Annotated in this window: 212 protein-coding genes, 2 pseudogenes and 2 riboswitches (2 of these 216 running past the window's edge); of the genes and pseudogenes, 106 read left to right on the top strand and 108 right to left on the bottom strand. The window is 72.5% G+C overall.

The window, feature by feature from the left end; all coding sequences use genetic code 11:
- Together ACFZBB_RS05985 and ACFZBB_RS05980 are read right to left on the bottom strand one after the other, a co-directional pair.
- A protein-coding gene (locus ACFZBB_RS05985) for a glycoside hydrolase family 11 protein (RefSeq protein ID WP_391118503.1) crosses the window boundary here: on the bottom strand, window positions 1–861 show its 5' portion. The gene continues 159 nt to the left of window position 1, outside the view; 861 of the gene's 1,020 nt are visible here — the first part of the coding sequence; the start codon lies at window positions 859–861; its stop codon lies off the left edge, out of view.
- Window positions 862–1,151: 290 nt separating this feature from the next.
- Entirely contained in the window at window positions 1,152–1,628 is a 477-nt protein-coding gene (locus ACFZBB_RS05980) for a MarR family transcriptional regulator (protein ID WP_391118227.1), read from the bottom strand.
- A 261-nt stretch (window positions 1,629–1,889) separates the two neighbouring features.
- Between ACFZBB_RS05980 and ACFZBB_RS05975 the strand changes: the two genes are divergently transcribed.
- The gene (locus ACFZBB_RS05975) at window positions 1,890–2,858 is read left to right on the top strand and encodes an alpha/beta hydrolase fold domain-containing protein (protein WP_391118225.1); all 969 of its coding nucleotides are present in this window, start codon (window positions 1,890–1,892) and stop codon (window positions 2,856–2,858) included.
- A gap of 35 nt (window positions 2,859–2,893) precedes the next feature.
- Here the strand turns inward: ACFZBB_RS05975 and ACFZBB_RS05970 are convergent, their stop codons facing one another.
- Together ACFZBB_RS05970 and ACFZBB_RS05965 are read right to left on the bottom strand one after the other, a co-directional pair.
- Entirely contained in the window at window positions 2,894–3,937 is a 1,044-nt protein-coding gene (locus ACFZBB_RS05970; protein ID WP_391118223.1) for a hypothetical protein, read from the bottom strand.
- 462 nt (window positions 3,938–4,399) lie between these two features.
- Complete coding sequence (locus ACFZBB_RS05965; RefSeq protein WP_391118221.1) at window positions 4,400–4,744, bottom strand: hypothetical protein; 345 nt, start codon at window positions 4,742–4,744, stop codon at window positions 4,400–4,402.
- Here ACFZBB_RS05965 and ACFZBB_RS05960 point away from each other — a divergent pair.
- Window positions 4,644–5,093: pseudogene (locus tag ACFZBB_RS05960) on the top strand (AhpC/TSA family protein); the annotation flags it as partial. The gene ACFZBB_RS05965 and the pseudogene ACFZBB_RS05960 overlap by 101 nt on opposite strands.
- A 116-nt stretch (window positions 5,094–5,209) precedes the next feature.
- Here the strand turns inward: ACFZBB_RS05960 and ACFZBB_RS05955 are convergent.
- Window positions 5,210–5,488, bottom strand: a complete 279-nt coding sequence (locus ACFZBB_RS05955) for a helix-turn-helix transcriptional regulator (protein WP_355349207.1) — start codon at window positions 5,486–5,488, stop codon at window positions 5,210–5,212.
- Between the two features lie 87 nt (window positions 5,489–5,575).
- Between ACFZBB_RS05955 and map the strand changes: the two genes are divergently transcribed.
- The 10 genes from map to efeU all read left to right on the top strand — a co-directional run bounded on the left by map (window position 5,576) and on the right by efeU (window position 16,385).
- On the top strand, window positions 5,576–6,343 hold the full coding sequence (gene map, locus ACFZBB_RS05950) for a type I methionyl aminopeptidase (protein WP_391118218.1): 768 nt from the start codon (window positions 5,576–5,578) through the stop codon (window positions 6,341–6,343).
- A gap of 338 nt (window positions 6,344–6,681) precedes the next feature.
- A complete protein-coding gene (locus tag ACFZBB_RS05945; protein ID WP_391118216.1) occupies window positions 6,682–7,443 on the top strand; it encodes a DeoR family transcriptional regulator in 762 nt (253 codons plus the stop codon).
- 201 nt (window positions 7,444–7,644) lie between these two features.
- Window positions 7,645–9,009, top strand: a complete 1,365-nt coding sequence (locus ACFZBB_RS05940; RefSeq protein ID WP_391118214.1) for an extracellular solute-binding protein — start codon at window positions 7,645–7,647, stop codon at window positions 9,007–9,009.
- A gap of 103 nt (window positions 9,010–9,112) precedes the next feature.
- On the top strand, window positions 9,113–10,078 hold the full coding sequence (locus ACFZBB_RS05935) for an ABC transporter permease subunit (protein WP_391118212.1): 966 nt from the start codon (window positions 9,113–9,115) through the stop codon (window positions 10,076–10,078).
- The gene (locus tag ACFZBB_RS05930; RefSeq protein WP_391049820.1) at window positions 10,078–10,956 is read left to right on the top strand and encodes an ABC transporter permease subunit; all 879 of its coding nucleotides are present in this window, start codon (window positions 10,078–10,080) and stop codon (window positions 10,954–10,956) included. The genes ACFZBB_RS05935 and ACFZBB_RS05930 overlap by 1 nt, the downstream gene beginning before the upstream one ends.
- Window positions 10,953–11,942 (top strand): alcohol dehydrogenase catalytic domain-containing protein, encoded by a 990-nt coding sequence (locus ACFZBB_RS05925; RefSeq protein ID WP_391118210.1) that lies wholly within the window; start codon window positions 10,953–10,955, stop codon window positions 11,940–11,942. Before ACFZBB_RS05930 ends, ACFZBB_RS05925 begins: the two co-directional genes overlap by 4 nt.
- Window positions 11,943–12,018: 76 nt before the next feature.
- Window positions 12,019–12,552 carry a GNAT family N-acetyltransferase gene (locus ACFZBB_RS05920; protein WP_355349224.1) on the top strand — a complete coding sequence of 178 codons (534 nt, stop codon included), beginning with the start codon at window positions 12,019–12,021 and terminating at the stop codon, window positions 12,550–12,552.
- Between the two features lie 256 nt (window positions 12,553–12,808).
- Window positions 12,809–13,951 carry an iron uptake system protein EfeO gene (gene efeO / locus ACFZBB_RS05915; RefSeq protein WP_391118207.1) on the top strand — a complete coding sequence of 381 codons (1,143 nt, stop codon included), beginning with the start codon at window positions 12,809–12,811 and terminating at the stop codon, window positions 13,949–13,951.
- Window positions 13,952–14,072: 121 nt separating this feature from the next.
- Window positions 14,073–15,473: an iron uptake transporter deferrochelatase/peroxidase subunit gene (gene efeB, locus ACFZBB_RS05910; protein WP_391118204.1), complete on the top strand. Its 1,401-nt coding sequence runs from the start codon at window positions 14,073–14,075 to the stop codon at window positions 15,471–15,473.
- A 54-nt stretch (window positions 15,474–15,527) separates the two neighbouring features.
- Complete coding sequence (gene efeU / locus ACFZBB_RS05905; RefSeq protein ID WP_391118202.1) at window positions 15,528–16,385, top strand: iron uptake transporter permease EfeU; 858 nt, start codon at window positions 15,528–15,530, stop codon at window positions 16,383–16,385.
- Between the two features lie 70 nt (window positions 16,386–16,455).
- On the opposite strand, the gene ACFZBB_RS05900 is transcribed toward efeU, so the two are convergent.
- On the bottom strand, window positions 16,456–17,436 hold the full coding sequence (locus ACFZBB_RS05900) for an aldo/keto reductase (RefSeq protein ID WP_391118200.1): 981 nt from the start codon (window positions 17,434–17,436) through the stop codon (window positions 16,456–16,458).
- Between the two features lie 133 nt (window positions 17,437–17,569).
- On the opposite strand from ACFZBB_RS05900, the gene ACFZBB_RS05895 reads away from it, so the two are divergent.
- From ACFZBB_RS05895 to ACFZBB_RS05880, 4 genes are all read left to right on the top strand, one after another.
- Window positions 17,570–18,607, top strand: a complete 1,038-nt coding sequence (locus ACFZBB_RS05895) for an FAD-dependent oxidoreductase (protein WP_391118198.1) — start codon at window positions 17,570–17,572, stop codon at window positions 18,605–18,607.
- Between the two features lie 143 nt (window positions 18,608–18,750).
- Window positions 18,751–19,407 carry a methyltransferase domain-containing protein gene (locus ACFZBB_RS05890; RefSeq protein ID WP_391118196.1) on the top strand — a complete coding sequence of 219 codons (657 nt, stop codon included), beginning with the start codon at window positions 18,751–18,753 and terminating at the stop codon, window positions 19,405–19,407.
- A 165-nt stretch (window positions 19,408–19,572) separates the two neighbouring features.
- Window positions 19,573–20,316, top strand: coding sequence for a beta-phosphoglucomutase family hydrolase (locus tag ACFZBB_RS05885; RefSeq protein WP_391118193.1), 744 nt, complete (start codon window positions 19,573–19,575; stop codon window positions 20,314–20,316).
- On the top strand, window positions 20,313–22,676 hold the full coding sequence (locus tag ACFZBB_RS05880) for a glycosyl hydrolase family 65 protein (protein ID WP_391118191.1): 2,364 nt from the start codon (window positions 20,313–20,315) through the stop codon (window positions 22,674–22,676). The genes ACFZBB_RS05885 and ACFZBB_RS05880 overlap by 4 nt, the downstream gene beginning before the upstream one ends.
- Window positions 22,677–22,978: 302 nt before the next feature.
- Here ACFZBB_RS05880 and ACFZBB_RS05875 read toward each other — a convergent pair whose 3' ends face one another.
- On the bottom strand, window positions 22,979–23,335 hold the full coding sequence (locus ACFZBB_RS05875) for a PRC-barrel domain-containing protein (protein ID WP_391118189.1): 357 nt from the start codon (window positions 23,333–23,335) through the stop codon (window positions 22,979–22,981).
- 82 nt (window positions 23,336–23,417) lie between these two features.
- Window positions 23,418–24,860: an NADP-dependent phosphogluconate dehydrogenase gene (gene gndA / locus ACFZBB_RS05870; protein WP_391118187.1), complete on the bottom strand. Its 1,443-nt coding sequence runs from the start codon at window positions 24,858–24,860 to the stop codon at window positions 23,418–23,420.
- 313 nt (window positions 24,861–25,173) lie between these two features.
- Here gndA and ACFZBB_RS05865 point away from each other — a divergent pair, with 313 nt between their 5' ends.
- Window positions 25,174–25,818 carry a DNA polymerase ligase N-terminal domain-containing protein gene (locus ACFZBB_RS05865; protein ID WP_391118501.1) on the top strand — a complete coding sequence of 215 codons (645 nt, stop codon included), beginning with the start codon at window positions 25,174–25,176 and terminating at the stop codon, window positions 25,816–25,818.
- Window positions 25,819–25,836: 18 nt separating this feature from the next.
- Here the strand turns inward: ACFZBB_RS05865 and ACFZBB_RS05860 are convergent, their stop codons facing one another.
- Window positions 25,837–26,286 (bottom strand): MarR family transcriptional regulator, encoded by a 450-nt coding sequence (locus tag ACFZBB_RS05860; protein ID WP_391118185.1) that lies wholly within the window; start codon window positions 26,284–26,286, stop codon window positions 25,837–25,839.
- A 69-nt stretch (window positions 26,287–26,355) separates the two neighbouring features.
- On the bottom strand, window positions 26,356–27,150 hold the full coding sequence (locus ACFZBB_RS05855) for a GNAT family N-acetyltransferase (protein ID WP_391118182.1): 795 nt from the start codon (window positions 27,148–27,150) through the stop codon (window positions 26,356–26,358).
- 93 nt (window positions 27,151–27,243) lie between these two features.
- On the opposite strand from ACFZBB_RS05855, the gene ACFZBB_RS05850 reads away from it, so the two are divergent.
- Window positions 27,244–27,750 carry a GyrI-like domain-containing protein gene (locus tag ACFZBB_RS05850; RefSeq protein ID WP_391118181.1) on the top strand — a complete coding sequence of 169 codons (507 nt, stop codon included), beginning with the start codon at window positions 27,244–27,246 and terminating at the stop codon, window positions 27,748–27,750.
- A gap of 12 nt (window positions 27,751–27,762) precedes the next feature.
- On the opposite strand, the gene ACFZBB_RS05845 is transcribed toward ACFZBB_RS05850, so the two are convergent.
- From ACFZBB_RS05845 to ACFZBB_RS05835, 3 genes are all read right to left on the bottom strand, one after another.
- Window positions 27,763–28,227 (bottom strand): VOC family protein, encoded by a 465-nt coding sequence (locus ACFZBB_RS05845; RefSeq protein ID WP_391118179.1) that lies wholly within the window; start codon window positions 28,225–28,227, stop codon window positions 27,763–27,765.
- Window positions 28,228–28,274: 47 nt separating this feature from the next.
- The gene (locus ACFZBB_RS05840) at window positions 28,275–29,162 is read right to left on the bottom strand and encodes a helix-turn-helix domain-containing protein (protein WP_391118176.1); all 888 of its coding nucleotides are present in this window, start codon (window positions 29,160–29,162) and stop codon (window positions 28,275–28,277) included.
- A gap of 88 nt (window positions 29,163–29,250) precedes the next feature.
- Complete coding sequence (locus ACFZBB_RS05835; RefSeq protein ID WP_391118174.1) at window positions 29,251–30,615, bottom strand: FAD-dependent oxidoreductase; 1,365 nt, start codon at window positions 30,613–30,615, stop codon at window positions 29,251–29,253.
- A 227-nt stretch (window positions 30,616–30,842) separates the two neighbouring features.
- On the opposite strand from ACFZBB_RS05835, the gene ACFZBB_RS05830 reads away from it, so the two are divergent.
- Window positions 30,843–32,702 (top strand): SpoIIE family protein phosphatase, encoded by a 1,860-nt coding sequence (locus tag ACFZBB_RS05830; protein WP_391118172.1) that lies wholly within the window; start codon window positions 30,843–30,845, stop codon window positions 32,700–32,702.
- An 8-nt stretch (window positions 32,703–32,710) separates the two neighbouring features.
- Here the strand turns inward: ACFZBB_RS05830 and ACFZBB_RS05825 are convergent, their stop codons facing one another.
- From ACFZBB_RS05825 to ACFZBB_RS05790, 8 genes are all read right to left on the bottom strand, one after another.
- Complete coding sequence (locus tag ACFZBB_RS05825) at window positions 32,711–34,030, bottom strand: MAB_1171c family putative transporter (RefSeq protein WP_391118170.1); 1,320 nt, start codon at window positions 34,028–34,030, stop codon at window positions 32,711–32,713.
- Entirely contained in the window at window positions 34,023–34,580 is a 558-nt protein-coding gene (locus ACFZBB_RS05820) for a ParH-like protein (RefSeq protein ID WP_355340781.1), read from the bottom strand. The genes ACFZBB_RS05825 and ACFZBB_RS05820 overlap by 8 nt, the downstream gene beginning before the upstream one ends.
- A gap of 87 nt (window positions 34,581–34,667) precedes the next feature.
- Window positions 34,668–35,108, bottom strand: a complete 441-nt coding sequence (locus tag ACFZBB_RS05815) for an XRE family transcriptional regulator (RefSeq protein ID WP_391118168.1) — start codon at window positions 35,106–35,108, stop codon at window positions 34,668–34,670.
- A gap of 202 nt (window positions 35,109–35,310) precedes the next feature.
- Window positions 35,311–35,493, bottom strand: coding sequence for a hypothetical protein (locus ACFZBB_RS05810; protein WP_391118166.1), 183 nt, complete (start codon window positions 35,491–35,493; stop codon window positions 35,311–35,313).
- 70 nt (window positions 35,494–35,563) lie between these two features.
- Complete coding sequence (locus ACFZBB_RS05805) at window positions 35,564–36,886, bottom strand: MFS transporter (protein WP_355340790.1); 1,323 nt, start codon at window positions 36,884–36,886, stop codon at window positions 35,564–35,566.
- 9 nt (window positions 36,887–36,895) lie between these two features.
- Window positions 36,896–39,601, bottom strand: a complete 2,706-nt coding sequence (locus ACFZBB_RS05800; protein WP_391118164.1) for a lanthionine synthetase LanC family protein — start codon at window positions 39,599–39,601, stop codon at window positions 36,896–36,898.
- A gap of 36 nt (window positions 39,602–39,637) precedes the next feature.
- Window positions 39,638–39,826, bottom strand: a complete 189-nt coding sequence (locus ACFZBB_RS05795) for a hypothetical protein (protein ID WP_391118162.1) — start codon at window positions 39,824–39,826, stop codon at window positions 39,638–39,640.
- A gap of 112 nt (window positions 39,827–39,938) precedes the next feature.
- The gene (locus tag ACFZBB_RS05790; protein ID WP_188283862.1) at window positions 39,939–40,124 is read right to left on the bottom strand and encodes a hypothetical protein; all 186 of its coding nucleotides are present in this window, start codon (window positions 40,122–40,124) and stop codon (window positions 39,939–39,941) included.
- Window positions 40,125–40,389: 265 nt separating this feature from the next.
- On the opposite strand from ACFZBB_RS05790, the gene ACFZBB_RS05785 reads away from it, so the two are divergent.
- The 10 genes from ACFZBB_RS05785 to ACFZBB_RS05740 all read left to right on the top strand — a co-directional run bounded on the left by ACFZBB_RS05785 (window position 40,390) and on the right by ACFZBB_RS05740 (window position 53,699).
- Window positions 40,390–42,258 carry a BTAD domain-containing putative transcriptional regulator gene (locus tag ACFZBB_RS05785; protein ID WP_391118160.1) on the top strand — a complete coding sequence of 623 codons (1,869 nt, stop codon included), beginning with the start codon at window positions 40,390–40,392 and terminating at the stop codon, window positions 42,256–42,258.
- A 144-nt stretch (window positions 42,259–42,402) separates the two neighbouring features.
- Window positions 42,403–43,566 (top strand): radical SAM protein, encoded by a 1,164-nt coding sequence (locus ACFZBB_RS05780; RefSeq protein WP_391118158.1) that lies wholly within the window; start codon window positions 42,403–42,405, stop codon window positions 43,564–43,566.
- Window positions 43,563–44,276 (top strand): iron-containing redox enzyme family protein, encoded by a 714-nt coding sequence (locus ACFZBB_RS05775; protein WP_391118156.1) that lies wholly within the window; start codon window positions 43,563–43,565, stop codon window positions 44,274–44,276. The genes ACFZBB_RS05780 and ACFZBB_RS05775 overlap by 4 nt, the downstream gene beginning before the upstream one ends.
- Window positions 44,273–44,518 carry an aroma-sacti cluster domain-containing protein gene (locus tag ACFZBB_RS05770; protein ID WP_355340808.1) on the top strand — a complete coding sequence of 82 codons (246 nt, stop codon included), beginning with the start codon at window positions 44,273–44,275 and terminating at the stop codon, window positions 44,516–44,518. Before ACFZBB_RS05775 ends, ACFZBB_RS05770 begins: the two co-directional genes overlap by 4 nt.
- Before the next feature lie 62 nt (window positions 44,519–44,580).
- Complete coding sequence (locus ACFZBB_RS05765; RefSeq protein WP_391118154.1) at window positions 44,581–47,955, top strand: adenylate/guanylate cyclase domain-containing protein; 3,375 nt, start codon at window positions 44,581–44,583, stop codon at window positions 47,953–47,955.
- A 121-nt stretch (window positions 47,956–48,076) separates the two neighbouring features.
- Window positions 48,077–48,919, top strand: coding sequence for a S8 family serine peptidase (locus ACFZBB_RS05760; protein ID WP_355340814.1), 843 nt, complete (start codon window positions 48,077–48,079; stop codon window positions 48,917–48,919).
- A 41-nt stretch (window positions 48,920–48,960) separates the two neighbouring features.
- A complete protein-coding gene (locus tag ACFZBB_RS05755; protein WP_188285584.1) occupies window positions 48,961–49,482 on the top strand; it encodes a GAF domain-containing protein in 522 nt (173 codons plus the stop codon).
- A 314-nt stretch (window positions 49,483–49,796) separates the two neighbouring features.
- Window positions 49,797–50,828: a SpoIIE family protein phosphatase gene (locus ACFZBB_RS05750; RefSeq protein WP_391118499.1), complete on the top strand. Its 1,032-nt coding sequence runs from the start codon at window positions 49,797–49,799 to the stop codon at window positions 50,826–50,828.
- A gap of 203 nt (window positions 50,829–51,031) precedes the next feature.
- Window positions 51,032–52,096, top strand: a complete 1,065-nt coding sequence (locus tag ACFZBB_RS05745) for a LuxR C-terminal-related transcriptional regulator (protein ID WP_391118152.1) — start codon at window positions 51,032–51,034, stop codon at window positions 52,094–52,096.
- 748 nt (window positions 52,097–52,844) lie between these two features.
- Window positions 52,845–53,699, top strand: a complete 855-nt coding sequence (locus ACFZBB_RS05740) for a helix-turn-helix domain-containing protein (protein ID WP_391118150.1) — start codon at window positions 52,845–52,847, stop codon at window positions 53,697–53,699.
- A gap of 225 nt (window positions 53,700–53,924) precedes the next feature.
- Here the strand turns inward: ACFZBB_RS05740 and ACFZBB_RS05735 are convergent, their stop codons facing one another.
- Both ACFZBB_RS05735 and ACFZBB_RS05730 read right to left on the bottom strand, forming a co-directional pair.
- Window positions 53,925–54,311: a hypothetical protein gene (locus ACFZBB_RS05735; protein WP_391118148.1), complete on the bottom strand. Its 387-nt coding sequence runs from the start codon at window positions 54,309–54,311 to the stop codon at window positions 53,925–53,927.
- A gap of 100 nt (window positions 54,312–54,411) precedes the next feature.
- Window positions 54,412–54,570 (bottom strand): hypothetical protein, encoded by a 159-nt coding sequence (locus tag ACFZBB_RS05730; protein WP_391118146.1) that lies wholly within the window; start codon window positions 54,568–54,570, stop codon window positions 54,412–54,414.
- A gap of 327 nt (window positions 54,571–54,897) precedes the next feature.
- Between ACFZBB_RS05730 and ACFZBB_RS05725 the strand changes: the two genes are divergently transcribed.
- Together ACFZBB_RS05725 and ACFZBB_RS05720 are read left to right on the top strand one after the other, a co-directional pair.
- Window positions 54,898–55,635 carry a helix-turn-helix domain-containing protein gene (locus ACFZBB_RS05725; RefSeq protein WP_391118144.1) on the top strand — a complete coding sequence of 246 codons (738 nt, stop codon included), beginning with the start codon at window positions 54,898–54,900 and terminating at the stop codon, window positions 55,633–55,635.
- Complete coding sequence (locus ACFZBB_RS05720) at window positions 55,632–57,050, top strand: MFS transporter (RefSeq protein ID WP_391118142.1); 1,419 nt, start codon at window positions 55,632–55,634, stop codon at window positions 57,048–57,050. The genes ACFZBB_RS05725 and ACFZBB_RS05720 overlap by 4 nt, the downstream gene beginning before the upstream one ends.
- Window positions 57,051–57,057: 7 nt before the next feature.
- On the opposite strand, the gene ACFZBB_RS05715 is transcribed toward ACFZBB_RS05720, so the two are convergent.
- Both ACFZBB_RS05715 and ACFZBB_RS05710 read right to left on the bottom strand, forming a co-directional pair.
- Window positions 57,058–58,440, bottom strand: coding sequence for a discoidin domain-containing protein (locus tag ACFZBB_RS05715; protein WP_391118140.1), 1,383 nt, complete (start codon window positions 58,438–58,440; stop codon window positions 57,058–57,060).
- Window positions 58,437–59,699, bottom strand: coding sequence for a glycosyl hydrolase family 8 (locus tag ACFZBB_RS05710; protein ID WP_391118138.1), 1,263 nt, complete (start codon window positions 59,697–59,699; stop codon window positions 58,437–58,439). The genes ACFZBB_RS05715 and ACFZBB_RS05710 overlap by 4 nt, the downstream gene beginning before the upstream one ends.
- A gap of 952 nt (window positions 59,700–60,651) precedes the next feature.
- On the opposite strand from ACFZBB_RS05710, the gene paaI reads away from it, so the two are divergent.
- Window positions 60,652–61,041 carry a hydroxyphenylacetyl-CoA thioesterase PaaI gene (paaI, locus tag ACFZBB_RS05705; protein ID WP_391118497.1) on the top strand — a complete coding sequence of 130 codons (390 nt, stop codon included), beginning with the start codon at window positions 60,652–60,654 and terminating at the stop codon, window positions 61,039–61,041.
- 50 nt (window positions 61,042–61,091) lie between these two features.
- Window positions 61,092–62,354 carry a phenylacetate--CoA ligase PaaK gene (gene paaK / locus ACFZBB_RS05700; protein WP_391118495.1) on the top strand — a complete coding sequence of 421 codons (1,263 nt, stop codon included), beginning with the start codon at window positions 61,092–61,094 and terminating at the stop codon, window positions 62,352–62,354.
- A 215-nt stretch (window positions 62,355–62,569) separates the two neighbouring features.
- Here paaK and ACFZBB_RS05695 read toward each other — a convergent pair whose 3' ends face one another.
- Window positions 62,570–63,790: an SPFH domain-containing protein gene (locus tag ACFZBB_RS05695; RefSeq protein WP_391118136.1), complete on the bottom strand. Its 1,221-nt coding sequence runs from the start codon at window positions 63,788–63,790 to the stop codon at window positions 62,570–62,572.
- Between the two features lie 26 nt (window positions 63,791–63,816).
- On the bottom strand, window positions 63,817–64,050 hold the full coding sequence (locus tag ACFZBB_RS05690; protein ID WP_188285579.1) for a hypothetical protein: 234 nt from the start codon (window positions 64,048–64,050) through the stop codon (window positions 63,817–63,819).
- 213 nt (window positions 64,051–64,263) lie between these two features.
- Between ACFZBB_RS05690 and nhaA the strand changes: the two genes are divergently transcribed.
- Entirely contained in the window at window positions 64,264–66,165 is a 1,902-nt protein-coding gene (gene nhaA, locus ACFZBB_RS05685; protein ID WP_391118134.1) for a Na+/H+ antiporter NhaA, read from the top strand.
- 59 nt (window positions 66,166–66,224) lie between these two features.
- Here the strand turns inward: nhaA and ACFZBB_RS05680 are convergent, their stop codons facing one another.
- Window positions 66,225–66,455, bottom strand: coding sequence for a DUF6296 family protein (locus ACFZBB_RS05680; protein ID WP_391118132.1), 231 nt, complete (start codon window positions 66,453–66,455; stop codon window positions 66,225–66,227).
- Between the two features lie 539 nt (window positions 66,456–66,994).
- Here ACFZBB_RS05680 and ACFZBB_RS05675 point away from each other — a divergent pair.
- Together ACFZBB_RS05675 and ACFZBB_RS05670 are read left to right on the top strand one after the other, a co-directional pair.
- Window positions 66,995–68,353, top strand: a complete 1,359-nt coding sequence (locus tag ACFZBB_RS05675; RefSeq protein ID WP_391118130.1) for a bifunctional o-acetylhomoserine/o-acetylserine sulfhydrylase — start codon at window positions 66,995–66,997, stop codon at window positions 68,351–68,353.
- On the top strand, window positions 68,350–69,498 hold the full coding sequence (locus tag ACFZBB_RS05670; RefSeq protein ID WP_391118493.1) for a homoserine O-acetyltransferase: 1,149 nt from the start codon (window positions 68,350–68,352) through the stop codon (window positions 69,496–69,498). The genes ACFZBB_RS05675 and ACFZBB_RS05670 overlap by 4 nt, the downstream gene beginning before the upstream one ends.
- Window positions 69,499–69,531: 33 nt before the next feature.
- Here the strand turns inward: ACFZBB_RS05670 and ACFZBB_RS05665 are convergent, their stop codons facing one another.
- From ACFZBB_RS05665 to ACFZBB_RS05650, 4 genes are all read right to left on the bottom strand, one after another.
- Entirely contained in the window at window positions 69,532–71,196 is a 1,665-nt protein-coding gene (locus tag ACFZBB_RS05665) for a glycosyl hydrolase (RefSeq protein ID WP_391118128.1), read from the bottom strand.
- Between the two features lie 351 nt (window positions 71,197–71,547).
- Window positions 71,548–72,588, bottom strand: coding sequence for a substrate-binding domain-containing protein (locus ACFZBB_RS05660; protein WP_391118126.1), 1,041 nt, complete (start codon window positions 72,586–72,588; stop codon window positions 71,548–71,550).
- 236 nt (window positions 72,589–72,824) lie between these two features.
- The gene (locus ACFZBB_RS05655; protein WP_391118124.1) at window positions 72,825–73,808 is read right to left on the bottom strand and encodes an ROK family protein; all 984 of its coding nucleotides are present in this window, start codon (window positions 73,806–73,808) and stop codon (window positions 72,825–72,827) included.
- Window positions 73,809–74,080: 272 nt separating this feature from the next.
- Window positions 74,081–74,758, bottom strand: a complete 678-nt coding sequence (locus tag ACFZBB_RS05650) for a DUF2249 domain-containing protein (protein ID WP_391118122.1) — start codon at window positions 74,756–74,758, stop codon at window positions 74,081–74,083.
- Window positions 74,759–74,810: 52 nt separating this feature from the next.
- On the opposite strand from ACFZBB_RS05650, the gene ACFZBB_RS05645 reads away from it, so the two are divergent.
- Together ACFZBB_RS05645 and ACFZBB_RS05640 are read left to right on the top strand one after the other, a co-directional pair.
- A complete protein-coding gene (locus tag ACFZBB_RS05645) occupies window positions 74,811–75,521 on the top strand; it encodes a helix-turn-helix domain-containing protein (protein ID WP_391118120.1) in 711 nt (236 codons plus the stop codon).
- Window positions 75,522–75,568: 47 nt separating this feature from the next.
- The gene (locus tag ACFZBB_RS05640; RefSeq protein ID WP_391118491.1) at window positions 75,569–75,943 is read left to right on the top strand and encodes a hypothetical protein; all 375 of its coding nucleotides are present in this window, start codon (window positions 75,569–75,571) and stop codon (window positions 75,941–75,943) included.
- Window positions 75,944–75,984: 41 nt separating this feature from the next.
- Here the strand turns inward: ACFZBB_RS05640 and ACFZBB_RS05635 are convergent, their stop codons facing one another.
- The 3 genes from ACFZBB_RS05635 to ACFZBB_RS05625 form a co-directional block, all read right to left on the bottom strand.
- On the bottom strand, window positions 75,985–76,347 hold the full coding sequence (locus ACFZBB_RS05635) for a hypothetical protein (protein WP_391118118.1): 363 nt from the start codon (window positions 76,345–76,347) through the stop codon (window positions 75,985–75,987).
- A gap of 172 nt (window positions 76,348–76,519) precedes the next feature.
- The gene (locus ACFZBB_RS05630) at window positions 76,520–77,905 is read right to left on the bottom strand and encodes an MFS transporter (RefSeq protein ID WP_391118489.1); all 1,386 of its coding nucleotides are present in this window, start codon (window positions 77,903–77,905) and stop codon (window positions 76,520–76,522) included.
- A gap of 257 nt (window positions 77,906–78,162) precedes the next feature.
- On the bottom strand, window positions 78,163–78,609 hold the full coding sequence (locus ACFZBB_RS05625; RefSeq protein WP_391118116.1) for a MarR family transcriptional regulator: 447 nt from the start codon (window positions 78,607–78,609) through the stop codon (window positions 78,163–78,165).
- 77 nt (window positions 78,610–78,686) lie between these two features.
- Between ACFZBB_RS05625 and ACFZBB_RS05620 the strand changes: the two genes are divergently transcribed.
- Window positions 78,687–79,247 (top strand): isochorismatase family protein, encoded by a 561-nt coding sequence (locus tag ACFZBB_RS05620; protein ID WP_391118113.1) that lies wholly within the window; start codon window positions 78,687–78,689, stop codon window positions 79,245–79,247.
- A 16-nt stretch (window positions 79,248–79,263) separates the two neighbouring features.
- Here the strand turns inward: ACFZBB_RS05620 and ACFZBB_RS05615 are convergent, their stop codons facing one another.
- Window positions 79,264–79,773, bottom strand: a complete 510-nt coding sequence (locus ACFZBB_RS05615; protein WP_391118111.1) for a phytanoyl-CoA dioxygenase family protein — start codon at window positions 79,771–79,773, stop codon at window positions 79,264–79,266.
- Between the two features lie 38 nt (window positions 79,774–79,811).
- Here ACFZBB_RS05615 and ACFZBB_RS05610 point away from each other — a divergent pair, with 38 nt between their 5' ends.
- Genes ACFZBB_RS05610 through mgtA form a run of 3 tightly spaced genes read left to right on the top strand, consistent with a single transcriptional unit; the run spans window position 79,812 to window position 83,593 of the window.
- Window positions 79,812–80,408 (top strand): helix-turn-helix domain-containing protein, encoded by a 597-nt coding sequence (locus ACFZBB_RS05610; RefSeq protein ID WP_391118109.1) that lies wholly within the window; start codon window positions 79,812–79,814, stop codon window positions 80,406–80,408.
- Between the two features lie 52 nt (window positions 80,409–80,460).
- Entirely contained in the window at window positions 80,461–80,820 is a 360-nt protein-coding gene (locus tag ACFZBB_RS05605) for a metalloregulator ArsR/SmtB family transcription factor (RefSeq protein WP_391118107.1), read from the top strand.
- Window positions 80,804–83,593 (top strand): magnesium-translocating P-type ATPase, encoded by a 2,790-nt coding sequence (gene mgtA, locus ACFZBB_RS05600; RefSeq protein WP_391118105.1) that lies wholly within the window; start codon window positions 80,804–80,806, stop codon window positions 83,591–83,593. Before ACFZBB_RS05605 ends, mgtA begins: the two co-directional genes overlap by 17 nt.
- On the opposite strand, the gene ACFZBB_RS05595 is transcribed toward mgtA, so the two are convergent.
- Window positions 83,566–83,808, bottom strand: a complete 243-nt coding sequence (locus tag ACFZBB_RS05595; protein WP_391118103.1) for a hypothetical protein — start codon at window positions 83,806–83,808, stop codon at window positions 83,566–83,568. The two genes, mgtA and ACFZBB_RS05595, sit on opposite strands and share 28 nt — an antisense overlap.
- 127 nt (window positions 83,809–83,935) lie before the next feature.
- Window positions 83,936–84,511, bottom strand: a complete 576-nt coding sequence (locus ACFZBB_RS05590; RefSeq protein WP_391118101.1) for a TerD family protein — start codon at window positions 84,509–84,511, stop codon at window positions 83,936–83,938.
- Window positions 84,512–84,728: 217 nt separating this feature from the next.
- Between ACFZBB_RS05590 and ACFZBB_RS05585 the strand changes: the two genes are divergently transcribed.
- Window positions 84,729–85,403 carry a lytic transglycosylase domain-containing protein gene (locus tag ACFZBB_RS05585; RefSeq protein WP_391118487.1) on the top strand — a complete coding sequence of 225 codons (675 nt, stop codon included), beginning with the start codon at window positions 84,729–84,731 and terminating at the stop codon, window positions 85,401–85,403.
- Window positions 85,404–85,493: 90 nt separating this feature from the next.
- On the opposite strand, the gene ACFZBB_RS05580 is transcribed toward ACFZBB_RS05585, so the two are convergent.
- Window positions 85,494–86,015, bottom strand: a complete 522-nt coding sequence (locus ACFZBB_RS05580; RefSeq protein ID WP_391118099.1) for a hypothetical protein — start codon at window positions 86,013–86,015, stop codon at window positions 85,494–85,496.
- A gap of 42 nt (window positions 86,016–86,057) precedes the next feature.
- On the opposite strand from ACFZBB_RS05580, the gene ACFZBB_RS05575 reads away from it, so the two are divergent.
- On the top strand, window positions 86,058–86,231 hold the full coding sequence (locus tag ACFZBB_RS05575; protein WP_391118097.1) for a hypothetical protein: 174 nt from the start codon (window positions 86,058–86,060) through the stop codon (window positions 86,229–86,231).
- Window positions 86,232–86,281: 50 nt separating this feature from the next.
- Here ACFZBB_RS05575 and ACFZBB_RS05570 read toward each other — a convergent pair whose 3' ends face one another.
- Window positions 86,282–86,953, bottom strand: coding sequence for a TetR family transcriptional regulator (locus ACFZBB_RS05570; protein ID WP_391118095.1), 672 nt, complete (start codon window positions 86,951–86,953; stop codon window positions 86,282–86,284).
- Between the two features lie 132 nt (window positions 86,954–87,085).
- Here ACFZBB_RS05570 and ACFZBB_RS05565 point away from each other — a divergent pair, with 132 nt between their 5' ends.
- The 5 genes from ACFZBB_RS05565 to ACFZBB_RS05545 all read left to right on the top strand — a co-directional run bounded on the left by ACFZBB_RS05565 (window position 87,086) and on the right by ACFZBB_RS05545 (window position 93,096).
- A complete protein-coding gene (locus ACFZBB_RS05565) occupies window positions 87,086–88,078 on the top strand; it encodes a zinc-binding dehydrogenase (protein WP_391118093.1) in 993 nt (330 codons plus the stop codon).
- Window positions 88,079–88,235: 157 nt separating this feature from the next.
- Window positions 88,236–89,000: an MgtC/SapB family protein gene (locus tag ACFZBB_RS05560; RefSeq protein ID WP_391118091.1), complete on the top strand. Its 765-nt coding sequence runs from the start codon at window positions 88,236–88,238 to the stop codon at window positions 88,998–89,000.
- Between the two features lie 174 nt (window positions 89,001–89,174).
- Window positions 89,175–89,966 carry a metalloregulator ArsR/SmtB family transcription factor gene (locus tag ACFZBB_RS05555; protein ID WP_391118485.1) on the top strand — a complete coding sequence of 264 codons (792 nt, stop codon included), beginning with the start codon at window positions 89,175–89,177 and terminating at the stop codon, window positions 89,964–89,966.
- 194 nt (window positions 89,967–90,160) lie between these two features.
- The gene (locus ACFZBB_RS05550) at window positions 90,161–90,517 is read left to right on the top strand and encodes a VOC family protein (RefSeq protein WP_391118089.1); all 357 of its coding nucleotides are present in this window, start codon (window positions 90,161–90,163) and stop codon (window positions 90,515–90,517) included.
- Between the two features lie 74 nt (window positions 90,518–90,591).
- The gene (locus ACFZBB_RS05545; RefSeq protein WP_391118087.1) at window positions 90,592–93,096 is read left to right on the top strand and encodes an ATP-binding cassette domain-containing protein; all 2,505 of its coding nucleotides are present in this window, start codon (window positions 90,592–90,594) and stop codon (window positions 93,094–93,096) included.
- Window positions 93,097–93,178: 82 nt separating this feature from the next.
- Here ACFZBB_RS05545 and ACFZBB_RS05540 read toward each other — a convergent pair whose 3' ends face one another.
- On the bottom strand, window positions 93,179–96,253 hold the full coding sequence (locus tag ACFZBB_RS05540) for an alpha-L-rhamnosidase C-terminal domain-containing protein (protein ID WP_391118085.1): 3,075 nt from the start codon (window positions 96,251–96,253) through the stop codon (window positions 93,179–93,181).
- 171 nt (window positions 96,254–96,424) lie between these two features.
- Window positions 96,425–97,210: a hypothetical protein gene (locus ACFZBB_RS05535; protein ID WP_391118083.1), complete on the bottom strand. Its 786-nt coding sequence runs from the start codon at window positions 97,208–97,210 to the stop codon at window positions 96,425–96,427.
- A 182-nt stretch (window positions 97,211–97,392) separates the two neighbouring features.
- Between ACFZBB_RS05535 and ACFZBB_RS05530 the strand changes: the two genes are divergently transcribed.
- Window positions 97,393–97,758 carry a glycosyltransferase gene (locus ACFZBB_RS05530; protein WP_391118483.1) on the top strand — a complete coding sequence of 122 codons (366 nt, stop codon included), beginning with the start codon at window positions 97,393–97,395 and terminating at the stop codon, window positions 97,756–97,758.
- Window positions 97,759–97,786: 28 nt separating this feature from the next.
- On the opposite strand, the gene ACFZBB_RS05525 is transcribed toward ACFZBB_RS05530, so the two are convergent.
- Window positions 97,787–98,272, bottom strand: a complete 486-nt coding sequence (locus ACFZBB_RS05525) for a TrkA C-terminal domain-containing protein (protein ID WP_391118081.1) — start codon at window positions 98,270–98,272, stop codon at window positions 97,787–97,789.
- Window positions 98,273–98,559: 287 nt separating this feature from the next.
- On the opposite strand from ACFZBB_RS05525, the gene ACFZBB_RS05520 reads away from it, so the two are divergent.
- Entirely contained in the window at window positions 98,560–99,459 is a 900-nt protein-coding gene (locus tag ACFZBB_RS05520; RefSeq protein WP_391118079.1) for a phosphotransferase, read from the top strand.
- Window positions 99,460–99,617: 158 nt separating this feature from the next.
- On the opposite strand, the gene katG is transcribed toward ACFZBB_RS05520, so the two are convergent.
- Complete coding sequence (gene katG / locus ACFZBB_RS05515) at window positions 99,618–101,846, bottom strand: catalase/peroxidase HPI (RefSeq protein WP_391118077.1); 2,229 nt, start codon at window positions 101,844–101,846, stop codon at window positions 99,618–99,620.
- 391 nt (window positions 101,847–102,237) lie between these two features.
- Here katG and ACFZBB_RS05510 point away from each other — a divergent pair, with 391 nt between their 5' ends.
- Complete coding sequence (locus tag ACFZBB_RS05510) at window positions 102,238–102,648, top strand: Fur family transcriptional regulator (RefSeq protein WP_188281148.1); 411 nt, start codon at window positions 102,238–102,240, stop codon at window positions 102,646–102,648.
- Window positions 102,649–102,680: 32 nt separating this feature from the next.
- Here the strand turns inward: ACFZBB_RS05510 and ACFZBB_RS05505 are convergent, their stop codons facing one another.
- The gene (locus ACFZBB_RS05505) at window positions 102,681–103,334 is read right to left on the bottom strand and encodes a TetR family transcriptional regulator (RefSeq protein ID WP_391118074.1); all 654 of its coding nucleotides are present in this window, start codon (window positions 103,332–103,334) and stop codon (window positions 102,681–102,683) included.
- An 81-nt stretch (window positions 103,335–103,415) separates the two neighbouring features.
- Between ACFZBB_RS05505 and ACFZBB_RS05500 the strand changes: the two genes are divergently transcribed.
- Window positions 103,416–104,309, top strand: coding sequence for an NAD(P)H-binding protein (locus ACFZBB_RS05500; protein ID WP_391118072.1), 894 nt, complete (start codon window positions 103,416–103,418; stop codon window positions 104,307–104,309).
- 12 nt (window positions 104,310–104,321) lie between these two features.
- On the opposite strand, the gene ACFZBB_RS05495 is transcribed toward ACFZBB_RS05500, so the two are convergent.
- Window positions 104,322–105,395, bottom strand: coding sequence for an alkene reductase (locus tag ACFZBB_RS05495; RefSeq protein WP_391118070.1), 1,074 nt, complete (start codon window positions 105,393–105,395; stop codon window positions 104,322–104,324).
- A gap of 165 nt (window positions 105,396–105,560) precedes the next feature.
- Here ACFZBB_RS05495 and ACFZBB_RS05490 point away from each other — a divergent pair, with 165 nt between their 5' ends.
- Window positions 105,561–105,977 carry a MerR family transcriptional regulator gene (locus ACFZBB_RS05490; RefSeq protein ID WP_391118068.1) on the top strand — a complete coding sequence of 139 codons (417 nt, stop codon included), beginning with the start codon at window positions 105,561–105,563 and terminating at the stop codon, window positions 105,975–105,977.
- On the opposite strand, the gene ACFZBB_RS05485 is transcribed toward ACFZBB_RS05490, so the two are convergent.
- Window positions 105,889–106,713 carry a cobalt-precorrin-6A reductase gene (locus ACFZBB_RS05485; RefSeq protein WP_391118066.1) on the bottom strand — a complete coding sequence of 275 codons (825 nt, stop codon included), beginning with the start codon at window positions 106,711–106,713 and terminating at the stop codon, window positions 105,889–105,891. The two genes, ACFZBB_RS05490 and ACFZBB_RS05485, sit on opposite strands and share 89 nt — an antisense overlap.
- Entirely contained in the window at window positions 106,710–107,483 is a 774-nt protein-coding gene (gene cobF / locus ACFZBB_RS05480; protein WP_391118064.1) for a precorrin-6A synthase (deacetylating), read from the bottom strand. Before cobF ends, ACFZBB_RS05485 begins: the two co-directional genes overlap by 4 nt.
- 55 nt (window positions 107,484–107,538) lie before the next feature.
- Window positions 107,539–107,687, top strand: a riboswitch (cobalamin riboswitch).
- A 102-nt stretch (window positions 107,688–107,789) separates the two neighbouring features.
- On the opposite strand from cobF, the gene ACFZBB_RS05475 reads away from it, so the two are divergent.
- From ACFZBB_RS05475 to ACFZBB_RS05460, 4 genes are all read left to right on the top strand, one after another.
- Window positions 107,790–107,939 (top strand): CbtB-domain containing protein, encoded by a 150-nt coding sequence (locus tag ACFZBB_RS05475; RefSeq protein WP_188281174.1) that lies wholly within the window; start codon window positions 107,790–107,792, stop codon window positions 107,937–107,939.
- Between the two features lie 42 nt (window positions 107,940–107,981).
- Window positions 107,982–108,845, top strand: coding sequence for a CbtA family protein (locus tag ACFZBB_RS05470; protein ID WP_391118062.1), 864 nt, complete (start codon window positions 107,982–107,984; stop codon window positions 108,843–108,845).
- 4 nt (window positions 108,846–108,849) lie between these two features.
- Window positions 108,850–109,668, top strand: coding sequence for a (2Fe-2S)-binding protein (locus ACFZBB_RS05465; RefSeq protein WP_391118060.1), 819 nt, complete (start codon window positions 108,850–108,852; stop codon window positions 109,666–109,668).
- A gap of 103 nt (window positions 109,669–109,771) precedes the next feature.
- Entirely contained in the window at window positions 109,772–110,914 is a 1,143-nt protein-coding gene (locus tag ACFZBB_RS05460) for a HoxN/HupN/NixA family nickel/cobalt transporter (RefSeq protein WP_391118058.1), read from the top strand.
- Between the two features lie 40 nt (window positions 110,915–110,954).
- Here the strand turns inward: ACFZBB_RS05460 and ACFZBB_RS05455 are convergent, their stop codons facing one another.
- Window positions 110,955–111,764, bottom strand: a complete 810-nt coding sequence (locus ACFZBB_RS05455; protein ID WP_391118056.1) for a putative protein N(5)-glutamine methyltransferase — start codon at window positions 111,762–111,764, stop codon at window positions 110,955–110,957.
- Between the two features lie 351 nt (window positions 111,765–112,115).
- On the opposite strand from ACFZBB_RS05455, the gene ACFZBB_RS05450 reads away from it, so the two are divergent.
- From ACFZBB_RS05450 to ACFZBB_RS05440, 3 genes are read left to right on the top strand one after another with little or no spacing between them, the layout of a single operon-like run.
- The gene (locus ACFZBB_RS05450) at window positions 112,116–113,447 is read left to right on the top strand and encodes an extracellular solute-binding protein (RefSeq protein WP_391118054.1); all 1,332 of its coding nucleotides are present in this window, start codon (window positions 112,116–112,118) and stop codon (window positions 113,445–113,447) included.
- The gene (locus tag ACFZBB_RS05445) at window positions 113,414–114,319 is read left to right on the top strand and encodes an ABC transporter permease subunit (protein ID WP_391118052.1); all 906 of its coding nucleotides are present in this window, start codon (window positions 113,414–113,416) and stop codon (window positions 114,317–114,319) included. The genes ACFZBB_RS05450 and ACFZBB_RS05445 overlap by 34 nt, the downstream gene beginning before the upstream one ends.
- Window positions 114,316–115,212, top strand: a complete 897-nt coding sequence (locus ACFZBB_RS05440; RefSeq protein WP_355341031.1) for a carbohydrate ABC transporter permease — start codon at window positions 114,316–114,318, stop codon at window positions 115,210–115,212. Before ACFZBB_RS05445 ends, ACFZBB_RS05440 begins: the two co-directional genes overlap by 4 nt.
- A 37-nt stretch (window positions 115,213–115,249) precedes the next feature.
- Here ACFZBB_RS05440 and ACFZBB_RS05435 read toward each other — a convergent pair.
- Together ACFZBB_RS05435 and ACFZBB_RS05430 are read right to left on the bottom strand one after the other, a co-directional pair.
- Window positions 115,250–115,836: pseudogene (locus ACFZBB_RS05435) on the bottom strand (substrate-binding domain-containing protein).
- Window positions 115,833–118,370: a glycoside hydrolase family 2 protein gene (locus ACFZBB_RS05430; RefSeq protein WP_391118050.1), complete on the bottom strand. Its 2,538-nt coding sequence runs from the start codon at window positions 118,368–118,370 to the stop codon at window positions 115,833–115,835. Before ACFZBB_RS05430 ends, ACFZBB_RS05435 begins: the two are co-directional and overlap by 4 nt.
- Window positions 118,371–118,698: 328 nt before the next feature.
- On the opposite strand from ACFZBB_RS05430, the gene ACFZBB_RS05425 reads away from it, so the two are divergent.
- A complete protein-coding gene (locus tag ACFZBB_RS05425) occupies window positions 118,699–119,076 on the top strand; it encodes a DUF1801 domain-containing protein (protein WP_391118048.1) in 378 nt (125 codons plus the stop codon).
- Window positions 119,077–119,127: 51 nt separating this feature from the next.
- Here the strand turns inward: ACFZBB_RS05425 and ACFZBB_RS05420 are convergent, their stop codons facing one another.
- The 6 genes from ACFZBB_RS05420 to ACFZBB_RS05395 form a co-directional block, all read right to left on the bottom strand.
- Window positions 119,128–119,847: a hypothetical protein gene (locus tag ACFZBB_RS05420; protein ID WP_391118046.1), complete on the bottom strand. Its 720-nt coding sequence runs from the start codon at window positions 119,845–119,847 to the stop codon at window positions 119,128–119,130.
- Window positions 119,844–121,193 (bottom strand): DUF58 domain-containing protein, encoded by a 1,350-nt coding sequence (locus ACFZBB_RS05415; protein WP_391118044.1) that lies wholly within the window; start codon window positions 121,191–121,193, stop codon window positions 119,844–119,846. The genes ACFZBB_RS05420 and ACFZBB_RS05415 overlap by 4 nt, the downstream gene beginning before the upstream one ends.
- Entirely contained in the window at window positions 121,190–122,212 is a 1,023-nt protein-coding gene (locus ACFZBB_RS05410) for an AAA family ATPase (protein ID WP_391118042.1), read from the bottom strand. Before ACFZBB_RS05410 ends, ACFZBB_RS05415 begins: the two co-directional genes overlap by 4 nt.
- Window positions 122,213–122,309: 97 nt before the next feature.
- Window positions 122,310–122,828: a hypothetical protein gene (locus ACFZBB_RS05405; protein ID WP_391118040.1), complete on the bottom strand. Its 519-nt coding sequence runs from the start codon at window positions 122,826–122,828 to the stop codon at window positions 122,310–122,312.
- Complete coding sequence (locus ACFZBB_RS05400; RefSeq protein ID WP_391118038.1) at window positions 122,825–123,832, bottom strand: DUF4129 domain-containing protein; 1,008 nt, start codon at window positions 123,830–123,832, stop codon at window positions 122,825–122,827. The genes ACFZBB_RS05405 and ACFZBB_RS05400 overlap by 4 nt, the downstream gene beginning before the upstream one ends.
- Before the next feature lie 113 nt (window positions 123,833–123,945).
- Window positions 123,946–124,611, bottom strand: a complete 666-nt coding sequence (locus ACFZBB_RS05395) for a hypothetical protein (protein WP_391118036.1) — start codon at window positions 124,609–124,611, stop codon at window positions 123,946–123,948.
- A gap of 218 nt (window positions 124,612–124,829) precedes the next feature.
- Here ACFZBB_RS05395 and glsA point away from each other — a divergent pair, with 218 nt between their 5' ends.
- Together glsA and ACFZBB_RS05385 are read left to right on the top strand one after the other, a co-directional pair.
- A complete protein-coding gene (gene glsA / locus ACFZBB_RS05390) occupies window positions 124,830–126,212 on the top strand; it encodes a glutaminase A (protein ID WP_391118033.1) in 1,383 nt (460 codons plus the stop codon).
- 61 nt (window positions 126,213–126,273) lie between these two features.
- Window positions 126,274–127,368 carry a chemotaxis protein gene (locus tag ACFZBB_RS05385; protein WP_391118031.1) on the top strand — a complete coding sequence of 365 codons (1,095 nt, stop codon included), beginning with the start codon at window positions 126,274–126,276 and terminating at the stop codon, window positions 127,366–127,368.
- A 17-nt stretch (window positions 127,369–127,385) separates the two neighbouring features.
- On the opposite strand, the gene ACFZBB_RS05380 is transcribed toward ACFZBB_RS05385, so the two are convergent.
- The 14 genes from ACFZBB_RS05380 to ACFZBB_RS05315 form a co-directional block, all read right to left on the bottom strand.
- Window positions 127,386–128,048, bottom strand: coding sequence for a methyltransferase domain-containing protein (locus ACFZBB_RS05380; RefSeq protein WP_391118029.1), 663 nt, complete (start codon window positions 128,046–128,048; stop codon window positions 127,386–127,388).
- Window positions 128,049–128,061: 13 nt separating this feature from the next.
- On the bottom strand, window positions 128,062–128,619 hold the full coding sequence (gene tpg / locus ACFZBB_RS05375) for a telomere-protecting terminal protein Tpg (RefSeq protein ID WP_391118027.1): 558 nt from the start codon (window positions 128,617–128,619) through the stop codon (window positions 128,062–128,064).
- Window positions 128,620–128,628: 9 nt separating this feature from the next.
- Window positions 128,629–130,788, bottom strand: a complete 2,160-nt coding sequence (gene tap, locus ACFZBB_RS05370) for a telomere-associated protein Tap (RefSeq protein ID WP_391118025.1) — start codon at window positions 130,786–130,788, stop codon at window positions 128,629–128,631.
- Window positions 130,789–130,882: 94 nt separating this feature from the next.
- Window positions 130,883–131,791 (bottom strand): preprotein translocase subunit SecD, encoded by a 909-nt coding sequence (secD, locus tag ACFZBB_RS05365; RefSeq protein WP_391118023.1) that lies wholly within the window; start codon window positions 131,789–131,791, stop codon window positions 130,883–130,885.
- A 27-nt stretch (window positions 131,792–131,818) separates the two neighbouring features.
- Complete coding sequence (locus ACFZBB_RS05360) at window positions 131,819–132,460, bottom strand: DUF6629 family protein (protein ID WP_391118021.1); 642 nt, start codon at window positions 132,458–132,460, stop codon at window positions 131,819–131,821.
- A gap of 228 nt (window positions 132,461–132,688) precedes the next feature.
- On the bottom strand, window positions 132,689–133,063 hold the full coding sequence (locus ACFZBB_RS05355; protein WP_391118019.1) for an acyl-CoA carboxylase epsilon subunit: 375 nt from the start codon (window positions 133,061–133,063) through the stop codon (window positions 132,689–132,691).
- A 99-nt stretch (window positions 133,064–133,162) separates the two neighbouring features.
- Window positions 133,163–134,734, bottom strand: coding sequence for an acyl-CoA carboxylase subunit beta (locus tag ACFZBB_RS05350; protein WP_355341348.1), 1,572 nt, complete (start codon window positions 134,732–134,734; stop codon window positions 133,163–133,165).
- 35 nt (window positions 134,735–134,769) lie between these two features.
- A complete protein-coding gene (locus tag ACFZBB_RS05345; protein ID WP_391118017.1) occupies window positions 134,770–135,627 on the bottom strand; it encodes a 4'-phosphopantetheinyl transferase superfamily protein in 858 nt (285 codons plus the stop codon).
- Window positions 135,624–136,049, bottom strand: a complete 426-nt coding sequence (locus ACFZBB_RS05340) for a phosphopantetheine-binding protein (protein ID WP_391118015.1) — start codon at window positions 136,047–136,049, stop codon at window positions 135,624–135,626. Before ACFZBB_RS05340 ends, ACFZBB_RS05345 begins: the two co-directional genes overlap by 4 nt.
- Before the next feature lie 259 nt (window positions 136,050–136,308).
- Complete coding sequence (locus tag ACFZBB_RS05335; RefSeq protein WP_391118481.1) at window positions 136,309–137,676, bottom strand: MFS transporter; 1,368 nt, start codon at window positions 137,674–137,676, stop codon at window positions 136,309–136,311.
- Between the two features lie 101 nt (window positions 137,677–137,777).
- Window positions 137,778–139,280, bottom strand: coding sequence for an FAD-dependent monooxygenase (locus ACFZBB_RS05330; protein WP_391118479.1), 1,503 nt, complete (start codon window positions 139,278–139,280; stop codon window positions 137,778–137,780).
- 246 nt (window positions 139,281–139,526) lie between these two features.
- Window positions 139,527–141,158, bottom strand: a complete 1,632-nt coding sequence (locus ACFZBB_RS05325) for a tryptophan 7-halogenase (protein ID WP_391118013.1) — start codon at window positions 141,156–141,158, stop codon at window positions 139,527–139,529.
- Between the two features lie 131 nt (window positions 141,159–141,289).
- On the bottom strand, window positions 141,290–142,450 hold the full coding sequence (locus tag ACFZBB_RS05320) for a beta-ketoacyl synthase N-terminal-like domain-containing protein (protein WP_391118011.1): 1,161 nt from the start codon (window positions 142,448–142,450) through the stop codon (window positions 141,290–141,292).
- Window positions 142,451–142,652: 202 nt separating this feature from the next.
- The gene (locus ACFZBB_RS05315; protein ID WP_355341092.1) at window positions 142,653–143,285 is read right to left on the bottom strand and encodes a hemerythrin domain-containing protein; all 633 of its coding nucleotides are present in this window, start codon (window positions 143,283–143,285) and stop codon (window positions 142,653–142,655) included.
- 331 nt (window positions 143,286–143,616) lie between these two features.
- On the opposite strand from ACFZBB_RS05315, the gene sigJ reads away from it, so the two are divergent.
- On the top strand, window positions 143,617–144,696 hold the full coding sequence (gene sigJ / locus ACFZBB_RS05310) for an RNA polymerase sigma factor SigJ (protein ID WP_391118009.1): 1,080 nt from the start codon (window positions 143,617–143,619) through the stop codon (window positions 144,694–144,696).
- Between the two features lie 122 nt (window positions 144,697–144,818).
- Here the strand turns inward: sigJ and ACFZBB_RS05305 are convergent, their stop codons facing one another.
- From ACFZBB_RS05305 to ACFZBB_RS05290, 4 genes are all read right to left on the bottom strand, one after another.
- Window positions 144,819–145,319 carry a cupin domain-containing protein gene (locus tag ACFZBB_RS05305; protein ID WP_355341098.1) on the bottom strand — a complete coding sequence of 167 codons (501 nt, stop codon included), beginning with the start codon at window positions 145,317–145,319 and terminating at the stop codon, window positions 144,819–144,821.
- 156 nt (window positions 145,320–145,475) lie between these two features.
- The gene (locus tag ACFZBB_RS05300; RefSeq protein ID WP_391118007.1) at window positions 145,476–146,114 is read right to left on the bottom strand and encodes a flavin reductase; all 639 of its coding nucleotides are present in this window, start codon (window positions 146,112–146,114) and stop codon (window positions 145,476–145,478) included.
- 382 nt (window positions 146,115–146,496) lie between these two features.
- Window positions 146,497–147,645, bottom strand: coding sequence for a hypothetical protein (locus tag ACFZBB_RS05295; protein ID WP_391118005.1), 1,149 nt, complete (start codon window positions 147,643–147,645; stop codon window positions 146,497–146,499).
- A gap of 83 nt (window positions 147,646–147,728) precedes the next feature.
- The gene (locus ACFZBB_RS05290; RefSeq protein ID WP_391118002.1) at window positions 147,729–148,469 is read right to left on the bottom strand and encodes a L,D-transpeptidase family protein; all 741 of its coding nucleotides are present in this window, start codon (window positions 148,467–148,469) and stop codon (window positions 147,729–147,731) included.
- 76 nt (window positions 148,470–148,545) lie between these two features.
- On the opposite strand from ACFZBB_RS05290, the gene ACFZBB_RS05285 reads away from it, so the two are divergent.
- A complete protein-coding gene (locus ACFZBB_RS05285) occupies window positions 148,546–148,848 on the top strand; it encodes a hypothetical protein (RefSeq protein ID WP_391118000.1) in 303 nt (100 codons plus the stop codon).
- 34 nt (window positions 148,849–148,882) lie between these two features.
- On the opposite strand, the gene ACFZBB_RS05280 is transcribed toward ACFZBB_RS05285, so the two are convergent.
- Together ACFZBB_RS05280 and ACFZBB_RS05275 are read right to left on the bottom strand one after the other, a co-directional pair.
- Entirely contained in the window at window positions 148,883–149,443 is a 561-nt protein-coding gene (locus ACFZBB_RS05280; RefSeq protein WP_391117998.1) for a GNAT family N-acetyltransferase, read from the bottom strand.
- 198 nt (window positions 149,444–149,641) lie between these two features.
- The gene (locus ACFZBB_RS05275) at window positions 149,642–150,184 is read right to left on the bottom strand and encodes an SRPBCC family protein (protein WP_391117996.1); all 543 of its coding nucleotides are present in this window, start codon (window positions 150,182–150,184) and stop codon (window positions 149,642–149,644) included.
- Between the two features lie 229 nt (window positions 150,185–150,413).
- On the opposite strand from ACFZBB_RS05275, the gene ACFZBB_RS05270 reads away from it, so the two are divergent.
- On the top strand, window positions 150,414–150,878 hold the full coding sequence (locus tag ACFZBB_RS05270) for a universal stress protein (protein WP_391117993.1): 465 nt from the start codon (window positions 150,414–150,416) through the stop codon (window positions 150,876–150,878).
- Here the strand turns inward: ACFZBB_RS05270 and ACFZBB_RS05265 are convergent.
- Entirely contained in the window at window positions 150,862–151,512 is a 651-nt protein-coding gene (locus tag ACFZBB_RS05265) for a winged helix-turn-helix domain-containing protein (RefSeq protein WP_391117991.1), read from the bottom strand. The genes ACFZBB_RS05270 and ACFZBB_RS05265 overlap by 17 nt on opposite strands.
- Before the next feature lie 94 nt (window positions 151,513–151,606).
- Window positions 151,607–151,735: a hypothetical protein gene (locus ACFZBB_RS05260; RefSeq protein ID WP_262928374.1), complete on the bottom strand. Its 129-nt coding sequence runs from the start codon at window positions 151,733–151,735 to the stop codon at window positions 151,607–151,609.
- A gap of 183 nt (window positions 151,736–151,918) precedes the next feature.
- Here ACFZBB_RS05260 and ACFZBB_RS05255 point away from each other — a divergent pair, with 183 nt between their 5' ends.
- Window positions 151,919–152,086, top strand: coding sequence for a hypothetical protein (locus ACFZBB_RS05255; RefSeq protein WP_355341375.1), 168 nt, complete (start codon window positions 151,919–151,921; stop codon window positions 152,084–152,086).
- A gap of 29 nt (window positions 152,087–152,115) precedes the next feature.
- On the opposite strand, the gene ACFZBB_RS05250 is transcribed toward ACFZBB_RS05255, so the two are convergent.
- Together ACFZBB_RS05250 and ACFZBB_RS05245 are read right to left on the bottom strand one after the other, a co-directional pair.
- The gene (locus tag ACFZBB_RS05250) at window positions 152,116–152,940 is read right to left on the bottom strand and encodes a hypothetical protein (protein WP_391117989.1); all 825 of its coding nucleotides are present in this window, start codon (window positions 152,938–152,940) and stop codon (window positions 152,116–152,118) included.
- A 140-nt stretch (window positions 152,941–153,080) separates the two neighbouring features.
- Window positions 153,081–154,313: an acyl-CoA dehydrogenase family protein gene (locus ACFZBB_RS05245; RefSeq protein WP_391117987.1), complete on the bottom strand. Its 1,233-nt coding sequence runs from the start codon at window positions 154,311–154,313 to the stop codon at window positions 153,081–153,083.
- 149 nt (window positions 154,314–154,462) lie between these two features.
- Between ACFZBB_RS05245 and ACFZBB_RS05240 the strand changes: the two genes are divergently transcribed.
- The 7 genes from ACFZBB_RS05240 to ACFZBB_RS05210 all read left to right on the top strand — a co-directional run bounded on the left by ACFZBB_RS05240 (window position 154,463) and on the right by ACFZBB_RS05210 (window position 161,154).
- Window positions 154,463–155,107 carry a TetR family transcriptional regulator gene (locus tag ACFZBB_RS05240; RefSeq protein WP_188282467.1) on the top strand — a complete coding sequence of 215 codons (645 nt, stop codon included), beginning with the start codon at window positions 154,463–154,465 and terminating at the stop codon, window positions 155,105–155,107.
- 253 nt (window positions 155,108–155,360) lie between these two features.
- Window positions 155,361–156,599 (top strand): MurT ligase domain-containing protein, encoded by a 1,239-nt coding sequence (locus ACFZBB_RS05235; RefSeq protein ID WP_355341129.1) that lies wholly within the window; start codon window positions 155,361–155,363, stop codon window positions 156,597–156,599.
- 60 nt (window positions 156,600–156,659) lie between these two features.
- Window positions 156,660–157,388 carry a type 1 glutamine amidotransferase gene (locus tag ACFZBB_RS05230; RefSeq protein WP_188282469.1) on the top strand — a complete coding sequence of 243 codons (729 nt, stop codon included), beginning with the start codon at window positions 156,660–156,662 and terminating at the stop codon, window positions 157,386–157,388.
- Between the two features lie 247 nt (window positions 157,389–157,635).
- Complete coding sequence (locus tag ACFZBB_RS05225; RefSeq protein WP_188282470.1) at window positions 157,636–158,661, top strand: 6-phosphofructokinase; 1,026 nt, start codon at window positions 157,636–157,638, stop codon at window positions 158,659–158,661.
- Window positions 158,662–158,831: 170 nt separating this feature from the next.
- The gene (locus tag ACFZBB_RS05220) at window positions 158,832–159,788 is read left to right on the top strand and encodes a cytochrome c oxidase assembly protein (protein ID WP_391117985.1); all 957 of its coding nucleotides are present in this window, start codon (window positions 158,832–158,834) and stop codon (window positions 159,786–159,788) included.
- Between the two features lie 15 nt (window positions 159,789–159,803).
- Window positions 159,804–160,856: a hypothetical protein gene (locus ACFZBB_RS05215; protein WP_391117983.1), complete on the top strand. Its 1,053-nt coding sequence runs from the start codon at window positions 159,804–159,806 to the stop codon at window positions 160,854–160,856.
- Window positions 160,857–160,992: 136 nt separating this feature from the next.
- Window positions 160,993–161,154, top strand: a complete 162-nt coding sequence (locus ACFZBB_RS05210) for a hypothetical protein (RefSeq protein WP_355341139.1) — start codon at window positions 160,993–160,995, stop codon at window positions 161,152–161,154.
- Between the two features lie 129 nt (window positions 161,155–161,283).
- Here the strand turns inward: ACFZBB_RS05210 and ACFZBB_RS05205 are convergent, their stop codons facing one another.
- Window positions 161,284–162,000 (bottom strand): TetR/AcrR family transcriptional regulator C-terminal domain-containing protein, encoded by a 717-nt coding sequence (locus ACFZBB_RS05205; RefSeq protein ID WP_391117981.1) that lies wholly within the window; start codon window positions 161,998–162,000, stop codon window positions 161,284–161,286.
- 118 nt (window positions 162,001–162,118) lie between these two features.
- On the opposite strand from ACFZBB_RS05205, the gene ACFZBB_RS05200 reads away from it, so the two are divergent.
- The 3 genes from ACFZBB_RS05200 (at window position 162,119) to ACFZBB_RS05190 (ending at window position 165,677) form a co-directional block, all read left to right on the top strand.
- Complete coding sequence (locus tag ACFZBB_RS05200; RefSeq protein ID WP_391117979.1) at window positions 162,119–163,606, top strand: DHA2 family efflux MFS transporter permease subunit; 1,488 nt, start codon at window positions 162,119–162,121, stop codon at window positions 163,604–163,606.
- A gap of 158 nt (window positions 163,607–163,764) precedes the next feature.
- Entirely contained in the window at window positions 163,765–164,490 is a 726-nt protein-coding gene (locus ACFZBB_RS05195) for a 1-acyl-sn-glycerol-3-phosphate acyltransferase (protein WP_391117977.1), read from the top strand.
- 143 nt (window positions 164,491–164,633) lie between these two features.
- A complete protein-coding gene (locus tag ACFZBB_RS05190) occupies window positions 164,634–165,677 on the top strand; it encodes an NAD-dependent epimerase/dehydratase family protein (protein WP_391117975.1) in 1,044 nt (347 codons plus the stop codon).
- Window positions 165,678–165,698: 21 nt separating this feature from the next.
- Here ACFZBB_RS05190 and ACFZBB_RS05185 read toward each other — a convergent pair whose 3' ends face one another.
- The gene (locus ACFZBB_RS05185) at window positions 165,699–166,301 is read right to left on the bottom strand and encodes a DUF1707 domain-containing protein (RefSeq protein ID WP_391117973.1); all 603 of its coding nucleotides are present in this window, start codon (window positions 166,299–166,301) and stop codon (window positions 165,699–165,701) included.
- Window positions 166,302–166,483: 182 nt separating this feature from the next.
- On the opposite strand from ACFZBB_RS05185, the gene ACFZBB_RS05180 reads away from it, so the two are divergent.
- Complete coding sequence (locus ACFZBB_RS05180; RefSeq protein ID WP_391117971.1) at window positions 166,484–167,338, top strand: TIGR02452 family protein; 855 nt, start codon at window positions 166,484–166,486, stop codon at window positions 167,336–167,338.
- Between the two features lie 121 nt (window positions 167,339–167,459).
- On the opposite strand, the gene ACFZBB_RS05175 is transcribed toward ACFZBB_RS05180, so the two are convergent.
- From ACFZBB_RS05175 to ACFZBB_RS05140, 8 genes are all read right to left on the bottom strand, one after another.
- Window positions 167,460–169,061 (bottom strand): alpha/beta fold hydrolase, encoded by a 1,602-nt coding sequence (locus ACFZBB_RS05175; RefSeq protein WP_391117968.1) that lies wholly within the window; start codon window positions 169,059–169,061, stop codon window positions 167,460–167,462.
- A gap of 216 nt (window positions 169,062–169,277) precedes the next feature.
- Window positions 169,278–170,099 (bottom strand): urease accessory protein UreD, encoded by an 822-nt coding sequence (locus ACFZBB_RS05170; protein ID WP_391117966.1) that lies wholly within the window; start codon window positions 170,097–170,099, stop codon window positions 169,278–169,280.
- Window positions 170,096–170,797, bottom strand: coding sequence for an urease accessory protein UreG (ureG, locus tag ACFZBB_RS05165; RefSeq protein ID WP_188282479.1), 702 nt, complete (start codon window positions 170,795–170,797; stop codon window positions 170,096–170,098). Before ureG ends, ACFZBB_RS05170 begins: the two co-directional genes overlap by 4 nt.
- 69 nt (window positions 170,798–170,866) lie before the next feature.
- On the bottom strand, window positions 170,867–171,556 hold the full coding sequence (locus ACFZBB_RS05160; protein WP_391117964.1) for an urease accessory UreF family protein: 690 nt from the start codon (window positions 171,554–171,556) through the stop codon (window positions 170,867–170,869).
- Window positions 171,557–171,584: 28 nt separating this feature from the next.
- On the bottom strand, window positions 171,585–173,306 hold the full coding sequence (locus tag ACFZBB_RS05155) for an urease subunit alpha (protein WP_391117962.1): 1,722 nt from the start codon (window positions 173,304–173,306) through the stop codon (window positions 171,585–171,587).
- Window positions 173,299–173,610, bottom strand: a complete 312-nt coding sequence (locus ACFZBB_RS05150) for an urease subunit beta (protein WP_355341174.1) — start codon at window positions 173,608–173,610, stop codon at window positions 173,299–173,301. The genes ACFZBB_RS05155 and ACFZBB_RS05150 overlap by 8 nt, the downstream gene beginning before the upstream one ends.
- Window positions 173,611–173,624: 14 nt before the next feature.
- Window positions 173,625–173,927, bottom strand: coding sequence for an urease subunit gamma (locus tag ACFZBB_RS05145; RefSeq protein WP_391117959.1), 303 nt, complete (start codon window positions 173,925–173,927; stop codon window positions 173,625–173,627).
- An 87-nt stretch (window positions 173,928–174,014) separates the two neighbouring features.
- Entirely contained in the window at window positions 174,015–174,305 is a 291-nt protein-coding gene (locus ACFZBB_RS05140) for a type II toxin-antitoxin system Phd/YefM family antitoxin (RefSeq protein WP_188285531.1), read from the bottom strand.
- Window positions 174,306–174,390: 85 nt separating this feature from the next.
- On the opposite strand from ACFZBB_RS05140, the gene ACFZBB_RS05135 reads away from it, so the two are divergent.
- The 3 genes from ACFZBB_RS05135 to ACFZBB_RS05125 all read left to right on the top strand — a co-directional run bounded on the left by ACFZBB_RS05135 (window position 174,391) and on the right by ACFZBB_RS05125 (window position 176,435).
- On the top strand, window positions 174,391–175,026 hold the full coding sequence (locus tag ACFZBB_RS05135; protein WP_391118477.1) for an ATP-dependent Clp protease proteolytic subunit: 636 nt from the start codon (window positions 174,391–174,393) through the stop codon (window positions 175,024–175,026).
- Window positions 175,027–175,032: 6 nt separating this feature from the next.
- On the top strand, window positions 175,033–175,353 hold the full coding sequence (locus ACFZBB_RS05130) for a hypothetical protein (RefSeq protein WP_391117957.1): 321 nt from the start codon (window positions 175,033–175,035) through the stop codon (window positions 175,351–175,353).
- Between the two features lie 476 nt (window positions 175,354–175,829).
- Window positions 175,830–175,958, top strand: a riboswitch (cyclic di-AMP (ydaO/yuaA leader).
- Between the two features lie 3 nt (window positions 175,959–175,961).
- Window positions 175,962–176,435 carry an NlpC/P60 family protein gene (locus tag ACFZBB_RS05125; RefSeq protein WP_391117955.1) on the top strand — a complete coding sequence of 158 codons (474 nt, stop codon included), beginning with the start codon at window positions 175,962–175,964 and terminating at the stop codon, window positions 176,433–176,435.
- Between the two features lie 244 nt (window positions 176,436–176,679).
- Here the strand turns inward: ACFZBB_RS05125 and ACFZBB_RS05120 are convergent, their stop codons facing one another.
- Entirely contained in the window at window positions 176,680–177,405 is a 726-nt protein-coding gene (locus ACFZBB_RS05120; RefSeq protein ID WP_391117953.1) for an ADP-ribosyltransferase, read from the bottom strand.
- A gap of 97 nt (window positions 177,406–177,502) precedes the next feature.
- Here ACFZBB_RS05120 and ACFZBB_RS05115 point away from each other — a divergent pair, with 97 nt between their 5' ends.
- Window positions 177,503–178,234 carry a GNAT family N-acetyltransferase gene (locus tag ACFZBB_RS05115; protein ID WP_391117951.1) on the top strand — a complete coding sequence of 244 codons (732 nt, stop codon included), beginning with the start codon at window positions 177,503–177,505 and terminating at the stop codon, window positions 178,232–178,234.
- A gap of 14 nt (window positions 178,235–178,248) precedes the next feature.
- Here the strand turns inward: ACFZBB_RS05115 and ACFZBB_RS05110 are convergent, their stop codons facing one another.
- Window positions 178,249–178,677 carry an ATP-binding protein gene (locus tag ACFZBB_RS05110; protein ID WP_391117949.1) on the bottom strand — a complete coding sequence of 143 codons (429 nt, stop codon included), beginning with the start codon at window positions 178,675–178,677 and terminating at the stop codon, window positions 178,249–178,251.
- 253 nt (window positions 178,678–178,930) lie between these two features.
- Between ACFZBB_RS05110 and ACFZBB_RS05105 the strand changes: the two genes are divergently transcribed.
- Complete coding sequence (locus ACFZBB_RS05105; RefSeq protein WP_391117946.1) at window positions 178,931–179,800, top strand: Scr1 family TA system antitoxin-like transcriptional regulator; 870 nt, start codon at window positions 178,931–178,933, stop codon at window positions 179,798–179,800.
- An 11-nt stretch (window positions 179,801–179,811) separates the two neighbouring features.
- Window positions 179,812–180,045, top strand: coding sequence for a DUF397 domain-containing protein (locus ACFZBB_RS05100; protein ID WP_355341196.1), 234 nt, complete (start codon window positions 179,812–179,814; stop codon window positions 180,043–180,045).
- A 46-nt stretch (window positions 180,046–180,091) separates the two neighbouring features.
- Here the strand turns inward: ACFZBB_RS05100 and ACFZBB_RS05095 are convergent, their stop codons facing one another.
- Window positions 180,092–181,321 (bottom strand): aminotransferase class I/II-fold pyridoxal phosphate-dependent enzyme, encoded by a 1,230-nt coding sequence (locus ACFZBB_RS05095; RefSeq protein WP_391117944.1) that lies wholly within the window; start codon window positions 181,319–181,321, stop codon window positions 180,092–180,094.
- Between the two features lie 419 nt (window positions 181,322–181,740).
- Here ACFZBB_RS05095 and bioB point away from each other — a divergent pair, with 419 nt between their 5' ends.
- The 3 genes from bioB to bioD all read left to right on the top strand — a co-directional run bounded on the left by bioB (window position 181,741) and on the right by bioD (window position 185,252).
- Complete coding sequence (gene bioB, locus ACFZBB_RS05090; RefSeq protein WP_391117942.1) at window positions 181,741–182,982, top strand: biotin synthase BioB; 1,242 nt, start codon at window positions 181,741–181,743, stop codon at window positions 182,980–182,982.
- Window positions 182,975–184,300, top strand: coding sequence for an adenosylmethionine--8-amino-7-oxononanoate transaminase (locus ACFZBB_RS05085; protein WP_391117940.1), 1,326 nt, complete (start codon window positions 182,975–182,977; stop codon window positions 184,298–184,300). Before bioB ends, ACFZBB_RS05085 begins: the two co-directional genes overlap by 8 nt.
- A gap of 220 nt (window positions 184,301–184,520) precedes the next feature.
- Complete coding sequence (gene bioD, locus ACFZBB_RS05080; protein ID WP_355341205.1) at window positions 184,521–185,252, top strand: dethiobiotin synthase; 732 nt, start codon at window positions 184,521–184,523, stop codon at window positions 185,250–185,252.
- Window positions 185,253–185,312: 60 nt separating this feature from the next.
- Here the strand turns inward: bioD and ACFZBB_RS05075 are convergent, their stop codons facing one another.
- Window positions 185,313–185,717 carry a fic family toxin-antitoxin system, toxin component gene (locus ACFZBB_RS05075; protein WP_391117938.1) on the bottom strand — a complete coding sequence of 135 codons (405 nt, stop codon included), beginning with the start codon at window positions 185,715–185,717 and terminating at the stop codon, window positions 185,313–185,315.
- Complete coding sequence (locus ACFZBB_RS05070; protein ID WP_355341211.1) at window positions 185,714–185,953, bottom strand: antitoxin; 240 nt, start codon at window positions 185,951–185,953, stop codon at window positions 185,714–185,716. The genes ACFZBB_RS05075 and ACFZBB_RS05070 overlap by 4 nt, the downstream gene beginning before the upstream one ends.
- A 181-nt stretch (window positions 185,954–186,134) precedes the next feature.
- Between ACFZBB_RS05070 and ACFZBB_RS05065 the strand changes: the two genes are divergently transcribed.
- The 4 genes from ACFZBB_RS05065 to ACFZBB_RS05050 all read left to right on the top strand — a co-directional run bounded on the left by ACFZBB_RS05065 (window position 186,135) and on the right by ACFZBB_RS05050 (window position 190,049).
- A complete protein-coding gene (locus ACFZBB_RS05065) occupies window positions 186,135–186,560 on the top strand; it encodes a GNAT family N-acetyltransferase (RefSeq protein WP_391117936.1) in 426 nt (141 codons plus the stop codon).
- Window positions 186,561–186,651: 91 nt separating this feature from the next.
- Entirely contained in the window at window positions 186,652–188,049 is a 1,398-nt protein-coding gene (locus tag ACFZBB_RS05060) for a CNNM domain-containing protein (RefSeq protein ID WP_391117934.1), read from the top strand.
- The gene (locus ACFZBB_RS05055) at window positions 188,046–189,062 is read left to right on the top strand and encodes a CNNM domain-containing protein (protein ID WP_391117932.1); all 1,017 of its coding nucleotides are present in this window, start codon (window positions 188,046–188,048) and stop codon (window positions 189,060–189,062) included. Before ACFZBB_RS05060 ends, ACFZBB_RS05055 begins: the two co-directional genes overlap by 4 nt.
- Window positions 189,063–189,245: 183 nt before the next feature.
- The gene (locus ACFZBB_RS05050; protein WP_391118475.1) at window positions 189,246–190,049 is read left to right on the top strand and encodes a GDSL-type esterase/lipase family protein; all 804 of its coding nucleotides are present in this window, start codon (window positions 189,246–189,248) and stop codon (window positions 190,047–190,049) included.
- A 24-nt stretch (window positions 190,050–190,073) separates the two neighbouring features.
- Here the strand turns inward: ACFZBB_RS05050 and ACFZBB_RS05045 are convergent, their stop codons facing one another.
- Entirely contained in the window at window positions 190,074–191,927 is a 1,854-nt protein-coding gene (locus tag ACFZBB_RS05045) for a CocE/NonD family hydrolase C-terminal non-catalytic domain-containing protein (RefSeq protein ID WP_391117930.1), read from the bottom strand.
- A 328-nt stretch (window positions 191,928–192,255) separates the two neighbouring features.
- Between ACFZBB_RS05045 and purB the strand changes: the two genes are divergently transcribed.
- The 3 genes from purB (at window position 192,256) to ACFZBB_RS05030 (ending at window position 195,643) form a co-directional block, all read left to right on the top strand.
- A complete protein-coding gene (gene purB / locus ACFZBB_RS05040) occupies window positions 192,256–193,689 on the top strand; it encodes an adenylosuccinate lyase (RefSeq protein WP_391117928.1) in 1,434 nt (477 codons plus the stop codon).
- 37 nt (window positions 193,690–193,726) lie between these two features.
- Entirely contained in the window at window positions 193,727–194,275 is a 549-nt protein-coding gene (mug, locus tag ACFZBB_RS05035; protein ID WP_391117926.1) for a G/U mismatch-specific DNA glycosylase, read from the top strand.
- 210 nt (window positions 194,276–194,485) lie between these two features.
- Window positions 194,486–195,643, top strand: coding sequence for an ROK family protein (locus ACFZBB_RS05030; protein WP_355341235.1), 1,158 nt, complete (start codon window positions 194,486–194,488; stop codon window positions 195,641–195,643).
- A 108-nt stretch (window positions 195,644–195,751) separates the two neighbouring features.
- Here the strand turns inward: ACFZBB_RS05030 and ACFZBB_RS05025 are convergent, their stop codons facing one another.
- Window positions 195,752–196,513: a GntR family transcriptional regulator gene (locus ACFZBB_RS05025; RefSeq protein ID WP_391117924.1), complete on the bottom strand. Its 762-nt coding sequence runs from the start codon at window positions 196,511–196,513 to the stop codon at window positions 195,752–195,754.
- Between the two features lie 393 nt (window positions 196,514–196,906).
- On the opposite strand from ACFZBB_RS05025, the gene ACFZBB_RS05020 reads away from it, so the two are divergent.
- Window positions 196,907–198,367, top strand: a complete 1,461-nt coding sequence (locus ACFZBB_RS05020) for a solute carrier family 23 protein (protein WP_391117922.1) — start codon at window positions 196,907–196,909, stop codon at window positions 198,365–198,367.
- Window positions 198,368–198,588: 221 nt separating this feature from the next.
- Here the strand turns inward: ACFZBB_RS05020 and ACFZBB_RS05015 are convergent, their stop codons facing one another.
- On the bottom strand, window positions 198,589–199,620 hold the full coding sequence (locus tag ACFZBB_RS05015) for an EamA family transporter (RefSeq protein WP_391117920.1): 1,032 nt from the start codon (window positions 199,618–199,620) through the stop codon (window positions 198,589–198,591).
- Between the two features lie 46 nt (window positions 199,621–199,666).
- Between ACFZBB_RS05015 and ACFZBB_RS05010 the strand changes: the two genes are divergently transcribed.
- Window positions 199,667–201,226, top strand: coding sequence for an aminotransferase class I/II-fold pyridoxal phosphate-dependent enzyme (locus ACFZBB_RS05010; protein ID WP_391117917.1), 1,560 nt, complete (start codon window positions 199,667–199,669; stop codon window positions 201,224–201,226).
- Between the two features lie 23 nt (window positions 201,227–201,249).
- Here ACFZBB_RS05010 and ACFZBB_RS05005 read toward each other — a convergent pair whose 3' ends face one another.
- Window positions 201,250–204,240: a tetratricopeptide repeat protein gene (locus ACFZBB_RS05005; RefSeq protein WP_391117915.1), complete on the bottom strand. Its 2,991-nt coding sequence runs from the start codon at window positions 204,238–204,240 to the stop codon at window positions 201,250–201,252.
- 49 nt (window positions 204,241–204,289) lie between these two features.
- Window positions 204,290–206,113 (bottom strand): HSP90 family protein, encoded by a 1,824-nt coding sequence (locus ACFZBB_RS05000; RefSeq protein WP_391117913.1) that lies wholly within the window; start codon window positions 206,111–206,113, stop codon window positions 204,290–204,292.
- Between the two features lie 255 nt (window positions 206,114–206,368).
- Between ACFZBB_RS05000 and ACFZBB_RS04995 the strand changes: the two genes are divergently transcribed.
- Window positions 206,369–207,775, top strand: a complete 1,407-nt coding sequence (locus tag ACFZBB_RS04995; protein WP_391117911.1) for a GNAT family N-acetyltransferase — start codon at window positions 206,369–206,371, stop codon at window positions 207,773–207,775.
- Window positions 207,776–208,036: 261 nt separating this feature from the next.
- Here the strand turns inward: ACFZBB_RS04995 and ACFZBB_RS04990 are convergent, their stop codons facing one another.
- Window positions 208,037–209,230, bottom strand: a complete 1,194-nt coding sequence (locus ACFZBB_RS04990) for a PLP-dependent transferase (protein ID WP_391117909.1) — start codon at window positions 209,228–209,230, stop codon at window positions 208,037–208,039.
- 60 nt (window positions 209,231–209,290) lie between these two features.
- Here ACFZBB_RS04990 and ACFZBB_RS04985 point away from each other — a divergent pair, with 60 nt between their 5' ends.
- The 3 genes from ACFZBB_RS04985 to ACFZBB_RS04975 all read left to right on the top strand — a co-directional run bounded on the left by ACFZBB_RS04985 (window position 209,291) and on the right by ACFZBB_RS04975 (window position 212,440).
- A complete protein-coding gene (locus tag ACFZBB_RS04985) occupies window positions 209,291–209,767 on the top strand; it encodes an AsnC family transcriptional regulator (protein ID WP_391117907.1) in 477 nt (158 codons plus the stop codon).
- Window positions 209,768–209,922: 155 nt separating this feature from the next.
- On the top strand, window positions 209,923–211,611 hold the full coding sequence (locus ACFZBB_RS04980) for a DUF885 family protein (protein WP_391117905.1): 1,689 nt from the start codon (window positions 209,923–209,925) through the stop codon (window positions 211,609–211,611).
- A 304-nt stretch (window positions 211,612–211,915) separates the two neighbouring features.
- Window positions 211,916–212,440 (top strand): GNAT family protein, encoded by a 525-nt coding sequence (locus ACFZBB_RS04975; protein WP_355341268.1) that lies wholly within the window; start codon window positions 211,916–211,918, stop codon window positions 212,438–212,440.
- A gap of 25 nt (window positions 212,441–212,465) precedes the next feature.
- Here ACFZBB_RS04975 and ACFZBB_RS04970 read toward each other — a convergent pair whose 3' ends face one another.
- On the bottom strand, window positions 212,466–212,981 hold the full coding sequence (locus ACFZBB_RS04970; RefSeq protein WP_391117903.1) for a rhodanese-like domain-containing protein: 516 nt from the start codon (window positions 212,979–212,981) through the stop codon (window positions 212,466–212,468).
- A gap of 94 nt (window positions 212,982–213,075) precedes the next feature.
- Here ACFZBB_RS04970 and ACFZBB_RS04965 point away from each other — a divergent pair, with 94 nt between their 5' ends.
- Complete coding sequence (locus tag ACFZBB_RS04965) at window positions 213,076–213,522, top strand: Lrp/AsnC family transcriptional regulator (protein WP_355341274.1); 447 nt, start codon at window positions 213,076–213,078, stop codon at window positions 213,520–213,522.
- Here the strand turns inward: ACFZBB_RS04965 and ACFZBB_RS04960 are convergent.
- Window positions 213,512–216,916 carry an AAA family ATPase gene (locus tag ACFZBB_RS04960; RefSeq protein WP_391117901.1) on the bottom strand — a complete coding sequence of 1,135 codons (3,405 nt, stop codon included), beginning with the start codon at window positions 216,914–216,916 and terminating at the stop codon, window positions 213,512–213,514. The two genes, ACFZBB_RS04965 and ACFZBB_RS04960, sit on opposite strands and share 11 nt — an antisense overlap.
- Complete coding sequence (locus ACFZBB_RS04955; RefSeq protein ID WP_391117899.1) at window positions 216,916–218,115, bottom strand: exonuclease SbcCD subunit D C-terminal domain-containing protein; 1,200 nt, start codon at window positions 218,113–218,115, stop codon at window positions 216,916–216,918. Before ACFZBB_RS04955 ends, ACFZBB_RS04960 begins: the two co-directional genes overlap by 1 nt.
- Before the next feature lie 403 nt (window positions 218,116–218,518).
- On the opposite strand from ACFZBB_RS04955, the gene ACFZBB_RS04950 reads away from it, so the two are divergent.
- Entirely contained in the window at window positions 218,519–219,580 is a 1,062-nt protein-coding gene (locus tag ACFZBB_RS04950) for a zinc-binding dehydrogenase (RefSeq protein WP_391117897.1), read from the top strand.
- A 38-nt stretch (window positions 219,581–219,618) separates the two neighbouring features.
- Entirely contained in the window at window positions 219,619–219,990 is a 372-nt protein-coding gene (locus ACFZBB_RS04945; protein WP_391117895.1) for a MerR family transcriptional regulator, read from the top strand.
- Here ACFZBB_RS04945 and ACFZBB_RS04940 read toward each other — a convergent pair.
- Entirely contained in the window at window positions 219,987–220,619 is a 633-nt protein-coding gene (locus tag ACFZBB_RS04940) for a YigZ family protein (RefSeq protein ID WP_391117893.1), read from the bottom strand. The genes ACFZBB_RS04945 and ACFZBB_RS04940 overlap by 4 nt on opposite strands.
- Window positions 220,620–220,727: 108 nt before the next feature.
- Between ACFZBB_RS04940 and ACFZBB_RS04935 the strand changes: the two genes are divergently transcribed.
- Both ACFZBB_RS04935 and ACFZBB_RS04930 read left to right on the top strand, forming a co-directional pair.
- Window positions 220,728–221,135: a CoA-binding protein gene (locus ACFZBB_RS04935; RefSeq protein ID WP_355341292.1), complete on the top strand. Its 408-nt coding sequence runs from the start codon at window positions 220,728–220,730 to the stop codon at window positions 221,133–221,135.
- Between the two features lie 22 nt (window positions 221,136–221,157).
- Window positions 221,158–221,394, top strand: a complete 237-nt coding sequence (locus ACFZBB_RS04930) for a hypothetical protein (RefSeq protein ID WP_391117890.1) — start codon at window positions 221,158–221,160, stop codon at window positions 221,392–221,394.
- 25 nt (window positions 221,395–221,419) lie between these two features.
- Here ACFZBB_RS04930 and ACFZBB_RS04925 read toward each other — a convergent pair whose 3' ends face one another.
- Both ACFZBB_RS04925 and ACFZBB_RS04920 read right to left on the bottom strand, forming a co-directional pair.
- Complete coding sequence (locus tag ACFZBB_RS04925) at window positions 221,420–221,950, bottom strand: YbaK/EbsC family protein (protein ID WP_391117888.1); 531 nt, start codon at window positions 221,948–221,950, stop codon at window positions 221,420–221,422.
- Between the two features lie 64 nt (window positions 221,951–222,014).
- Window positions 222,015–222,309, bottom strand: partial view of a DapH/DapD/GlmU-related protein gene (locus tag ACFZBB_RS04920; protein WP_391117886.1) — the 3' portion only. 458 nt of this gene lie beyond the right edge of the window; the window shows 295 of its 753 coding nt (coding positions 459–753); the start codon falls outside the window, past its right edge; the stop codon is at window positions 222,015–222,017.

Raw genomic sequence — 222,309 nt, 5'->3', positions numbered from 1 at the left:
CGGGACGTTCATCGTCACCGTCCACGAACTGGAGCCCGAGACCGAGACGTTGAGGTTGTAGCGGTCGCTCCACTGCTCGCCGGCGGACAGTGCGGCCGTGCAACTGCCCCCGCCTCCGGTCGAACCGCCCGTGGTCGAACCGCCGGTGGTGCCGCCGGTGGTGCCGCCGGTGCTTCCCAGCGTGATGTTGGAGTTGCCGCTGCTCTGGTAGCCCTCGGTGGCGAGGATCATGTAGTTGAAGCTGCCGAGGCTCATCCCGTGGCTGGCCCACGCGTCGAAGTGGTTGCCCGTGGTGATGGTGCCGCCGGTCCGCTTCGACTGCCGGACGCTCCAGTACTGGTTGAAGGTCCGGGTGCCCTCGATCGACGGGGCGTTGACCCGTGTCGTCTCGTAGATGTCGTACGTGCCGCCGTCGCTGGTGACCGTGCCCTTGTACGTGCCGGTCGGCCGGTAGGTGCCGTAGTTGTCGACGACGTAGTACTCGACCAGCGGATTCGTCGTCCATCCGTACAGCGACAGGTAGGCGTTGCCCGAGGGGTTGAAGCTGCCCGAGTAGGCGACGCTCTGGCGTCCGCCGGTGGCCCAGCCCTTGCCGGCGACGAAGTTGCCGGCGTTGCTCCATGAGGTGCTGTAATTGCCGCCGGAGCCCAGGTTCATGGAGACGGATCCGCCGCCGTCGGTCCAGAACGAGTAGTAGTAGCCGTTGTTGGTGCCGGTCTGGTTCGACGTGATGATCGTGTCGGCGTTGGCGGTGCCGGGCAGGATGAGCGCGGCCACGCCGACCAGCGCTATCGCGCAGGCGCCGCTGATGAGCAGCCGGAAACGGCTGAGCAGCCCTAACGGGCGCCGTCTGCGGCTCATGTCGTGTGCGGGTGCGGGTGCGTCGTTCATGTGCGTGCTTCCTCCTCGTCTCGTGAGGACCGTCTGCCGCGACAGTGTTGAGCGGAGCACGTCACGTGTCAACACTTTCGACACCGATTACGAAAGCTTCGCAACTAGCCAGGAGTACGGCACCCACCATTTCCGCAGGCAGACGCGCATCAATAGCCGGAGGAATTGGTTGACCCACAAAACCGCCCACCTACAAGATCACATCAAAGGGGCTGAAATTCCGAATGTTTCGGAACGCCTTCCGAGTGCGTGCGCGAGGTCTACGACCGGCGGGCGAGATCGGCCGAGACGTTGTCCGCGAGACGGCGCAACAGGGTCATGGCGGCCTCGGTCTCCCGGGGCGACAGACCCATCGCCGCGCCTATCGCGGGGGGTACGTCGCGGGCCCGGTCGCGCAGCGCGTCGCCCCGCTCGGTGAGGATGACGCGGACGGTGCGCTCGTCCTCGGCGCTGCGCTCGCGGCGGACCAGGCCGGCCGCCTCCAGCCGCTTGATCAGCGGGGTGAGGGTGCCGTAGTCGAGCTGCAGGGCGGCGCCGACGTCCTTGATCGGGACGTCGCCGTGCTGCCAGAGCACCAGCAGCACCAGGTACTGCGGATAGGTGAGGCCGAGCTCGTCCAGCAGCGGACGGTAGCGGCTGGTGACCGCACGGGAGGCCGCGTACAGCGCGAAGCAGAGCTGGTCGTCCAGGAGCAGGGAGAACGCGGGCTCGGCGTCGGCGGCTTCCGTGCTGTCCATGCGGGGCGGCCCTCCTCGGGGACGGGTGCTGGGGTCGACCGATCAGCCTAGCTTCACCATGAGGCAATTTCAACGTGCACGATTAGCTTGTGCACGAGCTAATCGTGTCCTAGTCTTCTGGGGTGTGGCCGGCTCCCCTTGCCGAGCACGACAGGGCACGGCCGAGCACGATCCGGCACGACGCGCCGGCCCGGCGCGCACCCGGAACCGACGCCCACACCGTCCGTCCCTCCCCCTTCCGTCCCACGAGGAGTCCCCGTCATGTCCGAGTCCACCCCCGCAGCACCCGTCCTGGAACCGGCCGCCGCGGAATTCGCCGCCGCCACGGCCAACCCGCCGTATCTGTTCGACCTCGGCCCCGTGGCGGGCCGCAAGACGGTCGACGAGGTGCAGTCCGGCGAGATCGACGCGCCCGAGGTGGACGAGGAGTGGGTGACCGTCGAGGACGGCCCGACCGAGTCCGTACGGGTGCGCGTCGTCCGGCCCAAGGGCGCCGTCGGAACGCTGCCGGTGATCCTCTACATCCACGGCGCGGGCTGGGTGTTCGGCAACGCCCACACCCACGACCGGCTGGTGCGCGAACTGGCGGCCGGTGTCGGCGCGGCGGTGGTCTTCCCCGAGTACGACCTGTCCCCCGAGGCCCGCTACCCGGTCGCGATCGAGCAGAACTACGCCGTCGCCCGCTGGGTCGTCACCGACGGCGCGGCCAAGGGTCTGGACGCGAGCCGTATCGCGGTCGCCGGGGACTCGGTCGGCGGCAACATGGCCGCCGCGCTGACCTTGATGGCCAAGGAGCGCGGTGATGTGCCGCTCGTCCAGCAGGTGCTGTTCTACCCGGTCACCGACGCGAGCTTCGACACCGATTCGTACCACCGGTTCGCAACCGGTTACTTCCTGCGCCGCGACGGCATGCAGTGGTTCTGGGACCAGTACACGAAGGACCCCGCGCAGCGCGCCGAGATCACCGCGTCCCCGCTGCGCGCCACCACGGAACAGCTCACCGGGCTGCCGCCCGCGCTGGTCGTCACCGGTGAGGCCGATGTGCTGCGCGACGAGGGCGAGGCGTACGCCGACAAGCTCCGGCAGGCGGGTGTCGCCGTCACCGCGACCCGCTACCCCGCCATCATCCACGACTTCGTGATGCTCAACGCGCTGCGCGGCACGCAGGCCGCGCAGGGCGCGATCAACCAGGCGGTCACCGTGCTGCGTTCAGCGCTCGGCACCGGCTGACCGTCACCGCGGCCCGCGGCCCGCTCGCCTGCGTCTCACACCAGCGAGCGCGCCAACGACCGTCCCCACATGCCCATATGGCCGAAGGCCTCGGGGTGCCACATCCCCACCCCGAGTACGGGCACCACCAGCAGGATCGCCAGGACGAGTGAGGTCTCCCCCAGGGTGGACAGCTCGTAGCGCTCCACGAGGGTGCCGAGCACCATCAGGCCGACGAAGACGACGACGCACAGGGCGAGCAGGTCACCGATCGCGTACCAGGTCACGGCCTCGGCGCCCGGGTGCTCCCAGCGCGCGTAGGTGAAGCTGGTGCCGGCCAGTATGGCCGCGAGCAGCAGGCCGCAGCCGGTCAGGACGGTGCACCAGGTCGTCCAGACCGGGGCCGGCGGCTTCCGGTCCTCCGGCGGGTCCGCCTCGTCCGTCCCCCGGTCGTCCTCCGAGTAGCCGTCCGTGTGGCCGTCCGCCGTCTTCGACGTCGCGGCCGACCCGGTCACGGCGTCGGCGGTGTCGTCGGCCGGGCCCGGTTCGGGGCCGGGCTCCACGAGTACGCGTACGGCGGCGGCCCGGGCGTCGTACGCGTCGAGCTGTTCGTCGGCGCTCTCCAGCGCAAGGTCGAATTCCCGCAGCCGGGCGATCGCGGCGCCCACCCGGGAACCCTCGTCGGCGCCGGAGCCGGGACCGTCTTCCACGACCGGGGTGCGGGACGGGCCAGGTCGCGTACGGGGCCGGCCCTGCTCCACGGCCGACTGCCGGACGCCGATGGCCAGCTCCTCCGCCGCCTCTCGTTCCCTGCGGGCTCTGGCCAGCAGGGACTCCGCGGCGACCAACCGGTCCTGGTGGTCGGCCAGTTCCCTGCGCCGCGGCGGCGCGTCGATGCCGACCGCCTCATTCGCCCGGCGCTCCAGGACCGCGCACCACGCCTGGAGGTCGGCGACGAGTCCCATCAGCGTCTGCACGACCGCGCCGATGACCGAGAGCGCTTCCCGTACGAGCAACTGGCTCTTGTGCTCTTCGTCGGTCCCCGCGCCCGACCGCGGTTCCAACTCCGGCACCGCTCCGGCAGGATCCCCCTGCGACATCGACCCGCCCCTGTCCTCGACCGGCTCTTCGGTGCCGCCGCGCCCCCGCGTCGGCAGTCCCCGACGTCCATCAGATCACCTGCTCCGGCGATCGGCCACCCTGTTTCGCGCGCCACGCCGGGAGGGTTTCCCGACGGGTCGGCCGGACTCCGCCGCCGCGGCGGGCGGAATCGGAACGTCCGCCCGCGCGGGCCGTCGGCGCCCGGACGCGGCGGGGCGCCTCCCTGCCCGGGGATGGCGGCGCCGGACTGAAAGGCGCCAGGCGCGGGAGCCGCTGCCCCTGGGACGTGTCCGCAAAGTCTCGTCTGGCTGGCGGTGCCTTGCACGCACTCCCCCAGACTCCGTCCGGGGGTCCCCCACCGCCATTGCCGATCGCACGCACCAGACACCGCCGGCCCCGCCCTCCGGGCGGTGGGGGCACCTCCCGGACGGAGTCTGGGGGAGCGACTTCGCGGACACGCCCTAACCGGTGATCAGGTCGAACTTCTCCCAGGCGCCGATGGCGGCCCGGTTGGCGACCAGCGGCGCGGCGCCCGCGTTCTCGGCCGTCACGTACTGGTCGGTGGCCTGGGCGCGAAGGCTGACGCTGCCGTCGGAGTTGTGGACGAGGGTGAAGGTCTGGGCGGCGCCGACTGTGGTGGAGTCGGCGATGAGATTGCCGGAACCTGCGCTGACGTAGCGGTTGTTGGCGTGGGCGCGCAGCGCGATGTTGCCGCCGCCCGCGTCGGTCATGTCGAACTGCTCCCAGGCGCCGATGGCGGTCCTGTTCGCGATGAGGGCCGCGGCTCCGGCGTTCTCGGCAGTCACTCTGCACCTGCGCTCCTTCGTCCGGCGGGCCGACGAGATCAGGGCCGCCGGAATCCACGAGGTCGTGGTCTTCCACGCCCCCGACGAGGAACTGCTGAAGTACGAGGCCGAGTTGCCGTTCGCCGTGGTGGGCGACCCGGACAAGACGCTCTACCGCGAGTTCGGGGTCGAGACCTCGATCCGCGCGGTGGCCGATCCGCGGGTCTGGCCCGCCATCGCGCGCGCGGTCGGCAGCTCGATGTGGGGCACGGTCCGGCGCCGCAACCGTACGGCCCCGGTCGTGCCGACCGGCGGCAGCCTCGGCCTGCCCGCCGACTTCCTGATCGCCCCGGACGGCCGGATCGTCGCGGCAGAGTACGGCGAGCACGCGTACGACCAGTGGTCGGTGGACGAACTGCTCGCGCACGCGGCGCACGAGGGTGCCGCCGCGCCGGCCGGCTCCCGCCCACGGCGCCTCCCGCGCCCTCACGCCGACAGTGCCCGCACCGCCTCTCCGATCTCCTCCGGGGCGCAGGCCGTGGCCAGCACGTCCAGGGACAGGCCGAGCGCCGCCGCCAGGGCGACCACGGTGAAGAAGGCCGGGGTGGGGGCCCGGCCGGTCTCGATCTTGCGCAGGGTCTCCGCGGAGACCCCGGCGGCCGCCGCCACGTCCACCATGCTGCGGTCGCCGCGGGCGTCGCGGAGCAGTGCGCCGAAGCGTTCGCCGCGGGCGCGCTCCTCGGGGGTCAGGGGTGTTCTCACCATGCCCGTGATACTAATACCGGTATAAGTATTGGGCGAGCCCGCGGCCGGAAGGAGTCCGGCCGCCCGCACGACGAGGAGTCACAGCACATGGTGGAGATCAAGACCGACGCGGCGCTCGACGCGATGCGCGAGGCGGGGCGCGTCGTGGCACAGGCGCTCGCCGCCGCACGGGAGGCGGCGGCCGTCGGCGTATCGCTTCGGGACCTGGACGCGGCGGCCCACGCCGTCCTGGACAAGGCAGGCGCCACGTCCCCCTTCCTCGGCTACCAGCCGTCCTTCGCCCCCTCCCCCTTCCCCGCGGTGATCTGCGCGTCGGTGAACGACGCGCTCGTGCACGGCATCCCCACCGACTACCGGCTGCGCGACGGCGACCTGGTGAGCATCGACTGCGGCGCGGTGCTCGACGGCTGGGCGGGCGACGCCGCGATCAGCTTCATCGTGGGCACGCCCCGGCCCGAGGACGTGGAGCTGATCGCCGCCACCCAGCGCGCCCTGGACGCGGGCATCGCGGCGGCCGTCGTCGGCCACCGGCTCGGCGACATCTCGCATGCGGTCGGCGCTGTGGCGAGCACGGCGCGCTGCGGCATGCCCACCGACTTCGGCGGCCACGGCATCGGCCGCCAGATGCACGAGGACCCGCACGTGCCCAACCGCGGGCGGCCGGGGCGCGGCTTCCCGCTCCGCCACGGGCTCGTGCTCGCGATCGAGCCGATGCTGATGTCCGGCGGGCGCGACGAATACCGTACGGACCCGGACGGCTGGACGCTGCGCACGGTCGACGGCAGCCGCGCCGCGCACATCGAGCACACCGTCGCGATCACCGAGCAGGGCCCGCGCGTCCTCACGCTCGTCTGATCCGCCCCGGGCGCCGCCGCCCGCCCGCGGTCCGCCCGCGGTCCACCCGTCGTCGGCCCGCCGCTCGCACGTCCGGCGCAGTCCGCGTGCCCCGCGGGCCGCCCGTTGCCTGCCCGTCGTCCGAAACGGGCACTTCCACGGGCCGTATGGCCAACCACCACACCACCTGATCGCCAACACTCCCTCTGAACTGGCACTCTTGCCGACCGGTCCGGGCAACACCGGGCAGTTTGTTGTCCGTTATGGGCCGGTCCCTGTCAAAGTGGCGTTGGTATAACTCTTCCACGGGCAAAACCGGGCACGCCTTGCCCGGACCGGCGAAGAGACAGGTGGTGACCGTGAGAGCACAAGAACGCCAACATCGGATCCTCGCGCTCGCGCGCCACCAGGGTCAGGTCGAGGTCACCGTGATGGCCGCCAATCTCAAGGTGGCGCCGGAGACCATCCGCCGCGATCTGGGCGTACTGGAGAGCCGCGGTCTGGTCCGCAGGACGTACGGCGGCGCCTATCCCGTCGAGGGCGCGGGGTTCGAGACCGACCTCGCCCAGCGGGTGACGCTGCATGTCGCCGACAAGCGACGGATCGCGGCCGAGGCGGTCAAGCTGCTCGGCGAGGCGGAGACCGTCTTCGTGGACGAGGGCTACACCCCTCAACTGCTCGCCGCTCTGCTGCCCAGCGACCGGCCGCTGACGGTGGTCACCGCGTCGTTGACCACCGCGGCGGCCGTCGCGGACTCCGCCAACACCACTGTGCTGCTGCTCGGTGGCCGTGTCCGGTCCAGGACGCTGGCCACCGTCGGCTCCTGGGCCTGCGACATGCTCGCGGGGTTCGTCATCGACCTGGCCTTCGTCGGGTCGAACGGCATCTCCCGCGAACTCGGCCTGACCACACCGGATCCCGTGGTCGCCGACGTCAAGGCCAAGGCGCTGGAGGTCTCCCGGCGCCGGATCTTCATGGGCCACCACAGCAAATTCGGCGCGAGCAGCTTCTGCCGCTTCGCCCAGGTCGGCGACTTCGAGGCGATCGTCACCGACACCGGTCTGTCCAGCGCCGAGGCGCACCGCTACGCACTTCTGGGACCCCGCGTCTTCAGAGTCTGACCCGCGGGCCCGCCCCGCGCCGCTCCCCTTTTCCCCCCACCTCCCCCGCGATCTCCGAGATCCCCGCAGCCCCCCCGCAGTCCCCGCGCTCCCCCCGTCTTCCGCACCTCCCCGGTACGCCGATCCGGGCTACCCCCTGCCCTCCCGCACCACGACTCCCGCTCCACCCACCCTCATCCCCGGTCATGAAAGGGACGAATCATGACACCGAGAACGAGAAGCCTTCCCCGCCTGCTGCCTCCGCTCGCCCTCGCCGTCTGCGGCACCCTGCTCGCGGCCTGTTCCGGCGCCGGCGGCTCCGGCGGAAGTTCCGGCGGCCACTCCATCAACGTACTGATGGTCAACAACCCGCAGATGGAAGACCTTCAGAAGCTCACCGCCGCCAACTTCACCAAGTCCACCGGTATCAAGGTCAATTTCACGGTGCTGCCCGAGAACGACGTCCGCGACAAGATCACCCAGGACTTCTCCAGCCAGGCCGGCCAGTACGACGTCGCGACCATCAGCAATTACGAGACGCCGATCTACGCCAAGAACGGCTGGCTCGCCCCGCTCACCGCGCACACCAAGTCCGACACGGCCTTCGCGCAGAGCGACATCCTGCCCGCGCTCCAGCAGTCGCTGACGTACAAGAACGACATCTACGCCGAGCCCTTCTACGGCGAGTCGTCGTTCCTGATGTACCGCAAGGACGTCTTCGCGGCGAAGAACCTGACGATGCCCGCCAACCCGACCTGGGCCCAGGTCGCGGACCTCGCCGCGAAGGTCGACGGCGCGCAGTCCGGCATGAAGGGCATCTGCCTGCGGGGCCAGCCCGGTTGGGGCGAGGTCATCGCCCCGCTGACCACCGTGGTCAACACCATGGGCGGCACCTGGTTCGACAAGGACTGGAAGGCCCAGGTCAACAGCCCCGCCTTCACCAAGGCGACGCAGTTCTACGTGGACCTGGTGCGCGCCCACGGCGAAGCCGGAGCCCCGCAGGCCGGGTTCACCGAGTGCCTCAACGACCTGGAGCAGGGCAAGGTCGCCATGTGGTACGACGCGACGTCGGCGGCCGGTTCGCTGGAGGCCAAGGACTCCCCGGTGGCGGGCAAGCTCGGCTACGCGCCCGCTCCGGTCGACCAGACCAAGAGCTCCGGCTGGCTCTACACCTGGGCCTGGGGCCTGCAGAAGGCCAGCAAGCACCAGGACGACGCCTGGAAGTTCATCTCGTGGGCGTCGGGCAAGGGCTACGAGGAGCTGGTCGGCAAGCAACTGGGCTGGTCGCGGGTCCCCGCCGGCAAGCGCACCTCCACGTACCAGAATCCGGACTACGTCGCCTCCGCCTCGGCGTTCGCCAAGGCCACCGAGACCGCGCTCGAGGCGGCCAACCCGACAAACCCGGGCATCCAGCCGCGGCCCGCGCCGGGCATCCAGTTCGTCGGCATCCCCGAGTTCACCGATCTGGGCACCCAGGTCTCGCAGCAGATCAGCTCCGCCATCGCGGGCCAGACCAGCGTGAAGAGCGCCTTGTCCGCGAGCCAGAAGCTCGCCGAGAAGGTCGCCGACAAGTACGCGGGCAACTGACCGCCACCGCCCCACCCGACGGTTCCCGGCCGCCCCCGGCCCCCCGCACGACGGGGCCGGGCGGCGGGCCCGGGGCGCGAAGCGGAGAGAGACGACTGACACCATGAGCACCCCATCCCTCACCAGACGCATCCGCGCGCCGCAGACCGAGCAACAGCCGACGCCGCCCGCCGCGCGCCGGTCCCCCGGCGCCTGGGTCCGACGGGCCCCGCTGCTGCCGGCCCTGGTCTTCATGATCGTGGTCACCCAACTGCCGTTCGTCGGCACCCTGGTGATCTCGTTCATGCGGTGGAACGCCCTCGACCCCGGCGACCGCGGTTTCGCCGGCCTCCAGAACTACAAGGAAGAGTTCACCGACCCGCAACTGCGCCACGCCCTGACCACCACGGTCGTACTGACCGTCTCCGTGGTCCTGGTCAGCCTGCTGCTCGGCCTCGGCCTCGCGCTGCTGCTCGACCGGAAGTTCCTCGGCCGGGGCATCGTGCGCACCATGCTCATCACGCCGTTCCTGGTGGTACCGGTGGCGTCCGCGCTGCTGTGGAAGCACGCGCTGTACAACGCGTCGTACGGCCTGATCAACGGCTCGCTCAACTGGCTGTGGAAGCTGTTCGGCAGCGACAACGCGCCGCAGCCGGACTGGCTGTCCACCCACCCGCTGCTGGCCGTCGAGGCGTCGCTGGTGTGGCAGTGGACGCCGTTCATGATGCTGATCCTGCTCGCCGGGCTCCAGAGCCGGCCGATGGACATCGCCGAGGCGGCGCGGGTGGACGGCGCGGGCACCTGGCAGATCTTCCGCTATCTGACCTTCCCGTACCTGCGCCGCTATCTCGAACTGGCGGCCCTGCTCGGGTCGGTGTACGTGGTGCAGAACTTCGACGCCGTGTTCACCATCACCTCCGGCGGTCTCGGCACCGCCAACCTCCCCTACACCGTATACACGACCTTCTACCAGGCGCACGACTACGGGCAGGCGTCCGCCGCGGGCGTCATCGTGGTCATCCTGTCGATCATCGTGGCCACCTTCGCGCTGCGCACCGTCTCGTCGCTGTTCCGAGAGGAGACCCGGTGATGGCTACCGTCTCCGTGACCACCGCCCGCCGCCGTACGGCGCCCGCCGCCCGCAAGGAGCGGCGCAACCGCTCACTGCTCGGCCTGCTGGCCTGGCTGTGCGGGATCGTCTTCTTCCTGCCCTTCGCGTGGATGGTGCTCACCTCCTTCCACAGCGAGCAGGACGCGGCGACCAACCCGCCGAAGCTCGGGGCGTCGCTGACGCTCCACGGCTACCGGGAGTTCTTCGGCTCCGGTACCGGCGTCAGCCCGTGGCCGCCGCTGGTCAACTCCCTGACAGCGGCGGCGGTTTCCACCGCCCTCGTCCTGGTGTTGTCCTTCCCCGCGGCCTACGCGCTGTCGATCAAGCCGGTGCGCAAGTGGACCGACGTGATGTTCTTCTTCCTGTCGACCAAGATGCTGCCCGCCGTCGCGGGTCTGCTGCCGGTCTATCTGATCGCGAAGAACGCGGGTCTGCTGGACAACATCTGGCTGCTGATCCTGCTCTACACCTCGATGAATCTGCCGATCGCGGTGTGGATGATGCGCTCCTTCCTCGCCGAGGTCCCGGTGGAGATCCTGGAGGCCGCCTCGATCGACGGCGCGGGCCTGCCGACCATCCTGGTACGGATCATCGCCCCGGTCGTCACCCCGGGGATCGCCGCGACCGCGCTGATCTCGTTCATCTTCAGTTGGAACGAACTGCTCTTCGCGCGGGTGCTGACCGGAGTGGTGGCCGGCACCGCGCCGGTGTTCCTCACCGGATTCGTCACCAGCCAGGGCCTGTTCCTCGCCAAGGTGTGCGCCGCCGCCGTCTGTATATCCCTGCCGGTACTGGCCGCCGGATTCGCCGCCCAGGACAAGCTCGTCCAGGGCCTCTCTCTTGGAGCCGTCAAGTGAAAGCAGCCGTCATCAGCTCCCCCGGTGTCGTCGGCATCGAGATCGTCGACGACCCGGCGCCCGGCCCCCGGGACGTCGTGGTCCAGGTCGCGGCCTGCGGTCTGTGCGGCACCGATCTGCACATCCTCCAGGGCGAGTTCGCCCCGACCCTGCCGATCGTGCCGGGGCACGAGTTCGCCGGTGAGATCGTCGCCGTGGGCTCCGAGGTCCGTGAGCTGACCGTAGGCGATCAGGTGGCGGTGGACCCGTCGCTGTACTGCCACGAGTGCCACTACTGCCGGATCGGGCGGAGCAATCTGTGCGAGCGGTGGAACGCGATCGGCGTGACCGTCCCCGGCGGCGCCGCCGAATTCGCCGTCGCCCCGGTCGCCAACTGCGTCAAACTCCCCGAGCACATACGGACGGTGGACGCGGCGCTGATCGAACCGCTGTCCTGCGCCGTACGCGGCTACGACATTCTGCGCAGCCAACTGGCCAGCCACGTACTGATCTACGGCTCCGGCACCATGGGCCTGATGATGCTGGAGCTGGCCAAGCGGACCGGCGCCGCGACCGTCGACGTCGTCGACATCAACGAGGAGCGGCTGACCACGGCCACGGCGCTGGGCTGTTCGCAGGTGGCGACCAACGCGGACGAGATCGCCCGCCCGCGCGGCTGGGACGTCGTGATCGACGCGACCGGCAACGCGCAGGCCATCCAGGACGCGCTGGACCGGGTCGGCAAGGGCGGCACCTTCCTCCAGTTCGGCGTGGCCGACTACGCCGCGCGCGCGACGATCGAGCCGTACCGCATCTACAACCAGGAGATCACGATCACCGGCTCGATGGCCGTCCTGCACAGCTACGAGCGGGCCGCCGAGCTGTTCGCGGGCGGGGTGCTCGACCCGGAGGTCTTCATCAGCGACCGGCTGCCGCTGGTCGACTACGCGTCGGCGCTCGAGCGGTTCAAGGCCGGCAAGGGCCGGAAGATCCAGGTGGTGCCCTGAGCCCTGCGGGCGCCGCGGCCGTGTCCGCCGGGGTAGCCGATTGTGACCCGGCCGCGGATTTCGACAGGATGGGGCCATGACCGAGATCCGCACGCCCCGCCTGGTCCTGCGCCGCTGGCGCGAGGACGACATCGCGCCGATGGCCGAGATCAACGCCGACCCGGAGGTCATGCGCTACATCGGCGACGGGCTGCCCCGCGACCTGGAGCAGACCGCGGAGTCCATCGAGCGGTGGGAGGAGGAGTGGGACGACGAGGGCTTCGGCCTCTTCGCCGTCGAACTCCTCGCCTCCGGTGAACTGGCCGGGTTCACGGGGCTGTCCGTGCCCACGTTCCTGCCCGAGGTACTGCCCGCGGTGGAGATCGGCTGGCGGCTCGGCCGCCAGTTCTGGGGGCAGGGTTACGCGTCGGAGGCCGCTCACGCCACCTTGGAGTTCGCCCTCCAGGACCGCGGCCTCGACCGCGTGATCAGCATCGCGCAGCTCGGCAACGACGCCTCCGAGAACGTGATGCGCAAGCTCGGCATGGTGCCGGACCGCACGACGACCCACCCGGTGTCCGGCCGCCCGGTGCGGGTGCACGCGATCGACCTGACCGAATACCGGGCCTGAGCCGCGGAGGGCCGGGCCCGGATCGGTCGGCCGGTCCGTCGGCCAGGTCGGCCCGCCGGTCGGTCAGTCGGCCCGCCGACCTGTCGACCTGTCGGTCTGTCGGTCTGTCGGTCTGTCGGGGAGCGACGCTGATCACATGGACACGTCACAGGCTTTTCACTAAGGTTTGCCTTGCCTAAGGCAAGCCTTGTGTTTTTCCCTGCCTGCGCACCCGTCGTCGTCTTCGCCCCTTTCCCGCCCGTGGAGTTGTTGACCCATGCCTGCCGTGCCCAGAGCCTCCGCTGTCGCCCTGCTCTCCCTGGTCGTCCTCGGCACGGCCGCCGCCACCGGCTGCGCGAAGAAGAACGACGCCTCGTCCGACGGCGCGATACGGGTGGACGCGGCCGACAGCTCCTGCAAGGTCTCGCGCACGGAGTTCCCCGCCGGTTCCGTCAGCCTGGATGTGCACAACAAGGGCTCCAAGGTCACCGAGGTCTACGTCTACGCGCCGGGCGACCGCATCGTCACCGAGCGGGAGAACATCGGCCCCGGCACCAGCGCCACCATCACCGCGCAGATCAAGGCGGGCACGTACGAGGTGGCCTGCAAGCCGGGCATGAAGGGCGACGGCATCCGGCAGAAGATCACCGTGACGGGCGCCAACGCGCCCAAGCCCGGTGACCCGCGGCTCGACGAGGCCGTCGCCTCGTACCGCGAGTACGCGCAGGAGCAGGCCGACCTGACGATCCCGCTGGTGCAGAAGTTCGCCGACGCGGTCAAGGCCGGTGACGTGGCCGCGGCCAAGGCCGCCTTCGCCCCGTCGCGGGTCGGCTGGGAGCGCACCGAGCCGGTCGCCGAGAGCTTCGGTGACATCGACCCGAAGACCGACACCCGCGAGGACGGTCTGGAGGACGGCCAGAAGTGGACCGGCTGGCACCGGCTGGAGAAGGCGCTGTGGGCCGACGGCAAGCTGACGCCCGAGGACAGCACCCTCGCCGACAAGCTGGTGGCCGACCTCAAGGACTGGCAGAAGCGGGTCGGCACCGCCGACATCACGCCCACCAGCATGGCCAACGGCGCCAAGGAGCTGCTGGACGAGGTCGCCACCGGCAAGGTCACCGGTGAGGAGGACCGCTACAGCCACACCGACCTGTCCGACTTCGACGCGAACGTGGCGGGCGCCCGCAAGGCGTACGAGCTGCTGAAGCCGGTCGCCGCCGAGAAGGACCCGGCGCTGTCCAAGACCCTGGACACCGAATTCGCCGACATCCAGACGCTGCTGGACAAGTACCGGCAGGGCGACGGCTTCGTCTCGTACGACAAGGTCACCGAGAAGGAGCGCAAGGCGTTCTCCGACGCGGTCAACTCGCTCGCCGAGCCGCTGTCCAAGCTCGCCGCGGCTGTCGCACCCGCCAAGTAACCCTCGGCGTCCGGCTGGCCGGGCGCCCGAAACCGCAGCTCACCGAGCCGTGGCACTCCCGCACAGGGAGGGTCACGGCTGCGGTACGCACGACGCAGGACCGATAGAAGGGCCACCGCTCATGGACGAAGCAGCCGGTACCGGCGGCACCGAGTCCACCCCCGCAGACCCCCAGGGCACCGAGCCCGCCTCGACCTCCCCGCAGGGCACGACCGTGGACACGGATACCGACACGAGCACGAGCACCGACACATCCGCGGACGACCGTACCCACCGGGCGCTCAGCCGCCGCGCGGTCATGGGCTGGGCCGGTGCCGGACTCGCCCTCGGCGCGGCGGGCGGCGGCTCGGTCGCCGCGGCGGTGACCAGCGGTACGAACGGCGGCTCCGCGTCCTCCGACGGCTCCGTCCCCTTCTACGGTGAGCACCAGGCGGGTATCGCCACCCCCGTCCAGGACCGGCTGCACTTCGCGGCGTTCGACGTCCTCACCGACGACAAGGCGGAGCTGGCCGCGCTGCTCAAGGAGTGGACGAGCGCCGCCGCCGCGATGACGGCGGGACGCGAGGTCGGCACGGGCGCGGTGGACGGGCCGGCCGAGGCGCCGCCGGACGACACCGGTGAGGCGCTGGGCCTGCCCGCCTCCCGGCTGACCCTCACGGTCGGCTTCGGCCCGAGTCTGTTCGAGCAGGTCGCCGAAGACGGCACGCGCACCGACCGGTTCGGCCTGCGTGCCCGGCGCCCGGCGGCGCTGATCGACCTGCCGCACTTCCCCGGCGACAATCTCGACCCGGCCCGCAGCGGCGGCGACCTGTGCGTCCAGGCGTGCGCGGACGATCCGCAGGTCGCGGTGCACGCGATCCGCAATCTCGCCAGGATCGGCATGGGCAAGGTGTCGGTGCGCTGGTCGCAGCTCGGCTTCGGCAAGACGTCCTCGACGACGCCGGACGCGCAGACGCCGCGCAATCTGATGGGCTTCAAGGACGGCACGCACAATGTGTCGGGCACCGACACATCGACGCTGGACGGCCATGTGTGGGCGGGCCCGGGGGACGGTCCCGACTGGATGACCGGCGGCTCGTACCTGGTCGCGCGCCGGATCCGTATGCACATCGAGACCTGGGACCGCGAGGGCCTCCAGGCGCAGGAGGACGTGTTCGGCCGCACCAAGGGCGAGGGCGCGCCGTACGGCAAGCAGCGCGAGCGCGACACGCCCGACCTCGGGCTGATGCCGAAGGACGCGCACGTACGCCTGGCCCATCCGGACAGCAACGCCGGGCAGATGATCCTGCGCCGCGGCTTCTCCTTCACCGACGGCTCTGACGGTCTGGGGCGGCTGGACGCGGGGCTGTTCTTCCTCGCGTACCAGCGCGACACGCGTAAGGCGTTCGTCCCGTTGCAGCGGCGGCTCGCCGCGAGCGACGCGCTCAACGAGTACATCCAGCACGTCGGTTCCGCGCACTTCGCCTGCCCGCCCGGCGTCCGAAAATCCGGCGAGTGGTGGGGGCAGTCCCTGCTCGGCTGACGTCCCCCATCCCCCGACCAGCGTCCCACCCGTCCCGGCCCCTGGAGTACCGCCGTGTTCGCCAACTATCTGATCGGCCTGCGAGAGGGCCTGGAAGCCAGCCTGATCGTCTGCATCCTGATCGCCTACCTGGTCAAGTCGGAGCGGCGCGAGAGCCTGCCGCCGGTCTGGACCGGCATCGGCGCCGCCGTGCTGCTGAGCTTCGGCTTCGGCGCGCTGCTCCAGTTCGGTTCGTCGGAGCTGACCTTCAAGGCCCAGGAGGCGCTGGGCGGTTCGCTGTCCATCATCGCGGTCGCGCTGGTCACCTGGATGGTGTTCTGGATGCGCCGCACCGCGCGGCACCTGAAGGCCGAGCTGCACGGCAAGCTGGACGCCGCGCTCGCGATGGGCACCACCGCGCTGGTCGTCACGGCCTTCCTGTCGGTCGGCCGCGAGGGCCTGGAGACGGCGCTGTTCGTGTGGACGGCCGTGCAGTCGAGCGACGACGGCGTACGTCCGCTGATCGGCGCGATGCTCGGTCTGGCCACCGCCGTGATCCTGGGCTGGCTGTTCTACCGGGGCGCGGTGCGGATCAATCTGGCGAAGTTCTTCACCTGGACCGGTGCCATGCTGGTCGTGGTCGCGGCCGGTGTGCTCGCGTACGGTCTGCACGACCTCCAGGAGGCGGGCTGGATCGGCGGCCTGGGCAGCCTGGCCTTCGACATCAGCTCCACGATCCCGCCGGACAGCTGGTACGGCACCCTGCTCAAGGGCGTCTTCAACTTCCAGCCGGATCCTACGGTGCTCCAGGTCTGCGCCTGGGGCGTCTACCTCGCGCCCACGCTGTACTTCTTCTTCCGCCGCTCCGGCGGTCGCCCCGCCCCCGCCGCGCGGGTCTCCCCCGAGCCGTCGCAACCGGAGACCGCGCGCTGACCTGAGGCCCCGGCCTGCTCCGGGACCGCGTGCGGTCCCGTGGCCGGGGCCCGCGCACGGCCGACGGACGTCACCGGTGGCCGCGGATCGTGTGCGGGACGTAAGGCGCTTCGAGACGGGCGATCTCGTCGTCGGTGAGGGTCACCTCGACCGCGCCGACGGCGTCGTCCACGTGGGCGAGCTTGGTGGCGCCGACGATGGGCGCGGTCACGGCCGGTCGGCTGAGGAGCCAGGCGAGCGCGATCCGGGCCATGGGCACGCCGCGTTCGTCCGCGACGGTGCGGACGGCGTCGACCACGTCGAAGTCGGCCTCGGTGTACAGCTCGTCGGCGTAGGCGTCGCTCCCGGAGCGTACGGTCCTGCGCTCGCCGTCCCTGCCGCGTGATCCGGCGAGCAGGCCGCGGGCCAATGGGCTCCAGGGGATGGCGCCGACGCCCTGTTCCCGGCAGAGCGGGATCATCTCCCGCTCCTCCTCGCGGTAGACGAGGTTGTAGTGGTTCTGCATCGACACGAAGCGCGGCTGTCCCGCCGCCTTCGCCGTGTACTGGGCGGTGGCGAACTGGTACGCGAACATGCTGGACGCGCCGATGTAGCGGGCCTTGCCGGAGCGGACGACGTCGGCGAGCGCCTCCATCGTCTCCTCGATGGGGGTCTCGTAGTCCCAGCGGTGGATCTGGTAGAGGTCCACGTGGTCGGTGCCGAGCCGGCGCAGTGAGGCGTCGATGCCCGCCAGGATGTGCTTGCGGGACAGCCCTCCGTCGTTGGGGCCCGGTCCCATCGGCAGGCAGACCTTGGTGGCGAGCACGTAGTCGTCGCGGTGGGCGAAGAGCTTGCTCAGCAGCCGTCCGGTGATCTCCTCGCTGCGGCCGAGCGAGTACATGTCGGCGGTGTCGAAGAACGTCACACCGCCCTCGACGGCCCGCCGGACCAGGGGTTCGGATGCTTCCTCGTCGAGCATCCACGCCCGGTTGCCCGGGTCGCCGTAGCTCATCATCCCCAGGGCGATCCGTGACACCTTCAGGCCCGTCGTGCCCAGCCGGGTGTACTCCATACCGTCTCCTCGCGTCGTGGTCCCCATGTCCACCGGTACCCCGGCCGACCCGGGATCAATATTGCCGTTCCGGCAACAATGTTTGCCGCCCGGACGGCAGGTGTCCGATGCTCCGTGCTCGGAGGTGGTCATCATGACCGACAAGGTGAGCCGGAACGGAAACGGGCAGGCGGCGGCGCGTACGGAGGCGGCCGGGGAGCGGCGCTTCGACGTCGTGGTGGTCGGCGGCGGGGCGGCCGGACTGAGCGCGGCCCTGACGCTGGGCCGGGCGCGCCGCTCGGTGCTGGTGATCGACGCGGGCGAGCCGCGCAACGCGCCGGCCGACGGCATCCACAACTATCTGGGCCGCGAGGGCGCGAAGCCCGCGGAACTGCTGGCCACCGGCCGGGAGGAGGTGGCCCGCTACGGTGGTGAGACCGTCGAGGGCCGGGCCGTCTCGGCCGCGCGGCTCGACGGCGGCGGTTTCCGTGTCGGGCTGGACGACGGCTCAGCGGTCCGCGCCGAGCGGCTGCTGCTGGCGACCGGTCTGGTGGACGGGCTGCCCGAGGTGCGGGGGCTGGCCGAGCGGTGGGGGCGCGAGGTGCTGCACTGCCCGTACTGCCACGGCTGGGAGGTGAGCGGGCAGGCGATCGGCGTGCTGGGCACCGGCCCGCTGGCGGTGCACCAGGCGCTGATGTGGCGGCAGTGGAGCCAGGACGTCACCCTCTTCGTGCACACCGCGCCCGAGCCGGACGACGAGCAGTACGAGCGGCTGGCCGCCCGCGGGATCGCCGTGGTCGAGGGCGAGGTGGCCGCCGTGGAGGTGACCGACGACCGGCTCACCGGTATGACTCTGGCCGGTGGCCGGGTGATCCCCTGCCAGGCGCTGGTGGTGTCCACCCGCCTGGACGCCAGGACGGATCTGCTGGCGGACCTCGGTCTGACCACGGTCGAGCAGGAGATCGGCGGGGTGCCGATCGGCACCCGGGTCGAGGCCGATCCGACGGGCGCCACCGCCGTGCCGGGCGTCTGGGTCGCGGGCAATGTGGCCTCACCTGTCGAGATCCTCATCGGCGGCGCCACGGCGGGTGTCAGGGCCGCCGCGGCGATCAACGCGGATCTGACCGAGCAGGAGACGCTGGCCGCGGTGGCCGCGCGCCGCGCTTCGGCGGGCGCCGCGCCGACCGCGTAGGGCGCGCGGCTCCGAGCGGTACGAGGACGGCACCGACCGGTACGGGAACGGCGCGCCGGCGCCGCCGCGCGGACGACGGGGACCCGCCCGTGAGGGCACGCTCCACGAAGATCACAAAACTCACGAAGGGAAAGGACAGGCCGATGACCGACAACACTCCGGCGACCGAGGAACTCCAGGGCGAGGAGTTCTGGAACGCCCGCTACTCCGGGAGCGAGCGGATCTGGAGCGGCGATCCCAATACGGTCCTGGTCCGCGAGGTGGCCGGGCTGTCGCCAGGCCGGGCGCTCGACCTGGGCTGCGGCGAGGGCGGCGACGCGATCTGGCTCGCCGGTCAGGGCTGGCGTGTCACCGCCACCGACATCTCGGGGGTCGCGCTCGACCGCGCGGCGCGGCACGCCGAGGAGGCGGGCGTCGGCGACCGGATCAACTGGCAGCGGCACGACCTCGGCGTGTCCTTCCCCGAGGGCGCGTTCGACCTCGTCTCGGCCCAATTCCTGCACACCCTGGGCGAGATGCCGCGCGAGGAGATCCTGCGGGCCGCGGCGGCGGCCGTCGCGCCCGGCGGCGTCCTGCTCGTCGTCGGCCACTCGGGCTTCCCCGCCTGGGAGAAGAACCCCCACCCCGAGGTGCGTCTGCCCTCGCCGCAGGAGGTGCTGGCCTGCCTCGAACTGCCGGATGGCGCGTGGGAGGTGCTGCTCTGCGCGGAGCACGAGCGGATCCAGAACGACCCCGACGGGCGCCCGACCACGCGTACCGACAACGCCGTGAAGGTCCGCAGGCTCTCTGTGTCCGGCTGACCCGGCGCACGACACGCCGGGCGGCACACGGACCCGGCGCACGACACGCGCGACGCGGGCGGGGTCGCGGACCTCGCGCCTCCCGCCCGCACGGCGTACGGCGACACGGGGGGTCTTCACCCCCTGGTCGGCATGGTGTCGGGTATCAGTGGGAACCTGTGCGGCATGACGGAGATCGGACTGCCCCATGGCGTACGAGCGTGCCTCTTCGACCTGGACGGCGTGCTGACGCCGACCGCGCTGGTGCACGCGGCCGCGTGGAAGGAGACCTTCGACGACTTCCTGCGGGACAGGGACGGCGACGGTTTCCGCCCCTTCGACGCGAAGGAGGACTACGACGCGTACGTGGACGGCCGTCCGCGCGCCGACGGCGTGCGCACCTTCCTCCACGCCCGCGGCATCGAACTGCCCGAGGGCGAGGACGGCGACCCACCGGACCGGCAGACCGTCAACGGCCTCGGCAACCGCAAGAACGACGTCGTGCTGGAGAAGATCCGCACCGAGGGCGTACGCCCCTACCCGGGCTCGGTGCGCTATCTGGAGGCGGTACGGGCGGCGGGCCTGCGCACGGCGGTGGTGTCGTCCAGCGCGAACTGCCGTGACGTGCTGGTCTCCGCGGGCATCGAGCACCTGCTGGACGTACGGGTGGACGGTGTTGTCGCCAAGGAACGGCATCTGCCGGGCAAGCCGCACCCGGACACCTTCCTGGCCGCGGCCGAGGAGCTGGGTTTTGACGCCGCCCGGGCGGCGGTCTTCGAGGACGCGCTGGTCGGCATGGACGCCGGGCGCTCCGGGCACTTCGGCTTCGTCGTCGGCGTGGACCGGGTCGGACAGACCGACGCACTGCGCGAGCACGGCGCCGACACCGTGGTGAAGGACCTCGCCGACCTGATCGGAGTGACCGCGTGATCACCGACCCCGCCTATGAGGTAGCTCCCTGGAGCCTGCGCGAGTCCGAGCTGAATCTGGACGTGCTGCCGCAGAGCGAGTCCGTCTTCGCAGTCTCCAACGGGCACATCGGCTGGCGCGGCAATCTCGACGAGGGCGAGCCGAACGGCCTGCCCGGCTCGTACCTCAACGGGCTGCACGAGACGCACCCGCTGCCGTACGCCGAAGCGGCCTACGGCGACCCGGAGTCCGGGCAGACCGTCATCAACGTCACCAACGGCAAGATCATCCGGCTGCTAGTGGACGACGAGCCGTTCGACCTGCGGTACGGCACCATCCGTTCGCACGAGCGTGAACTGGATCTGCGGGCCGGGGTGTTGCGCCGGGTGTGCGAGTGGGTCTCCCCCGCGGGCCGCGCGGTGCGGGTGCGTTCGACGCGCATGGTCTCCTTCACGCAGCGCGCGGTGGCCGCCGTCGCGTACGAGGTGGAGCCGCTGGACGGCAGCCTGCGGGTGGTCGTGCAGTCGGAGTTGGTGGCCAACGAGGAGGTGCCGCGCAGCGAGGGCGACCCGCGGCGGGCCGCCGCGCTGGAGAACCCGCTGGTGCCGGAGGAGAACTTCGCGTCCGGCACCCGGCTGCGGCTGGTGCACTCCACGGCCCGCAGCGGGCTGCGGCTGGCCGCCGCCGCCGATCACCGCGTGGACGGCCCCGAGGCGACCACGAAGGTCTCCTCGGAGTCCGACGACGACGTCAGCAGGCTCACCATCACCTCCGTTCTGGAGTCCGGGCAGCGGCTGCGGCTGGAGAAATTCGTCGCGTACGGCTGGTCGGCGACCCGGTCGCTGCCCGCGCTGCGCGACCAGGCGGACGCGGCGCTGGTCGGCGCCCGCGACACCGGGTGGGACGGTCTGCTGGAGCAGCAGCGCGCCTACCTGGACGACTTCTGGGACCGGGCGGACGTGGAGGTCGACGGCGACACCGAGATCCAGCAGGCGGTGCGCTTCGGGCTCTTCCACGTCCTACAGGCCGGTGCGCGGGCCGAGGAACGGGCGATCCCCGCCAAGGGTTTGACCGGCTCGGGCTACGACGGCCACACCTTCTGGGACGCCGAGACGGCCGTGTTGCCGGTGCTGACCTTCACCGCGCCGCGCGCGACCTCGGAGGTGCTGCGCTGGCGCCACAACACACTGCCGGCGGCTCAGGAGCGCGCCCATCAACTGGGCCTGGCCGGTGCCGCGTTCCCGTGGCGGACGATCAACGGTGCCGAGGCGTCGGGGTACTGGCCCGCGGGCACGGCGGCCTTCCACATCAACGCCGACATCGCCGACGCGGTGGTGCGCTATGTGACGACCACCGGCGACCGGGACTTCGAGGAGAACATCGGGCTCGAACTCCTCGCGGAAACGGCCCGGTTGTGGCGGTCCCTGGGTCATCACGACCACACTGGGGCCTTCCACATCGACGGCGTGACCGGGCCCGACGAGTACAGCGCGATCAGCGACGACAACGCGTACACCAACCTGATGGCGCAGGCGAATCTCGTCGCGGCGGCGGACGCCGCCGAGCGCCATCCGCGCCGGGCCGCCGAGTTGGGCGTCACCGACGAGGAGACCGCGGCCTGGCGGGACGCGGCGGCGGCGATGTCCCTGCCGTACAACGAGGAGCTGGGGGTCCACGAGCAGTCCAAGGGCTTCACCCGGCACCAGGTGTGGAACTTCGCCGAGACCGATCCGGCGCACTATCCGCTACTGCTCAACTACGCCTACTTCGACCTGTACCGCAAGCAGGTGGTCAAGCAGGCCGACCTGGTGCTGGCCATGTTCCTGCGCGGCGACGCCTTCGAACACGCCCAGAAGGTACGGAACTTCGCGTACTACGAGCCCCTGACCGTCCGCGACTCGTCGCTGTCGGCGTACTGCCAGTCGATCCTCGCCGCCGAGGTCGGCCATCTCCAACTGGCCTACGACTACCTCGGCGAGTCGGCGCTGATCGACCTCGGCGACCTGGAGAACAACTCGCGTGACGGCCTGCACATCGCGGCGCTCGCCGGTACGTGGACGGCGCTGGTGTCGGGACTCGGCGGGATGCGGCTCTTCGACGGCGACCCGATCCGCTTCGCGCCCCGGCTGCCCGACGCGCTCAGCCGGATCGCCTTCCGGCTGGCCTTCCGCGGGCGCCGGCTGCACGTCGAGGTCACCAGGAGCAAGGCCACGTACACCCTCGCGAAGGGCGAGCCGATCGAGGTCCTGCACTACGAGAAGTCCTTCATGCTGACCGCGGAGCACCCGGTCAGCCGCGACCTGCCGGAGATCGAGCACCGCCCGCAGCCCTCGCAGCCCCCGGGCCGGGCGCCGCGCCGCCGCAATCAGCGGCCCGGCTAGGACGTGTCCCGCGGGGAACGCAGTGGGGTGCGGGCGCCGGCCCCCCGCCCGGCCCCCCCCCGGGGGTGGTGGGCCGGGGGGGGGGGGGGGCCGGGGGGGGGCGGCCCGGGGGGGCCGCCGGGCCCCCGGGGGGGGGCCGCCGCCCCACAATCGGGCGGCCGGGCTGGGGGGGTCCCGGGGGGCACCGGTGGGGGGGCGGCCGGCCCCCCGGGGCCCGCACCCCACTCGGTTGTTCTCTCACGGGCGGTGGTGCGGGAACGGGTGTGCCCGTCAGTGCTCGCGCGCTGTCAGCGAGGGCGCTGTCAGCGTCGGGCGAGCAGGCGCACGCCGTCGCCGGTCGGCTTGTACGGCAGACCGTAGTGCTGGAAGATCGCCTCCTCGTCCTCGACGGGCAGGACGTCGTCCGTGCCGATCGAGGGGGCCGACTTCACCAATGCCTTGTCGTACGGGACCTTCACCCATCCGGGGCCCACGATCACGTCCGTGACGGGCGTGAAGGTGAGCCGGTGCCTGGTGGGCAGGCCGATCTGGACCGTGACCATCAGCGGCTCGTCGGTGCCGGTGTCCACATACACCGCTTCGAGGGAGCCGATCTTGTGTCCCTCTGAGTCGACCACGTCGTGGTCGCGCCATTCGCGGAGATCAGCGGGCTTGATCATGACGAGTCCTCCTGGTGACGTGCCGTACCCGTTCACTTTGCTTGTGCCCCGGTCCACGCGCCACACGCACGTGGCAGTCGGGTCAATCCGTGCTCACCTCCGAGCGGTCGCCGCCCCACAGCGTGTGGAAAGAGCCCGCCCGGTCGGTGCGCCGGTAGGTGTGCGCGCCGAAGAAGTCGCGCTGACCCTGCGTGAGCGCCGCGGGCAGCCGCTCGGCGCGCAGCGCGTCGTAGTACGCCAGCGCCGCGGAGAAACCGGGCGTGGGCACGCCGTGGCCCACCGCCGTCGCCACGACCGACCGCCAGTCGTCCTGCGCCGCGCCGATCTCCTCGGCGAACTGCTTGTCGGACAGCAGGCTCGGCAGGTCGGGGCGGCTGTCGTACGCCTCCTTGATCCGGTCGAGGAAGGCGGCCCTGATGATGCAGCCGCCGCGCCAGATCGACGCGACCGCGCCCAGGTCGATGTCCCAGTCGTAGGTCTGACTGCCCGCCTGGATCTGGTGGAAGCCCTGGGTGTACGAGACGATCTTGGACGCGTACAGCGCCTGCTCCACGCGGTCGGCGAAGGCGGCGGCCTCGGCCTCGCCGAGTACCGAACCCGAGGGGCCCGGCAGGTCGCGGGAGGCGGCCCGCAGTTCGCCGTGGCCCGACAGGGAGCGGGCGAAGACCGCCTCGGCGATGCCGGAGACGGGGACGCCCAGGTCGAGGGCGATCTGCACGGTCCAGCGGCCGGTGCCCTTCTGCTCCGCCTGGTCGGCGACGACGTCCACGAAGGGCTTGCCGGTGGCCGCGTCGGTGTGCGCGAGCACCTGCGCGGTGATCTCGATCAGGTACGAGTCCAGGCGCCCGGTGTTCCAGGTCTTGAAGGTCTCGGCGATCTGCTCGGGCGAGTAACCGGCGACCTCGCGCAGCAGGTGGTACGCCTCGGCGATGAGCTGCATGTCGGCGTACTCGATGCCGTTGTGCACCATCTTCACGAAGTGACCGGCGCCGTCGGGGCCGATGTGCGTCGTGCAGGGCGTGCCGTCCTCGGCCTTGGCGGCGATCCGCTCCAGCAGCGGGCCGAGCGACTCGTAGGACTCGGCGGACCCGCCGGGCATGATCGACGGGCCGTTGAGCGCGCCCTCCTCGCCGCCGGAGATGCCGGTGCCGACGAAGTGGATGCCCTGCTCGCGCAGTTCCTTCTCGCGGCGGCGGGTGTCGGCGAAGTGCGCGTTGCCGCCGTCGATGATCACGTCGCCTGGCTCCAGCAGCGGCGCGAATTCCTGGATCACCGCGTCGGTGGCCTCACCGGCCTTGACCATGATGACCAGCCGCCGCGGCCGTTCCAGGGCCGCGACGAACTCCTGCGCGGACTGCGCGGCGATGAAGGTGCCCTCGCCGCCGAACTGCTCCACCAGGGCGTTCGTCTTGGCGGTGGTGCGGTTGTGCAAGGCCACGGTGAAGCCGTGGCGGGCGAAGTTCCGGGCGAGATTGCTGCCCATCACTGCCAGTCCGGTGACGCCGATGTCCGCCGATCCGCTCATGCGATGTCTCCACACTTGTTGGTGTGCGTCTGCGTACGTCTTCCTGCCGTGCAACGGTGGCGGGGGCCGTGCGCTTCCCGTGGCCCCACTGTCGAGCCTGCCTCTTCCGGCGGCCGACAGCCACCCGTGCGGACCGCTCCGGCCGGGCCGGACCGCTCCGGCTGCCCGATGATGGCAGGAGCGGGCCGTACGGAGAGGAGCCGTCGTGGCGGACGCGAACAGCAACGCGAAGACGGGCGCGGGCTCGGGCTCGGGCGACGACAAGAACGCGGGCCAGGGCGCCGACCGGAGTACGGGCCAGGAGCGGGACCGGCTGGCGAAGTACCGCGGCATGCGGCGCTTCGACCGCACCGACGAGCCCGAGGGCGGTACGGCGGCCCCCGGCGACGACCCGTCCTTCGTCGTGCAGATCCATGACGCGACCCGGATGCACTTCGACTTCCGGCTGGAGGTCGACGGGGTGCTGAAGTCCTGGGCGGTGCCGAGAGGGCCGTCCACCGACCCGCGCGACAAACGGCTCGCGGTGCCCACCGAGGACCACCCGCTGGAGTACCGGGAGTACGAGGGCGTGATCCCCGGCGGCCAGTACGGCGCGGGGCCCGTCATCGTCTGGGATCACGGCACCTACCACCCGCTGACGGACGGCGGCCCCGAGGCGTTCGCGCGGGCCCTGGAGCGCGGCCACGCCTCCTTCGAACTGCGCGGTACGAAACTGCTCGGCGCGTACGCGCTGACCCGTATCCACCAGGCCGCCGACGGCGGTCAGGGGGACGCGGCGGACCCGGCGTGGCTGCTGGTCAAGAAGAAGGACGCGCACAGCACGCCGGGCCGCGGGACCACTCCGGATCCGCGCAGGGCCCGCTCGGTCCTGACCGGCCGCACCCTCGCGGCGGTCGAGCGCGAGGAGCCGCCGGAAGGGTCCGCCGGATCAGGGCCCGCCGGATCGGACCACGCGTGAGGACGGCCGCCGCGCGGACTACGGCTGGGTGAGGCGTTCCATCAGGGCCAGCGCCTCGATGACCGTCTCGCGCTCTCGCGGCGTGTAGCGGTCCTGGAAGGCGCGGGCAAGCCACTCCTCGCGGGCCGCGCGGTTGCCCTGGACCCGCTCGCGGCCCGCGGCGGTGAGCACGATCAACTGCCTGCGGCCGTCGCGGGGATCGGGGTGGCGCTCGATGAACCCGTGCTGTTCGAGCGCCCCGAGCGCGACGGCCATCGACTGCGGGCGGACCCCCTCCGCGGCGGCCAGCGCGCTGGCGGTGGACTCCTCGCCCTTGCCCAGCCTGCTGAGCACCGAGGTCTGGGAGGGGGTCAGGTCCTGTGTGTCGGCGATCTCCCGCAGCCTGCGCAGCAGGCGGCTGACCGTCACCCGCAGGTCGTGGGCCGCTTGGACCGCGGTCTGCGAGATGTCCTCGGTGCTCTCTTCCATACCCCTACCGTAAAGAGACCGGTGGCCGGGCGCGGCACGGGAGTCCGTACCGCGGGGAAGTCCCCGCTCTCAGGTCCGGGCGGGGGGCGACCAGATGTACGGCGTCGTGGTCGTCACCGCGTGGAAGCCGAGGCGCCGCAGGATCGGCGCGCTGTCGTCCGAGGCGTCGACCTGGAGGTAGCGGATGCCCCGGGCGGCGGCGACATGGGCGCGGGCGGCGACCAGCGCGCGGTAGATGCCCCGGCCGCGCCACGCCTCCAGTGTCGAGCCGCCCCAGAGCCCGGCGAAGTCGGTGCCGGTCCTGACCACCAGCCAGGCCGCCGAGACGACCAGGCCGTCGGCCTCCGCGACCAGGACGACGACCTCGGTGGGCGCGGCGGCGATCCGGCCGGCCAGATCGTCGGCCAGCCACCCCCAGTCCTGGCCCCACACGGCGGACTCCATGGCGGCGATCCGCCGCAGGTCGGCGTCGGCGGTGACCTGGCGCAGGACGACGCCGTCCGGCAGTACGGGGTCGGCCGTCATCTCCTCGGCCCGCCCGATCACGACGGTCTCCCGCTCCTCGGGCACGAAGCCGGCCGCGAGCAGCCGCTCGGGCAGGGCGGCGGGCCGGTCGTGCGCGCGGGTCTTCCACTCCACGGCCTCGCCGCGCGCCGCGAAGAAGTCGCGCTGGCGGGCGATCAGCCGGTCGAGCTCCGCGCCCTCCACCCCGAGGTCGGGCGGTGTGCTCACGAAGCCGCGGTACTGCCCGCTGAGCCGCAGGACCGGTCCGTCCCGCTCGCACCTGACCCCGGCGGGGAGGTTCGGCGGGGCGCCGCGCATCTGCTCGTCATAGGCCGCGAGCAGGCCGTCACTGTTCGTCATACGAGCCAACGCTACGAAGGCCCGCAAGTGGTTTTCGCGGGCCCCGTACGGCGCCCGCGATGAGTTTGCGGTCCGCGGGCGGTCTACCGGGGCATGACCACTACCGGATACGTACCGCCCCGGATCGTCGACCGCGCCGCTCGCCCGTACGCGGCCGTCCGGGCCCTTGTCACCATGGAATCGGTCGACACCATCGCCCACCGCATCCCCGAAGTCATCGGGCGGCTGTCCGCGCTCGGCGTGGAGCCCGCCGGGCCGCCCTTCCTCAAGTACAACGTCATCGACATGGCGAGGCAGCTCGAGATCGAGGCGGGGGTGCCCGTCGCGGGGGCGGTGGTGCACGACGGCGATCTGTTCTCCGGCGTGCTGCCCGCGGGCCGCTTCGTGACGTACACGCACCTCGGCAGCCCCGCCGGGCTCGTCGGCGCCACGGCGCTGCTGCTCGACTGGGCGTTGGCGGCGGGGCTGCGCTGGGACATGAGACCGACCGCCGAGGGCGACCGGTGGGGCTGCCGGATGGAGAGCTACCGCACCGATCCGCGCTCGCAGCCCGACACCGCGAAGTGGGAGACGGACCTGGAGTTCCGGCTGGCCGACTGAGGCCGCGCGGGCCTATCGCGGCTCGCCCGGATAGGTGCCGAAGTACCAGTGGTTGCCCTCGATGTCGCGGGCCGCGAAGTCGCGGGAGCCGTAGTCCGTCTCGAACAGCTCCGTGGTGATCTCGGCGCCCGCGGCCTTGGCGCGCGCGTGCAGCGCGTCGGGGTCGGCGGTGACGACGTAGGCGCCGAAGGAGCCGGGGGGACGCTTGGCCCAGGTGCCGTCCGGGTCCTCACGGACCGAGCCGAGCATGATGCCGCCGCCTTCCGGCCAGGCCAGTTCCGCGTGCGCGACGGTGTCGCCCTCGCCGTAGACCGCGGTTTCCTCGAAGCCGAACGCGTCCACGAGGAAGCGGATCAGCCCGCGGGCGTCGCGGGCGCGCAGGGTGGGCCAGACCTGGGGCGGCGGTGCGGTCTTCGCTCGCGCGGAACCGCCGTCGCTCGCGCCCTGCGCCGGGTTGTCGCCAGTGCTCTCGGTCATGGGGATCGGACCTCCTCAGTGCTGCCGGTGTGCTGTCGCGTCCAGCCTCACTCGGGCGGGTGGTGCCCGGATTGGATGTTTCGGCGCTCCTCGGCCAGCCACAGTGTCGGCGGGCAGCCCGCCAGGGCCCGGAATTCGCGGTCCATGTGCGCCTGGTCGAAGTAGCCGCGGTCGACGGCGATCCTGGCCAGCCGCCCCTCGGCGGCGCCGTAGGAGGCCAGGCCCCGGCGGGTCCGGTCGAAGCGGATCACCCGTGCGGCGGCCTTCGGGCTGAGCCCCACCTCCGCCGCGAAGCGGTCCCGCAGCCGCCGGTCGCTCCAGCCGACCTCGGCCGCCAGCCGCGCCACGCCGATCGTGCCGCCGGTGGCCGCGAGCAGCCGCCACGCGTGCCGTACCTCCGGATGGAGCCGTACGCCCGCGCGCGGGTCGGCGCGCGCCCGGTCCAGCAGCCAGGCGTCGACGACGGCGAAGCGGCCCGCCCAGTCCGGGGCGGCCCGCAGCCGGTCGAGGACGTCGGCGACCGACGGTCCGAGCACGTCCTGCGCGGCGAGATCCGCTCCGGCCAGCGCGCCCGCGGGCAGCCCGAGCAGGACGCGGGCGCCCAGCGGGTCGAGGGCGATCTGCACGCCGGACTGGCGGCCGGGCACGCTGATCAGCGCGGGTGTGGTGTGCAGACCGCCGACGAGCGCCGAGAAATCGCCGGGCGGTTCCGCCGGATCGGGGTGGGCGGCGACGGTGAGCGGTTCGTCGAGCGTGAGAATCAGCGTCAGGTACGGGGACGGCAGCCCCCGGTGCCTGGTCGGTGGCACGCCGCGCTGCCGGTAGCCGGAGTACCAGCCGACCAGACCGCGCAGGGCGGGCGCGGGCCTGCCGCGTACCGCCTCGTCCACGACGCCCGTGCCGGTGACCGGCTCCGTACCCGTACCCGTGCTCACGCTCTCCGTCCTCCCGGCGGACGCGGCGGCCCGCCGTATGCGACGGCCCGCCGTGTACGGCGACCGTAACGTCCGGCGACCGCCGCCGTCAGCCGCCCGCGACCATCCCCCTGGTGTGCTCCAGGATCTCCTCACGCGTCAGATACGTGTCGGTGTACTCGAAGTCGCGCAGGGTGCCGGCGCTGCGGGACTGGAAGTTGGTGCGGACGAAGTCGTCGCCCGCCACCGCGTTGAGCAGCCAGTTGGTCATGACGCGGGTCTTGGCGACGTTGGTGCGCAGCGCCGACCAGTGGTAGCCGCGGGCGACCGCCTGGGCGGGCAGGCCGCGCAGCTCGATGCCGAGCGGCTTGGAGACCGCGTCCTTGCCGCCGAGGTCGACCACCAGGCCGAGGTCCTTGTGCGCGTACGGCGTGAGCGGCCGGTGGCGCAGGGTGGCCAGGATGTTGTCGGCCATCGTGCGGCCCTGCCGCATGGCGTGCTGCGCGGTGGGCGGGCAGATCGCGCCGTCCTCGCCCTTCGTGACATCGGGCAGCGCGCCCGCGTCGCCCAGCGCGAAGACGCCGTCGAGCCCCGGCACGGTCATCTCGGGGGTGACCGCGAGCCTGCCGCGTACCGTCTCGGCGTCGAGCGTGGCGACCAGCGGGCTCGCGGCGACGCCCGCGGTCCAGATCAGGGTGCGGCAGGGCAGCACCCGGCCGTCGGTGAAGGTGACCTCCTCGGGGCCCGCCTTCGCGATCGACACTCCGAGCGAGACCTCGATGCCGCGCTTGCCGAGGATCTCCAGCGCGCTCTTGCCCAGCTTGTCGCCCAGTTCCGGCATCAGCTTCGGGGCGATGTCGATCAGGTGCCACTTGATCTGCTTCGGGTCGAGGCGCGGGTAGCGCTTGGCCGCGTTGCTGGTCAGCCGCTGGAGGCAGGCGGCGGTCTCGGTGCCCGCGTAGCCGCCGCCGACCACCACGAACTGGAGCCGGGAGGCCCGCTCGGCCTCGTCCTGGCTGGCGTCCGCGAGGTCGAGCTGCGCTATGACGTGGTCGCGGATGTACGCGGCCTCGGCGAGCGTCTTCATGCCGCGCGCGTTGTCCAGCAGTCCTGGGATGTCGAAGGTGCGGGTGACACTGCCGGGCGCCAGCACGATGTAGTCGTACGGCTCGTTCAGCAGCTCGCCCGTTATCTTGCGGATCACGCAGACCTTGGCCTTGGTGTCCACTCCCACGGCTCCGCCGGGGATGATCCGGGTGCGGTGCCTGCTGCTGCGGCGCAGCGACACCGCGATGGACTGCGGGGTCAGCACCCCGGAGGCCACCTGGGGGAGCAACGGCAGGTAGAGCTGGTACGAAAACGGTGTGACCAGTGAGACGTCCGCCTCGTCGGCGGCGAGTGACCGCTCCAGGCGGCGTACGCACGCCACTCCTGCGAAACCGGCGCCCACCACGAGAATCCTGGGTCGTGCCACGACATCCGTCCCTTCTCAGGTCTTCGCGTCCGTCTGCTCCCCTGCCCCGTGAACGCGGTCCGGCACACCTCCTGTCTTAGTACGCCGCGAGCGGGCCCGCCAGCCGGACGGCCGGTCACGGCGTACACCGCGCTGCACGGACGGCCGACTCGACGGAGCATGGTACGGACGACAAGCGGACAAAACGACGAAGCGACGGGACGGCGGATGAGTCGAAGGGGCCGTGGATGAACGATCGTGACGATGGACCCCCGGCGGACGACCGGACGGCGGGGCGCGCCGCCGAGCAGGCCGCCGAACTGCGTCAGATCGATGCCCTGAACGAGACCGGCCCGCACGAGAGGACCCGCAGGCCCGCGCCGGGCGAGGACGGTGAGCGGGGCGGCGCCGCCCGCGCCCCCACCGATGCGGGCAGGCACCGTGATGTGCGGATGCTGGAGGCGGGCCGCGCCCTGGCCGAGGCGACCTCCGTGGACGAGGTCTTCATGGCTCTGGCGTCGCTCACCTCGCCGGAGTTCCCGATGGACGGCACAGCCCTGTTCGGCGTCACCGAGCGGTCGCTGAACCTGATCGGGCGGTACGGGTACCGGACCGGCGGCAGCCGGACCGTCCGTATGACGATCACCACCGACTATCCGGCGGCGGAGGTGCTGCGCACCGGCCGTCCGGTGTATCTGCCGACGGTCGAGGGGTACCGCGACCGCTTTCCGACGACATGGCGGGTCGCGGCCCGCAAGGGCAGCAGATCGTGGGCGTTCCTGCCGCTGGTGAGCACGGGCCGGATCACCGGGGTCTGGCTGGTGGCGTTCCTGGACGACGTCGACTTCGACAGCGACACGCGCAGCACGCTGGTCACGCTCGCCCGGCTGATCTCCCGCGCCCTGGAGCGGACGCACACCGGCGAGGCGGAGCTGGCCCTGTCGCGCGGGCTGCGCAGCAGCATGGGGCGGGGCGCGTCGGTGTACCGCGGGATGACCGTGACCTCGCGGTACGTGCCGACCGGGGGCGGGCTGGTGGTGGGCGGCGACTGGTACGACATCATCGACCTACCCTCGGGCCGTCTGGCGCTGGTCATCGGCGACGTGCAGGGCCACGACCTGCACGCGGCGAGCCTGATGGCCCAACTGCGGACCGCCGTGCACGCGTACGCGGCCGAGGGGCACGGCCCGGACGCGGTGCTGTCGCGGACGTCGCGCTTCCTGACCTCGCTGGACGGGGACAGATTCGCGACCTGCATCTACATCGAGGCGGACCCGGCGGCGGGCACGCTGCACGTGGCGCGGGCCGGACATCCGCACCCCGTGCTGCGCATGCCGGACGGCACCTGCATGATCAAGCACATCAGGGGCGGGCTGCCGCTCGGTCTGATGCCGGACGAGGACGACTACCCGGTCAACGTACTGGAGCTCCAGGCCGGGGAGATCATGATGCTCTGCACGGACGGGCTCATCGAGACCGGCGGGCACGACATGTACACCGGCTGGAACCGGGTGCGGGACGCGCTGTCGCCCGGCCCGACCTCCGACCTGGAGGGGATGGCCGACCGGCTGATCCAGAGCGTGGTCGGCCCGGTGACCGAGAATGGCGAGGAGCGGCTGAGCCCGCGCAACGAGGACGACATCGCGCTGCTCATGCTGCGCCGCGACACCGGCGTCCAGCGCCCCGTGCGACCCGTTCGGCGCATCCTGACCACGATCGACCAGGACGAGGCCGAGGGCCTGGCCGAGGCGCGCTCCGAGCTGCGGGCGCTGCTGCACGACTGGGCGCAGCCCGACCAGGTGGACACCGCCGTGCTCCTCGCGTCGGAGCTGCTGGGCAACGTGCTGGTGCACACCGACCAGACGGCGGCCCTGATGGCCTCGATCTCGGGCGAGCCCGGCTGCCGCACGCTGCGCGTCGAGGTCTCCGACAGCGGTGACGAACTGCCCCACCAGCGCACCCCGGGCGAGATGGCGTCCTCGGGCCGCGGCCTCGTCCTGCTCGACATCCTGTCCGAGCAGTGGAGCGTACGGCCGGAGTCGGAGGGCAAGACGGTGTGGTTCGAGCTGTCGGAGGACGCCGACGGGGTCGCGGGACAGGACGTCTGAGGCGCGGCTCAGCCGTTGCGGGCTTCGGGCATACGGGCTTCGGAGGCGCGGACCCCGGCCGTATGGGCTTCGGCGGTCGTACGGGTGCGGTGGCGAACGGCGGCGACCGTCGGGGACGAGGTGAAGGCGGCCGTCACCTCCCGCAGCCAGGCCGCCTCGGCCTCCACCGTGCCGGGGACCGTGGGCGGGGTGTGGCCGGGGGGCGCGGACCGCTCAGCGGCGGTGCCTTCGCACAGGCGCCCGGCGCGTTTGTTCTCCAACGCCGCCGCGATCGTGGCCGCTTCGAGCACGGCCTGCCGGTCACGGCCGCGCTCGTCGGCCCAGTCGATCGCGTCGCCGCCGGTCCGCTCGCTTCCGTCGTCTCCCCCGCGCCCGTCGGTCCAGGCCGTGACGCCGGACTCGAAGTACGGGCGCAGCGCGAGATGGCCGTCGCGGATCTCGATCACCCTGCGGTAGAGGGCGAATTCGGCCTGCCGCAGGCCCGGTCGGCGGTCGGCGGCCGACGGGTCGAGAGCGATCTCGGGCAGTTCGCTGTGCAGCGCCGACCACAGCGGCTCCAGCGCGCGGTGGCTGCGGTAGGCGCGCAGCCACCGCATGGGGGCGCCGAGCGGGCCGACCCACAGCGTGGTGGTGGCCCCTCCGGTGGCGAGCGCCGCGGTGACCGCGCCGAGCATGGAGGAGACCACATCCTCGGCGACGCCCTGGCTGCCGGTGCGCAGGTCCGCGATGACGTCGTCCAGCGCCCACAGCGTCCACACCGCGCCCACCGCGGCGGCGAGCAGCATCAGCCGCAGTCCCGTACGCAGCAGCCCGGGGGCGGTCCGGCCGGCGTGGTCGGCGAGTTCCCTGGCCAGGACGGCCAGACACCACGAACCGTAGAGGGCGAAGAGCGCGTTGTACGACGCCAGGGCCCACCGGTGGCCGGACGAGACGGTCAGCGCGTCGCCCGCGATGGCGGGGTCGGCCACCAGGTAGAGCGCGGTAGAGACGGCCAGTACCGCACCGGCCGCCCACATCTGGAGGCGCACCGCACGCGGGGCCGCCGCCGCAGGGGACTTGAGCGCGTACGCCACCAGGACGAGGAAGGCGAAACCGGCCATCTTCACGTCGTGGATGCCCAGGTTGACCAGGTTGTCGAAGGTCGTGTCGGAGGACAACGCCTCCGTGAGGGCGGGGGTGTTGAACAGCATGCCCGAGCCCAGGCACAGCGCGAAGCCGTAGACGTAGCGCTGCGCGGAATCGGACCACGGCCGACGGGTGATCACCAGCCGGTGGACACCGAAGACCAGGAAGAACGCGGCGGAGACGAACGACAGGAGATCAGCCATCACGGCGGCCCGACGCGCGGTCCTCCGGGATGCCGAACAACCTGTCCAGACGCGTTCGTTGCGGATGCGGCGGCGGCACGGGGACGGTGTTCCCCAATGGACGGGCGGTACGGGTCAGGATCAGCGAAGCGACCAACTCGGCTTCCTGCTCCTGCGGTTCGGTGTACACACTGCGGCCGAGTACCCGCTGGACCAGGGACGACGATAAGTGCGGTAACAGGACCTGGGCGGCGGCCGACGCCGCAGGCGCGGTCTCGTGGTGGCCGCAGACCAGGTGGGCCGCCTCGTGCAGCAGGATGTGCTGCTGGTGCAGCGCGCTGGTGTCGGCGGCGTAGAGGATGCAGTCGCCATGGTCGGTGGTCACCAGCAGGCCGCACGGTGTGTGGGGCCGGGAGGAGACGGGCACGAGTTCGATCGGACGGCCGCGGGCGACCGCGAGCATCCCGATGAAGACCGTCGCGTCGAACGGATTGGGCAGGTCGAGCCCGTCGACCGTCCGCTGACATCTGTGCCACAGAGCTCGGCTCCGGTCACGTCGCACACGTCTCACACGCTGTCCCCTTGTCCGCCGGGTGGAACCGCGAGATCTCACCGAAGAGTTCGCGCACTTCAAGCGCTGCGTGCACTTCAGGCGCTGTCAGGGTTCGCGGCTGGGAGAGCCACGCTCCCTGCGGGCGAGCACATCGATCATGTCGCTGATCGTGGCCGCGCCCTCAGGGGAAAGGTTGACCGCGCGCAGGGCCATGCTGCGGACGCCCGCGTCGCGCAGCGCGCCGAGCAGCTCCAGCTCCTTGGCGATGGCGGCGCCCTGCTCGTCGTCGAAGAAGTATCCGACCGGCACGTCGAAGAACTGCGCCAGGGCTTCGAGGTGGCGCTTGGTGGGATTGTCGCGACGGCCCGTGCGCAACTGCCACAGGTAGGTCGCGGAGAAGCTCTCGCCGGTGGCCTCGCGGCAGGCGCGGGCGACCTCTTCATGGCTGTACGGCTCACGGTTGGGCCGTCGCACGACCCGGAACAGCGCGTCGATCTTCTCGGCCAGCGTCGACGCGGAGGGGGCCTGCGACTCGTGCTCGCCCATCGCCCGCCTCCCCTGCGTCGGTCCAACCAGTATGGGTTCGTCCCGTGTCCGGCTTCATCCTAGCTGGTACACACAGCCGCCGGAATGGTCCGCTTGCGTGCGCCCATACGGCGGCGGCGGTGTCCGTCGTGCCGGACACCGCCGCCGATTGGCTGCCGAGGCAAGGGAGTTGTCGCCCGACCGGTTCGGTCGGGCGGGTCGGTCAGGCCGGGTTCAGCAGGCCGGGGCCCTGCGGCTCCTGCGCGATGCGCAGGGAGCTGCCCCAGACGCAGTCCCATCCGCACACCACGCTGAGCGTGCTCCCGGCCACGCTGATCGGCTGAAGATTCGCCTTGCCCTGGTCCTTCTCGCTCCCCAGCACCTGGAGCCTGAGCACCTCGTTCATGGCTGTTTCCTCGTCTCTCGTCCATCGGATTTCCGGTGTTCCGCCGCCGAACGGCGACGGGGGCCTTGGGTCATACGGAGGCCGGTGACGGCTGCGCCGCGTCGTGGGACCGCCGCGCGGCGCGCAGCGCGGACGGCAGACTCAGGGCCACGCAGCCGAGGGCTGTCAGCCCCATGACCCACAGCGCGCCGCGTACCCCGACCAGGTCACCGAGCAGACCGCACCCCACCGCCCCGATCAGGCCCGCCCCCGCGAGGCACACCTGGAGCGCGGCCATCGCGCGGCCGAGGGTGTCCTCCGACATGTCGGCGACGAGCACGGAGCTGACGGCCACATTGGCGACGGCGCCGAAGAAGACCGGCAGCCCGATGCCCATCGCGGCGCAGAAGGCGGCGAGGGGCAGCGGTCCCGCCGCCAGCGGCAGCAGCAGGCTGCACACCACCGCGCCGGTGAAGGACATCAGCATCACCCGCCGGGGGTCGCGGCCCGGGGCGAGCAGCCGTGCGGCGACGGCGGAACCGCCCAGGCCCATCAGCCCCGAGAGCGCGAACAAGGAACCGTAGGCGGCGGTCGGCAGATGGATCACTCGCAGCAGGAAGGGGCCGGTGAGGGCGGTCACGCCCGCCATCGTCGCGGCGGGCACCACGATGAACAGGCCCAGCGCGCGGTGGAAGGCGTCACCGGTGAAGACCCGCATGCCCGCCATGGCGCCGCGCATCATGGTGAGGACCGACGGTGCGGGCCCGCGGGGCACGATGTCGGGTGAGCGCATCGTCATCAGCGCGGTCGCGCTGAGCAGATAGCTCGCCACGTCGACCGACAGCGCGGCGGCGGCGCCCAGCACCGCGATGGCGGGACCGGCCAGCAGGCGTCCGACGAGCGCGGCGCCGTACTGTCCCGCCTGGAGTCTGGCGCGCGCACCGCCGATGCCTTCGGGGCCGACGAGTTGGCGCAGGTGCAGGAAGTAGACGGCCGCGGACAGGGTGGACGAGGCGCCCATGATCACGCAGAGCAGGCCGAGCCACAGCAGCGAGATGGCGCCGACGGCCAGGCCGAGCGCGACCACGCCGATGGCCGCGGCGCAGATCAGGTCCAGCAGGACGAGCGTGCGGCGTGGATGGGCGATGCGGTCGGCGAGCGCGCCCGCGGGGAAGCCGAGCAGCAGGATCGGCGCGGTCGTGGCGGCGCTGATCAGGCCGATGGCTCCGGGCGAGGCGTGGAGGTGCACGACGGCCACGACGGGCAGCGCGATGGCCGTGAAGGTCGAGCCGAAGGCGGAGGCCGTCTGCCCGCACCAGTAGAGACTGACGTCACGTCCGACGGCGTTGCCCGGGTCCCCCGGGCCGGCGCTCTCGGGCGCCTGCGCCGGCTCGGCGATTTCCTGGTGGCTCATCAGTTCACCTCAACGGGCCGCGACGGAACGGGAGTACGCGCCGGCGAGTGCGTCCACGGTGAACAGCGGGTCGGGCGCGGGGGCGAGGAGTTGCGACAGGAACAGCAGCACCCCGGCCGAACCGCTCCACAGATCGGCGCTGAACCGCATGAGCTGGTCGCCGAGGAAACGGATACCGGTCTCGTGCGGCACCGCGAATTTGAACAGCCCGCACGCCGCACGGATCGCGTCGTCCCGGCCCTGGCCGTCACCGGTCAGCCGCCCGTACTCCGCGAGACCGAGGCCGAGCCCGGACAGTCCCTGCCACAGCCCCGACATCACGGTGTAGGTGGTGCGCGTCGAGGTCAGCAGCCGGGGCAGCGCGTCGGCGAGCCGTTCGTCGTCCACCGACTGCGCGTAGCGGGTGACGGTGTGCGCCATCGAGGCGGAACCGCAGTAGAGGTACGGCAGGCTGCGGTTGTCAGTGGCCGAGATGGGAAAGGCGAGACCTGGCGAGTCCGGCTCGGTGGCACGGTCCAGCTCGGCGTGCAACAGCCGGACGCCGCGCGCCAGTTCGTGGTCCGCGCCGGTCACGGCGGCGAGTTGCTGGAGCAGCAGCGCGATCCCGGTGCGGCCGTGCACGAGGCCGGTGGCGTCGTTGGCGCCGAGGAACGGGGTGAGGTCGGCGTCGGCCGGCAGCGCCGCCGTCAGCTCCAGGGCCCGGTCGATGTGGTGCTCGTCGCGGGTGTGGCCGTACATCGCCAGGTGGGTGAGCGCGACACCCGAGGTGCCGCCGTAGAGGGTCGCCGACGCTCCGGAGGCGATGATGGGGTGGCGGTCGGCGGCGGTGAGCAGATCCCTCGCCTCGTCCAGCATCCCCTGGTCGGCGAGCACCCATGCGATGCCCGCGGTGCCCGCGAACAGCCCCGGGGGCAGTTTGCCGACGCCGCCGAGCGCGTCGTGCCGCAGTCGATCCAGCACGCCTTCCGGCAGTGCGCGGCCCGCCCGGGCCAGGGCGTGCACGACGCCCGCGGTGCCGAAGGCCAGGCACTGGGTGTTGCTCTGGTAGCCCTCGGCGATGGTGGGGAACACCCGGTCGGGATGGGCCGGGTCGGCCATGGCCACCATGGCATCGGCGGTACGGTCGCGCAGGTCGGCCAGGTGGCGCAGCGGGTCCGCGGCGACTTCCTCGGGCGTCGGGATGGGGGTGACGCCCTCCGCCGCGGGCCGCGGCCGGTGATACGTGATGGCCCGCTGCCACAGCGGCTCCGGCAGCGGCGCCCGCTCCAGCAGTTCGCGGCGCAGGTGCGCGAGGGTGTCGGGATTGCGCTGCGCCACCTGGTGGAAGGGCCCGATGAGCAGCAGGGCGAGGCCGGCCAGGCCGTACTTGTCGTGGATCAGCGGGTCGTCGCCGACGAGTTCGGCGGGCGGGGTGTAGCCGGGCGTGCCCATCACCGGAGTGTCGTCGCTGTCCAGGCGCTGGGCGGCCTCGAAGTCGACCAGTCGGATGCCGTCGTCCTCGGTGACCATCACATTGCCGGGGCTGACGTCGACGAAGAGGTAGCCGGCCGTGTGCAAGCGGTGCAGCGTGCTCTCGATCTCCGCGAACAGCTTCTCGCACCGGCCGTAGTAGTCCCCGGCCGCTTCGGGTCCGCGGTCGACGCCGAGCATGACCTGGTTGGCGACCATCCAGCGCTGGAGCGTCGTGCCCTCGATGAACTCGGTGACGAGGAAGTCGTGCTCCCACTCGCGGAAGTAGGCGAGCGGTTCCGGGGCGAGGCCGGGCGCCGCGTCGTGCAGTGCGGTCAACGTCTGCCATTCCGAGCGGAGTTGGTCAGGCGCGGTGGTGTCGCCCATCGCCACGCCGGTGTGTGCGCGCGCTTCCTTGATGAAGACCTTGCGGCCGGTGGCCGTCTCCCGTCCCAGGTAGGCGCCGCCGGAGTTGGTGAACTGGAGCGCGTCTTCGAAGGCGAATCCATGGAAGACGATCGGCCCGCCTCCGCCGGCGGCGGGCTCGTCCACGGGATCGGCGGCGGGATCGGCGCCCGCCTGCGCCCCGGCTTTTTCGGCGGATGCGGCAGCGGGCTTGGCCGGGGACTTCGCCGCCGGGCGCGTCTCGATGAAGGGGTCGGTCATGCCCGCCGGGAGGTAGAAGGAGAATCCTCTGCGGTCCTCCTCCAACTCGCCGTCGGTGCCGCGGACGAGCAGGGTATGGGTGCCGTCGGCGTTGACGCGCTCGCGCGGGGCGAAGGCCCCGTAGCGGTAGTGGACCGTGCGCGAGTCCCGGTACCGCCTGTCGGTGAGGATGAACGGGCCTTCCTCGTCGGCCAGTTCGGTGCGCAGCCGTTCCATGAGGTCACGGGCCGCGGCGACGCTGGTGGGATACGCGGCGATGAATTTCCCGCTCTGCTGCCTGGCGGCCTGCTTGTGGTGGGTCCACCAGTAGAAGAGCCTGCCGGCGAGGTGTTTGAAGGCGACGTCCTGCTCGAAGCAGACGGCCGCGACGGTGTCGAGGACGTACGGCAGGCGGTCGGGCCGCGCGGACACGTGCACCTTCCAGCCGTCCTCGACACCTCGGAGCTGCTTGCCCCGGTGCCACATGGTCCAGATCCCCGACGGGGTCTCGGTCCACCCGTCCGGTACCGGCCCGGGCCGGTAGATCTCACCGCGGTCACGGGTGGTCTCCAGCGGCGCGTAGAACTCTCTGTCCGCCACGACGAACGGGAAGGGGATCATGGGCCTCTCCGATGTGGGACGCGAGGGGACGGCGGCTCAGCAGCAGACGAGGACGCTGGTCGCGCTGGTCGATGCGATGGGGCTGCTGAGTACGGACGTCGTGGGTTCCATCTCCTGGAGGCTCAGGGGGGATGCGGCGTGCGCCTGCACCTCGAATTCGCCCTCGCCGGCGTCCGCGCCTTCGGGCGCGTTCTCCTCGGCAGCGGATTCGGCGGAATCACTCATGGTCGTCTCCTGTCGGTTCTGGGGTGTCGGAAGGGCCGCCCCTGAGGACAACGCGAGCGCGAAAGACGGGTGGGTGGCGCGTCCACGAGGACGCGCCACCCACCCGGCTCGGTCAGGCGCAGGCGGCCAGGCTGACCGTGCTGCCCGGGGCCTGGAGCCCGCCCAGCACACCCTCGCCCTGGTCGGGCTTGCTCACGCCCATCTCCTGGAGGTCCAGGGGGGATTCGGCGTGCGCCTCGACCTCGTTCTCGGGGGTCTCCGCGATGTCCTCGTTGGTGGGCTCGACGGAATCAGCCATGATCGTCTCCTCTTCTGGGCGGGGTACGAGCAGGTGGTGGGAACACCTCAGAAGCTAGGACCGGCCGTTTCGGAACCGGTGAAGCCGCGGTATAAGCGCGGTATCGTCCCAGGTGATCCGGGGTTGGTCCGAACTCTCACCAGCAGTCCCCGCATTGCCGGTTCGCCACAGGCACATCATCTGATATAAGTCATCTGCCTGATGTCATTCATCTCAGCTCACGATCCCATCTCCGGATCAACGGGCGGGAAAGGTGAAACCGGATATGGCCGAACCAGCGCACGTCAGTCTGCGGCTCACCGTCCTCGGCCCGCTGTCCGTCGGCACGGCCGAAGGCCCCTTCCCGCTCGGTCCGCTCAAACAGCGGCTGCTCCTGGCCATGCTGCTGTGCCGCCCCAACACCCCGGTCTCACTCGCCTTGTTGACGGACACCTTGTGGGACGGCAATCCGCCGCGCACCGCGCGCAAGAACATCCAGGTGTACGTCTCCGCGCTGCGCAAACTCCTCGACCGCGCGGGAGCGGGCGACCGGCTCGAGCACCACCCGGGCGGCTACCTGCTGCGGGTGCGCGACGACGAGTTGGACTCCCTGCGCTTCCAGGGCCTGGCCAGATCCGCCCGCGAGGCCGCCGGGCAGGGCGCGTTCGGCCCGGCGTCCCGGATGCTGCGCGAGGCGATGGGACTGCGGCAGGGACCGCCGCTGCACGACCTGAGATTCTCACCCACCGTCAGATCCGAGGCGGAACGGCTCGACAGCCGCTACCTCCAGGTCTACGAGGACTGGGCCGAGGCCGAGTTGCGACTGGGCCGGGCCACCGAAGTCGCCGACACGGTCGGCGATCTGGTGGAGCGTCACCCCGAGCGCGAACGGCTCAGGGCCGTCCAGATGAACGCGCTGTTCGACCAGGGGCGGCAGACGGAGGCCTTGGCGGCGTACGAGGGGCTGCGCCGGCTGCTCGCCGTCGAGTACGGGCTCCAGCCGAGCCCCGCGCTGGAGACGCTGTACCGCTCGATGCTCGACGGCGGCCCGCAGGAGCCCGGCGGCCCCTTCGCTCCGTCCGGCGCGCGGGCCGCGGCGCGGCGCTCCTGTGGAGTCCTCGGCGCCCTGCTCCCCCAGGACCTGGCCGACTTCACCGGCCGCGAACGCCAACTGCGCTTCCTGCTCAAGCTGTTGGGGAGTGACCGGCATCTGGCGGTCGTCACCGGGCCGGTCGGCACCGGTAAGACCGCGCTCGCGGTGCACACCGCGCACCGGCTCGCCGCGGAGTTCCCCGACGGCCGCGTACTGATCCGGATGCGCGACGCGGCCGGGCGTCCGCGCTCGGCCGCCTCGGTGGTCGCCGAGCTGGCCCGGATGGCGGACCTCCCCGGGCAGCGGGCGGCGGCCGTCGACGACGGGTCGGAGGACGCCGAGGAGGCCGCAGCCGCGTGGCGCGACTGGCTCGGGCCGCGCCGGATCCTGCTGGTGCTGGACGACGCGGCCGACGAGGCGTCCGTACGGCCGCTGGTGCCGGACTCCGGCGGCAGCGCCGTACTGGTGACCTCCCGCGCGCAGTTGGCCGGACTGGTCTCCGCCGACCGGCTGGAACTGGCGCCCTTCGACCTCGGCGAGAGCCTCGAACTGCTCGGCCGGATCGTGGGCCACGAGCGGCTGCGGACCTGTCCCGAGGCGGCCCGGCGCATCGTCACCGCGACCGGCATGCTGCCGCTCGCGGTCCGGGTCAGCGGTCTGAAGCTCGCGGTACGACGCCATCTGCCGCTCGGCGAATACGCGGCGCGGCTGGCCGACGGCCGGACCGTACTGGACGAACTGGTCGCGGGCGACACGGATGTACGGCCGCGGCTGGCGAGCGGGTGGCGGGACCTGTCGGCGGCGGACCGGACCACGCTGTGTCTGCTGGGCCACCTGCCGGAGGGGCCCTTCACGCTGCGGCAGGCCGCGGCGGCGCTCACCTGCGGCCAGGACGACGCGCTGCGCCGGCTGGAGTCCCTGCTCGACGCGGGCGCGCTGCTCGCCCCGGACAGCGAGGTCACCGCGCACGCCGCGCGGTACGAACTCCCGCGCCTGACAAGAGTCTACGCGCGTGAACAATCCCTCCTGGGGATGCGGCCACTCCCCCGGGCCACCGCCTGAGGGGCCTTCGGCGCAGGGCGCACGCGACGGAACACGGCACCAGACACGCCGGTGAGCTGCGGATTTACCATTTCCCAACCGTCCATGACCCCGACCTCGAACCGGCCCCGCCGACACTTCGGTGGACGAGGAAGGGAGCACGCGATGGAACTCGCCGAACTCATGACGCTGCGCCCCGAACCCGGCGCGGGACTGCTCCTGACCGTCACCGGCCGCTGCCCCCTGCACTGCGCGCACTGCTCGACCGCCGCCACGATGGCCGCGGACGAGCCGGACGCGGACCGGCTGCGCGCCTTCGTCTCCACCTTCACCCCGGCCGAGCACCCTTCGGTGCTGATGATGACCGGCGGCGAGCCCTTGCTGCGGCCCGAGTTGGTCACCGACCTCGCAGCGACGGCGCGCGCGGCGGGCACCAGGACGGCGCTGCTGACCGGCGCCTTCTTCGTCGGCCGGGCGGACCACGGCGCGGGACACCTCACCTCCGGCGCCGACCCACTGCCCGTTTCCGTGCCTGTTCCCGAGCGGATCTGGCGGGCCGTCACCTCCGTCGACCACTTCTCGGTGAGCCTCGACGCCTTCCATGAGCGCGAGGTCGACCGCAGGTCCGTATTCGCCCTGATCCGACGGGTGTTGGACGCCGGAGTGGCCACCAGTTTCCACCTGGTCGGCGCCGGCCCCGACGACCCGTACCTCGCTGACGTCACCACCGACATCCGCCGTACCTTCGGCGACCGCGTCCCGATGCTCGTCAACTCCCTGCGCCGGGTGGGACGCGCCGCGTCCTGGGCCGCCGCGAACACCGCGCTGCCCGGTAGGGCGCTGCCCAGCGCCGCGGCACCCGACCCCGAGCGGGCGCTGCCGTGCTCGATGGCCGCGTGGCCGGTGGTGGCCGCCGACGGGACGGTGGTCGCCTGCTGCAATCAGCGGGTCGTCGACCGCAGGCCCGCCCCGCGTCACCTGACGCTCGGTCACATCGCCACCGACGACTGGCAGTCGGTCGCCGTACGGGCCCGTACCTCTCCGGTCCTGCGGATGATCAGGACGGTCGGCCCGGCCCACCTCCTGCACCGGTACGGCGGCGCGGAGCAGGCGGCCGCGCGCCCCGACTACTGCGCGGGCTGCCGGGCGCTCGGGGACCACCCGGAGGCGCTGGCCGCGGCGAGTGCGGCGGCGAGCGGGCCCGTGGGGGCGCTGCTCGACCGGTACGCGGCCCGCGGCCAGGTCGAGGCGGGCGCGGCCACGCTGGTGCGGCGGCACGGCTGCGCGCCCTACGCGGACCTGGTCGACCTGCCCGGAGCGCGGCGATGACCACGGTCGGTACGGCGGGCGCGGGCGCCGCGCTGCGGGTCCGGCTGCTGCTGACGGCCCCCGCCGTGCGGGCGACGACCGCGGCCGTGTGGCGACCGCCCGGACTCGCCGCGCGCTACGCCACGTATCTGACGGTGATGCACGGAGTCGTCCGCGCCTCGGTGCCGCTGATGGAACGGGCGGTGGCGCGGCTGGCGGAATTCGGCCCGCGCGACCCGCTGTGCAAGCCGCTCACGGACTATCTGCGGGAGCACATCGAGGAGGAGCGCGGCCACGACGACTGGCTGCTCGGTGACATCACCGCGCTGGGCGGGGAACCAGCGGCGGTCCTCGCCGAGCAGCCCACACCCGGCGTCGCCCGCCTGGCGGGCGCGCAGTACTACTGGATCGAGCACCACCATCCGGTAGCGCTGCTCGGCTACATCGCGGTGCTGGAGAGCAACGCGCCCGCGCCCTGGCTGGCGGACCGGATCGCCGCCGCGGGTGTGCCGGAGGCGGCGCTGCGCACGGTACGCGGCCACGCCGAACTGGACACCGGGCACACCGCCGCGCTCTTCGCGCTGCTCGACGCACTGCCGTTGGACCAGGCCCAGGTACGCGCGGTCGTGATGAGCGCGCTGCACACCGTGGACGGACTTGTGGAGCTGTTCGCGCGCATCGGCCGGACAGCGGAGCCGGAACACCTCAGGGAAGGGACGTACACCTCATGAGTGACACGGCGGCGCGGGGCGGGGAGAGCGCGGAGCGGGCAGGCGACGGAGCCGACGACGCGCTGGTGGTGCTGGAGTCGCACGGCTTCGGCGTCGGCGAACTCACCGACGAGCAGCGCGAGGTGCTGCGCGGGCTGAGCAGCCAGGAGCTGTCGATGATGCTCGACATCAAGGCCCGGCTGGACGAGGTGGGCCCCGAGGTACAGGCCCACAGCGAGATCGCCGGCGGGGCGCTCTTCTGACATCTCCCCGCGACCGGGGTCCACACCATCGGGAAGACACGGGTAAGGGACGGGGAGACGAGATGACCACGCGCTGCGCCTCGTGCGACGGCGACCTGCCGCAGGACGCGCGCTTCTGCCCGTCCTGCGGCACACCGGCCGACTCTCCCGCACCCGTGACGGCGGTCGAGGAGCGCAAGGTCGTCTCCGTCGTCTTCTGCGACCTCGTCGGGTCGACTGCGCTGTCCGGCGTTCTCGACCCGGAGACGCTGCGCACGGTGGTGCTGCGCTATTTCGACCTGATGCGCGAGTGCCTGGAGCAGTTCGGCGGCACGGTCGAGAAGTTCATCGGCGACGCGGTGATGGCCGTCTTCGGCGTGCCGGTGACGCACGAGGACGACGCGGCGCGGGCGCTGGCCGCGGGCCTGGCGATGCTGGACGCCATACAGCGGCTCAACGAAACGGAGTTGGAGCCGACGCTCGGCATTCGGATCGGTGTCCGGATCGGCATCAACACCGGCCCGGTGGTGACGGCCTCGGACGTGTCGTCCCGTCAGGCGCTGGTGTCGGGCGAGACGGTGAACGTCGCGGCCCGGTTGGAACAGAACGCCGGTGAGGGCGAGGTCCTGATCGGTCCCGAGAGCCGCAGGGCCGCGGGGGCGACAGCGGTCACCGAGCGCGTCGGCCCTTTGCGGTTGAAGGGCAAGGAGGACGCGGTCACCGCCTACCGGCTGCTGGACGTGGTCGAGGAGGAGCCGGAGCTGACCCGCCGCTTCGATGTGCCCTTCGTCGGCCGGGACCGTGAACTGGACGCTCTGTGGGGGACGTTCCGCGCCGTCGCGGACCGGGCCGGGCGCGGCCCGAATCTGGTGACGGTCCTCGGCGAGGCCGGGATGGGCAAGACCCGGCTCATCCACGAGTGGCGCAAACGGTCGGGCCGCGCCTTCCGCTACGGCTCGGGCCGCTGCCGCACGTACGGTGAACGCGGCAGCCTGGCGCCGCTGGCCGACGCCGTGAGCCAACTCCTCGACGCCTTCCCGGAGATCGCCCAGCCCCCGGCGCGCGCGGGAGAGCCCTCGCCCGAGCGCCAGGAGATCGACGCGGCACTGGCCGTACTGTCGGCCGGGCTGCTGGAGGACGGCACACCGAATCCGTCGACCGACGACACCTGCGCGGCGCTGACCGGTCTGCTGGCCGCGCTCGCGCGCAGGCGGCCGGTCGTGCTGGTGCTGGACGACCTCCAGTGGGCGAGCGACCCGCTGCTGACGATGGTCACCGCGCTCAGCGCCGAACTCACCGCTTCCGCTGTGCTGTTCGTCTGCGCGGCCCGCCCCGATCTGCTCGACCGCGGCGCCGGCTGGGGCGAGGGCGGGCCGCGCTCGCTCTCCTTGACGCTGCCCGGCCTGACGGCGACGGAGGCCGAGGCGGTGGCCGACGCGCTGACCGAGGTCGGGGCGCACTGGGACGGCGGGGCGCCGTCCCAGGAGGGAGGTACGGGCGTGCCACCGCAGGTGCTGGAGTCCGCGGGCGGCAATCCGTTCTATCTGGAACAGCTCATCGCCGCTCTCGCACAGCCCGAGTCCGGCTACCGCCCCGACGGCGGAGGCGATGTGCCGACCACCTTGCAGGCGCTGCTCGGCGCCCGGATCGGGGCGCTCGGCCGGGCGGAGCGCGCCGCGCTGGACATCGCGGCCGTGGTGGGACGGGAGTTCAGCGCCGACGAGGTGGCCGAACTGGTGGGCGGGGACCGGGAAGGCGCGCCCGGCGGCGCGCTGCACGACGCGGACCCGCCCTCGGCGGAGACCGGATCCGGCGACCCGGCGCTGGACGGCGCGGTCGGCGCGGCGCTCGGCATGCTCAGCAGTCACCGCCTGCTACGGCCCGCGGACCGGCAGGGGCCTTCCCCGTACCGGCTGCGCTTCAGCAGCGGTCTCGTGCACGAGGTCACGTACCAGTCGATGGCCAAGCGGACGAGGGCGGAGCGGCACGAGCGGGCCGCGGCGGCGTTGTCCGCGCGGCTGGCGGGCGGCGGCACGGCGGCGGGGAGCGCGGGGGAAGGCGGCGCCCCGTACGACGGTGTCCTGTTCGGCGGTGGCGCTCCCGGTATGCGCGGCGCCGAGGATGCCGCCGCCGTGGCGGGTCACCTGGAGCGCGCCTACCGCTACCGCGCCGAGTTGGGCGCGCTCGGCCCACAGACGGACCAACTGCGCCTGCGGGCCGCCGCGTTGCTGATCGACGGCGGTTCCAGGGCGCTCGCGCGCTCGGATCTGGCGTGGGCGGGCGGGCTGCTGGAGCGGGCGGTGGAGCTGACCGTCGAGGGCGAACCGGAGTGGGCCGCGGCGGCCCGGCGGTTCGGTGACGTGCTGCTGGCGACCGGGCGGACGGACGAGGGCCGGGCGCTGCTGCTGCGCGTGCTCGCCGCCGCGGACGCCACTGCGGGGGACGCGGTGCGGCCGGTGGAGGCCGCGCACGCCGACCTCGCCCTGGCCGCGGTGTCGGCGGCCCCCGACGGGAGCAGCGCGGGGAGCGTCGCTCAGCGGACGCTGCCGGTCTTCGAGAGCGCGGGCGACGACCTCGGGCAGGCGCGGGCGTGCATCCGGCTGGCGCAGGAGCGGCAGTTGCACGGCAGACACGGCGAGGCCGATGTCCTGCTCTCCCGCGCCCTGGACCACGCGCGCCGCTCGGGCGCCGAGCCCGAACGGGCCCTGGCGCTGGGCGCGATCGGCGTCTCGCTGTGGCGCGGGCCCGAGCCGGTCCCCTCGGCGGTCTCGCGCAGTCGCCGCCTGCTGGCGGAGCACGGTGACCGTCGCCCCACCGTACGGCTGACCCTCAACTGCCCGCTGGCCGTGCTGTTCGCGCTCCAGGAGCGCTGGGACGACGCGCACGCCTGCCTGGCCGGGGCGGAGCGGTTGGCCGGTGAACTCGGTTACGCCGAGGGCCGGGTGGTGCTGCCGCTGTTCGCCGCGGCGGTGGCGACACTGGCGGGCGACGGGAGCCGGGCGCTCGGTCTGCTGGACGAAGCGGACGGCGCCGCACGGGAGTTGCAGGCCGAGGCCCTGCGGGACGCGGTGGCCAGGGACGCGGCTCGGCTGCTGGTGGACGCGGGCCGTCACGACGAGGCCGCGGCAAGGCTGGCCACCGCGCCGGACCCTGAGCACACGGCACTCGCCGCCTCGGACGCCGCCGATCTCGACGGGCTGCTGGCCAGGATCGCCGCGGCGCGCGGCGCGGCCGAGGAGGCCGCACCGCTGGCGGAGCGGGCGGTGCGGACCGCGTCCGGCACCGACTCGCCCGTCGTCCTGGCGGTGGCCTGGCTCGACCGGGCCGACGTCCTGCGCCGGGCGGGCCGTACCGAGGAGTCCGCGAGCGCCGCCGCGCAGGCCGCCCGGCACTTCGGCGCCAAGGGCCATGTGCCGGGGGCGCGCCGCGCCGTGCGATGGCGGGAGGGTCCGCCGTGAGGCGCCAGGACCAGGGGCACCGGAGCCGCGGGCGCCGACCGGCGCCCGTCCGCTCCCGCCCCGGCCTCTCGGGCCACCACCGCATCGGAAGGCGACAACGCCAGAACGCGAAAGGCTGCTGATGAAAACCGCCGAACACGGCGCGGGCCCCGGACTCACCTGGACGCTGCGCGGCAAGCGCCCCGAGGACGTGCTGATCACCGCCGACGGCGAGCTGCCCGCGCTCGACCGGAGCTGGGACGACGCGCGCGGCGCCGGGGTGCGGGTGTGCGTGGTGGACTCGGGTGTCGAGGACGGCCATCCGCTGATCGGCCCGGTCGACGGCGCGTGGACGGTGCGCAAGGACGAGACGGGCACCAGCGTGGTCGAGACGACGGCGACCGACACCTGCGGGCACGGCACGGCCTGCGCGGGCATCATCCGCAGGACCGCGCCGGATTGCGAGCTGTACAGCGTGCAGGTGCTCGGCAAGGGGTTCGGCGGGACCGGCGACGTCCTGCTCGCGGGACTGCGCTGGGCAATCCGGCAGGGCTTCGACGTGATCAATCTCAGCCTGTCCACGACGAGGCCGCAGTTCGCCGAGGAGTTGCGGGTCCTCGCCGACGAGGCGTACTTCCGGGGGACGGCGATCGTCGCCTCCGCGCACAACACTCCGGTGGAGAGCTACCCGTGGCGCTTCGCCTCGGTGATCTCGGTGGGCAGCCACCAGGAGGACGATCCCGATCTGCACCTGTACAACCCGAGCCCACCGGTCGAGTTCTTCGCGCCGGGCCAGAACGTCCAGGTGGCCTGGCTCGGCGGGGCGACGATCAGGACGACGGGCAACAGCTTCGCCACGCCGTACATCGCCGGGCTCTGCGCCCGCATTCTGTCCCGGCACCGCCGGATGACGACCTTTCAGCTCAAGAACGCGCTCTACCTTTCCGCGGCCAACGTCCAACTGGGCATCAGGGGTGCTTCGTGACACAGAGCAACACAGCGACGGATCCGCTGTCGCAGGAGTTGATGCAGTCGGTGGTCGACACGGCACGGGCCATCTTCGGCGCCCAGGCCAGTTCGGTGTTCCTGCTGGACGAGTCGAGCCATGAACTGGTCTTCCAGGCCGTCTCGGGCCAGGGCGAGAGCTTCCTGGTGGGGCGGCGTTTCCCGGCCGAGAGCGGAATCGCGGGATGGGTGGTCTCCTCGGGTGAGCCGATGGTCGTGGACGACCTGTCGCACAGCGCGTCCTTCGACCGGGACTTCGCGGAGTCCACGGAGTACGTGCCCGATTCGCTGATGGCCGCGCCGCTGACGCACGGTGACCGGGTGCTGGGGGTGCTGGAAGTCCTCGATCCCGTGCCGCAGTCCAGGTCGAGCCTGGACGAACTGGATCTGCTGGCGCTCTTCGCCCGGCACGCGGCGGCGGCGCTGCGGGTGGTCGTGGACCGCGCGCGGCCCGCCGACAGCGGCTCGCTCGGCGGTGACGGGCGCGCGGCAGCGCTGCGGATGGCCGAGGATCTGCGGCGGCTGCTGGAGACCTCCGCCTGAGCCGTGGTGACCTCCGCTCAGCCCGTGGGCGCCGCCCCGGACCCGCACCGACCTGCGACGCGCCGGACGGGGAGGGACGGGAGATCTCAGGGTGTTCACAAGTGCGAGTTGCCCCCTGAACAGGTGACAATGAGTAGGGTGTGTTCCTCCGGCCCCGGATCATCTGCCTAGCCTGAGCCGGGGAGAGGGAGGTGGCCGTGACACGACGAATACCCTTCGGCCGCCGCCTCCCGACGCCGCGCCCCGACCTCTCGCCGCAGGTGTCGGTCGCCGGCCGGACGCCCCCGGTGCTCACCGCGCTGCCGTATGTGTTCATGGCCGTGGTCGCCGTGGTGGACGTGAGCGTCGGGACCAGTGTCGGCCTGCTGCCGCTGGTCTCGCTCGGCCCCGCCTTCTCCGGTCTGGTCGGCGGCTGGCGGCGGACCGCCCTGGTCGGGGCCCTGGCGGTCGCGCTCGTGTGCGCCCTGGGCGTCTACGACGGCCTGTTCGAGGAGCGGCGCGGTTTCAGCGCCCTCGCCTCGGTGATCGGCGTGACGGTCGCCGGAGTGATCGCCGCCGTGATGCGGCAGCGCCGCGAGACCGAATTCGCCAACGTACGGTCGATCGCGGAGGTCGCCCAGCGCGTCCTGCTGCGCCCCGTACCGCGCAGCGCGGGCCATCTGCGCACGGCCGTGTCGTACACCTCCGCCGTCGCCGAGGCGCGCATAGGCGGCGATCTGTACGAGGTCGTCGCGTCGCCGGTCGGCGTGCGGGTGATCATCGGCGATGTGCAGGGCAAGGGCCTCGAAGCGGTGGAGACCGCCGCCGTGGTCCTCGGCGCCTTCCGTGAGGCCGCGCACGACGAACGTGATCTGACGGGCGTCGGCGAGCGGGTGCAGCGGGCCGCCGACCGGGCGCTGAGCGGCGAGAAATTCGTCACCGCGATCATCGCCGAGATCAGCGAGGAGCGCGGCGCGACCCTCCTCAACTTCGGCCACCCGGCGCCGATGGTGCTGCGCCAGGACGGCGGCGTGTGCTTTCCCGAGCCGCCGCAGTACGCGATGCCGCTGGGGCTCGGTGTGCACGGCGGGGACGGTCCCGAGCCGTTCGCCGTCCCCTTCGGGCCCGGCGACCAGATGCTGCTCTACACGGACGGTGTCACCGAGGCCCGCGACCACACCGGTGCCTTCTATCCGCTGGGGCAGCGCGCGCACGTCCTCAAGGACCCGGATCCGGAAGCGGCGTTGGAGGCGCTGCGGACCGATCTGGTGCAGCACACGGAGGGGCCGCTGCACGACGACGCGGCGATGCTGCTGCTGCGCTTCCGCGACCCCGGCCCGGCGTTCGCCGCCTTCGACGGCACCTGAGGGCCCGGACGGCACTCGCCCTGGGTAAAGGGTTCGCAATGTGCGGATGCCTCGCTGTGCGGTCCGTGACGGGTTGTCCGCAATGAGCGACCGGCCCCTCCCGAACACCCCTGCGAACACCGGTTTCGCGTCATAGAGTATCGAGCCGTACACGCGGGCGGAGGCACGCACCGTATGCCGATCGCGGTTGGAGGAGAATCCCGGTGACGCTGCGCGCGTCCAGAGGCGGACCGGTCCCGCCGGACCACCCGGCCGTGTCCGCGGCGCACCTCCAGCGCGACGAGGCGGCGGCGCTCACGCTCTACCGGACGCTGCGCGACATGGGCGAGGGACCGATCGAGGAGGTCGCGGAGGCGGCCGGTCTGGACGCCGCGGAATCCGCGGGCGGCTGGCGGCGGCTGGACGAGCTGGGCCTGATCCGGATCGTGGGCGCGGTCGTGGAACCGGTCGACCCGGACGCGGCCATGGCGCACGCGATGGACACCTACAACGAGAACACCGCCAGGCAACTGCGGGACGCGCACTCGTTGCGCCGGGTCACCGAGTCCCTGATGACCGTCTTCCGCCCGGCCGTCGCCCGTGACTCGGCCGATGTCGCGGTGGAGCGGCTCGGCGACCGCAAGCGCAGGACGCGTACGGTGCGGGACCTCAACGCCGCCGTCCTGGACGCCTGCGACTCGATGCACCCCGGTCCGATGCCCCCGGCCGAGGCGCTGGAGGCGTCGCTCGACGAGGACGCGAAGCTGACCTCGCGCGGCATCCGGGTCCGGGTGATCTACCCCGAGTCGCTGCTGCGCTCCCCCAAGTACACCTGGTATCTGCACCGGTTGCTGGACATCGGCGTCGAGGTGCGGCTCCTGGAGCACTCCCCCTTCGACATCCTGCTCTTCGACCGGCACACCGCGTGCGTGCCCGGCGACCCCGAACGGCCGGGCGAGTCCATGCTGTTGATCCGCGGCTCCGCCCTCCTGAAGGGCTACACCGCGCTGTACGAGGACTACTGGCTGCGCGCCTCCCCCGTCGTCCTCGCCGCGCCGCCCGCGCCCGCCGAGGGCCCGGAGGTCAACGACCAGGAGCGCACGGTCATCCGTCTGATGGCGAGCGGGCTGAGCGACGACCAGATCGCCCGGAAAATGGGCGTGCACCGCCGCACGGTCCAACGCGCGGTCGCTAAACTGATGGACCGCCTCAATGCCTCAAGCCGCTTCGAGGCGGGTCTCAAACTCGCCCGCGACCCGGCCCTGATGAAGGTCTACCCGCTGAACTGACCGGTCGGGGTGACCCGTTGACGGCCGTGACGTACCAGCGGGGGCGCCACCAGGCCCAGGTGGTGCCCCCGCCGACTGCCTTCGGCGGCCTCCACACCAGGTGGAGTGCCGCCTCCGGCAGCCCCGGCCCGCGGATATTCGGGGGATCCACGGGCCGGAAGTCGTGTCACCGCGGCGGTCCGGCCGTCGCTCGCGGCGGGTGGTGCGCACGCGGGACCTCCGCGTGATGGTGATCGGCCTGCCGACAACTCCCCCGCTACGCCTGAACGTTCACGGGCCCTCCCGGAGCCGACGGCATGCCGTTCCCCCCGAGGCCGCGCACCGGCCGAAGTCACCTTCGGCGCCGTACCCGACCACACCTCGATCTTTACTCACCCGACAACCGCTGGCTACGAACCCCCGAGTACGTAATGCCCGGTGAACGGCTTCGCGCAGGCCACCTGAGGTGTCCAAAAGGAGACAGCGACCCCACTGGACAACGGTGGCGACGGCGTAGCGAGCGCGCTTGCCGACTGCCACCGGTCGGTACGTCGTCGCAGGTCAACGGCGTTGCCACGGACGGCGACCGACCACTGACGCAGGGCGGGATTCGACCGCTGAGGGCGGGTTCGCGCAGGTGGTGGGGGCCGGCCAAGTCGGTTGACACCCCATGCGTCCAGCGAACACGATCGACTGGTAAGCGCATTCTGCGGCTGGGCACGCCACTGGTCAGTCCTGGGCGCGGGCCGAGCATCCGGGGGGAACGGTCATGACGCGCGGCTCGAACAGCACCACCCCGCTGATCCGCGGGTTTCTACGGCAGGCCCGCAAGGATTACGCGGGGCCGCCGGAGCCGGGCAGCGGGCACACGGGACACCGCCCCGCCGGGCTGAGCCAGCAGGCGGTGGCGCACCGGATGGACATCTCGCCGCGGCTGTACCAGGACTGGGAGGGCGGCGGCCGGCCGGTGCCGGTCCACCGGCTGGACAGCCTCGCGAGCACGCTCGGCCTCGACCCGTACCAGCGCGACGAGTTGTGGTTCATCGTGACCGGCGGCTTCGCGCCCACCGGCCCGGCCCAGCCGGACCTGGAGGCGATGAGCGGCTGGCGGCTGTACCTGCGCGCGCTCCAGGTACCCGCGCTCGTTCTCGACAGCACGTGGCGGATCCACGAGGACAACGCGGCCTGGCGCGGCCTGTTCGAGCCCGAGGGCCAGCGGCCACCGGCGAATCTGCTGCGCTTCATCCTCTTCTCGCCCTACGCGCGCCGCCTGTGCGGGGACTGGCAGGCGAGTTGGGCAGTGCCGTACCTGCGGCAGCTCAGGCTGGAGGCGGGGATCAGCGAAGAGCCGGAGCTGCGACGTATCGTCGCGGAGCTGCAACTCGACCCGGAGCTGGGGGTGTTGTGGCAGACGGTCGGCCGGGGCGGACGGATGGCGCTGCACAACGACGGTCAGGTCCGGCTGCTGATCCCGCCGGGCGGCCGTACCCCGTACCGCGTACGGACCCTGGTCTCCTCCCCCGCCCACAACCCCCGTGTGCGGATGGTGACCTTGCTGCCGACTCCCGTCGAGGCGAGCGTGATCGCCCACGAACCGGTGTCGCTGCCGCCGACCGCCGCGTGACATCGGTGACGAGAGCGGCGTGAGCGGCGGGATCGGCGCGAGCGGCGGGATCGGCGGGATCGGCGGGATCGGCGGGAGCACGGCCGCGGGCCCGGAGCGCATCTTCCGTACCCGCGGCCGAACGCCTTGCGACGCCTTACGGCTGTCGCGGTCCTCGCGGCTGACGCGGTGCTCGCGCTGTTGGCGCCGTGCGCGCCGTGCGCGCCGTGCGCGCCGTGCGCCGCGTCAGCGGATCGTGACCTTGACGACGTTGGAGATCCCGCCACCGCCGACGATGCGCAGGTTGTTGAGGCCCTTGATGCCCAGCTTCACCCGCAGGTTGTACGTGGCGTCGTGGTTGGTGTTCATCGACGCGGGCAGCGAGACCCAGCGCTTGCCCTGCATCTGCTGGAGCGTCACCCGCGTGCCGACCTTGATGTCCTTGGTCGTGCCGTAGATCCGGAACTGCTGCCATGCGTTGATCGCGCTGACCGTCGCCTTGGCGGTGATGGCGGGTCGGGCGACGGCGGGCGCCATGGCGACGCTGTCCGCCGCGACGGCCTGGGCCACGGGGGCGGTCAACAGCGTGAGGGCGGTGAGACCGGTGGCACAGGCTCGCGAGAAGCGAAGCATGAAGGCTCCTACGGGGTAAACACTGACATGTCGTCACATCGTAGGAGCATGCCACCATTTCACCGGAGAGTGACGCGCCGGGGCGGGCGCGGGATTCCGGTCAGGAGCCGCCGGGCTCCGGACCCGCCTCCGCAGCCGTGCCTGTCCCTGCGTCTGTACCCACCCCTGGACCCTCGCCCGCGTCGCCCTGCGGACCGGCCTCCGCCATCCGCTTGAGCAGCCCCAGCCGCTCCTCCCAGGCCGCGGCCAGCTCCGTCATCCAGGACGCGGCGGCCGTCAGCGACTCGGGCCTGACGCTGAACAGGACCTCGCGGCCCGCTCTTCGGCTGGAGACCAGCCGGGACTGTCAAGGGCGGCGGCTGAGCCCGAGGTCGGGCAACCGGTCCGACTGACACGGCGACGAACACGGTCGCCACCGCCGTACGCGACGCCCCGGCGGCCCCCTGATCCGGTATCCCCTCTGACCGGCATGTTTCCCCGCGCGGCGGACCTCGCCACGCACCGCCACGAGCAGCGCGAAAAGCGTGAGAGTTGACTCTCATACATTGTGAGAGGACACTCTCACACCATGGAACCGGGTAACCGTTTGGGAGACATCGAGATCACCGACCCCAAGGCGATGCGCGCGCTCGCGCATCCGGTGCGGTTGGCGATCCTGGAGCATCTGCAACGCAACGGGCCCGCGACGGCCACCGTGCTCGCACCCCGCGTCGGGGCGACCCCTTCGGTGACGAGCTGGCATCTGCGCCATCTCGCGGGCTTCGGGCTCGTCCGGGACGCGGACCCCGATCCCGACGCCGGGGGCGACGAGCGACGGGACCGGCGTGAGCGGCGGTGGCAGGCGGTCGCACGCGGCTTCCGCTTCGAGGTGCCGGAGGACGACGGGGGCGAGGAGGGCCGCTCGGCGGCGCGGCTGCTCTCGCGTGAGATGTTCCTGCGCTCCGCCGATCTGCCGGCCCGCTGGGCGGCCACCGTGGAGCCCGGTCTCGATCCCGCGTGGCGGCGGCTCTCGGGACTCGCCAACACGCGTGTCATGGTGACGCCCGAGGAGGCCGCCGCCATCGAGGACGGAATCGAGCGCGTGCTCGCGCCCTATGTGACGCGGGACGCGGCGGACCGCCCGGCCGCCGCCCGCTCCGTACGCCTGCTGCGCTACACGCTCCCTGAAGGTGAACCTCAAGGTGAGGGTGAAGGTCCGGCTGAGGTTGAGGCACAGGGCGGCGAGCCGGGCGCGGACTCGTACACGGATACGGATACGGATACGGATACCGGTACGCGTACGGCCGCGCGTAAGGACGACGGCGGCGACGGCGGCACCCGGTGACCGCCGCAGCGACGCAGCCGCCCCCGATATCCCTGGCGCGAGACCGCCGATTCGTCCGCTTCTGGGCCGGCCAGAGCGTCTCGCAGTTCGGCGACCGGATCAGCGAACTGGCCCTGCCGCTGATCGCGGTGAGCGCACTGCACGCCTCCGCCAACGAGGTGGCGTGGCTGACCGCGCTGATCTGGACACCGAATCTACTGGCGATCGTCCTGGGCGCGTGGGTCGACCACCAGGCCCGCAAGCGCGGCCTGATGGTGGCCGCGGATCTGATCCGCGCCGGGGTGCTGCTGTCGCTGCCCGTCGCGTACCTGGCGGGGGCGGTGACGCTCGGTCAGCTCTACGCGGTGGCGCTGCTGATCGGCGCCGCCGAGGTGCTGTTCAACACCTCCTATCCCCCGTTCTTCGCGCACCTCGTGCCACGCTCGTCGTATGTGGACGCGAACAGCAAGCTCAGCGCGAGCCGGTCCGCGTCGTACGTCGCGGGCCCTGCCGTGGGCGGCGCGCTCGTGCAGGCGCTGACCGCGCCGGTGGCCGTCGTGGTCGACGCGCTGTCCTTCCTCGCCTCGGCCGTGCTGATCGGGCGGATCAGGATCGACGAGCCGCCGGTCGCGGCGGGCGGGCGGGACGCGCCGCTGCTGCGGCGGGCGAAGGAAGGGCTGGCGTTCGTCGTACGGCACCCGGTGCTGCGGGCCGGGCTCGGCACCTCGACCACCGTCAACTTCTTCACCTTCGTCTCCGGCAGCGGTCTGATGGTGCTCTTCGCCACCAGGAGCCTCGGTCTGTCGGCGGGCTTCATCGGCCTGGCCTTCGGTATCGGTTCCACGGGCGCGCTGCTCGGCGCGGTCCTGGCGCCGCGGATCTCGCGGTGGATCGGGATGGGGCGCAGCATCGCGATCGGCGCGGTGCTCTTCCCCGCGCCGATCGCGTTGGTGGCGGTCGCCGACGGGCCGCCGTGGGTCGGCGCCGTGGCGCTGACCGGCACCGAGTTCCTTTCCGGCCTCGGTGTCATGCTCTTCGACGTCAACCTCAACTCCCTTCAGGCGTCCGTGATCCCCGACGGGATGCGCAGCCGGGTCTCCGGCGCGTACGCCACGGTCAACTACGGCATCCGTCCGCTCGGCGCGGTCGTCGGCGGTGTGCTCGCGACCTTCCTCGGGCTGCGTACGACCCTGCTGGTCGCGGCGGTCGGCGGGGCGCTGTCCGTGCTGTGGCTGCTGCCGTCGCCGGTGCCCGGCATCCGCTCGATCGACCAGGACGGGCGCCCGGAGGACACCACGAACGTCGAGGACACGGCAGAGACGGCAGACACGGGGCACGGCGAGGAGGTGGCGGACACGGCAGCGGCCGACGGCGCGGTGGCCGTCGGCCGCCGGCGGGGCCGTCGAGAGGACCAGGATCAGGACGTGGCGCCGTGACCGGGGGTCAGGGCGTGGTGCCGTACACCTGGACCTCGTAGAGCGAGTAGCCGTACGCCGTCCCGCGCGCCGTGCCGTTGACGCGGACGTAGCGGCCGGTGCCGGTGAGGCCGGTCAGGTCCTCGGTGCCGCCCTTGCCCGCGGTGGTGGAGTAGACCGTGGTCCAGGCGGCGCCGTCCGGAGAGGTCTGGACGGTGTAGCTCTTGGCGTAGGCGGCCTCCCAGCTCAGCTTCACCCGGCTGATGTGCGCGCTCGCGCCCAGGTCGACCCGGATCCACTGCGGGTCGGAGCCTTCCTTGCTGGCCCAGCGGGTGGAGGTGAGGTCGCCGTCGACCGCCTTGCTCGCGGGGTAGGCGGTGGATTCGGTGGAGGAGGCAGTGGCGGGCCTGCCCTGCGAGAGCAGGGTGTCACCGCCGCCCGGTGGCGGTCCCGTGCCACCGGAAGGGGTGAAGTTCCACTGGCTCGCGGCGCCCGAACAGCTCCCGGCGGTGAGCGTCGAGCCGCTCGCCCGGAAGCACTTCTGCCCGGTCTGGATGTCGGAGACGGTGAGATTCGGGTTGACCGACCACTGCTGGTTCGGGCCGCCGTCGCAGGCCGTGAGTGTGATCGACGAGCCGGACAGGGTCGCGCAGAGGTTGTTGCTGATCAGGAAGGCGCCGTGGAAGGTGAACGCCTGCGCTGCGGAGCCGGTGCAGGCCGCCGTGTCCAGCTTGGTGCCGCTGGCGGAGCTGTTCCCCGGGTTGTCCAGGCACTGCCCGGTGGAGACGTTCTTGTACTGGCCGACGGTGGTGGTCGGCTGGGCTCCGCCGTAACAGGCGCCGGTCTTGGTGTTGAAGACGGGCGTGGCGTCGTACGGCTCGTTGGACGGCGGGTCCACGACGACCGGTTCGAGCACCGGGGTGCTGTCGTCGTTGTAGTGGGTCAGCGCGTCCTCGCAGTCGATGGCGTCGAAGGCGTTGCCGCCCTGGCCGCCGAGCCAGAGGTCGAAGTGGTAGAGGTTCGGGCCGCCGTTGGGGCCGTGGCCGCTCCAGTCGGCGCCGCACTCCTCGCAGGAGTCCTCCATGACGAAGTACTTGCCGACCCTTGGCACCCAGATCCGCGTGCCCGCCGGTATCTCCTTGGTGGACGAGGCGAAGGTGATCGGGTCGGCGTAGGTCCCGGTGCCGCCGGCCGTGTCGTGCAGGCCGGGGTAGGAGATGTCGCCACCGGGCGGGGTGTTGTCGTACCAGCCGTAGAAGGTGAGGAACGCCTGCCGGTCGGTGGAGGCCGCCGCCGCGGGGGACTTCGAGGCGGCCGAGGCGTACGGGGTCGCGCCGACGAGCGCGGCCATGACGGCCAGGACGAGAGCGCACAGGACGGCCGCGCCGCGCGGGGTACGGAGGCGGCTCATGCGGTCGGGCTCCAGTAGTCGCCCGCCATCACGATGTACACGAGCATCTTGATGGTCTCGCCGTAGTACGCGTCCTCGAAGGGGTTGGAGGCGAGCTGCTTCCAGATCGCGTCGGTCCACGCCTGGTCGCCGGAGGCCATGGCGGCGGGGCCGGCCGAGTCCCCGGCCTCCTCCGCCTCGGTGTCGCCCGAGACGTTGCCGTTGGCGCAGTTGAGCTTGATGTGCGGCTGGACCTTGGCCGGGTTGCCGCCGGACAGCGACTTCAGGCAGGCGGACTCCTTCTTCGCCGCGCCGTAGGCGACGGCGGCGGTCGAGGAGCCGTTGACCAGGGCGTCGGTGCCCAAGTGCCAGGGCACGCGCAGGGAGTTGTAGCCGACGATGTTGTCCGGCTGGTCCTCCTGGTAGTCGGCGGGGGCGGGCTTGGGGCTGGTGGTGTTGGCGTTGACGACGAAGTCGGAGAGCAGTCCGGCGGACGAGGAGTAGCCCGCGGTGAACTCGCTGATCACGGCCTCGGTGCGGGTGACGACCTTGTTCCAGTCGTGCGCGGTGTCGTAGGCGGCGAAGGCGCGCAGGTGGTCGAGCATCATGTCGGACGGCCGGGTGTCCGTGGTGGGGCCGTCGTCCTCGCACTTGAGGTGGCCGTCGGGCGCGACGTCGTGGGCGTAGAAGGACGCGAGCCACGCCTTGGCGTCCGCGGTGTAGCCGCCCCACTGCTTGTCGGCGAGGATCAGGCCGTAGCCGATGTCGAGGTCGCCGTCGGTGGCCGAGTCCGGGGTGCCGCTGTCGGTGTACTTGCAGGTCTTGCCGTCGAGTTGCCACTGCATGAGGCCGTCGGCGTCCTTGTGGTCCTTGACGAGCTGCCACAGGCCGTCGAACTCGGCCTTGGCGTCGCTGTCGTAACCGGCCATCAGGGGCACGATGTTCATGCCGTAGCCCTGGGCCTCGGAGACCGTGCCGTTGTGCGGGGCGTCGTCGTCGCCCTTGGTCGAGACGTAGTACTCGTTGGAGGCGCAGCCCTTGACCAGGTAGGCGCTCTTCCAGGAGTCGTACGCCTTCTTCACCGCCGCGTCGCGGGTGGACTGCGCCGCGGAGGGCAGCACGCCCACCTTGTACGTGGTGTGCGCGGGGAACGGGTGCGCCGGGGCGGTGGCGGCGTCGGCCGTTCCGCCGCCCGCGGTCGCCAGCAGGCCGAAGGACGCGCAGGCGGCGACCGTACAGGCCGCCAGCCTCCTCGTCCTCGTCTTCACGGGTCGTGGCATCTTCCAACTCCTCGTCGGTTGTGGGGTACGGCGCCGGGCACGGGAGCGCGCACCGGGCAGGAGAGGGTGGTCGCGATAGTTAGGAAAGATTCCTAACATGCTTGAGGAGTAAGAGTGTTGCTCCGGACGCGGCGCGTCAAGGGGTCGCGCGCGGACCTTGACCTGACCGGGATTCAGGTACGTGACACCGTCGCGGACTTCGGCCCGGCCGACCGGCCCGGCACCGGCTCATGCGAGCAGGTCGGCGACCGCGGCGATCCCTTCCGTGACGGCGCGCTCGTTCACATTGCCGAATCCCAGGACGAGTTGGGCCGGGGACTGCGCCCGTCGAACGGAACGCGCTCATGCCGTAGAGGCCGACCGCGCGGCCACGGGCGGCGGCGATGACGGAGTGTTCGGAGACGCCGGGCCGCGCGGCGCCGTCGATGTGGGCCACGGCGTGGAAACCGCCGGCCAGGCCGCTGAGCCGGATGGCAGGCGCGTGCGCGGCGAGCGCCGCCTTGAGTGCTTCGCACCGGGCCCCGTTGACCCCGCGCATACGCCGCAGATGGCGGTCGAAGCGGCCCGATTCGATCAGCCGGGCCAGGGCCAGTTGGTCGAGGGTGGGTGAGCCGCGGTCGCTGAGATGCTTGTCGGCCACGATCGCGTCGACGAGCGCGGGCGGGCAGACCGGGTGCCCGGCCGTCCGGTGCGCCCTCTCCCCCGCGGCCGGCCGCTCGTCCCGCCTTGTGCTTGACAGGCACTCCCGATGCTGATTTTTTAGCTGTCATACGCCCGAACCGAATGGTCGGTCGGTGCATCCACAAGGTGGTGGGCAGCGGTGACTCAGGGCAGCGACGCCAGGCTCGACACGGGACCGGCACCGGGTCCGCCCCCGGACGCGGTGCGAGCGTCCGCGCAAGGGACCACGAACGGGGCCGAAAACGGGGCCGGAATCGCGGCGGCGCAGGCGATGTTCTCGGCCGACCGGGCGTCGAACGGGCTCGGTATCGAGCTGCTGCACCTCGGTGAGGGCGTCGCCGTCCTGCGCATGGTCGTCACCGCTGCGATGGTCAACGGGCACGGCACCGCCCACGGCGGCTATCTCTTCCTGCTCGCCGACACCGCCTTCGCCTGTGCCTGCAACACCGGCGGAGCCGCGACCGTCGCCGCGGCGGCGGACATCGACTTCGTCGCCCCGGCCCATGAGGGCGACGCGCTGCTGGCCACCGCCCGTGAGCGGGCGCGATTCGGCCGCAGCGGGATCTACGACGTACGGGTGCGGCGCGGCGACGAGCTGATCGCCGAATTCCGCGGCCGGAGCCGTACGCTGCGCGGCGCCGACGCGAAGGAGACCTCGTGAGCCACCTGGGCGGGACGACCCCGCGGGAGACCCCGGACGCGGCGGAGCGGATGACCCGCGCGGAGCTGATGGACCTTCAGCTCACGCGGCTCCAGGCGACGTTGCGCCACGCGTATGCCCATGTGGAGCTGTACCGGCGGAAGTTCGACGAGGCGGGTGTCGTACCCGCCGACTGCCGGACGCTGGAGGATCTGGCGCGCTTCCCGTTCACCACCAAGGCCGATCTGCGCGACACATACCCCTTCGGGATGTTCGCCGTTCCGATGTCCGAGGTGCGCCGGGTGCACGCGTCGAGCGGCACCACCGGCCGTCCCACAGTGGTCGGTTACACCGAGGGCGACCTGTCGGTGTGGGCCGACGTGGTGGCCCGTTCGATCCGCGCGGCGGGCGGCCGTCCCGGCGACAAGGTCCATGTCGCCTACGGATACGGCCTGTTCACCGGGGGCCTGGGCGCGCACTACGGCGCGGAGCGTGCGGGCTGTACGGTCATCCCCGCGTCGGGCGGCATGACGGCCCGTCAGGTGCAGATCATCCAGGACTTCGAGCCCGAGATCATCATGGTCACCCCGTCGTACATGCTCACGCTGCTCGACGAGTTCGAGCGGCAGGGCGTCGACCCGCGCGGCACCTCGCTGCGGGTGGGGATCTTCGGCGCGGAGCCGTGGACGGAACAGATGCGCCGCGAGATCGAGGAGCGCTTCGCCATCGACGCCGTCGACATCTACGGCCTGTCGGAGGTGATCGGCCCCGGCGTGGCGCAGGAGTGCGTGGAGACCAAGGACGGCCTGCACATCTGGGAGGACCACTTCTATCCGGAGGTGGTCGACCCGCTGACCGACGACGTCATGCCGCAGGGCGAGAGCGGTGAGCTGGTCTTCACCTCGCTCACCAAGGAGGCGCTGCCGGTGATCCGGTACCGCACCCGCGATCTGACGCGGCTGCTGCCCGGTACCGCGCGGCCCGCCTTCCGCCGGATGGAGAAGGTCACCGGCCGCAGCGACGACATGATCATCCTGCGCGGGGTGAATGTCTTCCCGAGCCAGATCGAGGAGATCGTGCTGCGGACGCCCGGTGTCGCGCCGCACTTCAGGATCGAGCTGACCCGGCGCGGCCGGATGGACCACATGACCGTCTACGCCGAGGCCAGGGCCGAGGCCGGTACGGAGCTGCGGGACGCGGGCGCGGCGGCCATCGCGCAGGGCGTCAAGGACGGTGTGGGCGTGAGCGTCGAGGTGCGGGTCGTGGACCCGGAGACGCTGGAGCGCTCGGTCGGCAAGATCCAGCGGGTCAAGGACCTGCGGGCAGAAGAATGAAGGCGAAGGGCTGAGCGCGAACGGCTGAGCGCGAACGGTTGAGCGCGAACGGTTGAGGACGAACGGCTGAGGACGAACGGTTGAGGGTGCAGGCTTGAGTCCCGGCGCGCACCGCACCCGTACAAGCGGCGGGCGGACCTCCGTAGGGGAGATCCGCCCGTTTGCGCTGTGCGCACGCGCCGTACGGCCGCCCCGGCGGAGCGGCCGTACGCGTCCTACTCGATGTCGATCGGGCCGTCGGACGACGTGCCCTTGCCGCCCTTCCCCTTGCCGTTGCGGCCGTCGCCCGGGTGCGTCAGACCGCGCAGCGCGGGCAGGTTGTCCGAGCTGTCCGAGTCCGAACCGGAGCCGCCCTCGCCGCCGTTGAGGTTGTTGCGGACCGAGTCGAGGATCGTCAGCCCCTGGCTGACCAGGCCCGCCGCGATCTCGCTGAGCCCGTCGGCGCCGTTGAGCACGTTGACATTGGCTCCGGCCAGGCCGCCGGCCGCCTCCTTCACGATCAGCGGGAGCTGGTCGATCAGCATGCGGTCGAGCGCCACCCGGTCGTGCGAGGCCGCCGCGGCGGCCTGGATGCGCATCCGCTCGGCGTCGGCGACGGCGAGCACCCTGATCCGCTCGGCCTCCGCCTCAGCGGGCTTGACGATCTCCGCCACAAGCTGCTGCTGGCGCAACTCGGCCGCGCGCAGCGCCAGTTCGGTCTGCGCGGCGAGCACTTCCTGCTGCGCGTGCGCCTGGGCGAGCGGGCCCGCCTGCGCGGCCTCGGCCTGCGCGCGGTCGACCTGCGCCGAGTACTCGGCCTGTACGACGGCGGTCTGCCGGGCGTACTCCGCCTGGTTCCTGGCGGCGATCTGCTGCGCCTCCACCGACGCCTGCGTGGCCTGGGCCTGCGCGATCTGCGCCTGCCTCTGGATGGCGGCCTTGTGCGGCGCCGACATGGCGTCGATGTAGCCGGTCTCGCCGTCGTCGATGGACTGGATCTGCAACGAGTCGACGCTCAGGCCGATCTTCGCCATCTCCGTCTTGGAGGTCTCCAGCACCTCGGAGGCCAGCTTCTGCCGCTCGGTGACGATCTCCTCGACCGTCATCGAGCCGATGATCGACCGCAGGTGACCGGCGAAGATCCGGCCGGTCAGAATCGACATCTGGTCCTGGTCGGACAGGAACCGCTGTCCGGCGTTGACAATGCTCTCGTGGTCGTTGCCGACCTTGAACGCGATGACGGCCTTCACCGTCAGCGCGATGCCCTGCCGGGTCACACAGGTCTCGGCGACTTCCGCCTCGCACATCGCGAGCGTAATGAACCGGGTCTTGCGGAAGACCGGCAGAACGAACTTTCCGTGGCCGGTGACCACACGGAACGGCGCACCCCCCAGTCCACGCCGACCGCCCGAGATCAACATCGCCTCGTCCGGCGCGGGAACGCGGTAACCGAACATCCTTTGTCTCCTTCATGTGCGCCGGCTCAGTCGGCCAGCGCGTCCAACGGGTCGGCCCACTCGATGACGTCCACCTGGCGTGTGCCACGCGAGTCCACCACCAGCACGGTCGCCCCCTTAGGCAGGGGTTCCTCGGACCAGGCGAGGAAGGTCTCGCTGCCTCCTCTGACCCGCACGTAGACCTCACCGGGTCCGGCGAGGCCGCGCGTGCCGATGAGCAGCTCCCCCGTACAACCGATCACGGCTTCGTCCTGCGCCATTCCCGGCCGCCCCTCACTTCTCGTGTCCGTTCCGGTCCTGGAATCTCCGTCTCATTCATCCTCCCACCAGCGGCCTCTTCCGGTCCGTCACCGGTCCGTACCAAATACGGAACGCCGCACCGTACCGCTCATCCGTGGATGGTGGTTGGACGCGCCACCGGGGTCCCGCTCGTGCCAGGGTGTGGGAAGACCGTTCCTCTGCTGGGAGGCTGGATGTTCCGGGGCTTCACCGCGCCCTTGTCAGGCAGGACCGAGCGCGACCGTACGACGGCCGCCTCCGCGTTGGCGTACATCCGTACCGAGACGGGCAGCGCGGCCGTGCTGCTCGCTGCCACCCTGGTGGCACTGGTCTGGGCGAATGTCGCGCCCGGCGGCTACGAGTCGGCGTGGGCGACGCACCTGTCCTTCCGCTTCGGGGACCACGGGCTCGACCTGGACCTGCGGGAATGGGTGAACAGCGGGCTGATGACGCTGTTCTTCCTGGTCGTCGGCCTGGAGGCGCGTCGCGAGTTCGACATGGGCGAGCTGCGCGACCGGCACCGTATCCCGCTGCCCATGCTGGCCGGGATCAGCGGCATGGCCGTACCGATCGCGATCTACCTCATGGTGAACGCGGGCCGGTCCTCGGTGCACGGCTGGGGCACCGCGATGTCCACCGACACGGCCTTCGCGCTGGGCATGCTGGCGTTGCTCGGCTCGCGGTTCCCCGAACGGCTGCACACCTTCATCCTGACCGTCGCCGTCGTGGACGACTTCCTGGCGCTCGGCGTGATCGCGGTGGCGTACAGCGACCACATCTCGTGGACGCCGCTGATCGTCGGGATCGGCGTCCTGCTGGTGGTGTACGCGGTACGCAGCGCCGGTGTGCGGCGCGGCGCGGTCTACGGGGTCCTGGGGGTGATCGCCTGGGTGGCGTTCCTGCATTCCGGGGTGGACCCGCTGGTCGTCGGTCTGATCATGGGTCTGCTCTCCTTCGCCTACCCGGCGTCGCGGGACGCGCTGGAGCGGGCGACGGGGCTGTTCCGGTCCTTCCGCGAGCAGCCGACCGCGGAGCTGGAGCGCGAGGCGCGGCTGGGCCTGGCATCCGCGGTCTCCCCCAACGACCGGCTCCAGCGGCTGTGGCACCCGTGGAGCAGCTATGTGATCGTGCCGCTGTTCGCGCTGGCCAACGCGGGGATCGAGATCAACGGCTCGCTGCTGGCCGACGCCTTCACCTCGCCGATCACGCTCGGTATCCTGCTGGCGTACGGGCTCGGCAAGCCGATCGGCATCCTGGGCGCGTCCGCGCTGGCCACCAAGCTGAGCCGGGGCCGGATGCGGCCGTCGGTCGGCTGGGCGGCGGTGCTGGGCGGCGGTTCCATCGCGGGTATCGGCTTCACGGTGTCGCTGCTGATCGCGACACTGGCCTTCGACGGGGACCAGCTCGCGCAGGCGAAGATCGGCGTGCTCAGCGCGGTCGTCTTCGCCATGCTCAGCACGACGGTGGTCGCGCTGGTCGCCGGGCGGCTGCCGGAGACGCGCAGGGCGCGCGCCCTGCTGGGCACCGCGGAGTCCGTCGTGGACCTCGTCGAACCCGTCGACCCGGCCCGCGACCATGTCCGCGGGCCGGTGGACGCGCCGGTGACGATCGTGGAGTACGGCGACTTCGAGTGCCCCTTCTGCGGCCAGGCGGAGACCGTCGTACGCGAACTGCTCGCCGACTTCGGCGACAGCGTCCGCTACGTGTGGCGGCACCTGCCGCTCAACGACGTGCATCCGCACGCCCAGCTCGCCGCGGAGGCGTCGGAGGCCGCCGCCGAGCAGGGCCGCTTCTGGGAGATGCGGGACCTGCTCTTCGAGCGGCAGGACGCGCTCAAGGTGCGCGATCTGCTGGACCACGCGCGGGAGATCGGGCTCGACGTGGCGCTGTTCAAGGAGTCGCTGCACAAGCGGCACGGCGCGCGGCGGATCGCGAAGGACGTGGAGTCCGCCGACCTGAGCGGGGTGTCGGGTACCCCGACCTTCTTCATCAACGGCCGCCGCCACCACGGCGCGTACGACATCGACAGCCTGTCCGCGGCGGTGATCTCGGCGCGCGAGCGGGCGCTGGTGGAGCAAGGCGGGGCGGAAGCGTAGCGGACCCCCGGACGGGGCCTACGCCGCCGCGTCCGCAGGGGCTCGCGCGCTCTGGGGTCTCAGGGGTGGAGGGAGCGGACCGCGCGGGGGACGCCGGGGGCCTGGTGGCCGCCGCTGGCGATCATCCGCACCTCGCCGTCCGCGCTGATCTCGGCGCGGACGATCCCGGTCTCGTCCTCGTAGACCGGGTAGCCGCCCGCGCCGGATTTCTCGGTCCGGCGTACGAGGACGACGTCGTCCTCCACCGCGGGGGCCTGGAACACCAGCTCGTAGATCTCCGGGTAATCCATACAGGACCTCCTGACCCACCCATCATCTCCCGCGACGCCCCGGGCCGCCTCTGGGGAGCCACCGGGTACGTCAGCCCGTCGGGACGGTCCTGCGGAAGCGGGTGGCCGCGGGTTCCATAGGGCTTGGGAGGGCGGGCAGAGGGGTGACCGCGGGCAGAAAGATGAACAACGTGTCACACCGGCCGGTCGGGGGCGCCGGTTCGCTGACACGTCGGCCACCGCTGTGGTTTTCTGACGTCATGACCCCGCTGCTCGTGATGCGCCGCCACGTGGACTACGGGCGTGTCACCAGCATGGGCTGTCCCGCCGTGCGCTGACGTCGCGCTCTCGGCGTCCTGCCGCCCGCAACGGCCGCTGATCACCCCCTTTCACCACGCAAGGCGCGTTCCCGTGCCGCGCCGTGCCACCGCCGGGTGCCGTCCTCGCCGCCCGCCCTACGGGTCCTCGCGGCGGCGGTCCGCGCGCCGGACACATCCGCACATCCGTACGGCGCGCTTCGCGCAAGCCGAGGGCCGTACGCCATTTCCCAGGGGAGAGCCATGACCCAGCCCATCGACTCCGTGACCGCGGGCACCACCGCGGAGGACACCGCGGCGCGGGACCTGCCGGGGTGGTCGTTCGAGACCCAGCAGGTGCACGCGGGCACCGCGCCCGACCCGACGACCGGCGCGCGGGCGGTGCCGATCTACCAGACGACGTCGTTCGTGTTCCGCGACACGCAGCACGCCGCCGACCTGTTCTCGCTGGCGGAGCCCGGCAACATCTACACGCGCATCCACAATCCGACACAGGACGCCTTCGAGCAGCGGGTCGCCGCGCTGGAGGGCGGTGTCGCGGCGGTGGCGCTGGCGTCGGGGCAGGCCGCGGAGACGCTGGCGATCCTCACGCTGGCGCGCTCCGGTGACCACATCGTCTCCAGCGCTTCGCTGTACGGCGGCACGTACAACCTCTTCCGTCACACGCTGCCGAAGTTCGGCATCGAGGTGTCCTTCGTGGAGGACCCCGACGACGCGGACGCGTGGCGGGCGGCGATCCGGCCGGAGACGAAGGCGCTGTTCGCCGAGACGCTGGGCAATCCGCGCGGCAATGTACTGGACGTGCGGGCGGTCGCCGATGTCGCACACGCGGCGGGTCTGCCGCTGATCGTGGACAACACGGTGCCGACGCCGTTCCTGCTGCGGCCGATCGAGCACGGAGCGGACATCGTCGTGCACTCGGCGACCAAGTTCCTCGGCGGCCACGGTACGACGATCGCGGGCGTGGTCGTGGACGGCGGGACCTTCGACTTCGGCGCGCACGCCGAGCGGTTCCCCGACTTCACCGAGCCCGACCCCAGCTACCACGGTCTCCAGTACTGGCCCGCGCTCGGCCCCGGCGCCTTCGCTGCGAAGCTGCGCGTGCAACTCCTGCGCGACCTCGGCCCGGCGCTGTCGCCGCACTCGTCCTTCCTGCTGCTCCAGGGCGTGGAGACGCTGTCGCTGCGGCTGGAGCGGCACTCGACCAACGCGCAGGCGCTCGCGGAGTGGCTGGAGGCGCGCGACGAGGTCGCGGTCGTCCACTATCCGGGACTCCCGTCCAGCCGTTGGCACGACGCGGCCCAGCGCTACCTGCCGCGCGGGGCGGGCGCGGTGCTCGCCTTCGAGCTGCGGGACGGCGCGGAGGCCGGAAAGCGGTTCGTGGACGCGGTGTCGCTCTTCAGTCACCTCGCCAACATCGGTGACGTGCGGAGCCTGATCATCCACCCGGCGTCCACCACGCACAGCCAGTTGGACGAGGAGCAGCTCGCCGCCACCGGCACCTCGCCGGGCCTGGTGCGGCTGTCGGTCGGCATCGAGCACATCGACGATCTCAAGGCCGATCTGGAGGCGGGCTTCCGCGCGGCGAAGGGCGCGTCCTGAACAGCGCTGCCACCACTGGGGTCCCCCTGCTGCCCGCCACGGGCGCCTGGCAGCCGGGGGACCCGCCGGGGCGCCGGAACTGGCACGCCCTCGACCGGCCGCTGGCCCTGGAGGCGGGCGGCGAACTGCCGGGCGTGCGGCTGGCGTTCGAGACCTGGGGGCGGCTCGCGCCGGACGCGTCCAACGCGGTCCTGGTGCTGCACGCCCTGACCGGGGACAGCCATGCGGCGGGCCCGGCGGGTCCCGGGCATCCCACCGCCGGGTGGTGGGATGCCCTGATCGGACCGGGCCGCGCGCTGGACACCGACCGGTGGTTCGTGGTCGCGCCGAACGTCCTCGGCGGCTGCCAGGGCAGTACAGGTCCGTCCTCGTACGGTCCCGACGGTCGTCGCTGGGGCGGCTCCTTCCCATTTCTGACGCAGCGTGACCAGGTCGCCGCCGAGGCGGAGTTGGCCGACGCGCTGGGCATCGGGAGCTGGGCGCTGGTGGTCGGCGGGTCGATGGGCGGGATGCGCGCCCTGGAGTGGGCGGTCGGTCGCCCCGAGCGCACCCGCGCGCTGCTGCTCCTCGCCTCCCCCGCCGCGGCGAGCGCCGAGCAGATCGCCTGGGCCGCCGTCCAGTCGCACGCCATCCGCTCGGACCCGCACTGGCGCGGCGGCGACTACCACGACGCGGGTCCGGGCCGCGGACCGCACGCGGGGCTCGGCCTCGCGCGGCGGCTGGCCCACGTCACCTACCGCAGCGAGGGCGAGCTGCGGTCCCGCTTCGGCCGCTCCCCGCAGGACGGCGAGGAGCCCTGGCGCGGCGGGCGGTACGCCGTCGAGTCGTATCTCGACCACCACGCCGCCAAGCTGGTGCGGCGGTTCGACGCGGCCAGCTACGTCGTGCTCACCGAGGCGATGAACGCGCACGACATCGGCAGGTCCCGCGGCGGTACGGCGGCGGCCCTGCGCCGCGTGACCGCCACGACCCTGGTCGCCGGAGTCGACTCCGACCGCCTCTACCCCCTCCCCCAGCAGGCCGAGTTGGCGGCGGGCATCCCGCACTCCGACCGGCTGCGGATCGTCGAATCGCCGTACGGGCACGACGGATTCCTCATCGAGACGAATCAAGTGGCGGCGCTCGTCAGAGAACTGACGGCGTGAGGGGCATGGGGTGCCGACGGAAGAACTGCCACATCAGGGCGTCGGCGCTGATCTCACGCGTCGTCGTACCGTTGCCCGCGGACTCCTGTGGTGATCCCGGCCAGGTGTGACCGCCGTCCGACACCGAGTACAGCTCGACGTCCGCGCCGTCGCGCCCGCCGCACGGAGCTGGTACGTCGCGCCGCCGAACGACACCGGCGTGTTGTACTGCCCACTGCCGAGCGCGGGCACGCACTGACCCGGCGCTGTCCCTCCCCCCCCGCCGGGGAGGTTCCACTTCTGCCAGGCGTTGGCGTTGGAGTCCCAGATCTGCAACCGGGTGCCGTTGGCCGTGCTGCCGCCCGGGTCATCGAGGAAACGGCCCGACTGCGGATTCCCCAGGTGCCCGTCCGACTGGGCCTGCCACTGCTGCGCACCCGAACCGTTGCACGTCCAGAGCTGGACCTTCGTCCCGTTCGCCGTCCCCTGCCCCGTCACATCCAGGCACTTGCCCAACGCCCGGACCGTACCGTCCGAACCGATCGTCCACGACTGCGCGTCGGTGCCATTGCAGTCATAGAGCTGCACGGGAGTACCGTCCGCACTGCTCGCCGACGCCACGTCCACACACTTGCCCCCGACTCCCGTGATCGGACCGGTACGGCCGGACGGCGGAGATGTGGGCGGGGTGCCGGTGGGGACGGTGAACTGGCCCTGGCTCAGGACGCGGGAGTTGTTGAGGGTGGCCCGGAGACCGGCGGTGGTGTTGGCCGAAGTGAGGTAGTCGGACCAGATCATGAACCAGGTCCACAGCGGCTGGTCCGCCAACTGTGCGGGCGTGGGGACCGTACCGACCTCGGCGAGCGAAACCGGCTTGCCGTGGGCCTGGTTGACGATCGCCTGGTACCACTCGGTGCTGGCCGAACCGTGCACCCACGGGTCGACGCTGGCGACGTCCACGTACGCGTCACCCGGGTAGTAGTCGGCCACGTGGGCCGCTCCGCCGTCGAGGTCCTTGACGTTCCAGACCCAGATGATGTTGTCCAGGCCCTTGGACTCCAGGTAGTCATGCGTGATCTGGAACAGCCGGGCGCTCCCGGCCGCGCCGGTCTTGCCGCCCCACCAGGCCCAGCCCTCGTTCATCTCGTGCAGCGGACGGAACAGCACGGGGATGCCCGCGCCCTTCAACTGCTGGAAGTACGGCACCACTTGGTCGAGATTGCGCTTGTAGTCGGTGTTCAGCGTCGAACCGTCCGTGACGAGCTGGCTCCACTCCGGGTCCGACAGGTGACTGCCCTTGATGGGGTTGGGGCCGGTGTCGAAGTCGCAGGTCGCCACGTCGGGGCGGCACATGTGCCAGGTCAGGTTGACCAGTGAGCCGTTGGCCCACTCGGTCTTCGCCTGGTCGATCATCGTCTGGCGGTTGGCGATGTCGTCCGGCCGGAAGCCGAACTCCCCGCCCCACAGCCCCGCCCACTTCCCGGTGATCGAGTGGGCCTGGGCCGTGTAGGCCGAGGGCTGGCTGAGCGGTTCCTTGTTGTGGACGCCGCTGATCACGTGGTTCCCGCTGATCTGGTGCAGGTAGCCGATCACCGCGTCGGGCGTCGAGGCACCGGTCGCCGACGCCTGCGGCGGCGAGGTCGCCAGCCACGCCCCGGCCGCCAGCGGCAGCGCGGCGAGCATGGCGGCCCGCCTGCGGGTGAAGATCTTCGCTCTCATTGGACCCTCTCATGTCTCCCATGGGGGTGGAACGTTGCATGCCGCGCGTCCGTGGCATGCGGGATATCGCGTCATCACGGCCACGGGAAAACGGCGGAAAGACCAACGCCTGGAAGCTAGAACTCTGGTCTAGGCCATGTCAATGAGTCCGGCACAGGTTTTCTAAAACGTGCCAGTAACTCACCAGTAACCGGGGGGAATCGCGGCGCGCGGCCAGGCACGCGCAACCGCCCGAGCGGGCCACAGCACGGGAAAACGTACTCGTACGAGCGAAGGACACGGCGCCGACAGCGGTGAGGCGGCTCACCGTCACCGGCGGTCCGACCTCAACAGCCCGACGACAGCGCGGTGTTACGGCCTCGGCGGCGGCGCCGTCGAACCCCTCGGGACGAGGCCGGGGATCTGGGCCGCGTGCGACGCGGGCTTCTGATGCGTCATCACATCGAAGAGCGTCTCGGTGACGTCGGCGCCGAAGGAGAAGATGTCGTGCCGCATCGCCGAGAGCATGGGCCGGGTGAGCTGGCACAACTGCGAGTCGTCCCAGGCGAGCAGGGACAGGTCCTGCGGCACGGACAGGCCGAATTCGGCGGCCACACCCAGCGCGGTGACGGCCATGATGTCGTTGTCGAAGACGATCGCTGTGGGGCGCTCGGCGGAGAGCAGGAGCGTACGGCAGGCGCGGCTGCCCTGGTCGGCGGAGAAGTCGGCGACGACGGTCTGGGCCGACAGGCCCAGCTCGGCCGCCGTCTCGGTGAACGCGCGGGTCCTGATGGCGCTGTGCCCCAGCTCGGCGGGTCCGCTCACCCGGGCCACCCTGCGGTGCCCGAGCGCCGCCAGATAGCGGACCGCCTCGACGGTCGCGGCGGCGTCGTCGGTCCACACAGAGGTGAACGGACCGGCGAGCGAGGGATGTCCGACGGCCACGGCGGGCAGGCCGATCGCGGACAGCGCCGGGATACGCGGATCGTCCACCCGCAGGTCGACCAGGATGCTGCCGTTGACCCGGTTGCCCTGCCACCACTCGCGGTGGACCTCGATCTCGTCGTCGGCCTCGACCAGCCGCAGCAGGAGCGAGCACGAGTGACGGCCGAGCACGCTCTCGATACCGGAGATGAACTCCATGTAGAACGGTTCGAGGCCGAGCATCCGCGCGGGTCTGGCGATGGCGAGTCCCACGGTGTGCAGCGCCCGGCCGGACAGCGACTGCGCCGCCTGGTTCGGGCTCCAGCCCAGGTCACGGGCGGCCTGGAGGATGCGTTCCTTCGTACTGGACGACACGCCCGGCTTGTTGTGCACGGCGATGGTCACAGCGGACGGCGAGACTCCCGCACGCCGGGCGACGTCCTTGATCGTGGCCTTGCGCCCACCGCCCGCTGCTGCCGTCTGGCTCACCCGGATATCCGCCTTCGTCTCGTGGTCGGGCCATGCCGAGACGCGCCGCACCGGGGCCGGAAGTCGCGGGTCGCGGGCGTCCCGGCCGAGGGGTGGACCGTGCGAGCCGCCTCGTCGGCTCAGCGTACACTCAAACGTTGCATACGCGCCGGTCGGCGACTGTCAGCGGCCCAACCGGCCGCGGGCCGGCCGACGGGCCCACGCCCCGGCAGTACGCCGCGACGCGGGCCCGTGGCTCAGCGCGCTCCGGCCGTGGCCGCTCCCGCGATGGCCGCCGCACCGACCAGTCCGGCGTCCCCCCGCAGCGCGGCCCGCTCCACGAGCACCCCGGCCGCGAACGGCAGCACGGCGTACGACTCCAAGTGGCGGCGCAGCGGCGGGAACAGCACGTCGGCGGCCTCGGCGACGCCCCCGCCGATGACGGCGGCCTCGATCTCCACCAGGGTGGCGACCGCGGCGATGCCCGCGGCCAGGGCCCGCGCGGCGGAGTCGAAGGCCGCCAGCGCGACCGGGTGGCCCCGCCGGGCGCCGACGGCCACCGCCGCCGCGTCGGCCGGACCCTCCTCGGGCCGCCAGCCCTGCTCCAGCGCGCGGCGCGTGATGGACGTGCCGCTCGCCAACTGCTCGACGCAGCCCCGCGATCCGCAGACGCACGGCTCGCCGAGCAGGTCGACGGTGATGTGCCCCAGATGCCCCGCGTTGCCGGTCGGCCCGCTGCGGACAGCGTTGTCAAGGATGAGTCCGGCGCCGACGCCGGTGGAGACCACCATGCACAGCGCGTTCCGGTATCCGCGCGCGGCGCCGATCCAGTGCTCCGCCGCCGTCATCGCCACGGCGTCGCCGCACAGCACCACCGGCTTTCCCGCCACGGCGGGATGCGCCCGTACGCGCTCGACGATCGGGAATCCGCGCCAGGCGGGGATGTTCACCGGGCTCACCGTGCCCGCCGCGATGTCGACGGGACCCGCGCTGCCGATACCCAACGCCGTGACCGCGCGCCAGTCCTGATGCGCGGTCAGCTCGGCCAGCACCTCGAGGACGGCGCCGAGGACCGCCGAGTCGGCGCCCGTGGGCGTCGGACGCCGGACCCGGTGCCGTACGCGGCCCTCGGCGTCCACCAGCGCTCCGGCGATCTTCGTCCCGCCGATGTCCAGGGCGGCCAGCAGTCGCCCTCCGACCTCGGGCAGGAGCAAGGACGGCTGCGCGGCATCAGTGGCCATGGGGGTGGATCTCCGTTCACGGCAGAGAGACGGGAGACGGGCCGGCCGTGGGAACTGGCCCCATTTAGGCGTGCGTCAGCGCAAAGGAGTAGATCTCGGACCAGCATGCTACTACAGCGTTTTATGGACGACGACACTCCACGCCGTGACCGCTGCCCTCGTATCGCGGTCCGGTCCATGCCCGGTGTCCTCCGCACCGCCCGGTCCGGGCAGACCTCGTCGGCGCCGTTCACCGCCGACCGCGCACCATGCGGCCCCTCACATGGGGTCCCTCAGACGCGGGGGCTCGGCGGCGCGAGGACGAGGGCCTGGCGGCGCTGATGGACGGTCAGGTAGCGCAGGCCGTGCGGTCCCGCGGTGAACGCGCGCAGCGAGCGGCGCGGGAGCCACACCAGGTCGCCGGGGGCGAGGGGGACTTGGTCGAGTTCGGTGGTGAGGCGGCCGTCGCCGTCGAGGACGTGGACGAGCACGTCGAGGTCGGGGCCGAGGTGCGGTGCGATGCCCGCGTGCGGCGGGAGCTGGATGATGTTGGAGTCCAAGTCGCGGTCACGCATGCGCAGTTTCCACACCGCGCCGGAGGCGTCGGGCACGCCCGGCGATGCGACGGCCGGGGCGCCCGGCCCGTCCACGGAATCCCGGACGTCCTGGGACACCGGGGATACCGGGGAATCCGGGGAGTCCGGTGGCCGCGCGCCGGTCAGGACGCGGGGCAACGAGGTCGACGCGAGTTTGCGGATGCGGATCCGCCACTCTCCCGGCGCCTTGTCCTCGTACTGCCAGTCGTGGCCGCCCGGGTGCTCCGTGTCGAACTCCTCGCGCAGGTGGCGGGGGTCGTGGTCGATGAGCAGGACCAGCGAATCCCCCACGGCGAGGGCGTCGTACGCGGCGAAGACGGCTGGGTGCCTGCCGGGCTTGGGCAGCGGACGTACGTCGAGCTCGGGTCCTGGCACAGGCCGCGCCTCCCTCTATTTCTACAAGTGGCGATTGTGTAAACTCTAGCGCATGACACCTCCCGCCGATCCCACGGACGCCGTGACCGACGCGCCCGCCGGCCGTCGGCGGGACGTCCTCGACCTGCTCCGGCGATCGGCGGCGCCGCTGAGCATCGCCGACATCGCCCGCCGCCTCGAAGTGCACCCGAACACGGCCCGGTTCCACCTCGACACACTGGTGGGGCACGGGCAGGCGGAGCAGGTCACGGCCGCGCGCACCGGGCCGGGAAGACCGCCGTTGCTGTTCCGCGCCAGCCCTGGCATGGACCGGACGAGGCCGCGCAATTACCGGCTGCTCGCGTCGATCCTCGTCGAGGAGCTGTCGCACAGGCCCCGTCCCACGCAGGCGGCGGTCGCGGCCGGGCGCGCATGGGGCGGCGAGTTGGCCGAGGCGCCGGACGCGACAGCCCCGTCGGGCACGGTCACCGAGGCGCGCGCGGTCGAAGGTCTCATACGCCTGCTCGACGACCTCGGCTTCGCTCCGGAGCGCCCTCCGCGCGGCGCCGTCGACAGGATCGGCTTGCGGCACTGCCCGTTCCTCGACCTGGCAGAGGAACGGTCCCAGATCGTCTGCCCGATCCATCTGGGCCTGATCCAGGGCGCGTTGGCCGCAATGGAGGCGCCACTGACCGCCGAGCGGCTGGAGCCGTTCGTGGAACCCGGCCTGTGCGTGGTCCACCTCGACCGGGCGGCAAGCCCCGTGGAAGGGAAGGGGCGTTGAGCGCGTCGGCGGCGGCCTCGGCGGCCCTGGTCTTCACCTGGCTCGGGATGGTCCTCGCCATCTCCTTTTTGGAGGCGCCGCTGAAATTCCGAGCCCCGGACGTCACCGTCCGTATCGGTCTCGGCATCGGCCGCCTGGTGTTCCGGGCGCTCAACTCCGTCGAAGGGGTCTTCGCGGTGGCCCTGCTGACCGTCGCGGCCAGCGGGTCCCTCTCCGCCCGCGCGATGGTCGCACTGACTGCCGCCGTGGCCCTGCTCGTCCTCCAACTGGCCTTGGTACGGCCCCGCCTGACCCGCCGTTCGAACGCGGTCCTGGCCGGGCAGGACCCGCCGCGCTCCCATGCCCACTACGCCTACATCGGCCTGGAAGCCGCCAAGGTCGCGGCCCTGATCACGGCAGGCGTCCTGCTGCTGGCCGGTTGACGCCCGCGAACCGGTGCCCCCACGGTGCCGGAACCGGTCGCTCAGAAGAGGGCGATCGGGTTGACCGGGACACCGGTCATGCCGTGGATGCGCGGCGGTGCGACGGAGAGCAGGAAGCTGTAGCGCCCCAACTCCGCGCACAGCGCGGCGAGATCGTCGAGCTGTGAGGCGTCGATCAGGGGCATGGCCATCCGGCCGAGTGCCACGCCGTGCAGCGGCGACGGCCCATTCGGATCGAGCGGTGGGAAGGCGTCGCCCCGGTCACCGGTGTAGACGGCGACCTGGCGGTGGTGCATCCAGCGCACCGCGTCGAGGCTGATGCCCGGTGTCGGCGCGCCGGGGACGGGCGTGGCGGGCCTCCCCGCGTACTCCACGATCCTCGTGTGCTGCTCCTGCTGCTGCACGCGGAGCCCGACCAGGCCCGCGCCCGGGCCGACGAGCGCGTGTGGGCCACGGTCGCGGGCGTAGCCCTCGCGATTCCCCTTCGGCCTGCTCCTGCCGAGGATTCTGGGGCTGCCGGCGGTGTCGCGCCTGCTGAGGGTGCCGGGACGCGGCTCCGGCTGAGCGCCGTGCCCCTCACCGCGCGGGCGCGGCCTCCTTCGTCTCCTGCGGCGCGGCGATCCGGCCGAGCGAGCGGTCGACGAGGGTGAGGACGAGGAAGACGGCCGCGGCGGCGAGCATGAACAGGGCGAGGCCGTGCAGTCCCGAGGTGGTCGCGCGGCGGCCGAAGAAGGCGCCGGTCGCGGAGGAGGCGACCATGGCGCCCAGATACATGAACGTACGCAGCAGCCCGGACGACGCGCCCATGCGCGCGGGATCGGCCTGGAAGTAGAGCGCGTTCTGGTTGGCGAGGCTGACCAGGCCCTGCGGCAGTCCGAGGACGACGGCCACCGCGACCAGCAGCCACACCGCGGCATGGCCGCCCACGGCCAACAGCATGGCGCAGGCGACGAGTTGGGCCACGGCGCCGACGACCAGCTTGCCGCGCACGACTGCCTTGCGCCCGGTGAGGGTGGACACGACGATGCCGACCGCGAAGGTGGGCAGCAGGAGCAGCCCGGCCGCGGACGCGCTCAGCCCCCTGCCGTCCTCCAGCCACTGCGTGAAGCCGTAGATGAAGGAGTACGAGACGGTGTACGCGACGAAGGTGCGGGCGTAGGTCGCCAGCAGCGGGATGTTGCCCGCGAAGACGCCGACGTCGATGAACGGGTCGGCGGCGCGCCGCTCGCGCAGGGCGAATCCGGTGCCCGCGAGCAGGGTGAGCGCGATGAGCCAGGCCCGGTCGGTGCGGGCGTCCATGAGGAACAGCAGCAGCGACACGAGGGTGGCGGCGAAGAGCAGGATGCCCGCCCAGTCGAGGCGGTTGCGCGGGCGCGGCCCGCCGTCGGGGGGCGGGGCGCCGTCGGCGGCGCCTGACGGCGCGAGCGCGGTCCTGCCCGGCAGGTAGATCCAGCCGAGGACGAGGCAGGCGATCGCGAGCGGGATGTTGATGGCGAAGGTGCTCCGCCAGCCGCCGAGTCCGATGAGCAGGCCGCCGAGGGTCGGGCCGATGACGGCGACGGTCTGGCCGGTCACGGCGAGCGTGGTGAGCACTCCCGCGGGGCTCTTCATCCCGGTGCGTTCGGCCTCGCTGCGGATCAGGTACATGGCGGCCGGATAACCGGCGCAAGTGCCGAAGCCGAGGACGACGCGGGCGGCGACGAGGACGGTGAGGTTCGGAGCGAGGGTGCCGATCACCCCGGCGACGCCGGTCAGCGCGGCCCCGGCGAGGAACAGCCGCTTGGGGCCGTACATGTCGACCAGCCGTCCGACGAGCGGTTGCCCGATGGAGGTGGCCAGGTAGAGCGCGGAGATGAGCCAGGCCGTCTGGGCGGCGTCGGCGCCGAGGGCGGCGCCGATCGGCGCCAGGGCGACGGCGATGATGGAGGAGTTGATGGGATTGAGGATCGAGCCGATCATCATCGGCGCGAGCAGCCGCCGGTCGAAGGCGCCCTCGGCCGGTGCGGAGGAGGGTCCCGGCCGCTCGGGCCGCTGGGACCGGCCTGGAGCGGCCGGTCCGGCGGACCCTGCGGCGGGTTGTACGGCGGCTGGCGCGCCCGACGCGGCGGTCCGTTCCGGTCGTACGGCGGCCTGCTCCGTTCGTACGGCGGGCACGGCGGACGCCTCGGGCTGCTCGGAAGGCTCGGACTGCTCGGGCCGTCCCTGCGGTATCGCGGCCATCAGTTCGTCAGCCTGCCCAACAGGCGCATCGCCTCACTGATCGTGTGCCGCTCCGCGTCGTCGTACTGCTCCTCCAGGGCGCGCGCCAGCCACTCCACGCCCGCCTGCCGCGCGCCCTCCGCGCGCTCGCGGCCCGCGGGGGTCAGCTCGACGATCTGGCGGCGGCCGTCGGCGGGGTCGGGGGTGCGGTGGATCAGTCCCAGCCGCTGGAGCGAGGACAGCGTCACGGCCATGGACTGCTGCCGTACGTGCTCGGCGTCGGCCAGCGCGGCGGCGGTGACGGCGTCGCCCCGGCTGACGCGCATCAGCACGGACGACTGCGACGGGGTCAGATCCTCCCCGTCCGTCACCTGGAGGATGCGGCGGCGCAGTCTGCCCACCACCACGCGGACGTCCAGGGACGCCTGGAGCATGCCGGGAGCGACCGGCTTCGCTTCACTTTGCATATCGTCAGCCTACACTGTTTAATCCTCACTGTTCAGTTGAGACTGTCTACTTTCTCCGCCGAGAGGACCCGCCCCTCATGTCCGCATCCCGTACCGCCCTGCTGGTCATGGACTTCCAGAACGGCATCGTGCAGCGCATCGCCGACGACTCCGTCGTGGCCGCGGCGGCCCGCGCGGTCGAGGCCGCCCGCGCCGCCGAGATTCCGGTGATCTTCGTACGGGTCGCCTTCCGCCCTGGCTATCCGGAGACCGCCGCCTCGAACCTCTCCTTCAGCGCCCTCAGCCAGGCCGGGGACGCCTTCACCCAGGACAACCCGGCCACCCAGGTGGTCGACGCGCTCGCCCCGCGCGCCGACGAGCCGGTGGCCGTCAAGCGCCGGGTCAGCGCCTTCACCGGCAGCGACCTGGAGGTCCTGCTGCGCGGCGCCGGTGCTGACTCGCTCGTCCTCACCGGCCTGTCCACCAGCGGCGTCGTCCTGTCCACCATCCGCCAGGCGGCCGACCTCGACTACCGCCTGACCGTCCTGTCCGACGCCTGCGCCGACAACGAGCCCGATGTCCACCGCATCCTCATCGAGAAGGTCTTCCCCAAGCAGGCCCAGGTCATGACCGCCGACGAATGGGTCACGTCCCTTTGAGCCGACGGCTGTTGCCCTACCCCGCGACCGGGAACAGCACGGGGTTGAGCGGCGAGGAGGGCACGGCGCCGGACTCCGTGCCCGGCATCCACCTCGCGAGGTCCTTGCGCTGGGAGTCGTTGACGGGCTCCGACACGGTGATGTCGGCGGCCATGTAGATGACGGCCATGACCCGGCGGGCGGTCCCCGAGCGGTTCGGCGAGGCGCGGTGGAAGGTCCACCCGCCGTGGAAGCTCGCCTCGCCGAGCCGGTACGGGGCCTCGCTCAGCGGGACGTCCCGCTCCGCCAGGGCCTGTTGCAGCGCACGCTCGGAGTTGTCACTGATCGGCAGGTCGCGGCCGTACGCGAAGCGGTGGCTGCCCGCGGCGAAGGCCAACGGGCCCATCTCCGCCGGGATGTCCTGGAGCGGCAGCCACAGCGTCACGGTCCGGTCCGACGCCAGCGGCCAGTAGTACTGATCGGCGTGCCACGGTGTGATCCCGCCGCCGGGCTCCTTGTGCAGCGCCTGGTCGTGGTAGAGCCGCACGGAGTCCACCCCCAGCAGCGCCGCCGCTACGGATCCTCGTGCGGCTGTCCGGGTGCGGCCGGGGGCGCGCGCTGGCGGGCGAGCACCACGCGCCGACGCTGGACCGCGCGGCGGGCGCCCGTATCGACGCCATGGTCCGGCTGATGCACGCCGCCTACATCCGCCCGATCGGCCTGGAGGAGCTCGCGGAGGCCGCCCACATGGCGCCCAGCTCCGCCAGCCGCTTCTTCCGCCGCACGACCGGCACCACCGTCACCGCCTATCTCAATCTCCTGCGCGTGAACGCGGCGTGCGTCCTGCCGCGCGACACCGACCGGCGGATCGCCGACATCGCGGCCGACTGCGGGTACGCGAATCTCTCGAACTTCAACCGCCGCTTCCTGGAGATCCGCCGGGTCCCGCCGAGCGCGTACCGCCGCGGATTTCGCCGAGCCGAACTCGGCGCCCCTGAGTCCGGCAGTCGCGTCCCGAGCCGCGGGTGCGCCCGGCGCCGTGACGACGGGTGCGCCCGGCGCAGCGACGGGCCGGTGCCCCGTGGCCTCACGCGGCGGTACCCGGCCGCGCTGGAGGGTCGGTGTCCGGCTCCGGTGAAGCGCAGGTCACGGAGAGGTCCGGCGTTCACGGACACGCTCTAGACTGAGCGCTCGCGCGGTCGGCGCGCAGGCGCGGTCCGGAGGGAGAGCGGTGGTGGCGAGGGGCGGGGACGACTTCGAGGAGTTGCCCGCTGAGGTGCTGACACAGGCCGCCGCGGCCTTCGGCCTGCTGGCCTCGCCCGCGCGGCTGCACCTGGTGTGGACGCTGATGCAGGGCGAGAGTGATGTGACCGCGCTCGCCGAGCGGGTCGGCGGCGCGCTGCCCGCGGTCAGCCAGCACCTGACGAAGCTCAAGCTCGCCGGTCTGGTGCGGTCGCGCCGTGAGGGACGGCACGTGGTGTACCTGGTGGACGACCCGGACGTGGAGACCATGGTGCGGTGGATGCTGCGGCAGCTCGCCGAACGCGGTGGGTACACGACAACGCCTGGGCGCGTCCGTGACCTGGGCGCCTGACAGCGGACCACGTCCCACCGCCTGGGCGGCGCCCGAGCCGGTCGACGGCCTGGAGCAGGGCGCGCCGCCCGGTCACCTCACCGCCCCCGACACGGCGGATCTGCCCACGCTGGAGTTCCTGCGCGTGGTCGGCAGCGGTCCGCGCGGGCTGCTGGAGTCGCAGGCCGAGGACCGGCTCGCCCGGTACGGCGAGAACGTCCTTCCCGCGCTGCGCTCCGTCTCCTGGCCGCGCCGTTTTCTGCGCAGCCTGCGCGATCCCTTCACCACCGTGCTGTTCTGCCTCGCCCTGGTGTCGGCCGCCGTCGCCGCATGGAACACCGCGTGCGTGATCATGGCGCTGGTCACGGTCAGCTGTGTGCTGCGCTCCAGCGGCGAGTACCGCGCCGACCAGTCGGCGTCGGCGCTGCGGGAACTGGTCGCCGCGACCGCGACCGTACGCCGTCGAGCGGACGCGAGCAGCGCGCCGGAGACCCGCGAGATCCCCGTCGACCAGCTGGTGCCCGGGGATGTCGTCCTGCTCGGCCCGGGGGATCTGGTCCCGGCCGATCTGCGGCTGCTGCGCGCCACCGGACTCACCGTGCACCAGGCCGCGCTGACCGGGGAGTCCGCGCCCGTCGCCAAGTATCCGGTGGAGAGTCCCGGCCCGGCCGGCGACGCGTCGCCCGCCTCCGACGAGGAGCCGGGGGACGGGGCGACCGGCGACCGCCGGCACCGGCACGGTTCGTCGTCCGCGCAGGAGTCACCGCACCTGTGCCTCCAGGGCAGCAGCGTCGCCTCGGGCAGCGCGACGGGGGTCGTGATGGCGACCGGCGAGCACACCCGGTTCGCGCGGGGCTTTCGCGGTATGTCGACGCGGCGGCGGGAGAGCGCCTTCGACCGTTCCGTGCACGGCATCTCCTGGTCGCTCATCCGGTTCATGCTGCTGACGCCGCCGCTGGTGCTCATGGCCGACGCGGGTCTGCGCGGGCGCGGTCTGGAGACGCTGCCGTTCGCGGTCGCGGTGGCGGTCGGCCTGACGCCCGAGATGCTGCCGGTCGTCGTGACCACGACGCTGGCCAGGGGGGCGTCCCTGCTCGCCCGTGGCAGCGACGTGATCGTCAAGCGGCTGCCCGCCCTGCACGACCTGGGCGCGATGGACGTCCTGTGCACGGACAAGACGGGCACCCTGACCCAGGACCGGCCCGTCGTCGCCTGCCATGTCGACGGCGAGGGGCACGACAATCCCGACATCCTGCACTGGGCGGCCGTCAACAGTCTGTGGACCCTCCAGCTCGCCGAGCTGCCCTCGCCCGACGCGCTCGACGAGGCGCTGCTGGACGCGGCGGAGGAGCGCGGCGACGACCTCGACCACGACGCGGTGGCGGCGCTCCCCTTCGATCCCGTACGCCGCCTGGCCACGGTGGTGCTGCGCACACCGGGCAGTCCCGGCACGCACGCGCTGGTCGTGAAGGGCGCGGCGGAGGCGGTGATCACCCGGTGCGTGCGGCAGCGCGTGGACGGCCGGGACACCGACCTGGACGACGAGGCCCGCGCGCGGCTGCTGTCCATGTGCGCGCAGCGGGCCGAGGGGGGTCTGCGGGTGCTCGCCGTGGCCGCGGCGGAGCGGCCCGCGAGGTCCGGCGCGTCGTCCGTCACCGCGTCGGACGAGTACGGGCTGACGTTCCTGGGCGTCGTCGGGCTGCGGGACGCGGCGGCGGACACGGCGGCCGACGCCCTGACGGCGCTCAGCGGGCGCGGTGTCACGGTGAAGGTGCTCACCGGCGACCATCCGGGCACCGCCGCCCGGGCCTGCGACGAGATCGGACTCGACCCCGGCCGGGTGGTCACCGGCGACACGATCGACGGGCTGGACGACGACGCTCTGACCGAACTCGCCGAGACCACCACGGTCTTCGCCCGCTGCACCCCCGCGCACAAGGCCCGCGTGGTGCGGGCGCTGCGCGCGGGCGGCCACGTCACCGGTTTCCTCGGCGACGGTGTCAACGACCTGCCCGCGCTGCACGCCGCCGACGTGGGGATCAGCCCGCGCGACGCCACCGCCGTGGCGCGCGAGGCGGCAGACGTCGTGCTCGCGGCGAAGGACCTCACCGCGATCTGCCACGCGATCGTCGCCGGGCGCCGCAGCAGCGGCAACATCGCCACCTATCTGCGGATCGCGCTGTCCTCGAATCTGGGCAACGTCATCGCGATGCTCACCGCCGGGCTGCTGCTGCCCTTCCTGCCGATGCTGCCGATGCAGGTCCTCGTGCAGAATCTCTGCTTCGACGGCGCGCAGCTCGCCTTCGCCTACGACCGGCCGCCGACCGCCGACATGGCGCGGCCCTCGGCCCTCGAACCCCGCGCCATCCTGCGCTTCGTCACCGGTTTCGGCATCCTCAACGCCATCGCCGACGTGGCGACCTTCGGCATCCTCGCCCTGTCCATCAGGGGATTCGGCACCAGCGCCAGCCAAGAGGCGTTCCAGTCGGGCTGGTTCACCGAGAATCTGCTCACGCAGGCCCTGGTGATGCTGCTGCTGCGCACCGGCCGCACCGCCGCGGAGGGCCGCGCGCCCGGCCCGATCCGGCTGACCACCAGCGCGCTGGCGGCCATCGGCATCCTCGTCCCCCTCTCCCCCCTCGCCCCCGCCCTCGGCTTCACCGCGCTCCCGCTCTTCTATTACGCGCTGCTCGCCGCGGTCCTCATGTCGTACGGGACGGCGCTGGTGATGGCGAAGACGCGATACGAGGCGCGGATCGCCGCCCGTCAGGGACTGGCGGCGTCGAAGCCGTAGCGCAACGGGGCGTCCCCGGCGCGGGACTTGCGTCGATAGATGTGCAGCGCGTCCACCCGTACGCCCGTCGTGCCCGCTTCGTCGTCGAGGGGGCACGGACAGCTCACCTGCACCACTCGCGGCCGTCCGGCCACCCGTATCCGCACGCCGTCCGCCGGACCGCCGTCAAGTACCGCGGCTTCCCAGCCGTCGGCGCCGTTTCCTGCTCTCTCCATGCGCGACACTTTATCGATTACGCAATTGGGGAACTGTCGCGGGTGCGGACGTGGCGGGATTCAGGCGACGGGGGGGTGGGACCGCCCCCAGGGGGGGGTGGAAGGGGCGGCCCCGGCTCGGTGGACCTCAGACGTTGACGCCGAAGTCGGTGGCGATGCCCGCGAGACCGGAGGCGTACCCCTGGCCGATGGCGCGGAACTTCCACTCCGCGCCGTTGCGGTACAGCTCGCCGAAGACCATCGCCGTCTCGGTGGAGGCGTCCTCGGTCAGGTCGTAGCGGGCGAGCTCGCGCCCGTCGGCCTGATTGACGATGCGGATGAACGCGTTGCGGACCTGGCCGAAGCTCTGGCCGCGCTTCTCGGCCTCGTAGATCGACACGGGAAAGACGACCTTGGCGACCTGGAGCGGGACCGTCGCGAGGCTCACCCTGATCTGCTCGTCGTCCCCGTCACCGCCGCCGGTCAGATTGTCGCCGCTGTGCGTGACGGAGCCGTCCGGGCTCTCCAGATTGTTGAAGAACACGAAGTGCCGGTCACTCAGCACCTTCCCGCCCGCGTCGCACAGCAGCGCGGACGCGTCGAGGTCGTAGTCGGAACCCGTCGTGGTCCGTACGTCCCACCCCAGGCCGACCGTGACGGCCGTCAGTCCGGGGGCTTCCTTGCTCAGAGAGACATTGCCGCCCTTGGACAGAGTCACACCCACGAGCCCTCTCCACCTTCCCGCTTGTTTCCGCGTCCTCTACTGAGAAGAACGAGGATCCGCGCGACGCGGTTCCTTGATTGCGCAATCTTTGAAGTGCTCACAGGTCCCGGCCCGGACCTGCGGCGGAGGTCGGTACCCCCTCGCGACGCGGCGGACGCGCGTGTCGCGGGGCGAGTCCGTACGGTGGCACCGTGCGGTGACGGAAGGCGGCGGGACAGTGGCGGTGGACAAGCCCCGGAAGCGGTGGCCCTGGGTCGTCCTGGCGACCCTGGTGGTCGCCGGATGGGCCGCGGGGGGCCGCGGGCACAGCCCCGACGCGGCCGACCGGTCGGCCGCCGGCAGCTCCGCCCGGCCGAGCAGCAGCGCGCCGAGCACGTCCGCCGAACCCTCGGCCTCCGCGAGTGACGGTCTCGCGCGGTACGCGCCGCAGGTCAAGCGGTACGCGGCCCGCGCCGGGATCGACCCGCAGGTGCTGATGGCGATCCTCTACAACGAGGACTACAAGCCGCACGACCCGGCCTTCCAGCGCGCCTGGCAGAAGCTCAAGCCCGACGCCGCCTTCGGCATCGCGAACATGCACAAGGCCACCTTCGACGAGACCAGGCGGGGCCGCGACTTCGCCGGCCGCGACTGGGACGAGCTGCCCGACGACACCGGCTTGGCCATCGAGTCGGCGGCCTGGTATCTGCACGACCTGGCCGCCCAGCTCCCCGCCCACCGCTCCACCTCCCTGACGGTGAATCAGCTGATCGCACTCGGCTACAACACCGGCGCGGGCAACATGCTCGCCTTCGCCCGAGGCGTCACCCCCGGATCACAAGCCCAGTCCTATCTCGACCAGTTGACCTCGAACTGGGCCGCCGCGGGACGGGACGTGCGCGGCTCCGGCTGACCGCGCGGCGGGCGCCGGAGCCGGACGCCGGACACCTCATGGCTGATGCCCCAGGCCTTGTGCCTTGTGCCGGACTCCGGGTGTCGCGGCTCAGGACACGGGAGGCGTGGCGGGCGCGGTCGCCCGCGACGACCAGGCCGACCACAGCTCGGCGTACGGGCCGCCCGCGGCGGCCTGTTCCGCCGCGCCGCGGCGTTCCAGCGGGCGGCCGAGCAGATGCACCGCGAAGAGGACGGCGGGAGTGCCGAGCAGCACCAGCAGGCCGAGCGTGACGGACATGCGCAGCAGCAGGACCGCGCCGAGGACGAGCGCGAACACGCACGCGATCGCCTGGACGACGGACGTGGTGAATCTGCCGACGTTCTGCGCGTCCGAGACGGCGACCGACACCAGGTCGCCGGGCATCCGGTCCCGTACGGCCGTCCCGTCCGGCGCGAGCATCCGGTCGGTGAGCCGTACGCGGACGGCGTGCGCGGAACGCTCGGCGGCGGCGACGGTGGAGCGGGAACCGAAGCGGAAGCACAGCGACAGCGCGAGGAAGTCCGCGGCGAGCACGGCCAGCCAGGCCGCCTCAACCGGCAGCGCTGCGCCACGGTCGTCACCGTCCTCCACGACCTCAACCTCGCCTGCCGGTACGGCGATCACCTCACTGCGATGAAGGGCGGCCGGATCGCCGCCGAGGGCGCACCCTCGGAGGTCGTCACCGAGGACACCGTCCGCGACATCTTCGGCATGGAGTGCCGCATCGTCACCGACGAGGTCTCGCGGACCCCGCTGATCCTCCCGATCGGCCGCCACCGCGTACACCGGCCGACCGCGACCGACTGACCGCGACCGGCTGACGTACGCGGGCCGGAGCTTCTGGCGGGACGGACCTTCTAGCGGCGGGGCGCGGCGGTCGGCGTACGGGCGGACGCCACGGGGATGACCGGCGGTACGGGTGACAGCCGCGCCGCGGGCGGCAGCGGCGCGTGCTGCGGGGACGCCTGGAACGCCTGGATCGCGAAGGCGGCGAAGCGCCGGGAGGCCGCGACGCGGGCCGCGGGTGACGGCGCGTGGATGCCGCTGTTGGCCATGAGGACGAGGGTCAGGTCGTCCAGCACGAAGTCGGGGCGCAGGCGGCCGGTGGACTTGGCGCGGGCGGCCAGTTCCGCGACCGCCTTCAGCGCGTACTCGCGGCCCGCGTCGAAGTCGACGGCGTGCGGGAACGTCGACATAAAGGCCGCGGTGAAGCCGCGGTCGCGGGCGTGCAGCTCGCAGATCCTCTCGATCACCAGGCAGAGGCCGCGCCAGGGATCCGGGTCGGCGAGCCCTTCGTCCACGATGTCGTGGCAGGCCCGCAACTGACCGGTGAACGCCTCGGTGACCAGCGTCTCCTTGGTCGGGAAGCGGCGGTAGAGGGTGGCGGGGCCGACCCCGGCGCGCCGGGCGATCTCCCGCATCGGCACGTTCAGCCCCTCGGTCGCGAACACCTCGCGGGCCGCTTCGAGGATGCGCTCGCGGTTGTCGAGGGCGTCGGAGCGCAGGGTGTGAGGCAATTCGTCGGTCACGCTCTCACTTTAGCCAAACGGACGGCGGCGTCCGTTACCGTCCGAAGGACCAGGTCCGCAGGCCGCCGGGTTCCGGACGGGCGCGGACCACGAGGGCCGGGACCGGCCGTGGACCAGCGCAGGGAGCAGACAGTGAAGGCAGTCGCGATCGAGACGTTCGGCGGCCCCGAGGGCATGGCGGTCGTCGACCTCCCCGCCCCGGCGCCCGCCGCCGGGCAGGTGCTCATCGGCGTCGAGGCGAGCGGTGTCGGCGGCGTGGACGCCGTGATCCGCAGGGGCACCCTGGCCTCGTACGGCTTCAAGGAGGGTCACATCCTCGGCAGCGAGGCGGCCGGTACGGTGACCGCGGTCGGCGACGGCGTCGACACGTCGTGGATCGGGCGGCGCGTGTGGGCGTTCACCGGGCTCAGCGGCGGTTACGTCGAGCAGGCGGCCGTCCCGGTCGAGGCGGTCCTCGCGCTGCCCGACGGGCTGTCGGCGGTGGACGCGGTGACGCTCGGCAACTCGGGCACTGTGGCCCATTTCGCGCTGGCCCACGCCCACTTCGCCCCCGGCGAGTCGGTGCTGGTGCGCGGCGCGGCGGGCAGCATCGGGATCATGACGGTCCATCTGGCATCCCGCGCGGGCGCCGCCGCGGTGGCGGTCACGACGTCGTCGGCCGAGCGGGGCGAGCGGCTGCGCGCACTCGGCGCGACGCATGTGCTGGACCGCTCGGGCGACATCATGCGCAGCGGTTCCGGTGCCGACGACACTTCCGACGACGCTCCCGGGGGATACGACGTCATCATCGACATCGTCGCGGGCGCGGACCTGCCGTCCTTCTTCGGCCGGCTCCGGCCGAACGGCCGCATGGTGGCCGTGGGCGTGGTCGGCGGCCCGCCGCCCGCCGACTTCGGCATGACGATGATCGCGGCCTTCCAGAAGTCCCTGTCGTTCGCCACCTTCAGCACCGACACCGTGGCCGCGGCCGATCTGACCGCTGTGCGTACCGCGCAGTTCGCCGCCGCGAGCCGCGGCGAACTGCCTCTCGCGGTGCACGAGGTGCTGCCGCTGGAGCAGGCCGCGCTGGCGCACCGGAAGATGGACGCGGGCGAGGTGTTCGGCCGGATCGTCCTGACGCCGTAACCCGAACCGCCGTCCAGAGCTGGGCAGTCGCTCGCGGCGCGGGCTCCGCAGGCGGCCCGTCCCCGTACGCGCTCATCGGTTGATGCGCTGATCCGCCCAACCGGTCGCGGGAGAGCCGGTTCCGCGCCGCCCCCGTGGCCGGTGGCAGGATCTCCTCATGCAGCATATTTCGTTCGCTCTGCCGCTTTTCGATCCCGGCGCGGGCCAAGGGGCCAGGCAGTTCGCCGAGTTGGGCCTCGCCCTGCTGCTGTCCACCCTGATCGGCGCCGAGCGCGCCACGCAGCAGAAGAGCGCGGGGCTGCGCACCCACACCCTCGTCGGTGTCGGCAGCGCGCTGTTCATGGAGGTGTCCCAGCACGGGTTCAACGCCGTGCTGGGCATGCAGGCCGTCTCCTTCGACCCGTCGCGGGTGGCCGCCCAGATCGTCTCGGGCATCGGCTTCATCGGCGGCGGCCTGATCTTCGTACGGCGCGACGCCGTCCGCGGCCTCACCACCGCGGCGACGGTCTGGCTCACCTGCGCGGTCGGCATGGCCTGCGGCGGCGGTCTCCCGCTGCTGGCCATAGGAGTCACCCTCGCGCACTTCCTGGTCGTCCAGGGCTACCCGTGGCTCACCCGCCGGGTCCCGGCCCTCGCCACCCCCGAGCGCACCCGCATCCACCTGGCGTACCGGATCGGCACCGGCGTCCTCACCCGCGTCCTCGAATACACCGCCACCCAGGGGTTCCGCGTCGTCCAGGTCCGGGTCGACCGCGCCGCCCAGCACCCCGACGACGAGAACTGGCACCCCACCGAGGGCGGCACCGCCCTGGTCGCGGTCGACGTCGAGGGCACCGGCAGCCCCGAGCACCTGGTCGCGGGCCTGTCCGAGTTCGAGGAATTGCTGAGCGTCTCGTCGGTCGCCGACGAATCCGACGACTGACCGGGGACGCGCCCTCGTCCCTGCCCCGACAGCGCGGTGCTCGGCGCCGCGTGGACGGTGCCGCCGGGCGGCGGCCCCGAGCTGACCCATCGGGCCTACGTCGCCGACCTGCGCCGTTGACAATAGGCAGGCAGATACCTGCATAATGGGGAAGTGAGCCCAGAACCGAGCGAGATGGACCCGGTCTTCAAAGCACTGGCCGACCCGACCAGGCGACTCCTGCTGGACCGGCTGCGGGAACAGAACGGTCAGACGCTGCGTGAGCTGTGCGAGCGTCTCGGCATGGCCCGCCAGTCGGTGACGCAGCATCTCGACCTGCTCGGGCAGGCCAATCTCGTGACCGTGGTGCGCCGCGGGCGGGAGCGGCTGCATTACCTGAATCCGGCGCCCATCCACGACATCGAGGAGCGCTGGATCTCGGGGTTCGACAAGCCCCGGCTGCGGGCGCTGAGCGCCATCAAGAACCTGGCAGAGGAGTACGCCATGACCGACGAATCCGTATCCGTACCGACCTATGTCTACGTCACCTACATCCGGGCGACGCCCGAGCAGGTGTGGCGTGCCCTCACCGACGCCGATCTGACCGCGCGGTACTGGGGGCACGCCAACGTCTCGGACTGGCGGCCGGGCTCGGCCTGGGAGCACCGCCGCGCCGACGGCTCGGGCGCCGTGGACGCCGTCGGCCAGGTGCGGGAGGCCGAGCCGCCCACGCGCCTGGTCCTCACCTTCGAGGACTCCGTCGGCACGGAGCCGCCGCGCGAGCCGTCGGAGGTCACCTTCCTCGTCGAGCCGCACCAGGACATCGTGCGGCTGACCGTGACCCACGAGAAGCTGTCCAATACGGACATGTTCAACGGCATCTCGCGGGGCTGGCCCGCCGTGCTGGCCAACCTCAAGTCGCTGCTCGAAACCGGTGAGGTACTGCCGCAGGCGCCCTGGGAGATGTCCCCCACCGCCCACGCCTGAGCACACCGGGCACCGGCACCGGGCACCGGCGGAAAGGGCCGGTCGCGAAGGTGGCGCGGGACCGGTCAGGAATGGAGAAGCGGATCCCGGCGCCCGCCCGTAGCGTGAATCGCATGGACGCCGAGCCCCCGAACGTCAGGGGAACTCGGCACGGAAACACCGGGTCCATGCGGCCCGCGACCACAGGAGCGATCATGACCGGCACCACCACCCAGGGCATCAAGACCGTGCTGCACCCCGTGTCCGACCTGCCGAAGGCCAAGGCGGTGTACGCGGCGCTGCTCGGCATCGAGCCGCAGACCGACGAGTCGTACTACGTGGGCTTCGAGACCGGGGAGCAGCACATCGGGCTGGTGCCGGGCGGCGGCCCGCAGGGACTGACGTCCCCGGTGGTGTACTGGGAGGTGTCGGACATCGAGGCGAAGCTGGCCGAGCTGACCGCCGCCGGCGCCACCGTGAAGGACGCGGCGTCGGACGTGGGCGGCGGCCGGCTGGTGGCCACCGTCACCGACCCCGACGGCAACGTCCTCGGTATCCTCCAGGACCAATGACCGCCGACCCGCGCGAGTCCGGCCACGCGCCGGGTGACGACGCCCGCCGGTCGACCTGACGTCATGGAGAGACGATGAGCACGGCGAAGAAGACGGCCAGGCCGACAGCCGCGGCAACCACCAAAACCGCCAAGCCTGCCAGGACCGCCGCACCCGCCGGCGCGGCCGAGGCCGCCGCAAGCGCCAGGACGACCCTGGCGTCCGCGGTGCCTCCGGCCGACAGCCACGACCTGATCCGTGTGCACGGTGCGCGGGTGAACAATCTCAAGGACGTCAGCATCGAGATCCCCAAGCGCCGTCTGACGGTGTTCACGGGGGTCTCCGGCTCGGGCAAGAGCTCGCTGGTGTTCAGCACGATCGCCGCCGAGTCGCAGCGGCTGATCAATGAGACCTACAGCGCCTTCGTGCAGGGCTTCATGCCGACCACGGCACGCCCCGACGTCGACGTGCTGGACGGGCTGACCACGGTGATCACCGTCGACCAGCAGCGGATGGGCGCCGACCCGCGGTCGACGGTCGGCACCGCCACCGACGCGAACGCGATGCTGCGGATCCTCTTCAGCCGCCTCGGCAAGCCGCACATCGGCCCGCCCGGCGCGTACGCGTTCAACGTCCCCTCGGTCAGCGCCAGCGGCGCGATCACCGTCGAGCGCGGCTCGAAGACGGCGGTGAAGGCGACATTCCACCGGACCGGCGGCATGTGCACGCGCTGCGAGGGCCGGGGCACGGTCTCCGACATCGACCTCGCACAGCTCTACGACGACACGAAGTCGCTCTCCGAAGGCGCGATCACCATCCCCGGCTACGGCTCGGACGGCTGGAACATGCGGCTGTACAAGGAGTCCGGCTTCGTCGACCCGGACAAGCCGATCCGCAAGTACACCAAGAGGGAGCTGCACGACTTCCTGCACCGCGAGCCGACCAGGATGAAGATCGCGGGCATCAACATGACGTACGAGGGGCTGATCCCCCGGATCCAGAAGTCGATGCTCTCCAAGGACAAGGAGGCGATGCAGCCGCACATCCGGGCGTTCGTGGAGCGGGCGGTGGCCTTCGCCACCTGTCCCGAGTGCGACGGCACCCGGCTCAGCGAGGGCGCCAGGTCCTCGAAGATCAAGCGGATCAGCATCGCCGACGCCTGCGCGATGCAGATCAGTGACCTGGCGGAGTGGGTCCGCGAGCTGAAGGAGCCCTCGGTCGCCCCGCTGCTGACCGCGCTGCTCCAGACCCTCGACTCGTTCGTGGAGATCGGCCTCGGCTATCTCGCGCTCGACCGGCCGGCGGGCACACTGTCCGGCGGCGAGGCGCAGCGCGTGAAGATGATCCGGCACCTCGGGTCGGCGCTCACCGACATCACGTACGTCTTCGACGAGCCGACCGCCGGCCTGCACCCGCACGACATCCAGCGGATGAACGACCTGCTGCTGCGGCTGCGGGACAAGGGCAACACGGTGCTCGTCGTGGAGCACAAGCCGGAGACGATCACCATCGCCGACCATGTGGTCGACCTGGGGCCCGGCGCCGGTACGGCGGGCGGCGCGGTCTGCTTCGAGGGCGACCTCGACGGGCTGCGGACCAGCGGCACGCTCACCGGGCGGCACTTCGACGACCGGTCCTCGCTCAAGAAGACGGTCCGCGAACCGGCCGGCGCGCTGGAGATCCGCGGCGCGACCACGAACAATCTGCGCGGTGTCGACGTCGACGTCCCCCTCGGTGTGCTGGTCGTCGTGACCGGTGTCGCGGGCTCCGGCAAGAGCTCGCTCATCCACGGCTCACTGGTCAAGAGCGCGCAGGTCAAGGGCGCTGACGGTACGGCGGTGGTGTCGATCGACCAGGGCGCGATCCGCGGCTCGCGGCGCTCCAACCCGGCGACGTACACCGGGCTGCTCGACCCGATCCGCAAGGCGTTCGCGAAGGCCAACGGGGTGAAGCCCGCGCTGTTCAGCGCCAACTCCGAGGGCGCCTGCCCGACGTGCAACGGCGCGGGCGTCGTGTACACCGACCTGGGGATGATGGCCGGGGTCGCGACCACGTGCGAGGAGTGCGAGGGGAAGCGGTTCGAGGCGTCGGTGCTCGACTACCGCTTCGGCGGGCGCGACATCAGCGAGGTGCTGGCGATGTCGGTGGCCGAGGCCGAGGAGTTCTTCGGTGGCGGCGAGGCGCACACCCCCGCGGCGCACGCCGTCCTGCGGCGCCTGGCCGATGTGGGCCTGGGCTATCTGGGCATCGGCCAGCCGCTCACCACGCTGTCCGGTGGCGAGCGGCAGCGGCTGAAGCTGGCCACGCACATGTCGGACAAGGGCGGTGTGTATGTGCTGGACGAACCGACCACCGGCCTGCACCTCGCCGATGTGGAGCAACTACTGGGCCTGCTCGACCGGTTGGTCGACTCCGGCAAGTCCGTCGTCGTCATCGAGCACCATCAGGCGGTGATGGCGCACGCCGATTGGATCATCGACCTGGGCCCCGGCGCGGGTCACCACGGCGGCCGGGTCGTCTTCGAGGGCACCCCCGCCGACCTGGTCGCGGACGCCTCGACCCTCACCGGGGAACACCTCGCGGCGTACGTCGGCGCCTGACGTACCCGTCGCGGACGCCCGACCTGCCGGAACGGGTCGGGCGCCCGCTGTCGTGGCGGGTCCGCTGTCGTGCCGGGTCCGGTCAGGGCATCAGGTAGCACGCCTTGACCGTGCCGATCACGGGATCAGGGAACACCGCGTTGGAGCAGGAGGTCCCGCCGGACAGCGACTTGGTGGTGAAGGTGCCGTTCGCCCCGTAGGCGACGGTGCGCGTCCCGCTGAAGGCGCACAGGCCGTCCTCGGGTGCGCAATAGGCCGATCCGCTGGGGCCGTTGGTGACCGGACCGGTGTAGCAGGACTTCACGAAGCCGAAGTCGGCGTCGGTGAGGGCGGTGTCGTCGCAGGCGGCGCCGCCGGTGACCGTGCGGTAGCTGTAGACGCCGTTGGCGCCGTAGGCCACCGTGCGGGTGCCGGTGAAGGAGCAGGTCGCGTTCTGCTGGGCGCACAGGGTGAAGCCGGTCGGCGGGGCGACCCCGCCCGGATTCGCGGCGACCAGGTAGGTGCCGGGCTGGACGCCGGTGAGGTAGACGTATCCGCCGTCCTGGTGCGCGCCGCCGATTCCGGTGGCACCGCTGAACGAGCCGTTGTTCCAGACCACTTGGCCGTTGACGGCCACCACGGGGTGGGCGTTGCCGTACGTCGGGACGGCGATCGTTCCGCTGGTGCCGGAGGGCGCGGTCACGCTCATCGCGAACGCGTTGACGCCGCCCTGTCCGGCCCACGACACCTGGACGGCGCCGTGCGGTGTCGGCGCCCGCCCCTCGGCCCAGGCGAGGTCGCCGGGGTGCGGCTGCACGGACCAGGTGCCGTAGCCGGGGGACGTCGGCTGGATGCCGAGGACGTAGCCGGACAGGGCGCCGGTCGGGGCGGTGGACCAGCCGTGCGCCAGGCTGGTGTTGGCGCCGAGGCCGGGTGAGCCGTCGGCGGCGGAGACGTTCTCCCACATGGTGGCGCCCGCGAATCCGCCGGCGGTGATCATGTGGCCCCAGACGTTGCTGAGCAGTTGCTGAGCGCCTGCCGTGTCGTTGTTCGCCAGCCGCGCCTGGAGCTCGTATCCGCTGACGAAGGGGCTGACCAGTGCCCTGTTGCCGGAGTCCGCGGAGAACGGCACCGGGCCGTAAGGGCTGGTCCACAGCATGGACTTGAGCGACGCCAGGATGGCGGCCTGCCGGTCGGCGGGCGCCACACCGTAGAGGACGGCGAGCGCGTTGGCGTCCTGCGCGACGCTGCCGGTCTGGGTGCTGCTGGTGAGGTAGAGCCCGGTGGAGCTGTTGAACAGATGCGCGTTGATGGCCGACTTCAGCGCCGCGGCCTGCTGGGTGTACGCGGCGGCCTGCGCGCTCTGGCCCGCCCCGGTGGCGAGTTGGGCGCCGTCGAGCAGCGCCTTGTAGTAGAGCAGGTTGTACGCGGTGACCTCGCCGGTCTTGTCGCCGTCGTAGAAGTCCCAGTCGGCGCCGTCGTCACTGGCGGTGGTGAGCAGCCCGTTGCCGTCCAACCGCGTCGCGTTCCAGGCCAGTTGGCTTTTGACGATCGGCCACTCCTGCTGGATGAAGGCGGTGTCCCCCGTGTAGAGGTAGTACGCGCCCAGGCCGAGCACCCAGTAGATGGAGTAAGAGGCGGAGTAGCTGCCGGTGGTCCCCTGGATCGGGGCGCCGGTGTGCAGGGGCGTCTGCGGCGGCTCGGCTCCGGCGACGAAGCCGCTGGAGAGCTGGTAGCTGCCGAGGAGTTGCAACGAGCCCTTGAGGTAAGAGGTGTTGCCGACGGAGTAGTACGTCGTGGGGCCCTCGATGTTGAGGTCGCCGCTCCAGATGGCGCGGTCGCGGGTGGCGCCGTCGAGGATGGACGGCAGCGCGTTGGTGCCGGGAACGGTGAAGTCCGCCAGCGCCGAGGGGCTGCTGAGCGGGTTGCTGTAGAGGGTGGCACCGGCGCTGCTGACCACGCTGAGATTGCGGAACTCGGCTTCCTCGCCGTTGAATTCGCGGAAGCCCACGGTCCCGGTCGGGTAGGCGCGGGTCCCCGCGGGGAAGGCCGCGGAGTTGACCGTGGTGATCTTCTTCTGGTCGACGGAGACCGTCACCGTGGTGCCCGAGGTCGTGGTGGTGACGGTGTGCCAGGTGCCCGGCGCCAGGCTGTCGGGCAGCGGTGCGGTGCCGACGCTGGTGTACGTGCCGTCGTGCAGGTCGAATTCCTGGAGCGTGTTCGGGGTGCCCGCAGTGTCGTTCGAGGCGTTGAGGATGAACGCGTAGCCGTTGTCGGCGTCCTGACCGCGGACGAGCCAGCCGGCCTGGTTGGAGACGATCCTGGTCTCGAAGGTGGTCGTGTAGTCGCTCCAGGACGCACCCTGCTTGAGCAGCCCGGCGTTGCCGCCGAAGTCGTCGAGGACTCCCCCGCTCACCCGCCAGTTCCCGGGCAGTGAGCCGGTCGGCACGGAGTCGAGCTGCGCGGTGTACGCGCCGTCGTACCAGATCTTGTTCAGCTCGTCGGAGCTGGAGACGAAGTAGCCCTGGTAGCCGTCGGCTCCGGTGCGGTCGGCGGTGTAGCGCAGTCCCGCGCCGCCGAGGGTGAGCGTGCCGGGCGAGGTGAGGGTGATCTGCTCGTAGCGCTGGCCGCCCTGCTCGTACTTGTTGGTGATCGTGCCGGGGCCGGTCACGGTGTACGCGTCGTGGCGGGCGGGGTCGCCCTCGGCCCACGGGACGGCGGTGTCGCCGGTCGCGGTGAGGTACTGCCGGGACTGGCTGTAGCCCGCCTGGAGGGTCGGCGAGCCGGACTGCGCGGTGACGTCGAAGTACGGCACGCCGCCGGTGATCCTGCCGTAGTCGAGCACGATCGTGGGGGTGGCGCCGCCCGCGGCCAGGGTCAAGGTGGCGGTGCCCGAGGCGCCGCAGAGGAGATTCTGCGCGCCGGAGACGGTGCCTGACGTGCTCACCACGGCGGTCGGGCACACCGTCGCGCTCGACGGTGTCTGCACATAGCTCTGCCAGTCGGGGGCCGCGGGCCACGGCGTGGCGGCGCTCGCCGCCGCGGGCGTGACGGGTGCGGCGGTGGCGGGTGCGGCGGTGGCGGGCCGGGCGGACGCCCAGCCGAGGAGGGCGAGTACGCAGCCGAGGGCCGCTGTGGTGCGGCGGCGGCGCGTACGGGTGTGCCGTTCGGTGCTCATGGTGGGCTCCTGGAGGAGGTCCAGTGGGGGACCATGTGCAGTGAAACGATTCATTCCATTGCACCGTCGGCGACGTTATTGACTGGCGTCCCCCCGGTCAATGGCGCGTGCGGCAGGCGGTGCTTTCACGCCAACGGCGGCCAGGCGCCCGGCGGTTGGCCGTGGGCATGCTCAACACCCGTGACCGAGGCCCGACACGACATCCTTCGCCGGAGACCGGCTCGACACCCTTGATCCGAGTCCGGCACAACACCCTTGCCGCAGCCCGGCACAACACCCTTCGCCGGAGAAGGTCTCGCCCAGGATGTCGAAGGCCGAGCCCACCAGGGCCGGCAGATCCGCGTCCTCGTCCTTGAGCCACTGCTCGTAGGCCGACAGCGAGGCGGCCAGCGCCGCCCGGGCGATCACCTGCGGCCGCATGTCGTCCTCGTCCACCCCGAGCCTGCGGGCGGCGTACTCGGCGATGGCCTGCCGCCAGGCGGCGTACCGCAGCGTGGAGTGCGCGACCAGCGTCGGCACGTTCAGCAGCAGGGACATCCGCAGCCGGTGGTCCTGGACGACGCTGGCCGGGAAGCGGTTGAGCTCATGCCCGACCTGGTCGCGGCCGGCGTGCTGGCAGTCGCGCCGCCCGGGGTCCTCGGCGACCCGGCGGGGGCGTCCGCCGAAGAAGGAGAGAAGGCGATGACGTACATGGTCACCACGGCCACCCGGCTGATCCCCGAAGAGTCCGCGAAACCCGCGGCCGACTGGTCGACGCCGAACCGGTGGACGGGACGGTGGCCGAATGAGCGCGGCACCGGCGGGGAGCACACCGGAGGGCGACGGCGGTACGGGTGCGCCGGACGGCAAGGGCGGCACCGGCACTCCGGACGGCAGGAGCGGCACGGGCGTGCCCGGCGGGAAGGCGCGGCTGCCCGCCGGGCTCGTGGTCGCGCTCAACCGCCACACCCGCGTCATCGACGGCGACGGTGCCCTGCTCGGCGGCTTCCCCACCCGGCTTGTCCGGCTGACACCTCGCGCCCGCCCGCTGCCGGCCGACGACCGTACGGTGCGCGCCCGGGACGCGGCGAGCGGCGTCCTCGCCGACCGGCTGCTCGACAACGGCATGGCGTACCCGGTCGTCCGCGACCTGCCGCAGAATCCCGACCCGCGCCACACCTTCGTCGTGCCCGTGCACGAGCGGGCCGCGCGACTCGACCGGCTGCTCACCAGCATCGGGCCCGGCCAGCGCGTCGTCGTGGACGACGGATCGCGGCACGCCGACGACATCGAGGACACCGCCGCCAAGCACGGCGCCCAACTGGTCGTGCTGGAACAGGGGCCCGGCCGCGGCCCGCAACGCTGCGGCTGGTCCGCACCCCTATGCGGTCTTCGTGGACTCCGACATCGTGCTCCCCCCGGAGACCGTCCCCGTCCTGCTCCGGCACCTCACCGACCCCAAGGTCGGCATGGCCGTGCCGTGCATCACCGGGCTGCCGACAGCCGCGGCCACCGGCGCTCGATGAGCATGTCGGTCGTGTCGTGCACAGGCTTCTATCCTCCTGTGATCAGTTCGGCGACGGCGTCCACACCTTCGCGGGTGCCGACGACGACAAGGATGTCGCCGACCGCGAAGCGGAAGTCGGGGGTGGGCGACGGCACGGCGGCCGTCCGGCGGAGCACGGCGACGATCGAGGCGCCGGTACGGGTACGGGCCTGCGTCTCGCCGAGCGTGCGGCCCGCGTACGGCGACCGTTTGCTCACCGTGATGTGCTCGGTGACCAGGTCGATCTCGAAGTGCTGACGCAGGTGCGCGACCGGGTCGGGCGGGAGCAGTTCGGCGAGCGCGCTCACTTCGTGCGGCTCCAGGACCACGGCGTCCTTGCAGGCGTCGTCGTCCTCCGGGTCGTGGAACGCCAGGGTGCGCCGCCCGTCGTGGTGCACGACCACCGACAGGTGCCGACCGGCGTCGGTGGACACGTCGTAGCGGATGCCCACCCCAGGAAGCGGGGTCTTGCGCGCGTGGACGGTGTGCTGCATTGCGTGCTCCAAGGGGGACGGGACGTGTCGTGTGAACGGCGTCCGGGCCGACCGGTGTTGGTCGGGCGGTCGGGCGGCGCGGCGCGTTCGCCGGGTCGGCGGCGACCGCGGCTCCCACCAGGGTCGCGGGCGGACCGACCGAGCCATAGTAAAGGAATGGCAAATGGATTGCGGGGGCGGGATCGGGCACCCCTCGCCGGCCCCCGGCGGGGTGCCCGCACTGCGGGCCGGCGATGGGGGGAAAAGTGGTTGACGGGAGCCGCCGCCGCGAGGTCGTATGACGCCCCATGACCACCCCACCCATGCATCCTGACCTGCACCCCATCGACGCCGACCTCGTACGGCGGCTGGTCGCCGGGCAGTTCCCCCGGTGGGCGGGGCTCGGCGTGCGGCGGTTCCCGTCCGGCGGCACGGTCAACGCGATGTACCGGCTGGGCGACGACATGGTGGTCCGTCTGCCGCTCGTGGCCGGCGGGGCCGGGGACGTCGCGCTGGAGCAGGAGTGGCTGCCGCGGCTCGCGCCCCTGCTGCCCGCGGCCGTCCCCGAAGTCCTCGGCGCCGGGGAGCCCGCGCGGGGGTATCCGTGGCCGTGGTCGGTGTACCGGTGGCTGGACGGCGAGCCGCCCGAGGCGGGGGCGCTGAGCGAACCCGTACGCCTGGCGGAGGACATCGCGGGGTTCGTGCGGGCGATGCGGGACGTCACACTGCCGGACCCCCCGGCCGCCTATCGCGGCGAACCGCTCGCCCACCACGACGGGTCGACCCGGTCGGCGATCGCGCGACTGCGCGGGATTCCACAGGAGGGCGTCGACTGCGACGGCCTGACCGCCGTGTGGGAGGACGCCCTGCGCGCGCCCGTCTGGGACGGGCCGCCGGTGTGGGTGCACTCCGATCTGATGCCGGGCAATCTGCTGGTGTCGGGGGGCCGGTTGACCGCGGTGATCGACTTCGGGTGCGCGGGCGTGGGCGATCCGGCCTGTGACCTGTTCCCCGCGTGGAATCTGCTGCCGCCCGACGCGCGGGAGGTCCTACGCGGCGCGCTCGGCGTCGATGACGCGACGTGGAGGCGCGGGCGGGGCCGGGCGCTCTCCCAGGCGGTGAACGCGCTTCCGTACTACCGCGAGACGAATCCGACCATGGCGCGTAACGCCCGGCATGTGATCCGCGCGGTGCTCGCCCAGGACTGAGCCCCTGGGCCGCTGGGCGCCCGGGCACCCGGCGGCCGAAAGGGCCCAGCGGACGGCGACGTCCGGGGCGGCTTTTGCGAGCCGCCCCGGACGTCGTGGCCGGGATGTGCGTCAGACGCGGTCAGGCGTCCTCACGCGGTGCCCCGGACGCACCGTTCTCAGACCAGGTCGAACCGGTCGAGGTCCATGACCTTGGCCCACGCCGCGACGAAGTCGTTGACGAACTTCTCCTTCGCGTCGTCGCTCGCGTAGACCTCCGCCAGGGCGCGCAGCTCGGAGTTCGAGCCGAAGACCAGGTCGGCGCGGGTGCCGGTCCACTTGACCGCACCGGAGGCGTCGCGGCCCTCGAAGGTGTTCGCGTCCTCGGACGTCGCGCTCCACGTCGTGCCCAGGTCGAGCAGGTTGACGTAGAAGTCGTTGGTCAGAGTGCCGGGGGTCTCGGTGAGGGCGCCGAGGGCGGACTGCTGGTAGTTGGCGCCCAGGACGCGCAGGCCGCCGACGAGGACGGTCAGCTCGGGGGCGCTCAGGTTCAGCAGGTTCGCCTTGTCGATCAGCAGGTACTCGGCGGGCAGCCGGTTGGCCTTGCCGAGGTAGTTGCGGAATCCGTCGGCGGTCGGATCCAGGGCGCTGAACGACTCGACGTCGGTCTGCTCCTGGGTCGCGTCCACGCGGCCCGGCGTGAACGGCACCTGGACGTCGTACCCGGCCGCCTTGGCTGCCTGCTCGACGCCGACGCCACCGGCCAGCACGATCAGGTCGGCGAAGGAGATCCCCTTACCGCCGCTCTGGGCGGCGTTGAAGGACTCCTGGACACCTTCCAGGGTGCGCAGCACGGTCGCCAACTGGTCGGGCTCGTTGACCTCCCAGCCGATCTGCGGCTGGAGACGGATACGCGCGCCGTTGGCGCCGCCGCGCTTGTCGCTGCCGCGGAAGGACGAGGCCGAGGCCCACGCGGTGGAGACGAGCTGGGCCACCGACAGCCCGGAGCCGAGGATCTGGCTCTTGAGGGCGGCGATGTCGGAGGCGTCGAGCGGCTCGTGGGTGGCGGCGGGCAGCGGGTCCTGCCACAGCAGCACCTCGGAGGGGACCTCGGGACCGAGGTAACGCACGACCGGGCCCATGTCGCGGTGGGTCAGCTTGTACCAGGCGCGGGCGAAGGCGTCCGCGAACTCGGCGGGGTTCTCGAAGAAGCGCCGCGAGATCTGCTCGTACGCCGGGTCGACCCGCAGCGCGAGGTCGGTGGTGAGCATCGTCGGGGCGTGGCTCTTCGACGCGTCGTGCGCGTCCGGTACGGTGCCGGCGCCCGCGCCCTCCTTCGGCCGCCACTGGTTGGCGCCCGCGGGGCTCTGGAACAGCTCCCACTCGTAGCCGAAGAGGATCTCGAAGAAGCTGTTGTCCCAGGCGGTCGGGGTGTTGGTCCAGATCCCCTCGAGACCGCTGGTGATCGCGTCGCCGCCCTTGCCGGTGCCGTAGCTGTTCTTCCAGCCGAGGCCCTGCTGCTCGATGGAGGCGGCCTCGGGGTCGTCGCCGACGCTGTCGGCCGGGCCCGCGCCGTGGGTCTTGCCGAAGGTGTGGCCGCCCGCGATCAGCGCGACGGTCTCCTCGTCGTTCATCGCCATCCGGCGGAAGGTCTCACGGATGTCGCGGGCCGCGGCCAGCGGGTCGGGCGTTCCGTTGGGGCCCTCGGGGTTGACGTAGATGAGGCCCATCTGGACGGCGCCGAGCGGGTTCTCCAGCTCGCGGTCGCCCGTGTAGCGCTCGTCGCCGAGCCAGGTGGTCTCGGGGCCCCAGTAGACGTCCTCGTCGGGCTCCCAGACGTCCGCGCGACCGCCGCCGAAGCCGAAGGTCTCGAAGCCCATCTGCTCCAGGGCGACATTGCCGGTGAGGATCATCAGGTCGGCCCAGGACAGGCTCTGGCCGTACTTCTTCTTGACCGGCCACAGCAGACGGCGGGCCTTGTCCAGGTTGCCGTTGTCCGGCCAACTGTTGAGCGGGGCGAAGCGCTGCTGGCCCGCGCCACCGCCGCCGCGGCCGTCGCTGATGCGGTACGTGCCCGCGCTGTGCCACGCCATACGGATCATGAAGGGGCCGTAGTTGCCGAAGTCGGCGGGCCACCAGTCCTGGGAGCTGGTCAGCACCTGCGCGATGTCCTGCTTGACCGCCGCGAGGTCGAGGGTCTTGAACGCCTCGGCGTAGTCGAAGTCCTCGCCGAGCGGGTTGGCCACGGCGGGGTTCTTGGCAAGGATCTTCAAATTGAGCCGCTCGGGCCACCACTGGCGGTTTCCGCCGCCCTGAGTCGGGTGCGGCGCGCGTCCGTGCGCGACCGGGCAGCCACCCCCGCCCCCCGCCTTCGCGTCAGTGACGATTGCATCATGGTTCTCAGACATGGGAATCCTTCCGGACCAGGCGGATCACGGTGCTCAGGAACTGCGGGGAAATGGAACAGTCGGGGCGCTCGGCCCCGGGAGACGACCGCGGTTCGTCGGGCGACAAGTCGAACGACGAGCCAGGGTCATCGGACACGGTCGGGCGGGCGGTGGCCGCGACGCGGGCGGTCCCCACCCACAGGCCGACGCCGCGCGACTTCACGGCGGTGGTCCCGTCACGTCTCCGTCTCCTGCCCTACTGGGGGCTTCCTGTCCCTTGGTTATCGCCGGAACCGATCCTACGATGGACTGTGTCCAAGTCAAGAAGCGGGCCAAGCTCATATCCCATCAGACTCCGGACGCCCATGAGTAAACTTCGGGCATCCCGCCGAACCTGAATAGGTGAACCGACATGAGTGACCTGCTGGAGCGGCTGCGCGGACGCGGCTGGCGGATGACCTCCCAACGGCGCGTCGTCGCCGAGGTTCTCGACGGCGACCACGTCCACCTGACGGCCGACGAGGTGCACGCCCGGGCGGCCGGGCGGCTGCCGGAGATCTCGCGGGCCACCGTCTACAACACCCTGGGCGAGATGGTCGCGCTCGGCGAGGTCATCGAGGTCTCCACCGACGGCCGCGCCAAGCGGTACGACCCGAACGCGCACCACGCCCACCAGCACCTGGTGTGCTCGCGCTGCGGCACGATCCGGGACGTACACCCGACCGGCGACCCGCTGGCCGACCTGCCGCCCGAGGAGCGCTTCGGTTTCACCGTCTCGGCGTTCGAGGTCACCTACCGGGGTGTGTGCCCGTCCTGCGCCTGAGGACCGCACCTCAGCGCGGACGCCGGTAGCCGTCAGCCCTCAGCGGCGGGCAGCGCCGTCGCGACCACCCGGCGGATGGCGGGCAGGTCGACGCTCGCGGCGAGCGCGTCGTCCTCCGGCATGCCCGTGGTCGCGTCCTCGACGTTGAGCAGGGTGCGGAAGACGCGCGGCAGCACGGTGCGGCCGAGCAGGTCCTCGGCGAGGGCGGCGCCGTCCTCGGGTCCCATGCCGTAGTGCTCGGCGAGATACGCGGCCAGCCGTTCGTGGGTGGTGGCGAAGATGGCGTCGAAGTACGCACGGGAACTGGCGGGCAGCCACGCGGCGGCGGCGATGCTCAGCCGGCAGGTGCGCACCTGCGACTCCCACGTCATGAGCTGAAGGAACCGCCCGCAGAACAGGGTGACCGCTTCCGCGGGGTCGGCGGAGTACGCGTCGGGGGTGCGCAGCCTGCCGAGGTAGAGCTCACGGACGAGACCGAGGACGGCGAGGAACAGCTTCTCCTTGTTCTCGAAGTGCGCGTACAGCGACCGCTTGGACGTCCCGGCGCGGGCGGCGACGGCGTCCATCGAGGCGCGCTCGTACCCGGCCTCGAGAAACACGTCCTTGGCCATGAACAGGATGTGGCGCCGCAACTCCTCGCCCCGTCGCTGCTCCCCGCGCTGTCGCGGCCCGCCTTCTTCGGTCATCGGCTTGCATCCTCAAAAGTAAACGGTACGGTAGAGTTTACTTGTTCGAGCGACCTTTTCCCATGCCGCTGGAGTGAACTCATGATCGTCATCACCGCACCTACCGGAAATATCGGACACCAGGTGGTCGACCGCGTCCTCGCCGCCGACGAGCCGGTCCGCGTCGTCGTGCGCGATCCCGCCCGGCTGAGCGCCGGCGTCCGCGAGCGCGCGGAGGTGGTCCAGGGCTCGCACGGCGACCCCGAGGCCGTGGCCCGCGCCCTCGACGGCGCCGACGCGCTGTTCTGGCTGCCGCCGCCCAACCACCACGCGGCCACCCTAGACGAGGTGTACTCCGACTTCGCCCGGCCCGCCGTCGAGGCGATCCGTGCCTACGGCGTCAAGCACGTCGTCAGCGTCAGCGCCCTGGGCCGCGGCACCGCGTACGCGGACCGGGCCGGGCATGTGACGGCCACACTGGCCCTGGACGACCGGCTCGCGGAGACCGGCGCGGCCTTCCGGTCCCTGAATCTGCCGAGCTTCATGGACAATCTTCTGCGCCAGGCCCAAGTGATCAAGGAGCAGGGCGTATTCTTCAACGCGCTCTCCCCCGACCGCGCGATGCCCACGGTGGCCACCCGCGACATCGCCTCCGTCGCCGCCCGCCTGCTGCTCGACCCCTCGTGGAGCGGCAGGCAGGACGTACCGCTGCTTGGCCCCGAGGACCTGTCGCAGAATGACACGGCCGCCGTGATCGCCGACGTCCTCGGCTTCCCGGTCCGCTACCAGCAGGTCCCGGCGGGGCCGTTCAAGGAGCGGTTCCTCGGCGCGGGCATGTCCGAGGCCATCGCCCAGGGCATGCTGGACATGGCGATCGCCAAGGACGGCGGCCTCGACAACGGGATCACCCGCACCCCGCAGCACGCCGTCGACACCCCCACCACGCTCCGGCAGTGGTGCGAGGACGTCCTCAGGCCCGCGGTCGAGGCCGCCTGACCGACGAGGGCCTCAGGCCGCGTACTGGTGGGAGGAGTACGTGAGATAGCCCGCGTCGCCGCCCTGGTAGTAGGTGGCCTCGTCGACGGGGGCCAGCGGCAGGCCGACGCGCAGCCGCTCGACCAGGTCGGGGTTGGCGATGAAGCCGCGGCCGAAGCTGATCAGGTCGGCGCCCAGCGCGAGCCAGTGGTCGGCGTCATCCCGGCCCGTCTGCTTGGGGCCCATCGGCAGCACGGGGTTCATGATCAGGGTGCCGGGCCACGCCCGGCGCAGAGCGGTCAGCACCTCCTCGTCGGCGGTCGCCTCCAGGTGGACGTACGCCGGTGAGAGCGCCGCCAGTTCGGTGAGCAGCGCCGCGTACAACTCCGGTACGTCGTCCTCCCGGACGCCCCAGAAGGTGGCGCCCGGCGAGAGCCGGATGCCGGTACGGTCCGCGCCGACGGCCTCGACGGTGGCGGCGACCGCCTCGACGGCGAAGCGGATCCGGTTCACGACCGAGCCGCCGTACCCGTCGGTGCGCAGGTTGGCGTTGGACGAGAGGAACTGCGAGATCAGATAGCCGTTGGCGCCGTGCAGTTCCACCCCGTCGAACCCGGCGTCGACCGCGCGGCGGGCGGCGTCGCCGTACGACCGCGCGTGCTCGGGGATCTCGGCGGTCTCCAGGGCGCGGGGCGTCGGGGCGGGCTGCGGGCCGGTCGGGGTGAACACCTCTCCCACGGCGGCGACGGCCGAGGGCCCGACCGGCAGCGTCCCGATGGTGTCGGGGTGCGAGACCCGGCCACCGTGCATGATCTGGGCGAAGATCCGGCCGCCGCTGGCGTGCACGGCGTCGGTCACCGGGCGCCACGCGGCGGTCTGCTCGTCGGTGTGCAGCCCCGGCGTGCCCGGGTTGGACTGCCCGATCGCGCTCGGCTGCACACCCTCGCTGACGATCAGCCCGGCGGTCGCCCGCTGGGCGTAATAGGCCGCCATCGACGGTGTCGCCAGCCCGCCCGCCGCAGCCCTGACCCGGGTCATCGGGGCCATGACCAGCCGGTTGGGCAGGGTCAGACCGCCGAGCCGGTAGCTGGTGAAGAGGTTCGTCACGTCGGGCTCCTTCATGCGTAGCGCGTCACTTCCGTATCGCCCGGTCTCCCGGACGCGACTGCTACGCTAAAACCTGACATTGACGTCAGAGGCAAGCTCTGTGACGCAGGCCATAGACCGCCCGGGAGCCACCGCCCGGGCGGCGAGAACAGCCGGGAGGACATCGTGCGGATCGGGGAACTCGCGGCGCGGGCCGGGGTCAGCGTACGGTCCGTGCGCTACTACGAGGAGCAGGGGCTGCTCACCAGCGTGCGCAGCGGCAGCGGGCAGCGGCACTACACGGACGAGGAGGTCGAGCGCGTCGCCTTCATCCAGCGCCTCTACGCGGCGGGCCTGTCCAGCCGCACCATCGCCGAACTGCTCCCTTGCGTCGACTCCCCCAGCAAGGAGAACTCCGACGCCGCCCTCGACCGGATGGCCCTGGAGCGCGACCGCCTCTCGGCCCATATCGACGACCTCGTCCGCACCCGCGACACCCTCGACGCCCTGATGGTCACGGCGCGGACCCACCGCGACCAGGTCCTCGCGGGGACGGCCCCCATGGAGGCTGCCAGGTCCTGCGTGGGGCACGCAGCAGGCTGACCGCCTCCGCGGGGGTCGCGACGACGGGGACGGACTGCGGCGGGGGCGGGCGGCGGACGACCAGGACGGGGATGCCCGCCTCACGGGCCGCCGTGAGTTTGGGGGCGGTCGCGGCACCGCCGCTGTCCTTGGTGACCAGGACGTCGATCCGGTGCTCGCGCAGCAGCGCCCGTTCGGACTCCACCGTGAACGGGCCGCGGGCCAGCAGGACGTGGACGTACGGAGGAAGCGGCGGGTCCGGTGGGTCGACCGACCGCGCCAGCAGGAATGAGGCGGGCGCCGCGGCGAAGGCCGCGAGGTCGCCGCGCCCCGTGGTCAGGAAGGGACGGCTCCCGAGGCTCGGCAGCAGGGTCGCCGCGTCCCCGACGGAGTCGGCCCAGTGCCAGCGGTCGCCGGGACCGGCCGCCCAGCCCGGCCGGCGCAGCACGAGCAGCGGCAGGCGTACGGCGCGGGCCGCCTCGGCCGCGTGGGCGCTGATGACGGCGGCGAAGGGATGCGTGGCGTCGACCACCGCGTCCACCCGCTCCTCGCGCAGCCAGCGGGCCAGCCCGTCCGCTCCCCCGAAGCCGCCGATCCTGACCCGGCCGTCCGGCAGCCGGGGCTCCGCGACCCGCCCGGCCAGCGAACTCGTCGTCACAAACCCCGGATCGGCCGCGAGCAGCGCCGCGAGCCCCCGGGCCTCCCCCGTACCGCCGAGGATCAGCACATGCCTCGACTCCGCGCCGGGCGAGGTCACTTGGGGACGCCGCGCCGCAGCAGATAGGTGTCCATGATCCAGCCCTTGCGCGCCCTGGCCCGCGCCCGTACGTCGCTGATCCGTTGCGCGAGGGCGTCGTCCAACGGTCCGGACAGCAGGATCTCGTCGGGCGTGCCGAGATACGCGCCCCAGTAGATCTCCAGCCCCTGGCCGGTGAAGCGCCCGAAGGTCTGGTGGGCGTCCAGCATCACCACCACGTCGTCCACCCCGTCCGGCAGCCCGCCGTCGGCGAGCCTGCGCCCGGTGGTGATCTGCACCGGCCGCCCGACCTGGTTGAGGCCCGTGCGGTGCTTGGCGGCCAGCGACGAGACGCTGCTGACGCCGGGCACCACCGTCCACTCGAACGCGGCGTTCCCCCGGCCGTGCACCTCTTCGAGAATGCCCAACGTGCTGTCGTACAGGGCCGGATCGCCCCAGACGAGGAACGCCCCGCAGCCGTCGTCCGGCAGTTCCCCGGCGATCAGCCGCTCGTAGATGTCGGCGCGGCGCCGTCGCCAGTCGTCAACCGCGTTCGCGTAGCCGGGAGTTGTCCGGTCCCGGTCGCGCTCCGGGTCGCGCGCGACGACCACGCGGTGCGGCCGTACGGCGTGCCGCCGCAGGATCTCCTCGCGCAGCGCGACCAGATCGGCCTTCTCCTCGCCCTTGTCGAGCAGGAAGAACACCTCGGTGCGGCCGATCGCCCGTACGGCCTGGAGGGTGAGCTGATCCGGGTCGCCCGCCCCGATACCGATGACGAAGATCTGTTTCACGGTCCGGAGTCTCGCACAGCGGTCAGGGGCGTATGTCACAACGTCGCAGGCCCGATTGACGTGCCTGTTCGACAGCCCCTACGCTCAATTACGTGATGGCGTGAGGAAGCTGGTGAAAATCCAGCACGGTCGCGCCACTGTGTAGCCGGTCATCGAGGAGGTGGCCGGTGAGTCAGATACTCCGCCGTCACAACGCCCCATTCGATCGAGGGACGCCGAATCCCTGAAGGAGGCCCACCCGTGAGCTCTGTGTCCGCTCCCACCACCACCGCCACACCGGTTGTCCTGCCGGTCTCGAAGGCCGTGATGTGGCTGGTAGGCACCGCGATCCTGGCTTTCGCCGTCTACTACTTCATCGGTGTCGACCAGGGCGCGGTGAGCGTCTTCGGCAAGGACACCCACATCCACGAGTTCGTCCACGACGCCCGGCACTTCCTCGGTTTCCCCTGCCACTGAGTTCGCGCCGACGGAGCCGACAGAACAGACGGACAATTCGACATGGAAAAGAAGCTCATCCTGCGCGGCATAGTCGTCGGCGCAGTCGCAGGGCTGCTCGCATTCCTCTTCGCGCGGATCTTCGCGGAGCCGGACATCAGTAAAGCGATCGACTACGAGAGCGGCAGGGACGACGCGCAGGCCGCGCTCGACAAAGCCGCCGGGCTGCCGATGGAGCACGCGGGACACGAGCTGTTCAGCCGCACCGTCCAGGCGGACGTGGGCATCGGCGTCGGCATGATCTTCTTCGGCATGGCCATGGGCGCGCTCTTCGCGGTCGCCTACGCGGTCTGCCTGGGGCGCGTCGGCAATCTGCGGGCGCGCAATCTCGCCCTGCTGGTCGCGGGCGGCGGATTCCTCGGCATCTACCTGGTGCCGTTCCTCAAGTACCCGGCGAACCCGCCCGCCATCGGGCACGAGGACACCATCAAGGACCGCACCGGGCTCTATCTGGTGATGGTCGTGTGTTCGCTGGTCTTTCTGGTCGGCGCGGCACTGCTCGGCAGAAGGCTCCAGGCCCGGTTCGGGAACTGGAACGCGACCCTGCTCGCCGGCGCCGCCTTCGTCGTCGCGATCGGCGTGGTGATGGCGCTGCTGCCGCAACTGGGCCACCTGGCGTACAACAAGGAGAATTTCGGCAACCACGCGACGGAGACGCCGCTGCCGCTCACCGACGACAAGGGCCGGATCGTCTATCCGGGATTCCCCGCCGATGTGCTGTTCTCCTTCCGCTTCTACTCGGTGGCCGCGCAGCTCCTGCTGTGGACGGTGATCGGGCTGGCCTTCGGCCCGCTGGCCGAGCGGGTGCTCGCCTCGCGCACCGCCCCCGCCGCGCAGACCGGCAGGACGGACCCGATCAGCGCGTGAGCCGATGAACGACGACGCGCCGCCGCCGTCCGAGCCGCGCGCCGAGGCGTCCCGGACGGCGGATCTCGCGTCCCTCGGCCCGTTCTTCGCCGCCGAGGGTCACCGCGCCGATTCCGATACCGGCGCTCCCTGGCGGTCGATGGCTGAGCTGGCCGACGGCGGACCCGCGCTCGGCGACCGGGTGGCGGGGGTCAGGCGGTATCTCGCGGCGGCGGGCGGCCGGGAGGCTGAGGCCGTCGAACCGCGGGTCGCCGCGTCCGTGGCCCACCTCGGCCTGGTCGCCCGGGTGCTGTCGCCGACGCTGGCCCTCGCGGTCCTGCGCGGCGAGGTCGCGCCGGGCCTGCGGCTCGCCGATCTGCGCTGGCAGCCGGTCCTGGGCGGCCCCTTCCCGCTGTCGCTGCCGCACGCGCCTCAGGACACCGGCCACGGCACGGCGCCCGGCGCGCCCGCGGGAGGGGACGCCCTGGCCGCCGCCCTCGCCCGCCATCTGCTCGACGGGCCGGTGCGCGAACTGGCCGACGCCTTCGCGCCCTTCAAGGTGTCCCCGCACATCCTGTGGGGCAACAGCGCCTCCGCGCTGAACGGCGCCGCCGGAATGCTCGCCGCGGCGCGCCCCGCCGACGCCGGGCGCGTACGGTCGCTGGCCGCCCTGCTGCTGGACCGGCCGCCGCTGCGCGGTACGAGCACGGGGGCGCGTACGGGCGCACCGGGCGCGCCTTTCCGCCGGCGCAGTTGCTGCCTGATCTACCGGGCCGCGCCGGGGGGCGCGGGCGGGCTCTGCGGCGACTGCGTCCTCGCGCCGGCGGTATCGGCACCCCGCTGAGCTTGGGGCGGGCCAGGGTGGGCATCCTTATTGCCAGTACCTTGCAACAAGGACAGAGGTGCGTCTAGCTTGGCTTCGCCCGCTTCGACAAAGGACTGATGAAATGACCACCGCCACGTCTCCGGACGCACCGGCACCAGCGGGGTCCCGCTGGCGTCGCATCGCCGGCTCGATGACCCGCGCCGAGTGGACAAGGGTCGGCGGCATGTTCGCCTTCATCCTCGCCCTGCACGTCATCGGCTGGTTCACGCTGGTGGCGATCGTGGCCCCCGAGCACTACAGCCTCGGCACCAAGTCCTTCGGCATCGGCATCGGCGTCACCGCGTACACCCTCGGCATGCGGCACGCCTTCGACGCCGACCACATCGCGGCGATCGACAACACCACCCGCAAGCTGATGGGCGAGGGCAAGCGGCCCCTGTCGGTGGGCTTCTGGTTCTCGCTGGGCCACTCCAGCATCGTCTTCGGCCTGGCCTTCCTGCTCTCGCTCGGCATCAAGACGCTCGCCAACCCCGTCGAGGACGACAACTCCCAGCTCCACAACGTCACCGGCTGGATCGGCACCACCGTCTCCGGCACCTTCCTGTACGTCATCGCCTTCATCAACCTGGTGATCCTGGCCGGGATCTGGAAGGTCTTCCGGCAGATGCGCGAGGGCCACTTCGACGAGGCGGCACTGGAGGAGCAGCTCAACAACCGCGGTTTCATGAACCGGTTGCTGGGCCGGGTCATGAAGTCGATCACCAAGCCGTGGCAGATGTACCCGCTGGGCCTGCTCTTCGGCCTCGGCTTCGACACCGCCACCGAGATCGCGCTGCTGGTGCTCGCGGGCTCCGGCGCGGCGTCCGGGCTGCCCTGGTACGCGATCCTCTGCCTGCCGGTGCTCTTCGCCGCGGGCATGTCGCTGCTGGACACCATCGACGGCTCGTTCATGAACTTCGCCTACGAGTGGGCGTTCTCCAAGCCGGTCCGCAAGGTCTACTACAACCTGACCATCACCGGCCTGTCCGTCGCCGTCGCCCTCATCATCGGCACCGTCGAACTCCTCGGCCTGGTCGCGGACAAGGCGGGGTTCCACGGCGCCTTCTGGGACTGGGTCGGCGGGATCGACCTCAACATCGTCGGCTACGTCATCGTGGGCCTGTTCTTCGCCACCTGGGCCGTCGCCTTCGCCGTCTGGCGGTTCGGCAACATCGAGGAGAAGTGGTCGGCGGGCCTGCGCACCGCCGACCAGCAGGCCGACTGACCGGCGGCCCGCCCACGACGCGTTCGGTGCGGGCCGGGCCCTAGCCGCCCGCCCCGAGCGGCGGGCGGGTGCCGACGACGACGGTCGCGTACAGCTCGTCCGAGTCGGTGACGTGCGCGCGGAGTCCGGCGGCGGTGAAGAGGCCGGCCGCCCGCCGGGCCTGCCGCTCGCTCGACTCGACCAGCAGGGAACCGCCGGGGGCGAGCCAGTCGGTGGCCCGGGCGGCCACGCGGCGCATGACGTCGAGGCCGTCGGCGCCACCGTCGAGCGCCATCAGGGCCTCGTGGTCGCGGGCCTCGGGCGGCAGCAGGCCGACCTCTTCGCTCGGTACGTAGGGGACGTTGGCGGCCAGCAGCCCGACCCGTCCGCGCAGGTCGGCCGGGAGCGGCGCGAAGAGGTCACCCTCGTACACCCGCCCGCCGACGCGGGCCACATTGCGGCGGGCGCAGCGCACCGCGGCCGGGTCGAGGTCGGCGGCGTGCAGTTCGACGCCGCCGCCGAGCGCGGTGGCCAGGGCGACGCCGACGGCCCCCGAGCCGCAGCACAGGTCCAGGACGACGGCGCCGGGCGCGGCGAGCCCGGTCGCGACCTGGACGAGGAATTCGGTACGGCGGCGCGGTACGAAGACGCCGGGGTCCACGGCGAACCTCTGTCCGTCGAACTCGGCCCAGCCGAGGACGTGTTCGAGCGGCAGACCGTCCGCGCGGCGCGCGACCATCGCGGTGAGTTCTTCGGGGGTCCCGGCCGCCGCGATGAGCAGCCGCGCCTCGTCCTCGGCGAAGACGCAGCCCGCCGCCCTGAGCGCGGCGACGACGGTGGATTCGGGCGACGGTGCGGTGAAGTCCGACATGTAGAGCCTTTCGGGAAGCCCACGGGCACTCCCCCGGCCTCACCTACGTCGGAGAGACCGCTCGGCCGTACGGCGGGAGCACCCGGCCTGCGATACCGGTAATCGGTCCCACCTCCTCGGCTGATCTCCACTGCTGTGGCGGGTCCTGGCCCGCCGCTGACGGCACCGACCCTACCCCACGGCGCGCCGCGCCCGTCCCCCGAACCCGCGCCCTCGGACGGCGGTGCACTGAACCGCAATGTAACGGTTAAGCATCAGCGCTGAATCAGTCCCTTTACCGGCCCACAACCCAATGCAATAGTGCGGTCGTTCCGCCACTGAATCGCTTAAGTACGCGCTGTGGAGACGGAGATGGTGCACATGAAGGGCAAGGCACTCGCCGGGTCGCTATTGGCGACCATGGCGCTGCTCGCCGCGGGTTGCGGTGGCGGGGGCTCGACGTCCAAGGGCGGTACCGCCACCGTGCCCGCCGACCCGTCGGCGGTGTCGGGTGACATCAAGGTCCTCACCCAGCGGACCGACCTCGTGCAGGACGGCACGATGAAGAAGTACGCCGCCGAGTTCAGCAAGCTCTACCCGAAGGTGCGGGTGACCTTCGAGGGGATCACGGACTACGAGGGCGAGGTGAAGATCCGGATGAACACCTCGAACTACGGCGATGTGCTGATGATCCCGGCGGCCATCAAGACCGACGACTACCCGAAGTTCTTCGCCTCGCTGGGCAGCGCCGAGGAGTTGGGAAAGAAGTACACCTTCACCGGCAAGGCCACGGTCGGCGGCAAGGTCTACGGCATCGCGAACTTCGCGAACGCGGCGGGCTTCGTCTACAACAAGGCCGTCTGGCAGCAGGCCGGGGTCACCGACTGGCCGACCACTCCCGACGCCTTCCTCGCCGACCTCAAGGCCGTCAAGGCCAAGACCTCCGCGACGCCGTACTACACCAACTACAAGGACGGCTGGCCGCTGACCGCCTGGACCTCGGTGCAGGGCGCGGCCACCTGCGACGCCAAGGCGGCCGACGAGCCCGCCACCGACCCGGACCCCTGGCGCGCGGGCACCGACCTGAACGTCGGCGACACGCTGCTCTACACCATCGTGCACGACAAGCTCTCCGAGCAGGACCCGACCACCACCAACTGGGAGAACAGCAAGAATCTGCTGGCCACCGGCAAGATCGCCACCATGTGGCTGGGCTCGTGGTCCATCGTGCAGATGCAGGACGCGGCGAAGAAGGCCGGGCGCGACCCGTCGGAGATCGGCTACATGCCCTTCCCCTCCCAGAAGGACGGCACCTTCTGCACCCCGGTGGCGCCCGACTACCAGGAGGCGGTGAACGTCCACTCCAAGAACAAGGCGGCGGCCCGCGCCTGGATCGACTGGTTCACCGACAAGTCCGGCTACGTGCAGACCAATCAGGCCGTCCCCACCCTCAAGGGCGGGCCGCTGCCGTCGGCCCTCAAGCCGTTCCAGGACGCCGGTGTGCGATTCGTGGAGATGTCGCAGGCGCAGAGCGCCAAGGTCACCAGGATCGACAACCAGTCCGAGATCGGCATGACCGACAAGCCCGAGTACCGCCAGCACCTGATCGACGTGGCGCGCGGCGCCGCGGGTGGTGATCTCCCCGGCATCTTCGCCGACCTCGCCAAGAAGTGGGCGAACGCGCAGAAGACCGCCGCCCTGTGACGCGCGCCCGGGTCTGGCGGACCGTGACGCCGTGGCTGTACCTGGCGGTGCCGCTCGCTCTGCTGATCACGTTCACCTACCTGCCGGTCGGCACCATGATCAGGGACAGCTTCACCGACTGGGACGGGGTCAGCCCCGACCGGAACTACGTCGGGGCCAAGAACTACGTGGAGCTGTTCACCAGGCCCGAGCTGTTCCAGGTCTTCTTCGTCAGCGTCTACTACCTGGTGGCGTCGGTGGCGCAGATCGCGCTGGCGCTGTACTTCGCGACCGTGCTCAGCTTCGACCTGCGGTTCCGGAATCTCTTCAAGGGCCTGCTGTTCTTCCCCTACCTGCTCAACGGGGTCGCGATCGGCTTCGTCTTCCTGTACTTTTTCCAGCCGCACGGCACCCTCGACACCGTGCTGAGCGCCTTCGGGGTGCACGGGCACCACTTCTGGCTGGGCAGCGGGCGGACGGCGAACACCTCGCTGTCCGCGGTGTCGGTGTGGCGCTTCATGGGCCTGAACTTCGTGCTGTTCCTCGGCGCGATCCAGTCGATCCCCGGTGAGCTGTACGAGGCGTCGGAACTGGACGGCGCCAACCGCTGGCAGCAGTTCCGGCACATCATCGCGCCGGGCATCAAACCGGTGCTGAGTCTGAGCGCGATCCTGGCGATCTCCGGCTCGCTGTCGGCGTTCGAGATCCCGTACATCATGACCGGCGGCGCGGCGGGCACTCAGACCTTCGTGATCCAGACGGTGAAGCTGGCCTTCGAGTTCAACAAGATGGGGCTGGCCTCGGCGGCGGCCGTCGCCCTGCTGGTGATCATCTTGCTGGTGACCTGGTTGCAGCGCGTCGTGGTGCCCGACGAGAGGAACGATCTCGTATGACCTCGCTGCTCGTCCGCGACACGGCGCAGGCCCCGCCGCCGGAGACCGTCGACCGGCCCGCGCGCACCCGCAGGGTGCTGGTCAGGGCGCTGGTGTACCTCTCGCTCGTGCTGGCCTCCGCGGTGGTGCTGCTGCCGCTGGTCGCGGTGTTCCTGACCTCGCTCAAGACGTCGCAGGAGATGACGGCGGACGGCGGGGCGCTGTCGCTGCCGCACAACTGGCTGAACTACCACAATTATGTGACGGCCTTCCGGGCCGGGAAGATGCTCCGCGCGTTCGGGAACACCGCGTTCATCCTGGTCTTCTCGATCGCGGGCACGGTGCTGATCGGCTCGATGGCGGCGTACGCGATCGACCGGTTCCACTTCCGGCTGCGGCGGCTGGTGATCGCGCTGTTCCTGATCGGCTCGCTGGTGCCGAGCGTGACGACACAGGTGGCGACCTTCAAGATCGTGAACAACTTCGGCATGTACGACAGCCGTTGGGCACCGATCGTGCTGTACATGGGCACGGACATCGTGTCGATCTACATCTTCCTCCAGTTCATCCGGAGCATTCCGGTCTCGCTGGACGAGGCGGCCAGGATCGACGGCGCGAACACCTTCACGATCTACTGGCGGATCATCCTGCCGCTGCTCAAACCGGCCATCGCCACGGTGGTGATCATCAAGGGGATCACGGTCTACAACGACTTCTACATCCCCTTCCTGTACATGCCGTCGGAGAGTCTGGGGACCATCTCGACATCGCTGTTCCGCTTCAAGGGGCCCTACGGCGCGCATTGGGAGGACATCTCGGCGGGCGCGATCCTGGTGATCGTGCCGACGCTGGTGATCTTCCTGTTCCTCCAGCGGTTCATCTACAACGGATTCACCAGAGGCGCGACGAAGTAGGGACGCAGCAGGAGCGAAGCAGACCGGCGTACGCCGGTCAGGTCGTACGGGCGGGCAGGGCGGTGCTCTCGCGCGGGGTCAGTACCGGGGTGGCCACCAGTCCCGTCCCGGGTGTGCCGCCGTTCAGCACGGTCAGCAGCCGCCGGGCCACCTCGGCGCCGAAGCCGAAGACGTCATGGCTCATCGCCGACAGCTTCGGCAGGGTGAGCTGGCACAGCTGCGAGTCGTCCCAGGCGAGCAGCGAGACGTCACGGGGGACGGCGAGGCCCATCTCGTCGGGCACGTCCCCGACCAGGCGCAGCAGCAGCGCGCTGTCGTGGTCGGCCAGGACGCTCTCGATGCCGGAGATGAACTCCATGTAGAAGGGTTCGAGGCCGAGCATCCTGGCCGGGCGGGCGATGACCAGGCCGATGGTGTTGACCCGCGTACCGGACAGCACGCGGGCCGACTGGCTCGGCGCCCAGCCGAGTTGGGAGGCGGCGGCGAGGACCCGCGCGCGGGTGGTCTCCGAGACGCCGGGACGGCCGTTGAACGCCATGGACACCGCCCCTTGGACACGCCCGCCGGCGCGGCGACGTCCTTGATGGTGGGGCGGCGTCCCGGCTCCCCGGCCGGAGGGCTCACCGCTCGTCGCCCGGATCCGTGCGCTGGACCGCGGAGTTGACGCAGTACAGCGCGGCCGCGGCGGCTCCGGGCTCCGGCCGGTCCCAGCCGCGTACGGTGATCGTGACGCGCTCGCCGGGCAGCAGTGTGACCAGGCCCCGGTCGGCGTGGGCCGCGGGGTCGAGCCGGTCGGCCTGGAGCAGCAGGTCGCGCAGGAGCGTACGTGCGGTGACGGTCACTTCGGTGGCGCCGCCGTCCAAGGTGGCCAGCTCCAGGTCCCAGCGGGGCGCGGGGTAGGCGAAGTCCTTGTCCCTGGCCGGGAACCACAGGGCGCGGACGTCCTCGCCGCCGCCTGGCCCTTCGGCCTCGACGGTCAGCAGTTCCTTGGTGCTGTCGCCCGGTGGTACGAGGTCGCGCGGTACGGCGATCTCGGCGACCGTGCGGGCCGTCGCGGTGAACGGCAGCCGGGCCTCGGCGAGTACGGCGCCGTCCACCGCGACCCTGCGCAGGATGGCCGTGCCCGACCAGTCCCGCGCGCTCTGGTTGACGACGGCCGCGACCAGGCCGTCGGCGCGCTCCTGGACGGTGAGCAGCCGGTCCGCGTAGAGCCGCTTCAGCTCGTGGTAGAGCGGCTTCTCGCGCTCGTCGCCGTCGATCGCGGCCCATGAGGTCACCGGCCAGCAGTCGTTGAGCTGCCAGACGACGGTGCCCGCGCAGGCCGGCCAGTGCGAGCGCCAGTGTTCGATGCCGCACGCGATGGCGCGGACCTGGTTGACCTGCGTCAGGTAGTGCCAGGTGTCGAAGTCGGCGGGTGCCGGGAAGTGGTGGGCCAGGCCGCGGTCCAGCTTGCCGTTGCCGTCGGCGGCCTTCTGGTGGTGCAGCATGCCGGGCGAGTCCGGGGTGAGCGGGTCGTCGGTCAGCGCGCGGCGCAGCGTGGCGTACGCGGGCGGCGCCTGCCAGCCGAATTCGGCGACGAAGCGCGGCACGTCCTCCAGGTAGCCGGTCCAGTCCCGGCGGTTCCACACCTCCCAGGAGTGGGCGGTGCCGTGTGCCGGGTCGTTGGGGTGGTGGTTCCAGGAGCCGGACCAGGGGCTGCCCGCCCAGTAGGGCCGGGTGGGGTCGGTCTCGGCGACCACGCGGGGCAGCAGGCCCAGGTAGTAGCCCTCGCCCCAGGACGCGCCCGCCAGATCCTGCTCCCAGTCCCAGTCGCGGAAGCCCCACAGATTCTCGTTGTTGCCGTTCCACAGCACGAGGCTGGCGTGCGGGGCGAGCCGGGCCACGTTCTCCCGCGCCTCGGCCTCCACCTCCGAACGCAGCGGCTGCTCCTCGGAGTAGGCGGCGCAGGCGAACAGGAAGTCCTGCCAGACCAGCAGCCCGGCCTCGTCGCAGGCGTCGTAGAAGTCATCGCTCTCGTAGATCCCGCCGCCCCAGACGCGGATCAGGTCGACGCCCGCGTCCTTCGCCTGCTGGAGCCTGCGGCGGTAGCGGTCGGGGGTGATCCGGGTCGGGAAGACGTCGTCCGGGATCCAGTTGACCCCGCGGGCGAATATCGGCTCGCCGTTGACCAGCAGCGTGAAGGGGGTGCCCTTGTCGTCGGGGGCAGTGTCGAGGGTGACGGTGCGGAAGCCGATACGGCGCTGCCAGTGGTCGAGCGCGACGCCGTCTCCGCTGTCGGTGCCCTCGGTCCCGGCGTCGACGAGGGTGACCTCGCAGTCGTACAGCGGCTGGGCGCCGTAGCCGTGCGGCCACCACAGCTCGGGGCCGGGCACCTCGGCGGTGACGGTGAACCGGTCGGCGCCCGCGGGCACGTCGGCCTCGACCCGCGTCTCCCCCACCCGCAGGCGGACGGTCAGCGGGCGGTTCAGGCCGGACGCGGTGCGCTCGATCTCCAGCCGGGCCTCGACCCGTCCGGTGCCGTCGGCGGCCACCGTGACCAGCGGGGTGACGCCCGACAGCCGCGCTGTCGACCAGTGTTCGAGCCGCGCGGGCTTCCAGATCCCCGCGGTGACCAGCGTCGGACCCCAGTCCCAGCCGAAGGAGCAGGCCATCTTGCGGATGTACTGGAAGGGCTCGGTGTACGAGTTGGGCCGGTCTCCGACCAGCGCGCGGACCCGTTCCGCCTCGGTGTAGGCGGAGGTGAAGGCGACGGTCAGCGCGGTCTCGCCCGCCGGTCCATACCGCTCGGTGACGTCGTAGCGGTAACCGCGGTGCATGTTGCGCGTGGCGCCGAGAACGGTGTCGCCGAGACGGATCTCGGCCACCGTGTCCAGGCCGTCGAAGACCAGGTCGGTGCGCTCGTGCCCGGTGGCGCGCGGCGGCAGCACCGTCTCGTACGTCCAGTCCGCCCGTCCCACCCACGCCGCCGCGGTCTCGTTCCGGTCGAGGAACGGGTCCTCCAGCAGCCCGGCGGCCATCAGGTCGGTGTGCACGCAGCCGGGTACCTCGGCGGGTACGGTGCCGGACCCGAGCGCGGGCGCGGCGTCCGCTCCGGCTGCCGGCCCGGACTCGGGAAGGCGCAGCCTCCAGCCGTCGGCGATCGGCGTGACGTCCTTCATCCCTGCTCCTTGCCTGCTGTTGCCTTGCTGCCGGGCGGCTTCCGGCCGGTTGTCGGCCCCGTGGCCCGCGGCGCCCAACCTAGCGACCCCGCCGACCGGCTGTCCATTAAACGGTAAAGCACCACAAGTGCTGATGGGAAGCGGTGTGTTCCCTTGATATCAGGGGTTTTGCTGAACCGATACAGGGACGCCCACACGCCGGTAAGGGGTCGGTGCGGGGCCCGGCTGACCGTAGTGGTGAAAAAAGCCTCCGCCGGAGGCGATGAGTTTCGGACGCCGCGCCGGTCAACCCCGCACAAGCCGTATCCGACGCTCGGGAGTGATCCGCATGGCCAAGTCCACCACCACCGTCACCGACTACCTCGCCGCCCTGGAGGAGCCGCTGCGCGAAGTCGGCACGAAGGCGCGGGAGATCATCGAGGCCGCGCTGCCGGACGCGCCCGGCGCCATGTGGCACGGCCACCCGGTGTGGAGCCTTGGCGGAGCGCCGGGCGTCGCACCGGTCTGCCTGCTCAAGGCGTACGGCTCCTATGTGACCTTCGGGCTCTGGCAGGGCCAGCAGGTCGAGGACGGCAGCGGGCGGCTGGAGCCGGGCGCGCGGGCCATGGCCTCGGTCAAGCTGCGCGCTCTGGACGACGTGGACGCCGAACTGTTCACGCGGTGGCTCGCCCAGGCCCGCGCGCTGGCCGCGGCGGAGTCGGCCTGAGCGCGGGAGGCACACCACGCGGCGAGGCCGCACGGCGCGAGGAGGCGGCGGTCAGCGCGGGCCGCGTCGGCCGCGCACGGCCAGGGCGACGCAGCCGGCCGTCGCCGCCAGGGCCAGCGCCGCGGGCAGCCGTGCCCAGTCGGTACCGGCCACCGGCACCGTCGCGCAGACGAAGGTCAGGGCGACGGCCGCCGCCGCGGTCAGCGCCGGGGCCGGGCCACGGGCGGCGCGCGGCGCGGTCGAGCCCCGCGTCCAGTCGTCGGTGATCAGCAGATACGCCAGGAAGAGGCCCACGACGCAGGCGGCCAGCCAGGTCGGCGGATCGGTGACCGCCGCGGCCACCACCGACCCCACGGCGAGGACGGTGGAGCGGCGGCGGGCGGCGATCTTCGTCCAGCGCATCGAATTGCGCACCGGCCGCTCGTCCACCATCGGCGCCGCCCACCAGGCGACCCCGACCACCACGAGCAGCGCCACCTGTGCGCCGAGCGAGTGGCGTACGGCCTCCGGCGCGTCGCACGCCGCGAGGGCGAGTGCCACGGCCAGGCAGCGGGCGGGCAGTTGGGCGGGAAGCCGGATGCGGCGGGCCGCCCGGGCGGGGGCCGAAGGTACCGAAGGCGCCGCGGTCGCGTCGGCCGAGGGTGCGGGGGCCACGGGCGCCAGGGCGGGCGCCGAGGGTGCGGGGGCCGCGTCGGTCGAGGGGGCCGGGGCCGCGGGCGTCAGGGGCGAGGGTGCCGGGGCCGCGCCCGGTCGCTCCGCCGTACCGCTCATCGCCTGGCTCCGTGGATACGTGTGCGCACCAGCGGCGCCAGGGCCAGGTCGAGGGTCTCGCCGCGCTCGTGGGTGACCACCGCGATGCCGCGCTCCTTCAGCGCGAAGCGCGTCGCGTCCCGCTCGGACCGCCACAGCCGCAGGCCCAGCTCCGCGTTGACGTCGCCGGGTTCGATGTACGGGTCCGCGGTGGCGATCTCGATCACCACCAGGGCGAGGGCCCGCGCGGCCACGCGATGCAGCACGTCGAGGATCCGCTGGTCGGCGAGCGGCGTGAAGACGTACACGATCGCGCCTTCGGGCAGCGCGGGCGGCGGGAGGTTGCTCACGCCCTCGGTGCGGTAGGAGATGTCCTTGCGGACTTCTAGGACGCTCTCGACGATCCGGTAGAAGTAGCCGTCCCCGCTGCCCGGCTGGAGCCAGCGGGTCGTGCCGCCCACCGAGACGACGCCGACCCGGTCGTGGGTGCGCAGATAGGCGCGGACCAGTCCGGCCGCCGCGCGGAAGGTCTCGTCCAGCGAGGACGTGCCGGTGACCGGGTCGAGGACGTCACCGAGTCCGTCGAGCATGACGACGGTGTCGGCGGCGCGCTCCGCGGCGAACTGCTGGAGTTGCAGGGAGCCGCGGCGGGTCGTGGCGGGCCAGTTGATCCGCCGCTGCCGCTCGCCGCGGATGTACGGGTGCACGCCGGTGACCTCGACGCCCTCGCCGCGCTGCGCCGCGGTGTGCTCGCCGAGCCGCTGCGGGAGGCGGACCGGGATGGGCGTCATCCCGGCACGGGACGGCACGGGGAACACCCGTACCTCGCCGAGGTCCGCGCGGACCGTGCGGCGGGCGGTGCCGCCCGCGTCGTAGAGGTCGAGGTCGACGGTACCGAGCGTCCAGCGGCCCCAGCGCTCGGCGGTCAGCCGCAGTTCCACGCGCGAACTGCCCACGGTGAGATGGTCGAGCCGCACACCGGGCCCCAGCGTGACTCCCGGGTCGAGCCGCCCGCGGTCGCCGTCGTACGCGACGGTGATCCTGGCGGTGACGGTCTCGTCCTCGAACAGCCGCCGCGGTTCGACGTCGACCGTGACGTCCATCCGTGCCGTGCGCGTGCCGTACGGGAGTGAGAGCGCGAGCAGCACCAGCGGGCCGGCGGCCAGCGCGAGCAGCCACGGCCGTCCGGTCAGCAGGGCGGCGGCGATGGCGACCGCGGTCACCGTGCCGTACCGCAGGGCGCGTTCGCCCGCGCGCCAGCCGGTCGGTGGCGGCGGCGGTGGCTCGGCGGGCACGGCGCGCCGCTCGCCGGGCGGAGGCTGGGCGCCGCCGAGCGCGCGGGCGACGGCCGCGTGGGGGTCGGTCATGACGCGACGGCGTCACGGGCCGCCAGCGGCAGGGTCTGCGGGGCGGGTACGGACTGCACGATCTCCCGGACCACGTCGTCGGCGTTGATCTGCCGGACCCACAACTCGGGGCGGAGCGTGACGCGGTGGGCGAGCGCCGGGACCGCCACCCACTTCACGTCCTCGGGGGTGACGTAGTCCCGGCCGTCGAGCACGGCGCGGGCGCGGGCGAGTTGGACCAGCGCGAGACCGCCGCGCGGTGACGCGCCGACCTGGATGTGCGCGTGGTCGCGGGTCGCGCCGACCAGCGCCACGATGTACTCCAGCAGGTCGTCCTCGACCTCGACCCGCTCCACCGCCGCGCGCATCGCCAGCACTTGCGACGGCCCGCTGAGGGTGCGCAGCTTCGCCTCGGGCGCGGCCCTGTCGATCCTGGACCGCAGCATGTCGGTCTCCTGCGGCGCCGACAGATAGCCCATCCGCACCCGCAGCAGGAACCGGTCGAGCTGCGCCTCGGGGAGCGTGTACGTGCCCTCGTACTCGATGGGGTTGGCGGTCGCGATCACCACGAACGGGTCGGGCAGTTCGCGGGTGCTGCCGTCGATCGACACCTGCGACTCGGCCATCGCCTCCAGCAGGGCGGCCTGGGTCTTGGGCGGGGTGCGGTTGATCTCGTCGGCGAGCAGCAGGTGCGTGAAGACGGGGCCGGGCCTGAAGACCATCTCGCCGCTGTGCTGGTCGTAGAAGGGCGCGCCGGTGACGTCGGAGGGCAGCAGGTCGGGGGTGAACTGGATGCGGCGGAAATCCAGTCCGAGGGTGGTGGCGAAGGATCTGGCCAGCAGCGTCTTGCCGAGGCCCGGCAGGTCCTCGATGAGGACGTGGCCGCCCGCGAGCACGCCGAGCATGACCAGTTCCAGCGGCTCCGGCTTGCCGACCACGGCCGTGCGGATCTCGGCGAGCACCTCGGCGGCCCTCTCACCCGCCTGCCGCGGGCTCAGGGCGTCGGCGCCGTGGTCGGATATGCGCTCGGAGCTGGTCACTGCGGTCCTCACCTTGCCTGGTCGTGGAGCGTCGTGAAACGGGATACGGGGGCGGGGCGGCGTGCGGCGGCGGCGCGGAATCCGGGCGCGGGCGCGGTCACAGCGTCTCCAGCCGGTCGAGCAGCGCCCGCAGTACGGCTTCGGGAATCGCCGGCTGCGGCGGGCCGGTCGTCGGGTCGATCCACGGCCACAGGTCGGGACCGACGATCGCGCGGGCCCGGTCGGGGGTCTTGCGCAGCAGCACCCCGTGCCGCTCGGCGAGCCGGGCCGCGAAGAGCCGCTGCAACTGCGGGCGGAGCGTGGAGTGGAAGTGCAGGGCGCCTTCGGGTCCGAGCGCCTTGCGGACGACCCGCGGCCATTCGCCGAGCGCCGGGGCGCGACCGCCGAGCAGGCGTACGGACTTGCGGTATCCGCTGTCCTGCGCGCCCGCGCCGCCGACGTACCGGGCGACGCCCAGCGCGACAACGGTGATCAGGGCGAGGCCGGTGGCCGCGGCGACGAGGCCGTCGGTGAGCGCGAGCAGCACTTCGGCGGCGACGACGAGGCAGCCCAGCAGGGTCAGCGAGTGGCGTACGGAACCGGGCGGGCCCGCCGCCCGCTGGAGGCGTTCTTTCACTGTGCGGCCTCCGCGGCTGCTTCGGTGGTCCGCTTCCCGGAACCGCCGCCGTCGCCCGACGCGGCCTCGTCCGGGGCGAGTTGGGCGGCGATCTCGGTGAGTGCCCGCGCGGCGCGGTCCCGGTGGCCGTCGTCCATGGGGTGGGTGGAGTAGCGCGCCTCACGGAAGAGCGCGGTGAGCGCCGCCGCGCTCGGGCCCGCCAACCGGCCTGCCGTGGCGGCCCGTTCGAGCAGGTCCTGCGGGCTGTCGGAGGCGCGGCGGGCGATGCCGGAGGCGGCGAGGGACCGTTCCATGGCGGCGTAGCAGGCGATGACGGCGGCGCGCGCGTCGGCGTCGTCCCGCAGCGCCCGGCGGCCGGACTCCACGGCCTCGGCGAGCAGTTCGTCCTCGTCGTCGGCCTGGTCGTACCCGGGGCCGTCCTGCCGCTCGGCCTCGCCCGACCGCAGATAGCGCCAGAGCAGTACGGCGGCGAGGACGACGGCCAGCACCAGCAGTCCGATGCCGATGCCGATCAGGACGTGGGTCAGCCAGGAGGGGAAGCCGTGGTTGTCCTGGTGCCTCTTGAGCGGACGCGGCGGTGTGGGGGCGCTGGGGGTCGGCGCGGTGGTGTCGCGCCACTTACGGTCCTTGCCGCCGCCCGGGGTACGGCCGGAGGCGTGGAACCGGTGCATGACGAACATCAGCAGCGGGACGACGAAGGCGGCGCCCAGCAGTGCGGCGCGGACCACGTCCACGAGCCGCTGCCGCAGCGGGTCGGACTCCGCGTCGTCACCGACCTGGAGCACATAGCGGTTGTGGAGCATCAGCGCGCCGATGAACCACGCGAGGCCGAGCGCCACCACGAACACATTGCCGCCGAGCGGTCCGCCGCCCTTGCCGAACGCCTTGCCCTCGGGCCGCAGCACCAGGGCGCTGAGCGCCAGACCCGCGATCACCAGGACGCCGAGCGCCGCCCGTGCCCCGGCGCTCGTCCGCGGCCCTCCCCCGTTCCCCGCCCGTCCCACCGCCACCTCCCCTTGTCGCGGAAGGCAGCTTCGCACACGAGTCCAGGGCTGTCAGCAGGCCCCCCGCCGGGGCGGACGCCCTGACGGAGGGCGGGAGCGGGCCGGGGCGTCCTTCAGTAGCGCTGGGCCTGGGCCACGCGCGGGAAGAGCGTCTTGTCGGGGTCCTTCGTGCTGAAGGCGACCGGCTGGGCGTGTTTGCCGGGCTCGACGTCGCGGGCGCCGACGACCGTGGAGTCCACGACGGCGCCGTCGGAGTCGGCGAATTCGACCTTGACGGCGAAGGACGCCTTCGTGTCGGTGGTGTTGGTGATGCTGACCAGGACGGCGTTGAGGCCGCCGGTCCTGGCTTTGGGGAAGCCGGTGAGCTGGACGTCCTTGACGGCGTTGCCCTGCCCGTCGACCTTGGCCAGCTCCGACTTCGCCTCGGCCGCGGCGCTGCCCGCGCCCGCTTCCACCGACGCCTCGAAGCTGGAGGCGGCGGCCTTCGCGGAGGACTGCGCGGCGGAGGCGGTCTGCTGGGCGGCGGAGGCGAGGGAGTCCAGCGGGGAGGGCAGGGTGCCGGAGAAGTTCCCGGTGCTGGGCGGGGCGCCGGGCGTCGTCGCTCCGGTCGAGCTGTTGCCGGAGGAGTTGGCGCAGGCCGACACGAGCGCGAGGCCGCCGGCCGCCATGGCCACCAGCACCGCCGCGGTCAGCGAGCGCAGGCGGCGCGAGCGGGCCGTACGGGCCCGTCCGTCACCGGCTTCTCCTGCGCGGGTCCCCTCGGTACGACGTCGGCTCACGGGCTTCCCCTCCGGCTTCTGCGCTGGTCACCGGCCGGGCACACGCTCCGGCCGCCCCTCCACCGTGCGGGGTGCCCGGGCGGCGCGCAGCGTGCGCGGTGCCGTACGGGTGACGCGCCGGGCCCGGCGGTGGGGTGTCCGCACCGGCCCTGCGATGGGGTGTCCGCCGCGGGCATTCCGCGTTTGCGGGGTCGGCGGGGCGGGCCGAGCATGAGGCCATGACCGATCCGGTGGCGTTCGACGTGGTCAGCGAGGGCTTGGCCGAGGTGCACCGGCGGCTGCTCCCGCTGCGGGACGGCGAGGTGGCGTCGTACATCCCGCAGCTCGCGCTGGCCGACCCGGACGACTTCGGCATCGCGCTGGTGAGCATGGGCGGCCACCGTTACGAGGCGGGCAGGTCACGTACCGAGTTCACCGTGCAGTCGGTGTCCAAGCCGTTCGTGCACGCGCTGGCCCTGTCCGAGCTGGGCCTCGATGAGTTGACCCGCTGGGTGGGCAACGAGCCGAGTGGCGACGCCTTCAACGCGATCAGCCTGGAGCACGGCACCGGCCGCCCCGCCAACCCCATGATCAACGCGGGGGCCATCGCGACGACCAATCTCGTACCGGCCGCCTCTCCGGGCGAACGGTCCGCGCGCATCCTCGACGCGCTGAGCGCCTTCGCCGGACGGCGGCTCACCGTGGACGAGGACGTCTACCGCTCGGAGGCGGCCACCGGCGACCGCAACCGGGCGCTGGCGTATCTCATGCACGCGGCCGGTTCGCTGCGCACCGATCCGGTGGAGGCGGCCGAGGTGTACTTCCGGCAGTGCTCGGTGCTGGTGAACACCGTCGATCTGGCCGTGATGGCGGGGACGCTCGCCAACGGCGGGGTCAATCCGGTGACGCGCGAGCGGGTGGTGGCCGAGCAGGTGGCCGTCGAGGTGCTGTCGGTGATGGCGACCTGCGGGATGTACGACGCGGCCGGTGACTGGCTGGTGCGGGTGGGGCTGCCCGCCAAGAGCGGGGTGTCCGGCGGGCTCGCGGCGGCCAGCCCGGCCCGGTTCGGCATCGCCTGCTACAGCCCGCCGCTGGACCGTACCGGCAGTACGGTCCGCGGGGTGGTCGCGCTGCGGGAGCTGTCGCGGCGGTTCGGCATGCATCTGATGCACCACCCGGCGCCGGGCGCGGACACCGTGACGCGGGTCGGCACGGGCGGCAGCGGCGGTACGGGGACCCGGGTCTCCTCCGGGCGGGAGCGGGTGACGGCCGACCGCGACCTGCTGGACCGGGACGGCGACCGGGTGGTGCTGGTGGCCGCCCGCGGCGAGGTGGACTTCCCCGCGGCGGAGCGGCTGCTGCACACGCTGGCGAGCGCCGTGCCGCTGGTGCCCGGCTGGGTGGTGGTCGACATGGAGCGCGTGACGCACGTCCATCCGGTGGCCGGGCTGATGCTCGGCAACGCCTTCGAGCGGATCTCGGCGGCGGGGCACCAGGTCGCCCTGGTCGGCGCTCCGGACCAGCACTGGGGCGGTGTCGCGGTACGGCACGACAGCGTGGAGGACGCGCTGGCGTGGGCGGAGGACGCGCTGCTGTACGAGCTGCGGCCACTGCCCCAGTGAGATATCCATAAAGAGACAAAGGGATTTCATGTCCGGGGGGACTTCGCCGGAAGGGCCTGCCATGCACTCGCCTCTCAGCCCCGCCACCCTCGCCGACCTGCGCCGTCCGCGGCACTACCCCGCCGTCTCCGTGCTGATGCCGACGCACCGACGGGAGCCGGACAACGCGCAGGACGCCGTACGCCTGCGCAATCTCATCGCGCGGGCCAAGGACGAGGTGGAGTCCGACCCCGAGGTGTCCAGGGCCGACCGGATCGATGTGGTCGAGCAGCTGGACAAGGCGCTGGCCGAGGTGGACCTGGTGCACGCCGAGGACGGATTGGCGATCTTCGCGGCGCCCGGTGAGCACCAGGTGTGGTCGCTGGACCGCTCGGTTCCCGAGCGGGTGCTGCTCGCGCAGACCTTCCTGACCCGTAATCTCATCGCCGCGCAGGCGGCCGACCGGCCGTACTGGGTGCTGGCGGTCTCCGCCGACCACGCCACCTTGTGGGGCGGCGGCCGGGAGCGGCTGACCGAGCACGCCGCGAGCGGCTTCCCGAAGACCCGGTCGCTGCCCGACACCGACATCGAGCGCGAGGAGCGCATCGGCGACCGGCCCAGCACCTTCAACGACGAGGAGACCCGCCGCTATCTGCGCGAGGTCGCCGACGCCGTCGGTACGGTGCTCACGGACGAGCCGCGGCCCCTCTACGTCGTCGCGGAGGCCGAGGCCCTCGCCGTCCTGGACGAGGTCAGCCCCGATGCCAAGGAGGCCGTCCGGGTCCTCCAGGGCGGCCTGTCCAAGGGCCCCGCCGAAGCCGTCCGGCAGGCCGTGCTGCCCGCCGTCCGCGAGCGCGCCGACCAGGACGTCTCCGATGTCCTCGCGGAACTCGACGCCGCCCGAGGCCGCCGTACCTTCGCCGCGGGCGTGGACGAGGTCTGGCAGTCCGTCGTCGAGGGCCGCGCCGCCGTCGTCGTCATCGAGGACGACTACCGCACCACCGTCCGCGACGACGCCGACCACCTCGTCCCCGCCACGCCCGAAACCCCGGGCGCCCGTGAGGACATCGTCGACGAGATCGCCGAACAGGCCCTCGACACCGGCGCCCGCGTGCACTTCGTCCCCGACGCGATGCTCAACGGCTCCCACCACATCGCGGCCGTGCTGCGCTACTGACGGCCCGCGCGGCCTTTCTACGCCTCGGGCCTCGCCTCTTGCCCGGTCTCTTGCGCGGCGGGCCTCGTCATCGCAACGAGCCAGGCCCGGACGCCGGCCGGGTCCAGCGTGATCTCGATCGTGGCCGGTTCGATCGAGTCCACCCGCAGGGCGTGCGCGAACGCGCCCTCGATGTCGGCGCGCGTCAGCCGGTGCGGCCCGGCCGTGCCGGGCTGACGCGGCTCCCGGTCGCTGAAGCACAGCATGAAATACCGGCCGCCGGGCCGCAGCACGGCTCGCACGCCACTGGTGAAAACGGCCCGGTCCGCCGGGTCGAGCAGATGGAACAGCCCGCAGTCGAGCACGGTGTCGTAGCGCTCCCCCAGCTCCGGCAGCCGCCGCGCGTCGTGGTGCAGGAACCGCACGGCGGCGCCGCGCTCGCGCGCCTTGGCCTCCGCGGCGCGCAGCGCGGTGTCCGCCAGGTCCACCCCGGTCGCGTCCAGACCCAGCCCGGCGCACATCAGCACGTGCTCGCCGGTCCCGCAGCCGACGTCCAGCACCCGTCCCCGGATCAGCCCCTCGCGCGCGAGCCCGAGCAGCGCCGGTTGCGGCCGGCCGATCTCCCACGGCGGCCGGTCGACGTACAGCTCGTCCCAGCGCCCGGTCCCCTCGGCGTCACCATGTGCGTGCGGTCCGCCCATACGAGCGATCCCGTCAGAAGTCGATTTCCACGTAGTCGATGTCGGTGAACTCGACCAGCAGCCCGTCCGCGCGGCGGCCGCTGTCCTTGAAGTAGACCTCCTGGAGGCCCTCGGCGGCGATGGCCTGGAGTTGCTGTTCGGTGGCGCCGGAGGACTGGGCGTCGAAGAGCCGGGCGGCGTAGGCGGGCGGGAGGTGCTGGGTGATCCGGCGCATGCGGCCGTCGTCGGTGGAGCCGGGGGCGGCGGTGAAGCCGAAGCGGGCGCGGGTCTCGATGACGAGGCCGTCGGAGGTGGCGGCGCGGCGCTGAGCGCGCTGTTTGACGCGGGGCTGCCAGTCCTGCCGGACGGCGGCGGCGAGGCGGTCGGCGAGCTCGCGCCGTGGCCGCTTGAGCGTGCCCTTCAGGTAGCGCTCGACGGTGCGCTGGGTGACGCCGAGGCGCTGGGCGACGGCGCGGGTGGAGCCCTTGGCGTATTTGACCAGGAAGCGCATCTGGGCCTGCGCGGACTTGGGGATCGGCCGGGTCTGGGTGTTGGCCGTCGCCTTGTCGAGGCTGTCGCCGATGATGCCCACGCTGTGGTCCTACTCTCCGTCGACGGCGGCGTCGGTGCCCTTGATGTGGCGGGCCGGGTTGTGGCCCTGGTCGAGGAGTTCGACCGCCCACATCAGGTCCTGGGTGCCTTCGTGCTTGACCATGCCGGGACTGACGCCGAGCCGGAATCCGCCGGGCAGCGGCTTGCCCTCCGGCGCGCGCGGCAGGAAGTCCAGCGGCGAGGGTCCGTCCGAGGCGTAGACGGCGCAGTCGGACAGCACGGCGAGCGGGTAGAGCCCGACGGCGGCGAACTTCCGCATTTTGCGGTGCATGTTGACCCGCGCGGAGGAGATCACGGCCGCGCGGATGTCGGGCCGCCAGGTGGGGCGGTCCAGCGCGGACCACCGCTCTCCAGGCCGGTAGCCCGCGCCCTGCGGGCGCTCGCGGAGCTTGCCGATGCCGCCCTTGACGGTCGCCTTGACGGCGGACAGCACGGCGGCCAGGCCCGGATCGGCGTCCTTGTGGACGGCCATGGCGGCCAGGAAGTCCGCCTCGTCCATCCCCGCGGTGACGCCGAGCTGCCCCATCGTGGCGAGGTACGCGTCCCGCAGCCGGGTGTACCAGGCGTCCAGATACGCGCCGGTCTCCGGCCGTACGTACGCCTCGACGGGCTTGACGTCGTGGCCGAGTTCGACGGCGTAGGCGACGGTCGGGGTGGCGTACCAGGCGGGTCCCTCGGGGCGGGTGCCCTGGGGGGTGAAGGGGCTCGGCAGCCGGGGGTCGAGTTCGATGCCGGAGAGGTCGACGAGCCAGCAGCCGGGCAGCGCCTTGTCGAAGCCGGGGGCGGTGCGGTGGACGGGGGCGCCGAGACCGACGGTGAGGCGGTTCGCGGCGGCGGCGAAAGCCATGTTGACGTCGATGCCGACCGCGTACGGCCGGGCGCACTCGTCGTCGCCGAGGAGCTGCGGATCGCGGATCCAGTCGTACGCCTCCTCGTCCAGCACCTGGTCCGGTGTGCGCCGGTGGCCGCGCGGATGGAGCCGGGCGGCGACGGGGTGCTCGTCGGGGGCCTCGGGCGGCGCGGGGTCGACGGCCGCGCCGAGCGCGCCGGCCACCTGCCCCGACACCCACGCGCCGCTCGCCTCGTCCCGTACGGCCCTGGTCGGCGGGCGCAGGCTCGTCATCAGTTCGAGGCCGCAGACGGCGGTCGAGCCGCGCGGGGTGATCACGCGGGTGGCGTACGTGCCGAGGACGCGGGCCACTTCGGCGGGCGGCGCCTGGTCCACGTTCCCCCACGACCGGCTGTCCAGCGCGCCCCAGGGCAGGATCGCGAGCTGTACGCACTGGCGCTGTCCGGCCTGCGCGGGCCGGTAGATGCGTGCCCAGGGGCCGAAGCCGCGCCGGGTGAGCTGCCAGCCCGCGCGGGCGACGCGGCGTACGGCCTCGTGGTCCTCGGGCAGCCGCAGCCCGCGCCGGTCGGCCAGTTCCGCGGGGAGGCCGAAGCGGGTGGTGGCGGACTCGGTGAGGACGACCAGCGGGTCGGCGTCCTTGCCCGAGCGGTGCAGCCGGGCCGCGCCGAGGCGTGCGTCGGTGAGGGCCCACTGCACGAGCGACGGAATGTCCTCCGCCGGGCATTCCAGGACGAGGCCGCCGACGCAGTACGCGCTGCCGTCGCCGTCCACCACGGCCAGCGGTCCGTTGGCGAACCGCGGATCGGCACCGGGCTCGGGGGCACGGACGGAGGCAGGGGCCTGGGGGCGGCGGGCGGGGGCGGGGCGGCGCGGCGGCGGGGCGGGCCGGCGCGCGGGGGCGGGTGCGGCTGCTGGTTCGGGTGCGGGGTCAACGGGGGCCGGGCACCGGGGAGTTGGCGGCGCCACCACGACGACCGGCGCGGGCTCCGGTACGGCCACAGGTTCCGGGGCCGGCTCAGGAGCCGTGGCGGCCGGCGGCGCCGGATGCAGCGCCGCCAGACCGTCCAGCAGCCGTACGTACGCCGCCCGCTTCGGCGACCTCGGCTCGGCGCGGCCGGACTCCCACGCGGTGACCGTCTCGCGCCGCACCTTGAGTGTCTTCGCGATCTGGTCCTGGCTGATCCCGGCCGCCTCGCGCAGCCGCTTGCGCTCGGCGGGTTCCGGCAGCGAGTCCTGCGCGGCCACCTGCTCGAGCAGCGCGTCGACCGAAGCGAACAGCTCGCCCTGCTCATTGGACAACCCGGACCACCTCCGGCCGTCACCCTAGCCAAACACACGCCCGAACACACGCCGGACACACAGTGCCCGGCGATCATGTCGGCGCGGCGAGCGGCTACGGCTGCCGCGTCACCCCGCTCACCGTGAGCCGTACCGGCAGCGCGCCGCTGCCGATCAGGGCGGCCAGGTCCTCCGCGCGCTGCCGGTCGAAGTCGCCGAAGATCTGCGCCGCGCCGCCGGTGATGGCCTGCTGGACGGCCGGTGCGGACAGCAGGTCGTCGTCGAGCAGGATCGCGAACTGGTTGGCGGGCGGCGTCTCCTGGGCCAGCGCCGCGGTGACCGTGCCGAATGTCTTCGCGCCCCGCTCGGTGAAGTTGAGATTCACCATCCACTGGCCGGAGTTCGGTTCGTACGCGGACTTGGCGCTCTTGACGTCCTCGCCGTCGAGCGCGACCGGGCCGAGCAGGTACTTCTGGCCGGTCTTGGCGTCGCAGGCCGGGGTCGGCTCCTTGGGCCTGGACAGCGGGGGCGTGCCGGTGACCGGGCAGGTGAGGGCGTCGAAGCGCTGCCGAATCTCGGCGGACCCCTCCGCGTGATCGCCCATGACCGCCCGGAAGGCCAGCTCGGCGGTCGCGGCCAGCTGCCGCAGCCGGTCGCCGCTGTCGCCGGGCGCGTCGGCGGTGATGACGTTGCCGCGCTGTTCGATACGGATGCCGGTCAGTCCGAAGGCGGCGGCGCGTTCCTTGAGCCGCCGCACCGTCTCCTGGAGTTGGTCCGCGCTCATCGCCGAGGCGGCGGTGTACGTGGCGACGGTGCGGCCCGAGGCGGTCGACTCCGACGGCTTCACACCGCTGTTGGGGTCGACCGCGTCGGGATCGACGGCGCCGGGGTCGGAAGGGCCGGAATGGGCGGCGCCGGGCGAGCCGGGGGACGGCGAGCCCGACGAGCAGGCGGCGAGAGCCGGGCCGAGCGTGATCAGGACGACGGTCAGGGCGACCGTGGGAACCGTACGGTGAGGACGCATCCGCCCATTCTGACGTGTGATCAGCCGCTACGACAGCACGGGCGCGGTCGGCGCCGGTCCCGTCGACGGCCGCCGTACCCACAGCAGGAGGACGACGGAGACGACGGCGGCGAAGGCGCACCAGGTGGAGACGAATTCGGTCCGCCAGACCGCCGCGCAGACCGCGGCCCCCACCCCGGTGAGGACGCCGAGCAGCCGCAGCAGGCGGTCCGCGCTGAGCAGCAGGGAGCCGACGGTGGCCACCAGATATCCGGCGATGACCAGCGGTACGGCGGGCACGTCCACCGCGTAGCCGACGGTGTGGCCGCGGATGTCGGCGACGGGCGCCCGGTCGATCAGGCAGGCGACGAGCACGACGGCGGTGGCGAGTCCGGCCGACACCGGTACGGCCAGCCGCAGCCGGCCGCCCGGCGGCGCGGCGGTCAGCACGGCGAGCGGCACATAGGCGGCCAGCAGCGGCAGCGCGATGATCGCCCACGCGAGGGTGGCGGGCCCGGTGCCGCCTCCGCGGTGCCAGACCGCGGCCTCGATGAGCTGATGGGCGCCGAGCACCAGCGGCAGCGCGGCCAGCGGCAGGTCCCGCGCCCGGCGTACGCGCGCGACGCAGGTCACGCCCAGGGCGCAGATCACCGAGCCCGCCGCCAGATCGGCCGTGGCGCTCCAGCACATGAGGTCCCCTCGCGTCGTGCGGTCCGATGATCCGTTGTACGTCCCCGTCACGCTACGACGCCTGCCCTCTCCCGGCCGCGGGACCCCGCCGCGCGGCCGGGGGAAATCACCTCCGGCGGGAATCGCGGGGGAGAAGCCGAAAAACGGCCCCACGCGCCGAAGCGCGTGGGGCCGTTGACGGTGCTCGGTGCATCGGGTGCTCAGGTACTCGTACGGGACCGCCCGCGCTCAACTCGCGAGCAGATCCCGGGTCCCGGCGGTCCAGGCGCGCGGGCCGGTGAAACCGTGCGCGCGCCAGCGGGCGGCGCCCCGGCGGCGGGCGGCCGTCGCGTGGTCGGCGTCGGCCGCCGCGCGAACGGTGGCGGCGCGGGCGAGCAGCACGGCGGTGACCGCGGCGATCTCCTCGGGTGTCGCGGTGCCGCGCTCGACACGTACCAGCGTCGTCGGCGCCGGAGCCGCCTCGGGTGCGGCGAGCGGCACCACGGCGGGCGCGGCGTTGATCGTCTCCAGCGCGGGCGGTCCCGGCTGCGCCGGGATGGTCAGCGTGCCGACCCGCACCATGTGCGGTGCGGCGGGGGTGGGAGCGGTGATGGCGGCGGGCATGGGTGGTGTCCCCTTCGGTCTCGGAACTGCCGGACGGAATGCACGAGTTGCGGGCGGTTGCGCTGACGCGCCGTCAAGGGCTGTGCGGAGTACGGCGGGCTACTGCGGCGGGTTGCCGTGCTTGCGGCGCGGCAGGTCCGCGTCCTTCGTCCGCAGCATGGACAGCGACCGGATCAGCACCGACCGCGTGTCGCGCGGGTCGATGACGTCGTCCACCAGGCCGCGCTCGGCCGCGTAATAAGGGTGCACGAGTTCCCTGCGGTACTCCTCGATCTTCTGGATCCGCATCGCCTCGGGGTCCTCGGCGGCGGCGATCTCGCGGCGGAAGACGACGTTGGCCGCGCCCTCCGCGCCCATGACGGCGATCTCGTTGCTGGGCCAGGCCAGCGCGATGTCGGCGCCGATCGACTGCGAGTCCATGACGATGTACGCGCCGCCGTACGCCTTGCGCAGCACCACCGAGATCCGCGGCACCGACGCGTTGCAGTAGGCGTACAGCAGTTTGGCGCCGCGCCGGATGATGCCGTCGTGTTCCTGGTCGACGCCGGGCAGGAAGCCGGGGACGTCGACCAGGGTGACGATCGGGATGTTGAAGGCGTCGCAGAACTGCACGAAGCGCGCGGCCTTCTCCGACGCCTTGATGTCCAGCACCCCGGCCATCGCCGACGGCTGGTTGGCGACGATGCCGACGGTCTGCCCGTCGAGCCGGGCCAGCGCGCAGACGATGTTGGGCGCCCAGGCGGCGTGCACCTCCATCGAGTCGCCGTCGTCGACCAGTTCCTCGATGACGTCCCTGATGTCGTAGCTGCGGTTGCCGTCGGTCGGCACGATCTCCAGCAGCGCGTCGCCCGGCCGGTCCACCGGGTCCTGTCCGGGGCTGGCCGGGGGCAGTTCGCGGTTGTTGGACGGCAGCAGCGACAGCAGGTAGCGGACCTCGGCGAGGCAGGTGTGCACGTCGTCGTAGGCGAAGTGAGCGACACCGGAGACGCTGGCGTGCACGTCGGCGCCGCCGAGCGCGTCCTGGGTCACCTCCTCGCCGGTGACGGCCTGCACGACGTCGGGCCCGGTGATGAACATCTGCGAGATGCCGCGGACGGCGAAGATGAAGTCGGTCAGGGCCGGGGAGTACGCGGCGCCTCCGGCGCACGGGCCGAGCATCACGCTGATCTGCGGGATCACGCCCGACGCCTTGGTGTTGCGCTGGAAGATCCCGCCGTACCCGGCGAGCGCGGAGACGCCTTCCTGGATACGGGCGCCCGCGCCGTCGTTGAGCGAGACCAGCGGGGCGCCGGCCGCGATGGCCATGTCCATGATCTTGTGGATCTTCTCGGCGTGCGCCTCGCCGAGCGCGCCGCCGAACATCCGGAAGTCGTGGGCGTAGACGAAGACGGTACGGCCCTCGACGGTGCCCCAGCCGGTGACCACGCCGTCGGTGTGCGGGCGCTTGCCCTCCAGGCCGAAGCCGCTGGCCCGGTGCCGCCGCAGCGCCTCGACCTCGGTGAAGCTGCCCTTGTCCAGGAGCAGGTCGATCCGCTCCCTCGCGGTCAGCTTGCCCTTGGCGTGCTGGCGTTCTGTCGCCGTGGGGTCGGGGCCCTGCCGGGCCAGCTCCTTGAGGTCGCTCAGTTCCTGCAACCGGTCGGGGACCTCGGCGGGAGACTCCGCGTTGGGCATGGCGCTCCACCCTCCCTTGCTCGGGTTCATGTCGATCACTCCTGTGGCCGCCGGACGGCGGCCTGCGGCACGCGGTGCACCCGCGTGCGTGAATCGGCGATCAGCTTCGTGGCGTCCTCGGCGTGGAGGCAGTCGGCGGTCAGTGTGCGGACGACGGTGCGGTAGTGGTGCGGGGTGCGGACGGCCGCCGCGGTGGCGTGGCCCGGCGGTCCCGGCACGTCGGTGACGGACCATCCGGACGGGCGGTGCGGGCCGCCGCGCCGGCCCGCCGCGGTCCCGAGGTAGTCGGCGGCCAGGTCGCGGCGCAGTCCGGTGCCGAGGCCCTTGAGATACGCCTCCTTGCGGGTCCACAGCCGGGCGAAGGCCGCGGGCCTCCTGCGGCCGGGCACAGCGGCCAACTCCGCCTGTTCCGCGGGGTGCAGGTCGGGCAGGCACAGCCGTACGGCGTTGGCCGGCGGCACCCGCTGCACGTCCACGCCGACCGTGGCGCCCGCGAAGGCGACGACCGCGACCTGGTGGCTGTGCGACAGCGAGAAGTGCGGCCAGTCGGGTACGGGACCGCGCGGGCGGTCGAGCAGCACCGGGCGGCCGTGCGGGCCGCCGCAGCAGGGGCAGCGGTCCCGGCCGAGCCGCAGCGCCCGCGGCGGGAGGCCGGTGTAGGCCGACAGCAGGCGGCGCAGGGCGACGTGGGCGGAGAGGTAGCGCACCCGGTCGCCCGTACGCAGCAGGCCCGCGGCGCGCTCGCGTTCGTCGTCGTCCAGTTCCCCGACCGGCAGCGGCGCCGGGTCGGTGTGCGTCCAGGGCCGGGGCAGCACCCAGATGTGCAGGTCGCCCGGCGCGACGGTCAGAGCCGGTGCGGTGGCGGCCCCCGTACGGTCCACCGCGCCGCTCACCGCACGGTGCGCGCCGCTGCGGTGAGCCGCGGCCTCTCCGCCGGGGTGTCGAAGACGGCCCCGGCGGCGGCGCTGACCGGGGCCGCCTGCGGGACGCTCTGCGGGACGGGGGTCACCAGCGCGGCCAGCAGCGCCGCCACCTCGGTGACCGAGTCGTCCCGCAGCAGGTCCGCGGCGGGGACATCGACGCCCAGCGCAGAGACGAGCCTGCGGCGCAGCGCCAGCGCGGTGATCGAGTCGACGCCCTGGCTGCGCAGCGACCGGTCGGTGCTGATCCGGTGGGCCGGGGGCACATGAAGATACGGCTCCAACTGGCGGCAGATGTAACGCTCGATGATCCTGGTCCGCACGTCGATGCCCGCGGCGCGCAGGACGTGCGGGTCGGGAAGCCCCCTCAGGTGCAGGGGGACCGTCTGTTCCATCACGGCATACCGCCTTCCATCGGTAGTGCACGGACCGGCGCCGCCGTTGCGCTGTGGCGCGGCGGTTCACCGGCAGGTTCGAGAACGTGCCGCGCGGACGGCTCCGCGGGGCACGGTTCGCTCCGCGCGGTGGCGGAGCATCGGCCCGCGGCGGTCGTCCGGGACCGGGCCCGCGGCCCTCGTGGGGACGGGCGCGGTACGGACGGGGCGCGTACGGGCAGGGGCGCGGGGGCCTCGGGGCACCGTCCGCGCGCCGGCGTCACCCGCCGGTTGTCGGGACGGCCGGGGTCTCGGGCGACCGGCTCTCGGTCTCCCCCGCGCGCTCGGCCTCCCGATCACCGGCGCCCTCGCGCTCCAGCCGGGCACCGCCGTCCGCCCGATCGCCGCCGTCCGCCCGATCGCCGCCGTCCGCCCGATCGCCGCCGTCCCCTCGGTCGCCGTCGTCCCCTCGGCCCGGACGGGGCCGGTCAAGCAGCACGGCGACCGCCGCCGCGGCAAGCGAGACGATGCCACCCGCGTAGAGTCCGGATCTGGCGCCCCAGTGCTCGGTGAGCCAGCCGACCGCCAGCGCCCCCAGCGGGGTGGTCCCCTGGAGGATGAGCGCGTAGATGGCCAGCACCCGCCCGCTGAACGCGGGGTCGGCGCCGAGCTGGATACGGTGGTTGGCCGCCTGGGCGAAGTAGAGCGTGGTGAAGCCGGTGACCGCGAGCAGCAGCAGCTCGCTCAGGTAGTTCGGCGCCCAGCCCGCCGCGGTCTCGGCCGCGCCGAAGGCCAGCGCGGAGCCGGTCACCAGCCGTCCGCTCGGCCTGGTCGTACGCGAGGTGGTGACCAGCGCCGCCAGCAGTGATCCGGCCGCCAGCGCCGTGGTGAGCAGTCCGAAGGAGGCCGCGGAGGTGTGGAAGACCGTCTTGGCCACCAGCGGCAGCGTGAGCTGGAAATTGAACCCGGCCAGGCCGATGACGGCGACCAGGGCGAGCGGCAGCAGCAGGTCGGGGCGGCTCGCGGTGTAGCGCAGGCCGTCGATCACGCGGGCGCGGGCGGCGCCCGGCGGCCCGCGGTGCAGTTCGGCGGGCCGCATCATCCGCAGCGCGACGACCGTGGCCAGATAGCTGACGGCGTTGAGCAGGACGACGGGTCCGGTGCCGAGCCAGCCGACGAGCAGGCCGCCGAATGCGGGCCCTGCCACCCGTGCGATGTTGAAGTACGCCGCGCTCAACGCCGAGGCGTTGGGCAGCAGTTCGGGGCCGACCATCTCGCGCACGAACGACATGCGGGTGGGGATCTCCACGGCGCTCGCGGTGCCGAGGCCGAGGGCGAACAGATACAGATGCCACAGCCGCAGCGTGCCGGTGAGCATCAGGGGCGCGAGCAGGGCGGCGAGCACACCGCAGACCAGGTTGGCGGCGACGAGCAGCGCGCGCTTGTCGTAGCGGTCGGCGAGCCGCCCGCCGTAGAGCGCGAGCAGCAGGACCGGGGTGAACTGAAGGGCCGTCACCAGGCCGAGCGCGGTGGGTGAGTTGTCGGTGAGCGAGAGGACCGCCCAGTCCTGCGCGACCACCATCATCCAGGTGCCGGCCGCCGAGACGACCTGGCCGAGTGCGAAGAGCCGGAAGTTGCGGACGGCCAGCGACCGGAAGGGCCCGCCCGCGGACCGCCGTGCTCCGCCCTTCGGTTGGCGGAGGGCGCCGGTCCTCGAACGGTCGGCGCCCTCCGGTCGGAGGCTGGAACTCACGCGTCCGTGTCGGGCGCGCCGAACCACCGCTGGAGCGCCTCGGCCAGGCCGTCCTCACCGCCCGTCGAGACCCAGGCGACATGTCCGTCGGGCCGGAGCAGGACCGCGGTGGCCCCCGCCAACTCCCGTGCGGACAGCCCCTCGGGCTCGGCGACCGTGCCGCTGACGGTCAGGACGCGGCTCTTCCAGGGCGCGGCGACCGCGCGCACGGCCGCCGCGTCGGCGAGGTCGACGAGCACGCCCTGCGCCGTGTGCAGCAGTTCCGTGGTGTCGGTGCCGCCGCCGTCGGTGTCGACCTTCAGCGGGGTCAACCGGCGTCCGGTCAGCGGGTGGTCGTCGTCCTTCGCACCGAAGTCGTAGCGGATGTCGAGGCCGCTGACGGTGCCCGCGAGGTGCCGCTTGACCTCGTCGTACTCGATCAGCTCGGCGAACATCTCGCGGATCGGGTCCATTTCGGGACCGCCGACGTAGACCATGCCCTGGGTGGCGGTGTTCATCATCAGCCGCTCACCGACCCGGTGCCGCTCGGCGTGGTAGGTGTCGAGCAGACCCTCGGGCGCCCAGCCGGTGACGACCGCGGCCAGCTTCCAGCCGAGGTTGGCCGCGTCCTGCACGCCGGTGCTCAGGCCCTGGCCGCCGGCGGGCAGGTGGATGTGGGCGGCGTCGCCCGCCAACAGCACGCGCCCGCGCCGGTATTCGGTGACCAGCCGGTTGGCGTCGGTGAACGAGCCGACCCAGTCGGCGGTACCGGCGCTGATGTCCTCGCCGGTGATCCGCTGCCAGGCCCCTGCCACTTCGGCGAAGGTCGGCTCCTCGGTCCGGTCCGGCGGCGGCGTGCCGTTCTCGACCACGATGACCCGGTCGACGTTCTCGCCCAGCGGCGCGGCCATGATCATGCCGCCGGGCAGCCGCTCGCCGAGGAACCGCGGGCGCAGCCCGCAGCCGACCACGTCGGCGAGGTACATGCCGCGGGTCGGGTCGGTGCCGGGGAAGTCGAAGCCGACGGCCTTGCGGACCGCGCTCTTTCCGCCGTCGCAGCCGACGAGGTACGAGGCGCGCAGGTGGCGTACGCCGGCCGCGGTCCCCGCGGTGAGGGTCACCGCCCCTTCCCCGTCGGCGACTTCGAGGAATTCCCAGCCGCGGCGGATGTCGGCGCCCAGGCCCACGGCCCACGCCTCCAGGACGGACTCGGTGAGCGACTGCGGGATGCCGCGGGCGCCGAAGTGCGCGCCCTCCAGCACCGTATAGTCGAAGACCAGGCCGCCGAAGTGGCCGACCGGGGAGATCTCCAGGGTGCCGTCGGGGCCGCCGAAGGCGGGCAGCAGCCCGCGCTGGTCGAACACCTCCATGGCGCGGGCGGTGAAGCCCAGGCCGCGCGACTGCCCGGTGGGTTCGTCCAGGCGTTCCACGACGATCACCCGGGCGCCGCCCAGCAGCAGTTCACCGGCGAGCATCAGCCCGGTGGGCCCCGCCCCCACGATGATCACATCGGTGTCCAGGGCAGCGGCTCCGCCCGCGTCCGTGCTGTCCCTCTCGTCCACCTTCTCGTCCACCTTCTCGTCCACGTCTGACTCCTGTCTGAAAGGAAGTTGCCTCCGGCGAACGGGGCCACGGGCAGGGACGCGCCGCCGGACGGCCCGTCAGGAGGCGTCCGGCGGCGCTGTCACGGGTGCGGTGCGTCTGCGATGGGTACGGCGGGGGGCCCTGCGTACGGCGGCGCTCGACGACCTGTGTGCGGCGGGGGCTCAGCGCGCGAAGAGCTGCGCGATGTGCGCGGGCGCGTCCGTACCGGCCCATTCGACGGCGCTCTGGATCACCGCTGGCGTGGCCTCGAAGCACCTGTTGTCGGGCGAGCCCAACTCGAACGGCGCGGGCAGGAATTCGGACGTCCGCAACCGCTCGAAGAGCTGGGCCGCGCCGGCCTTGGCCTCCAGCGTGCCCGCCTCGACCTGCTGGCAGATGGAGCGGGTGAAGCCGAGCAGCTCCGATATGTCCTGGCCGACCGGGGCCGGGAGTCCGGGCACATCGCGCTTCTCCAGGTCGCGGAAGACCTGCTCGTCGCGCTCGGGGTCGGCCATGAAGGTGCGGTACGCCCGGTCGATGGTGACCGTCGGCAGGATGCTGGTCGACTCCCACACCCGGATGACCGCGTTCCACAGGTCGTAGTCGCGGAAGCCGACGAAGGAGCAGTAGACCAGGTCGTCGTGGATGTCGAACAGGCCCTGCTGGAGGCTGTCGACGTACGCGAACCGCTCGACGGACCAGTCGCCGTCCTTGGACGCCTCGATCAGCCGCCAGGCGAGGGCGTTGACGACCTCGAGGGTGTTGGTCAGGCCGCGCGAGTACAGCGCGTCGATGAATCCGGCGGCGTGCGCGGTCAGACAGTAGCGCTCGCCGACGGTCTGCGTCGCGGAGTACTGGAGCCGGCCGGTGGCCACCCACGGGCGTACGGCGGTGGCGTCGGTGAACTGCTCGGCGATCTCGGGGTACCGCTCAAGGAACTGGTCGAACTGCTCCTGCGCGGAGACGCCGGGCTCGGCGGGGAATTTGCGCTCGTCCAGTTGCAGGCCCACGCTGCACAGCGGGTTGAGGGCGCCGTCGTGGTTGTCGAACGGGATGACCCAGAGCCAGCCGCCGTCGAAGACGTGGTGCAGGGTGCCGTTGTGCCAGGGGCTGGGCTGCTTGTGCGAGCGGGCCGCCTTCGCGTCGTCGAACGGTGTGACGCCGACCATGTGCGTGAACAGCGAGCGCGAGTGCGCCCTGGCGCGGGTGGGGGTCTCGCGCAGCCCGAACTTCTCCGCGACCGGCGACCGGAAGCCGCTGCCGTCGATGAGGTAACTGGCGTGGAATTCCTCGCCCTTGTCGGACCTGAGCAGCACCCCGTGCTCGGGGAACACCTCGATGTCGGCGATCTTCGTGGCGACCTTGGGTACCGCGCCGTACTTCACGGCGAGGTTGAACAGATAGGCGTCCACGTCCTGCCGGAACAGGTGCGTCTCGGTGCGCTGCCACTCGGGCACCACGAGCTGGTTGATCTGCTCGGGGTCCTGCGGCTGCCCTTCCACGTGGTAGACGAAGCCGAAGTTCTGCTTGCGCCCGCACGACGGGGCGATCTTCTCCTGGATGCCCTTGAAGCTGGCCAGCGGCTCGATCTCGGGCACCTGGTAGCGCTCGGCGATGATCCGGGTCATCGACGAGGTGTACGGGATGGTGGACTCCCCCACCGCGAAGCGCGGGTGCACGCCCGCGTCGATGAGCAGGACCTTCACCCCGTTACGGGCCAGCACCGAGCCCAGCAGACCGCCGGCCATACCCGCGCCGAGGATCGCCACATCGAACTTCTCATTGGACTGGGCCTGTTGGGCGGTTGTGTTCATGCTGCTTCGTCCCTCCCGGGTAGGAATGTGTCGGGGCACGCGAAAACGTCCCCGGCTCCCGGTGCGGGAGAGGGGACGTCACGGGGTCGGTGCGGTGCTGCTGCTCGCCGCGCTGTTACGGGGCGGTGCGGTCAGTCCAGGGTGCGCAGCACGACGGCGGAGTTGAAGCCGCCGTGGCCGCGGGCCACCACCAGCGTGGTGCGCAGTTCCGCGGTGCGCGGCGACAGGACCAGATTGAGGTCGTAGCCGGGGGACGGCAGATCGTCCGCGGTCGGCGGGATCAGGCCCTCCTCCATCGCGAGCAGGGCTGCCGCCAGGTCCAGCGGGGCGGCCGTGCCCGGATAACGGCGCCCGGTCGTCGTGCGGGGCGCGGTGACGGGTACGGCGTGCACGCCGAACACCGCCGTGACGGCGGCCGATTCGGCCGCGTCGAGGCCGGGGACGAACACCGCGTCCACCTCGCCGGGGACGGCTCCCGCGTCGCACAGGGCCAGTTCCACCGCGCGCCGCAGGCCCGGTTCGCGTCCGCCGCTCGGGTCGGGGTCGAAGGTCGCGCCGTATCCGGCGACCTCGCCGTAGATCTTGGCGCCGCGGGCCAGGGCCGCGTGCGCGGTCTCCAGTACCAGCAGCGCTCCGCCGCCGGGCCGGGCGGCGGGCGGCGGGGTGTGCGCGCTCCAGGTGGCGGGGCAGACCGGCGCGTCCACACCGCCGGAGACGATGAGCCGTCCGCCCTGCCGGATCTGCCGCCGGGCGTGCGCCACGGCGTCCAGGCCCTTCATGCCGTCCCTGATCGAGATCTGGCCGCTGCTGACGGCGTAGAACCAGGCGAAGGAGCGGTACGCGCCGCTCTGCCGTCCGGCCTGGCCGCGCGGTCCGCCGGTGCCGGAGCCGGCCCGGAAACGGGCGCCGAAGCCGGGCCTGCGGCCCTCGCTGTACCGCCCGCCGGGAGCCGCGGCGGCGGCAGCCGCGGCGGTGACGGCCGTCACCGCGTCGGGGCCGAAGTCGGGCAGGTCCTGCGGGCGGATGCCCGCGTCGGCCAGCGCCCAGTCCGCGGCGGCCAGCGCGAGCCGGGCCATCCGGTCGGCCTGCGGCGCGGGCCTGCCCCACAGTTGGTCGCCCGGAGCGGGGTCGAGGAGGGCGGCGGTCGGCCAGGCGGGTTCGCCCGCCGTACGGGCCTCGCCGTGCCGTCCGGCGCCGTGCCTGCTCCCGCACGCCTGCGCCCAGTAGTCACGGGCGCCCAGTCCCGCGGGCGAGACGATGCCCAGACCTGTCACCACCACAGCGCCGGTCACGGCACCCTCCGCAGCAGCTCGGCCGCGCCGGGCACCCGCCCGGTGCGGCGGGCGGGCGGGGCCGGTCGGGCCCGCTCCACGATCGCCGTGCTGTCCATGGCCACGCCTTTCCACAGTGCCCGAGCATGGACACCGCGCCCGGTGGCGCGGTGCCCGCCGATTCCGGCCGTTCAGGCGCCCGGTCGTCGGTGCCCGGGCCCGGTCAGACCTTGAACAGCTCCTTCTTCGCGTAACCGCGCTGCCAGATCAGCTTGTTGACGACGCGCAGCGGCGGCGGGAAGGACCCGAGGAACCGCTTCTGGTCGTCCGGCGTCGCGTCGTCGATGACCCAGGGGATGTAGACGCTGACGCCGCTGATGCCGAGGTTCTTGGCGTTGGCGAGCCCGAAGGTCCGCCATTCGGCGGGCGACAGCACGTCCTGGATCAGCGGCAGCGCGGCCTCCTCCTCGTGCGTGAAGTGGCCGTCCATCACCTGGTAAAGGTCCTCGATCAGCGCGGCCAGGTCGCCCCCGCCGCCCTTGATCGCGGTGTCCACCGCCTCGATGCGCGGGCCCAGCTCGGCGTGCTCCTCTTCCATTTCCTTCATCAGCCGCTGATCGTCGGGACGGTCGGCGATCTTGGCCTCCACCTGCGGCCACAGCGCCCGGTCCTCGACCGAGTGGTGGTTGTGGAGCTGGTGATTGAAGTTGTCCCACCCCGCGCGCACCTGCGGCGCCGTCGCCTGACCGGCGGCCACCGCGGTCGCCAGCCGTCGCAGGTCGCGACGGAACGCCTTGTGCGTCGCATACATGACGGTGAAATCGATGTCCACGTTCGGGTCTTTCGACTCGGCCACGACGGCCCACCACTTTCTTCGTGCGAATGTCGTTATCGGCCCCCCGGGGATCGGGGTGACCGCTCGGAGCCTCGACGGTCCGGAGGCTCCCCTCCGGGCCCGGCGTCCGGGCCACCGCCAGACCGTGTCCGGCCCCGCGGATAAAGAGCTTCGGGCCACGGTCAATGTGACATCGTGGCACCGTGTGATCATTCCAGCACTCACGGAGCTCGGTGGGGCGCGCCGGAATATCGCAGGTGAAAGAGACGCGCGTCACATTTCGCGGCGCGAGTGTCACGCTTTCGGGTCCGCGGTACCTCATAGGTGAAACGCATCACGGGAGGCTCACATCGTGTCCGACACTCCGGCTCAGCTCCCCTCGGCTGCTGGTGACCGCGCGACCGAGGTGTTCGTCGGCCATCGGGAACTCCTGTTCTCGGTGGTCTACAACCTGCTCGGCAGTGTCTCCGACACCGAGGACGTCCTCCAGGAGACCTGGCTGGCCTGGGCCCGCCGGGTCCGCCAGCCGGACGCCGAGGAGATCGACAACCCGCGCGCGTACCTGGTGCGGATCGCGGTCAACCAGGCGCTCGCCCGGCAGGCGACGATCAGCCGCCGCCGCGAGACGTACATCGGGCCCTGGCTGCCCGAGCCGCTGCTGACCCGTACGCCCGAGGCCCTCGACAGCCCGCAGGGCGCGCAGGCCGTGGACGCCGCGGAGTCCGCGCTGCGCACCGAGTCGGTGTCCATGGCGCTGCTCGTGGTGCTGGAGACGCTGACGCCGCTGGAGCGGGCGGTCTTCGTCCTGCACGAGGTGTTCGGTTACGCGCACACGGAGATCGCCGAGATCCTGGGCCGCAGCCCGTCCGCGATTCGGCAACTCGCGCACCGGGCCCGCGAGCACGTCCAGGCCAGGCGGCCCCGGTACCAGGCCGACCCGCACCTCCAGCAGCAGGTCACCGAACGGTTCGTGGCCGCCGCGCTCGGCGGCGACATCGCCGAGCTGATGAGCCTGCTCGCGCCGGACGTGACGATGTGGACCGACGGCGGCGGCAAGGTCCGCTCCGCGCTCCGGCCGGTCAACGGCCGGGACAAGGTCGCCCGCTTCCTCAACGGCTACGCCACCAGCCGGCTGCCCGAGTCGCTGGACATTCGCTACCAGCAGGTCAACGGCGACCCGTCGGCCGTCGTCTTCTCCGGCGACTCGCCGTACGCGGTCATGGTCATGGACCTCAACCCGAGCAACGACCAGATCACCGACATCTACCTGGTCACCAACCCCGACAAGCTCTCCCGGGTCCGGCTCGACGAGAGCGGTGAGCCGACGGGCGCGCCGCGGCTCGCGCCGGACGCGGTGCCCGAGCTGGAGCTGGACCCCGAGCGGGAGGACGCGCACCCGCGGGAGGCGGGACGGCGCGCGGACACCCCCTAGGCCCGGGAGCCGCCGGGTGAATCCCCCGGACCGGCCGCCCCCCGTCACCCGACGGCGCGCAGGGCGCCGGTCACCCGGCGGCTCCCGACCCCCGTCGCGAGGACGGTGCGCGGCGGTACGGACTACTGCGGCGCGCTGACCGGCGGGCCGCCGTGCGGTCCCCCCTGCGGCCGGGCGGCGGTGATGCCGTGCCGCTCGCCGACCGCCTTGATCGTGTCCCAGTCGGGCCGCTCGGGGCGGGTCAGCACCTCGCTCAGCTCCTCGAAGAACAGCTCGATGCCGCCGGGCGTCATCGTGCAGAGCATGAGTCCCGTGGTCTCGCCCACGTTGAAGAAGGAGTGCCACACGCCGCGCGGGCCGTGCACCATCGTCCCGGCGGGCGCCTTGTGGATCTCCTCGCCGACCTTGACCTCGAATTCCCCCTCAAGGACGTAGAAGGACTCGTCGGTGTCATGGTGCACATGCCACACCGAGCCCTCCCCCGCGGGCATGCGGACCTCGTAGAACGAGGAACGGCCGCTGGTGTCCGAGCCGCGCAGCAGGAAGCGGGTCTCCTCGCCTCCGCCGTATGTGATCGGTACGACGTCCTCCAGTCGGACGACCTTGCCGGAATCCACGCCCATCACACCCTCCACCGGTCGAATTCGGGAACTCGCAGAAACGTCAGGAACACGAACACCGCGGATCAACTCGGATCCACGCGGAAGACCACGGGCCGTCGCGAAATATCGCCGTGCGACGCACCGCCGTGCCAAGGAAACAGGGAACGGGCGGGGCGGTCAGCCGTCGATGATGGGGTGCACGCCGCGCAGTTCCTCCTCCAGCGCGCCGAGCCAGCCGCGGAAGAAGACCAGCGGCTCCTGGTGCTGCCGCGGCACGCCCAACTCGACCACGCGGCCGAGGAAGATCGTGTGGTCGCCGCCGTCGAACTCCTCGACCAGTTGGCAGGACAGGAACGCCAGCGCCTCACTGAGCACCGGAACGCCCGTCACCGACGGGTGGTTGGCCACGTCGTGGATCTCCGCGGTGCCCTTGCCCGCGAAGGCGCGCGCCACGCTCTCCTGCTGCCCCTGGAGGAAGTTGACGACGAATTTCCCCGACTCCTGCACGACGGACCGCAGTCGGGACTCGTTGTGCAGGCAGAACAGCACCAGCGGCGGGTCGAGGGAGACCGAGGTGAACGAGTTCACCGTGGTGCCCTCGGCGTTGCCGTCCTCGCCGCTGGTGATCACCGTCACGCCGGTGACGAACATCCCGCACACCGTCCGCAGGGACCGGCCGTCCACCGGGTGCGCCTGATGCAGTGACATCAGTCTGCTCAACGGGGCCGGCTCGCCCACCCGTTCACCGGGCGGCGCCACCGTATTTCCGGCGACGGTCCCGGCCGCCACCGCGTTCGACGACATCGCACCTGCCATCGTCCACACCTCCCACACCACAGAGCCCGACAACGCGATTCAGGGGCCGCACCCGGACGTCAGGGGACGGTCGTCATGGTCGTTCGGAGAGAACCCGAGAGATTCAGAGGGATTTCGAGATATTCGTAGAGATTCTGAGAGAAAGGACCGCGCCGGGGGCTTTCGCCGACACCGCACCGGATCCTGACTACCAGGTTCTTCGGTCCGCCGGTCCGTCACAAGATCTCCGGTTTCAGGTCTCGGTCAGGAACCACAGATGCACCGCCCGACCTTCCGGAAAGGGCCAGGCGCGTGTCAGAGGAGTGTCAGATCCGGCGGTCGGTGGGCGAGGGCCGGCCGAGGGCGACCCGGCAACCGACGTTCGGCCGGAGGCGGTTGGCCGTCAGACCGCGCGGCCGAGCGCGGTGAGCATCTGCCGTCCGCCGGGGCCGAGCGGGAAGCAATTGGTCCTGGCGAGCCCGGCACGCAGCGCGAGGCTGCCGCCGAAGGACGCGAGGTCCGCGTCGGGCGCGGTCACGACCAGCGCCACGCCGAACCGGCCGCCGACGGCGACGACGCGCTCGGCGAGCCGGGTGGCCTCCAGGTCGTCCGCGAAGACGAGTCGGCAGTCCTCGACGGCGAGCACGATGCCCTGCCAGGTGTCGGTGGGGTCGGGGACCGGGCCGTGGTGGCGGGCGCGGTCGGCGATCACCGCCACCGCGTCGCGCAGCAGGTCCACGGTCTGCTCGCGGGTGGCGGCGGTACGGGCGGCGGCCTCGGCGATCGGCGTCGGCGTGTCGTGCCGGCCGCCGGGGTCGGCCAGCCACAGCGTGAACTCCTCGCGGCACGCGGCCTCGTAGAGCACCATCAGCAGGAAGCTGCTCTTGCCGCTGCCGGGCGCGCCGCAGATCAGGCCGCTCTCCATGCCGGAGCCGGGGGTGTTGAGCTGCCAGTAGGCGGGCTCGCCGGTCGCGTCGACGCCGACGCGGTGGCGTCCGGTGGTCTCGTCGTAGGTCGGCCCGGGATAGCGCGGGCCGCGCTGCTGGGGCACGGTGTCGCGGGCGGCCCTGGTCTCGGCCTCGCTGAGTGCGGACTCCAGGACGCGGCGGGCGCGGTCGGCGATTTCGGGGTCCACGGCTCCGGTCGCCACAGCGGTGTCGTGCTCGGCGACGGCGAGCAGGCGGCGCCTGGCCCGGTCGTCGCCCGCGGCTCCCGCGTCGACCACCAGGCGGGCGGCGCGCTCGCACAGGTCGGCGGCCCTGGCGTAGGCGCGGGCGTCCTCCGGCCGTTCGAGCCGCATGTCGACCGCGGTGCGGTAGCAGGTCCTCGCGGTCGTCTGGAGGCGGCCGAGGTCGGCTCCGAGGGCGATGAGGACGAGCTGGGCGTGGACGATCTGCACGGCTTCCGCGTGCGAGAGCATCCTGGGCCCCGTCTCCGTCCCGACCGTCTCCCCCGAGCCGCCGTCGGCCTCGCGTAACAAGCAGTCGGTGCCGTGCGTCCACGCGTGGACGACGTCTTCCACGGCCTGCGACCGGTCCTCTGCGAACGACACGGCAATTCCCCTTCGCGTCACTGGTGTTGCGCCTGTGCCCTACGGTACGGGGCGGTAGCGTCACCCAACAGCGCGCCAGGGGGTCAGTAACCGGTCAACGCCGTGCCGCCGTCCACGGTGCCGATGGCGATGTGCGGCTGCGCCGCGGGCCGCAGCCACGCGAGGATCCGGCTCATCGCGTCGGCGGGTACCGAGACGCAACCGGCCGTCGCGCCGCTGCCGTTGACGTGCAGGAAGATCCCGGCACCGCGGCCCTTGACCGGTTTGGCGTAGTTGAAGTCGATCAGGACGGCATGCGCGTACTGCCCGGGGTAGTCGGCCAGGCGCTCGGACTCGGTGCCCCGGCAGTCCTTCGGCAGCGGGTCGACCCAGCGGTTGTAGGAGGTGGACTGGGTGTCCTCGCACCACCAGGCGGTCGGGGTGACCGCGCTGTACGGCAGGGTGGTGCCCGCGGGCGCGGCGGCGTTGCCGAAGGCGAGCGGCAGCCCGTAGAGGCCGGTGGGCGTGGTGCTGGTGTTCTGGGTCCGGGTCGCGCCGTCGGCCAGGCCGTGGGCGCCGAAGCGGGCGGGTGCGGTGCCGACGGCCTTCCAGCCGCCGCTCTGCTTCTCCCACCAGGTGAGGGTGCCGCTGGTGGAGCCGAGGGTGGGGGCGCTCGCGGTGATGAGCTGGGTGCCGCCGCCGGTGTCCTTCATGATCTGCGGGAGGTTCGCCACGGGCCGGGGCTGCGCCGTACCCGAGCCGGGACCGGCGCCGGTGCCGCCGACCGCGAGGGTGGTGGCGAGGGCCGCGGCGGTGACCAGGGTGGTCGGGGTCAGTGGGCGCACGGGGTCTCCTCGGTGCGGTGGTGGCGGATGAGCGCCAGCCGGGTGTGTGCGGGGTGTGAATGGGCAGCAGCTAAGCATGACCGTTGTGGTAATCGGCCGTATGGAGAGCATTGTCAGCTCCGCGACCACGGTCCTTCGCGAGGAGGGTTTCGACGCGCGTGGCGTCACCGGCGCGCGCGACGCCGTCTCCCTGATCGGCGCGGGCGGTGTGAAGGCGCTGGTGATCGGCGGCGGTGTGGGCCCGCTGGCCGCGCGTCGGCTGCGGAAGGCCGCCGCCGCGCACTCGGTGACGGTGATTCGCGGCGGCCTGCGCGGCCAGGACGTGCGCGGTTACGTACGGCAGCAGATCGTGCCCCAGCTGCGGGCCGCCGGTTCCTGACGGCCCGCGGCTGGCCGCGAACGCCCTGCGACCGTCAGCCGGTCGCCGTGGGAGCCCCGGCCGGGTCAGCCTCAGGGGCGTCCGGCGTCAGGTCGATCACCCAGTCGTGGCACGTGATCGGGTTGCCCTTGGGGTACTCGAAGTCGGCCTCGCCCAGCAACGTGAATCCGGCCTTGCGGCAGACGGCGTTCGACGCCGGGTGGCTGACCTTGGGGAAGGCGTGCAGGTGGCGGTGGGCGCCCGCGGCTCCGGCCGCCTCGGTCACCGCGCGGGCGGCGTCCGCAGCCAGGCCCCGGCCCTGGAACTCCGGGAGGATCGCCCAGCCGGTCTCGTAGACCTTCCCGCCCCGCCACGTCTGTTCCCAGAAGCCGATGGAACCGGCGACCTCGCCGTCCGGGACGAGCACCACGCGGTACATCCGGCCGCCGGTCTTCTCGATGTCCTGGTAGCGCTGGTGCCGGGAGAGCAGTTGCTCCTCGGTCTCCGGTCCGCCGAGGTGCTCGGTCATCTCGGGTGTGTTGGTCCTGCGGAGCAGCCACAGGTCGTCAGCCGACCAGGGCTCGATGCGAACTCGCGGCTCATGTGCGTCGTTCATGTCCGCACCGTACGACGAGGGTCCGACAGTCGGCCCCCGAGGCAGGCCGGCGCGGGCCGGACACAGGCTGAAGCGAGCCCGGAGCGGGTCAGGAGCGGGTCCGGACATGAAGGAGCCCCGGCCGGGACGGGGGGACCAGGCCGGGGCAGTAAAGGGTGAAGAACGTGTGCGAACGTCTTCACATTATTAGTTTAACACTCAATGAGCGAAGTCAAAGCCACTCGGCGCGGACGTGGACCGCACCGGGCCCTCGGGGGCCGAGGCGACCGCCGGAGCGGACACCGGAGCGTGCAGCGGGGTGGCCGGGGCGCGGGAGCCGCCGAGCAGATCGCAGAATTTCCTCGCGTCGGCGGGCAGGTCACGGCGCCAGGCCATGGCCACGACCGGGGCGAGCAGTACGAGGGCCGCGCGCAGCGAGCTGGTGACCGACAGCCGCACCAGCGTGCCGTCGGCGTGCGGGGCGAGCTCGAAGCCGTACACGGGCACCTGGGTGCCCAGCGGGCACCACATGCGCTGGCCGCGGAAGACTATCCGGCGGCCCGGTTCGAAGGCGGCGCAGACCAGCCGGTGCGGTCTGCGCCGTCCGGGATAGCGGTAGCGGTACTCCGCGTTCACGCCCGGCGGGACGGGCGCCGAGTCGACGAAGGCCACCCCCGAGCTCCACAGGGCGAGATTGCGGGCGTCGGCGAGGAAGTCGAAGACCTCCGTGGTCGGCCTCGACACGAACACGTTCGTGGACACGCTCGGCATCACAAACCTCCCCGGTAGCGGCGTGGGCGGCGAGCCGTCGCGGGTACGCCGACCACACCCGTGGGGTGCGCGGCTCCGGCGCGGTACCGCCGCCTGTTTCACTCCTCTCGCACAGCGTGCCCCGCAAAGGTGCACATGTCGTGGCAATGCGCCCATTGGAGTGAGAACGCTGCGTGCCGGGGGATGAAACCGCAGGCCGGAGGCCGATAGCCTGGCGCGCGTGGAAGAGCAGAAGCTGCCGGCGCACTTCGAGCGCGGCACGGACGGACCGAAGGTCATCCTCGCCGGACTGGACGGCTCCGACACGTCGTGGCGGGCCGCCGCGTACGCGGCGGGGCTCGCGCGGCGGCAGCACGCGCTGCTCGCCCTGGTCTACGTGCAGCCGTACATGCCGACCGGCGCGGCCCTCGGGGTCCCGGTGTCGGAGGTCGACACCGGGATCGCCGAGCAGCTCCTGGCGGAGATCCGCGACTCCGTCGAGCGGTTGCAGGGGACGTTCACGGTGCGGTGGGAGTTCCACACCTTCCGCGGCGACCCCTACAACGGCCTGACCACGGCCGCGGAACAGCTCACCGCGGACGCGGTCGTGGTGGGCGCCTCGGAGCGCGCCGGGCACCGGTTCGTCGGCTCGGTCGCCGTCCGGCTCGTGAAAGCCGGACGGTGGCCGGTCACGGTCGTGCCGTAGCCGCGGTCGCGCCCGCGGTCGATACCGGCGCGGCGGGGGCGTACTTGTAGCCGACCCGGCGCACCGTCACGATGCTGGCGCGGTGCTCCGCGCCGAGCTTGCGGCGCAGCCGGGCGACGTGGACGTCGACCGTGCGGCCGTCGCCGACATGCCCGTATCCCCAGACCGTGGTCACGAGTTGGTCGCGCGAGTGCACCCGGTGCGGGTGCGCGACGAGGTGCGCGAGCAGTTCGAACTCCAGGTAGGTCAGGTCGAGTTGGCGACCGTCGACCGCGGCGGTGCGGCGCTCGTCGTCGATGCTGATCGGCACCTGGGACAGCGGGTCGGAGGTCTCCGCCCGGCCGGTGCGGAACTCGGTGGCCGGGGCGGGGACGGCGGTCGGGACCTGCTCGGCCGGGACGAGCACCAGGTAACCGACCATCGGGGCGCCGCCGGGGATGGTGGGCAGCACATGCCCCGGCGCGGGCAGCCAGGTGGCGCCGGGCGGCAGGAAGTCCGGTGCGGGCGGCACCTCGTCGGGGCGTACGGCGCGCAGTCGCTGCCGGTTGACGGCCGGAGCGCCGCCGGAGGAGGGCGCGCCGCCCGGTCGGGCGGGCAGGGTGGGAAGGGAGTGGACGTTCGGCAGGTTCGACATGATTCGGCTCTTTCGCGCGATGGGGTCGTCAGGACGCCGTATTGCGCGGGGACCGGTGGCTGCGGGCAGCGGCTCGGAGGCCGGTGCGGCGGGGTCAGCTCAGGACGCGGGTCCGCGCGGGGGTCGCGCGGCAACACCAGCGGTCGAAGTGGTGCTCCTGCCGGGACGGCCAGAAGGGCTCGAGGTCGTCGCGACCTGTCCCGGAGTCAGTAGTGCTGGCCATGTGTCCTATTGAACCAGACGACGTGCGCGTGCGGTGAGCGCCCGGACACACTGGTGCCGCTTTGCCCGCATTCCGGCCACTGACCTGGGCGCGCGCTCCGGGTCGGCGCGCGGGCCGACCCGGAGCGCGGACGGCTCGGGGCGCGGGTCTACCCTGGGCAGCCGGACCATAAGGAGTACCCCCATGCATACCCACATGGATCTCGGCGCGTTCCACGACGTCACGACGTTCGCGATGTCGAATTCGCCCGGCCCCGGTCCGGTGATGCGCAGCATCATCGTCGTCTCGGTGGTCGGTGTGGTGTTCCTCGCCTGGTTCCTGCTGCGCGGTTACCGCAACGACGGGGACTAGTCACGCGGGGCCGCGCCGGGCGGCGGCGGTCATCTCGCGCGCAGGCCGTACGCGACCTCGTAGGCGTACAGCCAGGTCAGCGGCCCGACGGCGCCGTCCGCCGGGCCGAGCGCGGCGACGTAGTGCCGCTGGAGGGCCTTGACCTTGGTCAGGTCGAGCGCGGTCATGGTGCGGGACGGGCCGACCTTGTACGGCGGGCCCCAGTTGCCGCGTTGCAGCCAGGTCTGGAGCAGCAGGGTGTGGTCGCTGACCGCGCCGAGGACGAAGTACTCACGGCCGGGGAACGCGGGCGCCGGGTGCGTGGTGGCGGTGGGGCGCACTCGGTAGGAGGTGACCGCCGTGCCGCCGCGCGGGTCGGCGGGGTCCGCGGTCGGCGGGCAGATCCCGTCGGGGAAGCGCGGCGCGAAGTAGCCGGTGACGCGCTGGGCGTGGCGCAGTTCACGGTGCGACCACACGCCGTTGCCCTGGCCCCGGTCGGTGGCCCCGGCCTTCACACTGTTGCCGCCCTTGGTGTGGACGTAGCGCTCGTCGAAGCCGGTGACGATCTCGGTGTGCCCGCCGCCGTCCAGATTCGCCCAGGCGCCGATGCTCGGGTACGCGGACCAGGCGCCCTTGCGTCGGGCCCATGTGCTGAACGCGGTCACGTTGTCGGTCTTCGGGACGGCCTGGTCGAGACCGACGTCGTGATACATGTCCCAGTCGAAGATCACGCACCAGGAGACGCGGTTCTCTCCGTACTCCTTGCCGAATTCCGTGTCGTTGTCCCAGCCGTCGGCGCCGCTCCAGTGCTCGTAGACGCGTTCCGGGACCGCCATGACGTGTTCGATGAGTCGTTTCCACTGCGGGTCGGCCATCGGCCCTCCCCGGGGCTTGCGCCGGAAATCGGCGCGTATCGGATGATGTACACCCTGCCCAACGAGGGGGTGGCCGCCGGGACATGCTCAGGGGCGGACACCCCGGCGTCCGCCCCTGAGTCCTGTGCCGTCGCGCCGCGTCAGCGCAGCGGCATCCCGGACAGCGTGCGGGCGATGACCAGACGCTGGATCTCGCTGGTGCCCTCGAAGATCGTGTAGATCGCGCTGTCGCGGTGCATGCGCTCCACCGGGTACTCGCGGGTGTAGCCGTTGCCGCCGAGGATCTGGATGGCCTGGGCGGTGACCTTCTTGGCGGTCTCGCTGGCGAAGAGCTTGGACATCGAGCCCTCGGCGGAGGTGAAGGGCTTGCCCGCCGTCGCCATCCAGGAGGCGCGCCAGACCAGGAGGCGGGCGGCGTCGATCTGGGTGCGCATGTCGGCGAGCTGGAAGGCGACGCCCTGGTTGTCGATGATCGGGCGGCCGAACTGCTCGCGACCGGTGGCGTATTCGAGGGCGTATTCGTACGCGGCGCGCGCCGTGCCGACGGCCATGGCGCCGACCGCCGGGCGGGAGGCCTCGAAGGTGGCCATCGCCGCGTTCTTCACCCGCTCGCCGCCATTGGCCGACTTGGCGCGCTCGCGGGCCCGTGCCAGCCGCTCGTCGAGCTTGTCCTTGCCGCCGAGCAGGCAGTCGCCGGGAATCCGTACGTCCTCCAGGACGACCTCGGCGGTGTGCGAGGCGCGGATGCCGTGCTTCTTGAACTTCTGGCCCTGGGACAGGCCGGGAGTGCCGGGTGGCACGATGAAGGAGGCGTGGCCCTTGGTGCCCAGCTCCGGGTCGACCACGGCGACGACGACATGGACGTTGGCTATGCCGCCGTTGGTGGCCCAGGTCTTGGTGCCGTTGAGCACCCACTCGCCGGTGGCCTCGTCGTAGACGGCGCGGGTGCGCATCGCGGAGACGTCGGAGCCCGCGTCGGGCTCGGAGGAGCAGAAGGCGGCGAGCTTGACGTCGTCGGCGTCGCCGTACATCTGCGGGACCCAGGTGCCGATCTGCTCCTCGGTGCCGTTGGCGAGGACGCCGACGGCGGCGAGTCCGGTGCCGACGATGGACAGGGCGATGCCCGCGTCACCCCAGAACAGCTCTTCCATGGTGAGCGGGATGCCCAGGCCCGTGGGGTCGAAGAACTGCTGGGCGTAGAAGTCCAGCGAGTACAGTCCGATCTTGGCGGCCTCCTGGATGATGGGCCACGGGGTCTCCTCGCGCTCGTCCCATTCGGCGGCGGCCGGGCGCATCACGTCGGCGGCAAAGCCGTGGATCCAGTCGCGCACGGACTGCTGGTCGTCATTGAGTTCGAGCGTGAAGTCGCCCATCTTCCCCTCCACGTGCCGGTTACTAGCGGTAACAGCAGTCTGTTACCGACCGGTAGGCCATGTCAACTCATTCCGCCGCGCGCGGGGGGCGGCTGGCGGGGTGTTACGTTGCGCTGACCACCAGCAATCGAACAATTGGGGAGGCGCGGGTGGACACCGGCCAGCGGCAGGACCAGCGGACGGCCACGGAGCGGCGCCGGGCGGAGCTGCTCGAAGCGGCCGACCGCGTCGTCCTGCGGGACGGGCCCGAGGCGTCCATGAACGCCATCGCCGCCGAGGCGGGCATCACCAAGCCGATCCTCTACCGGCACTTCGGCGACAAGAGCGGCCTGTACCGGGCGCTGGCCAAGCGGCACACCGACGCGCTGCTGGCCACCCTGCGGGCCGCACTGGACTCCCCCGGCGACCGCAGGGACCGCGTCGAGGCCACCTTGCACGCGTATCTGTCCGCCATCGAGGCCCACCCGCAGGTCTACCGCTTCCTGATGCACCCGGCCGAGGCGCCCGCCGACGGCGACAAGGGACTGGACGCCGGACGGCACTCCGTACCGCTGCTGCGCCGCATGGGCGAGGACCTGGCCGAGGTGATCGCCGAACGCCTCGACCTCGGCCCCGACTCGGAGCAGCTCGCCCGCGCGTGGGGACACGGCATCGTCGGCATGATGTACGCGGCGGGCGACTGGTGGCTCGGCGAGCGGCCGTTCTCCCGCGACCTGCTGGTCAGGCACCTGGCCGACCTGCTGTGGGGCCGCCTCGCGGCGGCCGGCGACCGGGCGGGCAGCCCGGGGCTGTAACGCGGTCGGCGGATCAGGAACCGCGGGCGGGCCGCACCCGTCCCCACAGACAGCGCCGGCGGCGCGGATGCCCCCGGTGCGCGTGGAGTTCGGCGCGCGGCCCGACCGGGGCGGCGCGGTGCGGTCCGGGGGCCCGGAGTCGATAGGCTGAGCCGGGACCGAACCTTGTCGGCCGCCCAAGTGGCGCTCGGAGGCGTACAACCAGCCGCCACGGGGCAGCGGGGCCGGTCGCAGTCGAGGAGGAAGAGAGACGATGGCAGGCAACTCGGAGCCGCTGTCGCCGCGGGCGAAACTGGCCGTGACGGCGGGCAAGGTGGCGGCGGGCGTGTCGCGTGCGGCAGGCCGTGGCAGCGGCTCGGTGATCGGCGGCAAGGTGGCGCTGAGATTCGACCCCGACCTGCTGGCCAGGCTCGCCCGGCACCTCGACGTGATCCTGGTGTCGGCGACCAACGGCAAGACCACCACCACCCGGCTGCTGGCCGAGGCGCTGCGCGCGGGCGGCCCCGTCGTCTCCAACGCGCTCGGCGCGAACATGCCTGCGGGGATCACCTCCGCGCTGGCGGGCGGCTCCGAGGCGCGCTTCGGCGTGATCGAGGTCGACGAGAAGTACCTCGCGGGTGTCGCCCGCGACGTCGCCCCCAAGGCCATCGCGCTGCTCAACCTCTCCCGCGACCAGCTCGACCGCGCGGCCGAGACCCGCATGCTGGCCGAGAAGTGGCGCGAGGGCCTGGCCGGGGTCGAGGCGATCATCATCGCCAACGCCGACGACCCGCTGATCACCTGGGCCGCCTCCTCCAGCCCGACCGTGGTGTGGGTGGCGGCGGGCCAGGAGTGGAAGGACGACGCCTGGTCGTGCCCGTCCTGCGGCGGCGTCCTGCAACGCCCGTCGGAGGACTGGTTCTGCGCCGAGTGCGGTTTCCGCCGCCCCACCCCGACCTGGGCGCTGTCCGGCGACCACGTGATCGACCCGCACGGCTCCGCCTGGCCGATCCACCTCCAGCTCCCGGGCCGCGCCAACAAGTCGAACGCGGCGGTCTCGGCCGCCGCCGCCGCCGCCTTCGGCATCGACCCCAAGGTCGCGCTGGAGCGGATGTACGCGGTGCAGGCGGTCGCGGGCCGCTACGACGTGGTGAGCTTCCAGCAGCGCGAGCTGCGGCTGCTGCTGGCGAAGAACCCGGCCGGCTGGCTGGAGACGTTCTCGCTGATCGACGGCCCGCCCACCCCGGTGATCCTGTCGGTCAACGCGCGCGGCGCCGATGGCACCGACACCTCCTGGCTGTGGGACGTGGACTACACCCGCCTGGCCGGACACCCGATCATGGTGATCGGCGACCGCAAGCTGGACCTCGCGGTCCGCCTGGAGGTCGCCGGGCTCCAGTTCCGGGTCTGCGCCAACCTCGACGAGGCGGTGCGCTCCGCGCCGCCCGGCCGGATCGAGGCCATCGCCAACTACACCGCCTTCCAGGACCTGCGCCGCCGGGTCGGCAACTGACCGCGACCACGTCGCGTCACATCGCGTCACGTTGCTGACGACGGACAAGGAGAAGCACGCATGAGTGAGTCCAGCCTCCGCCTGGTGTGGGTCTACCCCGACCTGCTGAGCACCTACGGCGACCAGGGCAACGCGCTGGTCGTGGAGCGCCGCGCCCAGCAGCGCCGGGTGCCGGTCACCCGGGTCGACGTCCGCTCCGACCAGCCGGTGCCGACGTCCGGGGACATCTATCTGATCGGCGGCGGCGAGGACCGCCCGCAGCGGCTGGCCGCGGAGCGGCTGCGCCGCGACGGCGGCCTGAACCGGGCGGTCGCCAACGGCGCGATCGTCTTCTCGGTCTGCGCGGGCTACCAGATCCTCGGCCACGAGTTCGTCAACGACCTGGGCCGCCCCGAGCCGGGCCTCGGCCTGCTCGACGTGGTGAGCGTGCGCGGCGAGGGCGAGCGGTGCGTCGGCGACGTCCTGGCCGACATCGACCCGCACCTCAATCTGCCGCCGCTGACCGGCTTCGAGAACCATCAGGGCGTCACCCATGTCGGCCCGCAGGCCAGGCCGCTGGCCAGGCTGCGGATGGGCAAGGGCAACGGCACGGGGGACGGCACCGAGGGCGCCTTCAACGACACGGTCTTCGGCACGTACATGCACGGTCCGGTGATGGCCCGCAATCCGCAGATCGCCGACCTGCTGATCAAGCTCGCGCTGGACGTCAACGCGCTGCCGCCGGTCGACGACCAGTGGTTCGAGGCGCTGCGCGCCGAGCGGATCGCGGCGGCCGTACAGCCCGCGTGACACCGTTCCGACCCGCCTGACCCGTACCGCGCCCGTGTCCTCGCAGGAGGGCGCGGGTGTCGTGCGTCGCGGGGGTCCGAGGCGGGTCCGTCACGCTGCGCAGGCGTTCCCCGGAGTTTGAGTAATCGTCAGGTGTCCGCAGTTCGGTCGCCGTGGAGGCGTGACAGCCGCTCTCGGTAAGCTGGCTGCGATCCATCCGGACGACGGGGTCCGGCCGTCCGGTCGAGTTGCGGGAGTAACGAGAGCAATGCGTATTGGTGTGCTGACCAGCGGCGGCGACTGCCCCGGGCTGAACGCCGTCATCCGGTCCGTGGTGCACCGCGCCGTGGTGGACCACAGTGACGAGGTCATCGGCTTCCACGACGGGTGGAAGGGCCTGCTCGAGTGCGACTACCGCAAACTGGACCTCGATGCCGTGAGCGGCATCCTCGCGCGCGGCGGCACGATCCTCGGCTCCTCGCGGGTCCAGCCCGCCCACCTGCGCGGCGGGGTCGAACAGGCCAGGGGCCACGTGGCCGACCTGGGCCTGGACGCGATCATCCCGATCGGCGGTGAGGGCACCCTCAAGGCGGCCCGGCTGCTGTCGGACGCGGGCCTTCCCATCGTCGGTGTGCCCAAGACCATCGACAACGACATCGCGTCCACGGACGTGACCTTCGGCTTCGACACCGCCGTGATGGTGGCCACCGAGGCCCTGGACCGGCTCAAGACCACCGCCGAGTCGCACCAGCGGGTGCTGATCGTGGAGGTCATGGGGCGGCACACCGGGTGGATCGCGCTGCACTCCGGGATGGCGGCGGGCGCGCACGCGATCCTGGTGCCGGAGCGGCCGTTCGACGTGTCGGAGCTGGCGCGGGTCGTCGGGCAGCGCTTCGAGGCGGGCAAGAAGTTCGCGATCGTGGTGGTCTCCGAGGGCGCCAAGCCGCGCGAGGGCACGATGGACTTCACGTCGGGCGCGACCGACATCTACGGCCACGAGCGGTTCAGCGGCGTCGCCAACCAGCTCTCGGTCGAACTGGAGGAGCGGCTGGGCAAGGAGGCCAGGCCGGTCATCCTCGGGCACGTCCAGCGCGGCGGCACGCCCACCGCGTACGACCGCGTCCTCGCCACCCGCTTCGGCTGGCACGCCGTGGAGGCCGTCCACAAGGGCCGGTTCGGCATGATGACGGCGCTGCGCGGCACCGACATCACGCTGGTTCCGCTCGGGGAGGCCGTCGAGCACCTGAAGACGGTGCCCGCCGAGCGGTACGTCGAGGCCGAGTGCGTGCTGTGAGTGACGTGTCCTGACGCTTCATGACGTGCTCCGACCACGTGGGTCGGCGCTCCCCGCCCCCGGCCGAATCGGCGTCCGGGGGCGGTTCTACTCTGGAGCGGGCACAAGGGTCGAATCGGAGCACGGGCCGGACCGGCAGCACGCGGCCCGGCGCGACAGGAGAGTGACGGATGGACCACGGCGGACACGGCATGCACATGGACTTGCCGCCGTTCACCCTCGGCCGGGGGTTGTCGTTCAGCGGCGGCGATCCGTTCTTCCTCATCGGCTGCCTGGTGGCGCTGGTCCTCTACGGCTGGGGCGTGCTGCGGCTGCGGCGGCGCGGTGACTCGTGGTCGCCCGGCCGTACCGTGGCGTTCGTCACAGGGGTGCTGACGGTCGCTCTGGTGATGTGCACCAAGCTCAACGACTACGGCATGGTCATGTTCAGCGTGCACATGGTGCAGCACATGGTGCTGAGCATGCTCTCACCGATCCTGATCCTGCTGGGCGCCCCGGTGACGCTGACGCTGCGGGCGCTGCCCGCCGCCGAGCGCGGCCGCACCGGACCGCGCGAGCTGCTGGTGAAGCTGCTGCACAGCCGGTATCTGCGGATCATCACGCACCCGGCCTTCACGCTTCCGCTGTTCATCGCGAGCCTGTACGGGCTGTACTTCTCGCCGATCTTCGACACGCTGATGCACACCAGGACCGGGCACATCGCGATGATGGTGCACTTCCTGCTGGTGGGCCTGCTGTTCTTCTGGCCGATCATGGGCGTCGACCCGGGGCCGCACCGGCCCGGTTATGTGATGCGGATGCTGGAGCTGTTCGCGGGGATGCCCTTCCACGCGTTCTTCGGCATCGCGGTCATGATGGCCAGCGAGCCGATGCTGACCACCTTCGAGCACCCGTCCGCCTCGCTGGGCATCGACGCGCTCGGCGACCAGACGGCGGCGGGCGGCATCGCCTGGGCGTTCAGCGAGATCCCGTCGGTCGTCGTGCTGGTGGCGCTGCTCTTCCAGTGGTACACCTCCGAGCAGCGGCAGGCACGGCGCGGCGACCGGGCCGCGGACCGCGACGGTGACGCGGAACTCGTCGCGTACAACGCGTATTTGGCATCGTTGGAGGCGCGCGGTCGCGGCTGACGGAGGGGGCCCGGGATGGGCGAACAGGTACGGATCTCGGGGGCGGCGCTGGAGCTGCCCGGCGGGGTGACGGTCCGCTTCATGCGGACGCTGCGGCTGCCCGAGAAGGGCACGCACCCGCTGCCGCCCGGCCTGGGCTCCTTCCCGCTGCGCCGCGTGGGCGACTTCGCCGGGCGGACTCCGGAGCGGTGGCGCGCGCACGGCGGGGTGCTGCTGCCGGTGTACCAGCGCGAGGCGATGTGGCTCAGCTTCTCCTCAGCCGCGCCCGCCGCCCTCCAGGTCGGTGTCGGCAAGGTGTGCGCGGTGTCGGGCCGGCCGTGGAGCGACCGGCTGTCGCGCGACCCGCAGAATTACGTGGTGCTGCCCCGGCAGCCGTGGCTGGACGGCATCAACTCGGGCCCCGGCACGATCCGGCAGTTCGTGGCCGTGCCCCTGGGGCTCGGCGCGACCGTGGAGGGGCAGGTCTCCGGCGAGGAGGTCTGGGGCGGGGTGCAGCTCCAGGTGTTCGAGCTGCGCGAGGAGCCGCTGGCCCGCTGGCGCGCCGAGCAGAGCCGCAGGACGGTGACGACGAACGGGCCGTGGGGTGTGTCGGCGCAGGCGGCCGGGGGGTACGGCGGACCCGCGCTCCCGTCGACGGCCCCTGGCGCGGGTCCCGTGCCGCCGCCCGCACCGATGGCGGCCAGGTCGGCGCCCGCGATGGGGCTCGGCGCGGGCGGCCGGATGCGCCAGGAGGTGTACCGCGACGAGCGGCCCGCCGAGGCCTGGCGGAAGAAGCCGTCCGGCCGGGTCTTCGTCCACCTGGCGACGGCCCCGCAGTGGCGGGAGATCACCGGCGAACCGGCGCCCGCGTCCCCGGTGGACCGGGCGGCGTACAACGCGGCGGGGCTGCCGTGGTTCGACTACTACGACGCGGACGGCGAGGATCTGGCCGCCACCGAGCCGCTGGCCGGGGTCAGGCCGGTCGGTGACTGGCTGGGCGACGACGAGCAGCCGTGGGCGCCGCCGAAGCCGGAGCAGGTCAAGTACCTGGGCGACGATCCGGGCCGGGTGACCGACGGGGAGTGGTGAGCGGCCTGGCGCGCGGCGGGCCGTGAGGCGTGGTGGCGCGCGGGGTGCCCGTGGGGTCACCATGAAGGAAGGGCCGCGATACGGCTTCCGCCTCGTCGGCGGGTGCGCGCACGCGCCTGCGGAAGGGAGGCGTGCGATGCCGGGTTCCGTGAAAGCGATGGCGTTGACCACGGTGGCGTTTCTGGTGGCGGTGGTCGCCTACACCGTGGCACTGGGGTCGAACGGCTGGCTGTGGTTCGGCTGGGTGGTGCTGGGGCTGTGCACGGCGGGGGCGGCGGCGATCCGGGAGCCGCACTGAGTGTGCGGGCCGCGCTGAGCGAGCCCTGGGCCGGGCGGGCGGCCGACCGGCCGGATACGGATACGGGCGGGCGGCCGGATCTGGGCAGGCGGCCGGATACGGGCGGGCTGCCGGATCTGCGCGGGTGGCCTACTCCCCCGCCGCCGGGGCCGCGTGCCGGGCGAGGCCGGAGACCAGCAGGTCGAGGCCGAATTCGAAGCGTTCGTCGCCGACGTCCCGCATCAGCTCGTCGACCATGCCGGTGATGACGGGGAACTGCCCGCTGGGCAGGCTCTTGTAGTAGTCGCGGACCTGGGCGAGGAAGTCGTCCTTGCCCGCCGTCGTGACGCCGGTGCGGAAGGCGAGGGCGGCCTCCTCGGCCGCGGCGGCGGTGACGTACAGCGCGAGCGCGTCGACCCCGTAGGCGCAGACCTGCACGGGCAGTCGCCCCGCGGCGAGGATGGCGAGCACGCCCTCGGCCGTGCGCATCGCGTTCTCGCCGGTGGGGACGCCGATCTCGATCGAGAGCCGGGCCAGGTCGCCGTGCGCGGCCAGCGCCGCGCGGGCCTGCCGCATCACGTCCTTCACCTGCTCCTGCCACCGCTCGGGGTCGGGGACCGGGCAGTGGATCTCGGCCCTGACCCGGTCGAGCACCAGGGCGATCAGCTCGTCCCGCCCGGCGACGTGCGCGTAGAGGGAGGCCGCTCCCGTGCCCAACTCCTGGGCGACCCGGCGCATGCTCATCGCGTCGATGCCCTCGGTGTCGACGATCCGCAGGGCCGCCGCGATGATCCCGTCCTGGCTGAGGACGCGGCGCGGCGCGCGCTTGCGGGTCGGTCCCCAGGGCGGGGCGGGGATCTCGGTCACGGCGGTGGAACCTCCAGGGACAGCGGCTGCGAACATCGTACTTGACGCGAACAGTGTTCGTAAGTAGAACAGTGTTCGTTCACAGCACGCCGTCCCGCCACCGCCCGGAGGAATCACCGTGACCGCATCGACCCTCACCGAGGACCCGGATCGCGCGTCGGAGCCGGACGCGGCCCCGGCCGGCGGTGCGCGGCTGCGCTGGCTCGCCCTCGCCGTGGTCCTGGCCGTGGAGGTGATGGACCTGCTGGACGCCACGATCGTCGGCGTGGCCTCGCCCTCGATCCAGGCGGACTTCGGCGGCAGCTCCACCCGTATCCAGTGGATCGCCGCCGCGTACACCCTCGCCTTCGCCGTCCTGATGATCACCGGGGCGCGGCTCGGTGACATCGTCGGCCGCCGCCGGATGTTCCTGATCGGGGTGGCGGGCTTCGCGGTCTGCTCGCTGCTGTGCGCCTGCTCGGGCTCCGCGGACATGCTGATCGGCATGCGGGCGGCGCAGGGCGCGTTCGCCGCGATGATGGTGCCGCAGGGCCTCGGCCTGATCAGGGAGGTCTTTCCGCCGGCCGAAATGGGCGCCGCCTTCGGCGTGTTCGGCCCGGTGATGGGTCTGGCGGCGGTCGCCGGTCCGGTGCTCGGCGGTTTCCTGACCGACGCCGATCTCTTCGGCACCGGCTGGCGGGCGATCTTCCTGATCAATGTGCCGATCGCGCTCGTCGCCTTCGCCGCCGCCCCGCTTGTACTGCCGGAGAGCCGCGCCCCACGGCCGCCCCGGCTCGACGTGCCGGGTGTCGGCATCCTCAGCGTCGCCGTTCTGCTGCTGGTCTATCCGCTGGTGCAGGGCCGCGACCTGGGCTGGCCGCTGTGGAGTCACCTCTGCATGGCGGCGTCCGTACCGGTCCTCGTCCTCTTCGCGCGCTACCAGAGGTCGGTACGGGCCCGCGGCGGCTCGCCGCTGATCGAGCCGGGACTGTTCCGGCACCGCGGCTACACCGGCTCCCTCGCCGTCGGCCTGGTCTTCTTCGCCGCGCTGACCGGCCTGATGCTGGTGGTCACCCTCTACCTCCAGTACGGGCTCGGCTTCAGCGCCCTGCACGCGGGCGCGACGATGATCCCCTGGGCGTTCGGCTCCGCCGTCGGCGCGACGCTGTCCGGCATGTGGCTCGGCCCGCGCTACGGCCGCCGTGCCGTACAGGGCGGACTGCTGCTCACCGCGCTGTCCGTGGGCGCGGTGGCGCTGACCGTGCGCCTGGCGGGCGACTCCGTGACGAGCTGGCAGCTCGTACCGTCCCTGCTGGTCAGCGGCGCGGGACTCGGTGTGGTGATGGCGCCGTTCTTCGACATCGCGCTGGCGGGTGTGTCCGACCAGGAGACCGGCTCCGCCTCCGGGGTGCTCAACGCGGTGCAGCAGCTCGGCGGTTCGATCGGCGTCGCCGTCCTGGGCACGGCCTTCTTCGCCCGGACCGGACACGGCATGGGCGCGGCGGCCGTGGCCACCTTGCTGATGGCGGCGGGCGGGCTCGCCGCCGCCTTCCTGGTGGCCTTCCTGATGCCGCGCGCGGCCCAACACGCCGGGCAGGGCGAGGAGTCGGAGCCGGCCGGACACTGACCGGAGAACCGTGCGTACGCCCCGGCCGGGCAAAGGCGCGGGTCGTGGGCGTGCGCCGGGCTCGCGCGGCGGGGGCGCGGGCACTACTCTGCCGGGGCACCGAGGATCGGGGCACCGCTGTCCGGGCGCACCGGGACGGGTCAGGGGAGGCAGCCACCGTGTTCTACCGACTGCTCAAGTACGTGGTCCTCGGGCCGCTGTTGCGGCTGATGTTCCGGCCCCGGATCGAGGGGATGGAGAACATCCCCGAGAGCGGCCGGGCGATCATCGCGGGCAATCACCTGTCGTTCACCGACCACTTCGTGATGCCCGCGATCCTGCCGCGCCGCATCACCTTCCTGGCCAAGGCCGAGTACTTCACCGGTCCCGGCCTCAAGGGGCGGCTGACGGCGGCGTTCTTCCGCAGCGTCGGACAGATCCCGGTCGACCGGTCGGGCGGCAAGGCGTCGCAGGCCGCCGTCACCGCGGCGATCGAGGTCCTGGAGCGTGACGAACTGCTGGGCATCTACCCGGAGGGCACGCGCTCGCACGACGGGCGGCTGTACCGCGGCAGGACCGGCGTCGCGCTGATGGCGCTGCGCGCCCAGGCCCCCGTGATCCCCTGCGCGGTGCTCGGCACCTTCGAACTCCAGCCGCCGGGACGGAAGTTCCCGCGCATCGGCCGGGTCACCATCCGCTTCGGCGAGCCGCTGGACTTCAGCCGCTTCTTCGGCATGGAGGAACAGCGGTACGTGGTGCGGTCGGTGACCGACGAGATCATGTACGCGATCATGGCGATGTCGGGGCAGGAGTACGTGGACCGGTACGCGGGCGAGGTGAAGGCCGAGCAGGCGGCGCTCGCGCAGAGCGGCACCGGGGGGCGACTGCGCCGCAAGTCGTCCTGATCCGGGGCTTCTTCCCGCCCCGCCGGGAATGCGCCGCGCCCCGCCGGGACCCCGTCACGCGCTGCCGGGATTGCGCCGAGGGCGAATCCGCGCAGGGCGAACCCCTCTGTTCCGCGCGGTGCCCGCCCGCATAGCGTCCCACCATGACGGGAACCGCGTTCGTGATCGGCGCTTCTGGACAGATCGGGCGGCAGGCCGTACGCGCCCTGGCCGCGGACGGCTGGCAGGTGACGGCCGCCTCGCGCGGCGGCGGCGCGGACGAGGGGTGGCCGCCGGGCGTGCGTACGGTCCGGGTCGACCGCACGGACAGCGCCGCGCTGGCCGCGGCGCTCGGCGACGGCTGCGACGTCCTGCTGGACTGTGTGGCCTACGACGGCGCCGACGCACGGCAGTTGCTGTCGCTCTCCGACCGGATCGGGTCCGCAGTGGTGATCTCCAGCGCGGCGGTGTACGAGGACGACGCGGGCCGCAATTTCGACACGCAGGCCGAGCCGGACGGCTCCCCGCGCTTTCCGGTGCCGCTCCCGGAGACCTGCGCGACGGTCGCGCCGGGCCCCTCGACGTACGGCACCCGCAAGGTCGAGTTGGAGCGGACGCTGCTGGAGGCGGGCGACCGGCTGCCGTCGACGCTGCTGCGCGCCGGAGCGATCCATGGCCCGCACAGTCCGCTGCCGCGTGAGATGTACTTCGTCAAGCGCGCGCTGGACGGCCGTCCGGTGCGGGTGCTGGCGTACGGGGGCAGGAGCCGGTTCCATCCGGTGCACGTGTCGAACATCGCCGAGCTGGTCCGGCTGGCGGCGGCGAAGCCGGGCTCCCGCGCGCTGAACGCGGGTGACCCGCGGGTGCCGACGGTCGCGGAGATCTCCGCCGCGGTGGACCGGGCGCTCGGCGTGACCAGCGAGACCGTGCTGGTGGACGGGCCGCCGCCGGAGCCGACGGTGGGCGACACTCCGTGGGGCATGCCGTACCCGATGGTGCTGGACATGTCGGCGGCCGAGCGCGAACTGGGCTACCGCGCGGTCACCTCGTACGAGGAGTCGCTGCCGGGGACGGTCGCCTGGCTGGCGGCCGAGCTGGACACGGCGGACTGGCGCGAGGTGTTCCCGCTGCCCGCGCGGCTGTCGGAGCACGGCGACTGGTTCGACTACGCGGCCGAGGACCGCTGGCTGGCCGGGCGCGGGGCGTGACGCCCGGTCGGCGCCGCGGCGTCAGCGGCCGTCCCGCCAGGGCCACTTGAAGCGGCGCATCACCCGGACGTGACCGAAGACGGAGCGTCCGGTGATCCGTACGACCGGTCCGTCCACGCCGCTCTTGTCGCTGCGGCGGCCGTGCTGGGAGCGCTTGCCGAACAGCGCCGTGCCGACGTCGTAGACCTGCGCGTGGTCGGGGACGATGACCTCGACCTTGCCGAAGAAGGAGTCGGCCTGGATGACCACCTCGCGGCGGGTGAACACCGCCTGCCGCAGGTCGATCACGACGGCGCCGAAGCTGGCCCGTACGACGGTGTGCGGCGGCACCGGCCACTGGCCCGAGCGGCGGACCTTGCTGAACAGCGCCCGCACCGCCTCGTTGTCGGCGGGCGAGGCGAGCGGGGCGCCGGGCGCGGGGGCGGGCAGGTCGGCGGTGAGCGGCGCCAGTTCGCCGCGGGTCCTGGCGGCGTAGGCCGCCTCCATCCGCTCGGCGTGCTCCTCCGCGGTCAGTCGGCCCGCGGCGAAGGCCTCCGCCAGCAGCGCGGCCGTACGGTCGCGCTCGTCGTCGGACGCCCGCATCCTCGGCTCGCCGGAACGCGCCTTCGGGGACAGCTCGGACACGGCACTACCTCCCAGGGAAACGGAACGCGACTCACGATATATCGCGTCTGTCGCCGCCCGCAAGGAGCCGTCCGGAAGGCCGGACGATGCGCGGGATCAGCCCGTACGGATCGGCCCCACGGCCGCCGCGACCGCCCGAATCCACTCGCGCCGGAGCCCGTACACGCCCTACCGTCCTGGGCATGAGTGCTCGTCTGCGGAACATCGCCACGGAGAATCAGCGGATCGCGGCGGAGGGCGGGTACGACTCCCCGGCCGGACGGTACGTCCCGCTCGGCGAGGCCGTCGCGGCTGCGGCCGACGGGACCCGGATGTACGGTCCCGCGCCGGTCGCGGTCCCCGGCGAGGGAGCGTGGGGCGACGGGCCCGTGCGCTGCGAGGTGACGCCGGAGAGCAGCATGGAGGCGGCGGCCAGGCTGGTCGCGGCCGACGCCGCGGGCGGCCCGGTGGCGGTGCTCAACTTCGCCTCCGCCCGCAACCCCGGCGGCGGTTACGTCAAGGGAGCGCAGGCGCAGGAGGAGGCGCTGTGCCGTTCCTCCGCGCTCTACACCTGTCTGCTGCGCGCGCCCGACTTCTACGCCCACCACCGGGCGGACACCGATGTCTTCTACAGCGACCGCGTCATCCACTCCCCCGCCGTGCCGGTCTTCCGCGACGACCGCGGCACGCTGCTCGACGTGCCGTACACCGTCGGCTTCCTCACCTCGCCCGCGCCGAACGCCGGGGTCATCGCGCGCACGACGCCCGAGCGCGTGCCCCTCGTCGGAGCGGCCCTCGACGCGCGCGCCGAGCGGGTCCTGGAGGTGGCCGCCGTACACGGCTACCGGCGGCTGGTGCTGGGCGCCTGGGGCTGCGGGGTCTTCATGAACGACCCGGCGCGGGTCGCCGCCGCCTTCGCCCGGCTGCTGACCGGTGACGGCCGCTTCGTGGGCGCCTTCGACGAGGCCGTCTTCGCGGTCCTGGACCGGCGAACGGACTCCCCCACCCGTGCGGCCTTCGCCGCCGCCTTCACCGACACCGCCGCGAAGCGGCCGTAGCCGTACCGCGGTTGTCGTCTCCTCGTGGCGGCGCGGCCGTCATACCGGATACGCGGCGGGCGGCCCACCGCACCGTGAAGGTGGGTGGACCGCCCGTGCGCGATCTCGCCGGTTCCTCTCGCTAGGACGCGGCGGGTACGGGTGCGGCGTGCGGTCCGCACACCACGTCGTGGGCGTCGACCGTGCCCGTCAACAGATAGCTCTCGACGCGGGAGTTGACGCACGGGTTCACCAGGTTGGTGACGCCGTGCGAGCCCGCGTCCTTCTCGGTGATCAAGCGGGAGCCTGCCAGGCGGCGGTGGAGTTCGAGCGCCCCGGTGTAGGGGGTCGCCGCGTCCCTGGTGCTCTGCACGATCAGCACCTCGGGCAGCCCGTGGTGCGAGCGGACGTCCACCGGGCGCTGCTGCTTGACGCCCCAGGTGGCGCACGGCAGGTTCAGCCAGGCGTTCTCCCACGTCAGGAAGGGGTACTTGGCGTGCAGCGCGGTGTTGTCCCGGTCCCATGTGCGCCAATTCGTGGGCCACTTGGCGTCGGCGCACTCCACCGCGGTGTACACGGCGTTGCTGTTCTCGGCCGAGATGTTGCCCGCGGTGTCGGACAGGTCGGGCGCCGCCGCGTCGAGCAGCGCCTGGGTGTCACCCGCCTCGTAGCGGCTCCAGACGCCCGCGACCGTGGCCCACGTCGAGTCGTAGTAGGGCGCGTTCTGGAAGAAGCCGAGGAGTTCGTTCGGCCCGACGACGCCGCCGATCGGGTGGCTCTTGGCGGCGGCGCGCAGCGCGAGCCATTTCTGCTCGACCTTCGCGGGCGTGTCGCCGAGGTGGTAGACGGAGTCGTACGTAGCGACCCACGCCTCCCAGTCGTCCCAGCGGCCCTGGAAGGCCACGTCCTGGTCCAGGTTGTTCCGGTACCAGATCTGGTCCTGCGCCGGGTTGACGACGCTGTCCACGATCAACCGGCGCACGTGCGTCGGAAAGAGCGTCGCGTAGACCGCGCCGAGGTACGTGCCGTAGGAGACGCCCAGGTAGTTGAGCTTCTTCTCGTGCAGCGCGGCGCGGATGACGTCCAGGTCGCGGGCGGTGTTCTGCGTAGTCATCTGGGAGAGCATCCGCGCGCCGGTGCGCTCCAGGCAGCCGTTGGCGTACTCGGCGGCGAGCTTGCGCTGCGCGAGCTTGTCGGCCTCGCTGTCCGGCACCGGGTCGGCCTTGGGGGCCTTCACGTACTCCTGCGGGTCCTCGCAGGAGATCGGGGCGGAGTGGCCGACGCCGCGCGGGTCGAAGCCCACGAAGTCGTACGCCTTCGCCGTCTTGACCCACAGCGCGGAGGAGGTGGTGACCCGGACAGGGAAGCGCAGTCCCGAGCCGCCGGGACCGCCCGGGTTGTAGATCAGCGCGCCCTGCCGCTCGGCCGGGGTACCGGTGTTGCCCGCCCGGTCCACGGCCAGTTTGACGGTCGCGCCGAACGGCTTGCCGTAGTCGACGGGCACGGTCACATAGCCGCAGGTGATCGGCGACGGAATGTTCCAACTCGCCGGGCAGGCAGCCCAGTCGATGCCCTTGCGGGCGGCGTTCGCGGCGGCGATCACCACGCCGACGGACTCGGGTACGGTGACGGACCGCGGCGATCTCGACGGCTGGTCGTGCGACTGTGCGGTGGCCGCCGGGGCGGCTGCGATGGCGCCCGCGATCAGGGCGCCGGTGGAGACGAGCACGATCGTGCGTCTCAAGGCGGAAACTCCCCTCCTGGTCCGTGGCTTGTGGCCACGGTGGTCACAGTTACTGCGGAGCGAATCCTTTCCCCTGTGGGTCGCCTGTGAACAGGCCAGGCGGGTGATTCTTCATCAAAGTGTGATTCTGCGGACGAGTTGGGCGTGAGGTGGCTGCCGCCGCATGGGTGACGGCCGTTCCCCCGGGTCTGCGCTGGTCGCGCTCCGGGCGCCGCGCTAGGGCGCGCTCGCGGCCAGGACGGCCGCCAGACCGGCGTCCAGCAGACGGCGCAGGCGCAGGCCGTCCGTGGCCACCGCGGTGATCAACGCGGCGGGGCCCGCGAGCGGGGTGACGGCCGCCCGGCCTTCCGCGGGGTCGGCGGGCAGCGTGCGGGCGACGGCCGGGAGGTCGGCGAAGCCGGGTTCGATCAGCAGGAGTTGGCCCACGGCCCGGTAGCGGCCGAGGACGGCGGGGCCGTCCCAGCCGGTGGGGGCGCCGGGGCCGAAGCGGAGTTCCTGGTCGAGGAGCGGGCGGCCGTCAAGGTGAGCGGTCAGGCGAGTGCCGAGGCGGCCGGGGGGTTCCGCGTGGCGGCCGAGGATCTGTTCGTCCCGCAGCAGGAGGCGTGCGCCGGTGGCGAGGTCCACGCGGGTGGTCATCCGCAGGTCGCTGCGGTGGGCGGCGATCACCGGCTCGGGCAGCCAGCACAGCGCGCCACCGGCCCGTACGGCCAGCCGCACGTCGTACGTCGCCCGCCCGCCGCCCCGCCCCGGCAGGGACACCGTGGCCGCGGCGGACCCCACCGCGAGCCGCGCGCCCTCCCCCACCTCCGCCTCGATCCGCAGCCGGTCGCCGCCGAGCGGCGCGCTCATCGCGCCGACCACCATCACCCCGGCCCCTTCGCCGTCGGCGCCGCCGACGACCCGGCTGCGCCGCAGCGCCAGCGGTCCGTCACCGGCCAGCACGGGCAGCGCCGTACCGCCCCGCCCGTCGGCCGTGGCGACGATCCGCGCCGTGGCGACGACGCCGCGCGCGGTGTCGCGGACCGCCACGTCGTTCACGCCGTCGTCGCGGGGACGGCGGCCCAGGCGGCCAGGCGGTCGCCCACCCAGGCGGCGACCGGGGCGACGCCGTCGGGGGCGGCGACGGAGGTGAGGACGACGGGCAGATCGCCGCGCTGGGCGGCGGCGTCGCGGGACATGCGGGTGAGGTCGGCGCCGACGTAGGGGGCGAGGTCGGTCTTGTTGATCACGAGGAGGTCGGCGGTCGTGACGCCGGGGCCGCCCTTGCGGGGGATGTCGTCGCCGCCCGCCACGTCGATGACGAAGATCTGCGCGTCCACCAGCCCCTTGGAGAAGGTGGCGGTGAGATTGTCCCCGCCGGACTCGACGAGGATGAGGTCGAGCGGGCCGACTGCGTCCTCCAAGTCCTCGACGGCTTCGAGATTCGCGGAGATGTCGTCCCGGATCGCGGTGTGCGGGCACGCGCCGGTCTCCACGGCGGCGATCCGCTCGGCGGGCAACACCGCGTTGCGCAGCAGGAATTCGGCGTCCTCGCGCGTGTAGATGTCATTGGTGACCACGGCGATCGACAGGTCGTCGCGCAGTCTGCGGCACAGCGCCGCGACGGTCGCGGTCTTGCCGGACCCGACCGGGCCGCCGAGCCCGATCCGCAGGGCGCGCCGCCTGCCGTCGGCGCGGACGGCGGGCGAGGAGTGCGCGTACCGCTCGGGGAAGGTCTCGGGGTGGTCGAGATGCATGGTCAACTCCGTTGGTGCGGACGGCGTTCGGAACCGGGCTGCGGATCAGGCTGTGGATCAGGAGACGGATCAGGAGGCGAAGAGGCGTACGGGCCAGGCGGCGTGGTCCTGCGCGGCAAGGTCGAGCAGCGGCGCGGAGGCGGCGGGCAGCACGTCCGGGCCTTCGGCGAGGGCGCGTTCGGCGGCGAGCGCCGCCGCGGCGGCCGCCTCGTCGACGCACGGTGCCAGCCGGGCGAGTACGGCCGCGGCGTGGAAGGGGTCGAGGCTCAGCAGCCGTACGGCGGCGGTCGCGGGCCCGCTGACGGACTCGTAGGCGGCGACGTGTGCCGCGTCCTGCGGGAGCAGGCCGGCGGCGCGGGCGGTGACACCGAGGACGACGGGCTGGTGGGCGCCGCGCGGGCGGGCGGCGGCGAGCTGGTCGAGCGCGGGGGCGGGCCAGGCGGCGCGGGCGGCGCGCAGGAGCTGGCGGCCGAGTTTGCGGGAGGTGGTGCGCAGGGCGGGCGAGGGGGTGCGGGCGTCGGCCGCCGCGTCCAGGACGAGCGGGTCGAGGCCGAAGGTCGCCGCCGCGGCCAGTGCGGCGGCGACCAGTCCAGTGGTGTGCAGACGGCCCCGGCAGAAGTCCGCCAGGGTCGCCGCGTCCCGCACCCGGCCGTCCGCGACCGCGGCCTCCGCGCCGCCGGAGTGCGCGTGGCCGCCGGCCGGGAAGCGGCCGTCGGCGAGCAGCAGCAGGGCGGCGCGCGCGGCCGGTGTCGTGGTCATAGGGGACGGTGTCGTCGGGGTCATGGTCTCAGAAGAGGAAGTACCGCTGGGTCATGGGCAGTTCCGACGCGGGCGCGGGCTCCACGACCTCGCCGTCGATCCGTACGGTGAACGTGTCGGGTTCGACCTCGACTCTCGGCAGCGCGTCGTTCTCCCGCATATCGGCCTTGGTCAGGGTGCGTGTACTGCGGACCGGCACGAACTCCTTGCCGAGGCCGAGGCGTTCGGGCAGGCCGTCCTCCAGCGCCGCCTCATTGACGAAGTTGACGGAGTTGGCGGCGGGCGCGGCGCCGACCGCGCCGAACATCGGCCGGGGCAGCACGGGTTGCGGGGTGGGGATGGACGCGTTGGCGTCGCCCATCTGGGCGTAGGCGATCTGCCCGCCCTTGATGACGAGTTGGGGCTTGACTCCGAAGAACGCCGGTTCCCACAGCACCAGGTCGGCGAGCTTCCCGGCCTCGACGGAGCCGATCTCGTGGTCGAGGCCCTGCGCGACCGCGGGGTTGATGGTGTATTTGGCGACATAGCGGCGGGCGCGGTGGTTGTCGGCCGCGCCGTCGCCGGGGAGCGCGCCGCGCCGTCGCTTCATCACGTGCGCGGTCTGCCAGGTGCGCAGGGCGACTTCGCCGATCCGGCCCATGGCCTGTGAGTCGGAGCTGATGATGCTGATCGCGCCGAGGTCGTGCAGGACGTCCTCGGCGGCGATGGTCGACGGGCGGATCCGGGACTCGGCGAAGGCGAGATCCTCGGGGACCGACGGGTTGAGGTGGTGGCAGACCATCAGCATGTCGAGGTGCTCCTCGACGGTGTTGACGGTGTGCGGCCGGGTCGGGTTGGTCGAGGAGGGCAGCACGTGCGGCTGCGAGACCACGGTGATGATGTCGGGCGCGTGCCCGCCGCCCGCGCCTTCGGTGTGGTAGGCGTGGATGCCGCGGCCCGCGATGGCGGCAAGGGTGTCCTCGACGAATCCGGCCTCGTTCAACGTGTCGGTATGGATGGCCAGTTGAGCGCCGGACCGCTCGCAGACCGTCAGGCAGGCATCGATCGCGGCGGGGGTGGCGCCCCAGTCCTCGTGGATCTTGAACCCGACGGCTCCGGCGCGCAGTTGGTCGTGCATGGACCGCTGGTTGACGGTGTTGCCCTTGCCGAGCAGCCCGACGTTGACCGGGTACGCCTCCAGGCCCGCGAACATCCGCGCCAGGTGCCAGCCGCCGGGCGTGACGGTGGTCGCCTTGGTGCCCTCGGCCGGTCCCGTGCCGCCGCCGATGACGGTGGTGACGCCCGCCGACAGGGCCTGCGGCAGCAGCGTCGGCGAGATGAAGTGGACGTGCGCGTCGATGGTGCCCGCAGTGAGGATCTTGCCGTTGCCCGCGATGATCTCGGTCTCGGGGCCTATGACGAGGGCGGGGTGGACGCCGTCCATCGTCTCGGGGTTGCCCGCCTTGCCCAGCGCGGTGATCCGGCCGTCGCGGATGCCGATGTCCGCCTTGACCACGCCCCAGTGGTCGAGGACGACGGCGCCGGTGATGACGGTGTCGGGCGCGCCCTCCGCCCGGCTCGTCCGCGCCTGGCCCATCGACTCGCGGATCACCTTGCCGCCGCCGAAGACGGCCTCGTCGCCCGCGAGTCCCGGCCCGCCCGCCAGGTCGCGTTCGACCTCGATCAGCAGGGCGGTGTCGGCCAGCCGGACCCGGTCCCCGGTGGTGGGGCCGTAGAGGTCGGCGTATACGGCCCGCGAGAGGTCAGCCATCGAGCGCCCCCGCGGTCTCGCCGCGCAGCCCGGCCACGACGCGCTGTCCGGCGATCGGCACGAGTTCGACCTCGGCGGGGATGCCGGGCTCGAAGCGTACGGCGGTGCCCGCGGCGATGTTCAGCCGCAGGCCCCGGGCGGCGGCGCGGTCGAACTCCAGACCGGGGTTGGCCTCGGCGAAGTGGTAGTGCGAGCCGACCTGGACGGGCCGGTCGGCCGCGTTGAGAACGGTGAGCCGGGTCACCGGGCGGCCCGCGTTGAGCGGCACGGGCGCGTCCGCGCTGAGGATCTCTCCGGGGATCATGGCGCTCCCGCCCGTCAGACGATCGGCTGGTGGACGGTGACGAGCTTGGTGCCGTCGGGGAACGTGGCCTCGACCTGCACGTCGTGGATCATCTCGGGGATGCCGTCCATGACGTCGGCGCGGGTCAGCACGGCGCGCCCGGACTCCATCAGTTCCGAGACGCCGCGGCCGTCGCGGGCCCCTTCGAGCAGATGCGCGGTGATGAGCGCGACCGCCTCGGGGTGGTTGAGCCGCAGCCCGCGGGCGCGCCGCTTGGCCGCCACGTCCGCGGCGACATGGATGAGCAGGCGTTCCTGCTCGTGGGGGGTCAACTGCACAGCCACACCTCACAGTCGTCAGAACCCGCGAGATTAGTTCGACGCGGTTTCGACTGCGTTAACCCCTGTTACGGGCGGCGGTCGCTGTTACGGACGGCGGTCGCCGGTCTGGTGACCCCGGTGCTCGGCCGCGATGCCGAACCGTCGGCGTTCGCCCGTGGCGGACGTACGGGAGCCGACGGCGGAGACCGTACTGATCACCTGCTCCTCGGCCTGCTCGTCGAGATCACGCAGTCGTTGCAGGTCAGCGGCGGACACCAGGGCGACGAGCGGCTTGCCGTGGCGGGTCAGCACCACCTGTTCGCCGCCGTAGACCACGCGGTTGATCAGTTCCGCGAGCTCGGCACGCGCTTGTGTCACCGGGACGTCATGGGTCATGCTCCCCATCATAACGAGATGTACGTCCTGTACATTTTGACCTGTGGCCAGTTCCTGCGCCCAGATCCGCCCGGAGGTGCACGCCGTGTTCCGTCCCACCGCCCGCTACGTCCTGCCCGAGTTCACCGAACGCAGCAGCAACGGCGTCCGCACGATGGACCCGTACTCCAAGCTGCTCCAGGAGCGGATCATCTTCCTGGGCACCCAGGTCGACGACACCTCGGCGAACGACGTGATGGCCCAGCTCATCCACCTGGAGAACGCCGCCCCCGAGCAGGACATCAACCTCTACATCAACTCGCCCGGCGGCTCGTTCTCGGCGATGACCGCCATCTACGACACGATGCAGTTCGTCACCTGCGACGTGGCGACGGTGTGCATCGGGCAGGCCGCCTCGGCCGCGGCCGTGCTGCTGGCGGCGGGCGCGCCGGGCAAGCGCATGATCACTCCGGGCGCGCGGGTGCTGATCCACCAGCCGTCGCTCGGCGAGGTGGTCCAGGGACCGATCTCGGACCTGGAGATCCAGGCCAATGAACTGCTGCGCACCCGCGAGCAGTTGGAGACGCTGCTGGCCCGGCACACCGGCCAGGACATCGAGCGGATCCGTGCCGACATCGAGCGGGACAAGGTCCTCGACGGTGAAGAGGCCGTCGCCTACGGCCTGGTGGACAAGCTGACCACCAGCCGCAAGACCAACGGCCCCGCGTACGGCCTGCGGTGACCCGCGGTGGTCCCGGAACTGCCGCCGCTTCCGGCGCTCACCCGCTCCGAGGGTGAGCTGATCGACTCCTACCTGGAGGTCGTCGATCTGCTCGGCCGGATCAATCCGTCCCGCACCGCCGACACCTACAGCGCGCTGCGGGCCGCCCAGGCGCTGGTGGGACGGGCGTCCGCGCTGCGCGACGCGCTGACCGTGATGCACATGCGGGGCGAGACCGAACTGCACCACGCCACGCTGGCCCGCGCCCTGCGGGTGCTGGACGGCGAGCGGCGGTCGGGGCTGGTGGCGCTGGCGCCCGATCCGGCCGCGGGGCCGCCGCCCGCGTGAGGCTGGTGCGGTCCGTGCGGCCCGCTGGTGCGAGCCTCGTGCGGTCCGCCGACGGATAGCTCGCGCGGCACGCCGACACAGGCCAGGTGTGAGCGCGGTCACTCTGCGCGCTCGAGACCGTCGGCACTGCACCAAAAGGGCTCATCCCATCGGCGTATTCACCGCCGATTCGTGATCTCCGGCCGAATTGCGCGCACCGGCCAAAACCCGCCCATCGTCCGCCACATATCCGCAGGTCAGATGATGCGACTGGAGGCGCGGACCGGGTGATTCGCCCCGGTGTCCACCCGAATAGGTGAGTCGTGACCAGACTCACACCGCGCGTTTCCCGCCCGGCTGTGGCCGGTTCTGTGCGTCACCATCCGTAGTGACGACAAGCCCCCGCCGCCGTGGCGGGGCGGTCCACGCGGACGCCCAGTCCCGCCGCCGCGTGGACATCAGGTCGACATGAGTGCACCGGCGGGAGCGGAGGACCCAGGTACGACGGGTCGGTCACGGCACAGCGCCGGAGCCGCCCCTTGGGGTGAAGCCGCACCACGCGGCCGGGCATCTTCGCCAGCCCGAACCCGACAGGTCATCCTTCGGAGGCTGATGACGAAGGGTTGCGCATGTTCGCGCTCAAGTGCATCTCCGGACGGCTGTCCCGGCTCGGGACGGCCTCCGTGCTCACCGCCACAGCGGTCGCCCTGCCCGCGCTGCTGCCGGGCACCGTCCAGCAGGCCGAGGCCGCGACAATGGGCGTGAAGGCCCTGAACGTGGCGGCGTCGAAGAAGGGCTCGCCCTACCAGTGGGGCGCCACCGGCCCGAACCGCTTCGACTGCTCGGGGCTGACGCTGTACTCGTTCAAGCGCGCGGGCAAGAAGCTGCCGCGTACCGCCGCCGCCCAGTACAACAGCACCCGGCACATCTCGTCGGGTGCCCGCCGCGTCGGTGACCTGGTGTTCTTCCACACCGGCCGGTCCATTTACCACGTCGGGATCTACGCCGGAAGCGGCCGGATCTGGCACGCCCCCAAGACCGGCGCCAGGGTCCGGCTGGAGAGGATCTGGACCAGCGCCGTCTGGTACGGGCGGGTGGCGTGACCCGGACGGCCGATTTCGGCCGCGCCGCGTATCGCGCCCGTACGGCGTATACGGTCCGTGGAGCGGTTGGTACTCGCCGCCGCCGGGCACGGCCGTCGTCCGGTCCGAACAGCGGCCCGGAGCCGTAGGACGGTGCGGACCGGCGGTTCGGGTGCGGCGGGGGGCGACCCGCCACACCCCCCTTCACCGGCGTGGACAGCCGGTCCGGCCGGGGGTACGGCTCCCCCGGCCGGATCAGGGACGGTCAGCCCGCCGGGAGCAGCACCGGCGCGAGCGGACGCGGCGCCGGAATCCCGCGCCACGGCACGTAGTACGGGTTGCGTACGCAGCCGGCCAGGTCCTCGTCCTTGGTCGCCTTGTCGACGGGACAGGCGCCGACGATGAAGCGCCGGGCGAGGCCGCCGGGGAAGGCGACCTCGTGCTGGTCGGCCCACTTGTGGGTGTCACCGATCGTGGCGTTGACGTCGATGCCGCCGGGCGCGTCCACGTAGTAGTTGAAGCCGGGCTTCCACTGCTTGTAGAGGTCGTGGTCGTAGCTGGTGCTCACGAAGGGCGACGGCTGGTTCTTCAGCACGTACGCCGCGAGGTCGTACTGCCCGTCCTGCGCGGCCTTGGGCTGGAAGCCCTCCTGGAAGACCACGGCGGGGGCGCGGCCGTCCGAGCGGAACAACTCCCCGCACGTGCGGCGGTAGGACGGCTCGGGGGTGATGCGCTCGACGTCCACACTGCGGTCGGCGGCGGCGAACAGCGGGTCGTGGACCACCGGGCACCAGCCGTCGTCGCCCGCGGGGGCGGGCCGGGGCACGAGGGACGTGGAGGGCGCGGACAGGGCGGTGGGCGCCGCGGGGGACAGGGGTCCGGTGGCGACGGCCGACGCGGTCTCCGACGTGGCCGCGGTCTGCGCGGCGAGTACGGCGGTCAGGGTCAGCGCGCCGGTCGTGAGAAGCGACCGGACTCGGTTCTTGATCATGACGCACAGACTCGCGGGACCGGCCCCGCGATCCGCCGCATGTCACCCGATCGTAGGCGCGTCCGGCCGTGTACGGGACGGCTGAGAGGATGGTCGGATGAGCTCGCCGACCACCGCGGCGCACCGCGCCGGGCCCTCCCTGCGGTCCCTGCTGGACGCCGCCGCGCGAGGCGACTTCCCGCCCGCCGACGGGACCGTCACCTTCGTCGCCCAGCCGTCGGCCCGCGACGCCGGAGTCATCGCCTTCACCGCCCACACCGTGGTCTTCGCCGACATCGCCGACACCGCCGACGGGTCGGGAGCGGCGGGTACGGCCGAATGCCCGGCGCCCGAAGACACCGCCGCCGGTCTCCGTGCCCTGCTTCCGCCCGACGACCTGTCCGCGCCGCTCAACCCGCCTTTCCTGACCGCTCTTTGCGCCCGCACCGGCCGTGTGGTCAACAACCTCGACCTGCTGACCCTGGCCGCCCCGCTGCCGGGTCCGCCCTCGCTCCCCCTCACCGAGACCACCGACCGCTCCCATCCGCGGATCGTGCGGGCGCTCCACCACCGCGACGACGTGCGCGCCTGGACCGCACCCGGCGGCACCGTCCTCATCGGCCGCGGTGTGGCGGGCCGTTGGGAGACCGCCGTCGAGGTGGACCCGGACGCCCGCGGCAAGGGCCTCGGCCGCCTTCTCGCCCTCGCGGCCCGCCATCTCGTCCCGGACGGCGCGCCGTTGTGGGCCCAGATCGCCCCGGGCAACGCGGCGAGCGTGCGGGCCTTCCTCGCCGCCGGTTTCGCACCGGTCGGAGCCGAGGCGCTGCTGGTGCCGCCGACGCGCCCGTGAACAGCGCCCGTCGCTCAGGCCACCGGGACCGCCCAGGGGATCGTGATCCAGACCGTCTTGCCGCCCTCGTCGGTCGGCGTGATCCGCAGCCTGCCGCCGGACTCCGCCGCCAGGTGCCGAATGATCACCATCCCGCGCCCGTTGTCCTGCTGGACCGCCGCGGGCAGCCGCTGGGGCCAGCGCGGGTGGCTGTCGGTCACGCCGATCAGCAACTGCTCCTGCCGTTCGAGACGCACGTCCACGGTGAAGGTCGGCGACATTCCCGAGGTGTGCAGCACCGCGTTGGTGGCCAGTTCGGAGACGATCAGGCGCACGGCGTCGACCGAGGGGGCGTCCGAGGGCAGTCCCCACTCTGCGAGTCGGGCGCAGACATAGCGCCGTGCCGCCGGTACCGAGGCAGGGGCGCTCGGCAGAGTGACGGAAGCTTCCTGCAGATCTGCCATGGCGACATCGTTCCTTTCCCATCCCACCGCGGACCGGGGTATCGGCGCGGGCTCTCCGGGCCACGCCCGGAAGTGGCTGGTTCGCGCCAGACTGCCACTAATCGTGCCGCCGTTTCGGACGGTCCACCGCGCAATGCATATATCTGTCGCTCAAAACGGTGAACTCTGCTACGTGGATACGCATTTGGTCGGCACACTGTCGTAATGACCGCCCGACTACCGGCATCCCTCACTTCAGGAGGTGCGAGAGGCCATGGAACGGGTCCCCGCCGTACGACGACGCAAGCTCGGCGGCGAACTGCGCCGACTTCGCGATCTGTCCGGAATGACCAGCGAGCAGGTCGCCGAGGCGGCCGGCTGGCACCAGTCGAAAGTCAGCCGTATCGAGACCGGCCGCAGCAGCGTCAGCGCCGAGGACGTCGATGTGCTGCTCCACGTCTACGAGGTGCGCGACCGCGACCTGCGCGACCTGCTGGGCACGCTGGCCGGGCAGGGCAGACAGCGCGGCTGGTGGCAGGACTTCCGCGACGTACTGCCCGTGGAGTACCGCGACTTCATCAGCCTGGAGGCGGGCGCCAGCCGGGCCCGCTCGATGGAGAACAGCGTGGTGCCCGGCCTGCTCCAGACCCCCGCCTACGCCCAGGCGCTCACCCGCGACGTCATGCCGCATCTGACCCGGAGCGAGGCCGGCGCACTGGTCGACGTGCGGATCGCCCGGCAGGCGGTGCTGCGCCAGGACGAGCCGCTGGAGCTGTGCGCCGTGCTGGACGAGGCCGTGCTGCGCCGCGTGGTCGGCGGCCCCGCGGTCATGTCCGATCAGTTGCGGTCACTGGAACGCGCCGCCGCGCTGCCGCAGATACGGCTCCAGGTGCTGCCCTTCGGCGCCGGGGGCCACATAGGAGTTACGGGTTCGTTCGTTATCTTCTCATTTCCGCGCATCGCTGATCTCGACGTGGTTGTTATCGATCATTTGACGAGTAGTCTCTACGTCGATCGAAAAGAAGACATCACTGCTTACGGCGCCGCTTTCACCCGATTGAGCAACATTGCCCTTCCTCGCGACGAGTCCGTCGCGTTGATCAGTAAGATCGCCGGGGAGATGTCGCGATTCGCAGGCGCATAAAGGAGGCCACCATGGCGGCACAGTCCGGGTACGTTTCCTCGAGCGCGTCGATTTCCGGCGTGACATGGCGGAGGAGCAGTCACAGCACCGCCGCGAACAACTGCGTGGAGACCGCGAGACTGGCCTCGGGGCTGCTCGCCGTCCGCGATTCCAAGGACCAGGAGGGGCCCGCGCTGCTCTTCCCACCGGGCGCCTGGTCGCACTTCGTCGGGGCGCTGCGCCGGGACGACCTCGGTCCCGCGTAGGACCGGTCCGGTTCCGGCGGCGGACGGACGGCGGCGGGCCGCGCCCTCAACCGCGCGGCGCCGTACGGACGATGATGTCCACCGCGCCTGCGATCTGCGCGTCCGTCAGGTCGCAGCGCGCGGTCAGCCGCAGCCGGGACACCCCGTCGGGGACGGACGGCGGCCGGAAGCAGCCGACGGCCAGACCCGCGGCCCGGCACCGGGCCGCCCACTCGACGGCCGCCTCGGGCGAGGGCGCGCGCACCGACACCACGCAGGCGTCGGGCGCGGTCGCGTCCAGGTCCGCGGCGGTCAGCAGCCGGTGGAAGGCGCGGGCGACGTGCAACGCGCGGTCGGCGCGCTCCGGCTCGCGGCGCAGCAGCCGCAGGGCGCCGAGGGCGGCGCCCGCCGCGGCCGGGGCGAGACCGGTGTCGAAGATGAAGGTGCGGGCGGCGTTGACCAGGTGCTCGATGACGGCCGCAGGGCCGAGCACCACACCGCCCTGCGCGCCGAACGCCTTCGACAGCGTCGCCGTGCTCACCACGTCGGGGGCCCCGGCGAGTCCGGCCGCCGCGAGCGCGCCGCGCCCGCCCTCGCCCAGCACGCCGAAGCCGTGCGCGTCGTCGACGAGCAGCGCGGCGCCGTACTCGCGGCAGGCCGCGGCGAGCGCGGGCAGCGGCGCCGCGTCGCCGTCCACCGAGAACACCGAGTCGCTGACGACGACGGAGGGCGCTCCCCCGGAGCGGGACGCGTCGGCGTCCCGCCGGGCCCGCGCGCCGAGCGCCTTGCGTACGGCCTCGGGGTCGGCGTGCGGCACCACTTCGGTGGTGGCGCGCGACAGGCGGCAGCCGTCGATCAGCGAGGCGTGGTTGGCGGCGTCGGAGACCAGGAGGGTGTCGGGGCCGGTCAGCGCGGTGACGGCGGCGAGGTTGGCGGCGTAGCCGGAGGCGAGGACCAGGGCCGCCTCGAAGCCGGTGAAGTCGGCGATCTCCGCTTCGAGTTCCGCGTGCAGCGCGGTGCTGCCGGTGACCAGCCGGGAGCCGGTGGCGCCCGCGCCCCAGCGCAGGCAGGCGTCGGCGCCCGCCTTGGTGACCTCGGGGTGCCGGGTCAGGCCGAGGTAGTCGTTGCCCGCGAGGTCGAGCAGATCCCAGTCCGCCGGGCGGGGGCGCAACTGCCGCCGGAGCCCGGCCTCGCGCCTGATCCGGTCCTGTTCCGCGATCCAGCCGAAGGGACCTGACGGGTCGGCGGTGTCGCTCCCGGCGGAGGCGTGCGGGTCGGCGGGGCGGGTGCTCTTCACGGGTGTCCCTGGGGTCGGCGGGTCAATGGTTCGGGCGGATCGGGCGGATCGGTGCGCGAGCCGGTCGGGCGGATCGGCTGCTTTTCGGATTAGCGGTTCAGCGGCACTTCGGGGCAGCGGGTCTTCGGCTCAGCGGTTCTTCGGGTCAACGGGCCTTCGGCTCAACGGCTCTTCGGGTCAGCGGTTCGACGGACGACGCCCGCGGCGGTCGAAGCGGCGTCCGGCCACCCCGGCACCGGGCCGTACGAAAGTCGTACGATCCCCGGCCGCTTGGGCCGCGCGCCCCCTCACGCGGACGTCATCAGCAACGTACTGGCCCGCACACATGCACAGGGTGTGGTGATGCACACACCAGTAGCCACCCGAGTTGTGCGGTCCGCCATTGGCCGCGGGTGCCGTCGTGCGCGAGGATCGCCCCTATGGATCTGCTGACCACTCTCGTGGACAAGGGGCTGCGGCGCGAGCTGCCCACCAGGGACGAGGCGCTTGCCGTCCTCGCGACCTCCGACGACGAACTGCTCGACGTGGTGGCCGCCGCGGGCAAGGTGCGCCGCCAGTGGTTCGGACGCCGGGTCAAGCTGAACTACCTGGTCAACCTCAAGTCCGGGCTGTGCCCCGAGGACTGCTCGTACTGTTCGCAGCGGCTCGGCTCGAAGGCCGAGATCCTCAAGTACACCTGGCTCAAGCCCGACGAGGCCGCCGCGGCGGCGCGCGCCGGGGTGGCGGGTGGGGCCAAGCGGGTGTGCCTGGTGGCGAGCGGGCGCGGTCCCACCGACCGCGACGTGGACCGGGTCTCGGCGACCATCGCGGCCATCAAGGACCAGAACGAGGACGTCGAGGTGTGCGCCTGCCTCGGGCTGCTCTCCGGCGGCCAGGCCGAGCGGCTGCGGACGGCGGGCGCGGACGCGTACAACCACAACCTCAACACCTCCGAGAACACCTACGGCGACATCACCACGACGCACACCTACGCCGACCGCGTGGACACCGTGCGGCAGGCGCAGGCCGCCGGGCTGTCCGCGTGCTCGGGGCTGATCGCGGGCATGGGCGAGAGCGACGCGGACCTGGTGGACGTGGTGTTCTCGCTGCGCGCGCTCGACCCGGACTCGGTGCCGGTGAACTTCCTGATCCCGTTCGAGGGCACGCCGCTGGCCAAGGAGTGGAATCTCACCCCGCAGCGCTGCCTGCGCATCCTGGCGATGACGCGGTTCGTCTGCCCGGACGTCGAGGTACGGCTCGCGGGCGGCCGTGAGGTGCACCTGCGCACGATGCAGCCGCTGGCCCTGCACCTGGTCAACTCGATCTTCCTGGGCGACTATCTGACCAGCGAGGGCCAGGCGGGCCAGGCCGACCTCGACATGATCGCCGACGCGGGCTTCGAGGTGGAGGGCGCGGGGACGTCCACGCTGCCCGCGCACCGCGCCGACGTCGCGGAGGCGGCGACCGGCTGCGGTTCCCACGCTTCCGGTTCCGTGTGCGGCTCGCACGAAGGCGGCTGCGGCCCCTGCGGCCACGACGAGGACGCGGCACCCGCCGCGAGCGCGGCGCCCGTGCGTACCGGGACGGTGCGGACGGAACCGGTACGCGCCGAGGGGCCGCGCCCCGATCTGGTGGCGGTACGGCGACGCGGCGCGGGGACGGACCTGCCGCCCAATGCCTGAGCCCTACCCCGCGCCCGACGCGCCGCTCGACCCGGACACGCTGCTGGCGCTGGACCGGGAGCACGTCTGGCATCCGTACGGCCCGATGCCCGGCCGTCAGGAGCCGCTTGTCGTCGCGTCCGCCTCGGGCGTACGGCTGCGGCTCGCGGCGCCCGCCGAGGGCCGTACCGAACTGGTCGACGGCATGTCGTCGTGGTGGTCGGCGATCCACGGCTACCGGCACCCCGTGCTGGACGACGCGGCGCACGCCCAGCTCGAACGGATGAGTCATGTGATGTTCGGCGGGCTCACGCACGAGCCCGCCGTACGTCTCGCGGCCAAGCTGGTGGAGATCACGCCGGAGCCGCTGCGGCATGTCTTCCTCGCCGACTCGGGTTCCGTGTCGGTCGAGGTCGCGATCAAGATGTGCCTCCAGTACTGGCGTTCGCTGGGCAGGCCGGGCAAGCAGCGGCTGCTGACCTGGCGCGGCGGCTACCACGGGGACACCTGGCAGCCGATGTCGGTGTGCGATCCGGACGGCGGCATGCACGAGCTGTGGTCGGGCGTGCTGCCCCGGCAGGTCTTCGCCGACGCCCCGCCGCCCGGCTTCGACGCGGCGCCCGACGCCGTGTACACCGCGCATCTGCGGGAGTTGATCGGACGGCACGCCGACGAGCTGGCCGCCGTCATCGTCGAACCGGTGGTGCAGGGCGCGGGCGGCATGTCCTTCCACTCCCCGGAGTACCTGCGGGTGCTGCGGGAGGCGTGCGACGAGCACGACGTCCTGCTGGTCTTCGACGAGATCGCCACCGGTTTCGGCCGCACCGGCACGCTCTTCGCGGCCGAGCACGCCGGGGTCTGCCCCGATGTGATGTGCGTCGGCAAGGCGTTGACCGGCGGCTATCTCACGATGGCCGCGGCGCTGTGCACCGGCGAGGTCGCCGAGGGCATCTCGCGCGGCGAGGTGCCGGTGCTGGCGCACGGCCCGACCTTCATGGGCAACCCGCTGGCCGCCGCCGTCGCCTGCGCCTCCGTGGACCTGCTGCTCGACCAGGACTGGGCGTTGGAGGTCAAGCGCATCGAGTCCGGGCTGCGCGAGGGCCTGGACGGGGTCGCCGCGCTGCCCGGTGTCCGCGATGTGCGAGTGCTCGGCGCGATCGGCGTCGTCCAGCTCGACCACCCGGTCGACATGGCGGCGGCCACCGCCGCCGCGGTGCGCGCCGGGGTGTGGCTGCGGCCCTTCCGCGACCTCGTCTACACGATGCCGCCCTATGTGACGGGTGACGACGACGTGGCGCGGATCTGCGCGGCGGTACGGGACGCGGCCGTCGCGGGCTGACCGGGCCGCGTCCCGGGCGGCGGGCGCACGGCATCCGACATACCGCGCGCCGTACGGCATACGTCGTACGAGCTGACCGCGCTCGTCACCAATTGGGCGGAATGAGGGGTCCCGGCACGGGTACGAGGTGCGCCGGGACCGTACGCTCCGGGCACACGTGCGGCGCCCGGAGCGGCACGGCGACATGACATGGCACGGCAACGAGGAACGGAGCGACACCATGGCCATCGTGGTCATCACCGGAACGGGTACCGAGGTCGGCAAGACGGTGGCCACCGCCGCCGTGGCCGCCGCGTCGCTCGCGCAGGGGCTGAGCGTCGCCGTGCTCAAGCCCGCCCAGACGGGCGTGGCGGACGGCGAGCAGGGGGACGCCGCGGAGGTGGCCAGGCTCGCGGGTCCGGTGACGGCGGCCGAACTGGCCCGCTACCCCGAGCCGTTGGCGCCCGCGACGGCGGCCCGCCGCGCCGGACTGCGGCCGGTGGGCCCTGAGGACATCGCGGAGGCGGCGGCCAAACTGTCCGCGGTGCACGACGTCGTGCTGGTCGAGGGCGCGGGCGGGCTACTGGTCCGCTACGACGAGCAGGGCTCGACCCTCGCCGACGCGGCGGCGCTGCTGCGGGCGCGTGTCCTGCTGGTCGCCCCGGCCGGGCTCGGCACCCTCAACAGCACGGCGCTGACCGTCGAAGCGCTCAGCGCCCGCAAGGTCGACTGCATCGGTGTGATCATCGGAAGCTGGCGCGCCGAGCCGGAGCTGGCCGAGCGCTGCAACATCGCGGACCTGCCCGAGGTCGCGCAGGCGCCGCTGCTCGGCGCGCTGCCGGAAGCCGCCGGCGCCCTGTCCCCCGCCGCCTTCCGCACCGCCGCCCCCGACTGGCTGGCCCCGCAGCTCGGCGGCACCTGGGACGCGGCGGCCTTCGCGGAGGTCTTCGCCCCGGCGCCGTACAAGGCGTAGCCGCGCGGGCATCGCCGCACAGGGTGCAGCCGTACACAGGGGGCAACCGCGAGCGCGCCGCTACCCGACCTGTCCGGCCGGGCCCAGCTCCGCCTCCGTCGTCCAGGTGCGCAGCTCGTCGGCTATCCGGTCCAGTGGCGCCGAGCCGTCCTTCACCAGCCGGGCCAGGTCACGTACCTGTTCCGGCGTCATGGTGGGCTTGAGGCGGCTGGCGACGAGGTAGGCGTAGGCCACGGCGGAGGCGAACAGCGCGTTCGTCTCCTCCAGCGCCGGGACATGCACGAGCAACTGGAGCATGGCGGCGGCGCGGGTGTGGGTGTCGGTGTAGACGGGCGTGCCGAAGATCTCCGCGTCGTGCCTGCTGACGGCCGCGACGAGCGCGCCCCAGTCGGTCACCTGCGGGTCGCCCGGCGTGTAGTGCTCGGCGACCATCAGCAGCCATGCGAGGTCGATACGGAGGGTCAACGCGCGCCTTCACCCCGGGCGGCCGCCCGGGTGCCGAACTCCTCGGCGAAGACCTCTTCGTAACGCTTCATGAAGTCGGCGGCGGCCTCGACGAAGGCCTTGCCGTTCTCGCCCTCGTCCTGCTGGACGAGTTCCTCGATATAGCGGTTCACACTGATGCCGCGCTGCGACGCGCGCTGCCGGGCCGTCTCGGCCGTGGCTTCGTCCACCCGAACGTTCAACTGGGTCTTCGACATGCGTCCACGCTAGCGCCGTGGCGCTAGTAGCGGCAAGGGCGCCTTTCGCGGCAACGCCGGGAACTTCCCGCGACCCCCGGGGACGGATCGGGGCCTTCGACCGTTGGCAGGGCATGAACGACATTCATCTCGCATGCCGGAATTCCCCACCCGGAAATCGGTGCGGTGATTGGCTGCGGTGATGAGCGATCTTCACCTTCGGACCGCCACCCCCTCCGACGCCCTGCCCGTCCTCGCCTTCTGGCGGGTCGCGGCCGAGGGCACCAGCATCAGCGACGACCGGGCGGGGGTGGAACGACTGATCGCCCGCGACCCCGGCGCCCTGCTCCTCGCCGAGCGGGACGGTGACCTCGTCGGTACGGTCATCGCCGGTTTCGACGGCTGGCGCTGCCACCTCTACCGCCTCGCCGTCCACCCGGACGTCCGGCGTCAGGGCGTCGCGACCGCGCTCCTCGACGCCGCCGAACGCCGCTTCACCGCACTCGGCGGCAGGCGCGGCGACGCGATGGTGCTCGAACGCAACGAGCGGGCGCAGCACGCCTGGAGCGCGGCCGGATACACCCGCGAGTCCCGCTGGCGCCGGTGGACCAAACCGCTCACCTCATGACGGTTCACCGAGCGGCGACCGGGCCGGCCCCGGGCCGCCAATACCGAGCGGTCGGCCCGGTCGTGGCCGATCATGGGACCGAGGTGACCGGATGACTGAAACACTTCTGCTGTTGGTGGCCGTACTGCTCACCCTCGCCTGCGGCGTCTTCGTCGCGGCCGAATTCTCCCTGACCACGATCGAGCGCGGTGAGCTGGAGCGCGCGGCGCGGGACGGCGAGCGCGGCGCAGCGGCGGCGCTGGCGGCCGTCCGTACGCTGACCGTGCAGCTCTCCGGCGCGCAGCTCGGCATCACCGTGACGGGGCTGGTCATCGGCATGCTCGCCAAAAGCTCGATCGCGGAGCTGCTGCGCGGGCCGCTGCGGGCTGCGGGGCTGCCGGACTCGGCGTCGTCCTCCGTCGCCCTGGTGCTGGGCACCGCCCTGTCCACGGTGGCGCTGATGGTGATCGGCGAGCTGGTGCCGAAGAACTGGGCGATCTCCACTCCGCTGCCGGTCGCCAAGGCCGTGGCGGCGCCGCAGCGCGCCTTCACCGCCGCCTTCCACCCGCTGATCCACCACCTCAACAACACCGCGAACCGGGTGCTGCGCGCGATGGGCCTCGAACCCGCGGAGGAGCTGGCGTCGGCGCGCGGCCCGCAGGAGCTGGCCGCGCTGGCCCGGCACTCGGCCAAGGAGGGTGCGCTGGAGGCGGACACCGCCGAGCTGTTCGTCCGTACCCTCAACCTCGCCGAGCTCACCGCGGAGAACGTGATGACGCCGCGCGTCCAGGTCACCGCGCTCGAAGCGCAGGCCACCGCCGAGGACGTGGCGAACGCGACCCGCGCGACCGGCCTGTCCCGCTTCCCCGTCTACCGCGGCAGCCTGGACTCGGTGATCGGCACCGCCCACATCAAGGACGTCCTCGCGGTCCCCGCCGACCGGCGCGCGCGCGTGCCGGTCACCGAGCTGCTGCGCGAACCGCTGCTGGTCCCGGAGACGCTGACCGTCGACCGGCTGCTCGACCGGCTGGGCGGGCGGCGCTCGATGGCCGTGGTGATCGACGAGTACGGGGGCACGGCGGGCGTGGTGACCATGGAGGACATCGTGGAGGAGGTCGTCGGCGAGGTGCGCGACGAGCACGACCCGCACGAGCTTCCCGACCTGCTCTTCCTGCGGGAGGCGCCGGACGGGCGGCGGATCTACGACGCGGACGGCGCGACCCGTACCGAGGACCAGTTGGAGCGGATCGGGCTGCACGCCCCCGACGGGCCGTACGAGACACTGGCCGGTCTGGTGGCCCAGCGCCTCGGCCGTATCCCGGCGCGCGGTGACGCCTTCGAGCTGGACGGCTGGCGGATCGAGGTCACCGACGCGAGCGGACACCGGGCGTCGCGGGCCCGGCTGATCTCCCCCGCGCGGGCGGCTCAGACCCCCGTCGCCGCGGACAGGGCAGCGGGCGGCACGCCCGGCAACACGGCGGGCACGGCCGAGCGGAGACGTGATCGATGACCGTCGTCCAGTTGCTCATCGGCGCGCTCACCCTCGTGGTGAACGCGTTCTTCGTCGGCGCCGAATTCGCCATGATCTCGGTACGCCGCGGCCAGGTGGAAACCCTCGCCGAGGGCGGCGACCGCCGCGCCCGCAGCGTGGTGTGGGGTCTGGAACACCTCTCGCCGCTGCTGGCCGCGGCGCAGCTCGGCATCACCGTGTGCACGCTGGTGCTCGGTATCGTCGCCGAGCCCGCCATCGCGCACCTGCTGGAGCCGGTGTTCCACGCCGTGCACGTGCCGGAGGGCGCGATCCACGTCATCGCGTTCGTGATCGCGCTGGCCGTGGCCACGTATCTGCACATGCTGTTCGGCGAGATGGTGCCGAAGAACATCGCGCTGGCCGACCCGGTGCGGTCCGCGCTGGTCCTCGGCCCGCCGCTGGTCGGACTGACCAGGGCGCTGCGGCCGGTGATCTTCGCGATCAACGCGTTCGCCAACACGCTGCTGCGGCTGCTGCGGGTGGAGCCGCGCTCCGAGGTGGCGGCCGTCTTCTCCGACGACGAGCTGTCCCGGATGGTGGTGGACGCCGGGGCGGCGGGGCTGCTCGACGAGCGGGCCGCCGAGCGGCTGCGGGACGCCCTGGAGCTGGGCAGGCGGCCGATCGGCGAGATCGTGGTGCCGCCCGAGCGGGTGGTACGCGCGCCGTTGGGCATCACGCCCGAGGGCCTGGAAGCGCTCGCCGCCGACTCCGGTTACTCCCGATTCCCGGTCGCCGACCCCGACGGCCGGGTCCTGGGCTACCTGCACGTCAAGGACGCCCTGGACGCCGATCCGCGGGACGCGCCCTTCCGGCGCACCGCCCTGCGGCACATCACCCGCGTCGGCGCCGCCACCCCGCTGGACGACGTCCTCACCGCGATGCGGGCGGGCAGCGCCCACCTGGCGGCGGTCGTGGACGACGCGGGGCGCGGCATCGGGCTGGTGACGATGGAGGACGTGCTCAAGGAACTGGTCGGTCCCGGACGCCCCTGAACGGCGGGGGCGATCGGTACGGGTCCCGACCTCGTTGCCGGTGCGCCTGAGCGGTCGCATAGGATCTCCGGCGCCATGCAGAATGACGCACAGACAGACACACAGGCGGGCGCGGAGGCGGGCGCGCGAACGTCGGCCGCGTACAGCAGCTTCGTCGCGGTCGGCGACTCCTTCACCGAGGGCATGTCCGACCTGCTGCCCGACGGGTCCTACCGGGGCTGGGCGGACCTGCTCGCCGCCCGCCTCGCCGCCGCTTCCCGCACCGCGACCGGGGACGGGACCGGGGCCGCGACCGGGACCGGGACCGGTCAGCAGCCGGGGCCGGGGGACGGTCCGGGCTTCCGGTACGCGAATCTCGCCGTACGCGGCAAGCTGATCCGGCAGATCTCCGAGGACCAGGTCGACGTGGCCGCCGCGATGGGCGCCGACCTGATCACCCTGGTCGGCGGTCTCAACGACGTGCTGCGGCCCAAGTGCGACGTGGACGAGGTCTGCGCGGTCCTGGAGAGCTGTGTCGAACGGCTCGCGCCGGCCTGCGGGCAGCTCGTCCTGATGCGCAGCCCCGCCCGGCGCGGGCCGGTCGCCGCCCGCTTCCTGCCCCGGATGGAACAGCTCTTCGCCTTCCTCGACGACCTCGCGGCCCGCCACGGCGCCCTGGTCGTCGACCTCTACGGCGCCGAGGTCCTGGGCGACCAGCGCATGTGGGCCGACGACCGGCTCCACCTCACGGCGGACGGCCACCGGCGCGTCGCCGAGGCCGTCTGGCAGACCCTCGGCCGTCCCCCGGAGTCCGACTGGACGGTCGGTCTCCCCCCGGCGGTCCGCCCCGGCTGGACCGCGCGCCGCACGGCCGACCTGCGCTTCACCCGCCGGCACCTCGTCCCGTGGATCGGCCGCCGCCTCACCGGCCGCTCCTCCGGCGACGGCCGTCCCGCCAAGCGCCCGGACCTGCTGCCGTGGGCGGCCGGTCCGTCGTACGACGACTGATCCGCCGTACGACGGCGTCGCCCGTCAGCCCAGCGGCAGGTCCAGGTGGGACTCCTCTCCCGGCGGGGAGCTGACGGTGGTCGTGCTGTCCTCGACGTCGGCGTCGGAATAGAGCTTGTCCTTGCTGTTGACGACCAGGGCCAGCCGGTGGCCGGCGGGCACGTCGTAGGCGGCGGCCTGGAGCTGCCAGGTGACGGTGGTGTCCTGGCCGGGCACGAGGTCGGACAGGGTGTACGGCTCGTGCGTGACGATCCGCGCCGTCCGGTCCTCGGCGATGTCGAAGAGGTACGCGACCAGGGTCGTGGACGCCGCGGAGCTGCGCACGGTCAGCCGGACTTCGGGGATGCCGCGGATCCGGCGGGCCACGTGCCGGTCCGCGCCCGCGGGCAGCGGATCGGTGGCCCACAGCGCCAGGTGCTGCCGGTCGAACTTCTCCGTCTCGTAGGTCTTCGGATTGCCGTTCCACTCGGCCTTGCCGGTCGACACGATCCCGTCCACCGCCGTGGCCTCGGTCAGGTGCCCGGCGATGAACCCGCGCGACCAGCCGGGCGCGGGTTCCTCGGTCAGCGACCCGTCCCGGCGCCCGGTGCCGGTGTTGGCCAGATACCAGCGTTCGGTGGAGACGGTGACGTCGCCCCAGGTCTGCCGGGGTTCGCGCCGCGCCGGGGTGACGACGGTGTCGTCTCCGGTGCCGGAGCCCGGCCGGGTCTCGTAGGTGAACATGATCTGGTTGTTGACCTGGGGCCAGTCGGGCACGTCGTTCGCCTCGCCCCGCAGGTGGTGGTCGAGCCAGGCGTACGCCTCGGCCATCGCGAGGTTGGGGCCGGTCGGCCCGGCCAGCGGTCCGGTCAGTCCGGGACCCTCCGGCACCGCGTGGTCACCGATCCACATGTTCAGCCGCTTGGGGACGGTGAGGCGGTTGAAGGTGGTCAGCACCTGGTTGACCGGGAACAGGCCCTCGTGCCAGGTGTTGGAGATGAAGGTCGGCACACCGCGGTCGTTGGTGGCGTCGGTGTACGCCTCCGGCGCGCGCTCCGTGCCCCACGCCACGACCGTGTCCATGTTCTGGTTCGCGTGGAAGTCCGCCAGGATCTGCTGGGTGGCCTCGTCGAATTTGCGCTCCACGGGTCCGCCGGTCAGGGCGAGCAGGACGGCCACGGCCTGGAGGTGCCGCGTGTCGTGGTGGTAGAGGCTGGTGGCCAGATTGCCCCAGGTGCTCAGCGCCACGACCGCGTCCACCCGGTCGTCGTTCGCCGCGACGAGCTGGCTGATCCCGGACCCGTAGGACTCGCCCAGGAATCCGATTCTGCTCGGCGCGAAGTGCTCCTTCGCGTAGTCGATCACCGAGGACCCGTCGGCCCAGTCGTTGGGTCCGCCGACGTCGATGAAGCCGCCCGAGGTGAACGGGCCGTCCACGTACCCGTGGCCGGGGATGTTCACGGTCAGGCCGATCCCGCGCGGGGTGTACGCCAGCACGTGGTAGCCCTTGAGGGCCAGGGTGAGGTGCGCGTACTCGAACAGCGGCCAGCCGACCGGGGTCCAGCCGGCGGGGAGGATGACCAGCGGGCGCGGTTCCGCCGAGTTGAGCCTGATGGTGTGCGCCGCCAGCCGGGTCCCGTCCTGGGCCCGGATCCACGGGAAGCCGACGGTGGCGACCCGCAGCACCTCGTCGGTGAGCCGGCGCAGGTCGCGCGGCAGCAAGTTCTGGGTGGTGTTGCCCTGCAACGCGGCGACCAGCGCCTCGCCCAGGTTGGCCGCGTCGGGATTGACGCTCGCGCCCGCGCCCCAGATGCCGTTGTCGGCGACCTGGGTCAGTTGGGCGGTGGTGACCGCGCGGACCTCGTCCTGCGGAGGTCCGTCCCCTGATGACGTGCTCATGAGCGTGTTCCTTCCGTCTCGGTCCCGGGCAGCCGGGTGACCGGGTAGCAGAACATGTGGCAGAAATCGTGCGAATCGCCACACCTCGATCGTGGGACCTCGCCGTTCACCGGGGACAGGGCGCGAAACGACGCGCGGAAGCGTCCGGGCGGCCGCGTACGCCCGGCGCAGACCTACGACAGACCCGGTTCGACTCGGCAGTGGTACGGCGCCGGGGGCACCTGCCGCGCGCGGTGGCCACGGCCCCTTTCCCGGACCGCTGACCAGGGCTCCGGCGCGCGTGACCGGCGGAATCCGGCCGCCTGGTTACCCGGTAAACTCTCCACACGTGACTGCTAAGCCGCGCATCCCCAATGTCCTCGCCGGCCGCTACGCCTCGGCGGAGCTGGCCACCTTGTGGTCTCCCGAGCAGAAGGTGGTGCTGGAGCGCAGGCTGTGGCTGGCCGTGCTGCGGGCGCAGAAGGACCTGGGGATCGAGGTGCCGGAGCAGGCCATCGCGGATTACGAGCGGGTGGTGGAGCAGGTCGACCTCGGCTCGATCGCGGAGCGCGAGAAGGTCACCCGGCACGATGTGAAGGCGCGCATCGAGGAGTTCAACGCGCTGGCCGGGCACGAGCAGGTCCACAAGGGCATGACGTCACGGGACCTGACGGAGAATGTGGAGCAGCTTCAGATCCGGCTGTCGCTGGAGCACGTCAGGGACCGTACGGTCGCGGTGCTCGCGCGGCTGGGGCAGCTCGCGGGTGAGTACGCGGAGCTGGTGATGGCGGGCCGCTCGCACAACGTGGCGGCGCAGGCGACGACGTTGGGCAAGCGCTTCGCGACGACCGCGGACGAGCTGCTGGTGGCCTTCGAGCGGGTCGAGGACCTGATCGGCCGCTATCCGCTGCGCGGCATCAAGGGTCCGGTCGGCACCGCGCAGGACATGCTGGACCTGCTGGGCGGCGACAGCGCGAAGCTGGCGGATCTGGAGCAGCGGATCGCCGATCACCTCGGCTTCTCGCGGGCTTTCACCTCGGTCGGCCAGGTGTACCCGCGGTCGCTGGACTACGACGCGGTGACGGCGCTGGTGCAGCTCGCCGCCGGTCCTTCGTCGCTGGCCAGGACGATCCGGCTGATGGCCGGGCACGAGCTGGTCACCGAGGGCTTCAAGCCGGGCCAGGTCGGCTCGTCGGCGATGCCGCACAAGATGAACACCCGTTCCTGCGAGCGCGTCAACGGCCTGATGGTGATCCTGCGCGGCTACGCGTCGATGACCGGCGAGCTGGCGGGCGACCAGTGGAACGAGGGCGATGTGTCGTGCTCGGTGGTGCGCCGGGTCGCGCTGCCCGACGCCTTCTTCGCCTTCGACGGGCTGCTGGAGACGTTCCTGACGGTGCTGGACGAATTCGGCGCCTTCCCGGCCGTCGTCGCCCGCGAACTGGACCGCTACCTGCCGTTCCTGGCCACCACGAAGGTGCTGATGGGCGCGGTGCGCGCGGGCGTCGGCCGCGAGGTCGCGCACGAGGCGATCAAGGAGAACGCGGTGGCGTCCGCGCTGGCCATGCGCGAGCAGGGCACCGAGCGCAACGAACTGCTCGACCGGCTCGCCGCCGACGCGCGGATCCCGCTGGACCGGGCGGGTCTCGACGCGCTGATGGCCGACCGGCTGTCGTTCACGGGCGCGGCGGCCGGACAGGTCGCCGAGGTCGTCCGGCGGATCGAGGACGTCACCAAGGCGCACCCGCGGGCCGCCGCGTACCGCCCCGGCGCGATCCTCTGACCACCGGGACGAACAGGACGAGCAGGCGGCAGCCCGTATGACTCCGGAACAGCTCACGGCGGCCCGCGACCGCACCCTGGACGATGTCATCGGGGGCGGTCTGCGGGTGCTGTTCTGCGGGATCAATCCGGGGCTGATGTCCGCGCATCTCGGGCAGCACTTCGCCCGGCCGGGCAACCGCTTCTGGCCCGCGCTGCACGCCTCCGGGTTCACCCCGCGCCGGTTCGCCCCGGCCGAGCAGGAGGACATGCTCGCGCTCGGCCTCGGGATCACCAACGTGGCCGGGCGGGCGACCGCGCGGGCCGACGAGCTGACGGCGCGGGAGCTGGTCGAGGGCGGGAAGCTGCTGACCGCGAAGGTCGAGGAGTACCGGCCCGGCTGGCTCGCCGTGCTGGGCGTCACCGCCTACCGGGTCGCCTTCGCGGACAAGCACGCCCAGGTCGGCCCGCAGGAGCGGACGATCGGCGCGACCCGGATCTGGGCGCTGCCGAGCCCCAGCGGCCTCAACGCGCACTGGTCGCCGGCCGCTCTCGCGGAGGAGTTCGCCCGGCTGCGCGTCGCCGCGGGCCACGAGCCGAAGCCGTAGCTCCCGCCCTTCCGTTCGGCCTCGACCGGCGGGACGGCCGCGCGGCACCGGCACTCCACCGGTCCCGCGCACCGTCCCCGTAGGACATTTGGCGTCCCGTCAGCGCTTACGGGACGCCACGCGTCGCCGCGGGTACGGGCGACCACTCGCCGCGACGGCCCGCGCCCGGTACGATCCGCCACACACAGGTACAGGCTGGGAGGACATACGTTGGGGCGGCTCACCGGCGGGGACCCATCCCTGCTCCGGCGGATCAATTCCGCGGTCGTCCTCCATGCGCTGCGCGGGGCGCAGGCCCCGACGCTGACCGAGCTGGTGCACAGCACGGGACTGTCGCGGCCCACCGTCGAGGGTGTCATCGAGGGCCTGGCCGAGTCGGACCTGGTGGTCGAGGTGGCCCCCGAGGGCGCCGACGCGCGCAAGCAGGGCCGTCCCGCCCGCAGGTTCCGTTTCCACGCCGAGGCCGGGCATCTGCTGGGCATCGAGATCGGCGCGCACCAGGTACGGGTGGTGCTGTCGGACCTCAGCGGCCAGGTGCTGGGCTCGCACGGCCGCGAGGTCGACGAGGCCGCGTCCGCCGACGACCGGCTGGAGCGGGTCCGCGGCACGGTCGCCGAGCTGCTGCGCAAGGCCGGGGTGGCCCGCAGCACCCTGTGGGCGGTCGGCGTGGGCAGCCCCGGCATCGTGGAGGCGCACGGCGAGGTCCGGCTGAGCACGGCGCTGCCCGGCTGGACGGGGCTGCCGCTGGGCGAGCGGTTGCAGCGTTCCTTCCGCTGTCCGGTGCTGGTGGAGAACGACGCGAATGTCGCGGCGGTCGCCGAGCACTGGAAGGGTGTCGCGGTCGACACCGACGACGTGGTCTTCGTCCTGGCCGGGCTGAGCCCCGGCGCGGGTTCGCTGATCGGCGGGCGGCTGCACCGCGGCTTCGGCGGCGCGGCGGGCGAGATCGGCGCCCTGCACCTGCTGGGCCGCGAGGTCACGCCCGAGCACCTGCTGTCGACCACCGGCACCCCGCTGCACCCGCTGGACGAACCGGCGGTCGCGCGGGTCTTCGCGCTGGCGAAGAAGGGCGACGTACAGGCCAAGGACGCCGTCGAGCGCTTCCTTCGCCGCCTGGTGCACGACGTCGCCGCGCTGGTGCTGGCGATCGACCCGGAGCTGGTGGTCGTCGGCGGCTGGGCCGCGGGCCTCGACGGGGTCCTGGAGCCGCTCCGTTCCGAGCTGGCGCGCTACTGCCTGCGGCCCCCGAAGGTGACGCTGTCCGCGCTCGGACAGGAGGCCATCGCGACCGGCGCCCTGCGGCTGGCCCTGGACCATGTCGAGGAGCAGCTCTTCGCGGTGGAGCAGACGTCACTGGCGCGGCACTGACGTATCAGTACCGCGCCATCGTGATGTCGGGTCGGCGTACGGCCGCCGGGCTCGGCGCCTCCGGTCGGCGCGACCGGTGGGGGCTCGCCGCCGGGGCACCCGCCCGGTTCAGGAAGCCTGGCGGCTGTCGTCCTGGTGGTGGGTGACCTCAAGAGCACCCGAGTCGCCGAACGTCAGCCGGCACGTGTCGGCGCGGTACGTGGCCACCGACGCGGCGGCGACCCGGCCCTCGGAGAAGTAGCGGGTGGTGACGACCAGGACGGGCGCGCCGGGCAGCCGGTCGAGCTGCTTGGCGTCCTGGGCGCTGGCCGAGCCCAGCTCGACGGAGCGGTCCTCGCCCTCCAGCTCCAGCGTGTGCAGCTCGCGCAGGACGGCGGGGCCGTGGTTGGCGGGCGTGAGCATCGTGGACAGCTCGGGCACCGAGGCCGGGGGCACGTACAGCAGCTCGGTCGCGACGTGCTGGCCGCGCATCACGCGCTCGCGGCGGATGGTGTGCACGGCCTCGTCGCCGCCGGTGCCGAGGAGCGCGGCGATCGGGCCGGGCGCGGCGGCCTCGACGCAGCCCACCGTGTTCCAGGAGTCATGGCCGGAGCCGGGCCACGCCTCGGCGACCGGTCCCACGGACACGCCCATCCGCGGCGGTGCCACGGTGGTGCCGACTCCCCTGCGCCGCTGGAGGCGCCCTTCGAGTTCCAACTGTTCGAGCGCCTGCCGGAGCGTCGCGCGCGCGACACCGAAGCGGGCGGCCAGGTCCCGCTCGTTCGGCAGGATCTCACCGACCTCGAACTCCGAGTCGAGGGCGTCGTTCAGCACGGTCTTCAGGTGCCAGTACTTCGGCTCCTGCACCGATTCGAGCTGCGTGGTCCCCACCCTGTCCTCGCAATCACCGGGTCCGCGACGGGCTCTGGCTTGTCGGCCACGCCCTCGGCTTGTTCAGCCTTGTTTCCGAACCACTATTTATTAAAGGTCCTTGCACTACTACGTCTCGAAGATAGAGCCGCCTCGTGAACTTGGTCAAGACCAATCCTCGAACGCGACGGCCTGCTATGGGGCGGGCGCGCGAGACGTTCATGAGTTGTTGACGGTGTGCTGAGACGCCGTTCGTGATGCCCGTGGGAAACGACGCGGGTGTTGACCTGGGCATGACTAAAACCCGACGGTGATACGGGGTAACGCCACGGAAACCCGCCGGGGCCGACCGGGGAGCACAATCCGTGTGCCCCGCAGCCTCGTTCCACCGTTTGTTGAATCCAGAGGAGCACCATGTCAGGACCCGTCGTGGACGCGGAGAAGCCGTCGTCCGGACCACCACCCGCGGCCAGTCCGCTGGACCGCTACTTCCGGATATCGGAGCGCGGATCCACGCCCGGCCGGGAGATACGCGGCGGTCTCGCCACCTTCTTCACCATGGCGTACATCCTCGTGCTCAACCCGATCATCCTGGGCAGCGCCACGGACAAGTTCGGGCACCACCTCTCGGTCGCCCAACTCACCACCGCCACCGCGCTGGTGGCGGCCGTGATGACCGCGATCATGGGCGTCGGCGGCAACCTACCGCTGGCGATCGCGGCCGGTCTCGGCCTGAACGCCGTGGTGGCCTTTCAGCTCGCCCCCACGATGAGCTGGCCCGACGCGATGGGCCTGGTCGTCCTGGAGGGCCTGTTGATCTGCGTGCTCGTCGCGACCGGCCTGCGCGAGGCGATCATGAACGCGATCCCGCAGCCGATCAAACAGGCGATCAGCGTGGGCATCGGCCTGTTCATCGCCTTCATCGGCTTCGTGGACGCCGGATTCGCCAGCCGTATCCCCGACGCGGCGAAGACGACGGTCCCGGTGCAGCTCGGCGCGACCGGAACGCTCACCGGCTGGCCGGTGCTGGTCTTCTGCCTCGGTGTGCTGCTGACGGTCGCGCTGGTCGCGCGGCGGATCAAGGGCGCGATCCTGATCAGCATCGTGGTCATGACGATCGTGGCGATCGTCGTCAACAAGATCGCCGACCTGCCGGACTCGGCGTGGGGCCTAACCGTGCCCAAGGTGCCGCACCATGTGACGTCCACGCCCGACTTCGGGCTGATCGGTCACTTCAGCCTCTTCGGCGGCTTCCGCGAGGCGGGCATCGTCACGGCCGCCCTCTTCGTCTTCACCCTCGTGCTGTCGGACTTCTTCGACGCGATGGGTACGATCGTCGGCATCTCCAACGAGGCCGGTCTGCTGGACGAGCAGGGCCGGGTGCCGAACATCGGCCGCGTGCTGTTCATCGACGGCGCCGCCGCCGTCGCGGGCGGCGCGGCCTCCGCCTCCTCCAACACCGCCTACGTGGAATCCGCCGCGGGTGTCGGCGAGGGCGCCCGTACGGGTCTGGCCAGCGTCGTCACCGGCGCGCTCTTCGTGGTGGCGCTCTTCCTGACCCCGCTCGCCGGCGTCGTCCCCTCCCAGGCCGCCGCCCCCGCCCTGGTCGCGGTCGGCTTCCTGCTCATGGCGCAGGTCCGCACCATCGACTGGACGCAGTACGACATCGGCATCCCGGCCTTCCTCACCATCGCCGTGATGCCCTTCACCTACAGCATCACCAACGGGATCGGCGCGGGCTTCCTGTCCTTCGTCGTGATCAAGATCGTGCTGGGCAAGGCGCGCGAGGTGCATCCGCTGGTGTGGGGTGTGTCGGTGTGCTTCCTCGCGTACTTCGCGATCGATCCGCTCCAGCAGGTGCTCGGCGCCAAGTAAGCACTCACGGAGGTCTGATGACGCGCCGCACGGTCCCTCGGCGCCGCCGAGGGAGCGTGCGGGTGCTGCCGCGCGCGGCGCACCGGGCGGACGACGCCCCGACCGGGACGGGGGCGCCCGGTCGGGGCTGCTGGCCGGACCGGTGTCGCGCACCGGCCCGTACTGTCACAACTCGCCCACCCCAGCGGGAGTTCCCGGCCGCGCGGAATTTTGCCATCCGGCTATGGGGAGTCCGCCGCCGCCGGAACGGCCCGCCGATCGCGGTCGGGTACGTGCTCGGGAAGCCGGTGCTCGGGAAGCGGGTTCGCGGGAAGCGGGTTCGCGAGAGGCCGGTTCGCGAGAGGCCGGTTCGCGGAAGGTTCCTTCGCGAGCGGCCGTCGGCGTGACCGCAGCGCTCCCGAGCCGACGGCGACACCGACCGCGACCAGGACGCTGCCCGCGAGTTGGCCCGCCCCGAAGGTGCCGACCGCCACCAAGGGCGCGGTCACCGCGGCGGACACCGGGATCAGCCCGGAGAAGAGGGTGGCGCGCTCGGTGCCGATCCGCTGCACGCCCGCGTACCAGCACAGGAAACCGATCACGGTGGCCACCAGCGACTGCCAGCCGAGTGCCAGCGCCTCGGATCCGGTGGGAACGCGCACCGCCGCCCGGCCCTCGGTCACCAGCCCCAGCGTCCCCGCCTCCACGGCGGCCAGCGCGCACACGCACGCCGACAGCAGCGGCGGCCCCAGCGGCTTCACCAACGGCGCCGCCAGCAGGGCGAATCCGCACTCCCCCACCAGCGCCATCACCGACCAGAACAGCCCCACGCCGTCTGTGCCGCCCCAGCCCTGCACCACGAAGGCGCCGGACGCGACGAGCACGGCCCCCGCGGCGACCGTCCGTGTCGGCCGCCGTCCCGCCCCGAGCGGTACGAGCACCGCGACGACGACCGGGGCGCACCCGACCAGCACGCCCGGCACCGCCGGTTCCGCGGTGCGCTCGGCCGCGAGGATCGCGAGGTTGAAGCCGACCATGCCGATCGCCGCCACGCCCGCCGCCAGCGCCCACTGCCGTACGGTCAGCGCTCGCAGTCTCCGCACGGCGCCTTTGCGCGCGGGCCACAGGAGCAGCAGACAGGCCGAGCCGTAACGCAGCGCCTGGCCGCCCGCGTGCGGATAGTCCACGAGCGCGCCGCCCGCGGTGAAGGACGCGCCGACCAGGACACAGGCGACGGTGGCGAAGAGGAAGCCGGCGCGTGGGGATGAGTTCATACGACGACGGTATGGAGACAAGCGGTCCCGTTTAAGGTCCATTCCCATGGACGTTAAGAGGACCAATTCGGATGGTGCCGGTACGGACCCGGCCGCCGCGGGCGGCGCGCCGACCGCGGCGGCCGGGTCGGACGTACTCCGGACGACGGTCTCGGCGGGCCCGCCGGACGGCGGGCGGCACGGCGCCCGGCCCGAGGGGTGGACCGCCGCGTGGGAGCTGTTGCTGCCCTCCGCGGGGACGTCGCCGCGGGGTCGAGGGCGGGCGCTCCAGGCGGCGCTGCGGGACGCCGTGCGCTCGGGACGGCTCGCGCCCGGCACGCAACTGCCCGCCAGCCGCGAACTGGCCGCCGACCTCGGCGTGTCGCGGGGCCTGGTCACCGACGCGTACGCGCAGCTCACGGCCGAGGGGTATCTCAGCGGGCGGCAGGGCTCTGGCACGTGGGTGACGGGCGCGGGCGCCGTACCCGTACCGGCCGCGACGGCCATGCCCGCCGTGGACGACCGGGGCGGCCCCACGGACCTCAGGCCGGGCCTGCCGGACCTCTCCCTGTTCCCGAGGGCCGCGTGGTCGGCGGCCCACCGGCGGGTGATCGCCCGGCTCCCGCACCGCGCCCTCGGCTACCCGGATCCGCGCGGCCTGCCCGAACTGCGCGAAGCGCTCGCGGAGTTGCTGGCCAGGCGGCGCGGGGTGGCCGCGGACCCCGACCAGGTGATGGTCTGCTCCGGCGTGGCCCAGGCGCACACACTGCTCGGCTTCGTCCTGCGCGGGCGAGGCGAGCGCGCGACGGCCGTCGAGGACCCGGGCAGCCCCGAGCAGAGCGGACTGCTCGGCGCGACCGGGCTGACGGCGGTGCCGGTGCCCGTCGACGAGGAGGGCCTGTCGGTGACGGCGCTGGCCGCCGCCGGAGTACGGTCCGCCATCGTCACGCCCTGCCACCAGTTCCCGACCGGGGTCGCGTACTCGGCGCGGCGGCGCGCCCAACTCACCGACTGGGCCCGTACGGTCGACGGCCTCGTCATCGAGGACGACTACGACGGCGACTTCCGCTACGACCGCGCGCCGGTCGGCGCCCTCCAGGGCCTCGCGCCCGGCCATGTCGCCTACACCGGCTCGGTGAGCAAGACCCTCGCCCCGGGGCTGCGGCTCGGCTGGCTCGTCGCGCCGCCGGACATCATCGCCGACGCCGCCGCGCTCAAGCGCACGATGGACCTCGGCAACCCGGTCACCGAGCAGGCCGTACTGGCCGACTTCCTCGCCTCCGGGCAGTACGACCGCCACCTCCGGCGCTGCCAACGCCTCTACCGCCGCCGTCGCGACACCCTCACCACCGCACTCGCCGCCCACTTCCCCGGCGCCACGACCAGCGGCATCGCCGCCGGTCTGCACGCCATCGTCACCCTCCCACCGCGCTACGGACCCCCGTCCCGTCTGCTGGCCGCCGCGACCTCCGCCGGAATCACCCTCCGCCCCCTGTCCGACTACGAGCACGCGCCGACGCAGGTGCCAGGCGTCCGCCTTGTCATCGGTTACGCCCACCTGTCCCCGGAGTCGATCACTCGCGCGGTCGAACTGCTGGCCAGGGCGGAGTCGGCCGCACCGCGCTGAGACGAGCGGTCCGCAGCCCGGCCTCAGCTCTCGTCGTCCGCGCGGTCGGCGCTGGTGTAGTCGAGGATCGAGGCGGCCTCGGCGCGGCGGGCGTCGGCCGTGGGGCCCTGGGCGTCGGCGTATTCGGCGGTGACGGTACGGGCGCGGGTGGCGGCGGCGGTGGGGCGGGCGAGGTCGGCTTCCAGCCAGGCGGCCATGAGGGTGGCGGCGGTGCGGTCGTCGCGGGCGGTGGCGCCCAGCGGGGTGAGGGTGGCGATGGCGAGGTCGGCCAGTGCCAGGGCCTCCTCGTAGACGGCGTCCATGTCACCCGGACCGTCCTCGGAACCGGCGGTCACGCCCGCCGCGCGTATGACGATCTCGGCGGTCTGACGGTAGGTGTCGGCGAGGTCCACGCGCAGGTGGGTGCTGGCCGTCCCGTCGTCGGGGTCGGCGGCTTCGAGTGCCTGTCGCACCGTGTCGACGGCGGCCGTCATGAGGGAGCGGGCCACGGCAATGCCCCCGCGGCCTTCGCGCACTTCGATCCACGCGCGGGCGCGCAGGGTACGGATCAGGGCGTGCGGGTCGCCCACGGCGCGCCAGAGGTCCTCGGCGCGGGCGTAGGCGCGTACGGCCTCGTCGTGCAGACCGGCGCGGTTGAGCGCGTCGGCGGCGAGATTGGCGAGCATGGCGTGGTCGCAGGGGTCGTCCCAGCCCTCGGCGACCCGGGCGGCGCGCAGGAACTGCTCGGCGGCCTCGCGGGCCTCGCCGAGGTCGAGTTGGCACTCGGCGAGCCACCAGCGCGCCTGGACGATCTGGGCGTCGTTGCCGCCGCGTTCCAGGTCGGGCAGGACGGACTCCAGGACGCAGGCGCCCTCCTCGGCCCGGCCGAGCCGCCGCAGCGCGCCGCCGAACAGCAGCCGGGCGGTGGCGCCCATGTCGTCGCCGTGGCCGGCCTCGTCGGCCCACGTCGCGGCCTCCAGCGCCTCGGCCGCGGCCTGTTCGTCGTCGCCGAGCGCGGCGCGCGCCTGGGCGATGAGCAGGTGCAGATGGGCGCGGTGCGGCGGTTCGAGTACATCGGCGCCGTGGTCGAGCGCGGCGCGCGCGCAGTCGGCCGCGGTCTCGGGGTCGCCGCCGCGCAGTGTCAGGTCGGCGAGGGCCGCCTCGGGCTCGGCCGCGTACCAGGGCTGTTCCGCCGCGTGGTGCAACTCGGCTCCTCGGGTGAGGAGTCGGACGGCCTGCTCGCCGTCGCCGCGGCCCGCGGCCAGCCGTCCGAGCATGACGGTGGCGTCCGCGAGGCGTCCGGTCATCCCCGGCTCGGCCTGGTGCTCGTCGCTGAACTCGGCCACGTCGGCGGCCTGTTGGGCGGCCTCCGCGAGCGCGGCCCGCCGGGCCTCGTCGTCGCCGCCCGCCGCGGCGGCCAGCAGGACGCGGCAGCGCAGCAGCCCCGCGCCGCTGACCTGGCGGGCGGTGGCCCGCTCCCTGCCGTGCAGGGCGCGCAGCACCGCGCACTGCTCCTCGACCGCCCGCAGCGCCTCGTCCGCCTCGCCGGTGAGCGCGAGCGCGTAGGCGGCGCGGGCCCGGCTCGCCGCGGCCTCCGCCGGCTCCCGCGCGTCCTCGAACTGCCGCGCGGCGCGCAGGAACAGCTCGCGGGACCGTACGGGTTCGCCGATCGCGGCCATCGCGGCGTTGTCGGTGATCTCCGCCCGCGCCGCGGCGTCCACTTCGGCGCCGGTCCGTTCCACGGCGGCGGCCACGTCCGCCCACGCCTGGTGGGCCCGCGGGTCGCCGCCGTCGCTGAGCCGCCGCGCCTCGGCGACCATGTCCGGCAGGTCGTCGGCGCCGGGTTCTGCCGGTACGGAGTCGGCCCGCGGCGGGGGAAGGGCGGGTCCCGCCTCCGTGGCCGCCGCCTCGCCGAGCCGCGCCGCCCGAATCCCCAACGGCAGCCGTTCCAGCAGGGGTTGGCGCGCCATCCGCTCCCGTACGGCCTCGGAGACGGCCCGCGTGCCGTTGCGGGCGTCGAAGCTGTGCGCCAACTCCAGGGCGCGGGTGCGGGCATGGGTGTGCAGGTCGGCGGCGGTCCAGTCGCGTCCCGCCGGTCCCGGCACCGGGCGGTCTCCGTGGCCGAGCGCGGTGAGCCGGGCGGTGAGCAGCGCGGTGACGGCGTGGTGGTCCATGAGGCTGTCGGGGTCGCCCGCGGTGGTGAAGTGCGCGGGGTGTGCGGCCAGGATCTCCAGGCCGCGCGCCTCGTTGCCGGTCAGCGCGCAGAATTCGATGTGCTGGGCGACGGCGGACCGCATGCTCTCCATCGACCGGACCATCCGGTAGCCGCGCAGGTGGTTGGCGCGGGCCAGGTCGGCGCTGCCGGTCCTGAGCAGCGGCAGCAACGAGGAGGCCAGCACCCCGTGCGGCTCGTGCGCACACGTCAACTCGCCCGCCAGCACCGGCTGCCAGCTCTCCAGCGCCCGCCGGTCGTCGCCGAGGCGCACCCGCCAGCCGCCCTGGGCGTGCAGTTCGCAGGCGTGGCAGTCGCTCATCACGTCGCGGTCCGCGGCCAGCCACGCGGCGAAGGCGGCCTCGGCGCGCGGCAGATCGCCGATGTGCCGGGCGATCCTGAACTGGCCCTGCCGTACGGCGCGTTCGGAGTATCCGGCAAGCCGGTAGCGGTGTTCCATCTCGGCCTGCCACTTCTCGATGGCGGCCAGCGGGATGTGCGGCTGGTCGAGCATGCCGCTGGAGACCCACTTGAAGTACCAGTGCAGGCTCTTGGCGCTGAACTCGTCGAAGTCGCCCGGCTGTTCGTCCCACATCCGCAGCGCCTTCGCGAAGGGCACGAATCTCTTGTCGGACTCGGAGCTGTAGTTGTACGCGGTGAGCAGATTGAACAGCGCCTCGATGATCAGCGGGCGGTCACCGGTGCGGTCGGCCTCCTCGGCGATGCGCTCGGCGCGGGCGTTGCGGGCCGCGCCCTCCGGCTCCGCCGCGTTCTCCTGGATGGCCCGGCGCAGATCCGCCGCGGTCGTGGGCTCGCCGGTCATCGTGGGCTCCCTGGGACGCCGAGCCGTGGCCCGGTCGGACACGTCGCCTTCATCGGCCCTCCTCCTGCCCGGCCGGATGGTCGGTGGCCCACTGGAGCAGGTCGAGGAAGGCCCGGTTGAGCAGCGCGGTGTCGGCGGGCCGCAACGGGCGCTGCGCCATCAACAGCGCCTGCCCGTAGAGCGCTTCGACGGAGCTGGCCACCAGGTCGCGGGCGCCGAGCGCGCCGATCCTGCGCACCAGCGGGTTGAGGTGGTTCAGGACCAGCCGGGCCCTGGGCGCGGTGCCGCGCAGCGATCCGAGGATGCCCGCCCACAGGTCGTCGGCCTGTTCCTCTTCCTCCTCGCGGGCGCGCTCGTGCCGGGCCGACCGGTCGTCGAGGTGCAGGGCGGGGACGGTCAGCGGGTGGAACGTGCGCAGGACGACGTCGCAGCCCAGCGGGTCGAGTGCGGCGCGGGCGACGGCGAGGAAGCCCGACAGGGCCAGTTCCTCGGCCGGGTCGACCGTGTCGAGGTGGGCGGTGACGGTGTCGGCGTCCAGTTCCGCGACCGGGGTGCCCGGCCGTACCCGCGGGAGCATCCCGACCAGGTCGGCGTCGTACGTGTAGCCGCCGTTGACCACGCCCATGCCCTGGGCGGCGGCGATGGCGGCGACCTGGCGGAATTCCTCGACGGTACGGGTGAAGTGCACCGTCGGGTGGCGGCGGGCGAATTCGTCGAGCGACTGCTGCCCGTCGGTGGTCTCGAACGGCAGCCAGGGCAGCATCACCCGCAGCAGGTCGGGGTCGTGCCGGGCGAGCGTCTTCACGCCGAGGTGGTGAACCGACAGGAAGTGTCCGAGGCGTTCAGGCTCGCCCGCGGCCAGCGTCGTCAGCCACTCCTTGATCCGCTCGCCCAGCGCGTCGCGGACGGCGGCGAGCGTCTCGTCGGCGTAGAGGTGTTCGCGGGACGCGGTCGGCCGCAGGCTGTCGGTGTCGATGACGCAGCGGACGAAGAAGGCCCAGTCCGGGAGGAGTTCGTCGGCGCGGTCGGTGAGCAGCATGCCCTTGAGGTGCACGCGGTGGCCCGCGCGCTGGGCCGGGCTGACGGCGGAGGGCAGGACGTACGCGATGCCGCGCACTCCGGCGACCGGCACGTCGAGGTCGATGGCGTCCAGCGGCAGGAAGCCGAACTGCTCCTGGCAGTGCCTGGCCAACTCCACCCGGCGGGCCCCGGCGCCGGCGTGGCGGCGCTCCCAGACCGGCGGACGGTCGGTGACGGGCGTGTCGTCCACCCGGATGTCGTACGGCAGCAGCGAGCCGAAGTCGCGGGTGACGGCGGTGACCCGCTCGGGCGTGAACCAGTCGGCGGCGCCGGGCCGCGCGGTGAGGTGCACGGTGGTGCCGGGTTCGGTCCTGGCGTCGTCCGGCAGCGTGCGTACGGTGTACGAGCCGTCGTCGCGCGCGGACCATTCGACCGGCGGCGCGTCCGGGGTGCGGGCGGAGCGGCTGACCACGCGGATGGTGTCGGCGACGACGAAGCAGGCCAGCAGGCCGATGCCGAACTGACCGAGGAATTCGGTGCGGGCGGAGGCGATGCCGCTCTCCAGCGCGTCCCGCTTGGAGCTGCGTCCGATGGTGGCCAGCAGATTGTGCACGTCGGCCTCGGTGAGGCCGATCCCGGTGTCCTCGACGCGCAGCGCGCCGGGTTCGGTGTGCAGCAGGACGCGGGCGGGCGCGTCCTGGTCCTCCGCGCGGCGGGCGGTGATCGCGTCGACGCCGTTCTGCAGAAGTTCCCGCAGGTAGACCTTCGGGCTGGAGTAGAGGTGGTGGGAGAGGAGATCCACCAGGCCACGCAGATCGACCTGGAAGGTGTGCGGTGTCTGTTCTGCAGTCATCGTCGCTGCGCCGGTGGGGGTAGCTGCTTCGGCGCGGGTAGGGCGGCTCGGGTGATCCGCGGCGGGGTGAAGTCGGGCCATCGTAGGCGGCGCGGGGGCTCGTTGACCATGGGGCCATGGATGCCGCACTCCGGCGCGAGAGGGGCGCATTCGGCAAAAACGTTGAAAACGTAAGTTAACCGAAAAGATCCGTCCTTTACCGGCCGGTCACGGAACGTTCGTGATCACGCAACACATCTTAGGCATGGTAGACGTATGTCTCAGTCGACTCCTGCCCATCCCGGATCCCGTCAGCATCACTGGCGCCGCGAATTCGTCGAAGTGGCCGCGCTGTTCACGGCGATGGCCACCGCCGACCTGATCGCCGAGACGGTGGGGCACGGACCCGACGGCCGGGTGCTGCTGGTCATGTCGGCGGCGGCGCTGCTAGCGGTGGCGGGCTTCCACACATGGTGGGCACGCGGGCGCGGCCACGCGCCACCGGCCGCCGCACCGCAGACGGGCGAGGACGTACGCGCCGACGAATCCGCCGACGAGCCAGGCGCCGAGCGCGCGGGCGACCGTACCGACGGCGAAACGACGCTGTGGCGGTTGCGGACGACCGTGCGCGACGCCCCCGGCGCCCTGGGCGCGGTGTGCACGGCGCTCGCGGGCAGCCGGGTCGACATCGTCACCCTTCAGACGCATCCGCTGGCCGACGGCACGGTGGACGAGTTCCTGCTGCGGGCCCCGGCGGTGCTGCCCGCCACGGCGCTCGCCCGGACCGTCACCTCTGCGGGCGGCACCGACACATGGATGGAGCGGGCGGACGCCCACGACCTGGTGGACACCCCGACCCGCATGCTCACCCTGGCCACCCGTACGGCGCTCGACGCGGCGGAACTGCCGCTCGCGCTGCGGCAGTTGTTCGGCCGCTGCACCATCCGCTCGACGCCCGCGCCCGCCGACGTCCCCGCTCACGCCGAGGACGCGCTCGACGGCACCGTGATGCGGCTGCGCGACCCGTCGGGCGGCACGATCACCGTCCAGCGCGACCATCTCCCCTTCACGCCCACCGAGTTCGCCAGGGCGCGGGCCCTGCTGGAGCTCGACGCGCGGCTCGGCGCGCGCCTCGGGGCCAGGACGCCCGACGCCAAGGACGTCCTGACGCTCCCCGAGGGCAACGAGATCACGATCCGCCGCGCCGGGCCCGAGGACCGCGAAGCCGCCCTGGCGATGCATGAGCGCTGCTCCCCCGGCACCCTCGCCCTGCGCTACCACGGCCCCGTCGGCGACGCCGACCGCTACCTCGCCCACCTGCTCAGCCCTCGCTTCGGCCGGTCCCTCGCCGTCGAGACCGCCTCCGGCCGTCTGGTCGCCCTCGGTCACCTCCTCTGGGACGGCGACGAGAACGAGGTCGCCCTCCTCGTCGAGGACGGCTGGCAGCGGCGCGGCATCGGTGCGGCCGTGCTGCGCAAACTGGTCGCCATGGCCGTCGAGGCCGGGCGTGACAGCGTTTACGCTGTCACGCAGTCGACCAACACCGGCATGGTCGCCGCCATGCGCGAGCTTGCGCTGCCGCTCGACTACCAGGTCGAGGACGGCACCCTCGTCATCACCGCCACCCTGGCGTCTGCCGACGCCCCGTCCCCCCTCCCCCGCACCCCCCAGGACCGCACCTGACGCTGCACCTCGGAAGGTCCACCCGACGCTTCGGGTCACGCCCCGAAGGGGCGCGGGGAGGGTGCGCTGCCGTTGCGCAGGGCCTGTTTTTCAGGGGCGCGGAGAACTGCGCGGCCCGCCCCCACCGGGCTGTCAGCCCGAGAACAACAGCACCTGCCCCGCTGGGGCCGGTTCTCAGCCGCGCCACCGCGCGGGCTGAGCGCGCAGTTCCCCGCGCCCCTAAAAACACGGCCTACCCTTCTGCGTCAGCGGAGGGCGCGGTCAGACGTCGATGCGACGTACGCCGGGTGCGGCCGAGGTGGTGGAGGACGCAAGCGCGAGCGTCAGGTCGGACCAGAGGTCGTCGACGTCTTCGAGGCCGACCGAAAGGCGGAGGAGCCGTTCGCTGACGCCGGAGCGGGAGCGATCGGCCTCGGGGACGATGCGGTGGCTGATGGAGGCGGGGTGCTGGATGAGGGTGTCGACGCTGCCGAGGCTGACGGCCGGGGTGATGAGGCGGACGGCGCCGATGACGGCGTGGGGGTCGCCGAGGACTTCGAAGGCGATCATGGCGCCGCCGATCCGCGGGTAGTGGACGGCGCCGACGCGGGGATCGGCGGTGAGGCGCCGGGCCAGTTCCGCGGCGGTCGCGGAGGCCGCCCGCATGCGTACCGGAAGGGTGGAGAGCCCGCGCAGCAGGAGGTAGCCGGCGAGCGGGTGCAGGACGCCTCCGGTGGCGAACCGCACCTTGCGCAGGCGCCGCGCGAAGTCCTCGTCGCAGGCGACGGCGCCGCCGAGCACGTCGCCGTGGCCGCCCAGGTATTTGGTCGCGCTGTGCAGCACGATCCGGGCGCCGGATTCGGCGGGCCGCTGGAGTACGGGCGTGGCGAAGGTGTTGTCGACCAGCAGCGGCACGGTGCCGCAGGAGTGGGCGATGGCCCGCAGATCGACCTCCGCGAGGGTCGGGTTGGCGGGCGTCTCGACGATGACGAGACCGGTGTCGGGCCGCATCGCGTCCGCGATGCCCGCCGGGTCGGTCCAAGTCACCTCGGTGCCGAGCAGTCCGCCGGTCAGCAGGTGGTCGCTGCATCCGTACAGCGGCCGGACCGCGACGACATGGCGCAGCCCGTCGGCGGCGCGCGCCAGCAGGCAGGCGGTCAGCGCGGCCATTCCGCTGGCGAAGGCCACCGCGGCCTCGGTGCCCTCCAGCCGGGCCAGCGCGGTCTCGAAGCGGGCGGTGGTCGGATTGTCCAGCCGGGCGTAGACGGGCGGGCCTTCGAGCTGTTCACCGGTGGCGGCGAAGGCGTCGATCCGCCGGGCCTCGGCGCGGCTGTCGTACGACGGGTAGGTGGTGGACAGGTCGAGCGGCACGGCGTGCACGCCGAGGGCCGCGAGGTCTTCGCGCCCGGCGTGCACGGCCTCGGTGGCCAGGGTCAGGCGGGGCCGGGACGGTGTCGTTGCTGCTGTCGTCTCCATGTGCTCCAGGCTGAACGCTCGCCGGGCGCTGTGGGAAAACGCCCGTGCTACGTTCGCCCGATGTCTGATTCCGTCGCGCTGGATCCGGTGGATCTGGAGATTCTCCGGCTGCTGCAGAACGATGCCCGGACCACGTACCGCGACCTCGCGGCGGCCGTCGGTGTGGCGCCGTCGACCTGCCTCGACCGGGTGGCCCGGCTGCGGCGCAGCGGCGTGATCCTCGGGCACGAGCTGCGGCTGGACCCGGCGAAGCTGGGCCGCGGCCTGGAGGCGCTCCTTCTGGTGCAGGTACGGCCGCACCGCAGGGAGTTGATCACACCGTTCGTGGACCGCGTCCGCGCGCTGCCGGAGTCCCGCGCCCTGTTCCACCTCACCGGGCCCGACGACTATCTGGTGCATGTCGCGGTGACCGGTGCCACCGATCTCCAGCGGCTGGTGATCGACGAGTTCACCTCACGGCGGGAGGTCGCGCGGGTCGAGACGCGGCTGATCTTCCAGCAGTGGGCGTGCGGCCCGCTGCTGCCGCCCACGCCGTGACCCGGACGGTCCGATCCGCACGGGCCCGCCTGGGCTGTTCCGCGGGGCGCGAGGGCCGGGGAACACGCCCCCAGCTGCGGCGTACGCGCCAGGCGTAAGGCACCACGCACACAATGGTGGTGACGCGAGGGCCGGTCTCGTACCAGGATGGCGCCATGTCCAATATCACCAGCAGCCCTCTGCCCCGCCAGGTCGCCGACACCTACGTCGACGATCTCCTCGCCCTCGACCCGGTCCTCGGCACCTACCTCGGCGCCCCCGGCAGCGCCCGCCGCCTGCCGGACTTCTCACCGGCCGGCGCCGACGCGCTGGCCGCGCTGGCCCGCTCCACGCTGGACCGGTTGACCGAGGCGGAGGCGCGGCCCGGTGGCGAGAGCGACGCCGAGCGGCGGTGCGCGCGGCTGCTGCGCGAGCGCCTGAGCGCGGAACTCGCCGTGCACGCGGCCGACGAGCACCTGCGCGCGGTGAGCAACCTCAGCTCCCCCGCGCACAGCGTCCGTGACGCGTTCACCCTCATGCCGACCGACTCCGCGGCGGACTACGCCGATCTCGCCGCCCGGCTGCGCGCCGTCCCGGCCGCGCTCGACAGCTACCGCGCCGCGCTCGCCGAGGGCCTGTCCCGCAAGCTGTACGCGGGCCCGCGCCAGGTGTCGACGGTCATCGGCCAGATCGGTGAGTGGATCGGCGACGACGGCGGGGAGAGCTGGTTCACCGGGCTCGTCGCCGAGGGGCCGCAGGAGCTGCGCGCCGAGCTGGACGCCGCCGCCGCCGAGACCACCGCCGCCTACGCGGCCCTGCGCGACTGGCTGCGCGACACGTACGCCCCCGCCGCCGAGGGCACGTCCGACACCGTGGGCCGCGAGCGCTACGCCCGCTGGTGCCGGCTGTGGAACGGTACGGACCTCGACCTGGACGAGGCGTACGCGTACGGCTGGTCCGAATACCACCGCATCCACGCCGAGATGGTCACCGAGGCCGCGAAGATCCTGCCCGACAAGTCCCCCTGGGAGGTGCTGGCCCACCTGGACCAGCACGGCACCGCCATCGAGGGCGTGGACGAGGTACGCGACTGGCTCCAGGGTCTGATGGACGAGGCGATCCAGGCGCTGGACGGTACGCACTTCGAGCTGGCCGACCGCGTCAAGCGCGTCGAGTCCCGGATCGCGCCCCCCGGCGGCGCGGCGGCCCCGTACTACACCGGTCCTTCGGAGGACTTCAGCCGTCCCGGCCGTACGTGGCTGCCGACGATGGGCAAGACCCGTTTCCCGATCTTCGACCTGGTCTCCACCTGGTACCACGAGGGTGTGCCGGGCCATCACCTCCAGATCGCGCAGTGGGTGCACGTCGCCGAAAGCCTGTCCCGCTACCAGGCCACCGTCGGCATGGTCAGCGCCAACGCCGAGGGCTGGGCGCTGTACGCCGAGCGCCTCATGGACGAGCTGGGCTTCCTCACCGACCCCGAGCGGCGCCTGGGGTACCTGGACGCCCAGATGATGCGCGCCAACCGCGTCATCGTCGACATCGGCATGCACCTCGAACTGGACATCCCCGCCGACTCGCCCTTCCACCCGGGCGAGCGCTGGACGCCCGAGCTGGCCCGCGAGTTCTTCGGCCTCCACAGCGGCCGGCCCGCCGACTTCGTCGACAGCGAGCTCATCCGCTACCTCGGCATGCCCGGCCAGGCCATCGGCTACAAGCTCGGCGAGCGCGCCTGGCTCACCGGCCGCGAGACCGCTCGCGCGGCGCACGGCGACGCCTTTGACGCCAAGGCGTGGCACATGGCGGCCCTGTCGCTCGGGTCGCTGGGACTCGACGACCTGGTGGCGGAGATCTCGGCGCTCTGACCTCCGGTCGGGGACTTTCCCGGGGACGCGAGCCCCGCCTCGCCCCCGGGGAGACCTGTGCCCCGCAGACGCGCCGGGGGAGGAACCGCGCGCTCGGCCCCCACCGGTCCGGTGGTCGCGAAACAACGTCTGCCCCACCGGGGCGACCCTTTGCCCGCGGCCCCGTGTGGGCTGGTCGCGCGGTTCCCCCGCCCCCGGAAAAGCCGGGCGCGGCCCTCGGCACGGGGTCGCCGCGCGAGGCGGTTACGCTGCTGCCTTCCGGTTCGACGCCGGGACGACAGCTCGCAGAAGGCGGTACGGCTCGATGACGTTGCACGCTTCCCATGACGGTGGACGGCTGGTGCTGACGCAGGGCCGGTTGACCCTGCGTGAGCAGCTTCCGGAGGACGCGGCGCTGTTGGCGGACGGCAAGCCCGCCGGGTTGGTGTGGGTCGACGGTGTGCCGGGGGACGGCACGGTGGGCGCGGCCTCGATGACGGTGGCCGCCGCCGCGGCGGGCGTCTACCGGCCGGGCTGGGGCGTCTTCGCGATACAGCGCAGTGACGACCTGGTGGCGCTGGGCGGCGCCGGGTTCCACGGGCCGCCGGACGGCGGCGCGGTGGAGATCGGGTACGACCTGTCGGAGTCGGGGCGGGGCGCGGGCTGGGCCACGGACGCGGCGCGGGTGCTGTGCCAGTGGGCGCTCGCGCAGCCGGGCGTGCTGGTCGTGCTCGCCACCACGGAACCGGCGAACCGCCCGTCGCAGGCCGTTCTGGAGCGCGTCGGCTTCGTGCGGGTCGCGGACCGCGGGGAGCTGTGGGCGTACGAGCTGACGTCGCTGCCGGACTGAACGGCCGAACGAGCGGACGTCGGGGTCAGCAGCCGCAGTCGTCGGCGCCGCCCGGCGCGGTCAGAGGGTCGGCCGCGCGCCGGGCGGGGCCGTCGGCCGTCTCGTACGCGAAGCCCTCGCGGATCCAGTACTCCATGCCGCCGAGCATTTCCTTGACCCGGTAGCCGAGGCCGGCCAGGGCGAGGGCGGCGCGGGTGGCGCCGTTGCAGGCGGGGCCCCAGCAGTGGACGACGACCGGGAGGTCGCGGTCGAGGAATTCGGCGGCGAGTTCGGGGACGCGCGCCGTCGGCAGGTGGACGGCGCCGGGGATGTGGCCCTGGTCCCAGGACTCGGTGGAGCGGGAGTCGACCACGACGAACCCGGGGTCGCCGCCCGTGGCACGGGCCGCCTCCAGTGACGCGGCGACATCGGAGACGTCGGTGTGGAAGGCCAGGGAGGCCGCGAAGTACGCGGCGGCGTCGGCGGGGGCTGCCGGTGGCACCCGCAGGACCGGGCCGACGGCGGTGGCAGGGGCGCTGAGCTGGGATGTCCGCTGTGTCATGGCGCAGAATCTACGGTCGCGCCCGGCTTGCCGGAAGTGTGCTTCCCCCGCAAATGCCTTGATCGGCCGGGCTTTCCCCTGCTATCCATCGTGCATGACCGCTTATTCCCTCGACCCGACCGACTGGCGGCTGCTGGAGGCCCTGCAACGCGACGGCCGGGCCAGTTACGCCGAGCTGGCCCGTACCGTCTCGATGTCGCCGAGCGCCGTCACGGAGCGGGTCCGGCGCCTGGAGGAGGCCGGGGTGATCACCGGATATTCGGCGGTGATCGACCACGACCGGATCGGGCTGCCGATCCTCGCGATGGTCCGGCTGCGCTATCCGACCGGCAACTACCGGCCGTTCCACGACATGCTGGCGACCACCCCCGAGGTGCTCGAGGCGCACCACGTGACGGGGGACGACTGCTTCGTGATGAAGGTCGCGGCGCGGTCCATGCGGCATCTGGAGGAGACCACCGGGCGGATCGCCGGGCTCGGCGCGGTCACGACCAGCATCGTCTACTCCTCACCGCTGGAGCGGCGCCCCCTCACGCTCTGACCGGCCCGCCTCCGGCGGCGGCCGGTGCCCCGGTCCGCATCCGTACGCTCGATCCGTCCCTGCCCTTGACGACATGCAGTTGGGCCGGGATGCGGTGCCGCAGGTCGGCGACGTGGCTGACGATGCCCACCGCGCGGTCGCGTTCCCGCAGGCCGTCGAGGACGTCGAGCACTTCGTCGAGGGTCTGGTCGTCGAGGCTGCCGAAGCCCTCGTCGATGAAGAGGGTGTCGAGGCGGGCGCCGCCCGCCTCGTCGGTCACGACATCGGCGAGGCCGAGCGCGAGGGCCAGCGACGCGAAGAAGGTCTCGCCGCCGGAGAGCGTCGCGGTGTCGCGTTCGGTGCCGGTCCAGGCGTCGACCACCATCAGGCCGAGCCCCGACTTGGCCCGGCCGCCGCCGCGCGCGTCGGTGTGCACGAGGGTGTAGCGGCCCGAGGACATGCGCTGGAGGCGTACGGCCGCCGCGGCGGCGACCTGTTCCAGCCGCGCCGCCAGCACGTACGTCTCCAGCTCCATCCGGTAGCGGTTCTCCGCGGTGGTGGCGGAGGCGAGGTCGGAGAGCCGGGCGATGGCGTCGAACTCCGCGCGGGCCGGGGCGAGTTCCCTGGCACGGGTGGCGGCCTGCGCGGACAGCCGGTCGAGTTCGGCGCGGCGGGTCGCGGCGGCGGACTCGGCGGCCGAGGCGGCGCGCAGCCGGTCGGTCGCGGCGGCGAGTACGGCCTGCGCGGCTGTCGGGTCCGCGGGCGGCAGTTGGGCCGCCGCGGCGGGCTCGGGCGCGGCGAGGTCCGCTTCGACGGCGGCCTCCTCCTTGGCCCACGCCTCGGCCTCGCGCTCGGCGCGCCACAGCCGCTCCGGGTCGAGCAGCGCGGCCTCGGCGTCGGCGGGGGACGCGAAACCGGCGCGGGTCGCGACCTCCGCGAGCGCCGTGTCGGCCTCCGCGAGCCGCTGCCGGCTGTCGCCCCGGTCGCGTACGGCGTGCGCCGCCCGGTCGAGCAGCGCGATCCGCGCCGACAGCCGGGCCCGCCGGTCCGCGACGCTCGCGTACCCGGCCCGCGCCTGGTCCAACTCGGCGCTCAACCGGCGCTGCTGCGCGTCCAGTTCCTCCCGCCGCGAGGTGCGTACGTCGGTTCTGCTCTGTGCCTCGTGCCGCTGCGCCGTGCGGCGGTCGCGCTCCTGTTCCGCGCGCTCCAGCGCCCGGCGCGCCTCGGACACGTCGGCCGCCGCGCGTGCGGTGGTGGAGTGTTCGGCCTCCAGTACGGCGCAGGCGGCGGCCAGCCGGGCCAGCGGCTCGTCTCCCGCCGTGGCGGTGGCGGCCTCCCACGCGGACCCGATCCGGTCGGCTTCGGTACGCGCCGACTCGTGCCCGGCCGCGGCGCGTTCGTAGGCGGCGCCGGCCGCGTCCTCGTCCGCGCGGGTGACCTGCTGCGCGGCGGGCCTCGCGGGGGCCGGGTGTTCCGGCGAGCCGCACACCCGGCAGGGCTCGCCGTCCGCCAACTGCTCGGCCAATTCGGCGGCGATGCCGTCGATCCTGGCCTCCCGCAGGTCCTGCCACGTCTCCCTGGCCCGCGCCGCCGTGTCCCGTGCGTCCCGCGCCCGGTCCTGAGCCCGCGTCAACTCCTGTGCCAGCCGGTCGCGTTGTTCTGCCGCGTCCCTGCGGCGGCGCGCGGTGTCCAGCTCTGCCGCCAGGCCCGCCGCCCTGGTCGCCGCCTCAGCCGCGCCGTCCGCCCTGGTCTGCAAGGCGGTGCGCAGCGTCGGCCACTCCTCCAGCCATCCGTCGGCCTCGCGCACGGCCCCCTCGTCCGCGCGCTCCTCCCGGTCGAGCGCCGCCCGCCGCTCGGCGATCTCCCGCACGCGCTTCTCGGCCTCCCCGGCCCGGGCGAGGCCCCCCAGCTCCTCCCGCAGCTCCCCCGCGCGTCCCGCCAGCGCCTCGGCGAGCCAAGGCCCTTGCTCCACTGTGCTGTTGGGCGACACGGAGGCGGATTCGGGTGCCCGCTCGCCCCGGCCGGCCTTCCGTTGCTCGCCGAGCCTGGCGTCCTGACGGTCCACGGACCTGCCCTCGGTCGGGCTGACGGTCCGCTCTTCGCCGTACTCGATGGACGCCCGATCGGCAGGCGCACCGGCCGACCGCTGCTCGCCGGGACCGCCGAGCGGCAACTGGTCACCGGGCCCGGTGTCTTGGCCGTCCGAGGACCGGCCGGGTTCGGGCCCGGCCGGGCCGGAAGCCGGTCGGGGGCCCGGCGCGTCGGCCGCCAATAGACCAGCCGTCTGCCGGGCGGCTGTCTCCAACGGGGATCGGTGGTGCGGTACGGCGGGCGTCGGGGGCTGTTCGCCCGCGGTCGTCAGGTCCGTGAGGACGCGGCCTTCGATGGCGACGGCTTCGCGGTGTTGGAGGGCGGCCTTGTCGCGCAGGGCGAGGGCGGGTTCGACGGTCGCGGCGCGGTGGGCGCGGGCCAGGCGGTCACGGGCGGCGGCGCGGTGGGCGCGCTCACCGTCGAGGGCGGCGGCGCGGCGGCGGGCCTCGGCGTGCCGGGACTGGAGGGTGTGGAGGTCGCGGGCGGCGTCGAAGCCGGTGGCGGCGGCGCGGTGGGCGGCCTCGGCGTGCCGCAGGGCCTGCGCGGCGATCGTGGCGGCCTCGCGGGCGTCGCAGCGCAGGACCGCGGCCCACTCCAACAGCCCTTCGGGCGAAGGGCCTTCGTCCGGCGCTCCGTCAACTACGGCCCCGGCCGCCAGCCCGCCCGCGGCCTGGCGCATCCGCTCGGCGAGGTGGACCAGCCCCTTGTCACCGGCGGCGAGCCGCCCGGCCGCGTCCTGCTTGCGGTCGCGCAGCCAGTGCTCGACGGCCTTGAAGCGGCGCGTGTCGAAGAGCCGTCCGAGCAGTGCGGTCCTTTCGGTGGCACTCGCGCGCAGGAAGGTGGCGAATTCGCCTTGCGGCAGCAGCACGACCTGGCAGAACTGCTCGCAGCTCATGCCGACGAGCTGCTTGATCTCCTCGCCGATCTCCTGGTGCGACTTGGACAGCGCCTGCCATCCGCCGTCCTTGTGCTCGCGCAGCAGCGTGACGGCCTTGTCCATGGTGGTGCCGGTGCCGCGCTTCTTCGCCCGCGGCTGCTCGGGCCGCCGGGTGATCTCCAACCGCCGTGTCCCTACGGTCAGTTCGAGGACGACCTCGGTGGCGGTTCCCGCCGCCGCGTGGTCGCTGCGCAGCCGCGTCACCGGCCGGGCGCCGGGCACCTGGCCGTAGAGGGCGTAACAGACGCCGTCCAGGACGGAGGTCTTGCCGGAGCCGGTGGGGCCGTGCAGGAGGAAGAGCCCGGCGGCGGAGAGTTCGTCGAAGTCGACGCACTGGGTGGCCGCGAAGGGGCCGAAGGCGGTGAGTTCGAGGCGGTGCAGTCGCATCAGGCGCGTTCCGTCCGTACGGTGTCCGCCCGTACCGCGTCGAAGGCCGCGCTCAGCGTGGCGCTCTCGTGCGCGGCGGGCGCGGAGCCGCGGACGTGGGCGACGAAGTCCTCGGCGATCTGCTGGTCGCTGCGTCCGCGCAGCCGCCGGGCGTACGAGGCGAGGGGGTCGTCGTCACCGGTCTCGGGCTCGAAGGCGAGGCTGAGGACGTGCGGGAAGCGTTTCGCGAGCGCGGCCATCGGCTCGTGCGGGCGGAAGGGGTCGGTGAGGGTGGCCTCCACCCAGGCGTCCTCGTGCCGGTCGAGCGCCGGGTCGGCGATCAGGTCGTCGAGACGTCCGCGGATCCGGGCGAGCGCGCGCGGCACGGGCGTGTCGACCCGTTCGGCGTCGATGGCGCCTTCGGGGCCGAGTTCGACCAGCCACATGCTCTTGCGGTGGTGCTCCTCGGAGAAGGAGTACGCGAGCGGCGAGCCGGAGTAGCGGATCCTCCCCTGGCCTTCGGCCAGGGGCTCGCCCGTCGCGTCGCGCTCGGTGAGGGTCTGGCAGCCGTGCAGGTGGCCGAGTGCCACGTAGTCGATGCCGTCGAAGACCTCGGCGGGTACGGCCTCGACGCCGCCCGCGGTGATGTCGCGCTCGCTGGCGCAGGGCGCGGCGCCGGTGACGAAGGCGTGCGCGAGCACGACGCTGCGCGTGCCCGCGGCGCGCTCGGCGAGGTCGGCGCGGATCCGGTCCATGGCGGCGCCGAGCACCGCTGTGTGGTCGGCCCGGTCGGCGGCGAACTCCTCGCGGGCCAGGGCCGGTTCGAGGTACGGCAGCCCGTAGACGGCGACGTCGCCGTGTGCGTCGGTGAGTAGCACGGGCCGGTGGCAGCTCGCCGGGTCGGTGCGCAGGTGGATGCCGGAGCGGCCCATGACGCGGGCGCCGACGCCGAGCCGCCGGGCCGAGTCGTGGTTGCCGGAGATCATGACGGTGGGCACGTCCAGGTCCGCGAGCCGGTGCAGTACGTCGTCGAAGAGTTCGACGGCGGACAGCGGCGGGACCGCGCGGTCGTAGACGTCCCCGGCGACGAGGACGGCGTCCACGCGTTCGGCGCGGACGGTGTCCACGAGGTGGTCGAGGAAGGCGCGCTGGGCGTCGAGCAGGCTGACGCGGTGGAAGGAGCGTCCCAGGTGCCAGTCCGAGGTGTGCAGAAATCTCACGCGACCGCTCCGACCCGCACGCTCACCCTCGCCGTTCCTCGACTCCCGCGGGTGTCAGACGACTTCGACTGGCTTCCGCGGGCACCTGTGCCGCGCCGCTTCCGGCGCCCGATCCGTACCGCTGCGATCTTCTCATCCGGGCTCGCGGCCCGTGCGCCGTGGCTCACCGGCGGTGGTCATGGAGTGTAGAAGGTCGCCGCCCGGCAGGCGGTGGAGATCGGTGATCAGGTCGCCGGAAAGCCCTGAAACCATTGTAAGACCCTGTAAGTCGCCAGTAACTCCTCTAAAAGGGCACACCGCTTGACCCTGACGCGCGGGTCAGGGATTAGCGTCACCGCGCCCCGGTCGACGGCAGCGCACCACGCCGCCGCCCCGAATCCGCGCGTCCTCAGGAGACCCGTCCATGTCCGCAACGCCACCGGTAACCCCTCAGGCAAGCCCCTCTGTCCTGCCCCGCACCAGCCGTGAAGTGCGGATCGTCGCTGTCCCGCAAGGACTGCCCTCGCCCGGGGACTTCGCCGTCGCGCAGACGCCGCTCCCGGAGCCGGGGCCCGGCCAAGTCCTCGTCCGCAACCGGCACTTCCTCGTCTTCCCGGGCCTGCGCACCCTGCTCGGCGGTGAGAGCGACGGCGTCCCGCTGCCGCCGCTGCGCCACGGCGACACGCTCTTCGGGCCCGCCGTCGGCGAGGTGGTCGCCGCGCCCGACGGCGACGGGCCGCGCCCCGGTGACACGGTGCTGCACCTGCTCGGCTGGCGCGAGTACGCGCTGGTGCCCGCCGCCCAGTGCGCCGTGCTGGACGACACGCTGCCCGACCCGGTGGCGTATCTCGCCCAGGGTTCCTCCGCGTACGGCGCGCTCACCCGGCTGGCCCAGGTGCGGGCGGGCGACACCGTCTTCGTCACGGGCGCGGCAGGGGCGGTCGGCACACTGGCCGGGCAGATCGCCAGGCTGCTGGGCGCGGCCCGGGTGATCGGCAGTACGGGCTCGCCGTGGAAGGCCGACCGGCTGCGCTCCGAACTGGGCTACGACGCGGTCGTGTTGCGCGGCTCCGGGCCGTTCGCGCGTCAGCTCGCCGAGGCGGCGCCCGGCGGTGTGGACGTGGTGCTCGACACCGTCGGCGGCGAGCAGTTGGCCGCGGCTCTCGGCGCGGCCAACCAGGGCGCGCGCTTCGCGCTGATCGGCGCGCTGTCCGGGCAGCTCTCCGCGGACCGGGCGGGCGGCAGCGCTCCCGTCGAGATCGACTCGTACCGGCTCGTCGTCAAGGGCCTATCCCTGCGCGGCTACAGCGGTCCCGACCACCCGGATGTCGAGGCGGAGTGGACCGCGCGCTTCGGCGGCTGGCTGCGCTCGGGCGAGATCCGCTTCCCGTACACGACGATCACCGGCATCGAGCGCGCGCCCGAGGCGCTGCCGGATCTGATCGGCGGGCGGCACTTCGGGGCTGCGATAGTGGAGCTGGAGTAGAGAGGGACGAGCGGTACGAGGACCGCCAGGGGGGACGGATGCGGATCGGCGAAGCGGCGGCAGCCGCCGGAACCACCCCGCGCGCACTGCGCTTCTACGAGCAGCGCGGCCTGCTGCCGCCACCGGCCCGCACCGGCTCCGGCCAGCGCGATTACGGTCCCGCCGAGGTCGCCCGGCTGCGCGTGATCCGTGAGCTGCTCGCCCTCGGCCTCACCGTCGAGGATCTGCGCAGCCGCGCCCACCGCCTCCACCTCCTGGCGGCCGACCCGCCCGCCCCCTGCGACGGTTCCGCCGACCGCCCCGGCTCCTTCGCCGACGTCGTCGACCGCCGGCTCGCCCTCCTGGACGCCGAGATCGACCGCCTCACCCGCCTGCGCACCGACCTCGCGGAGCGCGCCCGAGGGCGCTAGCGCGTCACGGTCACATACGCGCTTCCGCCCACCGTCACCTCGGCGGCGCCCGATGTGGCGTCCGCCAGCCAGGACCGGAAGCCGGGGAGATCCGCCTGCGGTACGCCCAGGTCGATGGTCACCGCGGCGGCGTACGCGACACCGCGGATGGCGTGTCCGGCGGCGCGCAGCTCGTTCTCCAGCCGCCCGGCCCGCTGGTGGTCCACGGTGACCGTGACCAGGACGAGCCGCCGCCGCTCGACCGTGCCGATCTCGTCCAGCGCGGCGGTGACGGCGCCCCCGTACGCGCGGGCCAGTCCGCCCGCCCCGAGCTGGACACCGCCGTAGTACCGCGTCACGACGGCCGCCGTGTCCCGGACCTCGCGGCCCAGCAGCGCCTGAAGCATCGGTGTGCCCGCCGTACCGCCCGGCTCCCCGTCGTCACTGGCCCGGTGCAGCCGCCCCTCGGGGCCGATGACGTACGCGAAGCAGTTGTGGCTGGCCCCGGCGTGCTCCTTGCGGACGCGGGCGACGAACTCCTGCGCCGCCTCCGCGCTCGCCACGGGCGCGAGCGCGCACAGGAACCGCGAGCGCTTGATCTCGCTCTCGCAGACCCCCGCCCGCGCCACCGTCAGATACCGGTCCACCATCCGGTCAGCCTACGGGCCGCGACCGGGAATGGCGGGCGCGGGAGGCGTGTTTGACCAGGCACGACGGCAGTACGTGGACGATGTGACGGCGAGCGGCTGGAGGACGGCGTGTACGGCGACGCGGAGACGGTGCGGAAGATCCTGACCGGTACCGGGGACACATGGGCGGTGGTGGGGCTGTCGAACAACACCTCACGGGCCGCCTACGGTGTCGCCGGTGTGCTCCAGCGGTTCGGCAAGCGGGTCGTGCCGGTGCACCCGAAGGCCGAGACCGTGCACGGCGAGCAGGGGTACGCCTCGCTGGCCGACATCCCGTTCCCGGTCGACGTGGTCGACGTGTTCGTGAACTCCTCGCTCGCGGGTGGGGTCGCGGACGACGCGGTGGCCGTGGGCGCGAAGGCGGTGTGGTTCCAGCTCGACGTGATCGACGAGGCGGCGTACGAGCGCACGCGGGCGGCCGGCCTGGAGATGGTGATGGACCGCTGCCCGGCGATCGAGATCCCGCGCCTGCCCTGACCTGTGGGTTTACGGTGGGGGTATGGGACACAAAGCTCCGCCGCCGCCGTTCGGACTCGACGAGCGGACGTATGCGCAGCTCTGGTACTACGCGCTGCCGGTGCTGGCTTTCGTCCTCGGTCTGGTCGTGCTCGTGGCGCTGATGGGTGTGCTCTCCGGGGCGTGGAAGATCTTCGCCGTCCTGGCCGGTGTGGCGGTCGGTACGGCCGTGGTGGCGGGGGGCAGGGCCCTGCACCGCAGGCTGGAGGACCGCTCGTAGCCCGCGGCCCCGTGGCCCCGCGTCGTCAGATACCGAGTCCTTCGAGGACGACCGCTCCGGGCAGCGCGGCCAGCGCCTTGCCCGACACGATGAGCTTGCCGCGGCGCGCGCCGCTGCCGATGACCAGGTGCGGCGCCTCCACGACGGCCGCGTCAACGAGCAGCGGCCAGTCGGCGGGCAGACCGACGGGAGTGATGCCGCCGTACTCCATGCCCGTCTCGCCCACTGCGGTGTCCATCGGCGCGAACGACGCCTTGCGCGAGCCCAGGTGGCGGCGGACCGCGCCGTTGACGTCGACGCGGGTGGTGGAGAGCACCAGGCACGCGGCGAGCGTGACGTCCTGGCCGCGCTTGCCCGCGACGACAACGCAGTTCGCCGAAGCGGTCAGCAGGTCGTCGCCGTAGGTCTCGACGAAGACGGCGGTGTCGGCCTTCTCCGGGTCCGTGTCGACGTAGAGCATGTCGGGTGTCACGGCGGCGGCGACCGGCGGCGGGAGCAGGTCGCGGCGCTCGGTGGCGAGGTGGGCTTCGTCGAAGTTGCCGATCGGTGCGCGCATACGGGCAACGTAACAAATGCCCACACGGCGGCGGAGATTCAGGGCGAGTGCCGGGGCAGGGCGCTCAGGGCCGGTCCTCCAGATCGGCCAGCGCCAGCAGTTGCTCGGGCGTGACGCCCTCGGGGACCGGCAGCGGCGGCGGGGTGCGCAGGGGCGGCTGCCAGCCGGTGTCCGGGTCCCAGCGCCGTACGATCCGGGCCGGCGCTCCGGCGACCACCGCGAAGTCGGGCACCTCGCCGCGGACCACGGCGCCCGCCGCCACGACCACATTGCGGCCGAGCCGCGCGCCGGGCAGGATCACACACCCCGAGCCGAGCCAGCTCCCGCTGCCGATCTCGACCGGCGCGGTGCGCGGCCAC

Origin of the sequence: Streptomyces sp. NPDC008139 (assembly GCF_042957025.1) — a bacterium.
In the GTDB taxonomy this organism is placed as follows: domain Bacteria; phylum Actinomycetota; class Actinomycetes; order Streptomycetales; family Streptomycetaceae; genus Actinacidiphila.
The sequence above is the reverse complement of the archived record's forward strand: the minus strand, read 5'-3'. Positions and strand labels throughout refer to the sequence as shown.

Excerpts from the sequence above, each read along its gene's own strand:
- ACFZBB_RS05980 (WP_391118227.1), bottom strand. The coding sequence starts at position 1,628 with ATGGACAGCACGGAAGCCGCCGACGCCGAGCCCGCGTTCTCCCTGCTC.
- ACFZBB_RS05975 (WP_391118225.1), top strand. The coding sequence starts at position 1,890 with ATGTCCGAGTCCACCCCCGCAGCACCCGTCCTGGAACCGGCCGCCGCG.
- ACFZBB_RS05970 (WP_391118223.1), bottom strand. The coding sequence starts at position 3,937 with ATGTCGCAGGGGGATCCTGCCGGAGCGGTGCCGGAGTTGGAACCGCGG.
- ACFZBB_RS05955 (WP_355349207.1), bottom strand. The coding sequence starts at position 5,488 with ATGGTGAGAACACCCCTGACCCCCGAGGAGCGCGCCCGCGGCGAACGC.
- map (WP_391118218.1), top strand. The coding sequence starts at position 5,576 with ATGGTGGAGATCAAGACCGACGCGGCGCTCGACGCGATGCGCGAGGCG.
- ACFZBB_RS05940 (WP_391118214.1), top strand. The coding sequence starts at position 7,645 with ATGACACCGAGAACGAGAAGCCTTCCCCGCCTGCTGCCTCCGCTCGCC.
- ACFZBB_RS05935 (WP_391118212.1), top strand. The coding sequence starts at position 9,113 with ATGAGCACCCCATCCCTCACCAGACGCATCCGCGCGCCGCAGACCGAG.
- ACFZBB_RS05930 (WP_391049820.1), top strand. The coding sequence starts at position 10,078 with ATGGCTACCGTCTCCGTGACCACCGCCCGCCGCCGTACGGCGCCCGCC.
- ACFZBB_RS05920 (WP_355349224.1), top strand. The coding sequence starts at position 12,019 with ATGACCGAGATCCGCACGCCCCGCCTGGTCCTGCGCCGCTGGCGCGAG.
- efeO (WP_391118207.1), top strand. The coding sequence starts at position 12,809 with ATGCCTGCCGTGCCCAGAGCCTCCGCTGTCGCCCTGCTCTCCCTGGTC.
- efeB (WP_391118204.1), top strand. The coding sequence starts at position 14,073 with ATGGACGAAGCAGCCGGTACCGGCGGCACCGAGTCCACCCCCGCAGAC.
- ACFZBB_RS05900 (WP_391118200.1), bottom strand. The coding sequence starts at position 17,436 with ATGGAGTACACCCGGCTGGGCACGACGGGCCTGAAGGTGTCACGGATC.
- ACFZBB_RS05895 (WP_391118198.1), top strand. The coding sequence starts at position 17,570 with ATGACCGACAAGGTGAGCCGGAACGGAAACGGGCAGGCGGCGGCGCGT.
- ACFZBB_RS05890 (WP_391118196.1), top strand. The coding sequence starts at position 18,751 with ATGACCGACAACACTCCGGCGACCGAGGAACTCCAGGGCGAGGAGTTC.
- ACFZBB_RS05885 (WP_391118193.1), top strand. The coding sequence starts at position 19,573 with ATGACGGAGATCGGACTGCCCCATGGCGTACGAGCGTGCCTCTTCGAC.
- ACFZBB_RS05875 (WP_391118189.1), bottom strand. The coding sequence starts at position 23,335 with ATGATCAAGCCCGCTGATCTCCGCGAATGGCGCGACCACGACGTGGTC.
- gndA (WP_391118187.1), bottom strand. The coding sequence starts at position 24,860 with ATGAGCGGATCGGCGGACATCGGCGTCACCGGACTGGCAGTGATGGGC.
- ACFZBB_RS05860 (WP_391118185.1), bottom strand. The coding sequence starts at position 26,286 with ATGGAAGAGAGCACCGAGGACATCTCGCAGACCGCGGTCCAAGCGGCC.
- ACFZBB_RS05855 (WP_391118182.1), bottom strand. The coding sequence starts at position 27,150 with ATGACGAACAGTGACGGCCTGCTCGCGGCCTATGACGAGCAGATGCGC.
- ACFZBB_RS05850 (WP_391118181.1), top strand. The coding sequence starts at position 27,244 with ATGACCACTACCGGATACGTACCGCCCCGGATCGTCGACCGCGCCGCT.
- ACFZBB_RS05845 (WP_391118179.1), bottom strand. The coding sequence starts at position 28,227 with ATGACCGAGAGCACTGGCGACAACCCGGCGCAGGGCGCGAGCGACGGC.
- ACFZBB_RS05830 (WP_391118172.1), top strand. The coding sequence starts at position 30,843 with ATGAACGATCGTGACGATGGACCCCCGGCGGACGACCGGACGGCGGGG.
- ACFZBB_RS05825 (WP_391118170.1), bottom strand. The coding sequence starts at position 34,030 with ATGGCTGATCTCCTGTCGTTCGTCTCCGCCGCGTTCTTCCTGGTCTTC.
- ACFZBB_RS05815 (WP_391118168.1), bottom strand. The coding sequence starts at position 35,108 with ATGGGCGAGCACGAGTCGCAGGCCCCCTCCGCGTCGACGCTGGCCGAG.
- ACFZBB_RS05810 (WP_391118166.1), bottom strand. The coding sequence starts at position 35,493 with ATGAACGAGGTGCTCAGGCTCCAGGTGCTGGGGAGCGAGAAGGACCAG.
- ACFZBB_RS05805 (WP_355340790.1), bottom strand. The coding sequence starts at position 36,886 with ATGAGCCACCAGGAAATCGCCGAGCCGGCGCAGGCGCCCGAGAGCGCC.
- ACFZBB_RS05800 (WP_391118164.1), bottom strand. The coding sequence starts at position 39,601 with ATGATCCCCTTCCCGTTCGTCGTGGCGGACAGAGAGTTCTACGCGCCG.
- ACFZBB_RS05795 (WP_391118162.1), bottom strand. The coding sequence starts at position 39,826 with ATGAGTGATTCCGCCGAATCCGCTGCCGAGGAGAACGCGCCCGAAGGC.
- ACFZBB_RS05790 (WP_188283862.1), bottom strand. The coding sequence starts at position 40,124 with ATGGCTGATTCCGTCGAGCCCACCAACGAGGACATCGCGGAGACCCCC.
- ACFZBB_RS05785 (WP_391118160.1), top strand. The coding sequence starts at position 40,390 with ATGGCCGAACCAGCGCACGTCAGTCTGCGGCTCACCGTCCTCGGCCCG.
- ACFZBB_RS05780 (WP_391118158.1), top strand. The coding sequence starts at position 42,403 with ATGGAACTCGCCGAACTCATGACGCTGCGCCCCGAACCCGGCGCGGGA.
- ACFZBB_RS05775 (WP_391118156.1), top strand. The coding sequence starts at position 43,563 with ATGACCACGGTCGGTACGGCGGGCGCGGGCGCCGCGCTGCGGGTCCGG.
- ACFZBB_RS05770 (WP_355340808.1), top strand. The coding sequence starts at position 44,273 with ATGAGTGACACGGCGGCGCGGGGCGGGGAGAGCGCGGAGCGGGCAGGC.
- ACFZBB_RS05765 (WP_391118154.1), top strand. The coding sequence starts at position 44,581 with ATGACCACGCGCTGCGCCTCGTGCGACGGCGACCTGCCGCAGGACGCG.
- ACFZBB_RS05760 (WP_355340814.1), top strand. The coding sequence starts at position 48,077 with ATGAAAACCGCCGAACACGGCGCGGGCCCCGGACTCACCTGGACGCTG.
- ACFZBB_RS05755 (WP_188285584.1), top strand. The coding sequence starts at position 48,961 with ATGCAGTCGGTGGTCGACACGGCACGGGCCATCTTCGGCGCCCAGGCC.
- ACFZBB_RS05750 (WP_391118499.1), top strand. The coding sequence starts at position 49,797 with ATGGCCGTGGTCGCCGTGGTGGACGTGAGCGTCGGGACCAGTGTCGGC.
- ACFZBB_RS05740 (WP_391118150.1), top strand. The coding sequence starts at position 52,845 with ATGACGCGCGGCTCGAACAGCACCACCCCGCTGATCCGCGGGTTTCTA.
- ACFZBB_RS05735 (WP_391118148.1), bottom strand. The coding sequence starts at position 54,311 with ATGCTTCGCTTCTCGCGAGCCTGTGCCACCGGTCTCACCGCCCTCACG.
- ACFZBB_RS05730 (WP_391118146.1), bottom strand. The coding sequence starts at position 54,570 with ATGACGGAGCTGGCCGCGGCCTGGGAGGAGCGGCTGGGGCTGCTCAAG.
- ACFZBB_RS05715 (WP_391118140.1), bottom strand. The coding sequence starts at position 58,440 with ATGAGCCGCCTCCGTACCCCGCGCGGCGCGGCCGTCCTGTGCGCTCTC.
- ACFZBB_RS05710 (WP_391118138.1), bottom strand. The coding sequence starts at position 59,699 with ATGCCACGACCCGTGAAGACGAGGACGAGGAGGCTGGCGGCCTGTACG.
- paaI (WP_391118497.1), top strand. The coding sequence starts at position 60,652 with ATGTTCTCGGCCGACCGGGCGTCGAACGGGCTCGGTATCGAGCTGCTG.
- paaK (WP_391118495.1), top strand. The coding sequence starts at position 61,092 with ATGACCCGCGCGGAGCTGATGGACCTTCAGCTCACGCGGCTCCAGGCG.
- ACFZBB_RS05695 (WP_391118136.1), bottom strand. The coding sequence starts at position 63,790 with ATGTTCGGTTACCGCGTTCCCGCGCCGGACGAGGCGATGTTGATCTCG.
- ACFZBB_RS05690 (WP_188285579.1), bottom strand. The coding sequence starts at position 64,050 with ATGGCGCAGGACGAAGCCGTGATCGGTTGTACGGGGGAGCTGCTCATC.
- nhaA (WP_391118134.1), top strand. The coding sequence starts at position 64,264 with ATGTTCCGGGGCTTCACCGCGCCCTTGTCAGGCAGGACCGAGCGCGAC.
- ACFZBB_RS05680 (WP_391118132.1), bottom strand. The coding sequence starts at position 66,455 with ATGGATTACCCGGAGATCTACGAGCTGGTGTTCCAGGCCCCCGCGGTG.
- ACFZBB_RS05675 (WP_391118130.1), top strand. The coding sequence starts at position 66,995 with ATGACCCAGCCCATCGACTCCGTGACCGCGGGCACCACCGCGGAGGAC.
- ACFZBB_RS05665 (WP_391118128.1), bottom strand. The coding sequence starts at position 71,196 with ATGAGAGCGAAGATCTTCACCCGCAGGCGGGCCGCCATGCTCGCCGCG.
- ACFZBB_RS05655 (WP_391118124.1), bottom strand. The coding sequence starts at position 73,808 with ATGGCCACTGATGCCGCGCAGCCGTCCTTGCTCCTGCCCGAGGTCGGA.
- ACFZBB_RS05645 (WP_391118120.1), top strand. The coding sequence starts at position 74,811 with ATGACACCTCCCGCCGATCCCACGGACGCCGTGACCGACGCGCCCGCC.
- ACFZBB_RS05640 (WP_391118491.1), top strand. The coding sequence starts at position 75,569 with ATGGTCCTCGCCATCTCCTTTTTGGAGGCGCCGCTGAAATTCCGAGCC.
- ACFZBB_RS05630 (WP_391118489.1), bottom strand. The coding sequence starts at position 77,905 with ATGATGATCGGCTCGATCCTCAATCCCATCAACTCCTCCATCATCGCC.
- ACFZBB_RS05625 (WP_391118116.1), bottom strand. The coding sequence starts at position 78,609 with ATGCAAAGTGAAGCGAAGCCGGTCGCTCCCGGCATGCTCCAGGCGTCC.
- ACFZBB_RS05620 (WP_391118113.1), top strand. The coding sequence starts at position 78,687 with ATGTCCGCATCCCGTACCGCCCTGCTGGTCATGGACTTCCAGAACGGC.
- ACFZBB_RS05595 (WP_391118103.1), bottom strand. The coding sequence starts at position 83,808 with ATGGAGAGAGCAGGAAACGGCGCCGACGGCTGGGAAGCCGCGGTACTT.
- ACFZBB_RS05575 (WP_391118097.1), top strand. The coding sequence starts at position 86,058 with ATGAAGGGCGGCCGGATCGCCGCCGAGGGCGCACCCTCGGAGGTCGTC.
- ACFZBB_RS05560 (WP_391118091.1), top strand. The coding sequence starts at position 88,236 with ATGCAGCATATTTCGTTCGCTCTGCCGCTTTTCGATCCCGGCGCGGGC.
- ACFZBB_RS05555 (WP_391118485.1), top strand. The coding sequence starts at position 89,175 with ATGGACCCGGTCTTCAAAGCACTGGCCGACCCGACCAGGCGACTCCTG.
- ACFZBB_RS05550 (WP_391118089.1), top strand. The coding sequence starts at position 90,161 with ATGACCGGCACCACCACCCAGGGCATCAAGACCGTGCTGCACCCCGTG.
- ACFZBB_RS05545 (WP_391118087.1), top strand. The coding sequence starts at position 90,592 with ATGAGCACGGCGAAGAAGACGGCCAGGCCGACAGCCGCGGCAACCACC.
- ACFZBB_RS05540 (WP_391118085.1), bottom strand. The coding sequence starts at position 96,253 with ATGAGCACCGAACGGCACACCCGTACGCGCCGCCGCCGCACCACAGCG.
- ACFZBB_RS05535 (WP_391118083.1), bottom strand. The coding sequence starts at position 97,210 with ATGACGCGGGTGTGGCGGTTGAGCGCGACCACGAGCCCGGCGGGCAGC.
- ACFZBB_RS05525 (WP_391118081.1), bottom strand. The coding sequence starts at position 98,272 with ATGCAGCACACCGTCCACGCGCGCAAGACCCCGCTTCCTGGGGTGGGC.
- ACFZBB_RS05520 (WP_391118079.1), top strand. The coding sequence starts at position 98,560 with ATGACCACCCCACCCATGCATCCTGACCTGCACCCCATCGACGCCGAC.
- katG (WP_391118077.1), bottom strand. The coding sequence starts at position 101,846 with ATGTCTGAGAACCATGATGCAATCGTCACTGACGCGAAGGCGGGGGGC.
- ACFZBB_RS05510 (WP_188281148.1), top strand. The coding sequence starts at position 102,238 with ATGAGTGACCTGCTGGAGCGGCTGCGCGGACGCGGCTGGCGGATGACC.
- ACFZBB_RS05505 (WP_391118074.1), bottom strand. The coding sequence starts at position 103,334 with ATGACCGAAGAAGGCGGGCCGCGACAGCGCGGGGAGCAGCGACGGGGC.
- ACFZBB_RS05500 (WP_391118072.1), top strand. The coding sequence starts at position 103,416 with ATGATCGTCATCACCGCACCTACCGGAAATATCGGACACCAGGTGGTC.
- ACFZBB_RS05475 (WP_188281174.1), top strand. The coding sequence starts at position 107,790 with ATGTGGCTGGTAGGCACCGCGATCCTGGCTTTCGCCGTCTACTACTTC.
- ACFZBB_RS05470 (WP_391118062.1), top strand. The coding sequence starts at position 107,982 with ATGGAAAAGAAGCTCATCCTGCGCGGCATAGTCGTCGGCGCAGTCGCA.
- ACFZBB_RS05465 (WP_391118060.1), top strand. The coding sequence starts at position 108,850 with ATGAACGACGACGCGCCGCCGCCGTCCGAGCCGCGCGCCGAGGCGTCC.
- ACFZBB_RS05460 (WP_391118058.1), top strand. The coding sequence starts at position 109,772 with ATGACCACCGCCACGTCTCCGGACGCACCGGCACCAGCGGGGTCCCGC.
- ACFZBB_RS05455 (WP_391118056.1), bottom strand. The coding sequence starts at position 111,764 with ATGTCGGACTTCACCGCACCGTCGCCCGAATCCACCGTCGTCGCCGCG.
- ACFZBB_RS05450 (WP_391118054.1), top strand. The coding sequence starts at position 112,116 with ATGGTGCACATGAAGGGCAAGGCACTCGCCGGGTCGCTATTGGCGACC.
- ACFZBB_RS05440 (WP_355341031.1), top strand. The coding sequence starts at position 114,316 with ATGACCTCGCTGCTCGTCCGCGACACGGCGCAGGCCCCGCCGCCGGAG.
- ACFZBB_RS05430 (WP_391118050.1), bottom strand. The coding sequence starts at position 118,370 with ATGAAGGACGTCACGCCGATCGCCGACGGCTGGAGGCTGCGCCTTCCC.
- ACFZBB_RS05425 (WP_391118048.1), top strand. The coding sequence starts at position 118,699 with ATGGCCAAGTCCACCACCACCGTCACCGACTACCTCGCCGCCCTGGAG.
- ACFZBB_RS05420 (WP_391118046.1), bottom strand. The coding sequence starts at position 119,847 with ATGAGCGGTACGGCGGAGCGACCGGGCGCGGCCCCGGCACCCTCGCCC.
- ACFZBB_RS05415 (WP_391118044.1), bottom strand. The coding sequence starts at position 121,193 with ATGACCGACCCCCACGCGGCCGTCGCCCGCGCGCTCGGCGGCGCCCAG.
- glsA (WP_391118033.1), top strand. The coding sequence starts at position 124,830 with ATGACCGATCCGGTGGCGTTCGACGTGGTCAGCGAGGGCTTGGCCGAG.
- ACFZBB_RS05385 (WP_391118031.1), top strand. The coding sequence starts at position 126,274 with ATGCACTCGCCTCTCAGCCCCGCCACCCTCGCCGACCTGCGCCGTCCG.
- ACFZBB_RS05380 (WP_391118029.1), bottom strand. The coding sequence starts at position 128,048 with ATGGGCGGACCGCACGCACATGGTGACGCCGAGGGGACCGGGCGCTGG.
- secD (WP_391118023.1), bottom strand. The coding sequence starts at position 131,791 with ATGCGTCCTCACCGTACGGTTCCCACGGTCGCCCTGACCGTCGTCCTG.
- ACFZBB_RS05360 (WP_391118021.1), bottom strand. The coding sequence starts at position 132,460 with ATGTGCTGGAGCGCCACGGCCGATCTGGCGGCGGGCTCGGTGATCTGC.
- ACFZBB_RS05355 (WP_391118019.1), bottom strand. The coding sequence starts at position 133,063 with ATGCCCGCCGCCATCACCGCTCCCACCCCCGCCGCACCGCACATGGTG.
- ACFZBB_RS05350 (WP_355341348.1), bottom strand. The coding sequence starts at position 134,734 with ATGCCCAACGCGGAGTCTCCCGCCGAGGTCCCCGACCGGTTGCAGGAA.
- ACFZBB_RS05340 (WP_391118015.1), bottom strand. The coding sequence starts at position 136,049 with ATGGAACAGACGGTCCCCCTGCACCTGAGGGGGCTTCCCGACCCGCAC.
- ACFZBB_RS05325 (WP_391118013.1), bottom strand. The coding sequence starts at position 141,158 with ATGAACACAACCGCCCAACAGGCCCAGTCCAATGAGAAGTTCGATGTG.
- ACFZBB_RS05305 (WP_355341098.1), bottom strand. The coding sequence starts at position 145,319 with ATGGGCGTGGATTCCGGCAAGGTCGTCCGACTGGAGGACGTCGTACCG.
- ACFZBB_RS05300 (WP_391118007.1), bottom strand. The coding sequence starts at position 146,114 with ATGGCAGGTGCGATGTCGTCGAACGCGGTGGCGGCCGGGACCGTCGCC.
- ACFZBB_RS05285 (WP_391118000.1), top strand. The coding sequence starts at position 148,546 with ATGACCGTTGTGGTAATCGGCCGTATGGAGAGCATTGTCAGCTCCGCG.
- ACFZBB_RS05280 (WP_391117998.1), bottom strand. The coding sequence starts at position 149,443 with ATGAACGACGCACATGAGCCGCGAGTTCGCATCGAGCCCTGGTCGGCT.
- ACFZBB_RS05265 (WP_391117991.1), bottom strand. The coding sequence starts at position 151,512 with ATGTCGAACCTGCCGAACGTCCACTCCCTTCCCACCCTGCCCGCCCGA.
- ACFZBB_RS05260 (WP_262928374.1), bottom strand. The coding sequence starts at position 151,735 with ATGGCCAGCACTACTGACTCCGGGACAGGTCGCGACGACCTCGAGCCC.
- ACFZBB_RS05255 (WP_355341375.1), top strand. The coding sequence starts at position 151,919 with ATGCATACCCACATGGATCTCGGCGCGTTCCACGACGTCACGACGTTC.
- ACFZBB_RS05250 (WP_391117989.1), bottom strand. The coding sequence starts at position 152,940 with ATGGCCGACCCGCAGTGGAAACGACTCATCGAACACGTCATGGCGGTC.
- ACFZBB_RS05245 (WP_391117987.1), bottom strand. The coding sequence starts at position 154,313 with ATGGGCGACTTCACGCTCGAACTCAATGACGACCAGCAGTCCGTGCGC.
- ACFZBB_RS05235 (WP_355341129.1), top strand. The coding sequence starts at position 155,361 with ATGGCAGGCAACTCGGAGCCGCTGTCGCCGCGGGCGAAACTGGCCGTG.
- ACFZBB_RS05230 (WP_188282469.1), top strand. The coding sequence starts at position 156,660 with ATGAGTGAGTCCAGCCTCCGCCTGGTGTGGGTCTACCCCGACCTGCTG.
- ACFZBB_RS05225 (WP_188282470.1), top strand. The coding sequence starts at position 157,636 with ATGCGTATTGGTGTGCTGACCAGCGGCGGCGACTGCCCCGGGCTGAAC.
- ACFZBB_RS05220 (WP_391117985.1), top strand. The coding sequence starts at position 158,832 with ATGGACCACGGCGGACACGGCATGCACATGGACTTGCCGCCGTTCACC.
- ACFZBB_RS05215 (WP_391117983.1), top strand. The coding sequence starts at position 159,804 with ATGGGCGAACAGGTACGGATCTCGGGGGCGGCGCTGGAGCTGCCCGGC.
- ACFZBB_RS05210 (WP_355341139.1), top strand. The coding sequence starts at position 160,993 with ATGCCGGGTTCCGTGAAAGCGATGGCGTTGACCACGGTGGCGTTTCTG.
- ACFZBB_RS05190 (WP_391117975.1), top strand. The coding sequence starts at position 164,634 with ATGACGGGAACCGCGTTCGTGATCGGCGCTTCTGGACAGATCGGGCGG.
- ACFZBB_RS05180 (WP_391117971.1), top strand. The coding sequence starts at position 166,484 with ATGAGTGCTCGTCTGCGGAACATCGCCACGGAGAATCAGCGGATCGCG.
- ureG (WP_188282479.1), bottom strand. The coding sequence starts at position 170,797 with ATGCATCTCGACCACCCCGAGACCTTCCCCGAGCGGTACGCGCACTCC.
- ACFZBB_RS05160 (WP_391117964.1), bottom strand. The coding sequence starts at position 171,556 with ATGACCACGACACCGGCCGCGCGCGCCGCCCTGCTGCTGCTCGCCGAC.
- ACFZBB_RS05155 (WP_391117962.1), bottom strand. The coding sequence starts at position 173,306 with ATGGCTGACCTCTCGCGGGCCGTATACGCCGACCTCTACGGCCCCACC.
- ACFZBB_RS05150 (WP_355341174.1), bottom strand. The coding sequence starts at position 173,610 with ATGATCCCCGGAGAGATCCTCAGCGCGGACGCGCCCGTGCCGCTCAAC.
- ACFZBB_RS05140 (WP_188285531.1), bottom strand. The coding sequence starts at position 174,305 with ATGACCCATGACGTCCCGGTGACACAAGCGCGTGCCGAGCTCGCGGAA.
- ACFZBB_RS05125 (WP_391117955.1), top strand. The coding sequence starts at position 175,962 with ATGTTCGCGCTCAAGTGCATCTCCGGACGGCTGTCCCGGCTCGGGACG.
- ACFZBB_RS05120 (WP_391117953.1), bottom strand. The coding sequence starts at position 177,405 with ATGATCAAGAACCGAGTCCGGTCGCTTCTCACGACCGGCGCGCTGACC.
- ACFZBB_RS05115 (WP_391117951.1), top strand. The coding sequence starts at position 177,503 with ATGAGCTCGCCGACCACCGCGGCGCACCGCGCCGGGCCCTCCCTGCGG.
- ACFZBB_RS05110 (WP_391117949.1), bottom strand. The coding sequence starts at position 178,677 with ATGGCAGATCTGCAGGAAGCTTCCGTCACTCTGCCGAGCGCCCCTGCC.
- ACFZBB_RS05105 (WP_391117946.1), top strand. The coding sequence starts at position 178,931 with ATGGAACGGGTCCCCGCCGTACGACGACGCAAGCTCGGCGGCGAACTG.
- ACFZBB_RS05100 (WP_355341196.1), top strand. The coding sequence starts at position 179,812 with ATGGCGGCACAGTCCGGGTACGTTTCCTCGAGCGCGTCGATTTCCGGC.
- bioB (WP_391117942.1), top strand. The coding sequence starts at position 181,741 with ATGGATCTGCTGACCACTCTCGTGGACAAGGGGCTGCGGCGCGAGCTG.
- ACFZBB_RS05085 (WP_391117940.1), top strand. The coding sequence starts at position 182,975 with ATGCCTGAGCCCTACCCCGCGCCCGACGCGCCGCTCGACCCGGACACG.
- bioD (WP_355341205.1), top strand. The coding sequence starts at position 184,521 with ATGGCCATCGTGGTCATCACCGGAACGGGTACCGAGGTCGGCAAGACG.
- ACFZBB_RS05070 (WP_355341211.1), bottom strand. The coding sequence starts at position 185,953 with ATGTCGAAGACCCAGTTGAACGTTCGGGTGGACGAAGCCACGGCCGAG.
- ACFZBB_RS05065 (WP_391117936.1), top strand. The coding sequence starts at position 186,135 with ATGAGCGATCTTCACCTTCGGACCGCCACCCCCTCCGACGCCCTGCCC.
- ACFZBB_RS05060 (WP_391117934.1), top strand. The coding sequence starts at position 186,652 with ATGACTGAAACACTTCTGCTGTTGGTGGCCGTACTGCTCACCCTCGCC.
- ACFZBB_RS05055 (WP_391117932.1), top strand. The coding sequence starts at position 188,046 with ATGACCGTCGTCCAGTTGCTCATCGGCGCGCTCACCCTCGTGGTGAAC.
- ACFZBB_RS05050 (WP_391118475.1), top strand. The coding sequence starts at position 189,246 with ATGTCCGACCTGCTGCCCGACGGGTCCTACCGGGGCTGGGCGGACCTG.
- ACFZBB_RS05045 (WP_391117930.1), bottom strand. The coding sequence starts at position 191,927 with ATGAGCACGTCATCAGGGGACGGACCTCCGCAGGACGAGGTCCGCGCG.
- mug (WP_391117926.1), top strand. The coding sequence starts at position 193,727 with ATGACTCCGGAACAGCTCACGGCGGCCCGCGACCGCACCCTGGACGAT.
- ACFZBB_RS05020 (WP_391117922.1), top strand. The coding sequence starts at position 196,907 with ATGTCAGGACCCGTCGTGGACGCGGAGAAGCCGTCGTCCGGACCACCA.
- ACFZBB_RS05015 (WP_391117920.1), bottom strand. The coding sequence starts at position 199,620 with ATGAACTCATCCCCACGCGCCGGCTTCCTCTTCGCCACCGTCGCCTGT.
- ACFZBB_RS05010 (WP_391117917.1), top strand. The coding sequence starts at position 199,667 with ATGGACGTTAAGAGGACCAATTCGGATGGTGCCGGTACGGACCCGGCC.
- ACFZBB_RS05005 (WP_391117915.1), bottom strand. The coding sequence starts at position 204,240 with ATGACCGGCGAGCCCACGACCGCGGCGGATCTGCGCCGGGCCATCCAG.
- ACFZBB_RS05000 (WP_391117913.1), bottom strand. The coding sequence starts at position 206,113 with ATGACTGCAGAACAGACACCGCACACCTTCCAGGTCGATCTGCGTGGC.
- ACFZBB_RS04995 (WP_391117911.1), top strand. The coding sequence starts at position 206,369 with ATGTCTCAGTCGACTCCTGCCCATCCCGGATCCCGTCAGCATCACTGG.
- ACFZBB_RS04990 (WP_391117909.1), bottom strand. The coding sequence starts at position 209,230 with ATGGAGACGACAGCAGCAACGACACCGTCCCGGCCCCGCCTGACCCTG.
- ACFZBB_RS04985 (WP_391117907.1), top strand. The coding sequence starts at position 209,291 with ATGTCTGATTCCGTCGCGCTGGATCCGGTGGATCTGGAGATTCTCCGG.
- ACFZBB_RS04980 (WP_391117905.1), top strand. The coding sequence starts at position 209,923 with ATGTCCAATATCACCAGCAGCCCTCTGCCCCGCCAGGTCGCCGACACC.
- ACFZBB_RS04975 (WP_355341268.1), top strand. The coding sequence starts at position 211,916 with ATGACGTTGCACGCTTCCCATGACGGTGGACGGCTGGTGCTGACGCAG.
- ACFZBB_RS04970 (WP_391117903.1), bottom strand. The coding sequence starts at position 212,981 with ATGACACAGCGGACATCCCAGCTCAGCGCCCCTGCCACCGCCGTCGGC.
- ACFZBB_RS04965 (WP_355341274.1), top strand. The coding sequence starts at position 213,076 with ATGACCGCTTATTCCCTCGACCCGACCGACTGGCGGCTGCTGGAGGCC.
- ACFZBB_RS04960 (WP_391117901.1), bottom strand. The coding sequence starts at position 216,916 with ATGCGACTGCACCGCCTCGAACTCACCGCCTTCGGCCCCTTCGCGGCC.
- ACFZBB_RS04950 (WP_391117897.1), top strand. The coding sequence starts at position 218,519 with ATGTCCGCAACGCCACCGGTAACCCCTCAGGCAAGCCCCTCTGTCCTG.
- ACFZBB_RS04945 (WP_391117895.1), top strand. The coding sequence starts at position 219,619 with ATGCGGATCGGCGAAGCGGCGGCAGCCGCCGGAACCACCCCGCGCGCA.
- ACFZBB_RS04940 (WP_391117893.1), bottom strand. The coding sequence starts at position 220,619 with ATGGTGGACCGGTATCTGACGGTGGCGCGGGCGGGGGTCTGCGAGAGC.
- ACFZBB_RS04930 (WP_391117890.1), top strand. The coding sequence starts at position 221,158 with ATGGGACACAAAGCTCCGCCGCCGCCGTTCGGACTCGACGAGCGGACG.
- ACFZBB_RS04925 (WP_391117888.1), bottom strand. The coding sequence starts at position 221,950 with ATGCGCGCACCGATCGGCAACTTCGACGAAGCCCACCTCGCCACCGAG.